General features: G+C 56.6%; 194 protein-coding genes, 5 tRNA genes, 1 other RNA gene and 2 pseudogenes (1 of these 202 cut by a window edge). 142 read left to right on the forward strand and 60 right to left on the reverse strand.

The window, feature by feature from the left end; translation table 11 throughout:
* Positions 1-245, reverse strand: a pseudogene (locus IBT54_RS25185) (hypothetical protein); the annotation flags it as partial.
* Positions 246-248: 3 nt separating this feature from the next.
* Here IBT54_RS25185 and mdtD point away from each other — a divergent pair.
* A complete protein-coding gene (gene mdtD, locus IBT54_RS11965; protein ID WP_033784332.1) occupies positions 249-1649 on the forward strand; it encodes a multidrug transporter subunit MdtD in 1401 nt (466 codons plus the stop codon).
* On the opposite strand, the gene rbsR is transcribed toward mdtD, so the two are convergent.
* The 7 genes from rbsR to IBT54_RS12000 form a co-directional block, all read right to left on the reverse strand.
* On the reverse strand, positions 1646-2638 hold the full coding sequence (gene rbsR, locus IBT54_RS11970) for a ribose operon transcriptional repressor RbsR (protein WP_370585068.1): 993 nt from the start codon (positions 2636-2638) through the stop codon (positions 1646-1648). The two genes, mdtD and rbsR, sit on opposite strands and share 4 nt — an antisense overlap.
* A gap of 4 nt (positions 2639-2642) precedes the next feature.
* On the reverse strand, positions 2643-3572 hold the full coding sequence (gene rbsK / locus IBT54_RS11975; protein ID WP_201252209.1) for a ribokinase: 930 nt from the start codon (positions 3570-3572) through the stop codon (positions 2643-2645).
* A gap of 62 nt (positions 3573-3634) precedes the next feature.
* On the reverse strand, positions 3635-4510 hold the full coding sequence (gene rbsB, locus IBT54_RS11980) for a ribose ABC transporter substrate-binding protein RbsB (RefSeq protein WP_201252210.1): 876 nt from the start codon (positions 4508-4510) through the stop codon (positions 3635-3637).
* 25 nt (positions 4511-4535) lie between these two features.
* The gene (gene rbsC, locus IBT54_RS11985) at positions 4536-5507 is read right to left on the reverse strand and encodes a ribose ABC transporter permease (RefSeq protein WP_013359547.1); all 972 of its coding nucleotides are present in this window, start codon (positions 5505-5507) and stop codon (positions 4536-4538) included.
* A complete protein-coding gene (gene rbsA / locus IBT54_RS11990; protein WP_201252211.1) occupies positions 5504-7012 on the reverse strand; it encodes a ribose ABC transporter ATP-binding protein RbsA in 1509 nt (502 codons plus the stop codon). Before rbsA ends, rbsC begins: the two co-directional genes overlap by 4 nt.
* A 7-nt stretch (positions 7013-7019) precedes the next feature.
* A complete protein-coding gene (rbsD, locus tag IBT54_RS11995; RefSeq protein WP_033784336.1) occupies positions 7020-7439 on the reverse strand; it encodes a D-ribose pyranase in 420 nt (139 codons plus the stop codon).
* A 182-nt stretch (positions 7440-7621) separates the two neighbouring features.
* Entirely contained in the window at positions 7622-8029 is a 408-nt protein-coding gene (locus IBT54_RS12000) for a YgiW/YdeI family stress tolerance OB fold protein (protein WP_033784337.1), read from the reverse strand.
* A gap of 162 nt (positions 8030-8191) precedes the next feature.
* On the opposite strand from IBT54_RS12000, the gene qseB reads away from it, so the two are divergent.
* Together qseB and qseC are read left to right on the forward strand one after the other, a co-directional pair.
* Positions 8192-8863, forward strand: a complete 672-nt coding sequence (qseB, locus tag IBT54_RS12005) for a quorum sensing response regulator transcription factor QseB (protein WP_061061170.1) — start codon at positions 8192-8194, stop codon at positions 8861-8863.
* Complete coding sequence (gene qseC / locus IBT54_RS12010) at positions 8851-10206, forward strand: quorum sensing histidine kinase QseC (protein ID WP_201252212.1); 1356 nt, start codon at positions 8851-8853, stop codon at positions 10204-10206. The genes qseB and qseC overlap by 13 nt, the downstream gene beginning before the upstream one ends.
* Before the next feature lie 15 nt (positions 10207-10221).
* Here qseC and kup read toward each other — a convergent pair whose 3' ends face one another.
* Complete coding sequence (gene kup, locus IBT54_RS12015) at positions 10222-12090, reverse strand: low affinity potassium transporter Kup (protein ID WP_013359553.1); 1869 nt, start codon at positions 12088-12090, stop codon at positions 10222-10224.
* A gap of 290 nt (positions 12091-12380) precedes the next feature.
* Between kup and ravA the strand changes: the two genes are divergently transcribed.
* The 24 genes from ravA (at position 12381) to IBT54_RS12135 (ending at position 39004) form a co-directional block, all read left to right on the forward strand.
* Entirely contained in the window at positions 12381-13877 is a 1497-nt protein-coding gene (gene ravA, locus IBT54_RS12020) for an ATPase RavA (protein WP_013359554.1), read from the forward strand.
* Positions 13874-15334, forward strand: coding sequence for an ATPase RavA stimulator ViaA (gene viaA, locus IBT54_RS12025; RefSeq protein ID WP_033784340.1), 1461 nt, complete (start codon positions 13874-13876; stop codon positions 15332-15334). Before ravA ends, viaA begins: the two co-directional genes overlap by 4 nt.
* Positions 15335-15405: 71 nt before the next feature.
* Entirely contained in the window at positions 15406-17544 is a 2139-nt protein-coding gene (ovoA, locus tag IBT54_RS12030; RefSeq protein WP_199226927.1) for a 5-histidylcysteine sulfoxide synthase, read from the forward strand.
* Between the two features lie 104 nt (positions 17545-17648).
* Entirely contained in the window at positions 17649-18110 is a 462-nt protein-coding gene (gene asnC, locus IBT54_RS12035; RefSeq protein WP_013359557.1) for a transcriptional regulator AsnC, read from the forward strand.
* A 154-nt stretch (positions 18111-18264) separates the two neighbouring features.
* Positions 18265-18705 (forward strand): FMN-binding protein MioC, encoded by a 441-nt coding sequence (gene mioC, locus IBT54_RS12040; RefSeq protein ID WP_033784342.1) that lies wholly within the window; start codon positions 18265-18267, stop codon positions 18703-18705.
* Positions 18706-19137: 432 nt separating this feature from the next.
* Positions 19138-21027 (forward strand): tRNA uridine-5-carboxymethylaminomethyl(34) synthesis enzyme MnmG, encoded by a 1890-nt coding sequence (gene mnmG / locus IBT54_RS12045; protein WP_013359559.1) that lies wholly within the window; start codon positions 19138-19140, stop codon positions 21025-21027.
* 47 nt (positions 21028-21074) lie between these two features.
* Positions 21075-21698, forward strand: a complete 624-nt coding sequence (gene rsmG / locus IBT54_RS12050) for a 16S rRNA (guanine(527)-N(7))-methyltransferase RsmG (protein ID WP_013359560.1) — start codon at positions 21075-21077, stop codon at positions 21696-21698.
* A 704-nt stretch (positions 21699-22402) separates the two neighbouring features.
* Complete coding sequence (gene atpI / locus IBT54_RS12055) at positions 22403-22783, forward strand: F0F1 ATP synthase subunit I (protein ID WP_013359561.1); 381 nt, start codon at positions 22403-22405, stop codon at positions 22781-22783.
* A gap of 8 nt (positions 22784-22791) precedes the next feature.
* Complete coding sequence (atpB, locus tag IBT54_RS12060; RefSeq protein ID WP_003849506.1) at positions 22792-23610, forward strand: F0F1 ATP synthase subunit A; 819 nt, start codon at positions 22792-22794, stop codon at positions 23608-23610.
* A gap of 105 nt (positions 23611-23715) precedes the next feature.
* Complete coding sequence (gene atpE / locus IBT54_RS12065; RefSeq protein WP_003849523.1) at positions 23716-23955, forward strand: F0F1 ATP synthase subunit C; 240 nt, start codon at positions 23716-23718, stop codon at positions 23953-23955.
* Positions 23956-24062: 107 nt separating this feature from the next.
* Positions 24063-24533, forward strand: coding sequence for a F0F1 ATP synthase subunit B (gene atpF, locus IBT54_RS12070; protein ID WP_003849528.1), 471 nt, complete (start codon positions 24063-24065; stop codon positions 24531-24533).
* Between the two features lie 14 nt (positions 24534-24547).
* Entirely contained in the window at positions 24548-25081 is a 534-nt protein-coding gene (gene atpH, locus IBT54_RS12075) for a F0F1 ATP synthase subunit delta (RefSeq protein WP_201252213.1), read from the forward strand.
* Positions 25082-25095: 14 nt separating this feature from the next.
* Complete coding sequence (gene atpA / locus IBT54_RS12080; protein WP_003849532.1) at positions 25096-26637, forward strand: F0F1 ATP synthase subunit alpha; 1542 nt, start codon at positions 25096-25098, stop codon at positions 26635-26637.
* A gap of 52 nt (positions 26638-26689) precedes the next feature.
* A complete protein-coding gene (atpG, locus tag IBT54_RS12085) occupies positions 26690-27556 on the forward strand; it encodes a F0F1 ATP synthase subunit gamma (protein WP_003849534.1) in 867 nt (288 codons plus the stop codon).
* Between the two features lie 30 nt (positions 27557-27586).
* Positions 27587-28984, forward strand: a complete 1398-nt coding sequence (gene atpD, locus IBT54_RS12090; RefSeq protein WP_008926373.1) for a F0F1 ATP synthase subunit beta — start codon at positions 27587-27589, stop codon at positions 28982-28984.
* Positions 28985-29008: 24 nt separating this feature from the next.
* Positions 29009-29428 carry a F0F1 ATP synthase subunit epsilon gene (locus IBT54_RS12095; RefSeq protein ID WP_008926374.1) on the forward strand — a complete coding sequence of 140 codons (420 nt, stop codon included), beginning with the start codon at positions 29009-29011 and terminating at the stop codon, positions 29426-29428.
* Positions 29429-29588: 160 nt separating this feature from the next.
* A complete protein-coding gene (gene glmU / locus IBT54_RS12100) occupies positions 29589-30959 on the forward strand; it encodes a bifunctional UDP-N-acetylglucosamine diphosphorylase/glucosamine-1-phosphate N-acetyltransferase GlmU (RefSeq protein WP_033784345.1) in 1371 nt (456 codons plus the stop codon).
* A gap of 154 nt (positions 30960-31113) precedes the next feature.
* A complete protein-coding gene (glmS, locus tag IBT54_RS12105; protein ID WP_033784346.1) occupies positions 31114-32943 on the forward strand; it encodes a glutamine--fructose-6-phosphate transaminase (isomerizing) in 1830 nt (609 codons plus the stop codon).
* Between the two features lie 165 nt (positions 32944-33108).
* Positions 33109-34152, forward strand: a complete 1044-nt coding sequence (gene pstS, locus IBT54_RS12110; protein WP_033784347.1) for a phosphate ABC transporter substrate-binding protein PstS — start codon at positions 33109-33111, stop codon at positions 34150-34152.
* 86 nt (positions 34153-34238) lie between these two features.
* Positions 34239-35201, forward strand: coding sequence for a phosphate ABC transporter permease PstC (gene pstC / locus IBT54_RS12115; protein WP_013359566.1), 963 nt, complete (start codon positions 34239-34241; stop codon positions 35199-35201).
* Positions 35198-36088, forward strand: a complete 891-nt coding sequence (pstA, locus tag IBT54_RS12120; RefSeq protein WP_013359567.1) for a phosphate ABC transporter permease PstA — start codon at positions 35198-35200, stop codon at positions 36086-36088. The genes pstC and pstA overlap by 4 nt, the downstream gene beginning before the upstream one ends.
* A 44-nt stretch (positions 36089-36132) precedes the next feature.
* Positions 36133-36906: a phosphate ABC transporter ATP-binding protein PstB gene (gene pstB / locus IBT54_RS12125; RefSeq protein ID WP_013359568.1), complete on the forward strand. Its 774-nt coding sequence runs from the start codon at positions 36133-36135 to the stop codon at positions 36904-36906.
* Between the two features lie 17 nt (positions 36907-36923).
* The gene (phoU, locus tag IBT54_RS12130) at positions 36924-37658 is read left to right on the forward strand and encodes a phosphate signaling complex protein PhoU (protein ID WP_009088225.1); all 735 of its coding nucleotides are present in this window, start codon (positions 36924-36926) and stop codon (positions 37656-37658) included.
* Between the two features lie 107 nt (positions 37659-37765).
* Positions 37766-39004, forward strand: a complete 1239-nt coding sequence (locus IBT54_RS12135; RefSeq protein WP_201252214.1) for an MFS transporter — start codon at positions 37766-37768, stop codon at positions 39002-39004.
* A 112-nt stretch (positions 39005-39116) separates the two neighbouring features.
* On the opposite strand, the gene xylB is transcribed toward IBT54_RS12135, so the two are convergent.
* On the reverse strand, positions 39117-40559 hold the full coding sequence (xylB, locus tag IBT54_RS12140; protein ID WP_201252215.1) for a xylulokinase: 1443 nt from the start codon (positions 40557-40559) through the stop codon (positions 39117-39119).
* A 17-nt stretch (positions 40560-40576) separates the two neighbouring features.
* Positions 40577-41899 (reverse strand): xylose isomerase, encoded by a 1323-nt coding sequence (xylA, locus tag IBT54_RS12145; RefSeq protein ID WP_098051952.1) that lies wholly within the window; start codon positions 41897-41899, stop codon positions 40577-40579.
* A 344-nt stretch (positions 41900-42243) separates the two neighbouring features.
* On the opposite strand from xylA, the gene xylF reads away from it, so the two are divergent.
* The 5 genes from xylF to IBT54_RS12170 all read left to right on the forward strand — a co-directional run bounded on the left by xylF (position 42244) and on the right by IBT54_RS12170 (position 49194).
* Positions 42244-43236, forward strand: a complete 993-nt coding sequence (xylF, locus tag IBT54_RS12150) for a D-xylose ABC transporter substrate-binding protein (protein WP_033734607.1) — start codon at positions 42244-42246, stop codon at positions 43234-43236.
* Positions 43237-43264: 28 nt separating this feature from the next.
* The gene (locus IBT54_RS12155; RefSeq protein WP_195857535.1) at positions 43265-44785 is read left to right on the forward strand and encodes a xylose ABC transporter ATP-binding protein; all 1521 of its coding nucleotides are present in this window, start codon (positions 43265-43267) and stop codon (positions 44783-44785) included.
* Complete coding sequence (gene xylH / locus IBT54_RS12160; protein ID WP_201252216.1) at positions 44778-45962, forward strand: xylose ABC transporter permease XylH; 1185 nt, start codon at positions 44778-44780, stop codon at positions 45960-45962. The genes IBT54_RS12155 and xylH overlap by 8 nt, the downstream gene beginning before the upstream one ends.
* 95 nt (positions 45963-46057) lie before the next feature.
* Positions 46058-47236, forward strand: coding sequence for a D-xylose utilization transcriptional activator XylR (gene xylR, locus IBT54_RS12165; protein ID WP_033734613.1), 1179 nt, complete (start codon positions 46058-46060; stop codon positions 47234-47236).
* Between the two features lie 506 nt (positions 47237-47742).
* Positions 47743-49194, forward strand: a complete 1452-nt coding sequence (locus IBT54_RS12170; RefSeq protein ID WP_201252217.1) for a sugar porter family MFS transporter — start codon at positions 47743-47745, stop codon at positions 49192-49194.
* Positions 49195-49221: 27 nt separating this feature from the next.
* Here the strand turns inward: IBT54_RS12170 and IBT54_RS12175 are convergent, their stop codons facing one another.
* The 5 genes from IBT54_RS12175 to IBT54_RS12195 form a co-directional block, all read right to left on the reverse strand.
* Complete coding sequence (locus IBT54_RS12175) at positions 49222-50355, reverse strand: ROK family transcriptional regulator (RefSeq protein ID WP_013359577.1); 1134 nt, start codon at positions 50353-50355, stop codon at positions 49222-49224.
* A 202-nt stretch (positions 50356-50557) separates the two neighbouring features.
* Positions 50558-51298 (reverse strand): DNA replication protein DnaC, encoded by a 741-nt coding sequence (dnaC, locus tag IBT54_RS12180; protein WP_033734618.1) that lies wholly within the window; start codon positions 51296-51298, stop codon positions 50558-50560.
* Positions 51298-51834 carry a primosomal protein DnaT gene (gene dnaT, locus IBT54_RS12185; RefSeq protein WP_013359579.1) on the reverse strand — a complete coding sequence of 179 codons (537 nt, stop codon included), beginning with the start codon at positions 51832-51834 and terminating at the stop codon, positions 51298-51300. The genes dnaC and dnaT overlap by 1 nt, the downstream gene beginning before the upstream one ends.
* A gap of 110 nt (positions 51835-51944) precedes the next feature.
* Positions 51945-52625 carry a hypothetical protein gene (locus IBT54_RS12190; protein ID WP_107319184.1) on the reverse strand — a complete coding sequence of 227 codons (681 nt, stop codon included), beginning with the start codon at positions 52623-52625 and terminating at the stop codon, positions 51945-51947.
* 74 nt (positions 52626-52699) lie between these two features.
* On the reverse strand, positions 52700-53323 hold the full coding sequence (locus IBT54_RS12195; RefSeq protein ID WP_230299978.1) for an autotransporter: 624 nt from the start codon (positions 53321-53323) through the stop codon (positions 52700-52702).
* A 212-nt stretch (positions 53324-53535) separates the two neighbouring features.
* On the opposite strand from IBT54_RS12195, the gene IBT54_RS12200 reads away from it, so the two are divergent.
* From IBT54_RS12200 to IBT54_RS12240, 9 genes are all read left to right on the forward strand, one after another.
* On the forward strand, positions 53536-54102 hold the full coding sequence (locus IBT54_RS12200) for a DNA-3-methyladenine glycosylase I (protein ID WP_195857531.1): 567 nt from the start codon (positions 53536-53538) through the stop codon (positions 54100-54102).
* A gap of 110 nt (positions 54103-54212) precedes the next feature.
* Positions 54213-54875: an OmpA family lipoprotein gene (locus IBT54_RS12205; RefSeq protein WP_013359583.1), complete on the forward strand. Its 663-nt coding sequence runs from the start codon at positions 54213-54215 to the stop codon at positions 54873-54875.
* Positions 54876-55009: 134 nt separating this feature from the next.
* A complete protein-coding gene (locus IBT54_RS12210; protein ID WP_201252218.1) occupies positions 55010-55993 on the forward strand; it encodes a LacI family DNA-binding transcriptional regulator in 984 nt (327 codons plus the stop codon).
* 65 nt (positions 55994-56058) lie between these two features.
* Complete coding sequence (locus IBT54_RS12215; RefSeq protein WP_013359585.1) at positions 56059-57084, forward strand: LacI family DNA-binding transcriptional regulator; 1026 nt, start codon at positions 56059-56061, stop codon at positions 57082-57084.
* 139 nt (positions 57085-57223) lie between these two features.
* Complete coding sequence (locus IBT54_RS12220) at positions 57224-57973, forward strand: sugar phosphate isomerase/epimerase (protein WP_201252219.1); 750 nt, start codon at positions 57224-57226, stop codon at positions 57971-57973.
* Between the two features lie 9 nt (positions 57974-57982).
* A complete protein-coding gene (locus tag IBT54_RS12225; RefSeq protein ID WP_013359587.1) occupies positions 57983-58948 on the forward strand; it encodes a sugar kinase in 966 nt (321 codons plus the stop codon).
* Between the two features lie 32 nt (positions 58949-58980).
* A complete protein-coding gene (locus IBT54_RS12230; protein ID WP_201252220.1) occupies positions 58981-60261 on the forward strand; it encodes an MFS transporter in 1281 nt (426 codons plus the stop codon).
* A gap of 133 nt (positions 60262-60394) precedes the next feature.
* Positions 60395-61369 carry a glyoxylate/hydroxypyruvate reductase GhrB gene (gene ghrB, locus IBT54_RS12235; RefSeq protein WP_135907366.1) on the forward strand — a complete coding sequence of 325 codons (975 nt, stop codon included), beginning with the start codon at positions 60395-60397 and terminating at the stop codon, positions 61367-61369.
* Positions 61370-61450: 81 nt separating this feature from the next.
* Entirely contained in the window at positions 61451-62701 is a 1251-nt protein-coding gene (locus tag IBT54_RS12240) for a valine--pyruvate transaminase (protein WP_201252221.1), read from the forward strand.
* On the opposite strand, the gene IBT54_RS12245 is transcribed toward IBT54_RS12240, so the two are convergent.
* Positions 62698-64158: a PLP-dependent aminotransferase family protein gene (locus tag IBT54_RS12245; RefSeq protein WP_013359591.1), complete on the reverse strand. Its 1461-nt coding sequence runs from the start codon at positions 64156-64158 to the stop codon at positions 62698-62700. The genes IBT54_RS12240 and IBT54_RS12245 overlap by 4 nt on opposite strands.
* 168 nt (positions 64159-64326) lie before the next feature.
* Here IBT54_RS12245 and IBT54_RS12250 point away from each other — a divergent pair, with 168 nt between their 5' ends.
* The 6 genes from IBT54_RS12250 to IBT54_RS12275 are packed head-to-tail and all read left to right on the forward strand — an operon-like array spanning position 64327 to position 70061.
* Positions 64327-65793: a hypothetical protein gene (locus IBT54_RS12250; RefSeq protein ID WP_201252222.1), complete on the forward strand. Its 1467-nt coding sequence runs from the start codon at positions 64327-64329 to the stop codon at positions 65791-65793.
* A gap of 17 nt (positions 65794-65810) precedes the next feature.
* Positions 65811-67085 (forward strand): acetyl-CoA carboxylase biotin carboxylase subunit family protein, encoded by a 1275-nt coding sequence (locus tag IBT54_RS12255; protein WP_110331117.1) that lies wholly within the window; start codon positions 65811-65813, stop codon positions 67083-67085.
* Positions 67073-67780: a class II glutamine amidotransferase gene (locus IBT54_RS12260; protein ID WP_201252223.1), complete on the forward strand. Its 708-nt coding sequence runs from the start codon at positions 67073-67075 to the stop codon at positions 67778-67780. Before IBT54_RS12255 ends, IBT54_RS12260 begins: the two co-directional genes overlap by 13 nt.
* A gap of 5 nt (positions 67781-67785) precedes the next feature.
* Entirely contained in the window at positions 67786-68586 is an 801-nt protein-coding gene (locus IBT54_RS12265) for a hypothetical protein (RefSeq protein WP_033784369.1), read from the forward strand.
* Positions 68587-68627: 41 nt separating this feature from the next.
* Positions 68628-69128 carry a YbaK/EbsC family protein gene (locus IBT54_RS12270; protein WP_013359596.1) on the forward strand — a complete coding sequence of 167 codons (501 nt, stop codon included), beginning with the start codon at positions 68628-68630 and terminating at the stop codon, positions 69126-69128.
* Positions 69129-69149: 21 nt separating this feature from the next.
* Positions 69150-70061, forward strand: a complete 912-nt coding sequence (locus IBT54_RS12275) for an EamA family transporter (protein WP_201252224.1) — start codon at positions 69150-69152, stop codon at positions 70059-70061.
* Positions 70062-70347: 286 nt separating this feature from the next.
* On the opposite strand, the gene ibpA is transcribed toward IBT54_RS12275, so the two are convergent.
* On the reverse strand, positions 70348-70764 hold the full coding sequence (gene ibpA / locus IBT54_RS12280; RefSeq protein WP_003849623.1) for a small heat shock chaperone IbpA: 417 nt from the start codon (positions 70762-70764) through the stop codon (positions 70348-70350).
* Between the two features lie 290 nt (positions 70765-71054).
* Between ibpA and IBT54_RS12285 the strand changes: the two genes are divergently transcribed.
* Positions 71055-71423, forward strand: coding sequence for a YceK/YidQ family lipoprotein (locus IBT54_RS12285; protein WP_236263131.1), 369 nt, complete (start codon positions 71055-71057; stop codon positions 71421-71423).
* Here IBT54_RS12285 and IBT54_RS12290 read toward each other — a convergent pair.
* The 7 genes from IBT54_RS12290 to dnaA form a co-directional block, all read right to left on the reverse strand.
* Positions 71398-72657, reverse strand: coding sequence for a DUF3748 domain-containing protein (locus tag IBT54_RS12290; protein ID WP_195857523.1), 1260 nt, complete (start codon positions 72655-72657; stop codon positions 71398-71400). The genes IBT54_RS12285 and IBT54_RS12290 overlap by 26 nt on opposite strands.
* Positions 72658-72773: 116 nt before the next feature.
* Entirely contained in the window at positions 72774-73583 is an 810-nt protein-coding gene (gene yidA / locus IBT54_RS12295) for a sugar-phosphatase (protein WP_033784374.1), read from the reverse strand.
* A gap of 99 nt (positions 73584-73682) precedes the next feature.
* Complete coding sequence (locus IBT54_RS12300; RefSeq protein WP_201252225.1) at positions 73683-74162, reverse strand: YhcH/YjgK/YiaL family protein; 480 nt, start codon at positions 74160-74162, stop codon at positions 73683-73685.
* Positions 74163-74353: 191 nt separating this feature from the next.
* Complete coding sequence (gene gyrB / locus IBT54_RS12305) at positions 74354-76762, reverse strand: DNA topoisomerase (ATP-hydrolyzing) subunit B (protein WP_013359602.1); 2409 nt, start codon at positions 76760-76762, stop codon at positions 74354-74356.
* Between the two features lie 18 nt (positions 76763-76780).
* Positions 76781-77866: a DNA replication/repair protein RecF gene (gene recF / locus IBT54_RS12310; protein WP_013359603.1), complete on the reverse strand. Its 1086-nt coding sequence runs from the start codon at positions 77864-77866 to the stop codon at positions 76781-76783.
* A 122-nt stretch (positions 77867-77988) separates the two neighbouring features.
* Positions 77989-79089 carry a DNA polymerase III subunit beta gene (dnaN, locus tag IBT54_RS12315; protein WP_033734661.1) on the reverse strand — a complete coding sequence of 367 codons (1101 nt, stop codon included), beginning with the start codon at positions 79087-79089 and terminating at the stop codon, positions 77989-77991.
* A gap of 4 nt (positions 79090-79093) precedes the next feature.
* The gene (gene dnaA / locus IBT54_RS12320) at positions 79094-80509 is read right to left on the reverse strand and encodes a chromosomal replication initiator protein DnaA (RefSeq protein ID WP_013359605.1); all 1416 of its coding nucleotides are present in this window, start codon (positions 80507-80509) and stop codon (positions 79094-79096) included.
* 597 nt (positions 80510-81106) lie between these two features.
* Here dnaA and rpmH point away from each other — a divergent pair.
* From rpmH to IBT54_RS12355, 7 genes are all read left to right on the forward strand, one after another.
* Positions 81107-81247 (forward strand): 50S ribosomal protein L34, encoded by a 141-nt coding sequence (rpmH, locus tag IBT54_RS12325; RefSeq protein ID WP_003849659.1) that lies wholly within the window; start codon positions 81107-81109, stop codon positions 81245-81247.
* 14 nt (positions 81248-81261) lie between these two features.
* Positions 81262-81621, forward strand: coding sequence for a ribonuclease P protein component (gene rnpA / locus IBT54_RS12330; RefSeq protein WP_008926396.1), 360 nt, complete (start codon positions 81262-81264; stop codon positions 81619-81621).
* Positions 81585-81842, forward strand: a complete 258-nt coding sequence (yidD, locus tag IBT54_RS12335; RefSeq protein WP_008926397.1) for a membrane protein insertion efficiency factor YidD — start codon at positions 81585-81587, stop codon at positions 81840-81842. The genes rnpA and yidD overlap by 37 nt, the downstream gene beginning before the upstream one ends.
* Before the next feature lie 2 nt (positions 81843-81844).
* Entirely contained in the window at positions 81845-83491 is a 1647-nt protein-coding gene (gene yidC, locus IBT54_RS12340) for a membrane protein insertase YidC (protein ID WP_013359606.1), read from the forward strand.
* A gap of 92 nt (positions 83492-83583) precedes the next feature.
* Entirely contained in the window at positions 83584-84948 is a 1365-nt protein-coding gene (mnmE, locus tag IBT54_RS12345) for a tRNA uridine-5-carboxymethylaminomethyl(34) synthesis GTPase MnmE (protein WP_095706433.1), read from the forward strand.
* A 264-nt stretch (positions 84949-85212) separates the two neighbouring features.
* Positions 85213-85803, forward strand: coding sequence for a malonic semialdehyde reductase (locus tag IBT54_RS12350; RefSeq protein ID WP_201252226.1), 591 nt, complete (start codon positions 85213-85215; stop codon positions 85801-85803).
* Between the two features lie 179 nt (positions 85804-85982).
* Positions 85983-86732, forward strand: coding sequence for a 4'-phosphopantetheinyl transferase superfamily protein (locus tag IBT54_RS12355; RefSeq protein WP_013359609.1), 750 nt, complete (start codon positions 85983-85985; stop codon positions 86730-86732).
* A 36-nt stretch (positions 86733-86768) separates the two neighbouring features.
* Here the strand turns inward: IBT54_RS12355 and IBT54_RS12360 are convergent, their stop codons facing one another.
* The gene (locus IBT54_RS12360; protein ID WP_033734757.1) at positions 86769-88082 is read right to left on the reverse strand and encodes an NCS2 family permease; all 1314 of its coding nucleotides are present in this window, start codon (positions 88080-88082) and stop codon (positions 86769-86771) included.
* Between the two features lie 152 nt (positions 88083-88234).
* On the opposite strand from IBT54_RS12360, the gene yieH reads away from it, so the two are divergent.
* Together yieH and IBT54_RS12370 are read left to right on the forward strand one after the other, a co-directional pair.
* Positions 88235-88894, forward strand: a complete 660-nt coding sequence (gene yieH, locus IBT54_RS12365; protein ID WP_013359611.1) for a 6-phosphogluconate phosphatase — start codon at positions 88235-88237, stop codon at positions 88892-88894.
* A 9-nt stretch (positions 88895-88903) separates the two neighbouring features.
* Positions 88904-89836 carry a GlxA family transcriptional regulator gene (locus IBT54_RS12370; RefSeq protein WP_201252227.1) on the forward strand — a complete coding sequence of 311 codons (933 nt, stop codon included), beginning with the start codon at positions 88904-88906 and terminating at the stop codon, positions 89834-89836.
* Here the strand turns inward: IBT54_RS12370 and IBT54_RS12375 are convergent.
* Positions 89821-90816 carry an acyltransferase gene (locus tag IBT54_RS12375; protein WP_013359613.1) on the reverse strand — a complete coding sequence of 332 codons (996 nt, stop codon included), beginning with the start codon at positions 90814-90816 and terminating at the stop codon, positions 89821-89823. The genes IBT54_RS12370 and IBT54_RS12375 overlap by 16 nt on opposite strands.
* A gap of 220 nt (positions 90817-91036) precedes the next feature.
* Here IBT54_RS12375 and glyQ point away from each other — a divergent pair, with 220 nt between their 5' ends.
* Together glyQ and glyS are read left to right on the forward strand one after the other, a co-directional pair.
* On the forward strand, positions 91037-91948 hold the full coding sequence (gene glyQ, locus IBT54_RS12380) for a glycine--tRNA ligase subunit alpha (RefSeq protein ID WP_003849680.1): 912 nt from the start codon (positions 91037-91039) through the stop codon (positions 91946-91948).
* Between the two features lie 9 nt (positions 91949-91957).
* On the forward strand, positions 91958-94027 hold the full coding sequence (glyS, locus tag IBT54_RS12385; RefSeq protein ID WP_201252228.1) for a glycine--tRNA ligase subunit beta: 2070 nt from the start codon (positions 91958-91960) through the stop codon (positions 94025-94027).
* Between the two features lie 360 nt (positions 94028-94387).
* Here the strand turns inward: glyS and IBT54_RS12390 are convergent, their stop codons facing one another.
* The 5 genes from IBT54_RS12390 to fdnG are packed head-to-tail and all read right to left on the reverse strand — an operon-like array spanning position 94388 to position 100547.
* On the reverse strand, positions 94388-94999 hold the full coding sequence (locus IBT54_RS12390) for a glutathione S-transferase (RefSeq protein WP_201252229.1): 612 nt from the start codon (positions 94997-94999) through the stop codon (positions 94388-94390).
* Between the two features lie 21 nt (positions 95000-95020).
* Positions 95021-95944, reverse strand: a complete 924-nt coding sequence (gene fdhE, locus IBT54_RS12395; RefSeq protein WP_033784387.1) for a formate dehydrogenase accessory protein FdhE — start codon at positions 95942-95944, stop codon at positions 95021-95023.
* The gene (fdoI, locus tag IBT54_RS12400) at positions 95944-96585 is read right to left on the reverse strand and encodes a formate dehydrogenase cytochrome b556 subunit (protein ID WP_201252230.1); all 642 of its coding nucleotides are present in this window, start codon (positions 96583-96585) and stop codon (positions 95944-95946) included. Before fdoI ends, fdhE begins: the two co-directional genes overlap by 1 nt.
* Positions 96585-97484, reverse strand: a complete 900-nt coding sequence (fdxH, locus tag IBT54_RS12405) for a formate dehydrogenase subunit beta (RefSeq protein WP_095706429.1) — start codon at positions 97482-97484, stop codon at positions 96585-96587. The genes fdoI and fdxH overlap by 1 nt, the downstream gene beginning before the upstream one ends.
* A 12-nt stretch (positions 97485-97496) precedes the next feature.
* Positions 97497-100547: a formate dehydrogenase-N subunit alpha gene (gene fdnG / locus IBT54_RS12410; RefSeq protein ID WP_201252231.1), complete on the reverse strand. Its 3051-nt coding sequence runs from the start codon at positions 100545-100547 to the stop codon at positions 97497-97499.
* A 395-nt stretch (positions 100548-100942) separates the two neighbouring features.
* Between fdnG and fdhD the strand changes: the two genes are divergently transcribed.
* Positions 100943-101767, forward strand: a complete 825-nt coding sequence (gene fdhD / locus IBT54_RS12415; protein WP_033734696.1) for a formate dehydrogenase accessory sulfurtransferase FdhD — start codon at positions 100943-100945, stop codon at positions 101765-101767.
* Here fdhD and IBT54_RS12420 read toward each other — a convergent pair.
* A complete protein-coding gene (locus IBT54_RS12420; protein ID WP_095707679.1) occupies positions 101764-102540 on the reverse strand; it encodes a DeoR/GlpR family DNA-binding transcription regulator in 777 nt (258 codons plus the stop codon). The two genes, fdhD and IBT54_RS12420, sit on opposite strands and share 4 nt — an antisense overlap.
* Positions 102541-102746: 206 nt before the next feature.
* On the opposite strand from IBT54_RS12420, the gene IBT54_RS12425 reads away from it, so the two are divergent.
* The 3 genes from IBT54_RS12425 to IBT54_RS12435 all read left to right on the forward strand — a co-directional run bounded on the left by IBT54_RS12425 (position 102747) and on the right by IBT54_RS12435 (position 106158).
* Complete coding sequence (locus IBT54_RS12425) at positions 102747-104087, forward strand: aspartate aminotransferase family protein (protein ID WP_013359622.1); 1341 nt, start codon at positions 102747-102749, stop codon at positions 104085-104087.
* Between the two features lie 282 nt (positions 104088-104369).
* Complete coding sequence (gene sodA / locus IBT54_RS12430) at positions 104370-104987, forward strand: superoxide dismutase [Mn] (protein ID WP_013359624.1); 618 nt, start codon at positions 104370-104372, stop codon at positions 104985-104987.
* A 202-nt stretch (positions 104988-105189) separates the two neighbouring features.
* Positions 105190-106158 carry a VirK/YbjX family protein gene (locus tag IBT54_RS12435; RefSeq protein ID WP_013359625.1) on the forward strand — a complete coding sequence of 323 codons (969 nt, stop codon included), beginning with the start codon at positions 105190-105192 and terminating at the stop codon, positions 106156-106158.
* Positions 106159-106166: 8 nt separating this feature from the next.
* On the opposite strand, the gene IBT54_RS12440 is transcribed toward IBT54_RS12435, so the two are convergent.
* The 6 genes from IBT54_RS12440 to IBT54_RS12465 all read right to left on the reverse strand — a co-directional run bounded on the left by IBT54_RS12440 (position 106167) and on the right by IBT54_RS12465 (position 113405).
* Positions 106167-106529 (reverse strand): YibL family ribosome-associated protein, encoded by a 363-nt coding sequence (locus tag IBT54_RS12440; RefSeq protein ID WP_013359626.1) that lies wholly within the window; start codon positions 106527-106529, stop codon positions 106167-106169.
* A gap of 103 nt (positions 106530-106632) precedes the next feature.
* Positions 106633-107226: a mannitol operon repressor MtlR gene (gene mtlR, locus IBT54_RS12445; protein WP_013359627.1), complete on the reverse strand. Its 594-nt coding sequence runs from the start codon at positions 107224-107226 to the stop codon at positions 106633-106635.
* A 16-nt stretch (positions 107227-107242) separates the two neighbouring features.
* Positions 107243-108391 carry a mannitol-1-phosphate 5-dehydrogenase gene (gene mtlD, locus IBT54_RS12450; RefSeq protein WP_095706425.1) on the reverse strand — a complete coding sequence of 383 codons (1149 nt, stop codon included), beginning with the start codon at positions 108389-108391 and terminating at the stop codon, positions 107243-107245.
* A gap of 96 nt (positions 108392-108487) precedes the next feature.
* A complete protein-coding gene (locus IBT54_RS12455) occupies positions 108488-110422 on the reverse strand; it encodes a PTS mannitol transporter subunit IICBA (RefSeq protein WP_033734707.1) in 1935 nt (644 codons plus the stop codon).
* Between the two features lie 433 nt (positions 110423-110855).
* The gene (locus IBT54_RS12460) at positions 110856-111572 is read right to left on the reverse strand and encodes a DUF3053 domain-containing protein (RefSeq protein ID WP_013359631.1); all 717 of its coding nucleotides are present in this window, start codon (positions 111570-111572) and stop codon (positions 110856-110858) included.
* A gap of 234 nt (positions 111573-111806) precedes the next feature.
* Positions 111807-113405 (reverse strand): gamma-glutamyltransferase family protein, encoded by a 1599-nt coding sequence (locus IBT54_RS12465; protein ID WP_201252232.1) that lies wholly within the window; start codon positions 113403-113405, stop codon positions 111807-111809.
* Positions 113406-114138: 733 nt separating this feature from the next.
* Here IBT54_RS12465 and IBT54_RS12470 point away from each other — a divergent pair.
* Complete coding sequence (locus IBT54_RS12470; RefSeq protein WP_010257438.1) at positions 114139-114435, forward strand: HTH-type transcriptional regulator; 297 nt, start codon at positions 114139-114141, stop codon at positions 114433-114435.
* 39 nt (positions 114436-114474) lie between these two features.
* Here IBT54_RS12470 and IBT54_RS12475 read toward each other — a convergent pair whose 3' ends face one another.
* Positions 114475-115071, reverse strand: coding sequence for an HD domain-containing protein (locus IBT54_RS12475; RefSeq protein ID WP_147789671.1), 597 nt, complete (start codon positions 115069-115071; stop codon positions 114475-114477).
* 63 nt (positions 115072-115134) lie between these two features.
* Here IBT54_RS12475 and IBT54_RS12480 point away from each other — a divergent pair, with 63 nt between their 5' ends.
* From IBT54_RS12480 to IBT54_RS12560, 17 genes are all read left to right on the forward strand, one after another.
* Positions 115135-115599, forward strand: coding sequence for a MarR family winged helix-turn-helix transcriptional regulator (locus IBT54_RS12480; protein ID WP_095706422.1), 465 nt, complete (start codon positions 115135-115137; stop codon positions 115597-115599).
* A 95-nt stretch (positions 115600-115694) separates the two neighbouring features.
* The gene (locus IBT54_RS12485) at positions 115695-116123 is read left to right on the forward strand and encodes an organic hydroperoxide resistance protein (protein WP_013359635.1); all 429 of its coding nucleotides are present in this window, start codon (positions 115695-115697) and stop codon (positions 116121-116123) included.
* Positions 116124-116439: 316 nt separating this feature from the next.
* Positions 116440-118131 (forward strand): kdo(2)-lipid A phosphoethanolamine 7''-transferase, encoded by a 1692-nt coding sequence (eptB, locus tag IBT54_RS12490; RefSeq protein ID WP_013359636.1) that lies wholly within the window; start codon positions 116440-116442, stop codon positions 118129-118131.
* A 125-nt stretch (positions 118132-118256) separates the two neighbouring features.
* Positions 118257-118333, forward strand: a tRNA-Pro gene (locus IBT54_RS12495).
* A 35-nt stretch (positions 118334-118368) separates the two neighbouring features.
* A non-coding RNA gene (locus IBT54_RS12500) (RtT sRNA) lies at positions 118369-118497 on the forward strand.
* A 1442-nt stretch (positions 118498-119939) separates the two neighbouring features.
* On the forward strand, positions 119940-121550 hold the full coding sequence (gene dppA, locus IBT54_RS12505; protein ID WP_201252233.1) for a dipeptide ABC transporter periplasmic-binding protein DppA: 1611 nt from the start codon (positions 119940-119942) through the stop codon (positions 121548-121550).
* A gap of 171 nt (positions 121551-121721) precedes the next feature.
* The gene (gene dppB / locus IBT54_RS12510) at positions 121722-122741 is read left to right on the forward strand and encodes a dipeptide ABC transporter permease DppB (RefSeq protein WP_013359638.1); all 1020 of its coding nucleotides are present in this window, start codon (positions 121722-121724) and stop codon (positions 122739-122741) included.
* A 9-nt stretch (positions 122742-122750) separates the two neighbouring features.
* Positions 122751-123653, forward strand: a complete 903-nt coding sequence (gene dppC, locus IBT54_RS12515) for a dipeptide ABC transporter permease DppC (protein WP_013359639.1) — start codon at positions 122751-122753, stop codon at positions 123651-123653.
* 12 nt (positions 123654-123665) lie between these two features.
* Positions 123666-124652: a dipeptide ABC transporter ATP-binding protein gene (gene dppD / locus IBT54_RS12520; RefSeq protein WP_033784396.1), complete on the forward strand. Its 987-nt coding sequence runs from the start codon at positions 123666-123668 to the stop codon at positions 124650-124652.
* Positions 124642-125664, forward strand: a complete 1023-nt coding sequence (gene dppF / locus IBT54_RS12525) for a dipeptide ABC transporter ATP-binding subunit DppF (protein WP_013359641.1) — start codon at positions 124642-124644, stop codon at positions 125662-125664. The genes dppD and dppF overlap by 11 nt, the downstream gene beginning before the upstream one ends.
* 690 nt (positions 125665-126354) lie before the next feature.
* Entirely contained in the window at positions 126355-126954 is a 600-nt protein-coding gene (bcsO, locus tag IBT54_RS12530) for a cellulose biosynthesis protein BcsO (protein ID WP_201252234.1), read from the forward strand.
* Positions 126945-127748 (forward strand): cellulose biosynthesis protein BcsQ, encoded by an 804-nt coding sequence (gene bcsQ / locus IBT54_RS12535; protein ID WP_033734778.1) that lies wholly within the window; start codon positions 126945-126947, stop codon positions 127746-127748. Before bcsO ends, bcsQ (IBT54_RS12535) begins: the two co-directional genes overlap by 10 nt.
* A 48-nt stretch (positions 127749-127796) precedes the next feature.
* A complete protein-coding gene (gene bcsA, locus IBT54_RS12540) occupies positions 127797-129908 on the forward strand; it encodes a UDP-forming cellulose synthase catalytic subunit (RefSeq protein ID WP_013359644.1) in 2112 nt (703 codons plus the stop codon).
* Positions 129905-132961: a cellulose biosynthesis cyclic di-GMP-binding regulatory protein BcsB gene (gene bcsB, locus IBT54_RS12545; protein ID WP_201252235.1), complete on the forward strand. Its 3057-nt coding sequence runs from the start codon at positions 129905-129907 to the stop codon at positions 132959-132961. The genes bcsA (IBT54_RS12540) and bcsB (IBT54_RS12545) overlap by 4 nt, the downstream gene beginning before the upstream one ends.
* An 11-nt stretch (positions 132962-132972) precedes the next feature.
* The gene (locus IBT54_RS12550) at positions 132973-136788 is read left to right on the forward strand and encodes a cellulose biosynthesis protein BcsC (protein ID WP_201252236.1); all 3816 of its coding nucleotides are present in this window, start codon (positions 132973-132975) and stop codon (positions 136786-136788) included.
* Positions 136788-137231: a cellulose biosynthesis protein BcsD gene (gene bcsD / locus IBT54_RS12555; protein WP_201252237.1), complete on the forward strand. Its 444-nt coding sequence runs from the start codon at positions 136788-136790 to the stop codon at positions 137229-137231. Before IBT54_RS12550 ends, bcsD begins: the two co-directional genes overlap by 1 nt.
* An 8-nt stretch (positions 137232-137239) precedes the next feature.
* Entirely contained in the window at positions 137240-138247 is a 1008-nt protein-coding gene (locus tag IBT54_RS12560; protein ID WP_201252238.1) for a glycosyl hydrolase family 8, read from the forward strand.
* Between the two features lie 106 nt (positions 138248-138353).
* On the opposite strand, the gene bcsG is transcribed toward IBT54_RS12560, so the two are convergent.
* From bcsG to bcsE, 3 genes are read right to left on the reverse strand one after another with little or no spacing between them, the layout of a single operon-like run.
* Positions 138354-140018 (reverse strand): cellulose biosynthesis protein BcsG, encoded by a 1665-nt coding sequence (gene bcsG / locus IBT54_RS12565; RefSeq protein WP_201252239.1) that lies wholly within the window; start codon positions 140016-140018, stop codon positions 138354-138356.
* A complete protein-coding gene (gene bcsF, locus IBT54_RS12570; protein WP_013359650.1) occupies positions 140008-140205 on the reverse strand; it encodes a cellulose biosynthesis protein BcsF in 198 nt (65 codons plus the stop codon). The genes bcsG and bcsF overlap by 11 nt, the downstream gene beginning before the upstream one ends.
* Positions 140202-141740: a cellulose biosynthesis protein BcsE gene (gene bcsE, locus IBT54_RS12575; RefSeq protein ID WP_201252240.1), complete on the reverse strand. Its 1539-nt coding sequence runs from the start codon at positions 141738-141740 to the stop codon at positions 140202-140204. The genes bcsF and bcsE overlap by 4 nt, the downstream gene beginning before the upstream one ends.
* Positions 141741-141942: 202 nt before the next feature.
* On the opposite strand from bcsE, the gene bcsR reads away from it, so the two are divergent.
* From bcsR to IBT54_RS12615, 8 genes are all read left to right on the forward strand, one after another.
* Positions 141943-142140: a cellulose biosynthesis protein BcsR gene (gene bcsR / locus IBT54_RS12580; protein WP_033784694.1), complete on the forward strand. Its 198-nt coding sequence runs from the start codon at positions 141943-141945 to the stop codon at positions 142138-142140.
* Positions 142140-142871, forward strand: a complete 732-nt coding sequence (bcsQ, locus tag IBT54_RS12585) for a cellulose biosynthesis protein BcsQ (RefSeq protein WP_013359653.1) — start codon at positions 142140-142142, stop codon at positions 142869-142871. Before bcsR ends, bcsQ (IBT54_RS12585) begins: the two co-directional genes overlap by 1 nt.
* On the forward strand, positions 142868-145468 hold the full coding sequence (gene bcsA, locus IBT54_RS12590) for a UDP-forming cellulose synthase catalytic subunit (protein ID WP_201252241.1): 2601 nt from the start codon (positions 142868-142870) through the stop codon (positions 145466-145468). The genes bcsQ (IBT54_RS12585) and bcsA (IBT54_RS12590) overlap by 4 nt, the downstream gene beginning before the upstream one ends.
* Before the next feature lie 9 nt (positions 145469-145477).
* A complete protein-coding gene (gene bcsB, locus IBT54_RS12595; RefSeq protein WP_201252242.1) occupies positions 145478-147766 on the forward strand; it encodes a cellulose biosynthesis cyclic di-GMP-binding regulatory protein BcsB in 2289 nt (762 codons plus the stop codon).
* Positions 147759-151226: a cellulose synthase complex outer membrane protein BcsC gene (gene bcsC / locus IBT54_RS12600; protein WP_201252243.1), complete on the forward strand. Its 3468-nt coding sequence runs from the start codon at positions 147759-147761 to the stop codon at positions 151224-151226. Before bcsB (IBT54_RS12595) ends, bcsC begins: the two co-directional genes overlap by 8 nt.
* A gap of 118 nt (positions 151227-151344) precedes the next feature.
* Positions 151345-153351, forward strand: a complete 2007-nt coding sequence (gene hmsP / locus IBT54_RS12605) for a biofilm formation regulator HmsP (RefSeq protein ID WP_201252244.1) — start codon at positions 151345-151347, stop codon at positions 153349-153351.
* A gap of 225 nt (positions 153352-153576) precedes the next feature.
* A complete protein-coding gene (locus IBT54_RS12610; RefSeq protein WP_013359658.1) occupies positions 153577-154866 on the forward strand; it encodes a dicarboxylate/amino acid:cation symporter in 1290 nt (429 codons plus the stop codon).
* Positions 154867-155112: 246 nt separating this feature from the next.
* Positions 155113-156603, forward strand: coding sequence for a pitrilysin family protein (locus IBT54_RS12615; protein WP_033734794.1), 1491 nt, complete (start codon positions 155113-155115; stop codon positions 156601-156603).
* A gap of 2 nt (positions 156604-156605) precedes the next feature.
* Here IBT54_RS12615 and IBT54_RS12620 read toward each other — a convergent pair whose 3' ends face one another.
* Positions 156606-157478: an alpha/beta hydrolase gene (locus IBT54_RS12620; protein ID WP_095706411.1), complete on the reverse strand. Its 873-nt coding sequence runs from the start codon at positions 157476-157478 to the stop codon at positions 156606-156608.
* Positions 157479-157970: 492 nt separating this feature from the next.
* Between IBT54_RS12620 and msbA the strand changes: the two are divergent.
* Positions 157971-159715 (forward strand): annotated as a pseudogene (msbA, locus tag IBT54_RS12625) (lipid A ABC transporter ATP-binding protein/permease MsbA).
* A 98-nt stretch (positions 159716-159813) separates the two neighbouring features.
* Here the strand turns inward: msbA and IBT54_RS12630 are convergent.
* Positions 159814-160746 carry a sugar kinase gene (locus tag IBT54_RS12630; RefSeq protein ID WP_201252245.1) on the reverse strand — a complete coding sequence of 311 codons (933 nt, stop codon included), beginning with the start codon at positions 160744-160746 and terminating at the stop codon, positions 159814-159816.
* A gap of 281 nt (positions 160747-161027) precedes the next feature.
* On the opposite strand from IBT54_RS12630, the gene pdeH reads away from it, so the two are divergent.
* Together pdeH and IBT54_RS12640 are read left to right on the forward strand one after the other, a co-directional pair.
* The gene (gene pdeH / locus IBT54_RS12635) at positions 161028-161801 is read left to right on the forward strand and encodes a cyclic-guanylate-specific phosphodiesterase (RefSeq protein WP_095706409.1); all 774 of its coding nucleotides are present in this window, start codon (positions 161028-161030) and stop codon (positions 161799-161801) included.
* A gap of 63 nt (positions 161802-161864) precedes the next feature.
* Positions 161865-163925 (forward strand): AsmA family protein, encoded by a 2061-nt coding sequence (locus IBT54_RS12640; RefSeq protein WP_201252246.1) that lies wholly within the window; start codon positions 161865-161867, stop codon positions 163923-163925.
* On the opposite strand, the gene ppiC is transcribed toward IBT54_RS12640, so the two are convergent.
* A complete protein-coding gene (ppiC, locus tag IBT54_RS12645) occupies positions 163926-164207 on the reverse strand; it encodes a peptidylprolyl isomerase PpiC (protein WP_008926423.1) in 282 nt (93 codons plus the stop codon).
* A gap of 75 nt (positions 164208-164282) precedes the next feature.
* Between ppiC and rep the strand changes: the two genes are divergently transcribed.
* Positions 164283-166304: a DNA helicase Rep gene (gene rep / locus IBT54_RS12650; protein WP_201252247.1), complete on the forward strand. Its 2022-nt coding sequence runs from the start codon at positions 164283-164285 to the stop codon at positions 166302-166304.
* Between the two features lie 42 nt (positions 166305-166346).
* On the opposite strand, the gene gppA is transcribed toward rep, so the two are convergent.
* A complete protein-coding gene (gene gppA, locus IBT54_RS12655) occupies positions 166347-167831 on the reverse strand; it encodes a guanosine-5'-triphosphate,3'-diphosphate diphosphatase (RefSeq protein WP_013359669.1) in 1485 nt (494 codons plus the stop codon).
* A 6-nt stretch (positions 167832-167837) separates the two neighbouring features.
* A complete protein-coding gene (rhlB, locus tag IBT54_RS12660) occupies positions 167838-169130 on the reverse strand; it encodes an ATP-dependent RNA helicase RhlB (RefSeq protein ID WP_013359670.1) in 1293 nt (430 codons plus the stop codon).
* A 116-nt stretch (positions 169131-169246) separates the two neighbouring features.
* Here rhlB and trxA point away from each other — a divergent pair, with 116 nt between their 5' ends.
* From trxA to IBT54_RS12750, 18 genes are all read left to right on the forward strand, one after another.
* Positions 169247-169579, forward strand: coding sequence for a thioredoxin TrxA (gene trxA / locus IBT54_RS12665; RefSeq protein ID WP_003851963.1), 333 nt, complete (start codon positions 169247-169249; stop codon positions 169577-169579).
* 352 nt (positions 169580-169931) lie between these two features.
* A complete protein-coding gene (gene rho / locus IBT54_RS12670; RefSeq protein ID WP_003851960.1) occupies positions 169932-171191 on the forward strand; it encodes a transcription termination factor Rho in 1260 nt (419 codons plus the stop codon).
* A gap of 280 nt (positions 171192-171471) precedes the next feature.
* The gene (gene wecA / locus IBT54_RS12675) at positions 171472-172551 is read left to right on the forward strand and encodes a UDP-N-acetylglucosamine--undecaprenyl-phosphate N-acetylglucosaminephosphotransferase (RefSeq protein WP_033784413.1); all 1080 of its coding nucleotides are present in this window, start codon (positions 171472-171474) and stop codon (positions 172549-172551) included.
* A 5-nt stretch (positions 172552-172556) separates the two neighbouring features.
* On the forward strand, positions 172557-173630 hold the full coding sequence (wzzE, locus tag IBT54_RS12680; protein ID WP_255359549.1) for an ECA polysaccharide chain length modulation protein: 1074 nt from the start codon (positions 172557-172559) through the stop codon (positions 173628-173630).
* Positions 173631-173640: 10 nt separating this feature from the next.
* Positions 173641-174771 carry a non-hydrolyzing UDP-N-acetylglucosamine 2-epimerase gene (gene wecB, locus IBT54_RS12685; RefSeq protein WP_041457283.1) on the forward strand — a complete coding sequence of 377 codons (1131 nt, stop codon included), beginning with the start codon at positions 173641-173643 and terminating at the stop codon, positions 174769-174771.
* Positions 174768-176027: a UDP-N-acetyl-D-mannosamine dehydrogenase gene (gene wecC / locus IBT54_RS12690; RefSeq protein ID WP_201252248.1), complete on the forward strand. Its 1260-nt coding sequence runs from the start codon at positions 174768-174770 to the stop codon at positions 176025-176027. Before wecB ends, wecC begins: the two co-directional genes overlap by 4 nt.
* On the forward strand, positions 176024-177094 hold the full coding sequence (gene rffG, locus IBT54_RS12695) for a dTDP-glucose 4,6-dehydratase (RefSeq protein WP_147789657.1): 1071 nt from the start codon (positions 176024-176026) through the stop codon (positions 177092-177094). Before wecC ends, rffG begins: the two co-directional genes overlap by 4 nt.
* 19 nt (positions 177095-177113) lie before the next feature.
* Positions 177114-177995: a glucose-1-phosphate thymidylyltransferase RfbA gene (gene rfbA, locus IBT54_RS12700; RefSeq protein ID WP_008926428.1), complete on the forward strand. Its 882-nt coding sequence runs from the start codon at positions 177114-177116 to the stop codon at positions 177993-177995.
* A complete protein-coding gene (gene rffC, locus IBT54_RS12705; protein ID WP_033784416.1) occupies positions 177973-178680 on the forward strand; it encodes a dTDP-4-amino-4,6-dideoxy-D-galactose acyltransferase in 708 nt (235 codons plus the stop codon). The genes rfbA and rffC overlap by 23 nt, the downstream gene beginning before the upstream one ends.
* Complete coding sequence (rffA, locus tag IBT54_RS12710; protein ID WP_033784417.1) at positions 178667-179797, forward strand: dTDP-4-amino-4,6-dideoxygalactose transaminase; 1131 nt, start codon at positions 178667-178669, stop codon at positions 179795-179797. Before rffC ends, rffA begins: the two co-directional genes overlap by 14 nt.
* Positions 179797-181047: a lipid III flippase WzxE gene (gene wzxE, locus IBT54_RS12715; RefSeq protein ID WP_201252249.1), complete on the forward strand. Its 1251-nt coding sequence runs from the start codon at positions 179797-179799 to the stop codon at positions 181045-181047. Before rffA ends, wzxE begins: the two co-directional genes overlap by 1 nt.
* Positions 181044-182111, forward strand: coding sequence for a TDP-N-acetylfucosamine:lipid II N-acetylfucosaminyltransferase (locus IBT54_RS12720; RefSeq protein WP_201252250.1), 1068 nt, complete (start codon positions 181044-181046; stop codon positions 182109-182111). The genes wzxE and IBT54_RS12720 overlap by 4 nt, the downstream gene beginning before the upstream one ends.
* Complete coding sequence (gene wzyE, locus IBT54_RS12725; RefSeq protein ID WP_201252251.1) at positions 182108-183451, forward strand: ECA oligosaccharide polymerase; 1344 nt, start codon at positions 182108-182110, stop codon at positions 183449-183451. Before IBT54_RS12720 ends, wzyE begins: the two co-directional genes overlap by 4 nt.
* 25 nt (positions 183452-183476) lie before the next feature.
* Positions 183477-184217: a lipopolysaccharide N-acetylmannosaminouronosyltransferase gene (wecG, locus tag IBT54_RS12730; RefSeq protein WP_201252252.1), complete on the forward strand. Its 741-nt coding sequence runs from the start codon at positions 183477-183479 to the stop codon at positions 184215-184217.
* 158 nt (positions 184218-184375) lie between these two features.
* Positions 184376-184452 (forward strand) — tRNA-Arg (locus tag IBT54_RS12735).
* Positions 184453-184550: 98 nt separating this feature from the next.
* Positions 184551-184626, forward strand: a tRNA-His gene (locus IBT54_RS12740).
* Positions 184627-184642: 16 nt separating this feature from the next.
* Positions 184643-184729: transfer RNA gene (locus IBT54_RS12745), tRNA-Leu, on the forward strand.
* Between the two features lie 20 nt (positions 184730-184749).
* A tRNA-Pro gene (locus tag IBT54_RS12750) sits at positions 184750-184826 on the forward strand.
* 1087 nt (positions 184827-185913) lie between these two features.
* Here IBT54_RS12750 and hemY read toward each other — a convergent pair.
* From hemY to hemC, 4 genes are read right to left on the reverse strand one after another with little or no spacing between them, the layout of a single operon-like run.
* Positions 185914-187110 carry a protoheme IX biogenesis protein HemY gene (gene hemY, locus IBT54_RS12755; protein ID WP_013359681.1) on the reverse strand — a complete coding sequence of 399 codons (1197 nt, stop codon included), beginning with the start codon at positions 187108-187110 and terminating at the stop codon, positions 185914-185916.
* Positions 187111-187112: 2 nt separating this feature from the next.
* Positions 187113-188246, reverse strand: coding sequence for a uroporphyrinogen-III C-methyltransferase (gene hemX, locus IBT54_RS12760; RefSeq protein WP_013359682.1), 1134 nt, complete (start codon positions 188244-188246; stop codon positions 187113-187115).
* Positions 188247-188271: 25 nt separating this feature from the next.
* Positions 188272-189000: a uroporphyrinogen-III synthase gene (gene hemD / locus IBT54_RS12765; protein ID WP_201252253.1), complete on the reverse strand. Its 729-nt coding sequence runs from the start codon at positions 188998-189000 to the stop codon at positions 188272-188274.
* On the reverse strand, positions 188997-189938 hold the full coding sequence (gene hemC, locus IBT54_RS12770) for a hydroxymethylbilane synthase (RefSeq protein WP_201252254.1): 942 nt from the start codon (positions 189936-189938) through the stop codon (positions 188997-188999). The genes hemD and hemC overlap by 4 nt, the downstream gene beginning before the upstream one ends.
* A gap of 318 nt (positions 189939-190256) precedes the next feature.
* On the opposite strand from hemC, the gene IBT54_RS12775 reads away from it, so the two are divergent.
* From IBT54_RS12775 to IBT54_RS12815, 10 genes are all read left to right on the forward strand, one after another.
* On the forward strand, positions 190257-192815 hold the full coding sequence (locus tag IBT54_RS12775; RefSeq protein ID WP_041457156.1) for a class I adenylate cyclase: 2559 nt from the start codon (positions 190257-190259) through the stop codon (positions 192813-192815).
* A gap of 147 nt (positions 192816-192962) precedes the next feature.
* Complete coding sequence (locus IBT54_RS12780) at positions 192963-193163, forward strand: lipoprotein (protein WP_013359686.1); 201 nt, start codon at positions 192963-192965, stop codon at positions 193161-193163.
* A gap of 28 nt (positions 193164-193191) precedes the next feature.
* Entirely contained in the window at positions 193192-194016 is an 825-nt protein-coding gene (dapF, locus tag IBT54_RS12785; RefSeq protein WP_033734938.1) for a diaminopimelate epimerase, read from the forward strand.
* Positions 194013-194717: a DUF484 domain-containing protein gene (locus tag IBT54_RS12790; RefSeq protein ID WP_013359688.1), complete on the forward strand. Its 705-nt coding sequence runs from the start codon at positions 194013-194015 to the stop codon at positions 194715-194717. The genes dapF and IBT54_RS12790 overlap by 4 nt, the downstream gene beginning before the upstream one ends.
* Positions 194714-195619, forward strand: coding sequence for a tyrosine recombinase XerC (gene xerC / locus IBT54_RS12795; RefSeq protein WP_013359689.1), 906 nt, complete (start codon positions 194714-194716; stop codon positions 195617-195619). Before IBT54_RS12790 ends, xerC begins: the two co-directional genes overlap by 4 nt.
* Entirely contained in the window at positions 195616-196332 is a 717-nt protein-coding gene (gene yigB / locus IBT54_RS12800) for a 5-amino-6-(5-phospho-D-ribitylamino)uracil phosphatase YigB (protein WP_013359690.1), read from the forward strand. Before xerC ends, yigB begins: the two co-directional genes overlap by 4 nt.
* A 154-nt stretch (positions 196333-196486) precedes the next feature.
* On the forward strand, positions 196487-198649 hold the full coding sequence (uvrD, locus tag IBT54_RS12805) for a DNA helicase II (RefSeq protein ID WP_013359691.1): 2163 nt from the start codon (positions 196487-196489) through the stop codon (positions 198647-198649).
* 67 nt (positions 198650-198716) lie between these two features.
* Positions 198717-198773: a YsgD/CorL family protein gene (gene ysgD / locus IBT54_RS25465; protein ID WP_350769477.1), complete on the forward strand. Its 57-nt coding sequence runs from the start codon at positions 198717-198719 to the stop codon at positions 198771-198773.
* 178 nt (positions 198774-198951) lie between these two features.
* Positions 198952-199905: a magnesium/cobalt transporter CorA gene (gene corA, locus IBT54_RS12810; protein WP_013359692.1), complete on the forward strand. Its 954-nt coding sequence runs from the start codon at positions 198952-198954 to the stop codon at positions 199903-199905.
* A 97-nt stretch (positions 199906-200002) separates the two neighbouring features.
* Positions 200003-201055, forward strand: coding sequence for an AbrB family transcriptional regulator (locus IBT54_RS12815; protein ID WP_201252255.1), 1053 nt, complete (start codon positions 200003-200005; stop codon positions 201053-201055).
* On the opposite strand, the gene rarD is transcribed toward IBT54_RS12815, so the two are convergent.
* Positions 201026-201925 carry an EamA family transporter RarD gene (gene rarD / locus IBT54_RS12820; RefSeq protein WP_201252256.1) on the reverse strand — a complete coding sequence of 300 codons (900 nt, stop codon included), beginning with the start codon at positions 201923-201925 and terminating at the stop codon, positions 201026-201028. The genes IBT54_RS12815 and rarD overlap by 30 nt on opposite strands.
* 23 nt (positions 201926-201948) lie before the next feature.
* The gene (locus IBT54_RS12825) at positions 201949-202419 is read right to left on the reverse strand and encodes a thioesterase family protein (RefSeq protein WP_033734820.1); all 471 of its coding nucleotides are present in this window, start codon (positions 202417-202419) and stop codon (positions 201949-201951) included.
* Between the two features lie 194 nt (positions 202420-202613).
* Here IBT54_RS12825 and pldA point away from each other — a divergent pair, with 194 nt between their 5' ends.
* The 4 genes from pldA (at position 202614) to IBT54_RS12845 (ending at position 207003) form a co-directional block, all read left to right on the forward strand.
* Complete coding sequence (gene pldA, locus IBT54_RS12830; RefSeq protein ID WP_110331160.1) at positions 202614-203492, forward strand: phospholipase A; 879 nt, start codon at positions 202614-202616, stop codon at positions 203490-203492.
* 24 nt (positions 203493-203516) lie between these two features.
* Positions 203517-205346, forward strand: a complete 1830-nt coding sequence (gene recQ, locus IBT54_RS12835; RefSeq protein WP_033784428.1) for an ATP-dependent DNA helicase RecQ — start codon at positions 203517-203519, stop codon at positions 205344-205346.
* Positions 205347-205358: 12 nt separating this feature from the next.
* Positions 205359-205982 (forward strand): threonine export protein RhtC, encoded by a 624-nt coding sequence (gene rhtC / locus IBT54_RS12840; protein WP_033734822.1) that lies wholly within the window; start codon positions 205359-205361, stop codon positions 205980-205982.
* A 211-nt stretch (positions 205983-206193) separates the two neighbouring features.
* On the forward strand, positions 206194-207003 hold the full coding sequence (locus tag IBT54_RS12845; protein ID WP_201252257.1) for a DUF1460 domain-containing protein: 810 nt from the start codon (positions 206194-206196) through the stop codon (positions 207001-207003).
* Positions 207004-207048: 45 nt separating this feature from the next.
* On the opposite strand, the gene rhtB is transcribed toward IBT54_RS12845, so the two are convergent.
* Positions 207049-207672, reverse strand: a complete 624-nt coding sequence (rhtB, locus tag IBT54_RS12850; RefSeq protein ID WP_195857486.1) for a homoserine/homoserine lactone efflux protein — start codon at positions 207670-207672, stop codon at positions 207049-207051.
* Positions 207673-207784: 112 nt separating this feature from the next.
* On the opposite strand from rhtB, the gene pldB reads away from it, so the two are divergent.
* Both pldB and yigL read left to right on the forward strand, forming a co-directional pair.
* Positions 207785-208777, forward strand: a complete 993-nt coding sequence (gene pldB, locus IBT54_RS12855; protein WP_033784430.1) for a lysophospholipase L2 — start codon at positions 207785-207787, stop codon at positions 208775-208777.
* A 52-nt stretch (positions 208778-208829) separates the two neighbouring features.
* Complete coding sequence (yigL, locus tag IBT54_RS12860) at positions 208830-209630, forward strand: sugar/pyridoxal phosphate phosphatase YigL (protein WP_013359702.1); 801 nt, start codon at positions 208830-208832, stop codon at positions 209628-209630.
* Positions 209631-209676: 46 nt separating this feature from the next.
* Here yigL and glpT read toward each other — a convergent pair whose 3' ends face one another.
* Positions 209677-211017, reverse strand: coding sequence for a glycerol-3-phosphate transporter (gene glpT, locus IBT54_RS12865; protein WP_033734825.1), 1341 nt, complete (start codon positions 211015-211017; stop codon positions 209677-209679).
* A gap of 374 nt (positions 211018-211391) precedes the next feature.
* Here glpT and IBT54_RS12870 point away from each other — a divergent pair, with 374 nt between their 5' ends.
* Positions 211392-212255 carry a carboxylate/amino acid/amine transporter gene (locus IBT54_RS12870; protein WP_041457286.1) on the forward strand — a complete coding sequence of 288 codons (864 nt, stop codon included), beginning with the start codon at positions 211392-211394 and terminating at the stop codon, positions 212253-212255.
* A 438-nt stretch (positions 212256-212693) separates the two neighbouring features.
* On the opposite strand, the gene IBT54_RS12875 is transcribed toward IBT54_RS12870, so the two are convergent.
* Both IBT54_RS12875 and metR read right to left on the reverse strand, forming a co-directional pair.
* Entirely contained in the window at positions 212694-213173 is a 480-nt protein-coding gene (locus IBT54_RS12875) for a DUF1456 family protein (protein WP_013359705.1), read from the reverse strand.
* 83 nt (positions 213174-213256) lie between these two features.
* The gene (metR, locus tag IBT54_RS12880; RefSeq protein WP_013359706.1) at positions 213257-214183 is read right to left on the reverse strand and encodes an HTH-type transcriptional regulator MetR; all 927 of its coding nucleotides are present in this window, start codon (positions 214181-214183) and stop codon (positions 213257-213259) included.
* Positions 214184-214327: 144 nt separating this feature from the next.
* On the opposite strand from metR, the gene metE reads away from it, so the two are divergent.
* Entirely contained in the window at positions 214328-216598 is a 2271-nt protein-coding gene (metE, locus tag IBT54_RS12885) for a 5-methyltetrahydropteroyltriglutamate--homocysteine S-methyltransferase (protein ID WP_201252258.1), read from the forward strand.
* Between the two features lie 50 nt (positions 216599-216648).
* On the opposite strand, the gene IBT54_RS12890 is transcribed toward metE, so the two are convergent.
* Positions 216649-217482: a dienelactone hydrolase family protein gene (locus IBT54_RS12890; protein ID WP_201252259.1), complete on the reverse strand. Its 834-nt coding sequence runs from the start codon at positions 217480-217482 to the stop codon at positions 216649-216651.
* A 304-nt stretch (positions 217483-217786) separates the two neighbouring features.
* Here IBT54_RS12890 and udp point away from each other — a divergent pair, with 304 nt between their 5' ends.
* From udp to tatD, 10 genes are all read left to right on the forward strand, one after another.
* Positions 217787-218548: a uridine phosphorylase gene (gene udp, locus IBT54_RS12895; protein WP_033734831.1), complete on the forward strand. Its 762-nt coding sequence runs from the start codon at positions 217787-217789 to the stop codon at positions 218546-218548.
* A gap of 92 nt (positions 218549-218640) precedes the next feature.
* Positions 218641-219909, forward strand: coding sequence for a tetratricopeptide repeat protein (locus tag IBT54_RS12900; RefSeq protein ID WP_201252260.1), 1269 nt, complete (start codon positions 218641-218643; stop codon positions 219907-219909).
* Between the two features lie 85 nt (positions 219910-219994).
* Positions 219995-221494, forward strand: coding sequence for a DNA recombination protein RmuC (rmuC, locus tag IBT54_RS12905; protein WP_201252261.1), 1500 nt, complete (start codon positions 219995-219997; stop codon positions 221492-221494).
* 75 nt (positions 221495-221569) lie between these two features.
* On the forward strand, positions 221570-222328 hold the full coding sequence (gene ubiE / locus IBT54_RS12910; RefSeq protein WP_008926452.1) for a bifunctional demethylmenaquinone methyltransferase/2-methoxy-6-polyprenyl-1,4-benzoquinol methylase UbiE: 759 nt from the start codon (positions 221570-221572) through the stop codon (positions 222326-222328).
* An 11-nt stretch (positions 222329-222339) separates the two neighbouring features.
* Entirely contained in the window at positions 222340-222945 is a 606-nt protein-coding gene (locus IBT54_RS12915; RefSeq protein WP_013359712.1) for an SCP2 domain-containing protein, read from the forward strand.
* On the forward strand, positions 222942-224579 hold the full coding sequence (gene ubiB, locus IBT54_RS12920; RefSeq protein WP_013359713.1) for a ubiquinone biosynthesis regulatory protein kinase UbiB: 1638 nt from the start codon (positions 222942-222944) through the stop codon (positions 224577-224579). The genes IBT54_RS12915 and ubiB overlap by 4 nt, the downstream gene beginning before the upstream one ends.
* 109 nt (positions 224580-224688) lie before the next feature.
* Positions 224689-224943, forward strand: coding sequence for a Sec-independent protein translocase subunit TatA (gene tatA / locus IBT54_RS12925; RefSeq protein ID WP_009088506.1), 255 nt, complete (start codon positions 224689-224691; stop codon positions 224941-224943).
* A gap of 3 nt (positions 224944-224946) precedes the next feature.
* On the forward strand, positions 224947-225636 hold the full coding sequence (gene tatB / locus IBT54_RS12930) for a Sec-independent protein translocase protein TatB (protein WP_201252262.1): 690 nt from the start codon (positions 224947-224949) through the stop codon (positions 225634-225636).
* Complete coding sequence (gene tatC / locus IBT54_RS12935; RefSeq protein WP_013359715.1) at positions 225636-226394, forward strand: Sec-independent protein translocase subunit TatC; 759 nt, start codon at positions 225636-225638, stop codon at positions 226392-226394. The genes tatB and tatC overlap by 1 nt, the downstream gene beginning before the upstream one ends.
* An 88-nt stretch (positions 226395-226482) precedes the next feature.
* The gene (gene tatD / locus IBT54_RS12940; protein WP_033734837.1) at positions 226483-227265 is read left to right on the forward strand and encodes a 3'-5' ssDNA/RNA exonuclease TatD; all 783 of its coding nucleotides are present in this window, start codon (positions 226483-226485) and stop codon (positions 227263-227265) included.
* Here the strand turns inward: tatD and rfaH are convergent.
* Positions 227262-227750, reverse strand: coding sequence for a transcription/translation regulatory transformer protein RfaH (gene rfaH, locus IBT54_RS12945; protein ID WP_033734838.1), 489 nt, complete (start codon positions 227748-227750; stop codon positions 227262-227264). The genes tatD and rfaH overlap by 4 nt on opposite strands.
* 206 nt (positions 227751-227956) lie before the next feature.
* Here rfaH and pepE point away from each other — a divergent pair, with 206 nt between their 5' ends.
* From pepE to fre, 3 genes are all read left to right on the forward strand, one after another.
* Positions 227957-228682, forward strand: coding sequence for a dipeptidase PepE (pepE, locus tag IBT54_RS12950; protein ID WP_013359718.1), 726 nt, complete (start codon positions 227957-227959; stop codon positions 228680-228682).
* 80 nt (positions 228683-228762) lie between these two features.
* The gene (ubiD, locus tag IBT54_RS12955) at positions 228763-230247 is read left to right on the forward strand and encodes a 4-hydroxy-3-polyprenylbenzoate decarboxylase (RefSeq protein ID WP_010257222.1); all 1485 of its coding nucleotides are present in this window, start codon (positions 228763-228765) and stop codon (positions 230245-230247) included.
* Positions 230248-230288: 41 nt separating this feature from the next.
* Positions 230289-230686, forward strand: partial view of an NAD(P)H-flavin reductase gene (gene fre / locus IBT54_RS12960; protein ID WP_201252263.1) — the 5' portion only. 304 nt of this gene lie beyond the right edge of the window; the window shows 398 of its 702 coding nt (coding positions 1-398); it begins with the start codon at positions 230289-230291; its stop codon lies beyond the right edge, outside the window.

Below are 230686 nucleotides of genomic sequence, written 5' to 3' on the forward strand. Positions count from 1 at the left end.
CGTTTCCCGTTGCCGGTGTTCCGTGTCGATGGAGGCGCATTATAGGGAGTTTCCTCAGGCTGACAAGTGTTTCTTCGAATTAATTTACTGAGCGCATCTTTTTTAAACGAACGGCTTAAAAAGAGACGTTTCATGGCCGAATAACGCACAAAAACAGCGATCAAACGTTGTAAAGAGACCTGCCGTTGGGGGTTACGGGTGCTATTATTTTGCTTCTTCTCGCAGGATAACCCCAGGAAGGACACTCAATGATAAAATCCTCGCGCAGCATGGCCGGTTTGCCATGGATAGCGGCTATGGCCTTTTTCATGCAGTCACTCGACGCCACTATACTGAATACTGCCCTGCCCGCTATCGCCACCAGCCTCGACCGCTCTCCCCTGGCCATGCAATCCGCCGTTATCAGTTACACCCTCACTGTCGCGATGCTGATTCCGGTCAGCGGCTGGCTCGCCGATCGCTTCGGCACGCGTAAGGTATTTATCATTGCGGTTTCGCTGTTCACCCTCGGCTCGCTGGCGTGTGCGCTCTCACCGACGCTTTCGGTGCTGGTTATATCGCGAATCGTGCAGGGCGTGGGTGGCGCAATGATGATGCCGGTCGCACGACTTGCACTGCTACGCGCCTATCCGCGCAGTGAACTGCTGCCGGTGCTCAATTTCGTCACCATGCCAGGATTGGTTGGCCCGATACTGGGCCCGATGCTGGGCGGTGTGCTGGTCACCTATGCGACGTGGCACTGGATCTTCCTAATTAATATCCCGATAGGTATTCTCGGCATTATCTACGCACGCAAATATATGCCGGACTTCACCACGCCTAAGCGCCGCTTCGACTTTCTGGGTTTTATACTGTTCGGGGCTGGGCTGGTAATGATCTCGATTGGGATTGAGCTGTTCGGTGAGCGGATTGTTTCCGCCTGGCTGGCTGGCGGGATATTACTCAGCGGCATCGTGCTTTTACTTCTCTATATAGTGCATGCCCGAAATCACCCGTCGCCCCTCATCAACCTGCCGATGTTTAAAACCCGGACCTTCTCGGTTGGCATTGGCGGCAACATTGCATCACGTCTCGGTACCGGCTGCGTCCCCTTTTTAATGCCGCTCATGTTGCAGGTTGGCTTTGGCTATTCAGCTATTATTGCAGGCTGCATGATGGCACCTACCGCCATTGGTTCAATACTGGCGAAGTCGACGGTGACACAACTGCTGCGCTGGCTGGGTTACCGCCGCCTGCTGGTCAGCATCACCGCTATTATTGGCATCCTGATCGCCAGCTTCTCTCTGCAGTCGCCTGCTGAAAGCATCTTTGTGCTGTTGCTTCCGCTGTTTATTCTCGGCATGGCGATGTCTACGCAGTTCACCGCCATGAACACTATTACTCTGGCCGACCTGGATGATGATAATGCCAGCGGGGGTAACAGCGTGCTGGCCGTGACGCAGCAGTTAGCGATCAGTTTTGGTGTGGCGGTCAGTGCTGCGGTACTGCGCTTCTATCAGGAGTTTGAAACCAGCACCATTTCACAGTTCCATGCCACGTTCCTGACCATGGGTGTCGTTACCGTGCTTTCAGCGCTGACTTTTCTGCTGCTGAAAAATGGCGATGGACGTAATCTGATCACGAATCGCGACAGGAAGAAAAAGCGCTAAACTGAGCCACGTACCACCAGCTCCGGCGTCAGCACCAGCGTTTGCTGGCTGGCGTCGGGATCGCTGAGACGATGAATTAAGGTATCTATCGCCAGTTCGCCCAGCGCATCTTTGGGCTGGTGAATCGTACTCAGTGGCGGAGTGAGATAGCGCGCCAGTTCAATATCGTCATATCCCATGACCGCCATCTGCTGCGGAACCTGCATGCCAGCCTGATAGAGGGCGTGATAAACGCCGACAGCCATCGCATCGTTACTGGTAAATACTGCTTCCGGCAGCGTTTCCAGCGCCAGCAACTCGACCATCCCGTTGTAGCCACCCTGAAATTCAAAGTCACCATTCACGATATAGCCAGGCAAAATCTCCAGCCCACTCTTAGTCATGGCGTTGCGATAACCTTCCAGGCGCATACGGGCCGGGGTTTTATCCTGGGGACCGGCGATACAGGCGATGCGGGTATAGCCGCTGTCGATAAGATGCTGAGTGGCCAGCTCGCCGCCCAGCAACGCGTTATCCTGAATGATGTCACCGCGACCTTCAAACGGTGCCCAGTCCATCATCACCGCAGGTATAGAGGGATAACGATTCAGGATGTCTGCCGACGGCAGGTGACTTTCAGTGCACATGATCAGCAAACCATCGACACGCTTCTGCATCAGCGTTTCCAGGCTGTGGTTCATCCGCTCCTCATCTCCCGCCGTATTACAGAGAATCAGGCTGTAGCCACGCTGATAGCAACTCTCCTCCACGCCCCGCACCACTTCAGCATAAAAAGGGTTACTGCTGGTAGTCAGCAACATACCGATAGTGTGCGTCTGATTGATTTTCAGACTGCGCGCCAGTGCAGAAGGGGCGTAGTTAAGATGACGTATCGCCTGCTCAACTTTTTCCCGCACGCCTTCACTGACAAAGCGGTTGTTATTAATAACGTGCGAGACAGTGGAGGTAGAGACGCCCGCCAGGCGAGCGACATCTTTCATGGTACTCAATCGCTTAACCCTGCTGCTGCAAAAATTCATCGATCTCCGCGCGCCACGGCACGGAGGGCTGTGCACCTGAACGCGTAACGGCAATCGCGGCGGCGGCATGGGCAAATCGCACCGCGTCGTACATTGGCTTCTGCTCCAGTCGTGCCGTAATAAAGGCACCGTTAAAGGTGTCGCCTGCGGCGATGGTATCAATAGCTTTAACGCTGAAGCCCGCAATACGCTGACCGTCTCCCTGCTCGCTCAGCCAGACACCGCGGCGTCCCAGCGTAATCAGTACCGTGCCGATGCCTTTCGCATGCAGTGCTGCCGCCGCGCGGGCCGCATCTTCATCATTGTTAACCGCAATACCGGTCAGACTTTCTGCTTCGGTCTCATTCGGGGTAATAATATCAATCAGCGCCAGCAGCTCATCGGAGAGAGAGGTAGCGGGTGCCGGATTGAGAATAACCTGCGTCTGATGCTGCCGGGCAAATGTCGCGGCAGCCAGCACGCTCTCCAGCGGTGATTCCAGCTGCATTAACAGTGCATCGGCATCGGCAATAACCTGCTGATGACGCGCCACGCAATCGGGCGTTAGCGCCGCGTTTGCACCAGAGTAGATGCCGATATTGTTCTCACCGTCACCGTTGACGAAGATCATCGCCACACCGGTCGACTCGCCCTCAACCACCTCTACAGGGGTTGTATCAATATTGTCCTGTGCGAGCTGCTCACGAATACGTTCGCCAATGTCGTCAGCGCCCACACAGCCAATAAAGGCGATATCGGCACCCGCACGACCCGCGGCGACCGCCTGATTCGCGCCTTTACCGCCAAACGCAACCTGATAATTCTGCCCGATCACCGTTTCACCGGGACGAGGGAAGTGCGCCAGATTAAGGATGTGGTCAGCATTAATGCTGCCAAGAACGGCCAGTTTTGCGTTTTTGCTCATTAGGGGAGTCCGAAATAAGTGCGCCACCGGGAGGGTGGCGCGGTGCCCTGCTTTTCTTTGAGTTATTGAGTGACCAGCTTCAGGTCGACCGGATTGATCGCCTTCACTTTTTCACCCTTCAGCACTTTATCAGCGGTGTCCACGCCGATCATGCCAATTTTTTCTGGCATCTGTGCCACGGTGGCAGACAGTTTGCCAGCTTCTACGGCTTTCACGCCATCAGCAGTGCCGTCAAAACCCACCACGATCACACCAGTTTTTCCGGCAGTCTGCAGCGCACGCAGTGCACCCAGCGCCATTTCGTCGTTCTGAGCGAATACTGCCTGAACGTCCGGGTGTGCCTGCAGCAGGTTCTGCATGACGTTCAGACCTTTGGTGCGGTCAAAGTCAGCAGGCTGGCTGGCGAGGATCTGGAATTTATGCGCATCAGCGGCCTGTTTGAAGCCTTCGCCACGTTCGCGGGCAGCAGAGGTTCCGGCAATGCCCTGCAGCTCAATAATTTTGGCCTTTTCGCCGACTTTTTTGGCGATGAAGTCACCGGCCATTTTACCGCCGAAACGGTTATCGGAAGCGACGTGGCTGACCACCGTGCCCTGTGCCGCAACGCGGTCCAGCGTGATGACAGGAATATTCGCCTGGTTAGCCATCTTCACGGCGTTGCCCACAGCATCAGAGTCAGTCGGGTTGATCAGCAGCAGCTTAGTACCGCGAACGGTCAGATCCTGCACGTTCGCCAGCTCTTTAGCCGGGTTGTTCTGTGAATCCAGCACCACCAGGTTGTAGCCCAGTTTGTCCGCTTCTTTCTGAGCACCCTCTTTCAGAGAAACAAAGAACGGGTTGTTCAGGGTTGAAACCACCAGCGCGATGGTATCTTTTGCCATGGCGCTGGTACTGAGCATTGCGCCGAGGATCATGGCCAGTGCGGTTAACTTTTTCATCTTATTATCCTGTGTAAGGTCAGAGTTATTTACTGCTTTTATTATCCACCAGCACCGCCAGCAGGATGACCACCGCTTTAACGATCATCTGGTAGTACGAAGAGACGCCCATCAGGTTCAGGCCGTTGTTCAGGAAGCCGAGGATCAGCGCGCCAATCAGGGTGCCGAAAATACGGCCTTTACCGCCAGCCAGGCTGGTTCCGCCCAGCACGACCGCAGCAATTGCATCCAGCTCATAGCCGGTACCCGCTGTCGGCTGTGCTGATGAGAGACGCGCCACTTCAATGGTGCCCGCCAGCGCTGCCAGCATGCCGCTCAGTGAATAGACGATGATTTTGACGCGATTCACATTGATGCCGGAGAGACGCGTTGCCGCTTCGTTACCGCCAAGCGCATAGATGTAGCGACCCAGACGCGTGTGCTGCAGCATGTACCAAGCGGCGATAAAGACCAGCGCCATGAGCCAGACCGGCGCAGGGATACCCAGCGGGCGACCAATACCAAACCAGCCCAGTAGATCGGCATTGGCACTGAAACCGGTGTTAATCGGGCTGCCGTCGGTATAGACCATGGTCACACCGCGCAGCAGCAGCATCATAACCAGCGTGGCGATAAAGGCCTGAACCTTGCCGCGCGCCACAATGGTGCCGGTCAGAGCACCGATTGCCGCACCCAGCGCCAGCGAAGCCGCCACCGCGACCAGAGCATTGACCTCCATGCCCACCAGCGATGCACCCACTGCGCCCGTCAGAGCCAGCAGCGAACCCACCGAGAGGTCGATACCGGAAGTCAGGATCACCAGCGTCATCCCGACCGCCATAATGGCGTTAACCGAGGTCTGCTGCAGAATGTTGAACAGGTTCGCCACGGTAAAGAAGTTCGGGCTCTGGCTGGCCACCACGGCGATCAGCACCATCAGCGCAATCAGCGACTTCTGTTCCAGCAGCCAGCTTTTGCTAAACCAGCGACGGCTGGCCGGTAAAGTTTGGGTCGTCATACCACTAAATCCTCGCTGTGTTGCTTGCCTACGGCGGCTGCCATCAGGCTTTCCTGAGTGGCGTCTTCACGGGTAAATTCGCCGCTGATACGGCCTTCATGCATCACCAGAATTCGATCGCTCATGCCCAGCACTTCCGGCATTTCCGAGGAGACCAGGATGATGCTCAGCCCTTCGGCTTTAAACTGGTTAATCAGTTGATAGATCTCTTTCTTCGCACCGACATCCACACCGCGGGTCGGTTCGTCCAGAATCAGCACGTTAGGGCGGGTCATCAGACCGCGGGCAATCGCCACTTTCTGCTGGTTGCCGCCTGAAAGCAGGCCAATCGGCTGCTCCATAGAAGGCGTTTTCACGTTGAACAGCCGGATAAAATCGCCTACCGCCAGCTGCTCTGCCGCATGTTTCAGCGTGCCGCTGCCGTGACTGAAATAGCCTAATGCCGTCAGCGACATGTTCTCTTTCACTGACATGCCCAGCACCAGACCATCACGCTTACGATCTTCCGAGATGTAGACGATACCGTTAGCCAGCCCGTCCTGCGGCGAACGCGTCACCACTTCCCGTCCATTAAGCCACATTGCACCTTCACGACGCGGCAGCGCGCCGTAGAGCACCTTCATCAGTTCGGTGCGGCCCGCGCCCATCAGACCCGAGATGCCAAGGATTTCGCCTTTGCGCAGAATGAAGCTGACGTTCTCCACGCCCGGCCCGCTGACGTTCTCCACTTTAAGCCGCACGTCGCCTGGCGCCTGATCAAGATGCGGATATTGATCTTCCAGCTTGCGCCCGACCATCATCTCGATCAGGCTCTCTTCGGTCAGCTCGCTGACCGGACGTTCAGCAATAAACTGACCGTCGCGGAATACCGTGACGTCATCGCAGATCTCAAAGATCTCTTTCATGCGATGCGAGATATAGACGATGCCGCAGCCCTGCGCTTTCAGTTCGTTGATCACCCGGAACAGCGACAGCGTTTCGGTATCGGTCAGCGCATCGGTCGGCTCATCCATGATGATGACCTGCGACTCAAAGCTCAGCACTTTGGCGATTTCGACCATCTGCTGATCGCCAATCGACAAATCGCCCACCAGCTTGTGGCTGTTGAAGCGCAGATTGAGCCTTTTGAGCAGCGCATCGGCTTCGGCATACATACGCGGCCACTGGATACGGCCAAAACGCCCCACATATTCGCGACCGAGAAAAATATTCTCCGCCACGGTTAACTGAGGGATCAGGTTCAGCTCCTGATGGATGATGCCAATGCCCGCTTCCTGTGACGCTTTCGGTCCACTGAAACGGGTCTCTTTGCCGAGCCAGCGCAGCGTACCGGCATCATATTGATAGATCCCGGTCAGCACTTTCATCATGGTGGACTTGCCTGCGCCGTTCTCGCCCACCAGCGCCATCACGCGTCCTGCACGGACATTCAGCGACGCCCCCTTCAGGGCTTTTACGCCCGGAAAGGATTTTTCAATGCCGTCGAGTTGCAGTAAAGGTTGCATAGCGGCCTCAGAAGGTCACACCGGCGCTGAGGATGACATTCGCAAACGGAGAGCACTCTCCGCTCCGAATGACCGCCTGACTACGCTGCGTTTGTTGTTTGAATTGTTCATGACTGGTGTAGCTGATGGTGATGCGATTCCCCTGGTGCTGTTGCAAGGCTTCGAGCACGGCGACAAGCGCGCTATGAAGGTGCGGATTATGCTGCTTAATCTCCTCCGCGATCAGGGCGCTCTCTACCTGCATCTCCAGTGCGACAGCATTAACCACCTGCATAAAATCGGGCGTACCCGGCGTGAGCGCTAAGTCGATGCGCTGCGGTCCAGCCGGAATCGGCAAGCCAGCATCGGCAATCGTCAGCGTATCCGTGTGTCCCAGGCGGGCAATCACATGTGAGAGTTCAGCGTTTAACAGGCGACCTTTTTTCATTTTTTTACTCCACAGCGAAACGTTTCGCTGTCTGGAGTGTATGAAAAGCCGCCATCAACTCAACCGGCAAAGAAGAAATCTGTGATCGCTATCGAAACGTTTCGCTCACGCGGGAGGAAATTTGCATTAAGGCGGGGAAGGGGACGCAAAAAGGGCCGTGAATGCGGCCCGGCAGGAGGGAATTAAGGCAGTTTCTTAACCTGCTTAACATCCATCTCAATGCTGTTGAAATCTTTATCCAGTTCACCCGTCAGCTCAACGTTATCTTTGGGCGTGATGGTCTGGCCGTTCCAGTGCTTGTGGTCGATTTCAACTTTCATGGTGCCCGTCTGGTCGCGGAACAGATAATCTTCCTTGCCGATCTGTTTTTCCAGCTTGCCGCGTACGGTGATCCAGCTGTCATCTTTCATCTCTTCAGCCTGCTTCACGGTCACCACACTGGTGTGATCGGCACTGAAGCCGCCCTGACCGGATGCTGACGGCGTCTGTGCGGCTGGCGCACTGGGATCAACAAATCCGCCCTGCTGTGCAGCGAAAACCGGGGCGGAAGCCAGCATAACGACGGCCAGAATTGCAGCGTGCTTTTTCATGGTGTACCCCTTTCTCAGTGGTGTTTTCGGTTTGAATACGCCCAGTTGACCACAGAGTTCTTAACAGCTTCTTAAGCGTGAAAAATAAGCCATTTTCGCCGAAATCAGCTGTACAGTGAGGAAGTTGCTTCGTATAAAACGCTATCGGAACAGGGAGACGTGATGCGTATTTTACTGATTGAAGACGATCGCTTAATTGGCGACGGTATCAAAGCGGGGCTGAGTAAACTGGGCTTCAGCGTTGACTGGTTTACGTCTGGTGAGGCGGGCTGTAACGCGCTGGAGGCCGCGCCCTGGGATGCGGTGATCCTGGACCTTTCTCTGCCTGAGCGGGATGGACTCGATATCCTGCGGCAGTGGCGGCAGCAGGGAAATGATGTGCCGGTCCTGATACTGACTGCCCGCGATGCGCTCGATCAGCGGGTTGAAGGCCTGCAGATGGGAGCCGATGACTATCTGTGCAAGCCCTTTGCCTTAACCGAAGTGGCCGCGCGCTTACAGGCGCTAATCCGCCGCCGTCACGGTCAGCTGCAGCCCGAACTCCGTCACGGTAACGTGGTACTGATCCCCGGCAGTCACAGTGTGATGCGCGAGGGCGAGACGATTGAGCTGAAAAGCCGTGAACTGGCGCTGCTGGAACTCTTTATGCGCAACCCGGGCCGGGTGCTGACGCGCAGCCAGCTGGAAGAGAAGCTCTACAGCTGGGATGCCGACGTCTCCAGCAACGCGGTAGAAGTGCATATCCATCATCTGCGTAAAAAGCTGGGCAGCGCGTTTATCCGCACGCTGCACGGCGTCGGTTATACCCTGGGAGCCGCTGAATGCGATCAATGAGCCTGTTTCTGCGGCTGGGCCTCGGTTTCGTGCTGCTGCTCGGCCTCTGCTGGGCCAGTGCCAGCCTGAGTGCCTGGCATCAGACCCGTGAAACCCTTGATGAGCTGTTTGATACCCAGCAGATGCTGCTGGCCAAGCGCCTGCTGACGCTGGATTTCTCTTCGCTGGACAACACCCTATTGCCCCGAACCAAAGCGATGCTGCGGCACCATCGTGGCGATCAGGATGACGATGCCCTGGCCTTTGCTGTCTTCACACGTGACGGCAGGCAGGTGATGAATGATGGCGATAATGGCCGCTATCTGCCGTTTGAGGCGGACTATCAGGGATTTCATGAAGGACAGCTCACCAATGATGACGATCGCTGGCGGTTTGTCTGGCTGACCACACCGGATCAGAAGTTCCGGGTAGTCGTCGGTCAGGAGTCGGAATACCGCGACGACATAACACAGGATCTGATGAAAGCCAGTATGCTGCCCTGGCTGATCGCGCTGCCGTTTATGCTGCTGTTACTCATCGGACTGGTCTGGTCTGAACTGCGACCGCTGAAGACGCTGGCGCAGCAGCTGGCGCAGCGCGCGCCTGATGACGATACGCCGCTGCAGGCAGACCGCGTGCCGAAAGAGGTACAGCCGCTGATGATGGCGCTCAATGGCCTGTTCAGCCGCATCAGCGCCATGATGCAGCGTGAACGTCGCTTTACCTCCGATGCCGCACATGAGCTGCGCAGTCCGCTGGCCGCTCTGCAGGTGCAAAGCGAAGTGATCCAGCTGACGGCGGATGACGAAGTGATGCGAACCCATGCGCTGCAACAGCTGGATGCCGGCATTGCACGCGCTACGCGGCTGGTGGATCAGCTGCTGACGCTTTCGCGGGTTGAAGCCGATGATGCACGCAGCGCCTTCGAACCGGTGGCGCTGAAACGCACGGTGCAGGAGACGATCGCCGCACAATTGCCGCTGGCCGATAAAACCGGCGTCACCCTGCGGCTGCACGCGGAGGCCGATCCGCAGATTCAGGGTCATCCACTGTTACTGTCACTGCTGGTGCGGAATCTGCTGGATAACGCCATTCGCTATACGCCTGCGGGCAGCGAAGTCGATGTGCGGTTGCAGGCAAACAGCCTGTCGGTAGAGGATAACGGTGAGGGTCTGAGTGCTGCCGACCTGCAACGGCTCGGTGAGCGTTTCTGGCGACCGCCAGGTCAGGAGAAGAGCGGGAGCGGGCTGGGATTATCGATAGTGCGTAATATCGCCCAGTTGCATGGGATGCAGGTTACGTTCAGCCAGCGACCCGGCGGCGGCTTGTGCGTCACGCTACGCTGGTCAGCGCCCGCCCCGTAAGGCGGGCGCTGCCAATCAAATCTCGACCTGGGTGCCCAGCTCAATCACGCGGTTTGGCGGGATCTCAAACTGGTCTGGCGCACGGAGCGCATTGCGCTGCAGCGCCAGGAAGAGTTTGCCGCGCAGGCGCAGATACCACGGCCGTTTGCCGATGATCAGCGACTCATGCGACATAAAGAACGAGGTCTCCATCATGCGGCAGTTAAGTCCTTCCAGCCCGCAACGGTGGAAAATCTCCTCAACGTTTGGCGTCTCACGCCAGCCATAGCTTGCCACCACCCGCCAGAAGGTCGGCGACAGCTGCTCAATGGTGACACGACGCACGTTGTGCACGTATGGCGCATCTTCAGTGCGCAACGTCAGCAGCACGACCCGCTCATGCAACACTTTGTTGTGCTTGAGGTTGTGCAGCATGGCAAACGGAATCACATTCAGGGCACGCGACATATAGACCGCTGTGCCCGGTACGCGAACCGGTGGCGATTTCTCCAGCGACGCGATCATCGCCTCCAGGGAGTTACCATGTTCGTGCATACGGCGCAGCAGACGGAAACGTTCGCTTTTCCACGTCGTCATAATGATAAACATCACCAGGCCGAGACAGAGCGGCAGCCAGCCACCAGAGAAAATTTTCACCAGGTTAGCGGTAAACAGCGGCACGTCAATGCAGAGCATCAGCACCAGGATGACGGCGACCGCCAGCTTGTTCCAGTGCCAGTTTTTAACCGCCACGGTGCAGGAGAGCATTGCCGTCAGCACCATGGTGCCGGTCACCGCAATACCGTAGGCCGCAGCCAGATTACTTGAATGCTCAAAGCTGATAATCACAATCAGCACGGCGAAGTAGAGCACCCAGTTGATCACCGGAATATAAATCTGGCCCGATTCGCGCTCAGAAGTGTGGATGATACGCATCCCCGGCAGATAACCCAGTCGCACCGCCTGACGCGTCAGCGAGAAGACACCGGAGATCACCGCCTGCGAAGCGATCACCGTAGCCAGCGTCGCCAGAATCAGCATCGGGATCAGCGCCCAGTCCGGGGCCAGCAGAAAGAAAGGGTTTTTAATTGCTTTAGGATCGCTGAGTAACAGCGCGCCCTGACCAAAGTAGTTCAGCACCAGCGACGGCAGCACCACCGAAAACCAGGCCAGCCGAATCGGCACTTTACCGAAGTGCCCCATATCGGCATAAAGCGCCTCGACCCCGGTAATCGCCAGTACAACTGCACCGAGGGCGAAGAACGAAACGGACTTATAGTGCAGGAAGAATTCCACCGCATAGGCAGGATTCAGCGCATGCAGCACGTCCGGATTTCGCATGATGCCCATGACACCCAGGATCGCCAGCACCAGAAACCAGACCAGCATTACCGGCGCAAAGAGTTTACCCACCATACCGGTGCCATGCTTCTGAATGGCAAACAGCAGCGTCAGCACCGCAATCGACATCGGCACAATAAAGGGATCCAGCGACGGCGCGGCAATCTCCAGGCCTTCGATGGCGGACATCACCGAAATGGCTGGCGTAATTACCACCTCTCCATAGAAGAAGCTGCCACCAATCAGGCCCATGATCACCAGCACCGCCGTGGCGCGTGCACCGGTATGGCGACCTGCCAGCGACATCAGGGTCAGAATCCCGCCTTCCCCGGCGTTGTCGGCGCGCATCACATAACTGATGTACTTCAGTGAGACCACCAGCACCAGCAGCCAGAAAATCAGCGACAGAAAGCCAAATACCGCTTCCCGCTCAACGCCGAAACCAAACTGTCCGGAGAGACATTCACGCAAGGTATACAGCGGACTGGTGCCGATATCCCCGTAAACAACACCAATGGCGGCCAGCGTTAATCCGCGAAGTGACTGCTTATTATCCGAGCTCATAGAGTTATCTTTTGTTGGAGTCTAAGAGGTACAAAAACCCCTCGCTCAGGCCATCAAAAAGCGCACAGTATGCACGGTTTAACGAAAATTCCTATACCCGCTTCGCCTCGCGGTCAGGGTAACGGGGTCATTTCAGACGATAAATTGTCATTCGGCACCACTTTAAAACAGGCAAACCTTCTGAAACAAAAAAGCTGACAGCTATCAACGCTTTCACGCATGATGATCTATAGAGTAAGGCGCTTGCTTAAGCGCGGCGGCCCGACGATCGTAAGGACATTGATGTGATTATGGCTCAACCCCATCTTTTGGCAGAAAGAATTTCTCGTCTTAGCAATGCGTTAGAAAAAGGATTATATGAACGGCACCATGCCATTCGCCTTTGCCTGCTGGCCGCGCTGAGCGGTGAAAGCGTGTTTCTGCTGGGACCGCCGGGCATCGCCAAGAGCCTGATTGCCCGCCGCCTTAAATATGCCTTTCAGCACGCCCGCGCCTTTGAATATCTGATGACCCGTTTCTCCACGCCGGAAGAGGTGTTTGGCCCGCTCTCCATTCAGGCACTGAAAGACGAAGGACGCTACCAGCGTCTCACTAAAGGCTATCTGCCCGACGCCGAGATTGTTTTTCTGGATGAGATCTGGAAAGCCGGCCCGGCGATTCTGAATACCCTGCTGACCGCTATCAATGAGCGCCGCTTCCGCAATGGTGACAGCGAAGAGACCATCCCGATGCGGCTGCTGGTTACCGCTTCCAACGAACTGCCGGAAGCGGATAGCGGCCTTGAGGCGCTTTATGATCGAATGCTGATCCGCCTGTGGCTGGATAACGTGCATGAGAAGCAGAACTTTCGCAGCATGCTGACCCACCAGCAGGATGAGCACACCAATCCGGTCGCGGAGTCCCTGCGCATCAGTGATGAAGAGTATGCGCAGTGGCAGCTCGGCATCAGCCAGGTCAGCCTGCCCGATGCCGTCTTTGAGCTGATTTATCAGCTGCGTCAGCAACTGGAGAGCCAGCCTGCCGCACCTTACATTTCCGATCGTCGCTGGAAAAAAGCCATCCATCTGCTGCAGGCCAGCGCCTTCTACAGCGGTCGCAATACCATTGCCCCGATAGACCTGATCCTGCTGAAAGATTGCCTCTGGCACGACGTCGCCTCCATGCAGTTGCTGGAACGAGAAATCGATCAGCTGATGACGCAGCACGCCTGGCAGCAGCAGCCAATGCTGCTGAAACTGCAGCAGATAAAAGCGCGTCGTCTGGCTCTGCAACAGCAGCAGAGCATCGCGCAGGCGATCACTCTGGAAAGACACAGCGGCATGTTCAGCCGCAAGCCCCATTACGATTTGCCGGAAAGCTTTACCGATGAGCAACTGACGCTGATGCTGCAAAAGCCGCTGATGCTGCATGACATGCAGGTAAGCCATATTGTGATTGCGCGTGATGCCCTGAATCAGTGGCTGCAGAAAGGCGGTGAGGTTCGCGGCAAGCTCAATGGGATTGGCTTTGCACAAAGCCTGGATTTACAGGTGGATGCGCAGCACTGCCTGGCTATCCGTGATGTGAGCCTGCAATCGTCACGTCTGATGCTGCCAGGCGTCAGCAACAGCGAGCCGTTGCCCGGTGAAATCACCGAAGCACTGGATGCGCTGGAAAGTGAGCTGCGGTCGCAGCGTCATCTGTTCAGCCAGCATCAGCGCTGCCTGTTTATCAGTGATGACTGGCTGGCGCGGGTCGAAACCAGCCTGCAGGATGTGGCAGAACAGCTGAAACAGGCGCGTAAATGATCTCAGTCGAGACGCTGAGCACGCTGCTCTCAGTGGGTGAGACCGAACTGATTGAAGAGCTGATTATTGCCCTGCTGGCGTCCCCACAGCTGGCGCTGTTTTTTGAAAAATTCCCCGGACTGAAAAAAGCGCTGCTGCGCGATGTGCCACGCTGGCGAGCGGAGATTAGTGCTGAACTCAAAGACACGCCGGTTCCGGCCACGCTGGCCGAAGAGTTTCAGCTGTTCCAGCGCATCCAGCTCCTCAGCGATCGTGAATTCAGCCAGCAGCTGACTGCCACACTTGAGGCGCTTCAAAGCCTGCCGTCTCCTTTTCTTGATGAAGCTAACCGGCTGCTGCAACACACCGATATCGGGCATCTCAGCAGCGCGCAGCACCAGCTTTTTTTACAGCGCTGGCGGCTGAGCCTGACCTTACAAACTCTGACGCTGAATCAGGATTTGCTGGAGCAGCAGCGCGAACGCCTGCTGGCGGAACTGCAGCAGCGCATGGCCCTGAGCGGTCAGCTGGCTCCGATTCTCAGTGACGATGATGAAGCCGCCGCTGGCCGGCTGTGGGACATGAGCAAAGCGTCACTGCAGCCCGGCGATTATCAGCTGATGCTGCAATATGGCGACTTTCTGGCGCAGCAACCGGAGCTGCTGAAGCTGGCCCAGCAGCTGGGTCGCAGCCGCGAGGCAAAATCGGTGCCGTCACAGGATGCCCCGATGGAAGCTTTTCATCATCTGGTGCAGGAGCCTGCATCCGTGCCGGAAGAGGTCAGCGGCATTCATCAGAGCGATGACGTGCTGCGACTGTTACCGCCGGAGTTAGCCGCGCTGAGCATCAGCGAACTGGAGCTGGAATTTTACCGGCGGCTGGTCGAGAAACGGCTGCTGACCTATAAGCTGCAGGGCGATGCCTGGCATGAAAAGGTGACGATGCGTCCGGCCAGCCACCAGCAGCATGAAGAGCAGCCGCGCGGGCCGTTTATCGTCTGCGTGGATACCTCCGGTTCGATGGGTGGCTTTAATGAGCGTTGCGCTAAAGCCTTTTGTCTGGCACTGCTGAAGGTCGCGCTGGCCGATCGCCGTCGCTGCTACATCATGCTGTTTGCGCATGAGGTGATTGGCTATGAGCTGACCGGTGAGGACGGACTGGAGCAGGCGATTCGCTTTCTGAGCCAGCGTTTCCGTGGCGGCACCGATCTGGCCGCCTGTCTCTCTTCGGTTGTCACCCGAATGGAAGGCGCACTGTGGGAGGAAGCCGATGCGGTGATCGTTTCCGATTTTATTGCCCAGCGTCTGCCGGAAGAGGTCATCGGGGCGATCAAAAAGCGCCAGCGACATAATCAGCAACGTTTTCACGCCGTGGCAATGTCGGCCCACGGGAAACCAGGTATTCTGCGCATCTTCGACCATATCTGGCGCTTCGACACCGGCATGAAAAGCCGCCTGCTGCGCCACTGGCGCCGTTAAGTCATCTTGCAGAAATGCTTATTTGCTATAGTGAATTACCGTTTCACTTACTCAGCAATCTGGAGCTTCCTGTGACGCTTGCTCAACCCCATCGCGATCTGCCTGCACCGACGCGGACGTTAATGCTCTCCGGCCAGAACATAGAACAAAAACGTGCCGAATTGCTGGCCTATTTTCATCAGACCTGGGAACAGTATGAAAGTCTGTTCACCTGTCTGGCCGATTCACAGGCCTGGTTTACCAAAGCCATTCCGCTGCGCCATCCATTAATCTTCTATTTTGGTCACACCGCCACCTTCTACATTAATAAGCTGATGGCCGGACGCCTCATTGATGCGCGTCTGGACGATCGTATCGAAGCGATGATGGCGATTGGTGTGGATGAGATGAGCTGGGATGATCTCAACGACAGTCACTATGACTGGCCCACCATTGATGAAGTCCGTGAATACCGCGGACGCGTTAAAGCGCTGGTCAGCGATCTGATCCAGACCCTACCGCTCACGCTGCCGATCAGCTGGGAGAGCCCGGCCTGGGTGATCCTGATGGGCATTGAACATGAGCGTATTCATCTGGAAACCTCCAGCGTGCTGATCCGCCAGTTACCGATTGAGTGGGTCAGACCGCAGGCCGCATGGCCGGTCTGTCCAATGGCGCGCCATCAGCGCGAAGCTGTTCCGGCCAATGCCCTGCTGCCGATGCCAGGCGGCACCGTCACGCTGGGTAAAACCGACGATACCTACGGCTGGGATAATGAATATGGCCGCCAGCAGGTTACGCTGCAGCCGTTCCAGGCGAGCAAAATGCTGGTCAGCAATGCGGAATTCATGGCGTTCGTTGATGCGGGCGGTTATCAGGATGCCCGCTGGTGGGATGATGAAGGCTGGGGCTGGTGTCAGTTTGCCAAAGCAGAGATGCCCACTTTCTGGGTCGGCACGCCTGCGATGCCCGATCAGCTTAAACTGCGTCTGATGTGTGAAGAAGTGGCGATGCCGTGGGACTGGCCTGCCGAGGTCAATCAGCTGGAAGCGGCGGCTTTCTGCCGCTGGAAAGCGGAACAGACCGGTATGAGCGTTCAGCTCCCCTGTGAAGCGGAGTGGGCTCAGCTGCGCGAACAGGTCGCGGGCGATCAGCCGGACTGGGAACCGGCGCCAGGCAACATTAACCTGGCGTACTGGGCGTCCTCATCGCCGGTGGATCTCTTCGCTCAGGGCGCGTTCTTCGATATCGTCGGTAACGTCTGGCAATGGACGACCACGCCGACCAATGGCTTTGAAGGCTTCAAAGTCCACCCGCTTTACGATGATTTCTCTACCCCGACCTTCGATGGCAAACATTCCCTGATCAAAGGCGGCAGCTGGATCTCGACCGGCAATGAGGCGCTGAAATCGGCACGCTATGCGTTCCGCCGCCACTTCTTCCAGCACGCCGGTTTCCGCTACGTGGTGTCCAGCCATCAGGAAACCATGGCGCTGAACCCGTATGAATCCGACGCGATGGTGTCGCAGTACCTCGACTTCCAGTATGGCCCGCGCTATTTCGGCGTGGATAACTATGCCGAGAGCCTGGTGAAGCTGGCGCTGAATTACACCTCAGCCCGTGGTGATGCCCTGGATATCGGCTGTGCCACCGGACGCGCCAGTTTCGAACTGGCTCGCCACTTTGAGCGCGTTACCGGAATGGACTACTCGGCACGCTTCATCGACGTGGCGCTGCAGCTGGCCAGCGGCGAAGACTTCCGCTATCTGCTGCCTCAGGAAGGCGATCTGGTGGAGTATCGTCAGGTTCGCCTGAAAGATTTTGCGCTGGAGAGTGAACTGGCACAGCGGATTCAGTTTGTTCAGGGCGACGCCTGTAACCTGAAGCCGCAGCCGGGTCGTTACGATCTGGTGCTCGCCTCCAACCTGATCGACCGCCTGCGCCAGCCTGCTCGTTTCCTGCGGGATGTCACGCCGATGCTGCGTCAGGGCGGCATCCTGCTGCTCTCATCGCCTTATACCTGGCTGGAGGATTTCACGCCGAAGGAGAACTGGCTGGGCGGCGTGCGTGAAAATGGTGAGGCGCTGACGACGCTGCAGGCACTGCAGCGTCTGCTGGCAGCCGACTTCGAACTGGTCGGTGAACCGCAGGATAAACCCTTTGTAATCCGCGAAACGGCCCGCAAATTCCAGCACACGCTGGCGCAGGTCACCGTCTGGCGCAAACGCTAAGTGAACCGGCAGCGGCGCCCGTCGCTGCCGGTAGTTGCCTGAACCGCTATTTTGCTGCACATTCACCCTTGTTTACTTAAAGCAGACCAATAACGAGGATGGCCATGGCCGAACATCTGCAGCTCGATAACCTGGATCGCGGCATTCTGAATGCCCTGCTGGATAATGCGCGCACCGCTTACGCCGAGCTGGCAAAACAGTTTAATGTCAGCCCCGGCACCATTCATGTGCGGGTGGAAAAGATGAAGCAGGCGGGCATTATCCTGGGCACCCGGGTTGATATCGATCCGCGTCAACTGGGGTTTGATGTCTGCTGTTTTATCGGCATCATCCTCAAGAGCGCACGAGACTATCCGGCGGCGCTGAGCAAACTGGAGGCGCTGGATGAAGTGGTTGAGGCCTGGTACACCACCGGCCACTACAGCATCTTTATTAAAGTGATGTGCCGGTCAATCGACGCTCTGCAACAGGTGCTGATCAACAAGATCCAGACCATCGATGAAATTCAGTCGACAGAAACCCTGATCTCGCTGCAAAACCCGATCATGCGTACCATCAAGCCCTGATCCATCCCGCCTTGTGCATAATCTTATCCCTGACGAATGTAGCGGCTGACAACGGCTGCGTTAGCTTCTTCTGATCTATTAACCCTGTTGTCCACAGGTGGATCACTGCTTGATCACAGCGTACAATGCTCGCCTTAATCTCCGGGAGAGCAAGATGGCCGATATTACCTTAATCAGTGGCAGTACCTTGGGTAGCGCAGAGTATGTGGCTGAACATCTGGAAGAAAAATTACAGGAAGCGGGCTTCTCAACGCAGATGCTGCATGGCCCGGAGCTGGATGAGGTGCCGCAGGAGGGTATCTGGCTGGTGGTCTGCTCAACTCATGGTGCCGGCGATATTCCTGACAACCTGCTGCCGCTGTTCGAAGCCATCACGGAAAGCCAGCCCGATCTCTCTCAGGTCCGGTTTGGTGCGATTGGACTCGGTAATCATGAATATGATCTCTTTTGTGGCGCGATTCGCCAGATAGAAGCGCTGTTAATTGCTCAGGGGGCCCGGCAGATCGGCGATCGTCTTGAGATTGACGTGCTGGAGCATGAGATCCCTGAAGATCCGGCGGAAGCCTGGCTGGAAAGCTGGAAAAAGGCGATCTGAATGGGGCTGGGGATCGCGAAATAGTCACGATCCCCAGTGGAAGATGCTGATTTTATCCTTTTCCGCTCGTTTATTTTGTGGATAACTACCCTATTTTACTGCGTATAACCGGTAGTTATCCAAAGAACAACGGTAGGATGATTTTTGATCTGTGGATAACATGGCGTTTTGATCCCAGCTTATACGGATCAGGATCACCGATCACTCACAGGTAGTGATCCTCTTCATCCTGTTGTTTCTGCAATGCTTCTGGCACATATCCACAGAAAGCAGGGATCCTAATAAGAGATCTAACAGAAAGATCATATACAGATCTAAGATCCTTTCTTTTAAAACCGGACGATCCCGCGGCTTTCACCCCAGACGGAATTTGAGTAGAATCCACGCCCCAGGACGACGATCCTGCAAGTTCATCAACCGAGGTACCACTTCATGTTTTATCAGGATCCTTTTGACGTCATCGTAATTGGTGGTGGTCATGCGGGCACCGAAGCCGCAATGGCGGCAGCCCGAATGGGTCAGCAAACCCTGTTACTCACCCATAACATTGATACGCTTGGACAAATGTCCTGTAACCCGGCGATTGGTGGTATTGGCAAAGGACATTTGGTGAAGGAAGTGGATGCCCTGGGTGGTCTGATGGCCAGTGCGATTGACCAGGCGGGTATTCAGTTCAGGATACTAAACGCCAGTAAAGGCCCGGCAGTACGGGCGACCCGTGCTCAGGCCGATCGCGTGCTCTATCGCCAGGCGGTGCGTACGGCACTAGAGAATCAGCCCAATCTGATGATCTTCCAGCAGGCGGTCGACGATCTTATCGTGGAAAACGATCGTGTCGTGGGTGCCGTCACTCAGATGGGACTGAAGTTCCGCGCGAAAACCGTCGTTCTTACAGTCGGAACATTCCTTGACGGCAAAATTCATATCGGTCTGGACAATTACAGCGGCGGTCGCGCTGGCGATCCCCCGTCTATTCCACTGGCAAAACGACTGCGGGCGCTGCCGCTGCGGGTAAACCGCCTCAAGACCGGTACGCCACCGCGTATCGATGCGCGCACCATCGACTTTTCAGTGCTCAGCCCGCAGCACGGTGATAACCCGATGCCGGTCTTCTCGTTTATGGGCAATGCCTCTCAGCATCCGCAGCAGGTGCCGTGCTGGATCACGCATACCAACGAGAAAACCCATGAGGTGATCCGCAATAACCTGGATCGCAGCCCGATGTACGCCGGGATCATTGAAGGGATCGGCCCACGCTACTGCCCGTCGATCGAAGACAAAGTGATGCGTTTTGCCGATCGCAACTCGCATCAGATCTTCCTGGAGCCGGAAGGGCTGACCAGCAATGAGATCTACCCGAACGGTATCTCGACCAGTCTGCCTTTTGATGTGCAGATTCAGATCGTCCGGTCGATGCAGGGCATGGAGAATGCGAAGATCGTGCGTCCGGGCTATGCCATCGAGTATGACTTCTTCGATCCGCGCGATCTCAAACCGACGCTGGAAAGTAAATTCATTCACGGCCTGTTCTTTGCCGGACAGATCAACGGCACAACCGGCTACGAAGAAGCGGCTGCGCAGGGAATGCTGGCCGGTCTGAATGCGGCCCGTCAGTCTGCCGACAAAGAGGGCTGGGCACCACGCCGCGATCAGGCTTATCTCGGCGTACTGGTGGATGACCTCTGCACACTTGGCACCAAAGAGCCGTACCGGATGTTTACCTCCCGTGCGGAATACCGCCTGATGCTGCGCGAAGACAATGCTGACCTGCGCCTGACCGAAACCGGCCGTGAACTGGGCCTGGTGGATGATGCGCGCTGGGCGCGTTTCAATCAGAAGCTGGAAGCGATTGAACAGGAGCGTCAGCGCCTGCGCGATATCTGGGTTCATCCGAAGTCAGAGCATGTGACCGAAGTGAACACGGTACTCAGCGCGCCGCTGACTAAAGAAGCGAGCGGTGAAGATTTGCTGCGCCGTCCTGAGCTGACCTATCTGAAGCTGATGACGCTGGATGCCTTTGGTCCGGCACTGGCTGATGAACAGGCCGCTGAGCAGGTTGAGATTCAGGTCAAATATGAAGGCTATATCGCGCGTCAGCAGGAAGAGATCGATCGGCAGCTGCGTAATGAGAATACGCTGCTGCCGGTGGAACTCGACTACCGTCAGGTGAATGGCCTCTCGAACGAGGTGATCGCCAAGCTGAACGATCACAAACCCGTGTCGATTGGTCAGGCAACGCGTATTTCCGGCATTACTCCGGCGGCCATCTCAATACTGCTGATCTATCTGAAAAAACAGGGTCTGCTGCGCAAAAGCGCCTGATCTGAAACGGGGCGAGGCGACTCGCCCCCGCTGAATGGACTTATGCTGTGATTAACACACTCACGTCGCTGCTAAAGGCAGCCGGTATTTCCCTCTCCGATCAACAAAAACAGCAGCTGGTTGCCTATGTCGGCCTGCTGGATAAGTGGAACAAAGCCTACAATCTGACATCCGTGCGCGATCCGCAGCAGATGCTGGTTCGCCATATCCTCGACAGCATTGTGGTGGCGCCGCATCTGAAAGGTTCGCGTTTCATTGATGTCGGCACCGGTCCCGGTCTGCCTGGCATTCCGCTGGCTATCGTGATGCCCGATGCGCATTTTACGCTGCTCGACAGTCTGGGCAAGCGGGTGCGCTTCCTGCGTCAGGTTCAGCATGAGTTAGGACTCACTAACATTACTCCGGTACAGAGCCGGGTTGAGGCGTTTCCAGCTGAGCCACCTTTTGATGGCGTCATCAGCCGTGCATTCGCCTCGCTGACCGACATGGTGAACTGGTGTCACCATCTGCCTGGCGGGGAAGGGCGCTTTTATGCGCTCAAAGGTGTCCGTCCGGACGATGAAATGGCTGAGTTACCCGCTGGCTATCTCTCAGATGCAGTGATAAAGCTGCAGGTGCCTCAGCTGGAAGGTGACCGTCATCTGGTCATTATTCGTCACCAGCAGGCCTGAGTTTCCAGAAATTTAACGCTTATCTGCCAGGGTTTTTATCAGGGTATGGATGAAAAAAGTGCAGATGATGCGCTATCAATAAAAGATTTTGATTAAGCCCTGGCTGAGCGAAGGTTAAAAACGGAGACGGAAATTATCCGAAAAGCTCTGTTACATTTAACGTTTAATTCACATTCAGTTATCAGAAATATCACTTGTATAGGCGGGTCGCGGAATAAAAGTAGTCACGCCGGAAAATATATCGTGGTAATAACTTTGCGTACGTAATATCAATTTCACGATTCTCATGCACAGTTCGATGTCAATAGCGTGTTTTCTGTGAAAATAGTCTTGCGGACACATTTTTGTAATTTCAATATTCTGATTTTAAAGGATTAATCTGTTTTGCAGATTGTTCTTAAATAGACCGCAGATAAAACTCAATGTCGTGTGAGTGCTTATTATGTGATCTAAAGCACGCTTTAAAAGCAAGATGCGAGTGAATTTTCAGTCAGATTCGGGTGAATCTCTGCAGGGTAATCTTTGGAAAAATAGCCCTCCGGAAAGAAATTTAAATAATTGTTCACCTTTTCGCTACTTACCGATTGAAATCGCAGGTGCGGCCCGTATAATTTGCACGGCTTTTGCTGCTTGACTCAACTGCGCAAAGGCAGTCTTATACGACACGCGACATACCCCTAACGGGGCAGGAGAGTATCAGCGTCATGTCAGTGTCTCTTTACAGTGTAAAATTCGCCCGAACGGTGCTGATGATTCAGCTGGTGACGATAGTCATCATCGGCGGACTCTTTGCTGTTAAAGATGTCACCTGGGGTGTCTCTGCTCTTGCTGGCGGAGCGGCAGCCTGGCTGCCAAACGTATTGTTTTTGTTTTTAGCCTGGCGCCTGCAGGGGCAACCCCCCGCTTCGGGGCGAGTCGCGTGGAGCTTCGCTTTAGGTGAAATTGCTAAAGTGTTTGCGACCATCATTTTGCTCATTGTGGCGTTGGGTCTGTTCGGGGCGGTCTTCTGGCCGGTCGGAATAACCTGGTTATCGGTGCTGGTGGTTCAAATGCTGGCACCGGCGGTAATTAACAACAAAGGGTAAGAGGCATCATGGCTGCAGGAGAAATCTCTACTCCGCAAGAGTACATTGGTCACCACCTGACTCATCTTCAGTTGGACCTGCGTACCTTCGAGTTAGTGAATCCGCACGACGCTCCCGCGACGTTCTGGGTATTAAATATCGATTCCATGTTTTTCTCTATGGTGCTGGGAATCATCTTCCTGGTGTTGTTCCGTAGCGTGGCGAAGTCTGCTACCAGCGGTGTACCAGGGAAAATGCAGGCGGCTATCGAACTGGTTGTCGGTTTCGTTGATAGTAACGTGCGCGACATGTATCACGGTAAGAGCAAACTTATCGCCCCGCTGGCTCTGACAATTTTTGTCTGGGTCTTCCTGATGAACTTCATGGATCTGCTGCCAATCGACCTGCTGCCATATATTGGTGAGCACGTATTGGGGTTACCGGCGCTGCGCGTCGTACCGTCTGCAGACGTGAACATCACGCTATCTATGGCGTTGGGCGTATTTATTTTGATTCTGTTCTACAGCATCAAAATGAAAGGCATTGGCGGCTTCACGAAAGAGCTGACGCTGCAGCCTTTTAACCACCCGATCTTCATCCCGATCAACCTGATTCTGGAAGGTGTAAGCCTTCTGTCTAAGCCTGTGTCACTGGGTTTACGACTGTTCGGTAACATGTATGCGGGTGAACTGATCTTTATCCTTATTGCCGGTCTGTTGCCGTGGTGGTCGCAGTGGGTGCTGAATGTGCCGTGGGCCATTTTCCACATCCTGATCATTTCGCTACAGGCTTTCATTTTCATGGTCCTCACGATTGTCTATCTGTCGATGGCATCTGAAGAGCATTGATTTTTTTCTCAACACTACTTTCCCTCTTGATTCCGGGTTGCAGCGTACTCCGCTGAAGCCCGGAAGATGAAGGGAGCATTTAACTGAAACAAACTGGAGACTGTCATGGAAAACCTGAATATGGATCTGCTGTACATGGCTGCCGCTGTGATGATGGGCCTGGCGGCAATCGGTGCTGCGATCGGTATCGGCATCCTCGGAGGAAAATTCCTGGAAGGCGCTGCTCGTCAGCCTGACCTGATTCCTCTGCTGCGTACGCAGTTCTTTGTTGTAATGGGTCTGGTGGATGCAATCCCGATGATCGCTGTTGGTCTGGGTCTGTACGTGATGTTTGCTGTCGCCTAAAGCCCTGTGTTCACTCAGCGCACAATGTGCAGGGGTGAACGGATTCTGCCGCTTATCACAACGATAACGGCAGAAAAGTTAAATACTCAATCTAGAGGCATTGTGCTGTGAACATTAATGCAACAATCCTCGGCCAGGCTATCGCGTTCATCCTGTTTGTCGCGTTCTGCATGAAGTACGTATGGCCGCCGCTCATGGCTGCTATCGAAAAGCGCCAGAAAGAAATTGCTGAAGGCCTTGCTTCTGCTGAACGTGCAAAGAAAGATTTGGATCTCGCGCAGGCTAATGCGACCGACCAGCTGAAAAAAGCTAAAGAAGACGCTCAGGTCATTATCGAGCAAGCGAACAAGCGTCGCGCGCAGATTCTGGACGAAGCGAAAACCGAAGCTGAAAACGAACGTAATCGCATCGTGACACAAGCGCAGGCTGAAATTGATGCCGAACGTAAACGTGCACGTGAAGAACTGCGTAAGCAGGTTGCGTTGCTGGCTATGGCTGGCGCCGAGAAGATCATCGAACGCTCCGTGGATGAAGCTGCTAACAGCGACATCGTTGATAAACTGGTCGCTGAACTGTAAGGAGGGAGGGGCTGATGTCTGATCTGATTACTGTAGCTCGCCCCTACGCCAAAGCAGCTTTTGACTTTGCTGTTGAGCATCAAAGTATAGAACGCTGGCAACAGATGCTGGCGTTTGCCGCAGAAGTGGCTCGCAATGAACAGATGGCTGATCTTCTCTCCGGTGCATTAGCACCTGAAGCGCTGGCAGCGTCGTTTAACGCAGTCTGTGGTGATCAACTGGATGAACCCGCGCAGAACCTGATTAAGGTGATGGCGGAAAACGGACGTTTGACAGCGCTTCCGGCTGTACTGGCCCAATACATCGAACTGCGTGACGCTCATGAAGCCACCGCTGAAGTTGATGTTATCTCCGCCTGTACGCTGAGTGACGACCAGCTGAATAAAATCAGCGCCGCGATGGAAAAACGTCTGTCACGCAAAGTTAAGCTGAATTGCAAAATTGATAAGTCTGTGATGGCAGGCGTGATCATCCGTTCGGGTGATCTGGTTATTGATGGCAGCGTACGCGGCCGTCTTGACCGTCTGGCTGACGTCTTGCAGTCTTAAGGGGACTGGAGCATATGCAACTGAATTCCACCGAAATCAGCGAACTGATCAAGCAGCGCATTGCTCAGTTCAATGTCGTGAGTGAAGCTCACAACGAAGGTACGATTGTTTCTGTAAGTGACGGTATCATCCGCGTACACGGCCTGGCCGATGTGATGCAGGGTGAGATGATTGCCCTGCCGGGTAACCGTTACGCTATCGCCCTGAACCTCGAGCGTGACTCGGTTGGTGCAGTGGTGATGGGTCCTTACGCTGACCTCGCCGAAGGCATGAAGGTTAAGTGTACTGGCCGTATTCTTGAAGTACCGGTAGGCCGTGGCCTGCTGGGCCGCGTGGTGAACACCCTGGGTGCGCCAATCGACGGTAAAGGCGCAATCGACAACGACGGTTTCTCACCGGTCGAAGTGATTGCACCTGGCGTTATCGATCGTCAGTCAGTCGACCAGCCGGTTCAGACCGGTTATAAGTCGGTCGATGCGATGATTCCAATCGGCCGTGGCCAGCGTGAGCTGATCATCGGTGACCGTCAGACCGGTAAAACCGCGATGGCGATCGATGCGATCATCAACCAGCGCGACTCAGGTATCAAGTGTGTCTATGTTGCGATTGGTCAGAAAGCCTCAACCATCTCTAACGTGGTTCGTAAGCTGGAAGAGCATGGCGCACTGCAGAACACCATCGTTGTTGTGGCGTCTGCTTCTGAATCAGCTGCACTGCAGTATCTCTCTCCGTACGCAGGTTGTGCGATGGGCGAATACTTCCGTGACCGTGGTGAAGACGCGCTGATCGTATACGATGACCTCTCCAAGCAGGCTATCGCTTACCGTCAAATCTCTCTGCTGCTGCGTCGTCCACCAGGCCGTGAAGCGTTCCCTGGCGACGTGTTCTATCTCCACTCCCGTCTGCTGGAACGTGCATCACGCGTAAGCGCTGATTATGTAGAGCGTTTCACCAATGGCGCAGTGACAGGTAAAACCGGTTCACTGACCGCGCTGCCGATCATCGAAACCCAGGCGGGCGACGTTTCTGCGTTCGTTCCGACCAACGTAATCTCGATTACTGATGGTCAGATCTTCCTGGAATCGAATCTGTTTAACTCCGGTATTCGTCCGGCCGTTAACCCAGGTATTTCGGTATCCCGCGTTGGTGGTGCTGCACAGACCAAGATCATCAAGAAACTGTCCGGTGGTATCCGTACCGCGCTGGCACAGTATCGTGAACTGGCGGCGTTCTCGCAGTTCGCATCTGATCTGGATGATGCCACCCGCAAACAGCTGAGCCATGGTCAGAAAGTGACCGAGCTGCTGAAGCAGAAACAGTATGCGCCGATGTCTGTCGCGCAGCAGGGTCTGGTTCTGTTCGCTGCAGAGCGTGGCTACCTGAACGACGTTGAACTGGCAAAAATTGGCAGCTTCGAAGCTGCACTGCTGGCCTTCGCCGATCGCGACCACGCTGAGCTGATGGCTGAAATCAACCAGTCGGGTAACTTTAACAACGATATCGAAGCGAAGCTGAAAGGCCTGATCGATACGTTTAAAGCAACCCAGTCCTGGTAATGTCTGGCGGCTTGTCTGAAAAGGCAGGCCGCAAGGCTTTGAGGAGAAGCTAATGGCCGGCGCAAAAGAGATACGAAGCAAGATTGGAAGCGTGAAAAACACGCAGAAGATCACCAAAGCGATGGAAATGGTCGCCGCCTCCAAGATGCGTAAAACGCAGGAACGCATGGCGGCCAGCCGTCCGTATGCAGACACCATGCGCAAAGTGATTGGTCACCTTGCGTTGGGTAATCTGGAATACAAGCACCCTTACCTGGAACAGCGCGACGTCAAGCGCGTCGGCTACCTGGTCGTTTCTACAGACCGCGGGCTTTGTGGTGGTTTGAACATTAACCTGTTCAAAAAATTACTGGCGGATATGAAGTCCTGGTCCGATAAAGGCGTGCAGAGCGATCTGTCGATTATCGGTTCAAAAGGGGCGTCATTCTTCAGTGCTGTGGGTGGCAACATTGTGGCGCAAGTCAGCGGCATGGGCGATAAACCTGCCCTGTCTGATCTGATTGGCCCGGTAAAAGTGATGTTGCAGGCTTATGATGAAGGCCGCATCGACAAACTGATGATCGTCAGTAACAAGTTCAATAACACCATGTCTCAGACTCCGACCATCACCCAACTGCTGCCGTTAGCGCCAGCGGAAGGTGAAGAAGAGATGAAGGCGAAGACCTGGGATTACCTGTACGAACCCGATCCGAAAGCGCTGCTGGATACCCTGCTGCGTCGTTATGTCGAATCGCAGGTTTATCAGGGTGTGGTGGAAAATCTGGCCAGTGAGCAGGCTGCACGTATGGTGGCGATGAAAGCCGCAACCGACAACGGCGGAAATCTGATCAAAGAGCTGCAGTTGGTATACAACAAAGCTCGTCAGGCCAGCATCACCCAGGAACTTACCGAGATCGTCTCGGGGGCCTCCGCGGTTTAACCAGGTTTGGAATTAGGTAGAGGATTCAAGATGGCAACTGGAAAGATTGTCCAGATTATCGGCGCCGTTGTTGACGTCGAATTCCCTCAGGACGCGGTACCGCAAGTGTACAGCGCCCTCGAGGTGATGAATGGTGATGCGCGTCTGGTGCTGGAAGTACAGCAGCAGCTCGGCGGCGGCGTAGTTCGTACCATCGCAATGGGGACGTCTGACGGCCTGAAGCGTGGTCTGAACGTCAACGACCTGCAGAAACCCATTCAGGTTCCGGTCGGTAAAGCGACCCTGGGCCGTATCATGAACGTTCTCGGCGAGCCAATCGACATGAAAGGCGAGCTGAAAGAAGAAGACGGCAGTGCAGTAGAGATCGCCTCTATTCACCGCGCCGCGCCTTCTTATGAAGATCAGTCTAACTCGCAGGAACTGCTGGAAACCGGCATCAAGGTTATCGACCTGATGTGTCCGTTTGCTAAAGGCGGTAAAGTGGGTCTGTTCGGTGGTGCGGGTGTCGGTAAAACCGTCAACATGATGGAACTGATCCGTAACATCGCGGCTGAACACTCAGGTTACTCTGTGTTTGCCGGTGTGGGTGAGCGTACTCGTGAGGGTAACGACTTCTACCACGAAATGACTGACTCAAACGTTATCGATAAAGTTGCGCTGGTCTATGGCCAGATGAACGAGCCGCCGGGTAACCGTCTGCGCGTTGCACTGACCGGTCTGACCATGGCGGAAAAATTCCGTGATGAAGGCCGCGACGTTCTGCTGTTCATCGATAACATCTACCGTTATACCCTGGCCGGTACAGAAGTTTCTGCACTGCTGGGTCGTATGCCATCTGCGGTAGGTTACCAGCCAACGCTGGCAGAAGAGATGGGCGTGTTGCAGGAGCGTATTACCTCCACCAAGACCGGTTCAATCACCTCCGTACAGGCCGTTTACGTCCCTGCGGATGACCTGACTGACCCGTCACCAGCAACCACCTTTGCGCACTTAGACTCAACGGTAACGCTGAGCCGTCAGATCGCTTCTCTGGGTATCTACCCGGCCGTTGACCCGCTGGATTCTACCAGCCGTCAGCTGGATCCGCTGGTTGTCGGTCAGGAACACTATGATGTTGCGCGTGGCGTTCAGTCACTGCTGCAGCGTTATCAGGAACTGAAAGACATCATCGCCATCCTCGGTATGGATGAGCTGTCTGAAGAAGACAAACTGCTGGTGGCACGTGCGCGTAAAATTCAGCGCTTCCTGTCTCAGCCGTTCTTCGTTGCGGAAGTATTCACCGGTTCACCGGGTAAATACGTTACGCTGAAAGACACTATCCGTGGCTTTAAAGGCATCATGGAAGGTGAGTTTGACCACCTGCCAGAGCAGGCCTTCTACATGGTTGGTGCCATCGAAGAAGCCGTGGAAAAAGCGAAGAAACTGTAATAACGGTTTCCCGGGAGGAAGATTATGGCTATGACTTATCACCTGGATGTGGTCAGCGCAGAGGAGCAGTTGTTCTCTGGTCTGGTACAGAAAATTCAGGTGTCAGGTAGCGAAGGTGAACTGGGGATTTTCCCTGGCCATGCGCCGCTGCTGACTGCCATTAAGCCTGGAATGATCCGTATCGTGAAACAGCACGGCGAAGAGGAGTATATCTACCTCTCTGGCGGCGTGCTGGAAGTGCAACCGGGCAGCAGCACCGTTCTGGCCGATACCGCGATTCGCGGTACCGATCTGGACGAAGCGCGAGCTCTGGAAGCAAAACGCAAAGCAGAAGAGCACATGAACAGCAGCCACGGCGACGTGGACTACGCTCAGGCCTCTGCCGAGCTGGCGAAAGCCATTGCTAAACTGCGCGTGATCGAACTGACCAAAAAAGCGATGTAATCCAGCTTTATGCGTCACGAAATGCCAGCCCTCGGGCTGGCATTTTTTTTGCCTGCGGCGCCCGATCTGCCCGTCCGCCTAATTTCGGCCTGAGAAAAATGTAGTAATCTCAACCCCAAACCGTTTTACTTTCACCCGTAAAAATTCACTCAGGATAGTTATGTCTAACAGTGCGATGAGTGTGGTGATCCTTGCTGCTGGCAAGGGCACCCGTATGTATTCCGATCTGCCTAAAGTTCTGCATACGCTGGCAGGCAAACCGATGGTTCAGCACGTCATTGATGCCGCCAAAGGGCTGGGCGCACAGCAGGTGCATTTGGTCTATGGTCACGGCGGCGATCGCCTGAAAGCGACACTTACCGACAGCACGCTGAACTGGGTGCTGCAGGCTGAGCAGCTCGGCACTGGCCATGCCATGCAGCAGGCCGCGCCTGCCTTCGCCGATGATGAAGATATCATGATGCTCTATGGCGACGTGCCGCTGATCTCTCAGTCGACATTACAGCGTCTGCGCGAAGCAAAACCGCAGGGCGGCATTGGCTTACTTACCGTGGTACTGGACGACCCGACCGGCTATGGCCGCATCGTGCGTGAGAACGATACCATCACCGGCATTATCGAACAGAAAGATGCCAGCCCGGCGCAGCTCATGATTAAAGAGATCAACACCGGTATTCTGATCGCCAACGGCGGCGATTTAAAACGCTGGCTGTCACAGCTCACCAATAACAATGCGCAGGGTGAGTATTACATTACCGATATTATCGCGCTGGCACATCAGGAAGGTCGGGTGATCAACGCGGTTCATCCGGCACGCATCAGTGAAACCGATGGCGTGAATAACCGTCTGCAGCTGGCGACATTAGAACGCACATACCAGGCTGAACAGGCCGAAAAACTGCTGCTGGCCGGCGTGATGCTGCGCGATCCGGCACGGTTTGATCTGCGCGGGACGCTGGCGCATGGACGGGATGTCGAAATCGACACCAACGTTATTATTGAAGGCCGGGTCACGCTGGGCTCGCGCGTCAAAATCGGCGCGGGCTGCATCATCAAAAACAGCGTGATCGGCGATGATTGTGAAATCAGCCCCTATACGGTGATCGAGGATGCTCATCTCGCTACCGCCTGTACCGTCGGACCCTTTGCCCGTCTGCGTCCTGGCAGCGATTTGGCCGACGCTGCGCACGTGGGCAACTTCGTCGAAATGAAGAAAGCGCGTCTGGGCAAGGGATCGAAAGCGGGCCACCTCTCCTATCTTGGCGATGCGGAGATTGGCGACAACGTGAACATCGGTGCAGGCACTATCACCTGCAACTATGATGGCGCGAACAAATTCAAAACCGTGATTGGCGATGACGTATTTGTAGGCTCAGATACGCAGCTGGTGGCTCCGGTCAGCGTCGCGGCAGGTGCTACCATTGCGGCAGGTACCACCATCATGAAAGATGTGACCGAAGCCGGTCTGGTCTATAACCGTAAAGAGCAGAATCACAAAGCGGACTGGCAGCGTCCGGTGAAGAAAAAATAAAATTTTTAACGGCCCGCTTTATGCGGGCCGATACAGTGCAGTGCCAAAACTATAATCCCCACTCTCTACAAGGCTCGGGGAACCGGCAAAGCCGGATATCAGGTCGCATGACAACAGAAGTGGCGAAAAGCCATGTAGTCAGGAAAACATCATTATGTGTGGAATTGTTGGTGCAGTAGCGCAACGCGATATCGCAGAGATTCTGCTGGAAGGTCTGCGTCGTCTTGAATATCGCGGATATGATTCGGCCGGTCTGGCCGTGGTCGATCGTCAGGGGCACGTCACGCGCCTGCGGCGGTTAGGGAAAGTGCAGAAACTGGCGGAAGCCGCTGAACAGCAGCCGCTGATCGGTGGTACCGGCATCGCGCACACGCGCTGGGCAACTCATGGCGAGCCGTCGGAAGCAAATGCGCATCCGCACGTCTCAGAGCACATCATCATCGTGCACAACGGCATCATCGAAAACCATGAGCCGCTGCGTGCTGAGCTGATCGAACGCGGCTACGTTTTTGCCTCTGAAACCGACACCGAAGTGGTGGCGCATCTGGTTCACTGGGAGCAGAAGCAGGGCGGTTCGCTGCGCGAAGTCGTATTGCGCGTGATCCCACAGCTGCGCGGTGCTTATGGCATGGTGATCATGGACAGCCGCGATCCGTCGCTGCTGGTGGCGGCCCGTTCCGGCAGCCCGCTGGTGATTGGCCGTGGCATGGGCGAAAACTTTATCGCCTCGGATCAGTTGGCTCTGCTGCCGGTGACCCGCCGCTTCATCTATCTGGAAGAAGGTGATATCGCCGAGATCAGCCGTCGTGATGTCACGATTATTGACCGTGAAGGCAACACCGTGACGCGTGCCGAGATCGAATCGAACCTGCAATATGATGCCGGTGACAAAGGCATTTACCGTCACTACATGCAGAAAGAGATCTACGAACAGCCGATGGCGCTGAAAAGCACCCTGAGTGGGCGCTTCAGTCAGGGGCAGGTTGACCTCAGCGAGCTGGGCGCGGGCGCTGAAGCGCTGCTGAGCCAGGTGGAGCATATCCAGATTATCGCCTGCGGCACCTCTTATAATTCCGGCATGGTGTCACGCTACTGGTTTGAGTCGCTGGCAAATATCCCCTGTGACGTGGAGATCGCCTCAGAGTTCCGCTATCGCAAGTCAGCGGTGCGCAAAAACAGCCTGCTGATCACCCTGTCGCAGTCGGGTGAAACGGCAGATACCCTGGCAGCGCTGCGTCTCTCGAAAGAGCTGGGGTACCTGGGGTCGCTGGCCGTCTGCAACGTGGCCGGCTCGTCACTGGTGCGGGAATCTGACCTGGCACTGATGACCAAAGCGGGCACCGAAATCGGCGTCGCCTCCACCAAAGCGTTCACCACCCAGTTAGCGGTGCTGCTGATGCTGGTGGCGAAACTGGGTCGTCTGAAAGGGATGTCTGTGGAGACTGAGCATGAGATCGTTCATGCCCTGCAGGCGTTGCCGAACCGGATTGAGCAGATGCTGGCGCAGGATAAGCTGATTGAGAATCTGGCAGAAGGCTTCTCTGACAAGCATCACGCGCTGTTCCTGGGTCGTGGCGATCAATACCCGATAGCCATGGAAGGGGCGCTGAAGCTCAAGGAGATCTCCTACATTCATGCGGAAGCCTACGCCGCAGGCGAGCTGAAACATGGCCCGCTGGCGCTGATTGATGCGGACATGCCGGTGATCGTAGTGGCACCTAACAACGAACTGCTGGAGAAGCTGAAATCCAACATCGAAGAGGTGCGCGCACGCGGCGGCCTGCTCTATGTGTTTGCCGATCAGGATGCGGGTTTCAGCGACAGTGACGGGATGAAGATTATCCCGCTGCCGCATGTTGAAGAGGTGATTGCGCCGATCTTCTACACCGTGCCGTTGCAGTTACTCTCCTATCACGTTGCCCTGATCAAAGGCACCGACGTCGATCAGCCTCGTAACCTGGCAAAATCGGTTACCGTGGAATAACCTGGTGGGCCCCGTCGCGGGCCCACTTCATTCTGGCCCTTTGTCATATAACTGTCATATTTCGTACATTTCACTGTCATCAAACTGTCCTATTTTCCCTCCTGCAGCAATCACAGACTCTTACTAAAACGGCCCCTAGCCTGACTTTTCTCCCCTGGAGGGAATATGACACTGATGCGTAGCACCGTAGCCCGAATCCTCGCCACCACCTTCGCCGTAAGCGCGGTATCTGCTTTTGCGGCCACCGATCTCACCGGTGCAGGCGGGACGTTCCCGGCGCCGGTTTATGCCAAGTGGGCAGCAGAATATCAGCAAGCCACCGGTAGCAAAATTAACTACCAGGGCATCGGTTCATCTGGCGGCGTGAAACAGATTATCGCCAAAACCGTTGATTTCGGTGCGTCCGATGCGCCAATGAAAGATGAAGATCTGCAGAAAAATGGTCTGTTCCAGTTCCCTACCGTGATCGGTGGTGTGGTACTGGCGGTTAACCTGCCGGGCATCAAGTCAGGCCAGCTGACGCTGGATGGCAAAACTGTGGGTGATATCTACCTCGGCACCATCAAAAAGTGGAACGACCCGGCGATTGCCAAACTTAACCCGGGCGTGAAACTGCCAGAGACCAACATCAACGTGGTGCGTCGCGCTGATGGTTCAGGCACCTCGTTCGTCTTCACCAGCTATCTGGCGAAGGTAAACCAGGACTGGAACAGCAAAATCGGTAAAGGCAACACTGTTAACTGGCCGGTGGGTCTGGGCGGTAAAGGCAACGACGGCGTCGCTGCATTTGTTCAGCGTCTGCCGGGTTCAATCGGCTATGTGGAATACGCCTACGCCAAACAGAACAACCTGACCTACACCAAACTGATCGATGCCGATGGTAAAGCGGTCGCGCCAAGCGAAACCAGCTTCAGTAATGCCGCGAAAGGCGCTGACTGGAGCAAATCGTTCGCACAGGATCTGACCTTCCAGAAGGGCGCGGATGCCTGGCCAATCTCCTCAACCACCTTCATTCTGATCTACAAAGATCAGGCGAATGCGGCCAAAGGCGCTGAAGTGCTGAAGTTCTTCGACTGGGCTTACAAAAGCGGCAGCAAAACCGCCACAGCGCTGGATTATGCTGCGCTTCCAGAGAGCGTGACCGAGCAGATTCGCGCCGCCTGGAAAGCCAACATCAAAGACAGTTCTGGTAAAGCGCTTTATCAGTAATTGACCGACCCTGGCCGGACGGCTGTCCGGTCAGACCCAACGGGCGGCTCATGCCGCCCTGATAACTTCTGAAGACTGAGACTTCTATGGCTGCAACGAAGCCGGCATTCAAAGCCCCAGGCAAACAAGGTGACAGAATTTTTGGCGCGCTGGTCAGGCTGGCTGCGCTGATTGTGCTGTTACTGATGGGCGGCATTATTGTCTCCCTGATCATCTCCTCGTGGCCCAGCATCCAGAAGTTTGGTTTCGCCTTTTTGTGGACCAAAACCTGGGATGCGCCCAACGAACAATTTGGCGCACTGGTTCCGATCTACGGCACCCTTGTGACCTCCATTATCGCCCTGATTATCGCCGTGCCGGTGAGTTTTGGTATCGCGCTGTTCCTGACCGAACTCGCGCCAGGCTGGCTGCGTCGCCCGCTGGGTACCGCCATTGAGCTGCTGGCAGCAATTCCGAGCATCGTTTACGGCATGTGGGGCCTGTTTGTCTTCGCACCACTGTTTGCCGAATATTTCCAGACACCGGTTAACGACGTGATGTCGGGTATTCCGATTGTCGGCGAGCTCTTTTCCGGCCCCGCTTTCGGTATCGGTATCCTCGCGGCGGGAGTGATTCTGGCGATCATGATCATCCCCTACATCGCCTCGGTGATGCGCGACGTCTTTGAGCAGACCCCGGTAATGATGAAAGAGTCAGCCTACGGCATCGGCTGCACCACCTGGGAAGTGATCTGGCGCATCGTCCTGCCATTTACCAAAAACGGTGTGATTGGCGGCGTAATGCTGGGACTGGGTCGTGCGCTGGGTGAAACCATGGCAGTGACCTTTATTATCGGCAACACCTACCAGCTCGACAGCCCGTCGCTGTTTATGCCGGGTAACAGCATCACCTCGGCGCTGGCCAACGAGTTTGCGGAAGCGGAATCGGGTGTCCATGTCGCCGCGCTGATGGAGCTGGGCCTGATCCTGTTTGTGATTACCTTTATCGTACTGGCGATTTCAAAGCTGATGATTATGCGACTGGCGAAAAGTGAAGGAGCGCGCTCATGACCACGATTGAAATTCAGGCGCGCGCCGAACTGGACGCATCACGTCGTAAAATGCAGTCCTGGCGCAGCACGAAAAATAAAATTGCACTGACGCTGTCGCTGCTGACCATGGCGTTTGGCCTGTTCTGGCTGGTGTGGATCCTTTTCACCACCGTATCGCGTGGCGTGGATGGGCTGTCATGGTCCCTGTTCACCGAATCAACGCCACCACCGAATACGGCGGGCGGCGGGCTGGCGAATGCCCTGGCAGGCAGTGGCTTGCTGATTTTCTGGTCGACCTTTTTCGGCACGCCGCTGGGCATCATGGCCGGGATTTATCTGGCGGAATATGGGCGCAAATCGGCCCTGTCAGAAGTGATCCGCTTTATTAACGACATTCTGCTTTCTGCCCCCTCCATTGTGGTCGGCTTGTTCGTCTACACCCTGGTGGTGTCCCAGATGCAGCACTTCTCCGGCTGGGCCGGGGTAATTGCGCTGGCGCTGCTGCAGGTGCCGATTGTGATTCGTACCACCGAAAATATGCTGCGGCTGGTGCCAGACAGCATGCGTGAAGCGGCTTATGCGCTTGGCACGCCCAAGTGGAAGATGATTTCGGCCATCACCCTGAAAGCCTCGGTCTCGGGCATCATCACCGGCGTGCTGCTGGCGATTGCCCGCATCGCAGGGGAAACGGCTCCGCTGCTGTTTACGGCGCTGTCGAACCAGTTCTGGAGCACCGACATGATGCAGCCGCTGGCAAACCTGCCGGTCACCATTTTTAAGTTCGCCATGAGCCCGTTCGCCGAATGGCAGAGCCTGGCCTGGGCGGGCGTGCTGATCATTACCCTCTGCGTGCTGCTGCTGAATATTGTGGCACGGGTGATTTTCGCCAAAGGTAAACACGGTTAACTTCCGGCGTGGCCCTGCGCGGCGCCGAATAAGAGAGATGAATTATGAGTATCGCGACAGCAACAGCCGATAAAATTCAGGTCCGTAATCTGAACTTCTATTACGGCAAGTTTCATGCGCTGAAGAACATTAACCTGGATATCGCTAAGAATCAGGTCACCGCGTTTATCGGCCCATCGGGCTGTGGTAAGTCGACCCTGCTACGTACCTTCAATAAGATGTACTCGCTCTATCCGGAGCAGCGGGCCGAAGGGGACATTCTGCTGGATGGCGAAAACATTCTGGCGACACAGCAGGATATTGCGCTGCTGCGCGCCCGCGTCGGCATGGTATTCCAGAAGCCGACGCCGTTCCCGATGTCGATCTATGACAATATCGCCTTTGGCGTGCGCCTGTTTGAAAAGCTGTCGCGTGCCGATATGGATGAGCGCGTCCAGTGGGCGCTGACCAAAGCAGCGCTGTGGAATGAAACCAAAGACAAGCTGCATCAGAGCGGTTACAGTCTCTCCGGCGGCCAGCAGCAGCGGTTGTGCATTGCGCGTGGCATCGCGATTCGGCCGGAAGTCTTACTGCTGGATGAGCCCTGCTCCGCGCTGGATCCCATCTCCACTGGCCGCATTGAGGAGCTGATCACCGAGCTGAAGCAGGACTATACCGTGGTGATTGTGACGCACAATATGCAGCAGGCGGCACGCTGCTCTGACCATACTGCTTTCATGTATCTGGGCGAACTGATTGAGTTCAGCGACACCGACACGCTGTTCACCAAGCCCGCGCAGAAACAAACCGAAGACTACATTACTGGCCGCTACGGCTGATCTGACAGGAGATCGACATGGATAATCTGAATCTGAATAAGCACATCTCCGGTCAGTTCAATGCCGAACTGGAGCATATCCGAACTCAGGTAATGATCATGGGCGGCATGGTCGAGCAGCAGCTGACCGATGCGATTACCGCCATGCATAATCTGGATGGCGAGTTGGCGCAGCGGGTGATCGACGGCGACCAGAAGGTCAATATGATGGAAGTGGAGATTGATGAAGCCTGCGTGCGCATCATCGCCAAACGTCAGCCAACCGCGATCGATTTGCGGCTGGTGATGGCGATCATCAAAACCATTTCCGAGCTGGAACGCATTGGCGACGTGGCCGAGAAGATCAGCCGCACGGCGCTCGAAAAATTTGGTCAGCAGCATCTTCCCCTGCTGGTGAGCCTTGAGTCGCTGGGTCGTCACACCGTGCAGATGCTGCATGATGTGCTGGACGCTTTCGCGCGAATGGATCTCAATGAAGCGATCACTATCTACCGTGAAGACAAAAAGGTGGATAAAGAGTACGAAGGCATTGTGCGTCAGCTGATGACCTACATGATGGAAGATCCGCGCACGATTCCCAGCGTGCTGACAGCGCTGTTCTGCGCCCGTGCGATTGAGCGCATCGGCGATCGCTGCCAGAACATCTGCGAAATTATCTTCTATTTCGTCAAAGGTCAGGATTTCCGTCACGTGGGTGGAGATCGGCTCGATGAATTACTGTCAGGTGACGATGGCAGCAATCGCCCTTCCTGATCCATCTTATCCCTGTGCCGGAGTGGCGCAGGGATAAGCCTTTTCAATTGGTCACATCCTGAACTCTCTTTATAATTGCGGCACTTTTCTTTCAGAGGTGCGCAACGATGTCCCCTTCTCCCCAATCTAAGCCGGGCGTAACGCCGGGCAAAGCGATGCTGGCTGCGGTCAGCGGTTATGCCATGGATGGATTTGACCTGCTGATACTCGGCTTTATGCTGCCGGCTATCAGTGTTTCGCTGGCGCTCAATCCATCACAGGCGGGATCGCTGGTGACATGGACGCTGATTGGCGCGGTTATCGGTGGCATCGTCTTCGGTCATCTCAGCGACCGTTATGGCCGTATCCGCATGCTGACCGTCACGATTCTGGTCTTCTCGATCTTTACCGGCCTGTGCGCGGTGGCGCAGGGCTACTGGGACCTGCTCGCCTGGCGAACGCTGGCAGGTGTGGGCCTGGGTGGTGAATTCGGTATCGGCATGGCGCTGATTGCCGAAGCCTGGCCTGCTGAAAAGCGTAACCGCGCCTCAGCGTGGGTCGGTATCGGCTGGCAGCTCGGCGTGCTGATGGCAGCCTTTATCACGCCGCCGCTGCTGAATATCATCGGCTGGCGCGGCATGTTCCTGGTCGGATTATTACCAGCGCTGGTCTCGTTTGCCATTCGTCGTGGCATGGGCGAACCGGAGGTGTTTCAGCGGCAGGTTAAACATGTGCCGTCGCTCTCGTTTCCGGCGCGCCTGAAGCTGCTGGTGCGCGACCGCGCGACCGCCAAAGCCAGTCTCGGTATTTTTATCCTCTGTTCAGTCCAGAACTTTGGTTACTACGGGCTGATGATCTGGATGCCGAGCTACCTCTCTTCCAGCTTTGGCTTCAGCCTGACGAAATCCGGCCTCTGGACTGCGGTAACCGTGGTCGGGATGACCTTTGGCATCTGGTTGTTTGGCGTGCTGGCCGACCGCTTTGCGCGCTGGAAAATCTTCCTGCTCTATCAGTTTGGTGCCGTCGTGATGGTGGTGGTTTATGCTCAGCTGCGCGACCCTGACATCATGCTGTTTACCGGTGCGATCATGGGAATGTTTGTTAACGGCATGATTGGCGGCTACGGCGCGCTGATTTCCGATACCTTCCCGCCGCAGGTGCGTGCCACCGCGCAAAACGTCCTGTTCAACCTGGGTCGTGGCGTAGGCGGCTTTGGCCCGGTGGTGATTGGTCTGCTGGCGAGCCAGTTCTCGTTCACCGCGGCGATTACCCTGCTGGCGCTGATCTACCTGCTGGATATTGCGGCAACGCTGTTCCTGCTGCCGAAGAAACAGGGTCAGGAAGATACGCTGGGCGCGATTGGCTGATGCGAAGTGCGCGTTCGCCGGATGATTTTCTCCCCGCAACAACAGATCAGGGATGATGGTCATCCGCTAAGCAGGACGCCAGGCAAAACGGTTCAGATGCCTGGCGTCCTCTTTATTTCATCAGCGGCAGGAGCTGCTGATACAGGGTCGCAAACGTCTCACGACGCGGCTGATAGTACGCCCTCTTGGCCGGATCGGGCTGATGGCGCTGCACCAGCGCCGGCCGTGGAACGGTGACGTCGGCGTCAAGCGCCTGCTGCGCCAGCCTTGCTGCCCCCAGCGCCGGACCAACGTCACCGCCGTGGCAGTAATCCAGCGTCTGACCACTGATGTCTGCCAGCATCTGACGCCACAGGGCACTGCGTGCGCCACCGCCGATCAGCATAATACTATTTGGCTGAACGCCACACTCATGCAGCACGTCCATGCCCTGCGCCAGGGCGAACCCTACGCCTTCCAGCACCGATCGTGCCAGCTCGGGACGACCATGCTGGTGGGTGAAGCCAAAGAAAGCGCCCCGGGCACTGGGGTTGTTATGCGGCGTGCGTTCTCCGGAAAGATAGGGCAGAAACCACAGTCCTGGCACGTCATCGCGCGCGCGCGCCGCTTGAGCCAGCAGTTCTGGAACATCTTTGCATCCGGTCAGCGTGGCTGCCCAGTCGAGACAGGAAGCCGCACTAAGCATCACCGACATCAGATGCCAGCGCTGCGGTAACGCATGACAGAAGCTGTGAACCGCACGTTCCGGATTGCTGAGATAGCCGTCGCTCACCACGAAGTAGACGCCCGACGTCCCCAGCGACAGCATCCCCTGGCCCGGTTCGGTCATACCGACGCCAACAGCGCCCGCGGCATTGTCACCACCGCCAGCGGCCACCGGCACCGCGTTCATCTTCCAGCGTGCGGCCAGTTCAGCCTGTAAAGTGCCGGTCAGGGCATTGCCTTCACAGAGTTGCGGCATCTGATCGCGGCTGAGATCGCAGGCGTGCAGCATCACATCGCTCCAGTCACGCTGCGCCACATCCAGCCACATCGTGCCTGCGGCATCGGACATATCGGTGGCGAAGTCGCCACTCAATCGCCAGCGCAGATAATCCTTGGGCAACAGCACGTGAGCAATCTGACTGAAGATGGCTGGTTCATGCTGCTGCACCCACAGCAGCTTGGGGGCCGTAAAACCGGGCATCATCAGGTTGCCAGTTATCAAACGCGAATCCGGCACCTTCTGCTCCAGCTCACGGCACTGCGCCTCGCTGCGCCCGTCATTCCAGAGCATGGCCGGACGTAATACCTGGTTAGCGCTGTCGAGCAGCGTGGCACCATGCATCTGTCCGCTCAGCCCGATGGCCTGCACCGCGCGCAGGTCCTGCTGCGCGCTCAGCGCCTGCATGGCTGAATCCAGCGCCTGCCACCAGCTTTCAGGATCCTGCTCGCTCCACAAGGGCTGCGGACGCGAAACCTGCAGCGGCGACGTCTCTGTCGCCACCACGTTGCCCTGTGCATCCATCAGCACCACTTTGACGCCAGAGGTGCCTAAATCGATCCCGATAAACATGCGCTGCTCCTGAAGGGTCAGAAATCAAACAGGTAGTGATTCACCAGATTTTCCAGCTGCTCCTGACGTCCGCTCTGATGCTGCGGATTGAGCTGCTGTTGCTGAGCATGCGCCGCCAGCGCCTCCAGTGAAAACTCACCTTTCAGAATTTGCTGGCCGAACTCACCATTCCAGCCACTGTAGCGCTGCGCCACACGCTTATCGAGTTCACCGTCGCTAATCATGCGGGCCGCCACCTTCAGCGCCAGCGCCATGGTGTCCATCGCGCCGATATGGCCGTAGAAGAGATCATATTTATCGGTGCTCTGACGACGCACTTTGGCATCAAAGTTTAAGCCGCCAGTGGTAAAGCCGCCCGCCTTAAGGATTTCGTACATCACCAGCGCGTTTTCTTCCACGCTGACCGGGAACTGATCGGTATCCCAGCCGCACTGCGGATCGCCACGGTTTGCGTCCACGGAACCAAAAATGCCCAGAGCAATGGCGGTCGCAATTTCATGATGGAACGAGTGGCCAGCCAGCGTGGCGTGGTTCGCCTCAACGTTAACCTTGATCTCTTTCTCCAGTCCGAACTGTTTCAGGAAGCCATAAACTGTCGCGACATCGTAGTCATATTGATGTTTGGTCGGCTCCTGCGGTTTGGGTTCGATCAGCAGCGTTCCCTGGAAGCCAATTTTGTGTTTGTGCTCGACCACCATCTGCATAAAGCGGCCAATCTGCTCGCGCTCCTGGCGAAGATCGGTATTCAGTAGAGTTTCATAGCCTTCGCGCCCGCCCCACAACACATAGTTTTCACCGCCCAGGGTTTTGGTCGCCTGCATGGCGCTGCAGACCTGCGTTGCCGCCCAGGCAAAAACCTCAGGATCGGGATTAGTGGCAGCACCGGCACCGTAGCGCGGATGGGTAAAGCAGTTAGCCGTGCCCCATAACAGTTTCACGCCGGTTTCCTGCTGTTTCTCCAGCAGTTTATCAGTCATGGCGGCAAAGTTTTCTTTATAGCTGTGCAGCGAATCACCTTCCGGTGAGACGTCCACGTCATGGAAGCAGTACCACGGCACATTCAGCTTATGGAAAAACTCAAAGGCGACATCCGCTTTCAGTTTTGCCTGCTGCAGCGCATCCCCGTTTTTCTGCCACGGACGATCAAAGGCACCGACGCCAAACATATCCGCGCCATTCCAGCAGAAGGTGTGCCAGTAACAGGCAGCAAAGCGCAGATGCTCCGCCATGGTCTTGCCGAGGATGACCTCATCGGGATTGTAGTGGCGGAAAGCGAGAGGATGCGTCGACTGGGTGCCTTCATAACGAACCCGATCGATCTGATCGAAATAAGCGTGCATGGTTTGCTCCTTAGCATCAGTACCCGGATGGTCTGCGTTGAAGTAATATTCAATATGGGCTGTAACCTCAGCTCAATTACGATATTTCATTACGGGTGTCAGATAATTATTATTTGTGCGCTGGCTCGCAAAATAATGTTATTTGCGGGGCGGTTTATCCCTGTCACTCTTTTGTCCTAAAAAGATGAAACCTCGATCGCGCTCATAAAAAAAGAAATAAACCAAAAAACGTAATAGCCGGATAAAAATCAGTAATTGCTGCGACAGGAAAAGAAGGGCAACAATTCATCCGCCTGGTTTATCGGCCTGCGATAACAATAGCCTCCACCTACAGGATGATCACAATGAAGATGAAACATGCACTGTTAGCCGCCTGCGCGGCGCTGGCGCTCTTCAGCCAGACCAGCGTGGCAAAAGAAGTGAAGATCGGCATGGCAATTGACGATTTGCGCCTCGAGCGCTGGCAGAAAGACCGCGATATTTTCGTTAAACAGGCGGAGACGCTGGGCGCTAAGGTGTTTGTTCAGTCGGCCAACGGCAACGAAGAAACACAGATGTCGCAGATTGAAAATATGATCAACCGCGGTGTCGATGTGCTGGTGATTATTCCCTACAATGGTCAGGTCTTGAGTAACGTTGTCGCTGAAGCGAAACGGGAAGGCATTAAAGTGCTGGCCTATGATCGAATGATAAATAATGCCGATATCGATTTTTATATTTCGTTCGATAATGAAAAAGTGGGCGAACTTCAGGCCGAAAGCATTGTGAAACAGGTGCCTAAGGGCAACTATTTTTTAATGGGCGGATCGCCGGTAGATAATAACGCCCGCCTGTTCCGTGCCGGGCAGATGAAAGTGTTAAAACCTTATATCGACAACGGCAGTATTAAAATTGTCGGCGATCAGTGGGTCGATGCCTGGCTGCCGGAAAACGCCCTGAAAATTATGGAAAACGCCCTGACCGCTAACAGTAACCACATCGATGCGGTCGTGGCCTCTAACGATGCCACCGCAGGCGGTGCGATTCAGGCGCTGAGTGCACAGGGACTGGCCGGAAAAGTGGCGATTTCGGGTCAGGATGCCGATCTGGCCGCGATTAAGCGCATCAAAGCGGGCACCCAGACCATGACGGTTTATAAACCGATCACCGAACTGGCCACCGAAGCGGCGAAAATTGCCGTCGAACTGGGTGATGGCAAAACACCAGCCAGCAACAGCAAGCTGAACAATGGCCTGAAAGATGTGCCGTCGCGACTGCTGAAGCCGATTCCGGTCAACAAAGACAATATCGAAAGCACCGTGGTGAAAGACGGTTTCCATAAACAGAGCGAACTCTGACCGCGCATAGCGTGAGGGAGAACAGTCGATGCTGCTGGAAATGAAAAACATCACCAAGCGTTTCGGTGCCGTGAAGGCGGTTAATGATGTCAGTCTGCAACTGGAGGCGGGCGAAGTGATGTCGCTGTGCGGTGAGAATGGATCGGGCAAATCGACGCTGATGAAAATCCTGTGCGGCCTCTATCCGCACGGCGATTTTGAAGGGCAGATTCACTTCTCTGGCGACGAGATTCAGGCGCAGACTATTCGCGACACCGAACGTAAAGGCATTGTGATTATTCATCAGGAGCTGGCGCTGGTGCGGCAACTCACCGTGATGGAGAACATCTTCCTGGGTGCCGAACTGAGCCGTTTCGGCATGGTGGATGATGAAACCATGACCCTGCGCTGCCAGCAGCTGCTGGCGCGGGTCGGGCTGAACGTCTCTCCCGCGACCCGGGTCGGTGAGTTAGGCCTGGGCCAGCAGCAGCTGGTGGAGATCGCCCGCGCGCTTAACAAACAGGTCCGGCTGCTGATTCTGGATGAGCCAACCTCATCGCTGACGGAGCAGGAAACAGATGTGCTGCTGGGCATCATCCGTAATCTGCGCGAACACGGCATCGCCTGCATCTACATCTCACACAAGCTGAATGAGGTGAAGGCGATCTCCGACACCATCTGCGTGATCCGTGACGGCCAGCATATCGCCACCCGTCCGGCGGCAGGCCTGAGCGAAGATGACATCATCACCATGATGGTCGGACGCGAGCTGACCGCGCTTTATCCTCACGCGCCGCATCAGATTGGCGAGGTGATACTGAAAGTCGACAACCTCACCGCCTGGCATCCGGTTAACCGCCACATCCGCCGCGTCAACAATGTCTCGTTCACGCTCAGACGTGGTGAAATCCTGGGTATCGCTGGGCTGGTGGGTGCGGGCAGAACCGAAACCGTGCAGTGTCTGTTTGGCGTCTGGCCGGGACGCTGGCAGGGTGATATCTGGATCAATGGCCAGCAGGTCAGCATCACCGACTGCCGCGCTGCGATTGCGCACGGCATCGCGATGGTGCCCGAAGATCGCAAAAAGGATGGCATCGTGCCGCTGATGGCGGTGGGCAAAAATATCACCCTGGCGGCGCTGGATCAGTTTAGTCACCGCCTCTCTACCCTGGATGAAGCGCAGGAGCAGCAGGCGATCAACGACGCGATCAGCCGGCTGCGGGTGAAAACCTCCTCGTCGGAACTGCCTATTGGCCGCCTGAGCGGCGGCAATCAGCAGAAAGCGATTCTGGCGAAGTGCCTGCTGCTTAATCCCAAAATCCTGATCCTGGATGAACCGACGCGTGGCATCGATGTGGGCGCCCGTCAGGAGATCTACCTGCTGATCAATGCGCTGGTGCAGCAGGGTATCGCGGTGATTGTGATTTCATCTGAGCTGCCGGAGGTGCTGGGCCTGAGCGATCGGGTGCTGGTGATGCATGAAGGGCAGATCAAAGCCGATCTGATTAACGATAACCTGACTCAGGAGCAGGTGATGGAAGCTGCCCTGCGGAGTGAACATTATGCTTAAAAGTGAAAGTACCCAAAGCCACCTCACCGGCACGTCGGGCAAACCGTCACCGGGCAGGTTCACGCTGCCTAATCTGCAGGTGCTGGTGATGCTGGGCGCGATTGTGCTGATTGCGTTGTTCTTTACCTGGACCACCGACGGCGCGTGGCTCAGTGCGCGTAATGTCTCCAACCTGCTGCGTCAGACCGCCATCACCGGTATCCTGGCGGTGGGCATGGTGTTCGTGATTATCTCGGCGGAGATCGACCTGTCAGTCGGCTCCATGATGGGGCTGCTGGGCGGGGCGGCGGCGATATTCGACGTCTGGCTCGGCTGGCCACTGCCGCTGACCATCTTGGTGACACTGGTGATGGGGCTGTTGCTCGGTACCTGGAATGGCTGGTGGGTGGCCTACCGTAAAGTGCCGTCGTTTATCGTCACGCTGGCAGGGATGCTGGCGTTCCGCGGCATTCTGGTCGGAATTACTGACGGCACTACGGTTGCGCCCATCACGCCGGGCATGTCGCAGATTGGACAGAGTTATCTGCCGGGTGGCGTTGGTTTCGGCTTTGGCGTGGCCGGTCTGGCGCTGTTTATGCTGTGGCAGTGGCGTCTGCGTCTGCGTCGTCAGCAGCTCGGACTGCCGCAGGGCGCAGCCAGCAGCACCGTGGGGCGTCAGGCGATTACCGCCATCTTAGTGCTCGGTGCCATCTGGTTACTCAACGACTATCGCGGCGTGCCGACGCCGGTTTTACTGCTGGCTGTGCTGCTACTGGCAGGCATGTTTATGGCCACCCGCACTGCATTTGGCCGTCGTATCTATGCCATCGGCGGCAACATTGATGCTGCCCGGCTGTCTGGCATTAACGTGGCGCGCACCAAACTGGCGGTGTTCGCCATCAACGGTGTGATGGTGGCGATTGCCGGGCTGATTCTGAGTTCAAGGCTGGGCGCAGGTTCGCCATCGGCGGGTAACATCGCAGAACTCGACGCGATTGCTGCCTGCGTCATCGGCGGCACCAGCCTGGCGGGCGGTGTGGGGTCTGTGGCGGGCGCGGTAATGGGGGCCTTTATCATGGCCTCGCTGGATAACGGCATGAGCATGATGGATGTGCCGACTTTCTGGCAGTACATCGTCAAAGGCGCGATTCTGCTGCTGGCGGTGTGGATGGATACCGCAACGCGGCGTCGGGTGTAATCGCGCGGGCGATCACATTGTGGCGCAAACAATTTTTTTTTGCCCCTTTCAGCCGTGTTATGCAATGCGCTGAGGATTTAAGGGAACGCGCCACCATGCATGATAAACGCTATCGCATTACGCTGCTGTTTAACGCCAATAAAGTGTATGACCGCCAGGTTGTTGAGGGCGTCGGAGAGTATCTGCAGGCGTCGCAGACTGACTGGGATATCTTCATCGAGGAAGATTTCCGCTGTCGCATCGACAACATCCGCGAGTGGCTGGGCGATGGGGTGATCGCCGATTACGACGATCGCTCCATCGAAACCCTGCTGTCAAATGTCTCTGTGCCGATTGTCGGCGTTGGCGGCTCTTACCATCGTCAGGAAGATTATCCCCCGGTGCATTACATCGCTACGGACAATGCCGCGCTGGTGGAGAAAGCCTTTCTGCATCTGAAAGAGAAGGGCATTAACCGTTTTGCCTTTTATGGTTTACCGGCCTCCAGCGGCAAGCGCTGGGCACAGGAGCGGGAACAGGCGTTCCGCCAGCTGGTGGGGCGTGAGCGCTATCAGGGCGTGGTTTATCAGGGCATGGAAACCGCACCGGAAAACTGGCAGCACGCCCAGAACCGGCTCGCCGACTGGCTGCAGACGCTGCCGCCGCAAACCGGCATTATCGCCGTCACCGACTCACGGGCACGGCACCTGCTGCAGGCGTGCGAACATCTGAAAATACCGGTGCCGGAGAAGCTTACGGTGATCGGGATTGATAATGAGGAGCTGACCCGCTATCTGTCACGCGTGGCACTCTCGTCCGTAGCACAGGGCTCGCGACAGATGGGCTATCAGGCGGCCAAACTGCTGCATCGGCTGCTGGATAAGCAGCCTCTGCCGCTTCAGCGCATTCTGGTGCCGCCGGTGAAAGTGATCGCCCGACGCTCTACCGATTTCCGCTCGCTGCGCGATCCGGCGGTGATTCAGGCGATGCACTACATCCGCTTCAACGCCTGTAAAGGGATTAAAGTGGAGCAGGTGCTGGATGCGGTAGGACTGTCGCGCTCTAACCTGGAAAAGCGCTTCCGGGATGAGACCGGCGACACTATCCATGCGATGATCCACCGCGAAAAGCTGGAAAAAGCCCGCGAACTGCTGGCTTCCTCGTCGCTCAACATCAACGAAATCTCACAGATGTGCGGCTACCCTTCGCTGCAATACTTTTACTCAGTTTTTCGCAAAAGCTACGACACCACGCCGAAAGAGTATCGCCAGCATTTTGGCGAAAACCTGCTTTAACGACAGACTGGCGTAAAGAACGCCAGTGTTTTCATATAATGACCAGGATGAAAATTATATTTCATCCTGATGGCTCGCTGTCAGTCCAGGGGCTATTTTCGCAGGCTTAATCTGCCAGCCGGAACGGCCCGGCTTCATTGAATTTAAAGCTTAAAAATCAGTACTTAAGGATGAATGCTGGCGTAGTGTTTTATCAGCCCCAGACAGGCCACTTCAGACGATATTTCGTCTGTCATCAGATGCTTACCCTTGATGGGAAAACATCACTGCCCGGATTTCTCTCTTATATCAATGATTTATATGAGCTTTATTAAGGATTACCACTCAACAAGTTTATAATTTTTTCCAACCTGCCTCACACTTCCGAAAGAATTAATCCAAATTTCTCCATTTAGAAAATATATTTCACGGGTATCTGATCGCTGCAATTCCTGAACCCCTGACAATCACGCCTCCTCTTTCTGAACCGATACGGTTCAGGCAGTAGAGAAAAGGAGCCTGTAAAAATGGAAACCCGGCAAAAACGTTACAACATGAAATATGTCATGCTCTGTTGCACCGTCGCCGCTTTTGGTGGCCTGCTGATGGGCTATGACTCGTCAATTATCTCTGGCGCTATCGAGCCGCTTAGTGACTATTTCCAGCTGACCCCGGCAGAAACCGGCTGGGCAGTGTCTAACATCCTGCTTGGCAGTCTGGTGGGCTGCTTTATTGCGCCAAAGCTGAGCGATAAATTTGGCCGCAAAAAGTCGCTCGCTATCACGGCGCTACTGTTTACTGCCTCGGTGGTGGGGACTGCCATCGCCCATAACTTCTTCACCTTTGTCGCCTTTCGTATTCTTGGCGGATTAGCCATCGGGCTGGCCTCGGTGATTTCGCCAATCTATCTGGCGGAGCTTTCACCGTCGAAGTATCGTGGCCGCACCAGCGCGCTCTATGCGGTCTGCTGTGTCGGTGGGCAATCGGTGGTACTGCTCACCAACTACTTCATTAATAAATCGATGCTGCCGGAGGTGATGGTCGATACAGGCTGGCGCTATATACTGGCAACCGCGCTGGTGCCCTGTGCGCTGTTTATCTTTTTCATTGCTTTTATACCGGAATCACCGCGCTGGAACGTTCTGAAAGGCAAAGACAAAGAGGCGCTGGATACGCTGAGCAAAATCTCTGACCTGGTCCATGCCCGCACCGTTTTCAATGAAATTAAACACTCATTCTCTGATGAGGCGGCGACCCGCCATAAATCCCGATTCCGCCTGAACAAAACCACGGTGCCGTTGCTCATCATTGGTATTGGCCTGGCTGTCGGCAACCAGATTAGCGGCATCAATGTGATTCAGTATTTCGGACCAACGTTGCTGAAAAATGTGTCCGGCAGCACGGATTCGGCGCTGCTCCAGACCTTCTGGCTGTCTGTATGTCAGTTTGTGGGAGTGCTGATGGGTATGGCGCTGATTGATAAAGTCGGACGTCGTAAGCTGTTACTGCTGGGGGCGATTACCTCTGCCGTTTTCCTTGCCTACACCTTTATCGCTTTCTATTACCGTTTGCCCGGCTTGCTGGCGGTGGTGGGACTGTTTGCCTATATGGTTTTCTTTGGCATGACCTGGGGACAGATTGTCTGGACCGTACTGGGCGAGCTGTTTCCGACAGAAATCCGCTCAATCTGTGTCGGCATCTCCATTTGCGCCATGTCGATGGCCAATTTTGTCATCAGCACCACATTCCCGATTCTGAACAGTAATGCTTTTCTGCTTGAGATTTTCCACGGTGGCTTCCCGCTGTTACTGTTTGCGCTTTTTTCACTGGCTATGTACTTCTTCACTTTCCGCTATCTGCCGGAAACGGCTGGGATGCCGCTGGAAAAAATTCACGCGCGCGTGCTGGAGAAGTTTAATATTGACCCGCGTGAGGCGGGCGAACGGACAGATGCTCCGGTCAGCGAGACACGATCATAAAAAAGAGGGCAGTCTGTGGGGGCACGCTCACCCCACACGCTGCTCACTCTGTTCCAGCACCGCCAGTGCCAGCCCGTTTGCCGGGTCAATCCGGTTTTCCGGGAAGTGCAACTGAGTGTGCGCGGCGGTAAAGGCCAGCGCGTTGCCGTGTGCGGTATCGCGCACCGCCTTGCAGAAGCGCTCACTGGCGTTCCACGGACAATCAATGATGATGGTAGCGGGATTGAGCAGCAGCATAATCTGACTCAGCGCCGCACCCAGATAGCCACCCGCCTGCGCCATCACCTCATCCACCACGCGCGGGGCGCTGTCACGGTTCTGCCAGCTCAGGCCAGGCTGACGCTGCGCCAGCTGCTGATTCACTGCAGGCTTGCTGACCAGCGCTTCCAGACACCCCCGGCGGCCGCAGCTGCAACGTGGCCCTTCAGGCTGGACAACCAGATGTCCTGCTTCGCCCGCCGTCCAGCTATGCCCGGTAAATACCTGACCCTGCTGTACCAGTGCGCCACCAATCCCCTCGGAAATACGCAGATAAAAATGACCGCTCTCCGGCGATAATCCACTTTGCTCGACAGCCAGTAGCGCAGCGGCTTTGACATTATTCATAATGCGGATAGGCAGACGCACGTGCTTGCGCAGCGTGGTCAGCAGGTCAACATCCTGCCATTCCAGCGGCAATGAGATATGCATCCAGCCGCGCCGGGGATCGACGATGCCGGGGAAGCCGAGGCCAATACCGAGCAAGTCGGGATAGCGTTCTGTCAGTTCCCGGCACAGCATAGCCAGTTCAGCCAGCAGGCGGGTCGGGTGACTGGTATCGGTGCGCAGCGTCGCTTCAGCCAGCACCTGTGAAAAGTAGTCGCAGACACGCCAGTGGATCACGTTGCGTTCTACCATGACGCCTGCGCTCTTAAGCTTTTCCGGTCTCAGGGTGATACCGATTTTAGGCCGTCCGGCAGCCGCGACGCTGACCGGCCCCAGTTCCTCTATCAGACCCTGCTCCAGCAGGTCATCAATGATTAATGAGACCGTGTTTTTGCTGAGGGTCAGCGCCTCCGCCAGATCCTGACGCGACGTCACGCGCAGCTTACGCAGCTGAGCCATCACCCGTTTCTGGTTATTCAGTCGCAGTAGTGCGGGGCCTTTGCCGTTCGTTTTCATCACGGATTCACCCAACAAAGGAGTAAGAATTGAGTGTATCAGCCCTGGCGCATTCTTCGCCCTACACTTTGTGGGCTGTTTCACACAACCCGAACGCCTGTGTCTGAGATCGTGACGGCGATCAGATCGCCAGCTTAAGCCTGGCTTTTCTGCTGTACCGGCGGCCTCATTAGCGCAATGACCCGGCGTAGCCGGGTCATTGTTAATACTCGTCGCCGCGCACCCGACTGCGATAACTCTCCCAGTCGAAACGTACCCACAGGCTGTTGCCCAGCCGCATACGGTCCATGACGCGCTCGCCCAGCAGCGCATTCATGCCCGCATGATCGAGGTTGGATAACATGCCGGTCGGGCGTTTCGATGAAGAGCGGCGATCGACAATCTGATTGATAATCACTTTTTCGTAGCGTGACTCACTCTGCATACCGATCTCATCAATCACCAGCAGATCGACACTGCTGAGATCCTGAATCAGTCGCTCTTCGGTAATGCCGCTGCTGCCGCTGAAGGTCCCCTTCATGCTCGACATCAGATCGGCGACCGTCACGATCAGCACGCTTTTACCGCGCAGGATCAGGTCATTGCCAATCGCCGCGGCCAGATGGTTTTTACCGGTGCCAGGACGCCCGGAAAAGACAAAGCTGGCGATGCTGCCATCAAACTCAGCGGCGTACTGACGCGCCAGCTCCAGCGCTTTGCGCTGTCCCTCGTTCTCTACCCGGTAATTATCAAATGAGCAGTTCATGTGCAGCTCGCGAATACCGGAACGGCCCATCACGCGCTGCATTTTCATTGCGCGATTCTCACGCACAATCGCCTCCGATCGCAGACGACCCTGTTCCTGATTCCACGCCAGCAGCTCTTCACCATTGGCAAATTTGGGACGGGTGCCCGCAGGCATCATTCTTTTCAGACGGTTAAAGAGATCATCTGGCGTTTTCATCATTCACCTCGGAAACCATCGGGAATGGTACGGTCAGGATCAGGCAACTGCGTGATATCACGCTTCGGCTGCCCGCCATTTGCTGCGCGGTTCATCTGAATGCTGCGCGCCAGCTTCTGTTGCCACTGCACATGATGGAACATCCGGCTTTCCGCCTGCCAGTAGGCCACAAAGGCCGCCAGCTCGCCGGGCGTCACCGGTTCACTCAGCGCCACGCCCCAGATGGCGGCCTGACGCGTAAAGTCGGCATCCGGCTGCCAGCCCGGATACATGGCGAACTTGCCTGCCGGCGTATGAATCGCGGCGGGCGCATCGTCATAGAGGCTGTCATCCAGCACCACATCATTTGGCTGCCGGGCGGCGGCTTCCAGCGCCAGCAGCTCAGCCAGACGCGCCGGTGTGATGGCATACATCACCGGCGCATAGTTGTCTAATACCGCCAGCGTGCCCTTTTCCGCCTGCTGCAGGGCAGTCAGCGGATCCTGTCGGAAGGCATCCAGGCCAATGAGCGTTGAAGTTAAGATTTTAGCTGACATGAAAAGACCTGAGGTTAACGAACACCTTGCGCCGGGAACCTGTCGTCGACGCAGAATTGTTTATTGTACCTGTTTTGAGGGTGCGGATCGCTTAAAAAGCAACACCGCAGTCAGTGCGACGTGGCCGGAGAAGAGGCGTGGCGGGCCGATGCAGATTCAGTGGCGCACACGCTGATGGCAGCGGCGGCCGGGCGGGTCTGCCATAAATAGCGAACCGAGGCGAGCCAGCAGAGGCTGTATCCCAGAAGCTCGGTGCCCTCTTCGGCCATGTTTTTCACCACGCGGTTGTAATCACCGAGCATCAGATGCTGCCAGAGCACATGAACACCAAACAGACGGGAAAAAACCAGCACCACTAAAAAGCCGGACGCCATCACCGGCCAGCTGCGGTGCTGAACAAGGTTTGCCAGCGCATGGACTGTGTTCTTCGGCGTGCGCAGTGCACCGGCCAGCGAACCCGCCGTGACCGCCAGGGCAAACCAGACCCAACTGCCGTGCTGAATGACATCAAACACGAAGTCGAGCTCGCGGATCAGCATGCAGCTGTAAAAGCCGGCGACCAGGGTCAGCGCTCCACGCTGGGCGGGACGGCGGCGGGCCGCAATGAAAAACAGCGCGGCGATCATCGCCAGCATGATTTCCTGGGTAGTTTCAGTAAAAGAGGTTTCGTGCAGTGCGTCGTTCATCCAGGCCACATCAATGTAGACGGGGACGATAGTCAGGGCGAGAACCAGGGCGGCCATCAGGAAGACCGCGATTTCACGGCCAATAATTGTCAAATCGTTGCGCATTTTGTTACCAGTATAATGATTAGCGGACTCATTATATTTTAAACGCCCGATTCCCTTTCTCTTTTCATGCCCCGCTAGAAGCTGGCGCTGAAGCCAAAGCTATAAAGTTGCTGCTCGTCGTTATTCAGCGCTTCGCTTTGTGAAAATGACGCGAAAGCCGCCAGATTATCGTTCAGTGGCATTTGTGCGCCGATGCTTAAATCGATACCGTCGGACTGGTCCGAGCCATTCGTTGCCTCGCGCCGTGGGCTTTGCGGCGCATCTGCCATCAGATAGTGGTAACTCAGCTGCGCCCAGGGCGATATCCATCCCTGCTGCGAATCAATGCGCCAGCCAACGCTGGCGCTTTGTTCACGGCTCTGCTGATCGCTGTAGTCGCATTGCAGACAGTTCATCTGCTGGGGATCGACCGCATACTGCGCCACGGGTCCGGTGGTCAATGACGGCGCAATGGGCATATCAACGCCCGCCCGATAGCGTTTACCCAGCGGCGTGGTGCCTACGCTACCGGTTTCACTGTGCAGGGCGATGGGGGAAGCAGTGGGAGAATTAATTGCAGCTTCAAACAGGGCGCGGCTCTCATCGCTGAACGCAAGTGGCGTCAGGGCGATCTTCTCCGCCAGAATTGTGTCGTAGTCGGGCAGAAAGTCAGGATGCTGAGGCGCAGAGATACCACCGCGGGCAAAAGTCGGTTGCATGAACATTAACAGCCCTACAGCACAGCAGGTCCGCAGACCTTTCCAACCGCTTCTCGGCAACATCGCTTCTCCGGGCAAGGCTGAAGTTATGGCGTCTTAATGAATTTTTCGGCCCGTCTCTGTTATTTAACCGGTGATCGTTTAACTATCAACCGATTAATTCTAAGATCAAGCGGACCGCTAAAATATTCTCGTTATAAAGGAACAAAACGATGCAACGATGTGGCTGGGTAACGCAGGATCCGCTCTATCTGGCGTATCACGACAGGGAATGGGGTGTGGCGCAGAGAGAGACGCGTGCACTGTTCGAGATGCTCTGTCTGGAAGGACAGCAGGCGGGATTATCCTGGATCACCGTGCTGAAAAAACGTGAAAACTATCGGGCGGCGTTTCACCAGTTTGATCCTCAGGCTATTGCGCAGATGGACGCTGCCGACATTGACGATCTTATGCTCAACAGCGGCATTATCCGCCACCCTGGCAAAATCGCTGCCATTATCGCTAACGCCCGCGCTTTTCTTGAGATGGAAGCGAAAGGCGAGGATTTCAGCGACTTCGTCTGGCAATTTGTCGATAACGTGCAAATTGTCCACCATTATCCTGATTACAGCCAGGCACCCACCACGTCAGAGCAGGCCATTGCGCTCTCGAAGGCGCTGAAGCTGCGTGGTTTCAAATTCATCGGCCCTACAATTTGCTACTCCTTTATGCAGGCCTGCGGGCTGATAAACGATCATCAGAGCAACTGTTTTTGCCATCCTGACAATCAAAAGGCGTGATTCCCGGTAAATCAGGATTTTTCCGCACTACATTCCCGGTCACCAGACGGCATAATCGTGCCACTTATGGGAAAGGTTTTCCCCTGTGTGTCGAATGTAAGGGAACAAAAATGCAGAAGAAATTAATCGCCATCACCTTGTTATTAAGCGGCAGTCTGGCCCTGCCAGGTTGTACGACCAATCCCTACACCGGCGAATCTCAGGCGGGTAAGTCAGGCGTGGGCGCGGGCCTTGGCGCATTAGTCGGTGCCGGTGTCGGCGTGCTCTCTTCATCGAAGAAAGATCGTCGTAAAGGTGCGCTGATTGGGGCCGCTGGTGGTGCTGCACTGGGTGGTGGCGTGGGTTACTATATGGACGTGCAGGAAGCGAAACTGCGTGACAAGATGCGCGGGACCGGCGTCAGCGTAACCCGCAACGGCGATAACATCGTCCTGAATATGCCAAACAATGTCACCTTCGACTCCAGCAGCAGCAATCTGAAACCTGCCGGCGCCAACACCCTGACCGGTGTTTCAATGGTGCTGAAAGAGTATCCGAAAACCGCGGTAAACGTCGTGGGTTACACCGACAGTACCGGCAGCCGTGCGCTGAACATGCGTCTGTCACAGCAGCGTGCTGAAAGTGTTGCCAGTGCGTTGATCGTGCAGGGTGTTGCCAGCGATCGCCTGCGTACGCAGGGTGCAGGCCCGGATAATCCGGTTGCCACCAACAGCACCGAAGCAGGCAAAGCACAAAACCGTCGTGTTGAGATCACGCTCAGCCCGCTGGGATAATCGCGGTCGCCCCCGAACGGGGGCGTACCTTTTCTGTAAAGCATCACGTTAAAAGCACCAGTAATGTTTCTGCGGATAGAGCCAGCAGAGGCCTTATGGTAGTCTGATCAAAAATTGATCAGTGGACTTGCCCCATGTCTCTTAAAGCCATCGCTGCAGTTTTAGGTCTTTCCGTTACGACTGTCAGCCGCGCCCTTAATGGTTATCAGGATGTCGCTCAGGAGACGCGTAAACGCATCGAAGAGGAAGCGCAGCGGCGCGGCTACCGGCCTAATGCGGCGGCCCGACGGCTGAAAACCGGCCGTGCAAACGCGGTGGGATTTGTCTGCCCAATCAGTGCATCCCCTCTATGTGGCAGCGACTTCAGCGACATGCTGCTGGCACTGGATCATCATCTTGCCCGTCATGAAATTAACCTGCTGTTGCTGGCGGATAAGCAGCAACAGAGTCACTCAACCCTGACGCGCCTGCTGCGCAGTGGGGCCATCGATGCTCTGATCGTCGGCCATACCACACCAGAAGACAGCCGACTGAATGCGCTGATGCAGACCAGTTTTCGCTTTCTGGCGCTGGGCCGCAGCGATCTGCCAGCCGCCTACGCCTGGTTTGATGTTGATCACCTTGCCGGTTCACAACTGGCGGTGGGCTGGTCGCTGGCGCAGGGGCGGCAGCGGATAGCCTGGCTCGGCAGCAATGAAAACAGCACGCGGGTACGTGACCGGCGTCAGGGTTATCTGACGGCGCTGGGTGACGTTGCGCCTTACGCGATGGCGGCGGTCGCACCGTCGCGCCGTGCCGGCTATCACCAGACGCGTGAGTGGCTGGCAGAGGAATCCGCGCCGGAAGTGATTATCACCGACTGCGCTGCGCTGGCTGAAGGGGCAGCTCTGGCGCTGCAGCAGGCCGGTCGGGCAGCGGGCGAGGACGCCATTCTGCTCGCAGGCTGGGAAGGATTACCGCGTGATGCGATTCTCGATCATCCCATTGCCGCGATTCGCCAGGCAACGCCGCATCAGGCCGGCGAACAGGTGGCTGACATGGTTATCAGGCTGATCAATGGCGCGCCGCCGGAAACGTTACAGACCCTGTGGCAACCCTGGCTGCAATTACCGGCCTAGCACTTTTTGCGCCGGGCTTCGCTTGTGCTAGTCTCTGCCGGGTTTCTTATTTCGCAGGATATCTCATGAAAATCAGGCCGCCTCGCGCCACCATCAGCGATGTTGCTCACGCGGCACGAACCGGTAAAACCAGCGTTTCACGCTATCTCAATGGCGAGCTGCATCTGCTCTCTGCCGACTTAAAAGCGCGGATTGAACAGGCTATTGCGGATCTCAGCTACCGCCCGAGTCAGATGGCGCGCGGCCTGAAGCGCGGACGTACCCGCCTGATTGGGCTGATTATCGCCGACATTACCAATCCCTATTCCGTCGATGTGATGAGCGGCATTGAAGCTGCCTGCCGGGAGCAGGGTTTCACGCTGCTGATGTGTAACACCAACAACGAAGTGGATCTGGAGCAGCACTATCTGCAACTGCTGAGCAGTTATCAGGTTGAGGGCATCGTGGTTAACGCGGTCGGCATGCGTGAAGAGGTACTCAGCCATCTGCAACAATCCCTGCTGCCGATGGTGCTGATCGACCGCAAAATCCCCGACTTTCCCTGCGATGTGGTGGGCCTGAACAATGCCGAAGCGGCCGAGACGGCCACACGCCATCTGGTCGACAATGGCTATGACGCGCTGCTGTTTCTCAGCGAGCCATTGGGCAGCGTGAATACGCGACGCGAGCGTCTGAAGGCTTTCCGCCAGCTGCTGGCGGCGCATCCGCAGGTTGAGCATGAAAATGCGGAAGTGCCGCTGCACCAGCCCGCCGCACTGGACCAGGCGCTGCTGGCCTTCCAGCAGCGTCACACCGGTAAACGCTGCGCGGTGATGGTGGCCAACGGCGCGCTGACGCTGCAGGTGGCGCGATCGCTGCAACGACTTAACCTGCACTGGGGCCGTGATATCGGCCTGCTCGGTTTCGACGAACTGGAGTGGGCGGCGCTGGCGGGTGTCGGCATTACCACGCTGAAACAGCCGACCTGGCAGATTGGCTACAGCGCGCTGGAGCGATTGATTGCGCGCATCGAGGGCAGTGAACTGCCTGTTGCTGAGCAGGTCTTCTCGGGTGAACTGATCGTTCGTGGCTCCAGCCAGCCTCTGGGCTGAATTTCAGATTTAACCTTCCGTTTACATGCTCGCTTCGTGAGCACGATCATAATTTCGCAGTTTGCTGCTTTGCTTTGGAACCGGTTCCATTTAGGGTTTTTCTATTCGTTATGGGCAGACCTCTGCCATGGAGTAGAACATGAAACCTGACATTATCGTGGTGACCGCCGCTTATGGCCACGCGCAGATCGCCGCACTCGGCGGTCAGGCTGCGTTGCTGCCAGTAATCCAGCAGGCGGGCGCTGACGGGGTCGAAATCCGCCGTGAACTGCTTGATGACGCGGCGCTGGCCGATCTGCCGGCGCTGGCCAGGGCGATAGCGGAGCATCAGCTGCACGCCAGCTATTCCGTGCCGGATACGCTGTTTTGTGACGGCGGCGAAATCAATCCACGCATAACCCACTACGTTGAAGAGGCACGACAGCTAAACGCGCAGCGGCTGAAAGTGGCGCTGGGAGACTTTACTGGTGCGCTGCCTCGCGAAACGTTGCAGGCGCTGCTGGCAGATCTGCCATTCCAGCTGACCGTGGAAAACGACCAGACCGAACATGGCCGACTGGCACCGTCCGTCGCGTTTTTCACGGCGGTGCGCGAAGCCAATCTGCCGATCAGCATGACCTTTGATATGGGTAACTGGTGCTGGACCGGCGAAAACGCCGATCAGGCAGCAGAGCAGCTGGCCGCGCAGGTGGGCTATGTGCATGTCAAAGCCGCCGTACCGCATCAGGATAGCTTCCGGGCGATTGCGCTGGATGAGGCTGATGACCACTGGCGCACGCTGCTGCAAAAGCTGCCCGCCCGCGCGCCGCGCGGTATTGAATTTCCGCTGGAAGGCAACGATCTGATTGCGGTGACACGTCACTACGTGTCGCTGTTGCGTAACGTGTAAGGAGTGAAGATGACGACGCATCACACTATGCATCACAACGGTCCGCTTGATGTTGTCACCATCGGTGAAGCGATGGCGATGTTCATCGCCCGTGAAACCGGCGACCTGGCCGCAGCAGAGACCTTTGTTAAACGTGCCGCGGGCGCGGAACTCAATGTAGCGACCGGCCTGGCACGTCTTGGCCTGAAAGTGGGCTGGGTCAGCCGTGTCGGCGATGACGCTTTTGGCCGGTTTATCTGCCAGCAGCTGGAAAAAGAGGGTATCGATCACGCCTGTGTGACGGTCGATAAGCGCTATCCCACCGGTTTTCAGCTCAAGTCCAAAGTGGATGACGGTTCCGATCCGCTGGTGGAATATTTTCGTAAAGGCTCGGCGGCCAGCCATCTCTCGGTCGATGATTTTGACGCGGACTATTTCGGCTCGGCGCGCCATCTGCACCTCAGCGGTGTGGCGGCGGCGCTGTCAGAAAGCTCATTAGAACTGCTGAAGCACACCGCCAAAGAGATGCGCGCACGCGGCAAAACTATCTCGTTTGACCCGAACCTGCGACCGGTGCTGTGGCGCAGCGAAGAGGAGATGCGTAAGCAGCTCAATCTGCTGGCGGAGTATGCCGACTGGGTACTGCCGGGCGAAAAAGAGGGTCTGATTCTGACCGGTTATCGTCAGCCGGAAGCGATCGCGGATTTCTATCTCGACAGGGGTGTGAAAGCCGTCGTGATTAAAACCGGTTGTGACGGTGCATGGTATAAAACCGCGCAGGGCGAACAGGGCCAGGTTGAGGCGATCAAGGTCGATAACGTGGTGGATACCGTGGGTGCTGGTGACGGCTTTGCCGTTGGCGTCATCAGCGCGCTGCTGGAAGGTCAGTCGCTGCCGCAGGCGATTCGGCGCGGTAACAAGATTGGTTCGATGGCAATTCAGGTCATTGGTGACAGCGAAGGTCTGCCGACGCGTCAGCAACTGGGCGACGTGTAGTTCGCGCCCCTCTACAGTCACAGGAGTTCCCGATGAAAAAGCAGACAATCGCGCCAAAACGCTGGTGGTTCATCATGCCCATCGTTTTTATCACCTACAGCCTGGCGTATCTCGATCGTGCAAATTTTAGCTTCGCTTCTGCTGCCGGGATTAACGACGATCTCGGCATCACTAAAGGCATGTCCTCGCTGCTGGGTGCGCTGTTCTTCCTGGGTTACTTCTTCTTTCAGATCCCGGGTGCGATTTACGCCGAACGCCGCAGCGTCAAGAAACTGATCTTCGTCTGTCTGATGCTGTGGGGTGGTTGCGCCTCGCTGACCGGCGTGGTCAGCAACATTCCGATGCTGGCCGCGATTCGCTTTGTCCTGGGCGTCGTGGAAGCCGCCGTGATGCCTGCAATGCTGATCTACATCAGCAACTGGTTCACTAAATCGGAACGTTCGCGCGCCAACACCTTCCTGATTCTGGGTAATCCGGTCACGGTGCTGTGGATGTCTGTGGTGTCGGGCTATCTGATTGAATCCTTTGGCTGGCGTGAGATGTTTATCTTCGAAGGGATTCCGGCGGTGGTCTGGGCGATTGCCTGGTGGTTCCTGGTGCAGGATAAACCGGCACAGGCGCGCTGGATGAGTGATGCCGAGAAAGCGGCATTGCAGGCTGAACTGCAGAAAGAGCAGGAAAACATCAAAGCGGTGCGTAACTACGGCGAAGCGTTCCGTAACCGCAACGTCATCCTTCTCTGCCTGCAGTACTTTGCCTGGAGCATCGGCGTGTATGGCTTTGTGCTGTGGCTGCCGTCGATTCTGCGCAACGGTACGCAGATGGGCATGGTAGAAGCGGGCTGGCTCTCTGCCGTTCCTTATCTGGCAGCGACCATTGCGATGGTGGTGGTCTCCTGGGCGTCGGACAAAACCCAGAATCGTAAGCTGTTCGTCTGGCCGCTGCTGCTGATTGGCGCGCTGGCGTTCCTCGGCTCGTATCTGGTGGGATCGAACAATTTCTGGATGTCCTACACCCTGTTAGTGATTGCCGGAGCCGCGATGTATGCCCCTTACGGACCGTTCTTCGCCATTATTCCTGAGATGCTGCCCCGTAATGTCGCCGGTGGCGCAATGGCGCTGATCAACAGCATGGGCGCGCTGGGGTCGTTCATCGGTTCATGGATTGTCGGCTATCTTAATGGTGCTACCGGCAGCCCGTCGGCGTCTTACATCTTTATGGGATCGGCCCTGCTGGTTTCGGTGTGGCTGACGCTGATTGTGAAACCGGCGCAGAATAAAGCCCCGCCGCTGCAGGGTGCGAAACCGGCCTGAAAGCGTAAACGCTAGAGAGTGCTGATTCATAAGCGCCTAAGGCTTAGTCAGCACATTAAAAGCGTAATCGTTAATCTCTGTTTCTCCGGGCGGCCTGCAAGCCGCCCGCTACTTATTGAACGGGAGCCACCGAATGAAACCCGCTGTAATTCTTTATAAAAAACTGCCTGACGATCTCTACGCACGCCTGGCTGAACAGTGTGACGTGACGGAAATCAGCGATCTGTCGCCGGAAAGCCAGCAGCAGCACGCTGCGGTGTTTCAGCAGGCAGAAGGGCTGCTGGGATCGGGCGGTAAAGTGAATGGCGAGCTGCTGGCGAAAATGCCCAATCTGCGCGTCTGCTCCAGCGTCTCTGTGGGCTATGACAATTTCGATGTTGATGCACTCAATCAGCGTCACGTGGTGCTGATGCACACGCCGACCGTGCTGACCGAAACCGTGGCGGACACCATGATGGCGCTGGTGCTGAGCACGGCGCGCCGGGTGCCGGAACTGGATGCCTGGGTGAAAGCGGGCAACTGGCAGAAGAGCATCGGGCCGGCGCAGTTCGGCATCGACGTGCACCATAAAACGCTGGGTATCCTTGGCATGGGACGCATCGGCATGGCGCTGGCGCAGCGCGCCCACTTTGGTTTCGGCATGAAAATCCTCTACAACGCCCGCCGCGAACATGAAGAGGCGCAGTCGCGCTTTGGCGCGCAGCGCTGTGAACTGGAGGCGCTGCTGAAGCAGAGTGATTTCGTCTGCATCAGCCTGCCGCTGACGGAAGAGACGCACCATCTGATCGGTGCTGCCGAACTGGAACTGATGAAGCCGGATGCAGTGCTGATCAACGCCGGTCGCGGGCCGGTGGTGGATGAGCAGGCGCTGATCGCCGCGTTGCAGGCGGGCAAACTGCACGCTGCCGGGCTGGATGTGTTTGAGCAGGAGCCGGTCTCAGCCGACTCTCCGCTGCTGTCGCTGCCTAATGTTGTGACGCTGCCGCACATCGGTTCCGCCACGCATGAAACCCGTTACGGCATGATGCAGGATGCGGTAGAGAATCTCATCGCCGCGCTCGGCGGAAACGTTGAGAAAAACTGCGTGAACCCGCAGGCGCTGAAGTAATCCCCACGCCTTCCCATTGCGCCCGCCGATGGCGGGCGTTATGGTGGACCCCCGATTCGCTATTACAAATATTTAACCGCTATGTCCTTTTCTCAGTTCGGCGACAAATTTACCCAACATTCCGGCATCTCACGTCTGATGGAAGATATGGGCGCAGGCCTGCGTACGCCCGGCACCATCATGCTGGGTGGCGGCAATCCGGCGCAAATTCCGGCCATGAACGACTATTTTCAGCAACTGCTGCAGCAGATGCATGAGGAGGGCAAACTCAGCGAGGCGCTGTGCAATTATGACGGTCCGCGTGGCAAAGCGACGTTGCTCGAATCGCTGGCCGGACTGCTGAGCGAACAGCTTGGCTGGCCGATTACCGCAGAGAACATCGCGCTGACCAACGGCAGCCAGAGTGCCTTCTTCTATCTGTTTAACCTGTACGCCGGTCGCCGGGCCGATGGCAACAAAAAGCGAGTGCTTTTCCCGCTGGCGCCTGAGTATCTTGGCTATGCGGATGCCGGTCTGGAAGACGATCTGTTTGTGTCGGCGAAGCCGAACATTGAGCTGCTGCCGGAAGGCCAGTTTAAATATCATGTCGATTTCGAGCATCTGCCGATGAACGATGATGTCGGGTTAATCTGCGTATCGCGCCCGACCAACCCCACCGGCAATGTGATCACCGATGATGAGCTGATGCAGCTCGATGCGCTGGCACAGCAGCATGACGTGCCGCTGCTGATCGACAATGCCTATGGCGTGCCGTTCCCCGGCATCATCTTCAGCGAGGTGCGCCCGCTGTGGAATCCCAACATTATTCTCTGCATGAGCCTGTCGAAGCTCGGCCTGCCGGGTGCGCGTTGCGGCATTATTATCGCGGATGAGAAGATCATTACTGCGCTGAGCAATATGAACGGGATTATCAGCCTGGCGCCAGGCAGTATCGGTCCGGCCATCGCCAATGAGATGATCCGTCGTGGCGATCTGTTGCGGCTCTCCGAAGAGGTGATTAAGCCGTTCTATCAGCAGAAGGTGCAGCAGACTATCGCGATCCTGCGGCGCTATCTGCCGGAAGATCGCTGCCTGATCCATAAGCCGGAAGGGGCGATTTTCCTCTGGCTCTGGTTCCGCGATCTGCCGATCACCACCGAACTGCTTTATCAGCGGCTTAAAGCGCGCGGCGTACTGATGGTGCCAGGTCACTTCTTCTTCCCGGGACTGGAACAGGCGTGGCCGCATATTCATCAATGTATGCGGATGAACTACGTGCCGGATGCAGAGAACATCGAGCGGGCGGTGCAGATTCTGGCGGAAGAGGTTGAGATCGCCTGGCGCGACAGTTAATCCTGCTGTTCCTGTGAATCGGTTAACGACAGCTGGCACCACTGTGCCAGCTGCTGAATCGCCTGTTCCACTTCCGCATTCCAGCCGAAACCGGCATTCAGCCGGAAACAGTGATCGTAGCGCTGATCGGTAGCAAAAATGTGGCCGGGCGCAATCCCGATGCCCGCATTGCGCGCTTTCAGAAACAGCTCGCGCACGTTCAGTGCCCCCCGTGGCATTTCCACCCACAGCACATAGCCTCCTTCCGGATCGGACACCCGGGTTCCCGCCGGAAATTCCCGCAATACCGACTGCCGCATTTCACGGATTTGCCGCGCCAGCTCGCGCCGCAGTTTGCGCAGGTGAGCATCATAGCCGCCGCTGCGCAGCAGCTCCGCCACCGCCGCCTGTGACAGCACGGAGGTGCCCATGGTGGAGGTATATTTCAGCGAGGCAATTTTGCGCATGTAGTTAACGCTGTGCACCCAGCCAATACGAATGCCCGGTGCCACGGTTTTAGAGAAGCCGCTGCAGAGAATGGCATTGGGGCTGAAGGCGCGCATCGGGAAGGGGCGACGCTCACCAAAGGCGGTATCGCCAAAAATATCATCCTCAATGATCACTACATCGTTCTCATCCGCCTGCCGCGCGATATAGGCTTTATGCTCGTTGGGAATACTCTTGCCCAGCGGATTATTGACGTTGCACAGGGTGAGAAAGACCCGCACCGCCTTGCGCTGAAACAGGCCGGTCAGCTTCGCCACATTCACATACCCTTCCGGCCCGGCTTCCACTTCAATCACCCGCAGATTCAGGTTATGCAGCATCTGCAGCAGCACGAAATAGCAGGGTGACTCTACGGCCACGACGTCACCCGGCTGGGTGGTGGCGCGCAGCGACAGTGAGATCGCCTCGATGCAGCCGTTGGTGATCAGAATATCGTCAGCGCTGATATTGCAGCCATAATCGACCGCGCGGCGGGCAATCTCGGTTTTCAGCGGCGCATAGCCGGTGCCCTTGACCGTATTGCCGAGCAGGGCCGGTTTGCTGTAGCCCATCTGGCGCATCAGCAGGCCGATGCGTTTGACCGGATAGAGCGCGCTGTCGCCGTTAGCCAGATCGAGGCGCACCCGGCAGTCTGAGCCAAGCATCGCCAGATGCAGTTCGGTCTGTTCATCCAGCGGTGCGATGGCGTGTGGCTGTTCGCTGATGGCGGGCAACTGACGTGAAGAAGGCCGCTGCGGGGCGACAAAAAAGCCCGATTTAGGCCGGGCGACGGCGTAGCGCTCATCTTCCAGCGTGCGCAATGTTTTCAGGGCGGTGGTGAGGCTGACATTGTACTGCGTCGCCAGCGTGCGTACCGACGGCAGACGGCTGTCGGGAGCCAGCGAACCGGCATGAATGGCCTGCTTGATCTGTTCTGCTATCTGGCGGTAACGACTGCTCTGACTCTCCTGTTCCCCGATAACATCGGCCATCTGTTCCACCCCATATCGCGCTGATCTGTGCATATTCAACAGAGTACATTCAAAGTACTTTAGGCTGCATCTCTTAATTATTCATGATGCTGAACGGCACGGCGACCCCGCCAGCCACCGGGCTTCAGGCCATAAAGCGATTCTGTTCACCTGAGGGAAATGCGAGAAATGAATAATCTGCCCGCCATGATGAAGGAGATTGAAACGTATCTGTCGCCCGCGATCATGGAGTCGGCTCAGCGCTGCTCCGTCCGCCTGCTGGCGGCGTTACCGGATAAGCTGCAGCTGGAGAACAACCGTGTGCTGCTCGCCTATGGCGGTGGAAAAGACAGCAGTTACATGGTGGCTTACGTGCGATACATTCAGGGCCTGATCTGGCAGCAGCAGGGCAGCACTTTCTCTCTTCGTGTCAGCACCAACCGCCATGCGGCAATGAATCGGAGCGTGATGGAGAATATCCATCGCGTGTATCAGGCGCTGGCGATGCATGACGATGAACGGGCGGAATGTCTGGTGGTGGATGGCCTGCTGATCCGGCCGTTTGCCCGCGACCTGCCGATGCCGGAGAGCGTGCGGCAGCAGAACCGCCATGATGTGCTGATGAATGGCCACCGCTTTCGCGCCGATGGGCGCTCGACCTTCTGCAATGCCTGTAATCTCAGCATGGTGAACTCCTTTGGCCTGGCGGCAGACTACAACGGCGGCGTGGATTTGATTGTTACCGGCGACTCGCCGCAGGAGCAGGCTGCCTATGTTGCCTGGGCGCGGCACCTTTCACGGCTGTTTGATGCGCCGGTAGCGGACAAAGACCGGGGCTTCAGCGGCTTTCTCCAGACGCTGGACGGCGTAGCTGAGCGCTACTTCTCTGACGTTTACGGTGCCGATCAACTGACACCCGCGCACCGCATTACCCACCAGCTGGCGCGCGATCCGCTGTTTTTCAACATCTATCAGGACACTGCCTATGAAGCGGGCGCGCACTGGGCGCTGCTCAGCGAATTTATGCGTTTCCGTTTTGATGAGCTGATGTTCAGCTTTTCTGAGTCCGACTGCGGTAATCCGACACTGATGGCCCATTTGCGCGGACTGCGGGCAGAAACGCTGCTGCAGCGTAACTATGCCGAAGGGATCCGCGAATATGTGCGCTTTGCGCTGGGGCTGATGGTGAAGAAAGATTTTCCGCCACAGCTGATTGATGAGATGGCGGCACGTTATCAGGATGACGACGCCATCTACCAGCAGCGGCAGCGCGCGGCGGACTTCGCCCTGCAGGCGTTTGACCTTAACGACGACCAGCTGATCTGCATGATCTACTCACCCTTCCTGGCACAGGGAGAACAGCTCGGACAGTGGCTGTCACAGCAGCAGATTGCGCTGGATGAAACAGCCATTCGCGACCTGCTTGAGCAGCGCAGCGAGGATCTCACGCTGGCACAGCAGCTAACACAGCTCTCTGGCCTGACGCTGACGCAGATGCGGCACTGCTGGCAGAGCAGACCGGTCAGTTCGCTGCTGGAGGGCAAAAGCCGCGATCCGCTGTCGCGCGTCCTGCGTTTTGATCCCCATAAAGCGGTGATTCAGGTCAATAACGGTGTGCTCAACGACATCGTGACAGAAATCATTTCCGGGCGTTAACCCGGTAAGGCAAGGCGATGAAAAAGATTTTTCTGCAAATTGGCGCCACCCGCGATGGCCAGAACCCCTACTGCGAGGTGGCAAAGCGCGATGGCTATTTCACCGTGCTGGCGGAAATGGGCGATTTTGTCGATTACCAGTCGTTAAGTCTGGCGCTGCCGTTTGATCTGATCATCCGCCTCGACCGTCCTGAGAATCCGTGGGAGGTCATGCAGGCCTATCTCCATGCCGGTTTGCTGGCGCATCCGCTGGTAGTGCTGGCGGGTTTTGAAGCCTACAACGCCAGCGCCGGACGGCTGCGCGAGATGCTGGCCGGGCCTGACGCGCCCGCCGCCTTTATTCCGCTGGATAAATATGCGCAGCGCATGGCGCTGAAAAAAGCCTGGCCGCGCTTTCCGCAGCCGGAGTTCCGCTTTTTCGCCTCGCCGCTCAGCATTCTGGATGCGGAACAGGCGCTGATCTATCCCTGTGTCGTGAAGCCGGTGGATGGCGGCGGCGGGCTGGGCATCTGGCTGATTGAGCGCGCCGATCAGCTGCACAGCGTAGTAACACAGCTGGTACAGACCATGAACTACGGCGGGCGCGGCTTCAGCGGCTTTATTGTGGAAAGTGCGCTGATCGGCGAGGAGTTTTCGTTGCAGGGCGTGGTGCATCAGGGGCATCCCCTGGCGCTGACCTGTTGCCAGAAGGTCATTGAGCAGCACCGGGATAGCGAAGGCTGCGTCAGCTTTTATGAGTCGGGGCATGTGGCGATGGCAGCAGCAGCCCTGCCAGCGTCGTTCAGCAGTCTGATGACCTTCTGCTGCGAAACCTTTGGCTATCGTCAGGGCGCGTTTCACATCGATTTCATCGTGGTGAATGGCGTGCCGCATTTCCTGGAGATGGGATTCCGGCTCTCCGGCATGGGCGTGGCGACGCTGGTGCAGGCGACGACGGGCATCAACTGGGCGGAAGTCACCTTCCGGCTGGAAGCGGGCGGTGCACTGCCTGTCTTTACCTTCACCCCACCCGGTGCGGTCGGCCAGCTGCGGTTACGGCAACCGGCGCAGCTTCAGGCGGCTGAACGCTGGATTGATCAGCATCAGCAGGGTGCGCTGTTGCCACCACTCAGATTGCCGGCATTACAGGTTTCACCCCGATCCTCACTCTATGCCGATCTGACCCGACACGCGGGCATTCTGGCAACGTTCAGCCTGACGGCCGCTACGCGCGAACCCATTATGACCACCTTTCAGCAGGTGATTGCCGCGCAATCCGTTACAGCCGGGAGAGACAAAGTATGTGCAGGATGATTCTGGCGCATGGTCAGTTCGACAGCGCACAGATTTTAGAGGCGGCGCGCGCCATGAGCTGCGGTGAAGGCGCTGAACACGATAGCCCGATTAAATCGCATCCCAACGGCTGGGGCTGTCTGTGGCTGGAAGAGGGCGAGATTCGAACCCTGCACGGCACCGGCCCGTTCGCCGACGCCCTGCCGGGCATTGATGTGGATCGCCTGCGCAGCCGCTTTCTGGCGGTGCATGTGCGTCACGCCACGCTGAGTAAAAATCAGGGGATCGAATTTTCGCATCCGCTGTGGCGCAACAGCGCCGGACATCAGTGGTACATGATGCATAACGGCTTTCTGCCGACGATTTACCGCCAGCTTGGCCTGGCGGAATCCCGCTTCGATTCCGAAGAGTATCTGCGCTACCTGGTGGATCAGACCACACCCGCCGATTTCACCCGCGACTATCTGCGCGCAAAGATGGCGCAGGTTGAGCCAGGCGGTAGCGCAGGCAATGCCATTTTTGTCACCCGCGACAAAGCCTGGGCGTGGCAGTGGCATCCGCACGATACGCCTTTCCCTGACTACTTTACGATGCATTTTCGGCAACAGGACGGTTGCACGCTGATCGCCTCTGAACCCGTAACAATACCAGGCAGCGCCGGCAGCTGGCGGCGAATGAACAATCATGAACTCTATGAAATACCGTTTAGGGAGTGATAAACATGGCTATTTTCAATCAGTTCCGCGTGATTAATCCCAACATGTTTGTGGAATCGACCTGGCTGGATGACATCGTCACTGCACGGGTGCCGCTGCTGGTGCTGCGTAATTTCCTGACGCCAGAGGTGCGGGAAACGGTGGTGGCTGACCTGCAGCGCTGCCGGGAAAAGATCCGTGTCTCTCACTATCCCAATGGCGCGCTGACCACGCTTGGTCCCTATCTGGCGCGCCATACGGCGGCACCCGATAACTATTTTACCGAGCTGCGTGATATCCAGCCGGCGTTGCCGCCCTCGCTGAATTCACTGCGCGAACTGATTTACGGCTGGGTGCAGCATGCGCTGCGGCTGGAAAGTTTAAACATCGCCCATGAACCGGGTCGTGGCGACTACGCCGGTTCTATCGTGCGCTTTCATGCCGATGGCGTCGCGAACCCGCTGCATAACGACAATATCGTGCGCGACGCCGCAAAGACCTCGCTGGTGGTGACGCAGATCCTGCATCAGCTCAGCTGCGTGGTCTGCCTGCAGGAGTGCAACGCAGGTGGCGCGCTACGTATCTACAACAAAAAGTGGATGCCGGAGGATGAGCAGTTCAAAACCGCCGGTGAGCTGGGCTATCGCAGTGGTGTGATTGAAAACAGCGAGATCTGCGAATTTTCACCACGCAGTGGTGATATCTATCTGTTTAATCCTGCTTTTTATCACGAGATCGACCGGGTTGAAGGTGATACCCGCATCACCATGGGGTTCTTTTTCGGGCTGACCGATAAAAAGATGAAACACGCTATCGCCTGGAGCTAAGCCGGGTTGTGCAGGAATTTTTGCCAGAAGAGGAGAAGGGAATGACGACGTTTGAAAAAATTACTGCGCTGCTGGATCAGCATCAGGCCAGCTACCGCGTGGTGGAGCATGAGGCAGTCGGGCAGACCGATCAGATCAGCCAGATCCGCGGCAACGCGCTGGGCCAGGCGGCCAAAGCGATGGTACTGGAGGTCACTATGCCGGACGGTGCGCCATCGCGTCAGCTGCTGGCGATTGTGCCGGGTGACTGCCGGATCAATTTCAAAAGCGCGGCGCGCGCCATCGGCGGCAAAAAGTCCTCGTTCGCCGCGCCAGAGCTGGCGCAGGCACTGACCGACTGTGTGATGGGGGCTGTGCCGCCGTTTAGTTTTGATGACCGGCTGGCGCTGCGGGTCGATACCCGGCTGCAGCAGGTCGGCACATTATGGTTTAACGCGGGCGAGCTGGAGAAGTCGATCGCGCTGGCTGCAGATGACTATTTTCGCATCGTGGGTGAAGGCTGTTGTGCTGATATCGCCTCCCCGATTGCGATCACCGCCTGACGGCGGCTCAAGGAGTTTCAGATGTCGGTAAAAGATATGCTGTTAGCGCTGTGCGTGGTGGTAGCGTGGGGCGTGAATTTTGTGGTGATTAAGCTCGGGTTGCAGGGCATGCCGCCTTTTTTGCTGGCCGGACTGCGTTTCGCCCTGGTCGCCTTTCCCGCTATTTTCTTTGTGCGTCGCCCGCCGATCCCGCTGCGCTGGCTGGTGGTTTACGGCATGACCATCAGTTTTGGTCAGTTTGCGTTTTTGTTTCTGGCGATCAAGCTCGGCATGCCAGCCGGTCTGGCGTCGCTGGTGCTGCAGGCACAGGCGTTCTTTACCCTGTTGCTGGGTGCGCTGCTGCTGGCAGAGAAGCTGCGCTGGAATCATATCGTCGGGATTATTATCGCCACGCTGGGGATGTTTATGCTGGCGACGGCGGGGATGGAAGGGCAGACCAGCGCCGGGATTACGCTGACGACTATGATGCTGACCCTGTCGGCGGCGCTGTCATGGGGGCTGGGGAATATCACCAATAAGATTATTATGCGGAACCGCAGTGTGCCGATTATGTCGCTGGTGGTCTGGAGTGCGCTGGTGCCAGTCATTCCGTTCTTTGCCTGTTCGCTGCTGTTTGAGGGGCAGCCCGCCATCGTTAATAGCCTGTTGCATATCGGCCTGCAGACCGTGCTGGCGCTGTTCTACCTGGCGTTTGTCGCCACCATTGTCGGTTACGCTATCTGGGGGAATTTACTGAGTCGCTATGAAACCTGGCGTATCGCGCCGCTGTCGCTGCTGGTACCGGTGGTAGGGATCATTACCGCCGCGCTGGTGCTGGATGAGCACCTCTCTGGTCAGCAGATGCTGGGGGCGGGGGTGATTATTCTGGGGCTGCTGGTGAATGTGTTTGGTGGCGTGCTGGGTCAGCGTCTGGCGATGCGAACGCAGCTTTAAAGATAGCCATAAGAGCAAAAAAAAACGCCGCATGCGCGGCGTTGAGATTGTTGAAAAAGTCTGCCCTGGCTCGCTGTAAGATCCAGCCAGCGAAGGGAACAAAGTCAGATCGGAAAGTTGAAAAAACTGCCATCCCTGGCACGCTCGGCCCACGCCATCCCTGGCGCGGGACGCTTTCCTCCTCTGACCTTATTCCCTGCGCTTTTAGCGAATGCGTTGCTGCCAGGTTCACCCAGCTTTGGCTTTGTCAGCAGTCTGACGCCGCTAACGCGGCGTTTGTCAGACATTACTTCAGAATCTCAATACGGCGTGGTTTCGCCTCTTCCGGCACCAGTCGTTCAAGATCGATGCTCAGCAGACCATTTTCAAGGCGGGCATCGCGTACCACTATGTGGTCGGCGAGCTGGAATTTACGCTCGAAGTTACGCTCGGCGATACCCTGATACAGGTACTTACGCTCGGCCTGCTCTTCAGGATGGGCACCCCGCACGATCAGCACGTTATCGTGCGCCGTGATATCCAGTTCGCTCTGAGAAAAACCGGCCACCGCAATGGTAATGCGATAGTGATTTTCATCGACCAGTTCAACGTTATAGGGAGGATAGCCGCCATTGCTCTGATTCTGATTAGATTCGAGCAGGTTAAACAGGCGATCAAAACCGATAGCAGAGCGATAAAGTGGGGTGAGATCAAAGTTACGCATATTAAGACTCCTGAAATTCAGCAAGTTTTGGCAACCTTCCACAACTGGACAGGCTGGATACGGCACCTCACTGTCCCTTGCGGCGACGGTGAGTGCGTCCGTAAACTAAAAATGGGTGTCACAAAACGATTTTCAAGAGGGCGAAATGCAATTTTTTTCGCCAAATTGCGGAAATGACATACACTCAGGACTACTTTTGCCAGACGCAGACGGACTTCGCCCCAGAGTGTTGACGTTGTCTGGCAAGCCAACTCAGCCAGGCTTATGCCATGGCTGAAGGGATGATGATGATGAAATTGATGAAAACCTTACCTCTGGCTGGAATGGTGTGCTGCGCTATGGCAACAACAGGCTGTTCCAGCGTGATGTCTCATACCGGTGCGAGTCAGGGCTATTATCCCGGCACCCGTGCCAGTGCCGACATGCTGACGGATGGTGATACCAGCTGGGCGCTGAAGCCGCTGGCGTTAATCGATCTTCCTTTCTCTGCCGTGCTGGATACGCTGCTGCTGCCGTGGGACTACTACCGTAGCGACAAAGACAAATCTCTCGACTCCCCACGTGAACGTATCCTGCAGAGCGAAAGGCTGGCGCATACCCAGGAAAGCCTTGCGCAGGCGCAGCCTATGCCACCTATGCGGTCACAGCCGCAACCGTAAAGAGCTGCCGCCAGCCATTCACCTCACGCATAAAAGCAATTTGTGACCCGTCCGGTGACCAGACTACCGCGTCACCTGACGGTGCTTCTTCCGTTCTGCGTGTCAGACGCTGACACGTGCCGCTCTCAACCTCACATCGCATCACGCTGTTATCGCAGATAAAGGCAATTGACTGGCCGTCAGGATGCCAGCTAAAAGCGGACTGAATGCTGTGGCTGAGTTCGGTGATCTGACGCGGTTCGCCGCCGTTGGGAGAGACCGTCCAGAGCTGGATCACCGCGCCGGCATCCGCCATCAGAAACGCGATCTGGCTGCCATCGGGCGCAGTACGCAGCCAATGGCGCGGTTGTAGCGCCACGCCACGGCTGTGCGTCAGGCGACGCTGCTGCACACCAGCCGGTGGCGCAGGTAACTGCTGGCTGCTGCCCTCCAGCGGCCTCTCTCCGGCGCGGGCGTAATCCTCCAGCGCGTCCGGCAGATCAACAATAAAAATTTCAGGCCGTTTCTCGCCCTGCGCCGTCAGCGTGTCGCCAATAAAAGCGATGGCCCAGCGCTGCCAGCTGCCGTCCGGTTTCTGATAGCCACGCTCACCGACCCAGCACTCCTCATAAGCACGATTAATCTGGTCACTGCCTGGCTGCGGTTCCGCATGCGTTCTGCTCACCAGCAGGCAGAAATAGCTGCCGTCATACTCGCGCGGATGCTGTTTAACCGGCGTCACCGCGTGAAGCGGCACCGCGATACCGACGTTGCGCAGATCGAGACGGCTATCCAGCTCATGCATGACATGGTCATTGTAGGTAAAGCTCAGGCGTGAACCATCGGGGCTGAAGACATGTACATGCGAGCCGCCGCGCAGCGCGCCAGGGGTAAAGGGCGGCGTGATATCGCAGGCATCCAGATTCACCGCCGCGCCGTTCTGAACGATCACACCGCGCCGGTGGTGGAAGTCATACTGCCAGCTGTCATCGGGATGTTCCGGGCCATGAATGCAGACGTAGCGTGGGGGCAGATCGGGGCTGACCGTCACGACGCCGACGTGGGCACCGTGCCGGGCCTGATAGAGCACCTCAACGTCACCGGTCATCACATTGACCCGCTCAATGGTCTGGCTGGTAAAGGAGGCACCTGATGGACGGACGTCAAACGCCAGCCACTGGCTGTCGGCCGTCCAGACATTGATATTGGTGAGCTGATGCTGACGGGCAGCAAAGGTGATCTGTTTTTCTGACATGATAAAACCCACGGAGAAAGCGTTGCCCGACAAATTACGCGATTCCGTTTTGCGGTGCAGCTTTTTTGGCGGGGTAAGGGAGCCGGGCCGCTGCGGCCCGGCAGAGAACAGGGCCGTTACAGCACTAACTCTTCAATGGCATGAGCGACGCCATCTTCCATATTGGTTTTAGTGATAAACTGCGCGATTTTCTTAACAGAATCAATGGCATTACCCATGGCGACACCCGTGCCAGCATATTCAATCATCGCCAGGTCATTCTCCTGATCGCCAATCGCCATCACTTCTTCCTGCTTCAGGCCGAGCTTCTCCGCCAGCATTCTGACGCCCTGGCCTTTGTTCACCCGGCGATCGAGGATTTCGAGGTAATACGGCGCACTTTTCAGGATGGTGTAAGTCTGCTGAGCATGCTCGGGCAGGCGGGCAATCGCCGCGTCGAGCAGGGCGGGCCGATCGATCATCATCAGTTTCGGGAAGCGCATAGCGCGATCCATCTCTTCCACCGCGCGATAGCGCACCGGAATGCCGGTCAGGCTCGCTTCATGGATGGTGTATTCACTGATGTCTTTGTTCGGCGTGTAGAGATGAGATTTGTCGAACGCCTGGAAATGGACGCCAAGCTCACGTGCCAGATTCTCAATGTAGAGGTAATCGTCAAAGGTCAGCGTCACTTCTGCCACACACTCACCATCTGCCGCCTGATGAACCAGCGCACCGTTGTTGCTGATCGCGTACTGGCCGGGCGCCTGCATATCCAGCTCCATCAGATAGCGCTGGATACCTACAAACGGCCGACCCGTGGTCAGCACAATCGACACGCCCTGCTTACGGGCACGATCCAGGGCGGATTTCACCCCCGGCGTGATCTCATGTTGCGGATTGAGCAGGGTGCCATCCATGTCGATAGCGATCAATTTAATAGCCATAGAGTCCTCGTAGCGTCTGGGTTTTGTTCAATGCTAGCGCGATTCAGCGCACATTGACTAGTTTCCTGGCAGGCGGGAATGGCCAGGAAACCGCCAGGGTCAGGCGGTAAAGAGATCGCGGTGGATTTTAATCACGGCTTTTCGGATAGTTGCGGGTTCGCCTGGCGCGCAGCAGGGGCGATGAATATCGTGCGGGAAAAACAGCGCGAACATGTCGGGCAGCAGCGTAATCACTGACTCATTTAATATCTTCTGATAAAAAACGACGTCACGCTCCTGGGCGAAATCTTCGGTGATGTGCTGATCGGGATGGGCGCGGGCCACACCAATATTCTCGGTGCCTGCCAGCAGATACTGAATATCGATGTAGTTAAAGTGGGACTCTGCACGACGCGCGCTGGCCGGTTCGGTCATCATCTCCTGCACCAGACAGAACATTTTGTTGTCAGGCTGGATCTCATATTTGCCGGTGTCCAGCTGGCTGAAATCGGTTCCCGCAATCCAGCTTATCGCCTGATCGATGACCGGATGAAAGGCGTGACGTTCTCTGTTCCAGTCGTGACGATCGCAAACAATCATGGTGTAACTCCCTGTAAAAATGAGTGCGCCGGAATAGCGCAAAGAGAGGCAAGAGTAAGGGAGCTCAGCGGGTTAAAACGTGATCGGGGTCGCAGCATGCGGGCAGCAGGACCCGCCTCGCAGGGTTTTCGCCCATACGGCACAAAAAAAAGGCCATCACCTGAGTGATGGCCTTTTATGTCCGCTATCTGTTAAATATCGATATTGGCCGCTTTCAGCGCATTCTCTTCGATGAAGGCGCGGCGCGGCTCGACCGCATCGCCCATCAGGGTCGTGAACAGCTGGTCAGCACCGATCGCATCTTTAATAGTGACGCGCAGCATACGACGGCTGTCTGGATCCATGGTGGTTTCCCACAGCTGATCCGGGTTCATCTCGCCCAGACCTTTATAGCGCTGGACCGACAGGCCACGACGCGACTCTTTCACCAGCCACTCAATCGCCTGTTCGAAGCTTGCCACCGGCTGACGACGCTCACCACGTTCAATGTAAGCATCTTCTTCCAGCAGACCACGCAGTTTGCCACCCAGAGCACAGATTTTGCGGTACTCAGGTCCCTGAACAAACTCAGCTTCCAGCGGATAGTCGGTATCCACACCGTGGGTACGGACGCGCAGCACCGGCTCGAACAGGTTCAGTTCGCGGTTTTCACGCACCTGTGCCAGATAAGTACTGCCGTGCGCTTCACGCTCCGTCAGATAGCTCACCAGGCCGTTCAGCCAGGTAGTGACCTCTGCTTCGTTGCTCAGGTCGCTCAGCGTGTCGTGATAAATCATCGCACGCAGCATGGCCATCGGATAACGGCGTTCCATACGCTTGATCATCTTCTGGGTGCTGTTGAAGTCAGAGACCAGCGTCTCCAGCGGCTCACCGCCCAGCGCAGGCGCGCTGGCATTGGTGTGCAGCGTTGCACCATCAAGGGCGATAGCGATCTGGTATTGGTCCATCGCCTCGTCATCTTTGATGTACTGCTCCTGCTTGCCTTTCTTCACTTTGTAGAGCGGCGGCTGGGCGATATAGACGTGGCCGCGCTCAATGATTTCAGGCATCTGACGATAGAAGAAGGTCAGCAGCAGGGTTCGGATGTGTGAACCATCGACGTCGGCATCGGTCATGATGATGATGCTGTGATAGCGCAGCTTGTCCGGGTTGTACTCATCGCGACCAATACCGCAACCCAGTGCGGTGATCAGCGTGGCCACTTCCTGCGAGGCGAGCATCTTGTCGAAACGCGCTTTCTCAACGTTCAGGATCTTACCTTTCAGCGGCAGAATCGCCTGGTTTTTACGGTTACGGCCCTGTTTGGCCGAGCCGCCTGCGGAGTCACCCTCCACCAGGTAGATTTCAGAGAGCGCCGGATCACGCTCCTGACAATCCGCCAGTTTGCCTGGCAGACCAGCCAGATCCAGCGCGCCTTTACGGCGGGTCATTTCACGGGCGCGGCGTGCTGCTTCACGGGCACGTGCGGCATCGATAATTTTGCCCACGACGATTTTGGCGTCTGACGGGTTTTCCAGCAGGTATTCTGCCAGCAGTTCATTCATCTGCTGCTCAACCGCCGATTTCACCTCTGACGAGACCAGTTTGTCTTTGGTCTGTGAGGAGAATTTTGGATCCGGCACTTTTACCGAAACCACGGCGATCAGGCCTTCACGCGCATCATCACCGGTGGCGCTGACTTTGGCTTTCTTGCTGTAACCCTCTTTATCCATGTAGGCATTCAGGGTACGCGTCATCGCTGCGCGGAAACCGGCAAGGTGCGTACCGCCATCGCGCTGCGGGATGTTGTTGGTAAAGCAGTAAATATTTTCCTGGAAGCCGTCGTTCCACTGCAGCGCCACTTCCACGCCAATGCCATCTTTCTCGGTAGAGAAATAGAACACGGTAGGGTGAATCGGAGTTTTGTTTTTGTTGAGGTACTCAACAAACGCCTTGATACCGCCTTCGTAATGGAAGTGGTCGGTTTTGCCATCACGCTTGTCTTCCAGGCGAATCGACACGCCCGAGTTCAGGAACGACAGTTCGCGCAGGCGTTTTGCCAGAATCTCATACTCGAAATCGCGCACGTTGGTAAAGGTTTCATAGCTTGGCCAGAAACGCACGCGGGTACCGGTGATGTCGGTATCACCAGTGACCGCCAGCGGTGCCTCAGGTACGCCGTGGACGTAAATCTGCTGATGGACTTTGCCTTCGCGACGAATGGTCAGCTCCAGCTTCTGCGACAGGGCGTTAACGACAGAGACGCCCACGCCGTGCAGGCCGCCGGAGACTTTATAGGAGTTATCGTCGAACTTACCGCCCGCGTGCAGCACGGTCATGATCACTTCAGCGGCGGAAACGCCCTCTTCTTCGTGAATACCGGTTGGAATACCGCGTCCATCATCCTGCACCGAGACGGAGTTATCCGCATGGATAGTGACTACGATGTCACTACAGTGACCAGCGAGCGCTTCGTCGATTGCGTTATCCACGACCTCGAATACCATGTGATGCAGACCGGTACCGTCATCGGTATCGCCGATATACATGCCCGGGCGTTTGCGTACCGCATCAAGTCCTTTCAGGACTTTAATACTTGAGGAGTCATAAGAATTCGACATCAACGTTTCTCGCTCATTTTAATCTTCAGGTTGAACCGCTATTTTACCCTGTTCCACGCGGAACATCTTGCCCTTTTCGTCGGTCATGTCGATTACATGTCCGGCAGAAATGGCGCTGACAAACACCTGAGCCTGAGTGGCTTTTAACCGGTCCGCCAGCAGGCGCCGACGGCTTTCATCCAGCTCAGAAGCAAAGTCATCAATGAGGTAAATACAGCGGCGTCCGCTCTGGCTTGTCAGGAACTCGCCCTGTGCCAGACGCAATGCACACATCAGCAGTTTCAACTGCCCGCGTGAGAGTAAATCTTCGACCGGCGTCCCTTCAGCGCGAATACGAAAATCGGCTTTATGGGGGCCGCTGGCGGTATAGGTCAGTGCGCGATCGCGCTCAAAATTACGTTCCAGCAGTTCGGCGTAGTCGCTCTCTTTGTCCCAGCCACGCTGGAAGGAAAAGCGCAGCTCAAACTCCGGCAGAAACTGGGCGCAGGTGGCAGTGATCTCCGCTGAAATCGCCGCACTGTATTCCGCCCGCCACTGGCTGATCTGTTCCGCCAGCGGAACCAGCTCCTGATCCCAGGGACGAATCTGGCTGTAACGTGAAACCTGGCGCAGCGCCGCGTTTCGCTGCTTAAGCAGGCGGCGCATGTTGTTCCAGGCGTTAAAGAAGCCCGGCGTGTTATGGAAACAGCCCCAGTCCACATAGGCTCTGCGGTATTTGGGGCCGCCATTCAACAAACTAAAGCCTTCCGGCGTAATTAACTGCATCGGCAGCAGCTGCGCCAGCTCCGCGACCTTGTGACCATCGCTGCCGTCAATGCGCACTTTGCTGTCACCGGCCCGGTTTTTGGTCAGCCCGACGGAGATTTCCCGCTCTTTGCTTTCCAGTCGTCCGTGCAGTACGAACGCTGCCTCGTCGTGACGGATCACGCGGCCCGCCTGCAGGCTGCGAAACGAGCGGCCATGCCCCAGCGTATGGATCGCCTCTAAAACGCTGGTTTTGCCGCTGCCGTTGACGCCCACCAGGAAATTAAAGCCGGGTGCCAGCTGCAGGTCAGCCTGCTCGATATTACGAAAATCTTTGATAAGAAGGCGGGTTAAAGCCATGAATCAATCCAGCGTGAAGGGCAATAGTCGGGATGAATGGGTTTGCCTTATAACACAATCCAGTGCGTTGACGGCGAAGCAGGTTTGCCCGATATCGCCGTCACCAGGACGATATGTAACACCTACAAGCGCATGGGCATCACGACGTAGGCCGCTGCGGGACTTGCTACATCTTCAATCTGCACGCTCGACACCGAATCCGTCAGCAGCAGGCGGACGTTTTCGCACTTCAGCGCGTTCAGCACATCCAGCACATAACTGACGTTGAAGCCAATCTCCAGTTCCGTGCCGTTATAGCTGACATCCAGCATCTCTTCCGCTTCTTCCTGTTCAGGGTTATTGGCAGTGATCTTCAGCTGATTCTCAGTGATATAGAGGCGAACGCCGCGGAACTTCTCATTCGAGAGGATCGCCGCACGGGCAAACGCCTGTTTGAGCAGATCGCAGCCTGCTTCCAGCGCTTTGTCGGGATTCTTCGGCAGTACGCGGCGATAATCGGGGAAACGACCATCAACCAGCTTAGAGGTGAAGATATAGTCACCGACGTGCGCCCGGATGTTGCTGCCGCCAATCTGAACCTGCAGCGGATTCTCGCCGCCATCCAGCAGACGCAGCAGCTCAATCACGCCTTTACGCGGCACAATCACCGAGTGACTCGGCAGCGCCTGACCAATCGGCATGGAGCAAACGGCCAGACGGTGACCATCAGTGGCCACAGTGCGCAGCTCTTCCCCTTCGGTTTCAAACATCATGCCGTTGAGGTAGTAACGCACATCCTGATGCGCCATCGAGAACTGCGTCGCTTCGATCAACCGTTTCAGGGTCGCCTGTGGCAGGGTGAATTCAACTTCACTCTGCCAGTCGTCCAGATTCGGGAAGTCACTGGCGGGCAGGGTCGACAGCGAAAAACGGCTGCGGCCAGAGCGAACCAGCATGCGATCGCCTTCCAGCGCCAGCGTAATTTCTGCGCCATCGGGCAATCCGCGACAGATATCGAGGAATTTGCGCGCTGGCACGGTGGTGGAGCCAGGCTCATGCGCCTGCGTCAGCGCTACGCGCGCGACCATCTCCATTTCCAGATCGGTACCGGTCAGTAACAGCGACCCTTCCGTTACCTGCAGCAGCAGGTTTCCAAGGATCGGCAGTGTCGGACGACCGCCCAGCGGGCCACTTACTTGCTGCAGCGGCTTCAGCAGCTGCTCACGTTCAACAATAAATTTCATAGCGTCAGGAAGATAATGTTCTGATGAGATTAGAGAAATCTTCTTTGATATCGTGGCTCTCTTCACGCAGCTGCTCAATCTTGCGGCAGGCATGAAGCACCGTTGTGTGGTCGCGACCCCCAAAAGCATCGCCAATTTCTGGCAAGCTGTGGTTCGTCAACTCTTTTGCCATCGCCATCGCCATCTGGCGCGGACGCGCTACCGAGCGCGAACGGCGCTTGGAGAGCAGATCCGCCACCTTAATCTTGTAGTACTCAGCCACGGTCTTCTGAATATTATCGATGGTGACCAGCTTTTCCTGCAGCGCCAGCAGATCGCGCAGCGCTTCGCGCACGAAGTCGATGGTTATCGCCCGGCCGGTAAAGTTGGCATTGGCGATCACGCGATTCAGCGCGCCTTCCAGTTCACGCACGTTAGAGCGTAAACGCTTGGCAATAAAGAAGGCGACTTCACCCGGCAGACGGATGTCGTTCTCATCTGCTTTTTTCATCAGGATTGCCACGCGCGTTTCCAGCTCAGGCGGCTCGATCGCCACCGTTAAACCCCAGCCGAAACGTGACTTAAGACGATCCTCCACCCCATTGATCTCTTTTGGATAGCGATCCGAGGTGAGGATGATCTGCTGATTGCCTTCTAATAAGGCATTAAAGGTGTGGAAGAACTCTTCCTGCGACCGCTCTTTATTCGCAAAGAACTGAATGTCATCGATCAGCAGCGCATCGACAGAACGGTAATAGCGTTTGAACTCTTCAATCGCGTTGTTCTGCAGCGCTTTAACCATATCCTGCACAAAGCGCTCGGAGTGCATGTAAACCACTTTTGCATTGGGTTTACGGGCAATGATGCCGTTGCCTACGGCGTGCAGCAGGTGCGTTTTACCGAGACCGGTGCCGCCATACAGAAACAGCGGGTTGTAAGCGCCGCCTGGATTATCCGCCACCTGACGTGCCGCCGCGCGCGCCAGCTGGTTGGATTTACCCTCGACAAAGTTATCGAAGTTATGACGGTTATTCACATTCGAGCGATAGGTGACGTCGGCCGGTGCCGGGACATTATCCCAGCTGGGACGCAGGATCTGCGTTGGGGCCGGACGGATGTGACTCTGCACGGGCATGACGGGCGCGCTGACGCTGGCCATCACCGGCTGGCTGACCGCTGCCGCTGGCTGCTGAACCGGGCGCGTACCCACTTCAAAACGCAGCGCAGGCACGTTCGGACCACAGAATTCATTCAGCAGTGCATTGATACTGTTAAGGTATTTGTCCCGGACCCAGTCGAGTACGAAGCGATTTGGAGCATACAAGGCAAGCGTATTGTCGTTTAACTCAGCCTGCAGTGGACGGATCCACATGCTGAATTCGGTGGCAGGAAGCTCATCCTGCAAACGGGCAAGACACTGTTGCCAAAGCGTAAGTGACACGGCGGACTCCACTCGTACAAATTCGAAAAGAATAGTAGGCGTTACTCTAAGAAACGTTCATTTTTGACACAGACGCTAAGAAAGCGCCTGCGACCGCTATCAGCGGTTTCCCGTCCTGCAATCACCGGAGGATCGTCAGCGGAAGGGCGGATCATAGCGCAAAGCGAGACAGAGATCTTCCCTTTCTACACAGTTTTGATCCTTTTTATCCACAGGCCGGAGACGCGCAAAGAAGTTTACGCCAGTTGCGGGAAAAACCAGCAGGGATCTGGCGCAATGCGCTAAATTTTCGGGCGACATCTCATTTTATCCCCAGGATCCGGCAAGCCGATCGCAATAAGATCCCGTACGATCCTTGCGCTTTGGAACGGAGCCCGTATAATCCTTCACCCGACATTATGCTGTAAGGCGCAACGTCGGGTCTCAGCGGGCTGTATGCGGGTTTTCAGGCACGACAACACGCGAAGTAAATTGACTCGGGACTGTACAATTATTACAATCCCGCCTCTTTATTAAAGACACATTGAGGCGTAGGTCGATTTACTGGCCCGAAACGCGTCATCCAGTGAAAATTTTCAAGTTTAGGTAGAAACCGCCATGAAACGCACTTTTCAACCGTCCGTACTGAAGCGCAACCGTTCACACGGTTTCCGTGCTCGTATGGCAACAAAAAATGGTCGTCAGGTTCTGGCACGTCGTCGTGCTAAAGGCCGTTCTCGTCTGACCGTTTCTAAGTAATAAAGCAAGCCCTGATGGGTAAGCTCGCATTTCCCAGGGAGTTACGTTTGTTAACTCCCACTCATTTCACTTTCGTCTTCCAGCAGCCACAACGGGCTGGCACGCCGCAAATTACTATTCTCGGCCGCCTTAACGCGCTGGGGCATCCCCGCATCGGTCTCACCGTCGCTAAAAAACATGTGAAACGCGCTCATGAACGCAACCGGATCAAGCGATTGACCCGCGAAAGCTTTCGTCTGCGTCAACATGAACTGCCGTCGATGGACTTCGTGGTGGTCGCGAAGAAGGGGGTTGCCGATCTGGATAACCGTATGCTGGCGGAAGCGTTGGAGAAATTATGGCGTCGTCACTGTCGCCTGGCGCGCGGCTCCTGATCGTCCTGATACGCGTCTATCAACGCGGTATCAGTCCATTACTGGGACCACACTGTCGGTTTCACCCGACCTGCTCTCATTACGGAATTGAGGCGTTACGCAGGTTCGGCCTGATAAAAGGCAGTTGGTTGACATTAAAACGCGTATTAAAATGCCACCCTTTGAACCCGGGTGGTGACGATCCTGTGCCGCCAAAAACCTTTGATACCAGAGAACATTAACGATGGATTCGCAACGCAATCTCTTTCTCATCGCTTTTCTGTTCGTGACCTTTATGATCTGGCAAGCCTGGCAGACGGACCACGCTCCGCAGCCACAGCAGACGCAGACCACACAGGGCACCAACAGCGTAGCGGGTGATACCGCCAGTCAGGGTGTACCGGCCAGCGGTCAGGGCCAGACGATCACCGTTAAGACTGATGTCCTGTCATTGAATATCAACACCCGCGGCGGTGATGTTGAACAGGCACAGCTGCTGACTTTCCCGGACAAACTGGGTTCAGACCAGCCGTTCCAGCTGCTTGAAACAACGCCAGCGTTCCTTTATCAGGCTCAGAGTGGTTTAACCGGTCGTAATGGTCCGGATAACCCGAACAACGGTGCGCGTCCGCTGTTCACCACTGCGCAGGATCACTTCGAGATGGCTGATGGCCAGTCCGAACTGCGTGTGCCGATGACCTATACCGCTGAAAATGGCGTGGTTTACACCAAAACCTTCATCTTCAAGCGTGGCGAATATGCCGTTAATGTCGATTATCATGTCAACAACACCACTCAGCAGCCGCTGGAAGTGTCACTGTTTGGCCAGCTGAAGCAGACGATTGATCTGCCTAAGCATCGCGATACCGGCAGCAACAACTTTGCTCTGCACACCTTCCGTGGCGCGGCCTACTCCACCAGCGAGTCGAAATATGAGAAGTATAAATTCGACACCATCGCGGACAACGAGAACCTGAACGCAACCACCAGCAATGGCTGGGTGGCGATGCTGCAGCAGTACTTTGCGACTGCATGGGTTCCGCGTACTGAAGGCACCAACACCCTTTACACCAGCAACCTGGGTAACGGCGTGGCAGCGATTGGCTATAAATCTGCACCGGTCACCATCGCTGCAGGCGCTCAGCAGAATCTGGGTGCAACGCTGTGGGTCGGCCCGGAAATTCAGGACAAGATGGCCGCGATTGCGCCGCACCTTGATCTGACCGTGGATTACGGCTGGTTGTGGTTTATCTCTCAGCCGCTGTTCAAGCTGTTGAAATTTATCCACAGCTTCATCGGTAACTGGGGCTTCTCCATTATCGTGATCACCTTCATCGTGCGCGGCATCATGTACCCGCTGACCAAAGCGCAGTACACCTCGATGGCTAAGATGCGCATGCTGCAGCCGAAGATTCAGGCGATGCGTGAGCGTCTGGGTGATGACAAGCAGAAGCAGAGCCAGGAAATGATGGCGCTGTATAAAGCAGAGAAAGTGAATCCGCTGGGTGGCTGTCTGCCGCTGGTGATTCAGATGCCAATCTTCCTGGCGCTCTACTATATGCTGTCAGGCTCAGTTGAACTGCGTCATGCGCCATTCATTCTGTGGATCCATGACCTGTCAGCGCAGGACCCTTACTACATCCTGCCGATTCTGATGGGCATCACCATGTTCTTCATTCAGAAGATGTCACCGACCACCGTGACCGATCCGATGCAGCAGAAGATCATGACTTACATGCCGGTGATCTTCACCGTGTTCTTCCTGTGGTTCCCGTCAGGTCTGGTGCTGTACTACATCGTCAGCAACCTGGTAACCATTCTCCAGCAGCAGCTGATTTATCGCGGCCTGGAAAAACGTGGTCTGCATAGCCGCGACAAGAAGAAAGCGTAAGCGATCCAGCGCGGGAGCCATCCCGCTCTAAAATAGTCTATTCTCAGGCGGTCAAAGCGACCGCCTGTGTTTTTTGTAGCGAGAGAAAATTTATGAGCCACAGCGATACCATTGTTGCCCAGGCAACACCGCCCGGACGCGGCGGCGTCGGCATTCTGCGCGTCTCCGGTGCCCAGGCGGCAGAGGTCGCCCGCCAGCTGCTGGGTAAACTGCCTAAGCCGCGATACGCCGATTATCTGCCGTTCACTGACAGCGACGGCAGCGTGCTGGATCAGGGCATTGCGCTGTGGTTTCCTGGCCCCAATTCATTTACCGGCGAAGATGTGCTGGAGCTGCAGGGCCACGGCGGCCCGGTAATTCTCGATCTGCTGCTGAAGCGCATCGTGGCGCTGCCGGGCGTGCGTATCGCTCAGCCGGGTGAGTTCTCTGAGCGTGCGTTTCTGAACGACAAGCTCGATCTGGCGCAGGCCGAAGCGATTGCCGACCTGATTGATGCCAGCTCTGAGCAGGCGGCGCGTTCGGCCGTGAACTCGCTGCAGGGCGCGTTCTCCACCCGCGTCAATCATCTGGTGGAAGCGCTCACTCACCTGCGCATCTATGTCGAAGCGGCTATCGACTTCCCGGATGAAGAGATCGATTTCCTCTCTGACGGCCGAATTGAAGCACAGCTGAATACGGTGATCGGGGACCTGGATGCGGTCCGTGCCGAAGCGCGTCAGGGCAGCCTGCTGCGTGAAGGAATGAAGGTGGTGATTGCGGGCCGGCCTAATGCGGGCAAATCGAGCCTGCTGAATGCGCTGGCAGGCCGTGAAGCCGCTATCGTTACGGATATTGCGGGCACCACCCGTGACGTACTGCGTGAGCATATTCATATAGATGGCATGCCGCTGCATATCATCGACACCGCCGGTCTGCGTGAGGCCAGCGACGAAGTCGAACGCATCGGCATTGAGCGCGCCTGGCAGGAGATTGAACAGGCTGACCGCGTGCTGTTTATGGTAGATGGCACCACCACCGATGCCACCGAAGCGGCGGCTATCTGGCCCGATTTTGTCTCCCGTCTGCCGCCGGAGCTGCCAATTACCGTGGTGCGCAATAAGGCGGATGTCACCGGGGAAGCGCTGGGCCTTACAGAAGTAAACGGTCACTCACTGATTCGCCTGTCGGCACGCACCAGCGAGGGCGTCGATGCGCTGCGGGATCACCTGAAGCAGAGCATGGGCTTCGCGGGCAACATGGAAGGTGGCTTCCTGGCGCGTCGTCGCCATCTGCAGGCGCTGGAGCTGGCGGCCACACACTTACAGCAGGGGAAAGCACAGCTGCTCGGTGCCCGGGCCGGTGAGTTACTGGCGGAGGAGCTGCGTGTTGCTCAGCAGGCGTTAAGCGAGATCACCGGTGAATTCACCTCTGACGATCTGCTGGGCCGTATCTTCTCCAGCTTCTGTATTGGTAAATAGCTTTCCGGGCCTGGCGGCATCGCGCTGTCAGGCCTGATTTCCCGTCTCGCTGCCTCCCCTGTTATTCCCGCCTCTGCGTTGATTCTTGCTGATATGTTATTTTGCGGCGGCACCGCGTTGTCGTATAACGGTAGATGCGCCGATCTGACGTGCGGCTATGATCGCGGTGAGTGAATCCCGCTTCATCCCGCCGTGTCGGGCCGCACGCAAACCCACTACGTGAACACCGTCAGGCGAAATTTTTGCCTGAAAAAGGAGAGTTGCATGAGTACACCGCTCGACACTGCCGCACTGGATACGCTGTTTAATGACGCCCGCACCCACAGTTACTGGCAGGATAAGCCGGTCGATAACGCCCTGCTGGAACAGCTCTATACCTTAACGGCGCTGGGGCCGACCTCGGCGAACTGCTTGCCTGCGCGTTTTGTTTTCGTCACCTCAGCGGAAGGCAAAGAGAAGCTGAAACCGGCCCTCTCGTCCGGCAATCTGGACAAAACCATGAGCGCGCCGGTTACGGTGATCGTGGCCTGGGACCGTGAGTTCTATGAGCAGCTGCCTGCGCTGTTCCCGCATGCAGATGCGCGCAGCTGGTTTACCGGCAGCCCGGAAGCAGCGAAAGAGACGGCTTTCCGTAACAGCAGCCTGCAGGCGGGTTACCTGATCCTGGCAGCCCGTTCGCTGGGTCTGGATGCCGGTCCGATGTCCGGTTTCGATCCGGCCAAAGTCAATGATGCCTTTTTCCCCAACGGCCAGTATCAGGTTAACCTGCTGATTAACCTCGGTTACGGTGAGGCATCAAAACTGCATCCGCGCCTGCCGCGTCTGAGTTTTGAGCAGGCAAGCCGCTTCGCCTGATGCGGCCCGCGTCGCGATTCGGTTCGCGGCGCGTAACTCTGATCCATTCCCGCCAGCCTGTGCTGCCTGATCATCCTATTCTGAATTTAACCCAATCTGTGCTGTTGCTGAGTGCAATAAGGTAGGAAAATTCCTACAATGTTTCTGATGATTATCTGACCATTTTCACGGAGCGACAGATGGCTGGTCATTTTGTACGCTGGACGGGCGATCCCGGCTTCCCGGCTAAAGAGATGTGCATTCCCCAGGCGATTACCGACACGGCACAGCAGTTCGCTGACAAACGCCGTGGACGTTTCCTTGCCGCGCGAACCCTGCTGGCACAGCTGATGCTGCGCGTTTATGGTATTCAAGAGCTGCCACGCCTGATTATCCAGAGCAACGGACGTCCCGTATTTGCTGACAGCGATCTGCCCGATTTCAGCATTGCCTATGCGGGCAATACGGTGGGTGTACTGCTGGCCGAAGAGGGTGGACGTGCCGGTCTGGATATGGAGATTGTGCATGCGCGGAGCCGTCAGACGCAGGCGCAGCTGATTCAGGGATTAACGTCGGGCGAAATCGCCTGGATTAATGCCCAGCAGGATGCCATGGAAGCGGTGACGCAGATCTGGACGTTACGCCAGAGCATTCTCAAGCTGACGGGAGAAGGCGATCGGGGACTGGATTCGCTGCGCCTGCTGCCGGGTGCCGGTCGGCTGCGATCGTCACTCTATCCCGACATTCAGGTGGTGTGTGATGCGGAACCCATGCTGGTCTGGTCGTGTGCGCTGTCGTCTGCGACGCAGCGGCTGTACCTGTGGGAGATGGATAACGACTTTGAATGGCGTGCATTACGTGAAATTGAGATGGGTAAGCCCAACATCGGGCCTCATGCCCTGCGGCTGACCAGTCTGCCCAGCGAGCGCAATCTGCATCCTGAAATGTAAAAAGCCGCAACCGGTGGGTTGCGGCTCTGACTGCGCTTAGTGCGCGTCGATAAAGACAATCTTCAGCACAAACAGCAGCGCAACAATCACCACGCAGGGGCTGATCTCACGCCAGCGGCCGGTACCCAGCTTCATGACACAGTAAGCAATGAACCCCAGCGCAATCCCTTCGGTGATGGAAAAGCTGAAGGGCATCATGGCGGCGGTCACAAACGCCGGAACCGCTTCGGTCAGATCGTCCCAGCGCACGCGCGACAGGCTGGCGGTCATTAACACGCCCACATAAATCAGCGCACCCGCGGCAGCGTAGGAGGGCACCATCGCGGCCAGCGGTGACAGGAAGGTCACCAGCAGGAACAGCAGGCCGGTCACCACAGCCATCAGGCCGGTACGGCCACCAATCGCCACGCCCGAAGTGCTCTCGATATAGGCGGTCACCGATGAGGTGCCCGCCAGCGCGCCACTCACCGAACTGATGCTGTCGACATAAAGCGCCTGCTGCATCCGCGGGAAGGTGCCGGTTTCATCGGTCAGTCCCGCTTTGTCGGTGACGCCGATCAGCGTGCCGGACGAATCGAACAGGTTGACCAGCATAAACGAGAAAATCACGCCTGCCATGCCAATGTTAAACGCGCCTTTGATATCAACCTGACCCACTACCGACGTAATCGACGGCGGCGCTGAAAACAGGCCAACAAACTTCACGTCGCCCAGCATCCAGCCAATACCGGTGGTGATCACCATTGAGATCAGCACCGCCGCGTGGATATTACGTGATGCCAGAATGGCGATAATAAAGAAGCCCAGCGCACCCAGCAGCACGCTGTGCGAGGTCAGGTTGCCTACCGCCACCAGGGTATCGGGATTCGGCACGATAATACCGGCGTTCTTCAGCCCCATCATGGCGATAAACAGACCGATACCGGCGGTAATGCCAACGCGCAGGCTCAGCGGGATATTGGCAATCATCCAGTAGCGAACCCGCAGCAGCGTCAGGATCAGCAGGCCGACCGCGCCCCAGAAGATCGCGCCCATACCGACCTGCCACGAATAGCCCATCGCCCCGACCACCACAAAAGCGAAGAAGGCGTTCAGGCCCATTGCGGGGGCCAGCGCCACCGGCAGATTGGCAAACAGCCCCATCAGAATGCTGCCGAAGGCGGCAATCAGACAGGTGGTCACAAACACCGCCTGGGTATCCATGCCGGCGACGCCGAGGATCTGCGGGTTGACGAAGACGATATAGACCATCGTCAGAAAGGTGGTGATACCCGCGATCACTTCGGTGCGCACCGTGGTGCCATGTTCCTGCAGCCTGAAGATGCGCTGCAAAACGCCTTGCTTGCTCATGCCATCCATCCAGAAGAAAAAATCATCGGCGCGTATCCTGGCGATTTTACCGGGGCAATACAATGATTTTTCGCAACCGATTGCCAGTCTCGCAATCTGCGCTGAGTGCGGTAGAGTGTGGAGCACCCCCCTGAATCGAAGGATAGAGTCTGATGTCAGTTGAATGCGTCTTTTTTGATTGCGATGGCACGCTGGTGGACAGTGAGTTGCTCTGCACCCAGGCCTACGTCAACACCTTTGCCCGTTATGGTCTCGAGCTGTCGCTGCAGCAGATGTTTGAAAAGTATAAGGGCGTCAAACTCTACGACATCATTCGTGATGTGGGTGATGCACATCAGGTGACGTTGCCGATGGAAGAGGTGGAAACTGCCTATCGCGCGGAAGTCGCGCGACTGTTTGATCAGCAACTGCAGCCGATCTCAGGCGCAAAAGCGCTGGTTGAGCAGATCAAAGTGCCGATGTGCGTGGTCTCAAACGGGACGGTAAAAAAGATGCAGCACTCTCTGGGCTTAACCGGCATGCTGCCGCTGTTTGAGGAGCACCTTTATAGCGGCTATGACATTCTGCACTGGAAGCCCGATCCGGAACTGATGTATCACGCGGCGGAACAGATGCAGGTGCCGATTGAGCGCTGCATTCTGGTGGATGACTCCGAAGCGGGTGCCCGCGCCGGTATCGCCGCCGGCATTCCGGTCTACTACTACTGCGCTGACCCGCACAACCCTGAACTGGACCATCCGCTGGTGACGCGCTTCGACGACATGGCGCAGCTGCCTGCGTTGTGGCGCGCCCGCGGCTGGGATCTGGTGTAGCGAGCCAGCATGACGCATACCGTCTGGTTTTTAACTCTGCCCGGTGTCATGGCGCTGGATCTGACCGGCCCTGCCGAGACGCTGAAGCTGGCGGGCGATCGCTTTACGCTGCGCTACATCGGCCCGCAGCCGGAGGTGGTCTGCTCCACCGGCATGACTATTGGCGGCATCGAACCTTTACCGGAACAGTTGCCCGCCGGGAGCCTGCTGGTGGTGCCGGGCGTCTTTGACTCACAGATCTGTTATTCCACACAGCAAGCCGCAGAAGCACGCGACTGGCTGATGCGCCAGCACGCCGCGTTGCGCGCGCAGACCTTTATGCTGGTCTGCGTCTGCTCGGGGGCACTGCTGGCGGCGCAGGCAGGCATGCTGGATGAGGTGCCCTGCACCACCCATCATGATGTGATCGCCCGCCTGAAAGCAGCCGCCCCGCGCGCACGGGTGCAGGAGAATCGGGTGTTTGTCGGGCATGAGAATATCTGGACCAGCGCGGGCATCACGGCGGGCATCGATCTGGCGCTGCATCTGGTGAAGCAGCTCTGCGATACGCCTACCGCGCTGGCGGTGGCGCGGGAAATGGTGGTCTGGTTCCGCCGCGCCGGGGACGATCCGCAGCTTTCACCCTGGCTGCGTTACCGCAATCATATGCATCCGGCCATTCATCGGGCACAGGATCTGATGATTGCCCATCCTGAACACGGCTGGACGCTGACCGAGCTGGCAGGGCGCACCCACGTCAGCAGCCGCCATCTGGCGCGGCTGTTTCGTCAGCATCTGGGGATCAGCGTGCGGGAATACCATGAGCAGCTGCGGGTTGGCGTGGCGCGCCAGCGTCAGCAGCAGGGGGAATCGGCCGAAAAAGCGGCGCTGGCGGCGGGATTTTCATCGGCGCGCCAGCTGCGACGCGCCCGCCAGCGGGAAACCGATCAACTGACGAAGTGACGGGTATCGACACGTTTCAGCGCCATCCCCAGCAGCAGACTGCCGCCCAGCGTCAGCCCGAACACCCAGGGCAGGTCGAGCCACGGACGCGACATATCATCGTAGTGATGCGTACGCAGATAGTGAATGAACAGCGCGTGAAAGCCGTAGATCGGCAGTGAATAGCGTGCAATCACCGTAAAACCGGGCAGCGTGCGCTGATTCAGGCTGTTTTTAAACACAATCAGCAGGCTAATGGCCGCGATAAACACCAGCGGTCCGCAGTAGAGATACCAGGTATCGTTAAACGCTCCGTTGACGATCAGCGCCTTTTTCGTCCCTAACGTAATGCCAATTACGCAGGCGATAAACAGCCCGGCCGCCAGCGGCGTCAGGCCGCGCCGGGTCGTGTCCATTGTGCCGATCGCCCGTCCCAGCAGCGCATAAAGCAGGTAGTAAATGCTGTCCCCGCTGACATAAAGATTCACCGGCAGAAAATGAAACGGGCCCAGCGACTGGCTGGCCGTATTCGGATTAGCGAGCACCGCCAGCACCAGCACCAGCAGCGCCACATAGCGTGCCTGCACGGTTTTCACCTGAATCAGCGGCGACATCAGATAGAGGCCAATCAACGCAAAGAAGAACCAGAGGTGATAAAACACCGGCTTCTGCAGCATCTTCAGGATCGACCGTCCTTCGCTGATCGGCGTCAGCCAGGTGATATAGGCCAGCGAGACCGCGCTGTAAAATAGCAGGCAGAGCACCAGCCGGAGCATATGGCGCGGCTGGGCGCTGCGTTCACCGAAGAACAGATAGCCGGAGATCATAAAGAACAGCGGAACACAGACGCGTGATGCGGAGTTCAGCAGATTCGCCACATCCCAGGTGGTACCCGTTACCGCCATCGGGCCAGTGATATACCAGGTAGTAGTGTGAATCACGATCACCATCAGGCAGGCAACCGCGCGTAAATTGTCGATCCAGTAAATCTTTTGCGGCATGGCGTCCTCTTGCGCATAGCTCCGTGCGCAAAAGGGTAGTCAAATGCGACCAGAGCAACAACCGCTGCCAGCAGGATTCGGAGCCATCTGTATGCCGGCCCCCGAAATTACCATGAAAACGCGCTGGAACCGTCCGGGATTTACGGCTGCACATCGCGCGGTCAAAGGGTATACTGTCGGCCTCTTTTTTTAATCTAACCGAAGCGCGTGCACACTTAACATGCAAAAGTTTGATACCAAAACCTTTCAGGGGCTGATCCTGACCTTGCAGGATTACTGGGCGCGTCAGGGCTGCACCATTGTCCAACCGCTGGACATGGAAGTGGGCGCTGGCACTTCACACCCGATGACTTGTCTGCGCGCACTCGGCCCGGAGCCGATCGCTGCCGCTTACGTGCAGCCATCACGCCGTCCTACCGATGGCCGCTACGGTGAAAACCCGAACCGTCTTCAACACTATTACCAGTTCCAGGTAATCATCAAACCGTCACCGGACAACATTCAGGAGCTCTACCTTGGCTCGCTGAAAGAGCTGGGTATGGATCCGACGGTGCATGACATTCGCTTCGTAGAAGATAACTGGGAAAACCCGACGCTGGGTGCCTGGGGACTCGGCTGGGAAGTGTGGCTCAACGGCATGGAAGTAACGCAGTTCACCTACTTCCAGCAGGTTGGCGGCCTGGAGTGTAAGCCGGTAACGGGTGAGATCACCTACGGTCTGGAGCGTCTGGCGATGTACATTCAGGGCGTCGACAGCGTTTACGATCTGGTCTGGAGCGATGGCCCGCTGGGCAAAACTACCTACGGCGACGTGTTCCATCAGAACGAAGTGGAGCAATCCACCTATAACTTCGAATACGCCGACGTCGATTTCCTCTTTACCTGCTTCGAGCAGTACGAGAAAGAGGCGCAGCATCTGCTGGCGCTGGAAAAACCGCTGCCACTGCCCGCCTACGAACGCATTCTGAAAGCGGCGCACAGCTTTAACCTGCTGGATGCGCGCAAAGCGATCTCGGTAACAGAGCGTCAGCGCTATATTCTGCGCATTCGTACCCTGACCAAAGCCGTGGCTGAAGCTTACTACGCCTCTCGTGAGGCAATGGGCTTCCCGATGTGCAATAACAAAAAGTAAGAGGCAGCCATGACTGAACAAACTTTCCTGGTGGAGATCGGCACCGAAGAGCTGCCACCAAAAGCCCTGCGCAGCCTGGCAGAAGCCTTTGCCGCGCAGGTTACCGCTGAACTGGATGCCGCCAACCTGAGCCACGGCGAGGTCAGCTGGTTTGCTGCGCCGCGTCGTCTGGCGCTGAAAGTCGCAAACCTGAGCGCCTCACAACCCGATCGGGAAGTGGAGAAGCGCGGTCCGGCGGTCGCTGCGGCGTTTGACGCTGACGGCAACGCCACCAAAGCCGCAGAAGGCTGGGCGCGTGGCAACGGCATTACGGTCGATCAGGCTGAACGCCTCGCCACCGATAAAGGCGAATGGCTGGTTTATCGCGCCCAGGTCAAAGGCGAAGCGGCTCAGGCACTACTGCCGGCGATGATTGCGACCGCACTCAGCAAGCTGCCCGTGCCAAAACTGATGCGCTGGGGCGACAGCGATGTGCAATTCGTTCGTCCGGTTCACACCGTGACGATGCTGCTGGGCGATGAGCTGATTCCTGGCACTATTCTGGGCATTAAGTCAGATCGCGTTATTCGTGGTCACCGCTTTATGGGTGAAAGCGAAATCACGCTCGACAACGCCGATCAGTACCCGGATGTGCTGGAAAAACGCGGCCAGGTCATTGCCGACTATCAGGTCCGCAAAGCGATGATTAAAGCTGATGCCGAAGCGGCCGCACGTCGCTTAGGCGGTAACGCCGATATCAGCGACAGCCTGCTGGAAGAGGTGACGTCGCTGGTGGAGTGGCCGGTCGTCCTGACCGCGACCTTTGAAGAGAAATTCCTCAAGGTGCCTGCGGAAGCGCTGGTCTACACCATGAAAGGCGATCAGAAATATTTCCCGGTTTACGACAATGACGGCAACCTGATGCCGAACTTCATTTTCGTCACCAACATCGAATCCAGCGATCCGCGCCAGATTATCTCCGGCAACGAGAAAGTGGTACGCCCACGCCTGGCCGATGCGGAGTTCTTCTTTAATACCGACCGCAAAAAACGTCTGGAAGATCATCTGCCGCGTCTGGAGACGGTGCTGTTCCAGAAAGAGCTGGGCACGCTGCGCGATAAAACCGATCGCATTCAGACCCTGGCGGGCTGGATTGCCGGTGAAATTGGCGCCGATGTGAATCACGCTACCCGCGCGGGCCTGCTGTCGAAGTGTGACCTGATGACCAACATGGTCTTCGAGTTCACCGACACCCAGGGCGTGATGGGCATGCACTATGCGCGTCACGACGGCGAAGCCGAAGATGTGGCGGTTGCGCTGAACGAGCAGTATCAGCCGCGCTTTGCCGGTGACGATCTGCCATCCAGCCCGGTCGCCTGTGCGCTGGCGATTGCCGATAAAATGGATACGCTGGCCGGTATTTTCGGCATTGGTCAGCATCCGAAAGGCGACAAAGATCCGTTCGCACTGCGTCGTGCGGCGCTGGGCGTGCTGCGTATCATCGTTGAGAAGAACCTGCCGCTCGACCTGCAAACGCTGACCGAAGAAGCGGTGCGTCTGTATGGCAGCAAGCTGAGCAACGCTCGCGTGGTGGATGATGTGATCGACTTTATGCTGGGTCGCTTCCGCACCTGGTATCAGGAAGAGGGTCACAGCATCGATACGCTGCAGGCAGTTCTGGCGCGTCGTCCGACCCGTCCGGCTGACTTTGATGCACGTATGAAAGCAGTGTCGCACTTCCGTACGCTGGAAGCCGCTGCAGCGCTGGCAGCGGCGAACAAGCGCGTCTCTAACATACTGGCAAAGTCGACCGAAACGCTGAATGAAAGCGTGCAGGCATCGCTGCTGAAAGAGAACGAAGAGATCCAGCTGGCGACCTTTGTCACCGCACTGAGCAGCAAGCTGCAACCTTACTTTGCTGAAGGCCGCTATCAGGATGCGCTGGTCGAACTGGCCCAGCTGCGTACCGCGGTAGACAACTTCTTCGACAAAGTGATGGTGAACGCCGACGATCAGGCAGTGCGGGTCAATCGCCTGACGCTGCTGTCAAAACTGCGTGAGCTGTTCCTGCAGGTCGCGGATATCTCGCTACTGCAGTAATCCTCTTAGCGTAGTGCGAAAAAGGGACGAGCAATCGTCCCTTTTTTTATGGGATTTTTCAGGCCGGGAGGGCCTCCCGATAGCGTGTTTACTCAAAGCACCTGTCTTAATGCTCAGCTCTGGCTGACGTCTGCAGATGGAGTGGATTGTCTCCGCTTCAGTTGTGCTGAAAATCTTTCTATTCCTCTCTCATCTATATGGTTTTTACCCTGTCCGGTAATGACCGTGGCTGAACCGCTGGTAAAATGCGCTGGCGCGTTGTTGAAAACCGGATACTCGCAACGCCATCTGTAAATATCCGATTTCTGAGAGAGTGACTCCGCAGGGTATGAAACTGACAGCTGCCAGCCACCGCACCCATCACGCCGCAGGCGGCGTCGTCCGCGCAAAGCTCTCGCGCTCAAACAGCGTTTCCGCCAGCTTAACCAATGCCGGACGTTCGACACACCAGTTGGGCACCACGCGACGAAAATTGAGGTAGCCGATCATGCAGCCGGTGGCGATATCCGCCAGATTAAGCTGACCGTTGTTAAGCCATTTGCCCTCGGCGGCCTTTGCTTCCAGCATATCGAGACTACGCTGAATCTTTTCACGATTACGCAGCAGCACCTCTTCCGACTGCAAATCACCCGGTCGCATCTGCTCACGCACGATCACCAGCGCGGCATCACAAACGCCATCCGCCAGCTTTTCCAGCTGACGGATGTTAAGTGACTCAAGCGGATCGGCAGGCAGCAGAGCCGGCTCCGCGCCGCGCAGTTCCAGAAATTCGGCGATGATGCTGGAGTCGAACCAGATTTGCTTATCGTCAGCGACCAGCGCCGGGACTTTGCCCAGCGGATTGTAGTGCGGCACGTGGCTGTCATCGCTGTAAGGCGATGCGTTAACGAATTCAAACGTAATGCCTTTTTCCAGCATGATAATCGAAATCTTACGCACAAACGGGCTGGTATAGCTGCCAATCAGTTTCATCGGGTTCTCCGGATTCAGTGACTATTCGCCAGGAAACATAAAGGGATTGAGACTGCTGCGTGCGAAGCCTTCCTGCTCCATTTTTGCATCGAGTATCAGCGACGCCAGGTCATCGGCCACCGGTTCAATAGCCGGATCTTTCTCCTGATAGAGCATCTTCAGGTAGGTGCCGCAGTCGCCGCAGCTCTCTGCCTTCACCGCCGCATGCTCGCTGTCGAGCGACCAGTAATGCAGATCGCGGGACTGTTCGCACTGGGTACATTTGCTGCGCACCACGTGCCATTCACTTTCGCACAGATTGCAGTGCAGATAGCGCGCACCTTCATGACTGCCCATATGCACTACGCTGGCGACCGGCATGCTGGCGCAGACCGGACAGAACTGGCGCTGATCGCCCATCTCTGCGCGTGCTTTGCCCGGGATCAGGGCTGCCATCTGCGCCCAGTAGAGCGAAAGCGCCGCCCAGACAAAGGGGGCTTTATCGCTGCTGACCTGGGCATATTCGCCGGTAAACAGCGCGCTGGCCAGGGTTTCCAGCTCGGTGGCGGACGCCTTCTCCAGATTCTCCAGCACCGCCAGCGCCTGACCGCTCATCTCCGGTTTCAGCTCGGCAATCAGCGAGTGCAGCAGCCGTTGCCAGTGTGCATCGCGCGGCAGGGTATGGATGTTCAGCGGCGGCTTGCCCTCGCTGGCGCTCTGCGTCAGTCGGGCATGCAGGTCGATGTGCAGCGGATGGTCATACAGCACAATCTCCTGCGCTTCAGCGATCACCGCCGCAAAGCGCAGATAGTCGCCGAGTGGATTTTTCGCCGCCAGGTCGCGCAGTCGCGCGGCACGACGGCTGTATAAATTTTTCAGCCGTGGAAAAAGTAACGGCGGAATCATCTCCGCCGTTGTCTTTTCGCCTTTCTCCAGCTGGTCCTGCGGGATTATGCGAATACTCATCAGGGGCGTTTTTCCTGTTTTATTGGCGGATTACGCTGCTCACGGTACCATCGAGGATGATGCTGTCTGGCCCATTCGGCGCTGACCCAGCCTTCCACCATCGCGGTCAGTGTGCCTTTGACCCACAATGCAGCATAAATATGCACTATAATGACGATGATCAGCGCCACCGCTGACACCGAATGCACAACCAGCGCCAGACGAATCAGCGGAATGGCAAAGGCATCAGCAAAGTATGGTCGCCAGATCACAATGCCGCTGGCAAGCAGCAATACTAAGCTGATGATAGCAGCCCAGAACACACACTTCTGACCAAAGTTATATTTACCGGTATCACCGACCTCTTCGTTCAGCGCAATCCGGTGAATATTTCTGGCCCAGTAAAGGTCATCGCGATTAATCAGGTTGTGTTTCCAGTAACGTAAAAACATCAGCATAAAAGCGACAAACATCACCACGCCGACAAAAGGATGCAGAATACGCGCCAGTTGTGGCGTGCCAAAGATCTGCATCAGCCAGTTAAACGACGGAAAGAAAAACCCTAATCCGCTTAACGCGGCCATGACAAAGCAAATCGCGACGATCCAGTGATTGATGCGTTCAGGTGCGCGATAGCGCACCAGATGATCGGGTTTCTTCATTATTGATGCTCCTCAGGCTGATCGTCGTTGTCGTCGTGCTCTTCAGTGACGCGATTCGGGCCAACGCCAACATAGTGGAAGATTGAGGCGGCAAACGTCGCGGCAAAACTGACCGCTGCCAGCGGTTTCCAGATCCCCTTCCAGAAGGTCACGGTCGGGCTGATGCCCGGATTCGCAGGCAGGCCGTGATAGAGCTGAGGCTTGTCCGCATGATGCAGCACATACATCACGTGGGTGCCGCCCACGCCTTCCGGGTTGTAGAGGCCAGCCTGCGCAAACCCGCGTGACTTCAGCTCCGCCACACGTTCCTCCGCCAGCGTCAGCATGTCGCTTTTGCTGCCGAAATGGATGGCACCGGTCGGGCAGGTCTTCACACAGGCGGGTTCCTGACCGACGCTGACGCGATCCACGCACAGGGTGCATTTGTAGGCGCGGTTATCCTTTTTATTCAGCCGTGGCACGTTGAACGGGCATCCCGCGATGCAGTAGCCGCAGCCGATGCACTGCTCCGACTGAAAATCGACGATGCCGTTGGCATACTGAATGATGGCGCCTGCCGACGGGCAGGCTTTCAGGCAGCCGGGATCGGCGCAGTGCATGCAGCCATCTTTGCGAATCAGCCAGGCCAGCTTGCCGTTCTCTTCGACTTCGGAAAAGCGCATCACCGTCCAGGATTTGGCGGTCAGGTCGGTGGGATTGTCATAAACCCCGATGTTGTGGCCGACCTCATCGCGGATGTCGTTCCACTCAGAGCAGGCGACCTGGCAGCCTTTGCAGCCGATACAGGTGGTGACATCGATAAGTTTCGCCACTTCGCGCTGGTGATCGCGCGCCTGCGGCGGTGGGGTAAAGCCATTGGTCGCAGAGCGACGGATAATATCTTGTGATTGATAAGCCATAGTCATCTGCCGTTACGCTTTTTCAACTTTCACTAAAAATCCCTTGTACTCCGGGGTCTGCGAGTTGGCGTCGCCAACCGAAGGCGTCAGCGTATTGGCGAGGAAACCTTTACGCGTGGTGCCTTCAAAGCCCCAGTGACAGGGAATGCCCACGGTATCAACCGGCCTGCCGTCAATCATCAGACGCTGCAGACGACGTGTGACCACTGCTTTGGCTTTGATATAGCCTCGACGTGACGTGACTTTGACGCTGTCTCCGGCCTGAATGCCTTTCTCCTCTGCCAGCTCAGTGCCGATCTCGACAAACTGCTCCGGCTGCGCGATTGCATTCAGCAGGGCATGCTTGGTCCAGTGGCGGAACAGCTCGGTAATGGAGTAGGTGGTGGCGACGCAGGGATAGTCGGCGGCCTCACCCAGCTGCGCGGCGTCGCTACTGAACAGACGGACCACCGGACTGTGACGCTGCTGCGGATGCAGGGGATTGTCGGCGAGCGGACTTTCCATCGGTTCGTAGTGTGCCGGGAACGGGCCGTCGGCCATTTTATCGAGTGCAAACAGGTGGCCTAGACCATCGGGCTGCATGATAAACGGACCGGCCTGCTTCTGCGGCGACAGCGTCACCGGGTAATCCGGTACGTCGATGCCGTGCCAGCGTGTGCCATCCCATTCAATCAGGCGGCGCTGCGGATCCCAGGCTTTACCCTGTGCATCCGCGGAGGCACGGTTATAAAGAATGCGGCGGTTAGCGGGCCAGGCCCAGGCCCAGCCTGAGACGGCCCCCAGTCCCGACGGATCGGCGTTGTCGCGTCGTGCCATCTGGTTGCCTTCCGGCGTCCAGATGCCGCTGTAGATCCAGCAGGAGCTGGCAGTGGTGCCATCGTTACGCAGCTCAGAGAAGCCGTTGAGCTGCTGACCTTTTTTCAGCAGCAGTTTGCCGCTGGCGTCATAAATGTCGGCCAGCGCCTGCCCGTTGTTCTCCTTCGCCACCTCTTCCGGCTCAGGATTGAACGGGTCGTGGTAGTCCCAGCGCATCGCCATCAGCGGCTCAGGGGCTGCACCGCCTTCCAGGCGGTAGAGCGCGCGCAGACGCATAAACAGATTGCCGAGGATTTTGCCGTCGTGCAGCGCTTCAGCAGGTGGCTCGGCGGCTGCCCAGTGCCACTGCAGCCAGCGCGACGAGTTCGCCACCGAACCCGACTCTTCGGCGAAGCAGGAGGAGGGCAGGCGGAATACTTCGGTCTGGATAGTCGATGGATCGACGTCGTTGAATTCGTCATGATGCTGCCAGAAGCTGGCGGTTTCCGTGCGCAGCGGATCGATCACCACCATATATTTGAGATGCGAAAGGGCCCGAACGGCTTTGTTTTTGTCCGGGAAGGCGGCCAGCAGGTTGAAGCCCTGAATCAGGCAGCCGTTCAGCGCGCCCTGCTCCATCATCTCCGCCTGCGCCATGCAGTCATAAGCCTTGTCCCACTTCGGCAGCCAGTCGTAGCCCCACTGATTCTCCGCCGTGGCGTTATCACCATAGAAACTCTTCATCAGGCTGACGAAAAACTTGTCGGTGTTCTGCCAGTAGTTGACCTGGTCCGGCAGCGCCGCCACCGGCGTGGCCTGTTGCAGGTAAGTCGCCAGCGTGGTCATCTTCTCGGACGGCAGCGGCAGATAGCCCGGCAGGCTCTGCGCCAGCAGGCCGAGGTCGGTGTAACCCTGCACGTTGGAGTGACCGCGCAGCGCATTGATACCGCCACCTGGCATACCGATGTTGCCCAGCAGCAGCTGGATCATCGCCGCCGTGCGGATAATCTGCGAACCGTTGGTGTGGTGGGTCCAGCCCAGCGCATAGAGGATGGTTGCGGTGCGATTAGGCACGCAGGTGGAGGCGAGCTGCTCGCACACCGTAATAAAGGCGTCCTGCGAAGTGCCGCACATCCGCGTCACCATTTCCGGGGTGTAACGGCTGGCGTGGGTTTTCAGCAGGTTCAGTACACAGCGTGGATGGCTGAAGCTCTCATCGCGTCGCGCATGGCCGTTTTCATCCAGCTCATAGTGCCAGCTCTGGCGATCGTACTGACGGGTTTCCTCATCGTAGCCGCTGAACAAACCGTCGCTGAAGCTGAAGCCTTCGCTGACAATCAGTGCTGCGTTGGTGAAGGCGCGAACATACTCCTGCTGAATCTGATTGTGTTGCAGCAGATAGTTGATCACCCCCATCAGGAACACCACGTCGCTGCCTGCTCGCAGGGGTGCGTAGAAGTCGGCGACCGCTGCAGATCGGTTAAAGCGCGGATCGACCACGATAACCTGCGCATTGTTATGGGTTTTGGCTTCAATCACCCATTTAAAGCCAACCGGATGCGCCTCGGCGGGGTTGCCGCCCATGATCATCACCACGTTGGCGTTTTTGATGTCATTCCAGTTATTGGTCATCGCACCGCGACCAAAGCTCGGGGCCAGCGCCGCTACGGTCGGTCCGTGACACAGGCGCGCCTGATTTTCCAGTGCCAGAATACCCAGCGCCCGGGCAAATTTCTGATCGAGCAGGCCGGTCTCATTACTGGCGGCAGAAGAGCATAGCATCGACGTGGTCGGCCAGCGGTTTACCGTCACGCCAGCGGCGTTTGTGGTCTGGAAATGAGCATCGCGATCCTGCTTCATCAGACGGGCAATGCGGTCAAACGCCTCATCCCAGCTGATGCGCTGCCATTTATCGGAACCCGGAGCGCGGTATTCCGGGTATTTCAGACGCTGTTCGCTGTGAATAAAGTCGAGCACGCCTGCGCCTTTCGGGCAGAGCGATCCGCGACTGACCGGATGGTCAGGATCGCCTTCGATATGGTAAATCGAGGCACGGACATTTTTTGCGCCATCGCCCAGGCTGTAAATCAGCATGCCGCAACCGACTGAACAGTAGGTGCAGTTATTGCGTGTTTCTCTGGCACGAATGAGTTTGAATTCTCTGACGCTGGCTAACGCTGTGGTGGGGGCAAAACCGAGTAATGCCGCGCTGGTGCCTGCCAGCCCGCCAGCACAGATTTTGAAAAAACTCCGTCTGTTAATCTGCATTTTATCGTTCTTCTTTATTGGCTCCATTGCGAAGCCTTGCAAAATAGCAGTCCTGGTTGACTGTAAGTTGACCAGGGTCAACACGTTAGTCATTAGTAATTCTTTTTCTCAATTTTGTTAAAAATCCTCGGTGGTGTATTTGTGCTGCAAGCAGATTTTCAGACGGCGCAGATAATTACTGTTGTTTTATGCTTACTGATGTTAACGCGTAAAAGAGAACTATTCGCATTGTGTCCGCCAGCAGGCGCGGCTACGCCTTTTGAGGGAGAAAACCGCATGAATTGCCCCGCTGTTTATTTGCGCTGAATGGGGCTAAAAGGCAGAATCAGAGCGCGTCAGTGCTCTGCCGACTCGGGCACTGAATTACATAATTTATTAACAACAGGTCATACTTTTTGAAAGCTATCCAGCCTGACTCAGGCGAAGATTTAACAATTCAGGCCGGCGTCAGCAGGACGCAGGTGTGGCAGCGTAAAGACCTGACTGATGCGCAGGATGACTGGCTGGCGGATGAAGTGCCGGTGGCGCTGGTCTATAACGGCATCTCGCACGTGGTGATGATGACTACGCCCAAAGATCTGGAGGCGTTTGCGCTGGGCTTCTCGCTGTCAGAGGGCATTATCGACGCGCCGGGCGACATTTTCGGCATGGACATCGTGCCGGGCTGTGACGGCATTGAGGTTCAGATTGAGCTTTCCAGCCGCCGTTTTATGGCGCTGAAAGCGCAGCGTCGCGCGCTGGCAGGCCGGACCGGCTGCGGTGTGTGTGGCGTTGAACAGCTGGATCAGATTGGCAAGCCGCTCTCTCCGCTGCCGTTTACCCAGACCTTCGCGCTGGAGCAACTGGATCGGGCGCTGGGCCAGCTGAAAGATTATCAGCCGGTCGGACAGAAAACCGGCTGCACCCATGCGGCCGCGTGGATTCAGCCCGATGGCCAGCTGGCCGGTGGGTGTGAAGATGTGGGTCGCCATGTGGCGCTGGATAAGCTGCTGGGGTATCGCAGTCAGGCTGAGTGGGGACCGGGTGCGGTGCTGGTCTCCAGCCGCGCCAGCTATGAAATGGTGCAGAAGTCCGCCATGTGCGGCGTCGAGATCCTGTTCGCGGTTTCAGCCGCGACCCGCCTGGCGGTTGAGGTGGCTGAGCGCTGCAATCTGACGCTGGTCGGCTTCAGTAAACCTGGCCGCGCCACGGTCTACAGCCATCCTCAGCGACTGCGTTAAACCACCATCACTTCTGGCAGCGTCTGCTGCAATGCTTCAAGGGCGGCACCGTTGTCGCCGCCGCTGTCGGTAATCAGCAGAGAGATTGTCTGCGGCGGCGCGTAAACCGTGCGGCTGACCACGCCCAGTTTGGTGTGATCGGCCAGCAGATAGCAGGCTGCAGATTGCTGCACCATCGCTCTGGCAATGGCCGCTTCGTGCGGATGAAAACTGCTGGCACCCCGATTCGCCTCAATGCCGACCGGCGACAGCAGCGCGACGTCGGCGCGATAGCGGACGATCTCGCCTACGGTGATTTCGCCGCGCGTCTGGTGCGCACCCGCTGACATCATCCCGCCCAGCAAAATAATCTGGTTATTCAGCGGCCGATCTTCTTCTCCGGCGCTCAGCGCCAGCGCGGCCTGCAGGCTATTGGTGACTATCGTCAGGCCGGAAAGGGCGTGCAGCTCCTCTGCCAGCAGGGTAGTAGTGCTGCCCGCATCCAGAAACAGCGTCTGTCCCGGCTGCAGCAACTGTGCAGCGGCGCGGGCGATGGCGCGCTTCTCGCGGGTCTGCGTACTGCGGCGTTGTGTCAGCGGCGGTTCAGCCGCCGTTTCAATCGCCACTAATCCGCCGTGAACGCGACGCGCCAGACCCAACGCTTCCAGCTCAATGATATCGCGGCGCGCGGTTTCGCGAGACACCCCCAGCTCCCTGATGATACGTTCGGTACTGACCTGATTAAGCCGGGTCAGTAAGGCACGGATGCGATGAAGGCGCGTTTCCTGCAGCATAGCGGTTTCCTTATAAAGCGCGAAGAGCACGGATGATACGCCACTGACGCGAAAGATGCCGTCTGAATCAGAGGGAAGCTTAGCGCGGGGATCGGCCAGCGTCATGTGTGTTTTATTGTATTTGTGTATTTGGTTGCATTTTAGATTCAGGCAGGCATGATACAGGGGTCAGCTCTTCCTCCTTCATCCTTGTCACGGGAGTCATTATGGCCACGCGTTCCACCATTATGGATACCAACAGTTTCCGCGCCGAACATGCTGATGCGCTCGACAGCGAAACGCGCAAACTGACCGATAAACGCAGCAAAGTGCTTGGCGAATCCTATCGCCTGTTCTATCGCAAACCGGTTCATCTGGTGCGGGGTGAAGGGCAATATCTGTGGGACGCGGCGGGCGATAAATATCTCGACGTCTACAACAACGTGGCGAGCATCGGCCATTGCCATCCGGCCGTGATTGAGGCGGTGACGCAGCAGATGAAAATGCTGAACACCCACACCCGTTACCTGCATGAAAATATACTCGACTACAGCGAAGCGCTGCTGGCGACCACGCCTGCGGCGATCGATCGCGCGATGTACATGTGCACCGGGTCGGAAGCCAATGACCTGGCGATCCGCGTGGCGCGCGCTTTCAGCGGCGGTACCGGAATTATCGTCAGTAAAGAGGCCTATCATGGCACCAGTGAGCTGACCTCTGGCGCTTCTCCGGCGCTGGGTAGTGGACAGCCGCTGGCACCTACCACGCGGCTGGTGATGCCACCGGATGCGTATCGTGTGGATGCGCCGGACCTGGGTGACTGGTTCGCTGATCAGATTCAGCAGCAGATTGATGATATGGCGGCGCATGGCATTAAATTTGCTGGTTTCCTGGCGGACTCGATCTTCTCTTCGGACGGGGTGCTGCCGAATCCGCGCGGCTTCCTGAAAAAGGCGGTCGATGTGGTGCATGCCAACGGCGGTATCTTTATTGCTGATGAAGTCCAGCCTGGCTTTGGCCGTACCGGCGATGCGTTCTGGGGCTTTGGCCGCCACGATGTGGTGCCTGATGTGATTACCACCGGTAAGCCGATGGGCAATGGTATTCCGGTGTCCGGGCTGCTGGCAAAAAGCGACGTGCTGGCCGCCTTCAGTGACTCGATTCCCTACTTCAATACTTTTGGTGGTAATCCGGTGGCGATGGCGGCGGCGCAGGCAGTGCTGAACGTGATCACCGAAGAGGGATTACAGGAACACAGCCGCGTGGTCGGCGCGAAGCTGCTGGCGGAGTTGCAGACCCTGATGGATCGCTATGAGTGCGTGGGCGACGTGCGCGGTGCCGGACTGTTTATCGGCTTTGAACTGGTCACCGATCGTCACAGCAAAACGCCGGATAAAACCCTGGCGCTGAACCTGATCGAGAAGCTGCGTGAACATCGTGTGCTGACCTCGGTCGCTGGCCCGTATGGGAATGTACTGAAACTGCGTCCGCCATTGGCTTTCCAGGAAAGCGACATCGACTGGCTGGTTGGCGCACTCGACAACTCACTGCGCGAGCTGGGTCAGTAAGGCACAGGGCAGGGCAGACGCGGCATCCGGGCAGGCAGCGTGCTTGCTGCTGCCCTGGCTTAAGCGCGCCGCGTGCGCTGTCGGATAAGTCAGAAAAGGCTGAGTCAGCAGCAGCACACTGAAAAAACAATGGGTTGCTTTTGCCGGGTTTCGCAAATCCTTATGGTTAATAGGGCATTGATTACCCTTTTACGCTACATGAATTTAACTATAATGATTCGACTGCTTACGCGGCACGTCCCGAATTCGTCGTGCTGCTCACACTAAATGGAGAGGAAGAACATGAGTTATTCACTGCCATCCCTGCCTTACGCATACGACGCACTGGAACCGCATTTCGACAAGCAGACGATGGAGATCCATCATACTAAACACCACCAGACCTACGTGAACAACGCGAACGCAGCGCTGGAAGGTACTGAATTTGCTAATCTGCCGGTAGACGAGCTGATCACCAAACTGGATCAGCTGCCAGCAGACAAAAAAGGCCCACTGCGTAACAATGCTGGCGGCCACGCTAACCACAGCCTGTTCTGGAAAGGCCTGAAAACCGGCACCACGCTGCAGGGCGACCTGAAAGCGGCTATCGAGAAAGATTTCGGTAGCGTGGAAAAATTCCAGGAAGAGTTTGAGAAAGCTGCCGCCACCCGTTTCGGTTCTGGCTGGGCATGGCTGGTTAAGAAAGGCGACAAACTGGCTGTGGTTTCAACCGCAAACCAGGACAACCCACTGATGGGTGAAGCGGTTGCCGGCGTTTCTGGCTTCCCGATCATCGGTCTGGATGTGTGGGAACACGCTTACTATCTGAAATATCAGAACAAGCGCCCTGACTACATCAAAGCGTTCTGGAACGTGGTTAACTGGGACGAAGCGGCAGCCCGCTTCGCATCTGCTAAATAAGTTAACCAAACGTAAACGTAATGAAGATAAAACCGGTGAAATCTATTTCGCCGGTTTTTTTTGTCCTTAATTTGTGCATTGCCAAAATGAAATGAAAATCGTCAATTATCGGTTTTAATGTTATTCCACATTAACTTTCTGTTGATATTGACTATGTTATGTTCAGTGACATTCCTGCTTAACTCACTGTGTGTCGCTGACTATGTCAATTATAACTACTCACGAAAATACGACCGAATCCTCTGCTTCACTTTTTTTCCAGTTAATCAGTGGCAAATACATTCCGGATAAACTCTGGAACAGTAAACGTTTTCGTCTGAAATTTGTGTTAAGAACCTTAATATCGCCGCTGACCACGCTGCATTATCTGGATGCACTGTCGCATCTGCCGCAACTCCCGTTGCTGATGAGCACTCAGGGATTGCTGCCAGCCAAGCTGCACCGGCCCTATCTGCGTTCAGGCATGAGCATTGCTGCGCGTGCGCAGGCGATTCTCGACCACTACACGCTGATGAACAATCTCGACAATCCTGTGCTGCGTCAGCTGCTGCAGAGCGCTTCAGAAAATCCGCTGGCCGCGCTGACCGGAAAAAATGGCGAAGCTTTTTTACTCTCCTGCAGTTCCGGTTATTTTGATCGTGAAGGGGAAGTGACACTGGTATTGCGTTATAACGACGAAATTATTGCTTCACTCTCATTTTCGATTCTTAACGAGAATAACCAGCGCACCTTATTAATTGGCGGATTACAGGGGCCGCGGAAACATATTAATAATGAGATGATCCGCGAGGCGACCAAAGCGGCTCACGGTCTCTTCCCGAAACGCCTGTTAATGGAAGCGGTATTTATTGTGGCGAAGCAGTGCGGCGTGGAAAGTATTCAGGCAGTAGGCGATGAGACCCATGTATTTCGCAGCCTGCGTTATCGCCACAGCAAAGGGGATAAATTCTTTGCCAGCTACAGTGAATTCTGGCTGTCGCTGAGTGGTGAAGCGCGCAGGGATGGGATGTTTACGCTGCCGCTGAGCCTGCCGCGTAAAACGCTGGAGGAGATTGCCAGTAAGAAGCGGGCAGAGTATCGCCGCCGTTATGAACTGCTGGATGCGCTGGCGGAGCAGGTTTATGCCGCCGCCGGCGAACGCAAAGCCGATGTCGATCAGGCTGCTGCCTGATCGACCCGTCAGAATGCGGTTTTAGCGAAGCCCGTCATCGCTTTAAGACCCATCTCACGTCCCAGCGCGGTCATTGGATGCACCACCACCAGGCCGCGCACGCTTTTCTTCAGCGCACCCAGATTTGCCTGCTCTTTTTTAGTAATTTCGCGGCTGAAGCCCATCTTCTGCAGCTTCTGCGCTTCGGCACTCAGTTTTTCAACCCGCTGACCGCGCAGACGCTCGATCTCAATGACCAGCGCTTCTTTCTCTTTCAGCAACGCGCCCAGTTTCTCGACATCACCTGATTCCAGTAACTGCGGCTCTTTGCGGTTCAGTGCGTCCAGCTTATCGCTGAGAAGTTTAATTTCGTTCTTTTCTTGCTCTTTCATGACAACAACTCGTTGAGGAAAACAGGCCAAGGATACACCAAATCTGACGTATATTCCCGGCCAGGTTAAGACGAAAAAGGCGTCGTGATGACGCCTGACAGGATTAGCTACCGGACTTTTTAAACGCCTGCTTCATACTGATGCGGGCGATCAGCTCGGTGAGCGACAGGACCATGGTGGATCGCACCATCTGCAGATAGCGCTGCTGCTGCATGCTGCGCAGCTCAGCATCGTCGGTGTGAAACACCGGCGCAGGTGGCCAGGCGGTGACGCAGTGCAGCTCACCAAACGGGCCCAGGATCTCATCGTCGGTAAAACGATAATCGCCGCTGTCGTGATTCAGCTCTTCGCGCAGCGCCAGCAGCAGTTCACCATCTTCATATTCGTGGCGACTGATGACGCCAAGTCCGTAAATCAGCTTCAGGCGAACCGAGAGTTCGCCCAGAGGACCATCGCCCAGCAGCAGCGGCTCTACCGCATATTTCACCGCATAGTCATCTTTACGAAACACCTGCAGCACCAGCAGATTGACGGCTTCAGCCAATAGCTCAACGGCGGCGATCAGAAAGCTTCTCACCGAACGACCGGCGTTCAGGCGCTCAAGCACCCGGTTCTCAAAAGCCTGCTTCTCTTCCATTATTGCCTGCATGGGTTCAATACCGCCGTCGGGCGCAGGTGAACTGCGCCCGGCTTGCATCACTAACACGCGCGCATTATGCCATAGCGTGCCAGGCGCTCACCACAGAAGCCACCACTTCGCTGTCAGCATCCAGCCCTGAAATCTCAGCCAGGGTCGCCTGTGGGCCTTTTTCAGCCAGCAGTGTAGCCAGCTCCTGCGCCTGGGGGTCCTGATCGCTGCGATAGTGCATTGCGGCGGCAATGCCCTGCACCAGGCTGGCGTGCGGCAAACCATACTCCAGCGTGCCCAGCGTCGGCTTGATCAGGCGATCGCCCGCGCTGAGTTTACGCAGCGGCTGACGGCCCACGCGCTCCACATCATCTTTCAGATACGGATTTTCAAAACGACCCAGAATCTTCCGGATGTAGGCCGCATGCTTCTCCGCGTCAAAACCGTAACGCTTGATCAGCACCGCGCCGCTCTCTTCCATTGCGCCTTTCACCACGGCCCGGATTTTTTCGTCGAGGATGGCGTCGCGAATGGTCTGGTGACCGGCCAGCTGGCCGAGGTAGGCGGTAATGGCGTGACCGGTGTTCAGGGTAAAGAGTTTACGCTCAACAAAGGCCATCAGATTATCAGTCAGCTCCATGCCCGGAATGGTCGGCAGGTCGCCTTTAAACTGAGTTTTATCGACGATCCATTCGCTGAAGGTCTCAACGGTCACTTCCAGCGGATCGGTGCTGCCTGCTTCAGACGGGGGCACGATGCGATCGACAGCGGAATCCACAAAGCCGACATGCTGCTCCAGCCAGGCGTGATACTGCTCCGGCAAGGCTTTCAGCACGTGCTGTTTCAGCTGGCTGGTGCCGCGCACCATATTTTCACAGGCGATGATATTTAACGGACGGGTGTTGCCGTTGTCGCTGCGTTTTGCCAGCCCTTTAGCCACACTGCCGGCAATACGCTCCAGAATCTGCGGACCCACGGCGGTGGTGACCAGATCGACTTCAGACACCAGGGTGATGATCTCATCGCTGGTGCTGTTGACCGCACTGACGCCTTTAACGGTTTCCACTTTGGCCTGCTCGCCAACCACATGAACGGGATACTCATGACGCGCGTTCAGTGCATCCAGCACCGTCTGATTCACATCAGCAAAAACCAGTTCGATACCTGCATCAGCCAGTAATTTGCCGATAAAGCCGCGACCAATGTTTCCTGCTCCGAAATGTAACGCTTTCATAATTTTTGACCCATATCAAATGACGATGGGGCGGGCAAACCCGCCCCAGGAAATCGGGACGGGCATGACCGCCCCAGGGAAAATAATTGCTATAAATTACGCGATTACAGGCTTACCTGACAGCAAATCCAGCACTTCCTGGACGCTGGTGGTATTCGCCAGCTTCTCAATCACGCTGTCATCATCCAGCGCGTTGGTCAGGCTGGTGATCACCTGGATGTGCTCGTTGTTGCGGGCCGCAATACCAATCACCAGGCGTGCCACATCGTCCGGCTCTTCGCCAAACAGAACGCCTGCCGGATACTGACAGAACACCACGCCGGTTTTCAGCACGCGATCTTTCGCTTCAACCGTGCCGTGTGGCACTGCGATCGACTCACCGAGGTAGGTCGGCGTCAGTTTTTCACGCGCCAGCATCGCATCAATATATTCAGGTTCAACGTAACCACCTTTGACCAGCTGTTCGCCGGCAAAGCGAATCGCCTGCTCTTTGTTGCTGGCGGTCAGACCGAGGAAGACATTATCCGCGCCCAGTTTAAACAGGTGCGCATTGCCTTCATCGTAGCTGTCTGAGAGCGCGGTATTCACCGTCTCACGATGTACGTCGCTGCGGTTCGCCGCCACCAGACGCTCGGTCAGGGTGCTGTAGAGCGCGCTGTCGAGGAAGTTATTCAGCGAGATATGCTGGGCATGCGGCGCCTGGCGAATCGCGCGTTCAGTCAGGTCACGATGCGTAATCACCAGATCGACATCACCCGGCAGGGCGTTGATGGCGGTGTTGGTTACCGACACATTGCTCAGACCGGCGTCCTGCACTTTCTTGCGCAGCACGCCTGCACCCATGGCGCTGGAACCCATACCGGCGTCACAGGCCACGATGATTTTACGCACGTGATGCAGCTCGACGCTCATGGCATCGCTGGCGACGGCGCCGCCTGCTGTGCTCTGGCCTTTAGACTGCGCTTTCATCTCATGCATGCGCTGGGTCGCGGCTTCAATATCGTCATCTTCTTTGACTTTGCTGGTTTTCAGCAGGATAGCGGAAACTACGAAGGAGACGGCGAAGGCTGCAGCGATAGCGGCGATGTTGGCGAAGTAGGCACCTTTTGGCGTCATTGCCAGCACGGCCAGGATAGAACCTGGTGAGGCAGGAGAGACCAGGCCACCGTTCAGCACGGTCAGCGTGAAGACGCCGGTCATACCGCCCAGGATAACCGCCAGCAGCAGGCGAGGGGCCATCAGCACATACGGGAAGTAGATCTCATGGATGCCGCCGAGGAAGTGGATAATCGCCGCACCGCCCGCAGACTGTTTAGCACTGCCACGGCCAAAGAACATGTAGGCCATCAGTACGCCCATACCCGGACCCGGGTTGGCTTCGATCAGGAAGAAGATCGACTTACCCGCTTCGCTCGCCTGCTGGATACCCAGCGGTGAGAAAATACCGTGGTTAATGGCGTTGTTCAGGAACAGGATTTTCGCCGGTTCCACGAAGATGGAAGTCAGTGGCAGCAGGTTGTTCTGCACCATCAGATTCACGCCCGCGGCGAGAATGTGTGACAGACCTTCAACCAGCGGACCGATTGCCAGGAACGCCAGCAGTGCCAGGATCATCCCGATAATACCGGCCGAGAAGTTGTTAACCAGCATCTCGAAGCCGCTTTTGATTTTGCCGTCAATCGCCCGGTCAAACGACTTAATTGCCCAGCCGCCCAGCGGACCGGCAATCATCGCACCGAGGAACATCGGCATATCTGCACCGACAATCACACCCATGGTCGTAATCGCGCCAACCACGCCGCCGCGATCGCCGCCCACCAGACGCCCACCGGTAAAACCGATCAGCAGAGGCAGCAGGTAGGTGATCATCGGGCCAACCAGTTTTGCCAGCGTTTCGTTAGGGATCCAGCCAGTTGGAATAAACAGTGCGGTGATGATACCCCAGGCGATAAACGCCCCGATGTTCGGCATCACCATATTACTCAGAAAGCGACCAAAGCTCTGTACTTTGACCTTCACTGATGAGGACATAAACCCACCCCTTATTGAGACGCGCTGCAATAGGAGAGCGCGCTTGTTTTTGTTTAGCCACCCCGACGCAAAGCCGGTGGTATTACTGTATGCACGCGGACTCTATCACGCGAATTAGACGCTGCGTAGCGCATGGAGCAAGTGTGATCTGTGTCACTGATTGAGGGTGGTGGAAGGGGTGGTTTGCGTGATTTTGATCACATTTTTTTCGGCATTAATGATCGTTTTGCCTGGATTCTGGCCGGACTGGCAGGTTATCTGTGAGATGAATCACACTTATCGGCAGGGTATTTGTTATATAAATGTGACTTAGATCACAAACTATTTTTGGTCGAAAATGCGCCAGATCACACTTCATTATCCAGGTGACAGGAAGAGAGATGAAAAGGGGAATGAGCCGGGCAGACGAATAACGCCTGCCCGTTAAACGGTTTTACTGCAGACCACCCTGGACGGCAGCCTGTGCCTGAGGAAGTGCCTGCGAATTGGCTGATAAAGTGCTCATCAGCGCGTTATATTGTGAAGCCTGATCCTGCGTCGGGAACTGCACGCCACCATCATTGAAGCTGACACGGTTTCCCTGCGTTTGCAGGAAATCGCCGGCCTGTACGGCACCCTGACTCAGCGCCTGGAGTTTTGGCAGCAGCGGAATCAGCTGATTGGCAGGCACCGTCACCACTTTGTTGTAGGCGGTGTCATAGACTTTTTTCAGGTCATCCGGCTGCTTCAGGGCCGCTTTGCTGCTGTCCGCCTGCATTTTTGCGCTTTCAATCTGCTGGGTAACGATCACCAGTGCGCTGTTCGCCTGACGCAGGGAATCACGACGGCTAAGATAATCCTGCGGAACGCGAATGGCCGAAAGCTCATCCACCACCGGACGCATACCCTGCTCAACGGCCTTGTTCGCCTGCTGTGAGAAGCCATACATGATGGCGTAATCGCTGGCGAAGTTGCCAAAGCTCTGCTTCTGATTCTCGCTGAGGCTGGGCAGATGCTCGCCGCTGCGCATGACGGTGTTCTGGAGGAAATCGATAAATGCTTTGCGCTGCTCGCCTTCTTTATCACCGCACGCGGTGAGTTGCAGCACAATCAGCGCGCCAGCGAGCATCATGCCGCCGCGTGCCATAAGGCGTGTAAGTCCTGAAGCCATGGGTTCAACTCCTGTCGGTGATACTGTCGGATGTCCAGGTAAGAATGGCCTAAAGAATAGAACAAACCCGCATCACGGCACAATGTGAAACCACCTGTGAAACAGACGCTTTCTTAAACGCCGGTTAAAGAACGGGATTGTCTGCGTGTCAGGGCAAGCTGCTTTGCCTGCCATTGCGGGCAAAGCGTGTAGCTGAAAGGCACGCTTAGCGACATGACGCGCGCTGGCGCGGCCTTAAAACACTACCGCCTGACCATCTTTGCGACTCTCGCTGGCTGCGATATAGAAGCCCTGCGGATCGCGTACGATTACCTGTGCGCCACCAAAGTTGTAGTTACTCAGAGGGTCTTCCAGCACCACATTGTGCCCCATACGGCGCAGCGTGCTCAGGGTATTGCGATCGAGAGTGGATTCAAACACCACCTCACGTCCCTGTACCACGCGCCAGCGCGGCGCATCGATCGCGGCCTGCGGATTCTGCCGGTGCAGCATAATCCGCAGCGCCAGCTGAACGTGTCCCTGCGCCTGCATCGGGCCGCCCATCACGCCAAACGCCATCAGCGGCTGGCCCTGCTGATCCAGCGCAAAGGCCGGAATGATGGTATGGAAAGGCCGCTTACCGCCCGCCACAACGTTGGGATGCTCCGGGTCGAGTGAAAAGCCTGCGCCACGGTTCTGCAGGCTGATGCCGGTATCGGGTACGACCACGCCAGAGCCAAAGCCCATGTAATTGGACTGGATGAAAGAGACCATCATGCCGCTGGCATCCGCTGCCGCGACATACACCGTGCCGCTTTGCTGCGGTGATCCAAAGCGGAAATCTCCTGCTTTATCAGGGTCGATTAATGCTGCCCGCTGGCGGATGTACTCTTTGCTCAGGAGTAATTCAGCCGGAAATTCGAGGTGATCCTCGTCAGTGACATAACGGTCCAGATCAACCAGCGCCAGTTTCATCGCCTCAATAGAAAGATGCAGCCACTGCGGTGAATCGGGTGCATAGCGATTGATCTCCCACGCTTCCAGAATGCCGAGCGCAATTAAGGTCGCGATCCCCTGACCATTCGGCGGCAGCTCCTGCACCGATCCGCCAGCAAACGGATGCGACAGCAGGGTAACCCAGTCAGCACGATGGTTTTTTAAATCCTCCAGCGTCAGCGCCGCGTCATGTTCGCGGGCGAAGGCCGCCATTTTCTGCGCCAGTGCGCCGCGATAAAAACTTTCGCCTCCAGTCTCAGCGATCTCCTGCAGGGTGCGGGCCTGCGCCGGGTTGCGGAACAGTTCGCCCGTACGCGGTGGACGGCCCTGCGGCGCAAAGCAGTCGCTGAAACCAGGCTGATCCCGCAGCTTGTCATAGCCGCGCTGCCACAGCTGACCAATCAGCGGAGAGACCGGAAAGCCGTCGCGCGCATAGTCAATTGCCGGTTGCGCCAGGGTGGTCAGCGGTAAGGTGCCGAAGCGCTGCGCCAGCGTCACCCACGCCGAGACGGCGCCCGGCACAGTGACAGACTCCCAGCCGGTTTCAGGCATCGCGCTCAGAGCGGCAAAGCGTTCGGGACGCCAGGCGGCGGGCGCCCGACCTGAAGCATTTAAGCCATGCAGCTCGCTGCCGTCCCAGACAATCGCAAACGCATCACTGCCGATGCCGTTTCCGGTCGGCTCCAGCACGGTTAAGGCGATGGCGGTGGCGATAGCCGCATCCACGGCGTTCCCACCCTGTTGCAGCATCCGTAAACCCGCCTGTGCCGCCAGCGGTTGCGAGGTTGCGACGGCATTGCGGCCCATCATCGGCACGCGATGAGAGGGGTAGCCGACGTTAAAATCTGTTTCACGCATCGCTTTTCCTTAGAGAGGTCAGGAGTGAATTTTCCCGTTATCAGCACGTGATTCCACAGCTGCACGTTTAGCGCGCAAAGGGCTCGTTTTTAGCCGCCAGCTGCACCGTTATGAGGCGTCAGCCGTTTCGTTAGGATGACTGTTGATTCATCTGACGATGCAGGGGCGTTAAGAGTAAAAGATTTCTCCGCACTGCACTGTGAGCCGCCGCGCGCCAGGGTTCAGGCGCTAACCAGGACTATTCTTAAATTAATCAGAACCGTGAATATAAGTGTTCAGGAAGTAAACCATTGGCGTATATTTTGCAATCACAAGGTAAAGGGGTGTAGTGCTTCACAGAAATGAGAATATGCCAGAGAAAAGCTTGATGGCATCCACATAAAGCGCAAACACCATTTGATTTTTTTGCGCACTATGCCAGCACAAAAATCAACTGCCTCAGCAGGTTAGAGGTGCTGGAACATTTCCGGCAAACCATAGTGAAAAAAATAATTATAAATTGCGCGGCAAATAGTCAGGTCTCTATCCATACTTAGTCTCCCGGCATTTGTTGCATTGACCTGACATCATTAAAGCAGTGCACCGCAGGCTGTGTCCCGTAATGGTTTTTCTCATAACAAAAACAAACCCTTGCGGGATCCAGCCTGAAACAGGCCCGGTTTCAGAGTCCTGACTTCAGGCTCGTACCTCTCTACTTTCACGTGCTTCATAGTGAGTTTTTAAGGAGTTCTCTATGGAATTAAAAGACCCGATGTTTGAATTGCTCAGCAGCCTTGAGCAGATTGTTTTGACACGTGATGATCGCGCCGCCGAGTTACTTATTCAGCGTCAGCAACCCGCCCAGCCAGAGCCGCAGCGTCTGCGTGAAATGACCGGCATGCAGGTTGATGAATTTGCAAAAGTGATGGGCGTGAGCGTCTCTTCCGTGAAAAGCTGGGAAGCGCGGCGTACCCGTCCTTCCGCGACGGCGCAGAAATTAATGAAGTTATTGCATGCCAATCCCTATCTGGGACGGCAGTTGCTTGAATAATCAGGCATCACGAGAAGAACCCGCCGCTGGCGGGTTTTTTTATGCGCGCATTTCGCTGTATTTAGCGGCCTGTTTCACAAACCAGCTCGCTGGCACGTTGTAGGGAGGCTCCCGCAGTTGGGCAAGGCCGCTTTCAATGATCGTTGACGCCTGTTGCCATAACTGCGCATCACCCTCCTTCAGCAGCGCAATCTGTATCTGTTTTTCCACCAGATAGACCCGAGCAAAGTCAGGATCAAAACGCACAATCGCGCGGGTATTGTCGATGATGTCAGCCAGTTTGATCGTCTGCGCCTCAGGACTGGCGCTGGCCGTATGGCGAAAGTGCGCCAGTTTACGGGCCGCCCGATTTTTTGCCGCTGTGGGTGTGCTGTCGGTCAGCATCTCCACCAGGCTGGCCACGTGCGCACCAAACCGGGCTTCGATATCCCCCAACGTGGCAGAGGTATCTTCTACGGTGTCGTGCAGCCAGGCGGCGGCTAACATGGCATCGTCATGAGTGACGCTGCGCACCAGCTCCACTACCGCAGCCGGATGAACAATGTAAGGCTCATCGGTATATTTGCGGCGCTGACCGGCACCGGCATGTGCCTCAGTGGCGAAACGACGCGCCTGTTCTTCCAGTGAATCCTGCATGCTATTTCTCCTGACAAAAAAGTTTGCTTGCAATTATCTAGTGCGCTATCTATATTAATCATCATGAACTGTGATCAAGATGACAAAAAAGTGAAAACGATGCCACTGTTGGTCGATCAGCAACTCTGTTTTGCGCTTTATTCTGCCAATCTGGCGATGAATAAAGTCTATCGACAGTTGCTGAGCCAGCTCGACATTACCTATCCGCAGTATCTGGTGATGCTGGTGTTGTGGCAGAAAGATGATGTCACGGTGTCAGAGATTGGCGAGCAGCTTTTTTTAGATTCGGCAACATTAACGCCACTGCTGAAGCGGCTGGAAAGCGCAGGTCTGATTAACCGACAGCGCACCCGGCAGGATGAACGCCAGGTTGCGGTAACGCTAACAGAGGCTGGCCGCGCGCTGCGCGTTAAGGCTGAAGCGATTCCTGAAGCGGTTAAATGTGCCACAGCCTGTGACGATGATGCCCTGCTGGCGCTGAAATTACAGCTCGATGGGTTGCGTGATAACCTGAATCAATCACGATAAATATTGCCGACGGATGCGCTGCATCCGTTGAACCTCACCGCCTGATTACGGTTAAATAAGTAGCAGGCGATTAAATAGCGTAACGGAGAAATGTCATGTCTTTAGAACAAGTGGTTTACCGCGCCAAAGCCAAAGCAACCGGTGGTCGCGATGGTCGTGCAACCTCTTCTGACGGTGTACTGGACGTTAAACTGGGCGTGCCAAAAGAGATGGGCGGTGCAGGCGGCGAAGTGACTAACCCTGAGCAGCTGTTTGCTGCAGGCTACTCTGCCTGCTTCCTGGGTGCGATGAAGTTTGTTGCTGGCCGCGACAAAATCGCGATGCCAAAAGATGCGTGGATTGAAGGTGAAGTCGGTATCGGTCCTATCCCTGATGGCTTTGGTATCGAAGCGACCCTGAATATTCATCTGCCAGAGATGGATGAAGCAGAAGCGCAGAAGCTGGTTGATGCGGCGCATATCGTTTGTCCTTACTCAAACGCTACCCGCAACAACATCGACGTTACGCTGAACATCATTCGCTAAGCGTGCCGCGGGCCTGAACCATCAGGCCCGCATTTTTCATTCATCACATCCTCTCTCCTGCTGTTTGCTGCGTCAGCCAGCCAACAGTCACTCTCCGCCATGTACAAAAAATGTGCTAATCCGGTCGACAACGATTATTTTCTGGTCTATCAACCGCGGCCATGTTTTACTGAGCCACCTCGCGTTATAGCCAGTAAATCCGTTCAGAATTTTCCTTCATCTTGTCCGGTCCGCTTATTCAGCGAACTCTGCCGCGTTTCGGCAGTCACATAAAAGATTTGGTCAAGCGCTTCACACCGGAGAAACTCCTTTTTTCATGAATTATATTAAAACCCTGACTCAGCAGAAGTTATCGCTACTGCTGGCGCTCTACCTCGGTATCTTACTGAACTTACCGATTTTCTATCGTCGTTTTGACGGTTTTCTCAGGCAATCCACCGTAACGAACTGGCTCACTGCCGTCACCGAGGTCGTGGCCATTGTGCTGCTGACGTTCTTTCTGATGCGTCTGCTGTCGCTGGGCGGAAAGTGGTTTTATCGCGTGCTGGCCACGATGATTGTTCTGATCTCTGTTGCCGCCGCCTATTACATGGCGTTTTTTAACGTTGTAATTGGCTACGGCATTGTGGCGTCGGTGATGACGACCGATACCGATCTTTCTAAAGAAGTGGTTGGCTACCATTTCATCCTGTGGATGGTTCTGGTCAGCGCGCTGCCGCTGCTGATGATCTGGCGCAACAGGCTGAGCATGACGCTGAATGAGCAGCTGCGTACGCCAGGGCAGCGCCTGAAACCGACCCTGATTATGCTGCTCTGCGTAGCCCTGGTCTGGCTGCCGATCCGTTATTTCGACAAGCTGCAGAAGCATAATGAAGAGATCACTAACATCGATCTGCCGAGCTACGGCGGTGTGGTCGCCCACTCGTATCTTCCTTCCAACTGGCTGGCGGCTGTGGGACTGTTTGCCTGGACCCGCGTGGATGAGTCGCTAAATAGCGAGGAGCTGCTGGATCCGGCGAAGAAGTTTACCTACGTTGCGCCTGCCGGTCTGGACGATACCTATGTGGTGTTTGTGATTGGCGAAACCACCCGCTGGGATCACATGGGAATGCTGGGTTATGAGCGCGACACGACGCCTAAGCTGTCGAAAGAGAAGAACCTGGTCGCGTTCCGCGGCGAGTCCTGTGATACCGCGACGAAGCTGTCGCTGCGCTGCATGTTCGTACGCGAAGGCGGTACCATGGATAACCCTGGCCGCACGCTGAAAGAGCAGAATGTGTTTGCGGTGATGAAAGAGCTGGGCTTCACCTCTGAGCTGTTTGCGATGCAGAGTGAAGTCTGGTTCTACGACAACGTCAATGCCAACAACTTTGCTTTCCGTGAGCAGATTGGTTCAGAGAAGCGCAATCAGGGCAAAGCGGTCGATGACATGCTGCTGGTGCCGGAGATGAAAGCGTCACTGGATCGTTTTCCGAAAGGTAAGCATCTGGTGGTGCTGCACACCAAAGGTTCGCACTATCTTTATTCACAGCGTTATCCGCGTAGCTTCGCGAAGTATCAGCCGGAGTGTATGGGCGTCGATGAGACCTGTAGTAAAGCGCAGTTGATTAACGCTTATGACAACTCGGTGCTGTATGTCGATAGCATGCTGGATAGCGTGCTGGATCAGCTGCGTGATAAGAAGGCGATCGTCTTCTATGCTGCTGATCACGGTGAGTCGATCAGCGAAAATATGCACCTGCACGGTACGCCGCGTGAGATGGCACCGCCGGAGCAGTTCCGTGTGCCGATGATGGTCTGGGCGTCAGATAAGTATCTGGAAGATAGTCAGAACCGCAGCAACTTCGAGCGCCTGCAGGCGCAACAACGTGTGGGCCGGACTCATCGTCACGTTGAGTTGTTCGATACCATTCTGGGCTGTCTGGGTTATACCTCGCCAGATGGCGGCATTAACCCGGCCAACAACTGGTGTCAGGCACCGGCTAAAGGTCAGGCTAAAGCGCTGTAATAGTGAGCGAAAAGGGCAGGGCAGGTGGTTAATTTCCGGTAACCGCGTGCTTTCCAGGCGATTGGCGGCAAAAGCATAAAAAGCGGTTGACGCTGATCGGGGGTAGCAGTAACATGCGCCCCCATCGGCGAGTAGCGCAGCTTGGTAGCGCAACTGGTTTGGGACCAGTGGGTCGGAGGTTCGAATCCTCTCTCGCCGACCATATTTAAGAAACCTGTCTGAAAAGACAGGTTTTTTTTCGTCTGTAGAAAATGAGGATGAGGACCTCCGAAGGAGGTTTGAGCCGAGCGTAGCGAGACAACGTTGCTTCAGCAACGGCCCGGAGGGCGCTGCTCGAAGAGCAGAGTAATCCTCTCTCGCCGACCATATTTAAGAAAACCTGTCTGAAAAGACAGGTTTTTTTTCGTCTGTAGAAAAGTCATGGGCAGGCAAAAAAATTAGCGGTGTGCGGGCTTCAGGGAGCATACGCCTTCCGCAAAGACGCAAAACCGCCATCCCTGGCGGGCTCTGCGCGGGCCATCCATGGCCCGCTATGCTTTGCTGCAGGCGTATGCTCCCTTCGCTTCACGTCTGGCAGACGCATTTGAAACTTACAGAAGTACTTCAGACGGCTGAAAGATTTAAACCCGAGTGAATCTGACCGCAACGCATAAACTCAAGGCGGAGGGAACACGGGCAGAGGAGGAAAGCGTCCCACGCCATGGACGGCGTGGGCCGAGCGTCCAGGGATGGTTTAAGCGCCTTTCCGCTCTGTCCGTATCCCTGAAGCAGATCTCAATCTGACCGCTGAGCATGCCAGGGATGGCGATTACGCACCTCATCCCTGAGGTGCGCCCGTTGCCGGGCCAACGCGTTGCGTTGTTCAAAAACGCTCCCGGCGTTTTTATCCGGGCGGCGCGATGCTTTGCTGCAGGCGTATGCTCCCTTCGCTTCACGTCTGGCAGACGCATTTGAAACTTACAGAAACACTTCAGACGGCTGAAAGATTTAAACCCTGGGAATCTGACCGCAGCGCATAAACACAAGGCGGAGGGAACACGGGCAGAGGAGGAAAGCGTCCCACGACAGGGACGGCGTGGGCCGAGCGTCCAGGGATGGTTTAAGCGCCTTTCCGATCTGCCCGTGTTCCCGAAGCAGATCTCGATCTTAACGCCACTCCCGCTTACCACATTTTGTTTTGTTGCCCGCCTCGCTGCCTTCCAGAAAGTTCCAGTAAACTCCATCCGCCGCGCATTTCGCTTAGCCGCCGTTATTGTTACCCCTTTCCCGCTGTCAGGCCTTGCCCTGTAAGAGTTACGATCATAATTCGCGACACATTCTTCTTATGACCGAAAGCGGCAACATGCTGATTTCTTATGCTTCTTTCCCAGCATATTCCGCTGGTTGAACGTCATAACGCACGGTGAATCGTTCAGTTATTCAACATTTGCCGGTAAAAGTTTTAAGTTTTTTAGCGGTGAGAATCACTAGCGATAGAGCTGCTATCCAGCACAATGCACGGAATTCAGGCCAGCTACGCTGTGTATTGTATGGCTTTCAGACAGAAACGGTTTTTATTACCGTTGCATGCTATTCCTCACACTCTGTGTAAATAAGTAACCGTTGTATTGACGTTCTTTGCAACTGTTGACAAATTGATGCGTCAATAAACGCGCAGTTACGGAATTTTCTGAATGCACAATCTGCGTCAGAAAAAACATAAAAAACGCAGCGCGCGTTAACCACCTGTTCGGTGGTACGCCTGAACCGCATAAAAAAATCAGAGGTCGGGCAATACACACAACATCACATCACAATGGAGCAAAAGCATGATCAACTCCCTGGCTAAATCCGGGATGCTGAAGGTCGGTCTGAGCCTGATTGCTATGACTGTCGCCGCCGGTGTTCAGGCAAAAACCCTCGTTTACTGTTCTGAAGGTTCTCCGGAAGGCTTTAACCCGCAGTTGTTCACCTCGGGCACCACCTACGATGCCAGCTCACGTCAGATCTACAATCGACTGGTTGAGTTCACTATCGGCACCACCGAACTGCACGCTGCGCTGGCAGAGAAGTGGGATGTCAGTGAAGACGGTAAAACCTACACCTTCCACCTGCGTAAAGGTGTGAAGTGGCAGACCACCAAAGATTTCAAACCGACGCGCGACTTCAACGCGGATGATGTGGTGTTCACCTTTGAGCGCCAGCTGGATAAAAACAACGCCTACCACGGCGTCTCCGGCGGCAGCTACGAATACTTCGAAGGCATGGACATGCCGAAGCTGATCAGCAAAATCGAAAAAGTGGACGAGAATACCGTTCGCTTCGTGCTGACCCGCCCTGAATCGCCGTTCCTTGCTGACCTCGGCATGGACTTCGCCTCGATTCTGTCGAAAGAGTATGCAGACAACATGCTGAAAGCGGGCACCCCGCAAAACGTCGACCTGAACCCGGTCGGTACCGGCCCGTTCCAGCTGCTGCAGTATCAGAAAGATTCGCGCATCCTTTACAAAGCTAATCCGGATTACTGGGGCACCAAGCCAAAAATCGATCGCTTAGTCTTCTCCATTACCCCGGATGCGTCGGTGCGCTACGCCAAGCTGCAGAAGGGCGAATGTCAGGTCATGCCATATCCGAACCCGGCTGACATTGCGCGTATGAAGCAGGACAAAAACATCAACCTGTATGAGCAGGCTGGCCTGAACGTCGGCTATCTGTCGTACAACGTTGAGAAAAAACCGCTGGATAACCTGAAAGTGCGTCAGGCACTGACCATGGCGGTCAACAAAAAAGCGATTATCGACGCCGTTTATCAGGGTGCAGGCCAGACGGCTAAAAACCTGATCCCACCAACGATGTGGGGCTATAACGACGACGTAAAAGACTACGCCTACGATCCTGAAAAAGCCAAAGCGCTGCTGAAAGAAGCGGGCATGGCAGACGGTTTCTCCATCGACCTGTGGGCAATGCCGGTTCAGCGTCCGTACAACCCGAACGCTCGCCGCATGGCTGAGATGATTCAGAGCGACTGGGCGAAGATTGGCGTCAAAGCCAAAATCGTGACCTACGAGTGGGGCGAATACCTGAAGCGCGCCAAAGCGGGTGAGCACCAGACCGTCATGATGGGCTGGACCGGCGACAATGGGGATCCGGATAACTTCCTGGCCACCCTGTTCAGCTGCTCAGCGGCCAAAGATGGCTCTAACTACTCGCGCTGGTGTGATAAATCCTTCGAGGATCAGATTCAGCCCGCTCGCGCCACCGCCGATCAGGCGAAGCGTATCGAGTACTACAAGCAGGCTCAGGTTGTAATGCATGACCAGGCACCGGCGCTGATGATCGCGCACTCAACGGTATACGAACCGGTCAGCAAAAAAGTCTCCGGTTACAAAGTCGATCCGCTGGGCGGACACTACTTTGCTCAGGTAGACATTAAAGAATAATTGTCGCCTTTTCCGGGGCGACTGCGTGTCGCCCCGGCTTTATCTCCCTGTTTTACTGGAAACGGTAGAGGCGCAGCCTGTCTGCGTCGCGGTCGGGCCTACCCGATCGTCAGATGTAAGCAATAACAACCCTCGCGGCGACGGTCGCGCGGACAAGAGAGAACCCGGATTATGCTGCAGTTCATACTCCGACGTCTGGGCCTTGTCATCCCAACGTTTATCGGTATTACATTACTCACCTTCGCGTTTGTTCACATGATCCCCGGCGATCCGGTGCTGATCATGGCCGGCGAGCGCGGTATTTCTCCTGAACGTCATGCACAGTTAATGGCGCTGTTAGGTCTGGATCAGCCGCTGTGGAAACAGTACCTGAACTACATTAACGGCGTATTACATGGCGACCTGGGCATTTCACTCAAGAGCCGCATCCCTGTCTGGGATGAGTTTGTTCCGCGCTTCAAAGCGACGCTGGAACTTGGCATCTGCGCCATGATATTTGCCGTGGCCATTGGTATCCCGGTTGGGGTGCTGGCGGCGGTAAAACGCGGTTCAATTTTCGATCACACTGCCGTGGGCATCTCACTGACCGGCTACTCCATGCCGATCTTCTGGTGGGGCATCATGCTGATCATGCTGGTCTCGGTGCAGCTCAACCTGACACCGGTTTCCGGGCGGGTCGGCGACACCGTCTTCCTGGATGACAGCATGCCGCTGACCGGCTTTATGCTGATCGACACCTTCTTCTGGGGTGAGCCGGGCGACTTCCACGATGCGGTAATGCACATGATCCTGCCCGCCATCGTGCTCGGCACCATTCCGCTGGCGGTAATTGTACGAATGACGCGTTCGGCAATGCTCGAAGTACTGGGTGAAGATTACATCCGTACGGCGCGCGCCAAAGGCTTGACACGGATGCGCGTAATCGTGGTGCATGCACTGCGTAACGCCATGCTGCCGGTGGTGACGGTCATCGGCCTGCAGGTCGGCACGTTGCTGGCCGGGGCGATTCTGACCGAAACCATCTTCTCGTGGCCGGGTCTGGGGCGCTGGCTGATTGAAGCGTTGCAGCGCCGTGACTATCCGGTGGTGCAGGGCGGTGTGCTGCTGACCGCGGTACTGATTATTGTGGTCAACCTGCTGGTTGATCTGCTGTATGGCGTGGTTAACCCGCGCATACGTCACAAGAAATAAGGGGGCATCATGTCTGTTGTTGATCCCGGCAGCGTTACCGTTGCACCCAAGCCGATGACCCCATTCCAGGAATTCTGGCACTACTTCAAACGTAACAAAGGCGCCGTCGTGGGCCTGGTCTACATCATCATTGTATTGCTGTGTGCCATTTTTGCCGATGTGCTGGCCCCGCATGCGCCTGCTGAGCAGTTCCGCGATGCGCTGCTGCATCCGCCGGTCTGGCAGGAGGGCGGTAACTGGAGCTACATTCTGGGCACCGACGACGTGGGCCGCGATGTGCTGTCGCGTCTGATGTACGGTGCGCGCCTGTCGCTGCTGGTCGGCTGTCTGGTGGTGGTGCTGTCGCTGATTTTCGGCGTGATCTTCGGCCTGCTGGCCGGTTATCTCGGCGGCGTGGTCGATGCCATCATCATGCGCGTGGTCGATATCATGCTGGCATTGCCAAGCCTGCTGCTGGCGCTGGTGCTGGTCGCCATCTTTGGCCCCTCGATCGTTAACGCCTCTATCGCGCTGACCTTTGTGGCGCTGCCGCACTATATCCGTCTGACCCGCGCGGCGGTGCTGGTGGAAGTGAACCGCGACTATGTGACCGCCTCCGGCGTGGCCGGTGCCGGTATGCTGCGCCAGATGTTTGTGAATATTCTGCCTAACTGCCTTGCACCGCTGATCGTGCAGGCGTCATTAGGTTTCTCCAACGCCATTCTCGATATGGCGGCGTTGGGCTTTCTCGGTATGGGTGCGCAACCGCCAACGCCGGAGTGGGGCACCATGCTCTCCGACGTTCTGCAGTATGCGCAAAGTGCCTGGTGGGTCGTGACCTTCCCTGGATTGGTCATTCTGCTTACCGTGCTGGCATTTAACCTGATGGGCGACGGTTTGCGTGATGCCCTCGACCCGAAACTCAAGCAGTAAAGAGGCACCGAGATGGCGTTATTAAATGTAGACAAACTATCGGTGCATTTCGGCGACGATAAAGCACCGTTCCGTGCGGTTGACCGCATCAGTTATCAGGTTGAGCAGGGCCAGGTCGTCGGTATCGTAGGCGAGTCCGGCTCCGGTAAATCGGTCAGTTCACTGGCGATCATGGGGCTGATCGACTTCCCCGGCAAAGTGATGGCGGAGAAGCTGGAGTTCAACCAGCGCGATCTGAAACGCATCTCTGAACGCGAGCGCCGCCAGCTGGTGGGCGCTGAAGTGGCGATGATTTTTCAGGACCCGATGACCAGCCTGAATCCCTGCTACACCGTGGGCTTCCAGATTATGGAAGCGATCAAGGTGCATCAGGGCGGCAACAAACGCACCCGGCGTCAGCGGGCAATCGACCTGCTGAATCAGGTCGGCATTCCCGATCCGGCGTCACGGCTTGATGTCTATCCGCACCAGCTGTCGGGCGGTATGAGCCAGCGTGTGATGATTGCCATGGCGATCGCCTGCCGGCCTAAGCTGCTGATCGCCGATGAGCCGACGACGGCGCTCGACGTGACCATTCAGGCGCAGATTATTGAACTGCTGCTGGATCTGCAGCGGCAGGAGAACATGGCGCTGATCCTGATTACGCACGATCTGGCGTTAGTGGCAGAAGCGGCGCACCACATTATCGTGATGTATGCCGGACAGGTTGTGGAGAGCGGGAAAGCGACCGATATCTTCAAAGCGCCGCGCCATCCTTATACCCAGGCGCTGCTGCGCGCGCTGCCGGAGTTTGCGGCTGATAAAGCGCGTCTGGCGTCACTGCCTGGCGTAGTGCCGGGCAAATATGACCGCCCGGCTGGCTGTCTGCTTAACCCACGCTGCCCCTATGCGACTGACCTTTGTCGCCAGGAAGAACCGGAACTGCGCACCATTCCAGGACGTCAGTCCAAGTGTCACTATCCTCTGGATGATGCCGGGAGACCCACTTATGAGTCATGAAACCACGAAAGATCAGTTCCTGCTGCAGGCGATTGATCTGAAAAAACACTACCCGGTGAAGAAGGGGCTGTTTGGTCAGGAGCGTCTGGTCAAAGCGCTGGATGGCGTCTCTTTTAATCTGGAGCGCGGCAAAACGCTGGCGGTCGTCGGCGAGTCAGGCTGTGGTAAATCCACGCTGGGCCGGTTGCTGACGATGATTGAAACCCCGACAGAAGGGCAGCTTTACTGGCACGGTCAGGATCTGCTGAAGCACGATCCCCAGGCGCAGAAGCTGCGTCGTCAGAAAATCCAGATCGTATTCCAGAACCCGTATGGCTCACTCAATCCGCGTAAAAAAGTAAGCCAGATTCTGGAGGAGCCACTGGTCATCAATACCCAGCTGACCAAAGCGGAACGCCGCGAGAAGACGCTGGAGATGATGGCGAAAGTGGGCCTGAAAACCGAGCATTACGATCGCTACCCGCACATGTTCTCAGGCGGTCAGCGTCAGCGTATCGCCATCGCGCGTGGGCTGATGCTCGATCCGGACGTGCTGATTGCCGATGAGCCGGTTTCGGCGCTCGATGTTTCGGTGCGTGCTCAGGTGCTGAACCTGATGATGGATCTGCAGCAGGATATGGGTCTCTCCTACGTCTTTATCTCGCACGATTTGTCGGTAGTAGAGCACATTGCCGATGAGGTGATGGTGATGTATCTCGGCCGTTGCGTCGAGAAGGGCAGTAAAGAGGCGATTTTTGCCAACCCGCGCCATCCTTATACCCAGGCTTTGCTGTCAGCGACGCCGCGTCTGAATCCGGACGACCGTCGTGAGCGTATTAAGCTGACCGGCGAGCTGCCCAGCCCGCTTAATCCGCCGCCAGGCTGTGCTTTCAATGCGCGCTGCCACCGACGTTTTGGCACCTGTGTGCAGTTACAGCCGAAGCTGAAAAACTACGGTGGCCAGGAGATTGCCTGCTTCGCGGTCGATCAGGATGAGAACCAGCCGGTGGGTGTGGCAGAAAAGGTCAGCTGAGGATTGGCGGCTCAGGCCGTTGATTCAGTGATAGCTCAGGGAGCATACGCCCTTCGCAAAGACGCAAAACGCCTCCGTAGCCTGCGTTGCTTTGCTCCAGGTGTATGCTCCCCTCTCCTGAAGAGGGTTAACCGTCTGTGCTTCTGAGTAGGTAGTGTCATACTCCCTGCGTTCTCACTTCTCTTCTCAGCCAAAGGCGCCTTTCTGGCGCTTTTTTTTATCTCAATTCCGCTGTAAACCGCACCGCTGGCGGACCAGCCATCACGTTTTGGTTATTTCCCGTCTTTTTCCGTTATCAGATTTAACCTGTTTTTCTGCTGGCAATATTCGCAGCGAAAAAAGATAAACACTCCCCATCCCTTATGACAGCGATCAGGCTTTTTTGCGCCTGCGGCAGCCCGATTGCGGCTTAACATTGCGCTTATCGTGTCCCGCCTGGTTGTGCCAGTGGTTGTCAGAGCGGCTAAGTCTTAAAAATTATTGAAACATCGCAGATTAATTTAACTTAAACATCACTTATTAATTATAGGGGTTAATCATCTTATATTGGCTTTATTCCGCTGTAAGTGAATCTTTATGATTAAACTATTTTATTGAATCTGCTTTATTTGTAATCAGGTTTTTCTGACTGACATTAAAGGGATGTGTTATATTCCAGGAAAATTCCTCCCTTGTTGCAGGCCACGGCCAATGAAGAATAATTACGATGATTTGCAGCGTTTTAAAGAGAAAACGCAAACGCTCGACATCGACTTTAAAGATATGTCTGGTCAGGCGCAGGAAGCGGCGGAACACAGTAAATGGGCTTTGATTCGCCAGCTGGCGAAAGAGGACCATCAGACTTCACTAGGTGGCGGTCAGCGAATCGACCTGCCGCAGCCTCAGCCGCTGCGCGGGGATGAATTCACCGCGCCACCGCCTGAGGCACCGGCAAGGCCCGCCACACTCAGTGCGCAACCGACGACATCAGCCCGCAGCTCAATTCTCGATAGTCTGTCAGGCAGCAGCCTGCCCGCAGCCCGCACGGCTGAACGTGACCCTTCATCACTGTTTCCGCCACCGCCGCCGCCGCAAAAACGGGTTGCGGCTGAGCCTGTTGCTGTATCACATTCTGAGCCCGTCCGGCCCGCCATGGCGGCGAATTTAAAGCCCGCCCTCACGCCTGTCACACCCCATTCTGAACCGGAACGGTTTAGTGCCTTGTTCCGCTCGCGTGACAGCGAACCGTCGAATCTGCCGAAAGAAACTTTACTCAAACCGTTACTGGAGAAGATTGCGCTATGCCGTTAGTTTGTGTGTGCTCGCCGAAGGGAGGCGTGGGGAAAACCACGCTGGCGGCGAATCTGGCCTGGAGTCTGGCGCGTTCCGGTAGCAAAGTTCTGGCTATTGATTTTGATGTGCAGAATGCACTGCGTCTTCACTTTGGCGTGCCGCTGCATGATGGTCGCGGATTTGTGGCGCGCTCAGAAGAGCAGGCGGACTGGAGCCAGTCGATCCTCACCACTGGCGGCAATATCTTTGTCCTGCCTTATGGCGATGTTACCGAGCCACAGCGCGAACGGTTCGAAGAGAACCTGATGAAAGATCCCCACTTTATTAAGCGTGGTCTTGATACGGTACTTAATTATCCCGGTCTGGTCATTGTCGCTGATTTTCCGCCTGGTCCGGGCCCGGCCCTTAAAGCAATGACGGCGCTGGCCGATATGCATTTAGTGGTGATGTTAGCGGATACCGCTTCTGTGTCGTTATTACCGCAGATTGAAGAGAACCGGATGACCGGGAAACCGCTCAATAATAAGCAGGGACACTATTTTATCCTGAACCAGTGCGATAATCGCCGGAATATTAATCGCGATGTCACTGCATTTATGCAGCAGCGTCTGGGCGATAATTTACTGGGCGTGGTTCACCGTGATGAAAGTGTGGGTGAAGCCAATGCTTCCCAGCAGTCCGTATATGATTTCAGTCCTGCCTCAGCAGCGGCATTTGATATTGAACTGATCGCCAAACGGGTCAGCAGCATTCTGAATATCACCGTGGGAAATGGCGAAGTTCAGGCTTCCATCCGCACAAATCATTTTTAGTCGGCTACTGCAGGCGACTGACTTACACAGCTCTTCTCAGGGTGAATCATGAGTAAAATCGGGTTTTACCTGCTGCTGCTGGTGCTTGCACCCGTTGCCGCGGTGATCATCATTACGCCAATGGACAGCCAGAAACAGTATATTTTTGGTCTGATCAGCATCGGCATGATGTTTTTATTGGGTTTCAGCAAGAGCCGCAAAATAACCGTGGTGATGGTGATTCTCTCTGCCCTGATGTCCAGCCGGTATATCTGGTGGCGCACCACTGAGACGCTGCACTTTAATTCCGAAGTCGAGGCGATATTAGGGATTGGCTTATATCTGGCGGAGCTTTACGTCTGGCTGATCTTAATTCTCGGCTTCCTGCAAACCACCTGGCCATTAAAGCGCACCATTGAGCCGTTGCCGGACGATACTCGTCTGTGGCCGACGGTCGATATTTATGTGCCGTCTTACAATGAAAGCCTGGATGTGGTGCGCGATACCGTGCTGGCGGCGCAGTGTATCGACTACCCGCGTGACAAACTCAAAATCTATCTGCTGGATGATGGCAAACGCAGCGAATTTGCCCGCTTTGCGGCGGATGTCGGGGTCGGGTATATCACCCGCGACGACAACAAACATGCCAAAGCGGGTAACCTCAACCATGCGATGAAAATCACCAAAGGTGAGCTGATTTGCATCTTCGACTGCGACCACGTGGCAACCCGCACTTTCCTGCAGGCGACGGTGGGACCGTTTCTGAAAGATCCGAAGCTGGCGCTGTTGCAGACGCCGCACTACTTCTATTCGCCCGATCCCTTTGAGCGCAACCTGCGCGCTGCGCGCAGCATTCCCAACGAAGGCGCGCTGTTTTATGGCCCGGTGCAGCAGGGTAACGATAACTGGAACGCCACCTTCTTCTGCGGCTCCTGTGCGGTAATCCGTCGTTCGGCGCTGGAAGAGATTGGCGGCTTTGCCGTTGAAACGGTCACTGAAGATGCACACACCGCCCTGAAAATGCAGCGCCTGGGCTGGGGCTCAGCCTTCCTGTCGATCCCGCTGGCGGCTGGTCTGGCGACCGAACGTCTGGGTCTGCATATCATCCAGCGAACCCGCTGGGCGCGCGGTATGACGCAGATTTTCCGCGTCGATAACCCACTGTTTGGCCGTGGCCTGAAGTGGCAGCAGCGTCTTTGCTACCTCAACGCTATGCTCCACTTCCAGTTCGGCCTGCCACGCGTCGCCTTCCTGACCGCGCCGCTGGCTTACCTGCTGTTTAATCTGAATATTATTCACTCGTCGGCGTCGCTGATTTTTGCCTATGTGCTGCCGCACCTGGTGATGTCGCTTTACGTTAACTCGCGCATGAATGGCCGCTTCCGTTACACCTTCTGGGGTGAGATTTATGAGACGGTAATGTGCTTCCATCTGGTGATCCCGACCATCCTGACGCTGCTGTCGCCGAAACATGGCAAGTTTAACGTGACCGATAAAGGCGGCGTGCTGGATCAGGGCTTCTTCGATTTCCACATCGTGCGTCCGCACGTCATTGTGGCGCTGCTGCTGGGCATCGGGATTGTCGCGGGCGTGGTACGTGCGGTGATGCATGACTATTTTGGCGTCGACCCTTACGTTATTGCGCTTAACGTCGGCTGGGCGATTTTCAGCCTGATCATTCTGATGGCGGCGATTGCCGTAGCGCGCGAAACCAAACAGGTGCGTAAAACCATCCGCGTTGACGTACAAATCCCGGCGATTATTCACTACGCCAGCGGCATTTCATCACGCACGCTGACCAGTAACCTGTCGATGGGCGGTGCGCAACTCGATGCGCCGGATGGCCGTCATGAAACGGATGAAATTGAAGAGATTGATCTGTTGCTGAAATCCGGCGCGATCACCATCCCGGTGAGTAAGATTTCCGGCGATGACGAGAGCATCCGCCTGCGCTTTGAGGCGATGCCGCTGGCGCGCCGTCGCGAACTGGTGCGGGTGGTACTGGCGCGTGCGGATGCCTGGATCCAGCCGGAATATAAGCAGGACAACCCGCTGATTTCGCTGGGCACCATTATCCGCACCGTATTTGAGCTGTTCTGGCTGACCTGGAAAGGTCGCCACGATAAACGTAAAAAAGTCGACCCGGTTGCCGCGGCGGCGAAAGAGGATGGCGCGGCATGAAGATCCTGACGCACACGTTGCTGGCCAGTTCACTGACCGCCGCGTTATGGCTGACGCCCGCTGGCGCGGAAACGCCGACAGCGATTGATAACAGCAGTGCCGCGCCGGTAAACAGCGCGGCACCGATGCCACCTGAGGCTGCTGCAACCCGCCAGCCAGCTGGTGCTGCCGTCAGTGCGCCGGTAAACAGCGCGGCTCCGGCGTCGTCTGAGGCCGCTGGATCCTCACAATCAGCTAATGCCGCCGTCAGTGCGCCGGTAAACAGCGCGGCTCCGGCATCGTCTGATGCCGCTGGAACCTCACAATCTGCTAATGCCGCCGTCAGTGCGCCGGTAAACAGTGCGGCTCCGGCATCGCCTGAGGCCGCTGCAACCACACAGTCAGCTGATGCCACTGTCAGTGTGCCAGCGGAAAATCAGGTTCCGGCGACGCCACCTGCAACGCCTGTTAATAACACTGCCACACCAGATGCCGGTTCAGCGCAGGTGACGGCCCCGGTGAGTGGTGGTGGGTCAGCAACGCCGTCAGTGCCATCCGCAGCCGCGGCGACTCAGTCCGCAGAATCTGTACCGGCCTCTGCGCCACCGAGTGCAGTACCGGATGCCACGCCGCCGTCAACCAACTCTTCTTACGCACCAGCGGGTGAGGCAACATCAGCGCCTCAGGCGTCAGCGAATGGCGAGGCTTCTTCCGCCGCGCCGGCCACCGCACCGGTGACGAGCAGTGGCGCTGTGACGCAGGACAGCAGCGCGCTCTCCGCGGTGCCGCTGCCGCAGGGGCTGACCAGTGCCGATCCCGCGCTGGAAGCGGCCGCCAGTGCGCTGCCCTACGCGCCAGGCCAGACGACTGCGCCTGTTGCAGAACCGCAGATGCCGATCACGGCGGCTATCAATCAGCCGATCAGCAGCGTCATCTCCGTAGCCCAGATGGGCCAGTCGCGCGGTATCACGCTGACCGGCGGCCAGTTACAGTCGGGCATCACCTTTACCCTGCCCGGCGATGAAGTGATTACCAATGCGCGACTGAATCTGACGCTGCGCGTCTCAGCCGCGCTGGCGGCACGCAATACTTCGCTGCAGCTGATGCTGAATGGTCAGCCGCTCGGTACGCTGCCGCTGGGTGCTACGGACAGCGACGTCAGTGATTATGAGCTGGATATTCCGGCGGCGATGGTGGTGTCGAACAACAACCTCAGTTTTAAAATCAACGATGCGGACAAGCTGCTGTGTGAGAAGGAGAGCGCGCAGCAGTATCAGGTCACCATTCTGCCGAATACCGCGCTGCACCTTGAAGGGCAGAAGCTCAATATCGGCACCCGTCTGCGCAACTTCCCGCGTCCGTTCCTGGATCCGCAGCGGATGACGGCATCCACCATCACGATGGGCTTTGCCAGTAACGTCTCACCTGATGCGGTCAGCGCGGCGGCACTGGTCGCTTCCTGGCTTGGCATTCAGAGTGATTATCGCGGCATCCGGTTCCCGGTGGTGCGTGGCGAACTGCCGGAAAACAACGGCATCCTGTTTGGTCATCCTGGCGATCGAATCGGCACCCTGACGTTCCCGGCCAGTCATGGCCCGATGCTGCAGGTGGTGGATAACCCCAGTAACCCGGTTTACAAATTGCTGCTGGTCAGTGGTAACAATGACGATCAGCTGCGTCAGGCGGCGAACCGTCTGACAACCCAGCCCTTTACCACCGATGAGAGCCAGCTGCAGGTTCCTGTACAGACCATTGGCAACCGCAAACCTTACGATGCGCCACGCTGGATTAACACTGACCGCCCGGTCCGCCTGAGCGAACTGCTGCGTAAAGACCAGAGCCTGACCAGCAGCGGCATCTGGCATGATGCGCTGCGGGTGAACTTCCGCGCCGCGCCTGATCTGTTCCTGTGGGATGGCGACACGGTGCCGGTTAATCTGCACTATCGTTTCCCGTCCGAAAGCTGGATTGATGAGGACAACTCGTTCCTTAACGTCATGCTCAACGGCACTTTCCTGCGTAACCTGACGGTCAACAAAGTTGGCCTGCTGGAGAACGCCTGGCATCGTTTAGGCGGTGATGCACGTCAGGAACAGTATCAGCTGAATCTCGAGCCCTATTTGATCTATGGCGATAACCAGCTGGCGCTCTACTTCAATATCAAACCGCGCGCCGATGCGCCCTGCGGCGTGCTCCTGAACAACAATATCAAGAGCCGGATTGAAGAGGACTCGTGGATCGATCTGAGCCATACCCGCCACTTCAGCATGTTGCCGAACCTCTCATACTTTGTCGGTGCCTCGTTCCCGTTCTCGCGGCTGGCTGACTTTGGCCAGACCACGCTGCTGCTGCCGGAAACACCCAGTAATGCCGAGCTGTCGACGCTGCTGGATCTGGCGGCGCGGGCCGGAACCGCGACCGGCGTAGCGCTGACGCAGAATCAGGTGCTGTTTGGTCTGCCCACTGGCGGCACCCATCTGGCGCGCATCCAGCAGAGCGATCTGCTGGCAGTCAGCACCACCGGCAACAGCGCTTTCAATCAGGCGATGCTGGCGGCGTCACCTTATGATGCCACCAGCAGCACCTTTGGGGTGAAAGAGCCGGACACGCTGGAAAAATTACGCGGCTGGCTGACCGGCGACTGGAGTCGTCAGCAGCTGGATGCAGATCGTTACTTCTCTTCCAACGAAGCGTGGCGGGGCTTTCTCAGCTACCGGTCGCCGTGGAATCGCGATCGGCTGGTGGTGATGACGGTGGCAACCAGCGACGATCAGCTGCTGCGACTGCACAATGATTTAAGTTCGGCGCAGATTAACGCCGCAGTGCGTGGCGACACCGCGATTATCACCGATGAAAACGGCATTCGTAGTTTCCGCGTCGGTGCACAGTTCCCCAGCGGCGAGATGCCCTGGTACATGATGGTGGTGTGGTATGCCAACCAGCACTCGGTGCTGCTGGCGGTGGCGGCGATGCTGCTCTCTGCGCTGGTGGGCAGTGCGGCCTGGGTGATGTTGAAGCGTCATGCCTGGCGGCGTCTGAACCCAAAGCAGAGCCATGATTCCGGCAGGAAGTAAGGACAATAATAATGAAAAAAAATCTGTTAAGTGCCGGTATCCGTAAAGCGTTACTGCTGGGCAGCGCCCTGGCCCTGTCACCACCGCTGCTGGCGGCGGAAAGCGCTAATCCGGCGTTGCAGGCCCTGTTCGATCAGGCTTCCTACTGGCATCAGAAAGCGCATGACGACCTGGCGAAAGCCTCGCTGCAAAAGGTGCTGATGGTTGAACCCGGCAACACTCAGGCGCTTTATCTGCTGGCCCTCTATTCACAGCAGGGTGGCGACACGGCTGCCGCAACGGAGTATCGCGCCCGTCTCAGCCAGGTCTCCCCCAGCGATCCGCACCTGAGCGAGCTGGATAATGCGCGCCAGATGCAGACCATTCCGCAGGCGCAGCTTTCGCTGGCGCGTCAGCAGGCGCGCAGCGGCAACATTCCGGTGGCGTTACAGACCTGGCGCAACACCTTCAGCGGTAATGAGCCGCCACCGAGCGTCGCGGCAGAATATTATCTTACGATGGCGGGTGACCGTACGCTGCTGCCGCAGGCGGTTGAGGCGCTGCGGCAGTTTGCGGCTCAGCATCCGCAGGACACCGGCGCACGGCTGGCGCTGGGTAAGGCGCTGACTTATCAGGAACCGACCCGTCGCGAAGGCATTGAGGTGCTGAGTTCGCTGGCGAGTGGTAATCAGGATGCCGATCGTTCACTGCGCCAGGCGCTGCTATGGCTCGGTCCGCAGCCGTCAGACGCGGCCCTCTATCAGACCTGGCAGCAGCGTCATCCGCAGGACTCCGCCGTCATCGACTACTACCGTAAAAATGTCGGTGGCGCAGAAAAAGGAGCCGGATTCAGTGCGCTGAACAGCGGTGACGTCGGCGGAGCACAGACCAGCTTTGAAAAAGTGCTGGGAGCCAATCCCCAGGATGCCGATGCGCTAGCGGGCATGGGCTATGTGGCCCAGCGAGCCGGACGTTATCAGGAAGCGGCTGATTATCTGCAACGCTCTGCTCAGCAGGGCGGCGATCAGGGTTCCTCACGCCAGCTGCAGGCCGACGATGCCCGCTTTTATGCGCAGCTGGCCAGCGCGCAGCAGGCGCTGAAAAACGGCGACAGCGCGCAGGCGCTGACCTTAAGCGAACCGCTGGTGCAGGCTGACGGTGAAAAAGGGCTGGCCGCCAGGCTGTTCCGCGCCGACGTGTTGCGCCGCACCAATCAGCCTGAGCAGGCGGAGCAGATCTATCGCACCATTCTGCAAAGTGATGCGGATAACCGCAGCGCCAAAGAAGGGCTGTTCTACGTTCTGCGTCAGCAGAATCGCAGTGCCGAAGCCAGTACGCTGCTGGGGGCACTGCCCGACAGTGTGCGTCAGAGCGTCACGCCACGGGCCAATGAAGCGGATGCGCTGCGTCAGCAGGCGAAGCGTCAGCTGGCGGCCGGTAACAACGCCGCTGCTATCGCGACGCTGCAGCAGGGTATTCAGCGCTATCCCTCTGATGGCTGGCTGCGGCTCGATTTAGCCCGGCTCTATCGTCAGCAGGGCGATACGCTGCTGGCGGCCAACGTGATGCAGCCGGTGATGCGCAACGGGGCCAGCACCAGCGAACTCTATGCCGGTGCGCTGAACGCCAGCGAAAGCGGTGGCTGGCAGCAGGCCAGCGCGTTGCTGGCGCGCATTCCTGCCAATGCGCAGACGGCGGCGATGCGTGAACTGGCGCAGCGGGTGAATTTCAATCTGCAGATGAGCACCGCCGATCAGTACCTGGCGCAGGGCGCGACGGCCGCCGCCGCCAATACCCTGAAAGCGCTCACGGTCACGCCGCCCGCTAATCCGGTGGATGCCGGAAACCTGGCGCAGAAGCTGGCAAAGGCGGGCGATCTCAGCAGCGCGGTGTCGGTGGTGCGGACGAACCTGCAGCGTGGCGTGCAGGGCAATGCGGGCGATTATGCCGCGCAGATGGCGGTGCTGAATCAGGCGGGCCTCGGCAGTGAGGCGCAGCGCTTCCTCAGCAACCCGGAGCTGCAGGCGCGCAGTACCCCGACCCAGCTCGCCGGTATCCGCAACGGTTATCTGATTAACGAAGTGGATCGCCTGCGGCAGCAGCGTCAGTACGCGGTGGCTTATGACAAGCTGATTGGCGCGCTGCAGCAGGATCCGCAGAACCGCGATCTGATGTTCGCGATGGCCCGTCTCTATCAGGACGGCAAGATGAACCGGGATGCGGGCGTAGTCTATGACTACCTGATGACCCAGGATACGCCGACCCAGGATGCGCGCGTCGGGGCCATCAACGTCGCGCTGGCGCAGAACAATGTGCCGCGTGCTAACGAGCTGAGCCGCGGCCTTAACACCACCACGCAGACGCCGGATCGTCTGCTGTTGCTGGCACGTGTCGCCGAAGCCAATGGCAACCATTCACAGGCGATGGCGTATCTGCGTTCGGCACGCGGGCAACTGACTGGCCTGCAGGGCGCGCAGTCTGGCAGTGTGCCGACCGTGGGCGGCCTGGCGCTGGCGGACAATCCGTTTATCAACCGCACCACCTCGCCAGTGGGACGCTCACCGTCCAGCTACGGCACCGTGCTGCCGTGGCAGGCCGCACCGGCGGGCCAGACTGCTGGCGTGACATCACAGGGCGAACCGGCTGCGGGCAGCACAACGGTTTCTCAGCAGTCACAGGTTCTGCATGACGTTAACACCATGATGGATTCGCTACAGGAGAAAACGGCTACCTGGAGTCAGGGCATGGTGCAGGTGCGCGGGCGCGACGGCGAGTCGGGCCTGAGCAAACTGACGGAAGCCAAAGCGCCGCTGACCTTCTCTACCGTGCCGTTTGAAACGGCACGCCTCGACTTTACCGCCACGCCGGTCTCACTCACGGCAGGCAGTGGCGCCGCCGATGCCTGGCGTCGTTTCGGCACCAATGCGCTGAGCCAGGGCCGCGTTGTGGCCGCAGGCGGCGCGACGGTGAATGACCTGCCCACCGCGACCACCGATTCGCAGACCGCTTCTGGCGTCGAGTTGAATCTGGCGCTGAAGGGCGACAGCTATAAAGTAGATATCGGCAGTACGCCGCTGGGCCAGGATCTCAGTACGCTGGTCGGGGGTGTGCAGTGGTCACCGAAACTCACCGACTTCCTGACGCTGATCCTGACCGGTGAGCGTCGCGCGATTACCGACAGCCTGCTCTCTTACGTCGGCGCAGAAGATAAAGCCAGCGGCAAACGCTGGGGACGTGTCACGAAGAACGGCGCGAACGCCCTGTTAAGCTACGATAATGGCGATGCGGGCTTCTACGCTGGCGGCGGCGCTTACAGCTATCTTGGTGAAAATGTCGCCAGCAACAACAATCTGCAGGCGACCGCCGGGGCGTATGTTCGTCCGTTCCACAGGGACGACCGCGAGCTGAAAGTGGGCATGAGTCTGGCGTGGATGGACTTCTCAAAAAACCTCAGCTACTTCAGCTACGGGCAGGGCGGTTACTTCAGCCCGCAGAACTACGCGTCGGTCTCGTTCCCGATAGAGTTCTCACGCAAGTTTGACGATCTCAAAGTGAATATTGGCGGGGCAGCCGGTTATCAGACCTACAGTCAGGATAAGAGCGCGTACTTCCCGGCGGATGCCAGCCTGCAGTCAGAGCTGGAATCCCTTGCTGCCAGCGACAGCGTGAAAGACGCGTACTACTCTGGCGGCAGTAAAAACGGCATCGGCTATAACCTGCATGCCGGGGCGGACTACAAACTCAATAAAGATGTGACGATTGGCGGCCAGCTGGGTTATGACACCTTTGGTGACTACAACGAAAGCAGCGCCAGGCTCTATGTGCGTTACCTGTTCGGAGAGAAGTAATGAGTGAGCATTCGGGGGTATCACATCCTTATCAGCCGGGCTGGTTTGACCTGGTCAGCGTGCTGATTGACGGGATGATCGCCAACGCCGGTCAGCAGGAGGCGGAAGCCTTTCTCTACAGGATGGGTGAATCGCTGGCGACCCGCTATCCTTTGCCAGAGTCGCGCACCGTGCAGGATCTGGAGCGCGAGGCCAACCTGCAACTGGCGCGGTTTAACTGGGGCTTTGTGCAGCTTCAGCCGGAAGAGAAGGCGCTGCTGATTGCGTATCACGCCTTACCGGCAGGCGACAATCGCCATTCTCCGGCTGACTGGCAGGCGGCGTTTGGTGCGGTCATCGCTGGGCTTTTTTCAGGCTGGTTGCAGGGCCAGGGCGGCAGCAGAATGGTGCCGGTGACGCTTGAACTCAACGATGGCAGCATGCTGCACTATCGATATCAATAGGATCAGAAATGAAACGTAAGCCATTCTGGATGGGCTGGATCTGCACTGTTTTACTGCTGGCCTGCAGCGCGCAGGCCAATGCCAGCGGCTGGGATACCTTTAAAAGTCGTTTTCTGACCGCCGAAGGGCGGATCACGGATACCGCCAATAACAATGTCAGTCACACCGAAGGTCAGGGGTATGGCATGTTGCTGGCGGTGGCCAACAACGATCGCGCCACCTTTGATCGGCTGTGGCAGTGGACACGCACTCAGCTGCGTAATCCGCAGACCGATCTCTTCTACTGGCGCTATGTGCCGGGCAGTGACAACCCGGTTGCCGACAAAAATAACGCCTCGGATGGCGATGTGCTGCTGGCATGGGCGCTGCAACGCGCCGCACAGAAATGGCAGGTGGAGAGTTACCAGCAGGAGTCAGACCGCATTCAGCGCGCGATCATCAAGCTGGATGTCACGAGCTTCGGCGGCCATACCGTCCTGCTGCCGGGCGCGCAGGGCTTCAATAAAACCAGCTATGTGGTGCTGAATCCTTCGTACTTCCTGTTTCAGGCGTGGCGGGAGTTTGGCGAGCGCAGTCATCTGCAGGTCTGGGATAAGCTGATTAACGATGGTTTTGATCTGCTGGGTAAGCTGAGCTTTGGTAAAACCGGCCTGCCGCTGGACTGGGTCGCGCTGAATGCGGATGGGTCGGTTGCGCCAGCGGTGGGTTACTCAAACAGCTTCAGTTATGACGCGATTCGCGTGCCGCTGAACATCTGGTGGTATGACCCGCATAGTCTGGCGCTGGTGCCGTTTCAGCGCGTCTGGCAGGGTTACAGCCGCATGCTGACCCCCGCCTGGTTCGATGTGCTGGCGAATGCACCAGCCCCTTACCATCTTGAGGGCGGTCTGCTGGCGGTGCGTGACCTGACGCTGAATGAGACCGGCTATCTGAGCGATAAGCTGGCTGCCGATCAGAACTACTTCTCTGCCAGCCTGCAGCTGCTGACCTGGCAGGCGTTTCAGGAGAAGCGCTGATCAATCGCAGAACGGCGGCGCTGGCCGCCGTTCTGGAGCTGATAACCCGGTGTGTCAGGCGCTGAGTCGCGCCTGACACACTCTTCTGCTATCCGGCAATAATGCGTTACTGCGGATAGGGCACCCAGTCGCCGCCGTTGAGCCTGATCCAGGGCTTGCCCTGATACATCATCACCACCGCCCCGTCGTTTTCCGACACCACCGGCGTCTGCGGCAGCTTGTCGGTCAATACTGACATATTTACATTCGGCGCATTAAATACCTGCCCATCCACCACCCGCGACACAATTTCTGAGATCGCCAGCAGGCTGGTCGGTGCATCAATATTGAGGGATTGTCCCTGATGCGGGGCTTTCATGCCGACAAACTTAATCCCTACCGGCACATGCGTAATGGCAGGGCTGGGAATATCCCGCAGGCCTGACATCTGCATCTTATCGCCTTCAAGTGCGGCACCATGCTCCGGCACCACCAGCACCATCACCCGGCGGCCCGACTTCTCCAGCTGGGTGAGGAAGGCGTCGATTTGATCAAACAGCAGCTGAGCGCGCGGCTTCCACGGGGCAGTCTGGGTGCTGCCCAGTTCACGGGTGCCGTCGTGCAGCGGGATCAGGTTGTAGAAGGTGGCGCTGCGTGCATCGCTGCTCTTGCTGCGATCGTCAAGCCAGCGCTGCATCAGCTGCGCATCGTTAAGCACCGGCGAGCCGTCGAATGAGGTCAGTTCCGGGGCAATGCCTGCCTGCGACATCAGCGGTGCCTGAATATCGCCGCCCTCGCGCAGTTCCTTGAGATAGTTACCGAACACGCCGGTGTGATCCATCATCAGTTGCTCTTTAAAGCCCAGCTTCGCCAGATTATCGAACAGATAACAGCGAGAATCGGTGGGTTTGTAGAGTTCGCTGTGCGAAGTCTGACCGCAGCTGGCACGCAGCAGACGGATCCCCGCCGGTCCGCTGTAACTGGTGGCGGAGTTATAGTTGGTCAGCATGATATCGAAATGCTGCCACAGCGGATGATTACGCAACTGGGAGGCATCCATGTCGGACCAGGAGAGTGAACAGATGTTGATCACCAGGATGTCGAACGGCTGCGAGTCAGCCGGCAGGCTGTCAGGGAAATGGGTGACGCGCTTGCGCTCACTCTCATAAAAACGGCTGAGCCAGGCGGTCAGGCTGGCGCTGGTGGGCGCGGCTGACTGATCGAGCCCATCCGGCACGGCCGCCGCCTGGCTGGCAGCAGCCGGTGTCTGATTCAGCACCACCTGCGGGGTTGTCGCGCGGGTCGGCAGCAGCGACATCGCCGGACCCGCAATGGTCAGCACGTTGAGCCAGATCAGCATCAGTGAAACCAGCACGGTGATGCGAATCCACTGCGAAATAAACAGATAGAGCACCAGCAGAACAAACAGGGCACCCACCATTTGCCAGTTGATAAAACGGTCAGCCAGATCGAGCAGGTAAGCACCCGAGAAGCCCGCCAGCTGATCGCCCTGGCTGAGAATGCTGCTGAGTCCCGGCAGCCAGGTATCATGCCAGAACAGCGCGAAGCCAACAGGGATCGAGACCCAGTGGCGCAGGCGATGCAGGCGAACCGACGGCAGCGGGAAAAGCAGCCAGGCGAGAAACACCAGATTGCTCAAAGCATGAAAGTTGAGGTAGCCGTACCACAGCAGGGCAAATTTGACTAAAAAGTAGAAGTTCCAGCCGCCCAGTCCGCGCCAGCAGGACCACAAACGGGAAGAGTGGGCCGCAGCGGGTTGATCATTTTTCATTAATTTTTGCATCCGTTTTTGGAGATTGACGCTGCCAGTGACCTTCAGACTTCAGCGCGCGAGCAGGCAACAGCCGATTCAGCAGGCCGTTCCAGCGACGCGGCAGCCACTGATGCCAGACCGGCTTTAAAATCAGCAAAATAACAACGATCAGCAGCGCAATCTGTACCCAATCCATCAGGTTCATCGGGATTCATTCTCCGGCAGTAAAGTGATGGGCAGGGGGGCTGAGCGTTCCTGCGTTTCGTGCCGGCTCTCAACGGCAGCACGTGTTGTCTCTGATACCGGCGTCAGATCCTGAATCGCCATGGGCGTCAGTTTCTTAATATTGCTGACTTCCGCAAGAATCTGATTATCCTCGAACCAGACCATTCGGTTTGCAAACAGCTCGTCGTGAGGCAGTGAAAATATATATTTTAATGCTTTATCAAGATCGTTATAGCGGCAGGAGGAGAGAAACAGAATGACGCGATCTTCCAGTACCGTGACCAGATCGCCAAAGCGGCGCGGCTTACAAAGTGTCAGGATCTGCTGCGGTTTAAGCTGTGGCACCGGCCGCAACGCCACCAGCAGGCCCTTATCATTTTCCGGCAGCAAAGTATTACTGATCAACTGGCTGACTGACTGGCAGAAGGCGTCAAGCCGCAGGTAGCCTTTTTCATGCAGAGGCTGCAATGACGCGGTTAACGCCTCAAGACTGGCGGGAACGCGACGGTTAAACACCTGTCCCTGAACGCCTTCCAGCGTGGTCAGAAACCGCGACATGGGCGCGTTGGTCGGCACAATAACGTTTACCCCGCAGGCCAGCAGCAGACGCTCGTCGCTGTAACGCAGGCTGGCACCCATCTCGCGCACTACAATTTTCAGGCCGTTGCCGCGTCCGCGTCGCAGGCTGTGTACAAACTTCGCCAGTTCGTTGATCAGGTCGCTTCGGGTCAGGCTGAAAATAACCGTTGCGGCATTGGCCTGTTGAGCCCGTAACCAGACCTGCTCATTATCATCGAAGAGTTGCCACTTGCGTGAAAGTGGCGGTGCACCCTCAAGCACGATTTTGTCCGCAAGATAATGCTGCTCGTCATTAAGGCTCAGCGGTTCCTGGTTTTCATTTAACGTAAAGAAACGATCTTCTTCACAGCCCAGGCGTATTGCACGATCGGCCAGCAGGCGTTCTGCGGCATACCACCAGTTAATTCGATACTGCCAGCTATCCTGCTGAAAGCCCAAATGCGCCACGCCATCCAGCTGACGAAAATAACGCTGAAGATTATTACTCAGGTTTATTATGGTGGAGCCGGACGTCACGATTAACAGCGTGAGTTTTCTTTTATGCAGCGTGTGGCGCATACCCTTTATCCACCGCGTTAATTCGGCGTCATCGAGCTTATCCCATTGCGCTGCGCTGCTGTTAAATATCACCAGGCCGTTTTTACTGCCGAGCGTGCGCAGAAAATCACTTTCCAGCTGCAGCAGACTCCGCTTGCTTTTGGAAAGAGAAAACAGCGGGATACGGTCAGGACCGCCGACCGGGTCGGGCGTCAGTAAATCACGCGGCGGCTGATCAGCGCTGATCAGCGTGACGGCCTGCTGATGTGAAATCACCTGTCGAATAAACGTGCGGGCGTCATCCTGACGTGCACAAGTGACCCAATAACAGCCAGGGGTTTGCAATGCCGTTAATTCAGGCTGAACATGCAACAGCCCTAGCGAAAAAGAATTTTTCATATTGAATTCGTTATTTTTCCAGTCCAGGCTAGCTTATTATAGACAGGCCTGGATGTAACCTGAGAAATTTGAACATTGCTAATGACAGGCTGGCTCACAATGTTCTGCAAATGCCGCGTTTCAGGAAATTTTTTTCAACGCCCTTTTTTACGCGCAGGCGGTCATTCTGAATCTGACATTGTTTTATTTTTGGCGAAAAGTAATGAAAAACCAAAATCTTTATACCCCTGTCGCCACTGCGGGCGATCGTCAGGATGATATTAGCGCTTTGCGTGACGCCTTTTCTTTGCACTCTTTTCGCTATGTCGACATTGCACGTGAAGAGCGCCTGAAAGAGATTGTGTCGCGCTGGCCGCTGTTAGCTGAAACGCTCCCCAGCCAGCCTGAGCAACCTGACTGATGCCGCTGATAGCGCTTCAGGGCGTGCGGGGCGGCGTTGGCACGACCTCTCTTTGTGCCGGACTCGGCTGGGCGCTCGCGAGCCTCGGCGAGCGGGTCTTGCTGATCGACGGCTCGCCGGTCAGCCAGCTCGGCGTGCATTTTAATCTGCCCGCTCAGCAGGAGAGTGGCTGGATGCAGGCGCTGTGCGATGACGGGGAGTGGCAGCATGCCGCGCTTCGCTATCCCAATGGACCTGATTTGCTTCCACATGGTGTGCTTTCTCATCAGCATGCGTTGACTATTGCCCACCAGAATGAGGCGGTAGCCGCGCCGCTGCTCCAGGCATTGCCGGACCTGCAGGCGCGCTATCAGTGGATTATTTTCGATCTGCCCGCCGATCCCCTGCCGTGGCACGAAACACTCTATCCGGCACTGGACGGTATACTGTGCGTCACTCAGCCAGATGCGAATTGTCATTTACGTCTGAGTCAGCGCCATTTTCCGGCACGTACCCGCTTTATCATCAATCAGTTCAATGCCAACAGCCGTCTGCAGCAGGACCTCCATCAGCTCTGGATGGCTTCGCTGACAGAGCTGATACCGCTGCTGATCCACCGCGATGAGGCGCTGGCTGAATCGCTGATGATGAAGCAGCCAGTTGGTGAATATCGGCCTCATGCGTTAGTCAGCGAAGAGATCATCACGCTGGCAAACTGGCTGCTGCTCAATCTGAATGGGGTGAGGTCGTGAACCCGTTGCGCTGGCTGCTGACTGCACCCGCCTGGCAATCACTGCACAGCGGCTATACTACCGCGCGAGGCAATGGCGCTTCCCGCTTCGCCAGTGCACTCCACCTGTTCTGGTCTGTTCTGGGGCTGATGCTGCTCCGTTTCGAAAGCCCGGCCTGGCAGCGTGTTATTCAGCAGCGCCGCCGCCTTTATCCGCACATTTCTCCGGAGCGTCCGCGTCCGCTGGATATTTTGCGTTATCTGATTCAGACACTCTGGCTGATTGTGATCCGGCTACCGGGTGCGGGCGGGCGCGACGGCGTTAATCGCCTGAGCGTGCTGACTGGCTGGCGGCACCACGGTTATCGCTGGCTGGATAATCTTGTCGCCCGCTCGCAAACCCACAGCATTGATACGCGTCTTGAACAGCGGCTGAAGCGCCTGTCACCGCTGATGCGACGCAGCCTTTTCGTCGTCGTTGCCCTCTTTGCCTCACTGCTGGCACTGCTCTGTATCAGTCAGCCCTTTGGTCTGATGACCCAGTTTATTTTTGTCGTACTGCTCTGGGGGCTGGCGATGCTGGTACGGCGCATACCGGGGCGTTTTCCCACGATGATGCTCATCGTGCTGTCGCTGACCGTGTCGTGCCGCTACCTCTGGTGGCGCTATACCTCGACGCTGAACTGGGACGATCCGCTGAGCCTGATCTTTGGTCTGCTACTGATTGCAGCAGAGACCTACGCCTGGGTGGTGCTGGTGCTGGGCTATTTCCAGACGCTCTGGCCGCTTAATCGCCAGCCGGTTTCTATGCCAGCGGATCGTTCGCAGTGGCCCTCGGTGGACCTGCTGGTGCCGACCTATAACGAACCGCTCAGCGTTGTCAGACCGACGCTCTATGCTGCGCTGGGCATCGACTGGCCGAAAGACCGCCTGACTATCTATCTGCTCGACGACGGCAACCGGCCAGAATTTCGCGACTTTGCTGCCAGCGTGGGTATCAACTATGTCGTGCGTCCCTCTAACGAACATGCCAAGGCGGGCAACATCAACCACGCGCTGAAAAAGTACTGCCGCAGCGACTTCGTCTCGATCTTTGACTGCGACCATGTGCCGACACGCTCATTTTTACAGATGGCCATGGGCTGGTTTATCAAGGATCCCCGGCTGGCGATGCTGCAGACGCCACATCACTTCTTTTCACCCGATCCGTTTGAGCGCAATCTCGGGCGGTTTCGCCGTACGCCTAATGAGGGGTCGCTGTTTTACGGGCTGGTGCAGGACGGTAATGATACCTGGGACGCCACCTTCTTCTGCGGCTCCTGCGCCATTCTGCGTCGCACCGCGCTGGAAGAGATTGGCGGTATTGCCGTCGAAACCGTCACTGAAGATGCCCATACCTCGCTGCGTCTGCACCGGCGTGGCTACACCTCGGCCTACATCCGCATTCCTCAGGCGGCCGGACTGGCAACCGAAAGCCTGTCAGCGCATATCGGACAGCGTATCCGCTGGGCACGCGGCATGGTGCAGATTTTCCGCCTGGACAACCCGCTGTTTGGTAAAGGGCTGAAGTGGGTGCAGCGGCTCTGTTATGCCAACGCAATGCTGCACTTCCTGTCCGGCATTCCAAGGCTGGTCTTCCTGCTGGCACCGCTGGCATTTTTACTCTGCCACGCCTACATCATCTACGCGCCTGCGCTGGCAATCGCGATTTATGTTTTACCTCACATGCTGCATACCAGCCTCACCAACTCGCGTATCCAGGGGCGCTGGCGTCACTCTTTCTGGAGCGAAGTCTACGAGACGGTGCTGGCCTGGTATATCGCCCGCCCGACCACCGTGGCGTTGTTCAATCCCCACAAAGGCAAGTTTAACGTTACCGCCAAAGGCGGACTGGTTGAGGAGCAGCATCTGGACTGGGTGATCACCAAGCCCTATATGCTGCTGGTGCTGCTCAATCTGGCGGGTGTGCTGATGGCGTTCTGGCGCATACAGCATGGCCCGGCAAACGAGATACTGACGGTATGCGTAAGCCTGATTTGGGTGATTTACAACATGATTATTCTCGGTGGCGCGGTGGCGGTGTCGGTTGAAGCTCGACAGATCCGCGAGGCGCATCGGGTAGAGATTGCCATGCCCGCTGCCATCGCACGTGAAGATGGTCATATGCTGCCCTGTACGCTGCGTGACTACTCTGACGGCGGTGTGGGGCTGGAGATGCGCGAACCGGATGCGCTGCGGGAGAATGAAAAAGTCTGGCTGCTGCTGCGTCGTGGACAGCAGGAGTTCAGCTTTCCGTGCCAGGTTCAGCGTGTCTTTGGCCGTCGGGCGGGTGTCCGTCTGCATCAGCTGACCACCCAGCAACATATTGATTTTATCCAGTGCACCTTCGCCCGTGCTGATACCTGGGCGCTGTGGCAGGACGGTTTTCCGGAGGATAAGCCAGTGCAGAGTCTGGCCGACATCATGATCCTCGGCTTTAAAGGTTATCTGCGCCTGGCGGAATATGGCCCGCCGCAGTTACGTCGGTTGTTTAACCTGCTTACCGCTGGGGTAAGCTGGCTGGCTTCGCTGTTGCCGCAAGGCATCGGACGCATGCCCGCTTCAAAAAATCTGCATTGAGTTGATGATATGACGACAACAGGAATAAACAGGTGGGTCGCTGCACTGCTGCTGGGCTCGGCAACGCTGAGCAGTGCCGTGGCGCAGGAGAGTGCACCGGTCATGGCTACCGGAGAAACGGCGGTGCAATCGTTGCCGCAGCAGCCTGCCGCGCCGCTGCGTAGCAGTCAGCTGAGCTTTGCTAAGCTGGCGCCGCCGCCGGGCAGCATAACGCTCAGCGGAACGCGCCCCAGCGGGCAGATCGAGTTCGGGGTGCGCAGTGATGAGGTGGTGACACGTGCGCTGCTTAATCTCAGCTACCGGCCGTCGCCTGCGCTGCTGCCCACGCTGTCGCAGCTGAAAGTCTATCTCAATGATGAGCTGGTGAGCCTGATCACCCTGACGCCGGAACAGCCTGGCAAACAGAATCAGATGCAGTTGGCGATCGATCCCCGTTTTATCACCGACTTTAACCGCGTGCGCTTTGAGCTGGTCGGTCACTACGCCAACATCTGTGAAAATCCGGCTAACAGCACCATCTGGCTCGATATCGGCAAAGAGAGCGGTCTGGATCTGACGCTACAAAAGCTGCCGCTGAAAAATGACCTGTCTCATTTCCCGGAGCCCTTTCTTGATACGCGCGACACGCGACCGCTGACTCTGCCGATGGTGTTTGCTGCCCGGCCAGACGTTAACCAGCAGCGTGCCGCCGCGATCCTGGCCTCATGGTTCGGCAGCAAAGCCGCCTGGCGCGGACAGCATTTTCCGGTGCTCTACAATCAGCTGCCGCAACAGCAGCATGCGGTGGTGTTTGCCACCAACGATGCACGCCCGGATTTCCTGAAAAATTTGCCGCCGGTGATGAAGCCGACCGTGGCGATGGTAAGCCAGCCTGACAGTCCTTATGAAAAAATGCTGCTAATCCTGGGACGCAACGACGACGATCTGCTGACGGCGGTGCAGGGGATTGCGCAGGGTGAGCTGCTGTTGCGCGGCGACAGCGCGACCGTCGACCGCGTCACACTGCTGGCACCGCGTCAGCCCTATGATGCGCCAAACTGGGTGCGGACCGATCGCCGCACCACATTTGCTGAGCTGACGCAGTATCAAAACCAGTTACAGTCCGACGGTCTGCAGCCCAACCCGATCAGCCTGACGCTGAACCTGCCGCCCGATCTCTTCCTGGTACGGGCGCGCGGTATCGATATGGATCTGAGCTATCGCTATACCTCGCCTGTCCACCCGGATGGCTCACGGCTGGCCGTTAACCTGAATAATCAGTTTATTCAGGACTACCCGCTGGTGCCGAAAAACACCGCCGGACAGCAACTGCTGCATATTCCGCTGATTCAGGGAATGATGGACAAGAATCATGAGCTGCTGATCCCGGCGCTGCGGCTGGGCGTGGTAAACCAGCTGCGCTTTGATTTTGACTATGCCAACACTTTTATGGGTGGCACCGCCGACGGGCGTTGTGAAACCGTGACGCCGGTAGGACACCATGTTGTGGTGGACGACAGTTCCAGCATCGACTTCTCTGGTTATCGCCACTACATCGAAATGCCCTCATTGCAGAGCTGGGCGAATGCGGGCTTCCCGTTCAGTCGCTACGCCGATCTGGCCCAGACGCTGGTGCTGGTCCAGCCCAATCCCGATGCACAGCAGGTCAGTACGCTGCTGAATGCGCTGGGCAATATGGGCGCGCAGACCGGCTATCCGGCGCTGCGCGTGCAGCTTACCGATGACTGGAGTACGGCGAAAAAGCAGGATGCGGATCTGCTGATGATCGGCGACATCCCTAAAGATCTTCAGGATGACCGCCGGATCACGGCGCTGGTTGATGCCACCGCCAGCTGGCTGAAAACCCCGGCGCGCAGGGTTTCTCAGCCTGTTCAGCCGCTGAGCGAGGCTGAAAGAGCAGCGGAAAGCACTACGGCTATTGGGTCACGCGGCCCGCTGGCGACCGTGATCGGTTTCCAGTCGCCGTTTTACGATCAGCGCAGTGTGGTGGCGCTGCTCGCCGATGGCAGTCCGCGCAGCTGGCAGTTGCTTGATGAGGCGCTGGCTGACAGCGGCAAACGCCAGGCGATTTCAGGCTCCACGGCGATTATCCGTGAGTCGGGCATCAACAGCCTGCGCGTTGGAGAGACCTACTTTGTCGGCCATCTGCCGTGGTGGGAGCGTCTCTGGTCGCTGCTCTCTTCACATCCCTTCTGGCTGGCACTCTGTGCGCTCTTTGTGGTGGTGCTGTTCGCGCTGATGACATGGCGTCTGATGCGAATTATTACCCGTCGTCGTTTACTGGACGAAGATGAATAACGCTCAGTTATTGCGGACAGGCATGCTGCTCGGCGCGCTGAGTGCGCTGCCGGGCATGGCCGTCGCCGCTGACGGATCGGAAGTCTCGCCGGTCGACTGGCTACTGACCCAGGTCCGTACCGGCGAGTCGACCAATAAATACGATCTGGTACAGCAGTCGCTCTATCGGCTGGAGAAAATCGATCCCGATAATCCCCAGGTGCTGGCGGCACGTCTGCGGCTGGCACTGCACCAGGGCGATATCGCCAGCGCGCAGTTGCTGCTGGATCAACTGAAAAAGGTTGCACCTGATTCGGCAGAGACGCGCGAATCAGCTGTCGGCCTGGCGCTGACCTCATCCGATGGACGACAGCAACTGCAGCAGGCGCGTCTGCTTGCCACCTCGGGGCGACTGACCGAGGCGAAAAGCGCTTATGATGCGCTGTTTAACGGCATCTTCCCCGATCCCAATACCGCCCTGGAGTACTGGCGGCTGCTGGCGCGCCTTCCCGGCCAGGAGGGTGTGGCTTATCAGCAGCTTCAGGCACTGGAACAGCGCTATCCGGGCAATATCGGGGTTGAGCTACAAATTGCACGCATGGCATTTAATCAGCAGCAGCCAGAAAAGGCGATAGCGCAGCTGAAAAAGCTGGCAAACAGCAACGGCGGGCGTGCCGCTGCCGCCGACCTCTGGCTGCAGCAGATCACCAGTCAGCCGATCAGCGACAGCAGCGTAGCGCAGCTTAAAGCCTACCTGACCGTGTTTACTGAGGGCGATGCGTACCAGCAGGGCGCAGAGGCGCTCGCGAAGCAGCAGACGACGCTGGCCGATCCCGCTTATCGGGAAAGGATGCGGGCGCTGGCGCTGGTCGACGCAGGCGATGTGAATAACGCGATGACGACCCTTAACCGGGCGCTGAAAGCGAATCCCGAAGATGCTGAATTAATGGGCGCGATGGGACAAACTCAGGCCCGCGCCGGCCATCGTGATGCCGCTATTCTCTGGCTGGAACGCGCCATCAAAGCGGGTCAGCAGAGCACGCTGATCGGCAAATGGCAGTCGCTGCTGCAGAGCAACCGTTACTGGCTGGCGATTGAGCAGGGCGATAAAGCGCTGGCACAGCACGATATTGATGCTGCCGAAAAGCACTATCGCGCGGCGCAAACGTATGACAGCAGCGACAGCTATGCCCTGATTGGCCTGGGCGATGTGGCGATGGCCCGCAAAGAGACGGCGGCGGCTGAACAGTTCTGGCAGCGCGCGCGACGGCTGGATGGCACTAATATCACCGCGGTGCGTCGGCTGGCGGGACTGTATCAGACGGTGTCGCCCGCCCGCGAGATGGAATTCATCAATACCTTACCTGCTGCACAGCAGCGCGCACTGGCCGACACGATCCGGACGCTGCGCAGCGACAGCCTGCGCGCGGAAGCGGATGCCCTGGCGCAGCAGGCGCGCTGGTCGCAGGCCGCAGAGAAATATCGTCAGGCGCGCGAGCTGTCACCGGATGACGTCTGGCTCAGTTACCGACTGGCAGGCGCACTGCGTAACAGCGGAGCCGGACAGCAGGCGGATGCGGTAATGCGCGCACTGCCGCAGCAGCATCCTCAGGACGCCACTGCGCTTTATGCGACCGCACTCTGGTTCTCAGGCAATGATAACAACAGCGAGGCGATGGCCACGCTGCATCGGCTGCCCGACGCGCAGTGGAGCAGCGATATGCGCGAGCTGGCTGACCGCCTGAAGCAGGATCAGATCTTTGCCCAGGCTGAGGCGCTGCGTGCCGCCGGGCAGGAGCAGGCAGCGGTGACGCTGCTTGAGCAGCAGCCGGTTTCTAGCCGGCGCGACCTGATGCTGGCCGACTGGGCGCTGGAACGCGGTGAAGCGCCGCAGGCGCTGGCGGAATATCAGCAGGTGCTGTCGCGCCAGCCGGATAACGGCGATGCGGCGCTGGGACGAATCGAAGCGCTGGTTGCCCTGCAGCGCAACAGCGAAGCCCGCCAGGCCCTGGCGCAACAGCCGCCCGTACAGGCGAGTGTCAATGCGGATCGCCGTGCTGCGCTGGCGTGGCAGGCGGTGGGTGAAACCACGCGGGCTGCTGCGCAGTTTACCGATCTGAAACAGCGCGCCGCCGCGCTGCCGCCTTCGCAGGACAAGGCGCTGGTGTTTCGTGATGCGGCACGGCTGGAGGGCGCACAGCAGCAGCCTGAACAGGCACTGGCAGACTATCGTCAGGCGATGACGGCCAGCGGTATCGATAGCAGTGGCAATATCAGCCGCGCAACCCGCAACGATCCCCAGGATGACTGGCTGAAGCGCAGCCTGCGCAGCGACACGGCCGATCTTTATCGTCAGCAGCAGACCACGCTGACGGTGCAGCAGGACTATTCACGCAACAGCGGCACCGGCGGCATCTCTGATTTTACGGCGCACACCACCATGCTGCAGGCGGAACATCCGTTTGCTGATGGCCGGGGCTTTGTCCGTCTTGATCGGGTGGATGTCTCCGCAGGCACCTTTACCACCCAAAACGGCAACATCGACGCTCTGTTTGGCAGCTGTGACGATGCGAATTCCGGCGGCTGCAGTCGTCAGACCCGCCAGCGCGATGAGGGTACGGCGCTGGCCGCTGGCTGGCATAACGCGACCTGGTCGGCTGACCTCGGTACTACGCCGCTGGGTTTTGAAGTCACGAACTGGACCGGCGGGCTGAGCTGGAAAACCGATGTGAAACAGCTCGGCGTCACACTCACTGCCTCACGCAGGCCGATAGCCAGTTCGCTGCTCTCCTATGCCGGGACGCGCGATCCCGCCGCCAATGGCGGCAAAAGCTGGGGTGGCGTGGTGGCCACGGGCGGCAGCATCGGGCTGAGTTACGATCAGGGCGGGGCGCATGGCGTCTGGGGCGACATCAGTGCGCATCAGATCACAGGTAAAAATGTTGCCGATAACAGCCGCGAGCGGCTGATGGGCGGCTACTACTACAAGCTCATCAACAGCGACAACCGCCGTGCGACCGTCGGGCTGAACAGCATGCTCTGGCACTATCAGAAGGATCTCAGCGATTACACCTTCGGCCAGGGCGGTTACTACAGTCCGCAGCAGTATCTCTCTTTTTCCGTGCCGGTGACCTGGCGGCAGCGGACAGAGAACTGGTCGTTTGATCTGGGCGGCTCCGTCTCCTGGTCCCATTCGAAAACCAGTGCGCAGCAGCGTTATCCGGTTAATCCGGGTTATACCCTGGCCAGTAATCCGTCTTCTGCCAGCAGTTCCGGCGGCGGTACGGGCTATACGCTGCAGGCAGTGATTGAGCGACGGCTGACGTCGAACTGGTTTATTGGTGCGGGTGTCGATATTCAGCAGGCGAAGGATTACACCCCGAGTCATGGTCTGCTCTATGTGCGCTATGCTGCCGACGGCTGGGAAGGCGATCTCGATATGCCGCCACAGCCGCTGATCCCTTACGCAGATTTTAAATAACACGGAACGGGAAAAAGCAGGACTTTTCAGACGGTAAAAAAGTCAGTTTATGGGATATACTGGCGGGCATTGTCCTGTCTGCTATCTGGGCTTTTTTCATCGTCGGGAGAGAATTTTTTTGCGCGTAAGCCGGTCACTTACGATAAAGCAGATGGCGACAGTTTCGCTGGTTGCGGTTATCACCATCAGTATCTTTATCGTCATCCAACTGTTTCATTTTGTGCAGCAGCGCAGGATTGACTATGCCCAGCAGATGGAGAATATCGCACACACCGTCCGCCAGCCGCTGTCGGAAGCGGTGCTGCGTGCCGATATTTCTCAGGCCGAACGCATTCTTCATTCACTGAAGCCAGCCGGTATTTTATCGCGCGCCGATGTGGTGCTGCCGAATGCGTTCCAGGCCCTGCACGCCGACTTCGAGACGGAAAAACCGGTGCCGCTTCTGGTGGCCCGCCTGTTTGAGCTGCCGGTGCAGATTACCCTGCCGCTCTATTCGGTGGAAAATACCGGGATGCCGAAGCCGCTGGCCTATCTGGTGTTGCAGGCTAACTCGACGCGCGTCTACCAGTTTATCCTCAGCACGCTCTCGACCATGATCATCACCTACCTGCTACTGGCGCTGATCCTCTCCGTGGCGATCAGCTGGTGCATCAACCGGCTGGTGGTGCATCCGCTGCGCAATCTCTCACGGGAATTGCAGGAGCTGCCACCGCAGTCGATTCTGACGCATAAACTGACCCTGCCGCAGAGCCACCGCGATGACGAAATCGGCATGCTGATCCGCAGCTACAACCGCAATCAGCAGGTGCTGGAGTCGATTCATGACGAGATGAGTCGGCTGACCACCCATTTTGCCGTCACCGATCTGCCTAACCGTACGCTGTTTCTGGCGCTGGTCGAGCAGTTCATGTGCAACCCTGAACAGCCACTGGGTCTGATGGTGATCCGCATTGAAACGCTGCAGGAAGCTAACGGCGTACTGAGCGATGAGCAGCGCGATACGCTGATGCTGACGCTGGTGGAGAAGATTCGGCATACGCTGGATGACCATACCCTGCTGGCACAGACCGGTGTCAGCGACTTCGTGCTGTTAATGAAGCGCGCCAGTAATCCGTTCCGTGCGCTGCGCCTGGCGCGTAACCTGATGATTCGCCTGAATCAGCCGGTCAACCTGCATCAGTTGCAGCTGCGTCCTAACGTCAGTATTGGTCTGGCGCTGCGCGACGATCGGCCGCTGAGCGCGAATGAGCTGCTTGACCGCGCGACCTCGGCGATGATGTCGGCCCGTCATCAGGGTAAAAATCAGATCCTGTTCTTTGACGCTGCCCTGACCGAGCGCGCGCAGAAACGCCTGACGCAGGAGCATGACATTCTGCAGGGGCTGCACGATGAGCAGTTCGCCCTCTACCTGCAACCTCAGGTGGATATGCGCACCGGCACGTTAACCGGCGCAGAAGCGCTGCTGCGTATGCGCCAGCCAGATGGCAGTTACGGTCTGACCGAAGAGTTTATTGCCAGTGCCGAAGAGATTGGCGTGATTAGCGCGATTGGCCGCTGGGTGTTTGAAGAGGCGTGCCGCATTCTGGCTGGCTGGCAGCGACAGGGCATTATGCTGCCGCTGAGTGTGAATATTTCCGCGGTGCAACTGCGGGATACCGGCGTAGTTTCTCATCTGAAATCTTTGCTGGCGCGCCACCGCATCGCACCAGGCACCCTGGTGCTGGAAGTGACAGAGACGGCTCAGCTTGACGATGCGGAACAGGCGATATCGATGCTGCGACTGTTGCAGCAGACCGGCGTGGCGGTGGCGCTGGATGATTTCGGCATGGGCTATTCCAACCTGAACTATCTCCATCAGCTCAAAGCGTTGCCGGTTAACAAACTGAAGATGGATCGCAGCTTTGTGGCGGCACTGCCGCATGACGACACCATGGTCCGCATCGTGGCGGCCATCGCCGAGATTATTCATCTTGAGGTGATTGCCGAAGGCGTGGAAACGGCAGAGCAGCGCGACTGGCTGCTGGCGCGCGGTATCGCTATCGGTCAGGGCTATCTCTATGCGGAAGCGCTGCCGGTGAGCCGATTCAACCAGACGTGGATCGAAAACTCCTCACTGCCGCAATAATTGCCTGATTCATTGATTTTGCGAGAATTTTAGTTACAAAACCCCTTGCTGAAGCGTTTCAGTTCAGAATTACGATCCCAGGGTTTCCTGGGCGTTTGTCACCCTGTATTAATCACGTAAACAGAGTGTTATTTTCAGGTTGCTGTCAGGCGCCACCTCTGTTGCCCGCCAGTCACAATAACGAATCCGACAACATCACCTCACGGCGTTAGTGGACACCTGTTTATGAAAACCTCACTTTTTAAAAGCCTTTACTTCCAGGTGCTGATGGCGATTGGCATCGGCGTTTTGTTAGGCCATTTTTACCCGGAGTTAGGGACTCAGATGAAGCCGCTGGGAGATGGCTTTGTTAAATTAATCAAGATGATTATCGCCCCGGTGATTTTCTGTACCGTGGTGACCGGCATCGCTGGCATGGAAAGTATGAAAGCGGTAGGGCGGACCGGCGCAGTAGCCCTGCTCTATTTTGAAATTGTCAGCACCATCGCGCTGATTATCGGCCTGATCGTGGTGAACGTCGTGCAGCCAGGTGCCGGGATGAACGTTGATCCTGCCACGCTGGACGCCAAAGCCGTGGCGATGTACGCCCAGCAGGCAGAACAGCAGGGCATCGTTCCTTTCTTGCTGGATATTATTCCTAACAGCGTGATTGGCGCCTTTGCCAGCGGCAACATTCTGCAGGTATTGCTGTTCGCCATTCTGTTTGGTTTTGCCCTGCATCGCCTGGGTAATACCGGCACGCTGATTTTCAACGTGATTGAAAATTTCTCAAAAGTGATTTTCGGCATCATTAACATGATCATGCGTCTGGCACCGATAGGGGCATTTGGCGCAATGGCGTTTACTATCGGTAAATATGGCGTGGGATCACTGGTGCAGCTCGGCCAGCTGATTATCTGCTTCTACATCACCTGCGTGCTGTTTGTGGTGATCGTGCTGGGGCTGATAGCGCGTCTGTTTGCCGGATTCAGCATCTTTAAGTTCATTGCCTACATCAAAGAAGAGCTGCTGATTGTGCTGGGAACCTCCTCTTCCGAGTCTGCGCTGCCGCGTATGCTGGATAAGATGGAGAAACTGGGCTGTAAGAAATCAGTGGTCGGGCTGGTGATCCCCACCGGTTACTCCTTTAACCTCGACGGCACATCGATTTACCTGACCATGGCGGCGGTGTTTATCGCTCAGGCGACCAATGCGCACATGGATATCTTCCATCAGATTACGCTGCTGGTGGTGCTGCTGCTCTCCTCGAAAGGCGCAGCGGGGGTAACCGGAAGCGGATTTATCGTACTGGCGGCGACGCTCTCTGCGGTAGGACATCTGCCGGTGGCGGGTCTGGCGCTGATACTCGGTATTGACCGCTTTATGTCCGAAGCCCGTGCGCTGACTAACCTGATCGGTAACGGTGTGGCTACCGTGGTGGTCGCGAAGTGGGTCGATCAGCTGGATCATAAACAGCTGACCGACACGCTGGCAGGCCGTAATAAGGAGAATAAAGCGTCTGAATCTTCAATTTAATCATTGAATTTCACTTAAATCCCCACAAATGCCCGCTGTCGCTTGCCCTGACAGCGGGCATTTGCATAATGAACCCCACTTGTTTTTTTTGACGTTTTTCACTTCGTTGCGCGACATCCTGAGCTTCCTGTGGTCAAACACTCTGTTGTTGGATAACAGCGCGATTCGGCGCCAGCCGATTCGTTAATAACAGCGGCAATATGCGCCAGTGATAACGATATTTGAATTATTTGAGTAGGGGTTCACATGCAGGGCACCAGAATTCGGCTTTTGGTTGGTGGATTAGTGCTGGCAGGCAGCTTTGGTCTCCAGGCAGAAACGCTGCAACCGGATCCGGCCTGGCAGGAAGGCAAGCTGGATAATGGATTTAACTGGCAGTTACTGGCCACACCGCAGCGCCCCAGTGACCGCATTGAACTGCGACTGGTGGTGAACACCGGTTCGCTGGTGGAAAGTGCGCAACAGACCGGCTTCAGCCATCTGCTGTCGCGTCTGGCGATGGTGCATAACACGGCGCTCGATACGCAGCAGCAGCGCGCGCTATGGCAACAGGCGATGGATCCTCAGCATCCGCTGCCGCCCGTCATCGCCTCCTATGATTCCACCCAATATAATCTGAGTCTGCCGAATAACCGCCCCGAGCTGCTGAAAGAAGCGCTGAACTGGCTGGCGGCCACGGCAGGCAATATGGCGATCACTGAAGAGGTGGTTAACACCGCGCTGGCCGCTTCCGATCCGGTGGCGACCTGGCCGAAAGATCCGCAGGATGTCTGGTGGCGCTACCGCCTGAAAGGCTCCGCGCTGCTGGCGCACGATCCCGCTGCACAGCCCCGTGCGCCGGTTGATTTAACCCAGCTCAGCGATTTTTATCATCAGTGGTACACCCCGGACGCGATGACGCTCTACGTGGTAGGCAACGTCGACAGCCGTAACCTCTCAGAACAGATTAACAAAACCTTCTCGGCGTTAACCGGCAAACGTGAAACCCCTGCGCCACTGCCCACCCTGTCACCGCTGCCACACGAGCCGGTGAATCTGGTCAGCAGCAACATGACCCAGGATCGTCTGTCGCTGGTGTGGGATACGCCGTGGCAGCCGATTCGTGACTCTCAGAATCTGCAGCGTTACTGGCAGGGCGATCTGGCCCGTGAAGCGCTGTTCTGGCATGTGCAGCGTGCACTCAGCGACAGCAAGGCACAGGGCATCCAGGTCGGATTTGACTGCCGTGTGCTTTATCAGCGTGCGCAGTGTTCTATCAACCTGGATGGGCGCAATGAAAATCTGGCGCAGAATATGAATCTGGTGGCCCGTGAGCTGGCAAACGTGCGTGATAAAGGTTTACCGCAGGAGGAGTTTGATGCGCTGATGGCGCAGAAGCTGCTGGAGCTGAACAAGCTGTTTACCACGTATGCCCGTACCGACACCGATGTGCTGATGAGTCAGCGCCTGCGCTCGCAGCAGAACGCCGTGGTTGATATCGCGCCTGAGCAGTATCAGAAGCTGCGTCAGACTTTCCTGGCCGGCCTGACCCGTGAACAGCTGAACCAGGAGCTGCGCCAGCAACTGACGCAGGAACTGATGATGGTTCTGATTCAGCCGGAAGGCGAAGCAGAAACCAACGTGAAGAGCCTGCAAAACAGCTGGGACAAAGTGATGTCACCATCAGCGGCACCGGCGACCAGCAATGAAGCCAGTCCGCCGGATAGCAACGTCAAAGACGTTCCGCCCGCCGCGTAACGTCAGGTTTTTGCCCTGAGCCATTCGGTCACTAACATCGGCCAGCTGGCGAGGGGCAAATCCGCCACGCCACGGATACCAAATCCGTGCCCGCCTTTCTGATAGAAATGCACCTCTGCCGGAACTTTGTGCTCACGCAGCGCGCCGAAAAACGCCATGCTGTGATTCACGGAGACATCATCATCGTCGGCGGCGTGGATTAACAGCGTCGGCGGCACCAGCGGATGAACCCGGGTTTCCATTGAGTAGGCTTCAATCGTTTTCTGATCCGGCCACGCACCCAGCAGGCGGGTTCTGGCACCTTCGTGGGCGAGGCCGTCACGCATGCTGATCAGGGGATAGACCAGTACCATCGCATCCGGACGCGGCGAGAAGTTTTCAGCGCCATCCTGCACCGGATAGAGTTTCTCTGCGAAACGCGTGCCCAGACTGGCTGCCACGTGGCCACCCGCCGAAAAGCCCATCATCACAATGTATTTACCGTTCAGGCCACGCTGTGCCCGATCACGCAGGACGCGAACCGCACGCTGTGCATCGGCCAGCGGCGCATCGGGGCCTTCGTGATGTCCGTCGTAGGGCAGGCGATAGGTCATGACCGCCAGGGTATAGCCCATGGAGGTAAAGAAGGTCGCCAGCGCGCTGCCTTCACGATCGATCATTACACGCTGATAGCCACCGCCCGGAGCGACCAGCAGGGTAATGCCGTTGGATTCGACCGGATGCCAGATCGCCATCTCCGGGCAACGCACGCCGGTAGCGGCGCGATCGTAAGGCTCATACTCTTTTGCCATATCGACAATCTGCGGTTCGGCGCGGGAGTCGCTGGCGCCTGGCGCATCACCGTGTGGCCAGATATTAATAATTTCTGTGTGCATAAATAGATCCTGATGCGGGGAATATTTTAATTGTTTTGTTCGCGGCCGGAGAGAACAGCGTCCTGCTTTCTTTTGATTAAAAGATGGTCTTTTTTCAGGCGGTCGTCCATCCGAAAAGGGCGAATCTGACCAGATTCGGACTATGCCTGGAGTGAGAACTGTCTGCGTAAATGATTAATTTTAATCAATAAATTATAAGAGGGATTAACGGGGATTGCCGCAGGGTGTCTGTTATTAACCACTAATTTTCAGCTTAAGGTAAATGGCTGGCACGGGCCGCTTTGTTAGCCGCAATTTACCGGATATCACGCTGTTTGCTGTTAAGACGACATAATGCTTTTAATGACAGAGTGATCTCCGCCTCGATGCTGAGATTAATGTGCCAGTCTCATTTGCGAATGGTCAGCATCATTGACCACGAGGCAGTTTCCTGTTGGTTGATGCGGTTTAACATAACATCATCCGTCTGTTCACAACGGTAAGATGTATCTCATGTTTGATACCGATCTCTCCACCAGACAAACCTTTGGTCGCCTGTGGCCGACAATTTCTCCTTTCAGGCTGGGACTGCTGGTTGCGGGTGTTGCCCTGATCGTCAATGCTGCTATAGACCCGTTTATGCTGACGTTACTGAAGACGCTGCTGGACGATGTGATTGGCAAAAATAACCACGGCATTCTGGTCTGGATGCCGCTGGTGATTATCGGGCTGATCCTGATCCGCGGTGTCAGCGGTTATATCTCGAGTTACTGCATCTCCTGGGTGTCAGGCAAAGTGGTCATGACCCTGCGTCTTCGGCTGTTCAGTCACATGATGGGCATGCCGGTGTCGTTCTTTGATCAGCAATCAACCGGCACGCTGCTCTCCCGTATCAGCTACGACTGCGAACAGGTCGCGTCTTCCTCTTCCGGATCGCTGGTCACGGTAGTACGTGAAGGGGCCTCGATTCCTGGCCTGTTTGTCATGGTGTTCTACTACAGCTGGCAGCTTTCCCTGATCCTGCTGTTGCTGGCTCCCATTGTGTCGCTGGCGATCCGCATCGTCTCCCGGCGCTTCCGCCGCATCAGCAAAAATATGCAGAACACCATGGGGCAGGTGACCTCTCATGCAGAGCAGATGCTGAAAGGGCATAAAGAGGTGCTGATGTTCGGCGGTCAGCAGGTTGAGACCGACCGCTTCGGCCAGGTCAGCAACAAAATGCGTCACCAGGGAATGAAAATGGTCTCGGCGACCTCGCTCTCCGATCCGATTATTCAGCTGCTCGCCTCCTCAGCACTCGCCTTTGTGCTTTATGCGGCCAGCTTTCCCTCGGTAATGGCCACGCTGACGGCGGGCTCCATCAGCGCGGTGTTTTCCGCCATGCTGATGCGTCCGCACTGACCAACGTCAACGCCCAGTTCCAGCGCGGCATGGCGGCCTGTCAGACGCTGTTTGCGATTCTGGATACGGAGCAGGAGAAAGACGAAGGTACACGCGTGGTTAAGCGCGCCACCGGCAACATTGAGTTTCGCGATGTTACCTTTACCTATCCGGTCGCGGAAACCCCGGCGCTGCAGCATATCAATCTGACGATTCCCGCCGGTAAAACCGTGGCGCTGGTTGGCCGTTCCGGTTCGGGTAAATCGACTCTCGCCAGCCTGCTGACGCGCTTTTACGACATCGACAGCGGCGAAATTTTGCTGGATGGGCATGATCTGCGTGATTATTCACTGGCCTCGCTACGCGAGCAGATTGCGCTGGTTTCTCAGCATGTTCACCTGTTCAACGACACGGTCGCCAACAACATTGCTTATGCCCGCACCGATGTTTTCCGCCGCAAGGAAATTGAAAAGGTGGCAGAGATGGCTCATGCCATGGAATTCATTAATAAAATGGATAACGGACTGGATACGGTGATTGGGGAAAATGGGGTGCTGCTGTCGGGTGGACAGCGCCAGCGCATCGCGATTGCCCGCGCCCTGTTGCGCGACAGCCCGATTCTGATCCTCGACGAAGCGACCTCGGCCCTGGACACCGAGTCTGAACGCGCGATTCAGTCTGCGCTGGAAACACTACAGCAGAACCGGACCACGCTGATCATCGCTCACCGGCTCTCAACCATTGAAAAAGCAGATGAAATTCTGCTGATTGAAGAGGGGAGAATTGTGAAGCGCGGCTCGCATCAGCAGCTGCTGCAACAGAACGGCGCGTATGCGCGGCTCTATCAGATGCAGTTCAGTCAGTCGCTGTGTGCATAAGAGGCATGAATGCCCAAAGCTAAAAAAATGCGCCCAGGGGCGCATTTTCCGTCATCTGCATTCGCAGAGCGATCTTTACGACGCTAACTGCTTCAGTATCACTCAGGCATCGCCGCCGCCGGAATAATCGCGCCGCGATGCTGAATCACGGTGCTGGCGGTCAGGTGTCCGCGCTGCGCGGCGGCCTCCGCTGAGGCACCCGTCAGACGACGCGCCAGATATCCGGCACTGAATGAATCGCCAGCGGCTGTCGTATCGATCACTTTCTCTTTCGCCAGATGTACCGCAGGCACCTCGATCAGCGGCGCATCGCCGATAGCGACCAGACAGGAGTCTGCACCTCGCTTAATGACGATTTCGCTGGCACCGGCCTGACGGGTACGCGCAATAACGTCATCGAGTGGCTGCTCGCCCCACAGCAGATGTTCATCATCCAGCGTCAGGAAAGCGATATCGGTACAATTCAGCATGGCGCGATACGTAGCCTGCGCGCTGGCGCGATCGGCCCATAAACGCGGGCGGTAGTTGTTATCAAAAATCACCCTGCAGCCATTCGCCCGGCAGCGGGCCAGCAATGCCATCAGCTTCTCACGGCTTGCCGGCGGCAGAATCGCCAGACTGATGCCGCTAAGGTAGAGATAATCGTAGTGCGACAGCTGTTCGGCTATCTCTGCGGATTGCGGGCTGTCGAGCCAGTAACGCGCGGCAGCATCACTGCGCCAGTACCAGAAGGTACGCTCGCCATCGGCATCGGTTTCAATCACATACAGGCCCGGCATCTTATTATCGAGGCGCTGAATCAGGTCCGTATTCACCTTTTCCTGCTGCCAGGCGGCGATCATCTGATCGCTGAACGAATCCGTGCCCAGCGCGGTAACATAATCGACCCGTAACTGCTGCTCATCAACCTGGCGGGCGAGATAAACGGCCGTGTTAAGGGTATCGCCGCCAAAGCCCCGCTTAATGTTCTCACCCTTTTCGGACAGCTCAATCATGCATTCGCCGATGATGGCGATTTTCTTCTGCGTCATGGTTTCAGACCTGTAGTGAAATATCGCCTTAGTCTCGCGTCTGGTATGGCAGACGTCAATGGTTTTAAAACGGTGTTTTAATTTAACTTAAGGCGCTAAAAGGCCCCGATCCGGGCGATAAGAGCGGCTAATTTCGGCCTGTTTTACCGATTATGCTAACGAATCGGCTGGTAAACTCTCCGTTTTCATACGGCCGCCCCATTCATCTCATTATCACAGGCATTTACGATAATCACTTCAGTCTCCCGTTTTGGGGACGTGTTACCAACCAGGAAAATAGCATGGTGATGGAGAGTATTAGCCAATGGCTGCCGTCTTCAACCGACCTTAATCTCCACACGGAAACGCCGCTCTTCTGGCAACAATGTCATCGACGCTATCGGTTTCAGCCGATCTATCGGGTAACCGGTCGGTTACTCGCCATTGAACTGCTGACCGCCGTCTATCATCCCATGGCGCCGGAACGGAATCTCTCGCCTGAAGCCTGGTTTGCCGGACTCGACATCGCTCAGCGCCTGAACGTCGTGTATGAGCAGCTTGAACTTCTCGCAGAATGGACTGCATTTTTTGAACGCAATGATGTGGTCGCCTCGGTCAACATAGACGGCCCCTCACTGCTCGCCATTCAGCATCGACCTGCTATTCGCCAGCTTATTGCCCGGCTGCCCTGGTTACGCTTTGAACTCACCGAGCATCAGGTGCTGCCGCAGGAGGAGAAAGTAGCGAAAATTCCAGAGCTGGGGGCGCTGTGGCTGGATGATTTCGGTTCGGGTATGGCCAATTTCTCGGCGCTGACCCAGCTCAACTATGATTACATCAAGCTCTCGCGCGACCTGTTTGTTTTGCTGGGCACCACCGATGAAGGGCGCAGCCTGTTTTCTATGCTGCTGGCGCTGATCAATCGCTACTGTAACGGCGTCATTGTTGAAGGCGTTGAGACGGAAGCGCAGTGGCAGCAGGTGAAAGCGTCCCCCGCTATCGCAGCCCAGGGCTACTACTTTTCGCGGCCTGTCCCATTTTCTGAACTGAATCATCTCACTATCCAGCTTCCCTGATGCCGTTGCTCGCCGTCTCGACTATCTTTAACGCAGACCGTGAATGTGCAAGGAGAAAGCGTAATGTCGCGTACCGGGAAAATAGTCAGCTGGGTAGCAGGAATTCTGGTGTTATTAATCGTGGTGATTATCGTCGTCATCGCCACCTTTGACTGGAATCGCCTGAAGCCCACCATCAATCAGAAAGTCTCTGCCGAATTAAACCGTCCCTTTGCGATACGGGGAGATTTGGGTATCGACTGGGCAAGAAATCGCGACGAGGCAGGCTGGCGGCGCTGGGTTCCGTGGCCGCAGGTGCACGCGGAAGATATCATGCTGGGCAATCCGCCAGACATTCCTGACGTCACGATGGTGCATCTGCAACGTGTGGATGCCACGCTGTCACCACTGTCGTTGCTACATAAAGAGCTGTTTATCCCGTGGATTAAGCTGCAGCGGCCTGATGCCCGGCTGATCCAGACTGCAGATAAAAAGAACAACTGGACCTTTACCCTGGCCGAAAGCGACAAAGACGAGAAGAATGCCGCGCCGTCTGCGTGGTCCTTCCGTCTGGATAATATTCTGTTTGATCAGGGACAAATCCGTTACCGCGATGCCGTTAACCGTGCAGATGTCACGGTGCAGGTCAATCCGCTGGGTAAACCAGTGCCTTACGCGCAGATTGCCGGCGGCGATGACCAGCAGAAGGGCGCGGGCGATTTTGTCTTTGGCTGGAAAGCCAGTGGCACCTATAACAACGAGAAACTCACTGGCGACGGCAAAATCGGCGGCATGCTGTCGCTGCGCAGCCAGAACACCCCGTTCCCGATTCAGGCCGATGTGCGCAACGGCTCCACGCGCGTGCAGGTGACGGGCGGGTTGCAGGATCCGATGAACCTCGGCGGGCTTAACGTGCGGCTGCGCTTCGCAGGCGATACGCTGGCGAATCTCTATGGCCTGACCGGCGTCCTGTTGCCTGACACACCCCCTTATGAAACTGATGGCCATCTGATTGCGAAATTCAATGGCGAAAAAGGTGCGGTCTACCGCTATGAGAAATTCAACGGACACATTGGCGACAGCGATATTCATGGCTCGCTGATTTACACGCAGGGCAAACCCCGTCCGACGCTGACCGGCGAACTGACCTCGGAGCAGCTGCGTATGGCCGATCTGGGGCCGCTGATTGGCGTGGACTCCGGCAAAGGCAGTGAAAAAACCGCGCAGGCCAAAGCCCGTCGCGGTGAGAAATCGAATCAGCCTGCCGACCGCGTGCTGCCGCATGATAAATTTGAGACTAAAAACTGGGACGTGATGGATGCCGATGTGAAGTTCAGCGGCAAACGAATCGAACACAGTAATTCCCTGCCGTTAAGCGATCTCTATACCCACTTACAGCTGAAAAGCGGCGATCTGCTGCTGGATCCGCTGCGCTTTGGTGTGGCAGGCGGCAGTCTCAACAGTACCATCCGGCTGGAGGGCGATCGATCGCCGATGCGTGGCCGGGTTGACCTTCATGTTCGTAAGCTGCAACTGCGTCAGCTCTTCCCGACGGTGGACGCAATGAAAAACAGCCGTGGTCAGCTCAATGGCGATGCCAGCTTTACCGGCACTGGTAACTCAGTGGCCGATCTGCTGGCGACCAGCAACGGTCAGCTTAAGCTGCTGATGAATGATGGACTGATCAGCCGCAGCCTGATGGAGATTGCCGGACTCAACGTCGGTAACTACGTGGTCGGCAAGCTGTTTGGCGATGACCAGGTGCGTATCAACTGCGCCGCGACCGATCTCAGACTGCAGAATGGTGTGGCGACGCCTAACCTGTTTGTGTTTGATACCGAGAACGCGATTATCAATGTGTCAGGTAATGCGAACTTCGGCAGTGAGCGGCTGGATCTGTCGGTGAATCCGGAGAGCAAGGGCATCCGCATCGTGACGCTGCGCTCCCCGCTCTACGTGCGCGGCACCTTTAAAAATCCGGATGCAGGCGTGAAAGCGGGGCCACTGCTGGCCCGCGGTGCCGCTGCCGTGGCACTGGGTGCGGTCGTCGGTCCGGCAGCGGCCCTGCTGGCCATGATCTCGCCAAGTGATAACGAAGACAATCAGTGCAGCACCGTCCTGCAGCAGATGAAACAGAAGAAGTAACTAGTTGCGGTAGAGCACTTTGATAATGTGATAACCAAAGCCGGTCTTTACCGGCCCGTAAGGCGTCAGCAGCGGGCAGGTAAAGACCGCTTTATCAAAGGCCGGCACCATCTGTCCCTGCCGGAACTCGCCCAGATCGCCCCCCTTACGGCCGGAAGGACAGGTTGAGTGCTTCTTTGCCAGCTCCTGAAAATTGCCGCCTTTCGCCAGTTTCGCCAGAATCTCTTTTGCCAGCGCTTCCTCTTTGACCAGGATGTGTAAAGCCGCCGCGGTTTTCGCCATGTTGGTATCTCGGTTGTGTATAATTGCCGCCCAGTATAAACCCCTTTCTTTTGATTCAATCAGGCGATTTCTTTTATGCGTTTAAACCCCAGCCAACAACGTGCCGTCGAATTTGTTACCGGTCCCTGTCTGGTGCTGGCGGGCGCGGGATCGGGTAAAACCCGCGTGATTACCAACAAAATCGCCCATCTGATTCGTGAATGTGGCTATCAGGCGCGCCACATCGCCGCGGTAACGTTTACCAATAAAGCTTCGCGCGAAATGAAAGAGCGTGTGGCGCAGACGCTGGGCCGCAAAGAGGCGCGCGGCCTGCTGATCTCAACCTTCCATACGCTGGGACTGGAGATCATCAAACGCGAAACGGCGGCGCTGGGCATGAAGTCGAACTTCTCGCTGTTCGACGATCAGGATCAGCTCGCCCTGCTGAAAGAACTGACCAAAGAGTGGCTGGAAGAGGATAAGACGCTGTTGCAGCAGCTTATCTCCACCATCTCGAACTGGAAAAACGATCTGATCGATCCGCAGGGCGCTGCTGCGCAGGCGAAATCACAGCAGGATAATATCTTTGCCCACTGCTATGCCCTCTATAGTCAGCATCTCAAGGCGTGCAACGTGCTGGACTTTGATGACCTGATCCTGCTGCCGACGCTGCTGCTGCTGCGTAATCAGGAAGTGCGTGAGCGCTGGCAGCAGCGTATCCGCTATCTGCTGGTGGATGAGTATCAGGACACCAACACCAGCCAGTATGAGCTGGTTAAGCTGCTGGTTGGCACACGTGCGCGCTTCACGGTCGTCGGCGACGATGACCAGTCGATTTACTCCTGGCGCGGCGCACGGCCGCAGAATCTGGTGCTGCTGAATCAGGATTTCCCGGCGCTGGAGGTGGTGAAGCTGGAGCAGAACTACCGCTCTTCGCAGCGCATCCTGAAGGCGGCCAATATCCTGATTGCCAATAATCCGCACGTCTTTGAGAAGCGGCTCTTTTCGGAGCTGGGGCAGGGCAGCGAGCTGAAAGTGCTGACCGCCAACAGCGAAGAGCATGAGGCGGAGCGGGTCACCGGTGAACTGATCGCGCATCACTTTATTAACCGCACGCAGTACAAAGATTACGCGATTCTGTATCGCGGCAACCATCAGTCACGGACCTTTGAAAAGTTTCTGATGCAGAACCGCATCCCTTATCGCATCTCTGGCGGCACCTCTTTCTTCTCCCGGCCGGAGATTAAAGATCTGCTCGCCTATCTGCGTGTGCTGACCAATCCTGAGGATGACAGCGCGTTTCTGCGCATCGTTAATACGCCGCGCCGCGAGATTGGCCCGGCCACGCTGCAGAAGCTCGGTGAATGGGCCAATCTGCGCAGCAAGAGTCTGTTTAACGCCAGTTTTGATGTCGGTCTGGGGCAGACGCTGAGCGGCCGTGGTCTGGAGCATCTGCAGCGCTTCACCCACTGGCTGAATGAGATTATCCAGCTGAGCGAACGAGAGCCGGTGAATGCCGTCCGCGATTTGATTCGCGGCATCGACTACGAAAGCTGGCTGTTCGAAACCTCGGGCAGCCCCAAAGCCGCCGAAATGCGGATGAAAAACGTCAACACGCTGTTTCAGTGGATGACTGAAATGCTCGAAGGCAGCGATATCGATGAGCCAATGACGCTGGCGCAGGTGGTGACGCGCTTTACCCTGCGCGACATGATGGAGCGCAGTGAAAGCGATGAAGAGCTGGATCAGGTGCAACTGATGACGCTGCACGCCTCTAAAGGTCTGGAATTCCCCTATGTGTTCCTGGTGGGCATGGAAGAGGGACTGCTGCCGCATCAGAGCAGCATCGATGAGAACAATATCGAAGAGGAGCGTCGCCTGGCTTACGTGGGGATCACGCGGGCGCAGAAAGAACTGACCTTTACCCTGTGTCGTGAACGCCGGCAGTATGGCGAGTTAATCCGGCCTGAACCGAGTCGTTTCCTGCTGGAGTTGCCGCAGGACGATCTGCAATGGGAGACCGAGCGCAAAGTGGTCAGTGCGGAAGAGCGGATGAAAACCGGGCAGAGTCGGGTTGCCGGATTGAGAGCGATGCTGGATAAGGCGAAGAAGAGTTAAACCTCGCGTGAGGCGAAGGAAATTCGCCTCACGCGCGTGCTATTATGACAGGGTTAACAACCAGTGGACGTAAGACTGATAGTGGCTTTCCTGCTCCAGCAGTTCGCTGCGCAGCGGATGCGCCTCCAGCCAGCCTGCGGGCAGGGTCAGATGCAGGGCATCATCGTCTGCCAGTAGCCGCACTGCAGGCAGGGTGTCATCGCGACGGCGGGTGGAGAAAATAATCGCCAGCCGCAGCAGACGGCACATCCGTTCCGCCAGACGCGGCGGCAGCGCGTTTTGCTGAGTCAGCAATGCCAGATCGATGCTGCCGCTCTGATTTTGCAGTAAACAGGCCAGCAGCTTCTTCTGCGCCGGTGTGAAGCCAGGCAGATCGAGGTGACGCACCAGATACGCCGCGTGCTGTGGCGCATGACGGAAGTCGACGCTCAGGCCAATTTCGTGGATCGCGCAGGCGCTGAGCAGCAGCTCACGACAGCGCTGATCCAGCTTCCACGGCGTGGAAACCTGACGGAAAAAACTCTCAGCCAGCTGACGCACGCGGTCTGCCTGTTCGACATCAATGCTGAAACGGCGCTGGACGTTGTGCAGCGTACGGGTACGGATATCGCGGTCAATCGGCAGATGAAGCATGCCGTAAACCAGTCCTTCCCGCAGTGCACCACCAGCCAGCGTCATGCTATCAATGCTGAGCGTCTGGAAGATAGCGATCAGGATCGACAGGCCGCTGGGGAACACCAGTGCCCGTTCCAGCGTCAGTCCTTCAATTTCCAGCTCTTCCAGTTTGCCGCACTGAATGGCGCGCTGCTTCAGCTGCTGCAGTTTATTCAGCGTGATGCGCTCATCCATACCCTGCGCCACCATGATCTCCTGCAGCGCCTGAACCGTGCCGGATGCACCGACACAGGCCTGCCAGCCCTGTGCACGCAGCTGCGCGGCAATCGGCTGGATCATCTCACGGGCCGCCTGCTCAGCCTGGTCGAAGTTCTCTTTTGCCAGATGACGATCGCTGAAGAAGCGCTCCAGCCACGTCACACAGCCCATCGACAGGCTGAACAACACGGATGCGTGTGAGCCGTCGCCGGTAGCCAGTTCGGTACTGCCGCCGCCGATATCGACCACTAAGCGCTTGTCGGAACCGCCGGTAGTGTGGGCCACGCCCTGATAAATCAGGCGCGCCTCTTCTTCACCGCTGATGACGTTAATGGTACAGCCGAGAATCTGCTGGGCGGTGTCGAGGAAGGTCTGCGCATTGGCAGCCAGACGCAGCGTGGCGGTCGCCACCACGCGAATCTGATCGGGGGGAATATCCTGCAGTTGTTCAGAGAAGAGTCTGAGGCATTGCCAGCCACGCGACATCGCGTCGGCTGACAACAGGTTATTTTTATCCAGACCGGCAGCAAGGCGAACCTTACGCTTAATTTTTGCGACGGTCTGAATACTGCCAGAGACTTCGCGCACCACCAACATATGAAAGCTGTTAGACCCTAAATCGATCGCTGCATAAAGTGACGACGCGCTGAGCATGGTGGCCTAACCTGAACGTTTGCGGTTGTTGTTGCGTGGAGCTCCGCGACGATTGGCGTTATTCCCTCCGCGACGCTGGCCATTGCCGGTACGGCTGCGTTGCAGACGCTTAGGCGGCGGTAAATCGGTTAACAACGCTTCGCTGCTGTACTTGCTGACCGGAATGCTGTGGCCAATGTACTCTTCAATTGAAGGCAAGTTCAGTGCGTACTCTTCACAGGCCAGGCTGATAGAGTGTCCGCTGGCGCCGGCACGACCGGTACGGCCAATACGGTGAACGTAATCTTCACAGTCATCTGGCAGATCGTAGTTAAAGACGTGCGTCACAGCCGGAATGTGCAGGCCGCGAGCGGCTACATCGGTGGCGACCAGAATATCCACATCACCTTTGGTGAAGTCATCCAGAATGCGCAGGCGCTTTTTCTGAGCCACGTCGCCGGTCAGCAGACCAACACGGTGTCCATCGGCAGCCAGATGGCCCCAGATATCTTCACAGCGGTGCTTGGTGTTGGCGAATACAATGGCGCGATCTGGCCACTCTTCTTCCAGCAGGGTCTGCAGCAGGCGCATTTTCTCTTCGTTAGACGGATAGAAAAGCTCTTCCTGAATGCGATGGCCGGTTTTTTGTTCCGGTTCCACTTCGACATATTCAGCGCTGTTCATGTGCTCAAACGCCAGTTCACGGACGCGGTAAGAGAGCGTCGCCGAGAACAGCATGCTCAGACGCTGCGTAGCAGGCGGCATGCGACGGAACAGCCAGCGGATATCTTTAATAAAGCCGAGATCGAACATGCGATCGGCTTCGTCCAGCACCATGACCTGAATGGCACCGAGATTGACATGATTCTGCTTCGCGTAATCGATCAGGCGGCCGGTGGTTGCCACCAGAATATCAACGCCCTGTTCCAGCACTTTCAGCTGTTTGTCATAACCGTCTCCGCCATAGGCGAGACCCAGTTTCAGGCCGGTTGAGGCGGTAAGGGGTTCGGCATCCGCATGAATCTGCACAGCAAGTTCACGCGTCGGCGCAAGAATTAAAGCCCGTGGCTGGTTAACCTGACGACCTTCCGCCGCAGGATGAGAGAGAAGATGATGAAACGTTGACGTCAGAAACGCCATCGTTTTGCCGGTACCGGTTTGCGCCTGGCCTGCAACATCACGCCCTGAAAGCGTAAAAGGCAGAGCTAACGCCTGAATCGGCGTGCAGTATTGAAAGCCTTTACTATCAAGGGCTTCCACCACTTTTGGGTGCAGGGCGAAGTCGGAAAACTTCTGTTCAGTTAAGTGTGTTTTGCTCATAGTGTGGTAGAATATCAGCTTACTATCGCTTTACGAAAGCGTATCCGATGAAATAAAGTCAACCAACATTGGTATATATTACGCCAATTCGCCAGGCATAATCTTTGGAGTAAAACATGAGCAGCGATAAAATCGTTCATCTGACTGATGACAGTTTCGACACCGACGTGCTGAAAGCCGACGGCGTTACACTGGTAGATTTCTGGGCTGAATGGTGTGGTCCTTGCAAAATGATCGCGCCCATCCTTGATGAAGTTGCAGAAGAGTATGATGGCAAGCTGACCATCGCTAAGCTGAATATTGATGACAACCCAGGCACGGCACCGAAATACGGCATTCGTGGTATCCCGACGCTGCTGTTGTTTAAAAATGGCGAAGTCGCCGCGACCAAAGTGGGCGCGCTGTCTAAAGGCCAGCTGAAAGAGTTCCTGAACGCCAACCTGGCGTAATTCAGGGCTGAACGTCTGGCAGTGGTGAATTTATCTCCTGCTGCTGGACGTTCGCTTTCGGGCGTGCTAAGTTACCAATACTGCATTACGAACTTACCTTGTAGTTTGCATCTGAAAGTTTTCCCTTGTTGAACCCTGTCGCCCTGTACCTTATAAAGATAGAACGGTTCAGCAATCTTACGGTTAGCTCCAACTCTGGCATCACATTCGGACATCTGCCTGCATACCGATCGCCATTTCATACGATGATCGTCGGGAAGAGCCGAAAAGAGCCATTAACGGCATGGATTAATTGCCATACCACTCACGACAAACATTCCGAGTATTACCCCGAGTTTAAGAACCCATCACTATGAATCTTACCGAATTAAAGAATACGCCGGTTGCTGAGCTGATTACTCTCGGCGAAAATATGGGGCTGGAAAATCAGGCTCGCATGCGCAAGCAGGACATTATCTTTTCCATCCTGAAGCAGCACGCGAAAAGCGGCGAAGACATCTTTGGTGATGGCGTGCTGGAGATTCTTCAGGATGGATTTGGATTCCTCCGTTCCGGAGACAGCTCCTACCTCGCCGGCCCTGATGATATCTACGTTTCCCCCAGCCAAATCCGCCGCTTTAACCTCCGCACTGGTGACACCATCTCTGGCAAAATCCGTCCACCAAAAGAAGGTGAACGTTATTTTGCGCTGCTGAAAGTTAACGAAGTTAACTACGACAAGCCGGAAAACGCGCGTAATAAGATTCTGTTCGAAAACCTCACGCCGCTGCACGCAAATAAACGTCTGCGTATGGAACGGGGTAATGGCTCAACGGAAGATTTAACCGCTCGCGTACTCGATCTGGCATCACCGATCGGTCGTGGCCAGCGTGGTCTGATCGTGGCACCGCCGAAAGCCGGTAAAACCATGCTGCTGCAGAACATCGCGCAGAGTCTGGCGTACAACTACCCGGATTGCGTGCTGATGGTGCTGCTGATTGACGAGCGTCCGGAAGAAGTGACCGAGATGCAGCGTCTGGTGAAAGGCGAAGTTATCGCCTCAACCTTCGATGAGCCTGCTTCGCGCCACGTTCAGGTTGCTGAAATGGTGATCGAGAAGGCCAAGCGTCTGGTTGAGCATAAAAAAGATGTCATCATCCTGCTCGACTCCATCACACGTCTGGCGCGTGCCTACAACACCGTGGTGCCTGCTTCAGGTAAAGTCCTGACCGGTGGTGTGGATGCCAACGCCTTGCATCGTCCAAAGCGTTTCTTTGGTGCTGCACGTAACGTGGAAGAGGGCGGAAGCCTGACCATCATCGCGACCGCGCTGGTCGATACCGGTTCGAAGATGGACGAAGTGATTTACGAAGAGTTTAAAGGTACCGGTAACATGGAACTGCATCTCGCCCGTAAAATTGCTGAAAAACGCGTCTTCCCGGCGATTGATTACAACCGTTCTGGTACGCGTAAAGAAGAGCTGCTCACCTCTCAGGAAGAGCTGCAGAAGATGTGGATCCTGCGTAAGATTATTCACCCGATGGGCGAAATCGACGCAATGGAATTCCTCATCAACAAACTGGCGATGACCAAAACCAATGATGAATTCTTCGATATGATGAAGCGTTCATAATCCGATACTGCCAGGCCGGACCACAGATTCGGCTTTTTTAGTTCAAATGCGCAGAAAATCGACCTTACGCCACGTCTCAACGTGGCGTTTTTCATTTGTGAGCTATAGGATTGAACACTGGCAGGAGCATTTATAATGACTGTGGTAGTGATGGCGAATTTATGACCGTTCGTCTGTCTCTTTATGCAGAATTCGGAATCCGACACAGCACCAGGCGCGCTTTTTCGCGTATTGTGGTGCGGGATGTTAGCTGAGAGCGTTTAACGTGAATTTACTCACTATGAGTACTGAGCTTGGTTTAATTTTTCTCTTTTCCCTGGCTTTCCTCTTTTTTGCTCGAAAAGCAGCTAAAAAAATTGGTTTAGTTGACAAGCCTAACTCACGTAAACGTCATCATGGCGCGATTCCGTTGGTGGGCGGCATTTCCGTGTTCGCAGGTATCTGCTTTACGTTTGCCATCACCAACTACTATCTGCCACACGCGCTGCTCTATCTGGGCTGCGCCGGGGTTCTGGTGCTGGTTGGCGCACTGGATGACCGATTCGATATCAGCGTCAAAATTCGCGCAGTCGTACAGGCCATCGTCGCGCTGGTGATGATGTTTGGCGCAAAACTCTATCTGCTCAGCCTGGGCTTTATCGTGGGTCCGTTCGAGCTTATCGTGGGGCCCTTCGGCTATGTGCTGACCCTGTTTGCCGTCTGGGCTGCGATCAACGCCTTTAATATGGTAGACGGGATCGATGGTCTGCTGGGCGGACTCTCGTCGGTCACCTTTGCCGCGATGGGCATCATCCTCTACTTCGACGGCCAGACCAGCCTCGCGATGTGGTGCTTTGCGATGATTGCTGCCACGCTGCCCTATATTCTGCTTAACCTCGGCTTCCTGGGGCGTCGCTTCAAAGTCTTTATGGGCGATGCCGGCAGCACCATGATCGGCTTCACCATTATCTGGATTCTGCTGGAAACGACGCAGGGCCTGAGCCATCCCATTACACCCGTTACCGCACTCTGGCTGATCGCCATTCCGCTGATGGATATGGTGGCGATTATGTATCGTCGTCTGCGCAAAGGCATGAGCCCGTTCTCGGCCGATCGTCAGCACATCCACCATCTGATTATGCGTGCCGGTTTTACCTCGCGTCAGGCCTTTGTCCTGATTACCGTTGCGGCGGCCATCCTCGCTGGTATCGGTGTACTGGGTGAATATCTGGCGTTCATTCCGGAGTGGGTGATGCTGCTGCTGTTCCTGGGCGCTTTTATGGTTTATGGCTACTGCCTGAAGCATGCGTGGCGCGTGGCGCGACGCGTCCGGCGTATCAAGCGTCGTCTGAGCCATCATCGCGAAGCAAAAAATAAATGAACCCGATGCTGAAAAAGGATACCTCTGCCATGCCTGCTGACGTTGTGGACAACGAACTGGATATTCGCGGCCTGAGCTGCCGTTTATGGCGTGGCAAACGCTGGATTGTCGGGCTGGCGCTGCTGTTTGCTCTGATCGCCTGGCTGGCGACGCTGCTATTGAAACAGGTCTGGAGCACCACGGCGATCACCGATCGCCCGACGGTGAACATGCTGGGCTCTTACTATGCGCAGCAGCAGTTCCTGACCAATCTGGATGTGCGCAACAATGCCCTGACGCTGGCTGCACCGTCACCGACGGTGATGGATCAGGTTTATCAGGAGTTCACCATGCAGCTTGCCTCCTGGGATACGCGTCGGGAGTTCTGGCAGCAAACGGATTACTACAAGAACCGTAAAACCGGCAATGCGCATAACGATGCTGCGCTGCTCGACGATTTGATCGGCAACATCCTGTTCACGCCCGCAGACGCAGCACATAACCTGCCCGATAACGTCAAACTTAAAGCGGAAACAGCAGGCGACGCTAACAATCTGCTGCGGCAGTACATCGCTTACGCCAGTGAGCGCGCCGCGCGTCATCTGAATGATGAGTTAAAAGGGGCCTGGCGGGCGCGTACCGATCAGTTGCAGGCGCAGGTAAAACGTCAGGAAGATGTGGCTAATGCGGTATTCCAGCGCCAGCAGCATCGGCTGGAGCAGGCGCTGAAGATTGCCAGCCAGCAGGGCATCAACGAGAAACAGACGCGCGAAGCGGGTGAGAACCTGGCAGACAGCGACCTGTTCCTGCTGGGCCAGCCCGTTCTGCAGGGACAGCTGGATACCCTGCGCGCCACCGGTCCGGAATTTGATATCAGCTATGATCAGAACAGAGCAATGCTGACCACGCTGCAGACCGGGCCAAAACTGAACAGCCAGTTCCAGACCTACCGTTATCTGCGTACGCCGGAAGAGCCGGTATCACGTGACAGTCCGCGACGTCTGTTCATGATGATTATGTGGGGTGCCGTTGGGGCATTAACAGGCGCGGGAGTGGCGCTGGCACGTCGTCCGCGTCTGATGTCAGACACGCATGATTGAGAGAAACAGTGTGAAAGTTCTGACCGTATTTGGTACTCGTCCGGAAGCGATTAAAATGGCGCCGCTGGTGCAGGCGCTGTCGCAGGATCCCGCTTTTGAATCGCGACTGTGCGTGACCGCTCAGCATCGCGAAATGCTCGATCAGGTGCTGCGTCTGTTCAAGCTGGAGCCGGACTATGATCTCAATATTATGCGTCCTGAACAGGGGCTGACCGAGATCACCTGCCGCATTTTAGAGGGCATGAAAACCGTCCTGCTCGACTTCAGACCGGATATCGTGCTGGTGCATGGTGATACCACCACGACGCTGGCGGCGAGTCTGGCGGCTTTTTATCAGCAAATCCCCGTCGGGCATGTGGAGGCAGGTCTGCGTACCGGCGATCTCGCCTCGCCGTGGCCGGAAGAGGGTAACCGTAAGCTCACTGGCCATCTTGCCCGCCTGCACTTCACGCCTACCACCCGCTCGCGTCAGAACCTGTTGCAGGAGAATCTGCCCGATGCGCGCATCGTCGTCACCGGTAATACGGTCATTGATGCACTGCTGTGGGTTCGCGATCGGGTGCTGGACGACAGTAATCTGAACGCACAACTGGCGGCGCGCTATCCGTTTCTCGACCCGGATAAGAAACTGGTACTGGTTACCGGCCACCGGCGTGAAAGCTTTGGCGGCGGTTTTGAACGTATTTGCAGCGCGCTGGCGCAGATTGCCCGCCAGCATCCCGAGGCGCAGATTGTCTATCCGGTACATCTCAATCCCAATGTCAGCGAGCCGGTTAACCGGATACTCAGCGGCATTGAGAATATCATTCTGATTGAACCGCAGGAGTACCTGCCTTTTGTCTGGCTGATGAACCGCGCCTGGCTGATCCTTACCGATTCCGGCGGCATCCAGGAGGAAGCGCCTTCACTGGGCAAGCCGGTGCTGGTGATGCGCGACACCACCGAGCGTCCTGAAGCCGTCGATGCCGGAACCGTCAGACTGGTGGGAACCGATATCGCCAGAATCGTAGCCAGCGTCAGCGAATTGCTGAGTGACGACGCTGCCTGGCAGGCGATGAGCCATGCCCATAATCCGTATGGCGATGGCAAAGCCTGTGGTCGTATTTTACAAGCCTTAAAAGATAACCGAGCCGAATTATGAGTTTTGAAACCATCTCCGTGATTGGACTGGGATACATTGGGCTGCCGACGGCAGCCGTTTTTGCCTCAAAGGGAAAAAAAGTGGTGGGCGTGGATATCAACGCGCGCGCCGTAGAAACCATCAATCGTGGCGCGATCCACATTGTGGAACCCGATTTAGATCAGGTGGTGCATGCGGCCGTGACGCGTGGCGACCTGCGCGCCACCACGCAGCCTGAAGCCGCCGACGCCTTTCTGATCGCCGTACCGACGCCATTCAAAGATGATCATCAGCCCGACCTGCGCTTTGTGAAAGCCGCGGCGGAGTCGATCGCGCCGGTTCTTAAAAAGGGCGATCTGGTGATTCTGGAATCGACCTCGCCGGTGGGCAGCACTGAACAGATGGCCGACTGGCTGGCTGCGGCGCGTCCCGACCTGCGTTTTCCGCAGCACGGAGAGACGCCCGATATTTTTGTCGCCTACTGCCCGGAGCGCGTGCTGCCCGGCCAGGTGATGGTTGAGCTGATTAACAATGACCGGGTGATTGGCGGCATGACGCCTGCCTGTTCCGCCCGCGCCAGCGAGCTTTATCGGCTGTTTTTAAAAGGCGAATGCGTTGAAACCAACGCCCGTACAGCCGAGATGTGCAAGCTGACCGAAAACAGCTTCCGTGACGTGAATATCGCCTTTGCCAATGAGCTGTCGCTGATTTGTGCCGACCAGGGAATTAACGTCTGGGAGCTGATTGCGCTGGCGAATCGCCATCCGCGCGTCAACATTCTGCAGCCGGGTGCGGGCGTTGGGGGGCACTGTATCGCCGTCGATCCCTGGTTTATCGTGGCGCAGAATCCCGAATTAGCTCGCCTGATCCGCACCGCGCGCGAGGTGAATGACGCCAAGCCGCAGTGGGTGCTGGACCAGGTGAAAACCGCGCTGGCGGACTGCCTGACCCAGACCGGCAAGCGCGCCAGCGATATCACCATCGCCTGCTTTGGCCTGGCCTTTAAACCCAATATCGACGACCTGCGCGAAAGCCCGGCGGTGGGCGTGGCCCAGAAGATTGCCGAATGGCACAGCGGCACCACCTGGGTGGTTGAACCGCACATTGAGCAGCTTGCTGACTCGCTGGCTGACAAAGCAGAGCTGGTCTCCTGCGAGCAGGCGCTGGCACAGGCCGATATTCTGGTGATGCTGGTCGATCACCGCGCCTTCCGCGCCATTGATGCCGCCGACGTTCAGCAGAACTGGATTGTCGACACTAAAGGTGTCTGGCGATGAAGCGCTTTCTGATTACGGGCGGTGCCGGTTTTATCGGCTCGGCTCTGGTGCGCTTTCTGATCGCAGAAACCAGACATCAGGTGGTGGTGGTCGATAAACTCAGCTATGCCGGAAATCTGGCGTCACTCGCCAGCGTGGCCGATTCGCCCCGCTTCTGTTTTGAGCAGGTCGACATCTGTGATCGTGCGGCGCTTGATCAGGTTTTTGCCCGTCATCAGCCAGACTGCGTGATGCATCTTGCGGCTGAAAGTCATGTTGATCGCTCGATTGATGGACCGGTGGCCTTTATTGAGACCAATATTGTCGGGACTTATCAGTTGCTGGAAGCCGCGCGTTTTTACTGGCAAAACCTGGATGACGCGCGCAAGACGGCTTTTCTGTTTCACCATATCTCGACCGATGAAGTGTTTGGCGATCTGCATGACAGCCAGGCTTACTTCACCGAAACCACCCCTTATGCGCCAAGCAGTCCTTACGCCGCCTCTAAGGCCAGCAGCGACCATTTAGTACGGGCCTGGCTGCGAACCTACGGTCTGCCCACGCTGGTTACCAACTGCTCGAACAACTACGGTCCCTGCCATTTCCCGGAGAAGCTGATCCCGCTGACCATCATCAATGCGCTGGCTGGTAAAGCCTTGCCGGTTTACGGCAACGGCCAGCAGATTCGTGACTGGCTTTACGTTGAAGATCACGCTCGCGCACTCTATCAGGTGGTCAGTCAGGGCAAGCCAGGCGAGACCTATAATATTGGCGGCCATAACGAGCGCCGCAATATTGAGGTAGTCGAAACCATCTGCAGCCTGCTTGAAGAGCTGGCCGCAGAACAGAAACCTGCCGGGCTGGCGCATTATCGCGACCTGATTACCTATGTCACTGACCGGCCCGGTCACGATCAGCGCTACGCCATCGATGCCAGTAAAATTGCGCATGAACTTGGCTGGGTGCCGCAGGAAACCTTTGAAAGCGGCATGCGTAAAACCGTGGCATGGTATCTGGCTAATCCCGCCTGGTGGCAGGCCATTCTGGATGGTCGCTATCAGGGCGAACGCCTCGGCTTATCGCAATAAACCCGCGTAAGGAGCAGTGATGAAAGGCATCATTTTAGCGGGAGGCTCGGGCACGCGGTTACACCCGATAACCCGGGCAGTATCAAAGCAACTTCTGCCGGTCTACGACAAACCGATGATCTACTATCCGCTTTCCGTGCTGATGCTGGCGGGGATTCGCGACATTCTGTTGATCACCACGCCGGAAGATCGGGCACAGTTTGAACGCCTGCTGGGTGATGGCAGTGAATTTGGGATACGCCTGAGCTATGCGGTGCAGCCCAGTCCTGATGGGCTGGCGCAGGCCTTTATCATTGGCGAATCTTTTATCGGCGATGACAATTGCTGCCTGGTGCTGGGTGACAATCTCTATTTCGGTCAGGGCTTCAGTCCCAAGCTGCGGAAAGTCGTCGAACAGAATCGTGGCGCAACGGTGTTCGGCTATCAGGTTATGGACCCGGAGCGTTTCGGTGTGGTGGAGTTTGACGATAACTTCAAAGCGATATCGATTGAAGAGAAGCCCCAGCAGCCGAAATCGCGCTGGGCGGTCACCGGACTCTATTTCTATGACAACCAGGTTATCGAATTTGCAAAACAGGTTAAGCCCTCTTCGCGGGGCGAGCTGGAAATTACCGCCATTAACCAGATGTATCTGGAGCGCGGTGAGCTGACGGTCGAACTGCTGGGACGCGGCTTTGCCTGGCTTGATACTGGCACCCACGACAGCCTGGTGGAAGCCAGCATGTTTGTGCAGACGGTGGAAAAACGTCAGGGCTTTAAAATTGCCTGCCTGGAAGAGATCGCCTGGCGTAACAGCTGGCTCAGTGATGACCAGCTGCGTGCTGCAGGTGAAGCGCTGACAAAAACCGGCTACGGCCAATACCTGCTGGATTTATTACATGCCCGTCCACGTCAGTATTAATCCCCTTAGCTGGGAAAGTGCATTCTTCGGTGTTGAGACCGTGCGGCTGGAGCTGGAAGGTGACATTCCGCTGGAGCAGGCGCTGCACCATCCTTGTGCGCTGATGCAGATGAAAGTCGCGGCCAGCGAGACGGCGCTGATTGATACGTTGCAGCAGCATCAGTTCCAGCTGGCAGAAGGCGAAGCGGACCTGGCGCTGGCGGTTAACGAGACGGAACGTCAGGCGGGGATTCGTATTGCGCGCGAAGCACAAATCCCGCAGCTGCGTGATGCAGCGTCTCAGCTCTTCAGCCAGAGTCGTTTTCGCGCGCCCTGGTATGCACCAGACGCCAGCGGCCGTTTTTATGCGCAGTGGATTGAGAATGCGGTGCGCGGAACGTTTGACGATCAATGCCTGGTGGCCAGTGACGCCACAGGTCAGCTGCAGGGTTTTGTTTCGCTGCGCGCGGTGGACGGCGATGCCCGTATTGGTCTGCTGGGCGTGCTGCCTGACGCGCAGGGCCAGGGACTGGGTCAGCGACTGCTGCTGGCGGCGGCGGACTGGGCGCGGGTAAGGCAGCTGGTTCAGCTTCGGGTGGCTACCCAGCTCAGTAATCTCACGGCGATGCGCCTCTATTTACGCAGCGGTGCCCGGCTCGACAGCACCGCCTACTGGTTTTACAGGAAAGGTCATGATTCCATTTAATGCGCCCCCGATTGTGGGCACAGAAATTGAGTATATGCAGTCGGCAATGAACAGCGGCAAGCTGTGCGGTGACGGCGGATTTACCCGTCGCTGTCAGCAGTGGATGGAGCAGCGTTTTGGCAGCAAAAAAGTGCTGCTGACCCCTTCCTGCACCGCTTCGCTGGAGATGGCGGCGCTGTTAATCGATCTGCAGCCCGGCGATGAGGTGATCATGCCGAGCTACACCTTTGTCTCAACCGCCAACGCCTTTGTGCTGCGCGGCGCGCGCATCGTGTTTGTCGATGTGCGCCCGGATACCATGAACATTGACGAAACGCTGATCGAAGCGGCCATCACTGAAAAAACCCGCGCCATTGTGCCGGTCCATTACGCAGGCGTGGCCTGTGAAATGGATACCATTATGGCGCTGGCGGCAAAGCATAAGCTGTTTGTGATTGAAGATGCGGCGCAGGGTGTGATGTCACGCTACAAAGGTCGCGCGCTGGGCACCATCGGTCATATTGGCTGCTTCAGTTTCCACGAAACCAAGAACTACACCGCCGGTGGCGAAGGTGGCGCGACATTGATCAACGACGCCAGCCTGGTCGAGCGCGCCGAGATCGTGCGGGAAAAAGGCACCAACCGCAGCCAGTTCTTCCGGGGTCAGGTCGATAAATATACCTGGCGCGACATGGGATCGAGCTACCTGATGGCCGATCTGCAGGCGGCCTATCTCTGGGCGCAACTGGAAGCCGCTGAACGCATCAACCAGCAGCGGTTACGCATCTGGCAGCGTTATTATGACGCACTCCAGCCGCTGGCCGCCCAGGGCCGCATCAGTCTGCCGGTGATCCCCGCCAGCTGCGAACATAATGCGCACATGTTCTACATCAAACTGCGCGATCAGGACGATCGCCAGGCGCTGATCAACTGGATGAAAGAAGCCGAGATACTGACGGTGTTCCACTATATTCCGCTGCACAGTTCACCTGCCGGCGAGCGTTTCTCGCAGTTTGTCGGCGACGACCGCTTTACCACGCTGGAAAGTGAACGTCTGCTGCGCCTGCCGCTGTTTTATAACCTGTCGGATAATAATCAGAGCACGGTTATCAGCTCGCTGCTGAGCTTCTTTTCCTGATGTCATTAGCCAGAGCCTCAGTGTGGACCGCGTCGTCCACGCTGGTAAAAATTGTGTCTGGTCTGCTGGTGGTCAAATTGCTGGCGGTCAGCTTCGGCCCTGAAGGTGTCGGCCAGGCGGGTAACTTCCGCCAGTTGATCACCGTGCTGGGTGTGCTGGCGGGCGCGGGCATCTTCAACGGCGTTACCACCTATGTCGCGCAGTATCAGCAGCAGCCCGGACAATTGCGGGCGATGGTGGGCACGGCATCGGCTATGGTGCTGGGCTTTTCCGGCGTGCTGGCGCTGCTGTTTCTGCTGGCGGCGGCACCCATCAGCACCGCGCTGTTTGGTCACGACCGCTATCAGGGCGTCATTCGCGTTGTCGCTTTTCTTCAGCTCGGCATCGCCTGGGCCAACTTTACCCTGGCGCTGCTGAAGGGCTATCGCGACGCGCGTGGTAATGCTCTGGCGCTGATTCTCGGTAGTCTGACTGGCGTGGCGGGCTATCTGCTCTGCTGGTGGCTGGGCGGCTATCAGGGCGCATTGATCGGCCTGGCGCTGGTGCCAGCCTTGCTGCTGCTGCCTGCGCTACTGATGCTGAAACGCCGCGCGCCGCTGCCGCTAAGCTGGCTGCGGCCACAGTGGCATCCTGAGCTGGCGCGTAATCTGGCAAAATATACCCTGATGGCGCTGATCACGGCCGTGACCCTGCCGGTTGCCTGGGTAATGATGCGTAACCTGCTGGCAGAGCAGGAGGGCTGGGCGCAGGTCGGATTGTGGCAGGGTGTGACCAGCATTTCCGATGCCTACCTGCAGTTTATCACCGCAACGTTTAGCGTCTGGCTGCTGCCGACGCTGGCGCGGCTCGACAACAAACGCGACATCGCGCGTGAGATTGGCCGTGCATTGCGCTTTGTCCTGCCCGCCGTGGCGGTTACCAGCTTTGGCGTCTGGGTGCTGCGTGACTTCGCCATCAGCCTGCTGTTCTCTGAGGCTTTTCGCGGAATGCGCGATCTGTTTATCTGGCAGCTATGCGGCGATGTTTTTAAAGTCGGTGCCTATGTTTTCGGATATCTGGTTATCGCCAAAGCCTCGCTGCGCTTTTACGTTCTGACTGAGATCAGCCAGTTTCTGTTACTGACCCTGTTCTCACGCTGGCTGATCCCGTTACATGGCGCGACGGGTGCGGCGCAGGCCTATATGTTTACTTATATGGCTTACTTTGCCCTGTGTTGTGGCGCTTTTATTGTTTACTGCCGGAAAAAATGACTTTAATTCACGTTTTGGGATCGGATATTCCCCACCACAATCTTACAGTGCTGCGCTTTTTCAACGACGTTCTCAGCGTTGAGCAGCCTGCGGCTTCGCCACGCCATTTTATGGTCGTGACGCAGCAGCCAGAGAGCCTGGCTCCGTTCAGTGCGTTACAGATCGAGTGTTTCGCCAGCAAGAAAGCGCTGGCGCAGGCAGTATTGCAGCGGGCCAGGAATCGTCAACAGCGGTTTTTCTGTCACGGTCAGTTTAACCCGTGGATCTGGCTGGCATTACTCAGCGGTAAACTGCGCCGTACACAGTTTTTCTGGCATGTCTGGGGCGCCGATCTTTATGAAGATTCGCCCAGCCTGAAGTTTCGCCTGTTCTATCTGGTGCGCCGGATAGCGCAGGGGCGTGTTGCACAGGTTTTTGCGACCCGTGGCGACCTGCATCACTACCAGCAGCGTCATCGCCGGGTTCCGGGTTCACTGCTCTATTTCCCGACCCGAATGCCAGATGCTGCCGTTGAGTCGGCTCCGTCAGAGCCGTTTACGCTGCTGCTGGGTAACTCGGGCGATCCGAGTAACCGGCACATTGAAGGCTTAAAAGCGATTCACGCACAGTTTGGCGAGCAGGTGCGCATCGAAGTCCCATTAGGTTATCCGCCGGGCAATGAGGCGTATATCAGCCAGATTCAGACCGCAGCAGAGGCGCTGTTCCCGAACGGGCAGGTGAATCTGCTGCGCGAAAATCTGGCGTTTGATGATTACTTAGCGCTGCTGGCGCGCTGCCATGTTGGCTATTTTATATTTGAACGTCAGCAGGGGGTGGGCACACTTTGCCTGCTGATCCAGGCCAGCGTGCCGTTTGTTCTGACCCGCAAAAATCCATTCTGGCGTGATGTGGCAGAGCAGCAGCTTCCGGTACTGTTCAGCGAAGATACGCTGTCGCCTGCGGTGATCGCCGAGGCACGTCGCCAACTGATGCGCTGTGATAAACAGGCTATCGCCTTCTTTGCGCCGGGTTATCTGGCAGGCTGGCGCACAGCGTTACAACTCAGCGAAGGGGAGTTGTCATGAGTCTTATGCAGTTTGGCGGCCTGCTGGTGGTCTATCTGCTGTCGCTGGTTTTTATTCTGACCCTGACCTGGCGGGAATTTAAGCGCGTTCGTTTTAACTTCCATCTGTTCTTTACACTGCTGTTCTTACTGACCTTCTACTTCGGCTTCCCGCTGACCTCCGTGCTGGTGTTTCGCTTCAACGTGGACGTAATGCCGGTTGAGAATCTGCTGGAGGCGCTACTGTCGGCCACGGCGTTTTACGCCATTTATTACGTCAGCTATAAAGTGCGGCTGAAACCGGCGGGTGCGCCGCCGGCGAAGCCCTGGCTGCAGATGAACCGGGTTGAAACCCACCTGACCTGTGTGATTCTGGCGCTGGTCGCGCTGGGTACCGTGACGGTGTTCTTCATTCACAACGGTTTTCTGCTGTTCCGCCTGACCGCCTATAACCAGATTTTCTCCAGCGAAGTATCGGGCGTAGCGCTTAAACGCTTCTTCTATTTCTTTATTCCGGCGATGCTGATCCCCTACTTTTTACGCCCGACGCGCCGTAACTGGCTGCTGTTCCTGGTCGTGACCGTGGCCTTTGGTCTACTGACCTACGCACTGGTGGGCGGAACCCGCGCCAATATCATCATTGGGTTTGCCCTGTTCCTGTTTATCGGGATTACCCGTGGCTGGATCACCCTGTGGATGCTGGCAACGGCGGGTGTGATGGCGATTGCAGGGATGTTCTGGCTGGCGCTGCGCCGTTATAACCTCGACGTGATGGGCGATGAAGCGTTCTATACCTTCCTGTATCTGACGCGTGATACCTTCTCGCCGTGGGAGAATCTCGCCCGGCTGCTGGATAACTACGACAAAATTGAGTTTCAGGGGCTGGCACCTCTGTGGCGTGATTTCTACGTGTTTATTCCGACCTGGCTCTGGCCGGATCGACCGCTGGCGGTGTTGAACAGTGCCAACTACTTCACATGGGAAGTGCTGAATAACCATTCGGGGCTGGCGATTTCACCCACGCTGATCGGGTCGCTGGTGGTGATGGGCGGCGTCTGGGCCATTCCAGTTGGTGCTGTTGCGGTAGGAATGATTATTAAAGCCTTTGATGCGATCTATCAGCGTGGCTGCCTTGAGACGAACCGCTATACCGGTGCCATCCTGCAAAGCTTCTGTTTTGGCGCAGTGTTTAACATGATCGTACTGGCCCGCGAAGGTCTTGATGCGTTCGGCTCACGAGTAGTGTTTTTCTGCCTCATTTTTGCTGCCTGTCTGGGCATGGCTAAATTACTTTTCTGGTTACTGGATCGCGCAGGTTTGATTCGCGACCGCAGCAGGCGGGTGTTGCACAGCCCGCTCTGATTAACCTCTGGGATTGACGGAAGATATGACAACGTTAACTGAGACGCCGCAGTACCGTATTCGCGGCGTTGATTTGTATGGCTTCGAAAATATGCCGTCGGCAGTGAATTTTCTAATGCCGCCGCAGAGCGTCCGCAGCGGTATTTTAGTGGCCATCAATGCGGAGAAGATCCTGACCGCTGAGCGGGATGAAGGATTGCACGCGCTGTTAGCGCAGGCGGAATATGCGTATGCCGATGGCATCAGCATCGTGCGCTCGATTCGTAAAAAGTATCCGCAGGCGTCAGTGCAGCGCATTGCGGGTGCTGATTTATGGGAAGCGCTGATGGAACGCGCCGGGCGTGAAGGGACGCCGGTGTTTCTTATCGGCGGTCGCCAGCAGGTGCTGGATGAAACCTGCGATAAGCTACGTCGTCAGTGGAATGTAAATATTGTCGGCGCGCAGGATGGCTATTTTGCGCCAGCCGAGCAGGATGCGCTGTTTGCCCGGATTGCGGCCAGCGGTGCGAAGCTGGTGACCGTCGCGCTGGGCTCGCCACGTCAGGAGCTGCTGATGCTGGCGTGCCGTGCGTACTGGCCTGATGCCCTCTATATGGGCGTGGGCGGAACCTATGATGTTTTCACCGGCCATGTGAAGCGCGCGCCCAAAATCTGGCAGCGGCTGGGTCTGGAGTGGCTCTATCGTCTGATTCGGCAGCCGAGCCGCCTGCGCAGGCAATTAAAACTGCTTAAATATTTGCGCTATCACTGGCTCGGCGATCTCTGATATTGCTGATAAATGCCGCATTTTCAGGCATTACGAGAGTGGAAATGTACTATTTGTCGACGAAATGCACAAAGCGTAATCAAACGCGTCTTTTTATTTAAAAAGCACTAGACACGATGGGCGCTTATCTCTAGTATGCACATCCGCAACGGCGCTACGCGCCCGTAGCTCAGCTGGATAGAGCGCTGCCCTCCGGAGGCAGAGGTCTCAGGTTCGAATCCTGTCGGGCGCGCCATATCGTTTGTGCGCATGAGCTTCGGTGGTTGATTTACCGCGGTTGGCAGTAAAGATTTAAATGCTGCAGGTTTTAAACTTGTAACATTAAGAATAGTGGTGGCTATAGCTCAGTTGGTAGAGCCCTGGATTGTGATTCCAGTTGTCGTGGGTTCGAGTCCCATTAGCCACCCCAGATTTTGCTGGGAAACGCGAAGGTGGCGGAATTGGTAGACGCGCTAGCTTCAGGTGTTAGTGTCCTAACGGACGTGAGGGTTCAAGTCCCTCTCTTCGCACCAGGCAAAACAGTTAAAAAAATCGGCGAGTAGCGCAGCTTGGTAGCGCAACTGGTTTGGGACCAGTGGGTCGGAGGTTCGAATCCTCTCTCGCCGACCATTTTTAGAAACCTGTCTGAAAAGACAGGTTTTTTTTCGTCTGTAGAAAAGTGGATTTGAATTTCTGCGGGAGATATGGGCCGGGCCGGGTTGGGTGCTGTAGAACAATGTTGCTGTGAGTTCGAGCCTGCGAAGAGAACACGGTCAGATCGGAAAGTCGCTTAAGCCATCCATTGGCCGCTCGGCCCGCGCGATTACGCACCTCATCCCTGAGGTGCGCCCGTATCCGGGCCAACGCTTCGCGTTGTTCAAAAACGCTCCCGGCGTTTTTTTCCGGGCGGTGGGACGCTTTCCTCCTCTGCCCGTGTTCCCTGCGCATTGAGCTTCTTCATTGCTGTAAACCCTCTGAAGCTTATGTAAGTACTTAATGCGTCTGCCAGACTTAAAGCGAAGGGAGCATACGCCTGTAGCAAAGCATCGCGGGCCAGGGACGGCCCGCGCTGAGCCCGCCAGGGATGGCGTCTTTTGCGTCTTTGTGAAAGGCGTATGCTCCCTGAAGCCCGCACTGCGGTGAGTGCGGGCGGTGCGTTTGAGCTTATCCGTGGCAACCAAAGCTACTCTGCTTTATATGACCAATAGTCTAAGCAACGTCGTGAATCGCAGACAAATAAACCATTGTTATTGTTGAAATCACCGTAAGAATTACCTTGCTGTCTCCATCCAGAGACAGAGAAAATGCCAGCTGTCGCCTGATACCGACACTTCATGCCATATCCCGCTATGACCAGACTTATCGATCTGTTTAAGGCATTGATTTATAGTTATTTTAAAAATAAACCTTAACCTGGCACGGCTTGTGCAATACTTCTGCTGTAGATGCTCATTCCACCTCTTATGTTTGCTGATGCTACATAAACCTGGGAATGATGCAGAGCCAATTTTAGGTACCTGTTGTCTGCCTGCCTGTATCGCGAAAGCCTTACAGGGTTAACAGACACCACGTTGAGTCAGGTACCTCCCGGTTGTCTTACCGACCTGATCTTACACCTGCCACTGGCAGGTGTTTTTTTTGCCTGTAAGAATAGAGCGGCAGATTGCGGGCACAAAAAAGCCGGGCAAGCCCGGCTTTATCCTGTCTGACAACCGCATCAGGCGTTGGGATTATTCTTCAACGTCAGCAACAATCCTTCACGGCGCATCTTCGCGGCCTCTTCCGGACGATGCAGACGATCATAAACATCCGCCAGCCACGCATAATCGAACGCATCCGGACGCTGTGCCAGCGCCTGCTGCAGCGCATCTGCTGCCTGCTGCCATTCACCATGACGCATCAGCAACTGTCCCAGCGTACTGTGCAGCAACGGCGTTGCGCCATGCTGTTTGATCTGCTGGCGTAATGCCTTCTCCAGCGCTTCCGGATTGCCGCTTTTGATGCGCGGCATCAGCAGTACCAGACGATCGTCATAATGACGCTTGAGGCCTTCCAGCACGATCGACTGTGCGGTGTCGTGATCGTTGCATTCAATCAGATGATCCGCCATTGCCACCTGCAGGGTCGTGTCCTGACGGGTTTTGCGGCTCAGCGTGCTCCACCAGCGCTTCAGGCCATCACTGCCCTGATCGGCCATTGCCTGATTCATCAGACCCAGCCAGGCCTGCTGCTGCAACGCATCACGATGCAGCTCATCGCCAACCTGCGCTTTCTGCATAGCAGGCAGAATATCCAGCAATGCACTCCAGGCACCCGTACGGACGTACGCCTGTTCGGCCAGGCGCAGCACTTCAGGGTGACGCGGCGCCACTTCCAGCAGACGGTCAATGCTGTGTCGCGCCGCATGATCTTCGTTACGAGCCAGCTGAATACGAGCGCGGGCAATTTCAACCGGAATGGTATTGCTTTCGGACAGCTCAGCAGCACGTTCAAGATGCTGATTGGCACGAATTTCATCGCCACGCTGCTGGGCAGCTTCGGCGGCCAGCAGATAGTTGGCTACCGGCACATCGGCGTGATCGGCATCTTTAGACAGCAGTTTCTCCACCTGACGGTGGTCGCCTTCTGCCAGCTTCATCAGCGCAGACTGAGTATGACGCTGGGCGCGACGGCGCTTACGGCCGGTAAACCAGCCGCGGGTACGCGCCCCGGTGTGCAGCACGCGGCGCAGCAGCCATTCCACCGCCAGAATCACCAGCAGGCTGATGATAAGGATAATCACCAGGCCAGTGACGCTGGTTTCGATATTCCAGTTATCGGTCTGAATCAGCACGTAGCCCTGATGACCGGCAATCATCGGTCCCAGCACCACGCCCGCAATCAGCAGGATAAAGAGGATAAATACCTTAAGCATGCTTAGCCTCCCTGCTGATTAGCAGCGGCAGACGGTTGCGCCAACAGGTTCCGCACGCGTGTCTGCATCAGCTGTTCCAGCAACGGCTGACTTTCCAGGTTATCCGGCAGATCCATGTTGATGTTCTGCTGGCTCAGCTCATCCAGCTGGGCAAGGAAGGCTTTGGTAGCGGCATCATTGGTGTCGTACCAGGCGCGAACCCAGGCGGACACGGTGTCGATAGATTGTTTATAAATCTCATCCTGATGACGCGGTACGGCCTGCGCAGCGATCAGCAGACGCGAGCGGATATTCTCACGCAGGTAAACATCCTGATTCGGAGCCAGCAGCGGCTGTGCGGTGTTATCGCGGCGGCGGATGGTAATAAAGTCATCCATAAAGTTATGCCAGCTTTTCACCAGATTCTGACGCCATTCGCGCACGGAACCTGAGAGTTCGCCGCCATCGCTGTCCATCGGCGCATCATCGCTGTCGTTGTCGGCCAGACGCAGATTATCAACGTTATTCGACAGCTGATTCAGCTTGAGGATCACGCCGTCGTAGTCGACCTGCGTAACGGAAGAGAGGTTACTGATATCCTGGGTCAGCGCACGACGCACATTCATGACGCTGGGATCGTTCATGTCAGCCAGGCTGGCATCGGCGCTTTTCAGCAGTGCCGCGGCGGTAGTAACATCCTGATCGCTCCAGAGTTTGCGGCCAGCCAGTTTCACCAGATAGTCCGCCTGTGCCAGCAGCCAGCTGCGCACGTCGTTGCCAGAAATTACAGCCACTTTTTCACGCAGCGTTTCCAGCTCTTTTGCTGACGCGGTCTGCTGCTGCTGTGCCGTCTGCAGGGCAGTTTCAGCGCCACTCAGTTGCTGTGTCAGCTGCTGTTTATCGCTGCTGGCCTGCTGCTGCAACGCGCTTAACTGATCGCTCAGCTTCTGATTGGTTTGTGCCTGTAAATCAGCCTGATGTTTCCCGTTAAGGTATAAACCCGCACCTATCGCCAGCGCGATGACAATCGCAACTGCACCCAACACCATGCCACCATTTTTCGCATTACGCGGTGGTGTGCTGTTGCTGGAAGGAGAGCGGTCGACCGCTGGGGTGGTTTCTTCAACCATGGCGGAGGAGTCTTTTTGTTCCGTCATATGTGGCACATCCCATTGTTAAAGTTCAGCGTAACGCGCGCAGCAGCGCATCGTTATCGGCACCATCGGCTACCTGAATATCCTGCCAACCCAATCCTGCGGCCAGGGTAGCCAAACGTTCACTGACGACTATCAGTCGGCAGTTGAGCAGCCATTCCTCGCGATCAACCGCGGGGAATAGCGAAAAAAGCTGTTGTAACATTTCACCGCTGGTCACCACCAGCACAGAGACGCCGCGATCGCGCCAGCGGCGGCCTTCAACCGGCCCGTCATAATGCTTCTGGCAGCGCTGGTAGCAGGCAGCAAACGTTACCTCAGCACCTCGTCGGGTTAATGTCTCCGCCAGCAATTCGCGTCCAGGATCGCCACGCAGAATCAGCGCACGTTTACCGGCAACCTGCTTAAGCGTGTTTATCCTGATCAATTCCTCACTGGTTTCATGCGCATGAGGCCAGGTCACCTGCTGTCCGCTGACGGTGTGAAACGCCAGCGCGGTGCTGCGACCAATTGCATAATAGTCCAGCTCAGTGGGCCATGCTTTGATCGCGTGCTGAGCGTAGTGAATAACCTGCTGAGAAAGAATAAAGACGAGGTCGCCAGCACGAAGTCCGGCGAGCTTGTGAGGCAGGGAATCGAGGTCAGCGCCCGGTGCAAATTCGATTAGCGGCAGGCTCCACGCCTGTTTGCCAAGGGCATGCAGGCGTGACACCAGCTCTGCCGCTGCGGGTTCCGGGCGCGTCACCAGGATGGTCATGCCGGCGGCTGCCCCTGGTAGACCTCTTTCAGGATTTTACGCGCGCCGCCGTTCAGCAGCTCATCGGCCAGTGAAATGCCCATCTGTTCAGCCTGCGCGCGGGGCCCACGACGTTCTCCGCTGACCATCACCCGGCCATCGGGCGCGCCGACCATGCCGCGCAGCCAGAGCTCATCGCCTTCCAGCACCGCGAAGCTGCCGATGGGCACCTGACAGCCCCCCTCTAAGCGCGTATTCATGGCACGTTCTGCTCTGACACAGACTTCGGTGTCATCGTGATTCAGCGCCCGTAACAGGTCAATTAAGACGCTATCGTTCAGACGGCATTCAATGCCGACCGCACCCTGGCCCACGGCGGGCAGGGAGACTTCGGCAGGCATCGCCTGGCGAATGCGATCTTGCATTCCCAGACGTTTCAGCCCGGCGACGGCAAGAATGATCGCGTCATATTCGCCGGCATCAAGTTTGCCGAGGCGGGTGCCGACGTTGCCACGCAACGAGCGGATCACCAGATCCGGACGGCGCGCGCTAATCTGGCACTGACGACGCAGACTGGAGGTGCCGACAACGGCGCCCTGTGGTAGCGCATCAATGGAGTCATAATGATGAGAAACGAACGCATCGCGCGGATCGTCGCGCTCGCAGATGGTCACCAGGCCCAGACCTTCAGGGAAACTGACCGGCACATCTTTCATAGAGTGCACTGCCATATCGGCACGGCCATCCTGCATTGCCAGCTCAAGCTCTTTGACAAACAGCCCTTTGCCACCGACTTTTGCCAGCGGCGTATCAAGAATGATGTCACCTTTGGTGACCATAGGCACCAGCTCAACGCGCAGTCCCGGATGGGCACTCATGAGTCGTTGCTGTACATAATGTGCCTGCCATAATGCGAGCGGGCTTTGTCTTGTAGCAATTCTGAAAATTTTGTCTAACATGCTGTTAACCATTTTTATCGTTCACTGAATATCCTATCATCTCTGGGTGAATACTGTCAGTTTCAACGGATTGAAAACGGCCTGTGTGCGGTTTCAGGCCCGGTTTATCAAGCCATAGCGTGGCAACCCGTGCCGAAAAGGCGGGAAGCTGGTAAGAACGTGCTAAACTGTTAAGTAGCGCAACTTTCTTTACGGTCAATCTGCCGAGTGATAGATTGATCACGTTTCCAGCAATTATCTGCCCACTTTTTTACTTTTAATAAGCGGCAGAGCGTGGAAACAGGGTGCTTAAACACTGGGACAATCAGGCGAAACGTCTTGTACCTCTACATTGAGACACTGAAACAGAGACTGGATGCAATCAACCAGCTGCGCGTTGATCGTGCGCTGGCTGCCATGGGACCCGCTTTTCAGCGCGTCTACAGTCTGCTGCCAACCTTATTACATTATCAACATCCGCAGATGCCGGGTTACCTTGAAGGTAGCGTTCCACATGGCATCAGCTTCTTCACGCCTGATGAAAATCAACGCCAGCTGCTGGCCGACCTCACCGGCGACAGCGATCTGCGCCATGCCGATGCGCCGAAAGGTGAAATGCCGATCACCGCTATCTACTCTATGGGCAGCACCTCGTCTGTCGGCCAGAACAGCATCTCCGATCTTGATATCTGGGTCTGCCATCAATCCTGGCTCGATAATGAAGAGCGCCTGAATCTGCAGCGCAAATGCACGCTGTTGCAGAAGTGGTGCGTCTCAATGGGCGTGGAAGTCAGTTTCTTCCTGATTGACGAGAACCGCTTCCGTCACAACGAAAGCGGCAGCCTGGGCGGTGAAGATTGCGGTTCAACCCAGCACATTTTACTGCTGGATGAGTTTTACCGTACCGCGGTTCGTATGGCGGGCAAACGCATCCTGTGGAATATGGTGCCGGGCGAAGAAGAGCATCATTACGACGACTACGTGATGTCGCTGTATGCCAAAGGCGTGCTGACACCCAATGAGTGGCTTGACCTGGGCGGCCTGGGCACGCTGTCGGCGGAAGAGTATTTCGGTGCCAGCCTGTGGCAGCTCTATAAAAGTATCGACTCGCCTTATAAAGCCGTACTGAAAACGCTGCTGCTGGAAGCTTACAGCTGGGAATACCCGAACACGCAGCTGCTGGCGATGGATATCAAACAGCGCCTGCACGACGGCGAAATCATCTGCTTCGGACTTGATCCTTACTGCATGATGCTGGAGCGCGTTACGCACTACCTGACCAGCGTTGACGATCAGCCGCGCCTTGACCTGGTGCGTCGCTGCTTCTATCTCAAAGTGTGTGAAAAGCTCAGCACCGACGATCATCAGCAACGCACCGGCTGGCGTCGCGAGATCTTATCGCAGCTGGTGAAAGAGTGGGGCTGGAACGAAGAGAAGATCGCCATTCTGGACAACCGTGCCGGGTGGAAAATCGAGCGGGTGCGCGAAGCCCATAACGAATTGCTGGATGCGATGATGCAGAGTTATCGCAACCTGATCCGCTTTGCCCGTCGCAATAACTTAAGCGTCAGCGCCAGCCCGCAGGATATCGGTGTATTGACCCGTAAACTGTATGCCGCGTTTGAAGCGCTGCCGGGCAAAGTGACGCTGGTGAATCCACAGATTTCGCCCGATCTTTCTGAACCGAATCTGACCTTTATTCATGTGCCGCCTGGCCGCGCTAACCGTTCCGGCTGGTATCTCTATAACCAGGCACCAGACATGGATTCGATCATCAGCCATCAGCCGCTGGAATATAACCGCTACCTGAACAAGCTGGTGGCGTGGGCCTGGTTTAATGGTCTGCTGACCCGCAAAACCCGGCTGCATATTAAAGGCAATGAGACCTGCGATCTGGCGCGTCTGCAGGAGCTGGTCAACGATGTTTCCAGCCATTTCCCGCTGCGTCTCCCTTCGCCGACGCCAAAAGCGCTCTACAGCCCGTGCGAAATCCGGCACCTCGCGATTATCGTTAACCTTGAGCACGATCCGACGGCGGCCTTCCGCAATCAGGTGGTGCACTTCGACTTCCGCAAACTGGATGTCTTTAGTTTTGGTCAGCAGCAGCAGTGCCTGATTGGCAGCATCGATCTGCTCTATCGCAACTCCTGGAATGAAGTGCGTACGCTGCACTTCAGCGGCGAACAGGCGATGATCGAAGGGCTGAAAACTATTCTCGGCAAGATGCATCAGGATGCCGCACCGCCGGATACGGTAGAAGTGTTCTGCTACAGCCAGCATCTGCGCGGGCTGATTCGCACGCGCGTCCAGCAGCTGGTCTCAGAGTGCATTGAGCTGCGCCTCTCCAGCACGCGTCAGGAGCCGGGCCGCTTTAAAGCGCTGCGCATGGCGGGTGAGACCTGGGGTCTGTTCTTTGAACGCATGAGCGTCTCGGTGCAGAAGCTGGAAAACGCGGTAGAATTTTATGGCGCGATCTCCAATAACAAGCTGCATGGGTTGTCGATCAAAGTCGAAACGAATCAGACGCCGCTGCCACCGGTAGTGAACGGCTATGCCAGCGAAGGCATCATTCAGTTCTTCTTTGAAAACACCACGGATGAGCGCGGCTTCAACATCTATATCCTCGATGAGAGCAATCGGGTTGAGGTTTATCATCACTGTGAAGGCAGCAAAGAGGAGCTGGTGCGCGACGTCAGCCGCTTCTACTCCTCGTCACACGATCGCTTTACCTATGGCTCAAGCTTTATCAACTTCAACCTGCCGCAGTTCTACCAGATTGTGAACACCGGTGAGCGATTCCAGGTGATCCCATTCCGGAGTCAGACGCTGACGCAGCTCTGTACAACGCAGCCTGACAACGACAACAGCGACTATCAACCGCGCTATCAGGTGCATTGATGCTGACGGGCTGCCTGCGCTCTGCAGGTGGCCACTATCTTCCTGGCCTGTCACCCGGTTCACGCTATTTGCGGGGATTTCCTGTTGCTTTTCCACCTTCAACTGCGATGATAAGCATCCAGGTAAAGGACATTAAGAGCATAAAGAATGAAGAAAGTAATAAGCCTGTTGGCCATGACACTGGCAGTAATCAGCCTTGCAGGTTGTGGTCTGAAAGGACCGCTCTACTTCCCGCCGAAGGACCAGCCGAAGAAACAACAAGCCCCAACCGAACGCCAGAAAGCGGATGCCACTAAAGCCGATGTCGGCGGGCTGGTGACCGGCAATTCAGGCGTAAAAGCGAACTAATCTGATGGCTTATCCGGCGGAGCAAAAAATGCAGTTCTCCAAAATGCACGGTCTCGGCAACGATTTTATGGTTGTGGATGCGGTGACACAAAACGTCTTCTTTTCGCCGGAACTGATCCGCCGGCTGGCCGATCGTCATCTGGGGATCGGTTTCGATCAGCTGCTGATTGTTGAACCGCCTTACGATCCCGATCTCGATTTTCACTATCGCATTTTCAACGCTGACGGCAGTGAAGTGGCCCAGTGCGGTAACGGTGCGCGCTGTTTTGCCCGCTTTGTTCAGCTGAAAGGGCTGACCAACAAAAGCGATATTCGGGTCAGTACCCAGAATGGCCGCATGGTCCTCACCGTGACGCCTGATGACCACGTGCGCGTGAACATGGGTGAGCCCAACTTTGAGCCTCAGCAGGTGCCGTTCCGCGCTAACAAAGCTGAAAATCTCTATCTGCTGCGCGTGGCCGAACAGACGGTGATGCTGGGTGCGGTGTCGATGGGGAATCCTCACTGCGTCATCCAGGTTGAAAGTGTTAAAACCGCGCAGGTTGAACTGCTTGGCCCGATTCTGGAGAGCCACGAGCGCTTCCCGGATCGCGTCAATGTCGGTTTTATGGAGATCATTAATCCCGAACATATCCGGCTGCGCGTCTACGAACGCGGAGCGGGTGAAACGCAGGCGTGCGGCAGCGGTGCCTGTGCTGCCGTTGCATGTGGCATTCAGCAGGGAATTCTGGCACCGAAAGTGCGTGTCGATCTGCCTGGCGGGACGCTGCATATCTCCTGGAAAGGCGCCGGTCAGCCGCTCTATATGACCGGGCCTGCGACACACGTCTACGATGGGTTTATTCATCTATGAAAAATATCGAAGAGCAGGCTGACAGTTCGGTTCTGCTGGACGATCAGGCCGTCAGTGATTATCTGCGGCAGAATCCCGATTTCTTCATCCGTAATGCCCGTGAAGTTGAACAGATGGCGGTGCCGCATCCGGTGCGCGGCAGCGTGTCACTGGTCGAGTGGCATATGGCCCGGCAACGCAACCACATTCAGCGGCTGGAAGAAGAGATCACACTGCTGATGGAGCAGGCCAGCGCGAACCATGAGCTGTTTGACCGTCTGCTGTCGCTGGAAAGTCATCTGGCCGCGGCTGATTCGCTGCAGGATATGCTCAACCGTCTGCATCGCTGGGCGCGTGAGCTGGGCCTGGCGGGTGCCAATGTGCGGCTGTTCAGCGACAAATGGCTGCTGGGTGCCCCCTCCGATTTCTTCCAGCTGAGCCTGTCGCGTCAGGCGTTTGAGCCGCTGCGTATTCAGCGTTTCGGCAACCAGCACCACTATCTCGGTAATATCAATGGGCCGGAACTGCTGCTGCTGCTGCCACAGGCCAAAGCAATTGGCTCGGTTGCGATGTCGCTGATGGGCGAAGAGGGCGATCTCGGCGTGCTGGTGTTCAGCAGCCGTGACAGCCAGCACTATCAGTCGGGCATGGGGACGTTGCTGTTGCAGCACCTGTCACAGATGATGCCTGGCCTGCTTTCCCGCTGGGTGGAGCGCGCATGAGCAGCGGACTGCAGGAGGCCGTCGACGGATTTCTGCGCTACCTGAAAGTGGAGCGCCAGCTGAGTCCGTTAACCCAGAGCAGCTATGCGCGCCAGCTTGCCGCGCTGGTGGCAATTGCGGATGAGATGAAGCTCGGCAGCTGGGCACAGCTGGAACCGGCGCAGGTGCGTAGCATGGCGGCACGCAGCCGTCGCGCCGGACTCTCAGCCAGCAGCCTTGCGCTGCGCCTCTCCGCCCTGCGCAGTTTTCTCGACTGGCAGGTAAGCCAGGGTTTGCTCTCCGCTAATCCGGCCAAAGGGGTGATGACGCCGCGTAAAGCGCGCCATCTGCCTAAGAATATCGATGTGGATGAAGTGAATCAGCTGCTGGAGATCGACCTTAACGATCCGCTGGCGGTGCGCGATCGCGCGATGCTGGAAGTGATGTATGGCGGCGGGCTGCGTCTCTCCGAGCTGGTGAATATGGATTGCCGCCACGTCGACCTCGATTCCGGCGAAGTGTGGGTCGTGGGCAAGGGCAGCAAAGAGCGCCGGGTGCCGATTGGCCGCACGGCGGTCACCTGGATCCAGCACTGGCTGCCGCTGCGTGAAACCTTCGGCGGCCAGGATGATGCGCTGTTCCTGTCGACGCGCGGCAACCGCATCTCCCCTCGTAACGTGCAGAAACGCTTTGCCGAATGGGGCGTCAGACAGGGTGTGGCGAGCCATATCCATCCGCATAAGCTGCGGCACTCTTTTGCCACGCATCTGCTGGAATCCAGCGGCGACCTGCGCGCCGTACAGGAGTTGCTGGGGCATGCGAACCTCTCGACGACCCAGATCTATACCCATCTCGACTTCCAGCATCTGGCTTCGGTGTATGACGCTGCGCATCCCCGCGCCAAACGAGGAAAGAACGAATGAAGTTTTATCGTCCGCTGTCGGCCATTAAAGCCATGACTTTCGATCTTGATGACACGCTCTACGATAACTATCCGGTGATCCGTCGCACCACGCTGGAGTCTCACGCCGCTTTGCAGGCTTTTCATCCGGCGCTGCGTGACTTCACGCCGCAGGATTATCAGCAACTGCGCGATGAATTGCTGCAGCGCGAGCCTGAAATCTATCATGACGTTTCAGAGTGGCGACGCCGTTCGGTAGAGCTGGCGATGCTCAATATCGGCCTCTCTGCTGCGGAAGCGACCGCGGGTGCGGCAGACGTGATGGCGGTGTTCCATCAGTGGCGGAGTCAGGTCGAGATGCCGGATGAGACGCATCAGACGCTGAAAGCGCTGGCGGAAAAAATCCCGCTGGTGGCGGTCACCAACGGCAACGCCAGCCCGGAAAAAATGGGCATTGCTGAATACTTTCAGTTCACGCTGCGGGCCGGACCTGACGGGCGCGCCAAGCCGTGGCAGGATATGTATCAGCTTGCCGCGCAACGCCTTGATATCGCGCCACAACACATTCTGCATGTGGGCGACGACCTGACTACCGATGTCGCCGGCTCACTGCGCTGCGGCATGCAGGCCTGCTGGATTAACCTGCGACAGGGTAACCTGATGCATATCCCGGATGCGCGCCTGTTGCCGCATGTCGAAATTTCGCGGTTGGCATCACTCACCTCACTGCTATAATGGCTGTAAATTTATCCAGTCGTCTCCTCTTCTCTGCTTTGCCGCCGTCCCTTATCCGGCATCTGTGTCGCCGCCTGATTGGCCGCGACACTGCCTTGCGGCAGGCGGAATAAACAACGCGACGACGACGCTTTTTCTCTGGTAAACGGTGCTTATGGACGTTTCTGAACTGCTCGATGGTTTGAATGACAATCAGCGCGCGGCCGTTGCGGCTCCGCGCAGTAACCTGCTGGTGCTGGCAGGCGCGGGCAGTGGTAAAACGCGGGTGCTGGTGCATCGCATTGCGTGGCTGATGTCAGTAGAGAACTGCTCACCCTATTCGATTATGGCGGTGACCTTTACCAATAAAGCAGCCGCCGAGATGCGTCACCGTATCGAGCATCTGATCGGCACCAGCCAGGGCGGAATGTGGATCGGGACTTTCCACGGTCTGGCGCACCGTTTACTGCGCGCCCACCATCTTGACGCCGGTCTGCCGCAGGATTTTCAGATCCTCGACAGCGAAGACCAGCTGCGTCTGCTCAAGCGCCTGATCAAATCCATGAACCTTGATGACAAGCAGTGGCCTGCACGTCAGGGCATGTGGTACATCAACGGCAAAAAAGATGAAGGCCTGCGGCCAAAGCACATTGAAAGCTATGGCAATCCGATTGAGCAGACCTGGCTGCGCATCTATCAGGCCTATCAGGAAGCCTGTGACCGTGCGGGTTTAGTCGACTTTGCCGAGCTGCTGCTGCGCGCCCATGAACTCTGGCTCAACAAGCCGCACATCCTCAATCACTACCGCGAACGCTTTACCAACGTGCTGGTGGATGAGTTTCAGGATACCAACAATATTCAGTATGCCTGGATTCGGATGCTGGCGGGCGACAGCGGCCGGGTGATCATCGTAGGCGATGATGACCAGTCGATCTACGGCTGGCGCGGCGCACAGGTCGAGAATATTCAGCGCTTCCTGCAGGATTTCCCTGGTGCAGAAACGATCCGTCTGGAGCAGAACTACCGCTCAACCAATAACATCCTGAAAGCGGCCAACGCCCTGATCGCCAATAACAATGGCCGTCTGGGTAAAGAGCTCTGGACCGAAGGCAGCGATGGCGAACCGATCTCTATCTACTGCGCCTTTAATGAGCTGGATGAAGCGCGCTTTGTGGTGAACCGCATCAAGGTCTGGATGGAGAACGGCGGTGCGCTCAACGACTGCGCCATTCTCTATCGCAGCAACGCCCAGTCGCGCGTGCTGGAAGAGGCGCTGCTGCAGAGCAGTATGCCGTACCGTATTTATGGCGGCATGCGCTTCTTCGAACGTCAGGAGATCAAAGATGCGCTCTCCTATCTGCGTCTGATGGCGAACCGCAATGACGACGCCGCCTTTGAGCGCGTAGTGAATACTCCGACGCGCGGCGTGGGCGATCGTACGCTCGACGTGGTGCGTCAGACGGCGCGTGAACGTCAGATGACGCTGTGGCAGGCCACGCGCGAACTGCTGCAAAGTCGCGCACTGGCTGGCCGCGCCGCGTCTGCGCTGCAACGCTTCTGTGAGCTGGTCGATTCACTGGCCACCGAAACTGCCGATTTACCGCTGCATGTTCAGACCGACCGGGTTATCAAAGACTCCGGCCTGTGGCTGATGTATGAGCAGGAAAAAGGCGAAAAGGGTCAGGCGCGTATCGAAAACCTTGAGGAGCTGGTGACGGCAACGCGTCAGTTCAGCTATCAGGATGAAGATGAAGATCTGATGCCGCTGCAGGCCTTCTTATCCCATGCGGCGCTGGAAGCGGGCGAAGGTCAGGCAGACAAATGGCAGGATGCGGTTCAGCTGATGACGCTGCACTCGGCCAAAGGGCTGGAGTTCAGTCAGGTCTTTATCGTCGGTATGGAAGAGGGGATGTTCCCGAGCCAGATGTCGCTGGATGAAGGTGGACGGCTGGAAGAGGAGCGTCGTCTGGCGTACGTCGGTGTGACCCGCGCGATGCTCAAGCTGACGCTGACCTACGCTGAAACCCGCCGACTCTATGGTAAGGAAGTGTATCACCGGCCTTCCCGTTTTATCGGCGAACTGCCCGAGACCTGCATTGAAGAAGTGCGTCTGCGCGCCAGCGTCAGCCGTCCGGTCAACCATCAGCGGATGGGTGCGCCGGTGACCAAAAATGACAGTGGATTCGCGCTGGGCCAGCGTGTTCATCACGCAAAATTTGGCGAAGGCACCATCATAAATCTGGAAGGCAGCGGCGAACACAGCCGCCTGCAGGTGGCGTTTCAGGGGCAGGGAATCAAGTGGCTGGTGGCGGCTTACGCGAAGCTGGAAACGCTTTAGCGTGCGGTTGACGGCTTTTTCGTCTCAGCGTAACATGCGCCCACTATTATCATGAGAGGACAATGCCTTGGACACGCCCAGTCGATGCTGGCTCAATGACCTGGATACCAGGCATAACATCTAAGGCTACCTCTTTACGCGGGTAGCCTTAGCGGTTATCAGCGACCTCCCTTTTTGATTCCGTCGCGCGAGTCAGCACTGATTTATCTCTGAAACTCTGTTTCCGTGTTCAGGCCGCACGTTCCATGTTGAGGAACTGCGGACCGCCTTGTCCCATTTAGTCTGCAATGGGGAGTATTGCTATGCTGAGCGCATTTAAACTGGATCACAGCCGCCTGACGCGACTGGAGCTGGAAGACGAAAACGACAAACTGACCACCTCCGTCTGGGTCGATCTGATCGAGCCGGAAGAGGGCGAACGTGACCGGGTGCAGACCGAGCTGGGCCAGAGCCTGGCAACACGGCCAGAGCTGGAAGATATCGAGGCCTCGGCACGCTTCTTCGAAGATGAAGATGGTCTGCATATCCACTCCTTCTTCTTCTATGAAGATGCTGACGATCACGCCGGTAACTCCACCGTGGCATTCACCATTCGTGAAGGCCGCCTCTACACGCTGCGTGAACGTGAGCTGCCCGCTTTCCGCCTCTATCGCATGCGTGCCCGTAACCAGACCCTGATCGACGGCAACGCCTTTGAGCTGCTGCTGGACCTGTTTGAAACCAAAATCGAACAGCTGGCGGATGAAATCGAGAACATCTACAGCGCGCTGGAGAAACTCAGCCGGGTGATCATGGAAGGTCAGCAGGGCGAAGAGTACGATCAGGCGCTGTCACGCTTAGCGGAACTGGAAGATATCGGCTGGAAGGTGCGTCTCTGCCTGATGGATACTCAGCGCGCCCTGAACTTCCTGGTGCGTAAAGCGCGCTTACCGGGTAATCAGCTGGAGCAGGCGCGGGAAATTCTGCGCGATATCGAATCGCTGCTGCCACATAACGAATCGCTGTTCCAGAAGGTCAACTTCCTGATGCAGGCGGCGATGGGCTTTATCAATATCGAACAGAACCGCATCATCAAGATCTTCTCGGTGGTCTCGGTAGTGTTTCTGCCGCCGACGCTGGTCGCTTCCAGCTACGGGATGAACTTCGAGTTTATGCCGGAACTGAAGTGGAGCTTCGGTTATCCCGCGGCTATCGGCCTGATGATTCTGGCCGGACTGGCGCCGTATCTCTACTTCAAACGTAAAAACTGGCTTTAGAAAAGCAACGGGCCATCTGAGATGGCCCGTTCTGCTGGCTCCCGTCCCGATTTCTGCGTACTCTGACCCTCCTGTTTTTACAAAAAATTAACTTCTTATGGACGCTTTTTCGTTACGCACGCAGTGGACGCTGCTGCTGCTGATTTCCGTATTGCTAGGTGCGGTGCTGCACTATTTTCACGTGCCTGCCGCGCTGCTACTGGGACCGATGATAGTGGGTGTGGTGATGGGCCTGTCGGGTGCCACACTGCGGATTGATAAACGATTCTTCCTGCTTGCCCAGGCGGTGCTGGGTTGCATGATTGCCCAGAGCCTCTCGCCTTCGATTCTGACACCGCTGATTCAGGACTGGCCGATCGTGCTGGCGGTGCTGCTGCTGACGCTGGCGGCCAGCGGCCTGTCCGGTTTTCTGCTGGTGCGCTTCAGTCATCTGCCTGGCCCGACCGGCGCATGGGGCTCGTCACCGGGCGGTGCTTCGGCAATGGTAGCGATGGCGGGGGACTTCGGCGCTGATGTACGGCTGGTGGCGTTTATGCAGTATCTGCGGGTGCTGTTTGTCGCCTCGGCCGCCGCGCTGGTCGCGCGTATCGGGCTGGGCGATGAAGCGCACAGCATCTCGCTGCTCTGGTTTCCCGCGCTGAATTATGGCTTTGCCATTACGCTGGTGGTGATGCTGACGGGCGCGTGGCTGGGCACACGACTGCGCATTCCCTCTGGCGCATTACTGCTGCCCGCGCTGGCGGGTGCGGTACTGAACAGCAGCGAAATCGCAGTGCTACAGGTGCCGGAATGGCTGCTGGCCGTAGCCTATGCGCTGATTGGCTGGAGCGTGGGTTTACGTTTTACCCGCCCGATTTTTCTGCTGGCACTGCGCACGCTGCCGCAGATGCTGGCGTCAATCTTCGGGCTGATGCTGTTATGTGGCGGGCTGGCGTGGATACTGACGCGCATGCTGGATATCGATCTGATGACGGCCTATCTCGCCACCAGTCCAGGCGGGCTGGACACGGTGGCGATTATTGCTGCGGGAACTCAGGTCAACATGGCATTTGTGATGGCGATGCAGACGTTGCGCCTGTTCACTATTCTGCTGACCGGCCCGGCTTTAGCGCGCTTTATTTCACGCTATGCGCGCGCGGGAACGGAATGAAAACACCACCGCATCGCAGACAAACACCAGCAGCGCCAGCCAGATGAAGCCAAAGGTCACCATCTTGTCTGGTGTGATGGTTTCGCCATAAAACACCACCGCCAGCACAAACATCAGCGTCGGGCCGAGGTACTGAAAGAAACCGACCGTTGAGAGGCGCAGCCGGCTGCAGGCCGCCGCAAACAGCATCAGTGGAATGGTGGTCACAATGCCGGCCGCGATCAGCTTCAGGTTAAGACTTAGCGGGTTAGCGGACAGATGACTGGTGGCGCTGTCGGCAAAGCCAAACAGATAAATGGCTGCCAGCGGAAACAGCCACAGGGTCTCAATCAGCATGCCGCTCTGCGCATCGACCTGAATCTTTTTGCGCATCAGACCATAAACGGCAAAGCTCAGGGCCAGCCCCAGCGCGATAACCGGCAACGATCCAAACTGCCACAGTTGCACCAGCACGCCAATGGTTGCCAGCAGCACGGCCAGCCATTGCAGACGACGAAAACGTTCGCGCAAAAACAGCATGCCGAACACCACGTTGATCAGCGGGTTAATAAAGTAGCCCAGGCTGGCTTCCAGCATATGCTGATTGTTGACCGCCCAGATAAACAGCAGCCAGTTGCTGCCGACAGTCACGGCCGTCAGCGCCAGCAACAGCACTTTTTTGGGCTGGCGCAATACGCTGCGAACGCCGGGCCAGCTGCGGCTCAGGGTAATCAGCAACAGCATAAAGAGTGCCGACCAGATCACCCGGTGCGTCATGATTTCTGTGGCGGGAACCTGTTTGACCAGCTTGAAATAGGCGGGCGCAATGCCCCAGATAAAGTAGGCGCCCAGTGCAAAGCCAACGCCCTGGCGGGTTTGTTGCGTATCCATATGCGATCCATTCAGTGGCGTGGTTAGCCGATAAGATAGGTGGCGGTAGCCGTGGCGATATAATCGCCCTGTTGATTGTGCAGTTCCACGCGCGCCACGGCGACTTTGTTGCCAGCGCGCAGCAGGCTGCTGGTGGCGGTGAAGCGCTCGCCGCGTCCGGGACGCAGATAGTCAACGCGCATGTCGATGGTGCCCATGCGTGACAGACGCTGACGCAGATCCGCTTCGCTGATGCTCTCCTGACGGGTTAACGCATTGCTGACGCAGACCATGCCCGCGGCCACATCGAGGACGGACGCGATAACACCACCGTGCAGAATCTGCTGCGCCTGATTGCCCACCAGCATGGATTTATTATTGAAGCTGATTTCAGCGTAGTCTGCGTCAAGACGCATCAGCTCCAGGCCTAACGCCTGATTAAACGGCATGTGATAAACAAAAATTTCGCCGACCAGCTGGCGAGCGTCCTGCGGTGTCAGCACGGGTGATGACATGATGATGTGTCCTGAAAAAATCGGGCCAGAGGGGCGCGGAACATGAATGAGTTGTGTATTCTATGCCGCCTGCGAGGGTGTTTCCAGTTTAAGAAATCAGCACTCATGCTCACTGCCATTTGCGTGTAGAATGGCCTGCTTTTTACAACACCCTTTCAGTTATTCTGATACGCAGCTGCTCACCGGAGAATTTTATGCGTAAGCATCGCGCCTTGCTGGCGGCAATGTTGATATTTCCTGCGCTGGCGCAGGCGGATGAAGCCCGGATTAAAGAGGTTCATGACGCGCCACAGGTTCAGGGTAGCATTATTGCTAACCTGCTGGAGAAGCACGACAACCCGTTTGTTCTCTATCCTTACGAGAACAACTATCTGCTCTACACCTATACCAGCGACCTCAATAAAGAGGCGATCTCATCCTATAACTGGGGAGAAAATGCCCGTAAAGATGAAGTGAAATTCCAGCTCAGTCTGGCATTTCCGTTATGGCGCGGTATTCTGGGCGACAACTCGGTGCTGGCAGCCTCTTATACCCAGCGTTCCTGGTGGCAGCTGTCGAATAGTGCTGAGTCATCACCTTTCCGTGAGACCAACTATGAGCCGCAGATTTTTCTCGGCTGGGCGACCGACTACTCGCTGGGTGGCTGGACGCTGCGTGATGTCGAACTGGGTCTGAATCACCAATCTAACGGACGAAGTGACCCGACCTCACGCAGCTGGAACCGTGTCTATGCGCGTCTGATGGCGGAGAACGGTAACTTCCTGGCGGAAATCAAACCCTGGTATCGCATCCCTGAAGGGGCGAGCAGCGATGATAATCCCGACATCACCAAATATATGGGTTACTACCGCACCCGGCTGGGCTATAAGCTCGGCGACAGTATCTTCAGCGTAGAGGGCAACTATAACTGGAACAGCGGTTATGGCGGCGCGACAATGGGCTGGAGCTACCCTATCAGCGAGCACGTCCGCTTCTATACTCAGGTGTTTAGCGGCTACGGTGAATCACTGATCGATTACAACCATCGCCAGACGCGTCTGGGTGTGGGTGTAACGCTTAACGACTTGTTCTAATCCCTAACGTAAGACAGGAATCGCGTGGCAACCTCGGCAGTTCTTAATCAGGAAGCGCTGGCTCAGCAGGTATTGCAGGATACCTTCGGCTACCAGCAGTTTCGTCCCGGTCAGCAGACGATCATTAATCAGGCGCTGAGCGGACGCGACTGTCTGGTGGTGATGCCCACCGGCGGCGGTAAATCGCTCTGTTATCAGATCCCGGCGCTGGTGCGCGAAGGGCTGACACTGGTGGTGTCGCCGCTGATCTCACTGATGAAAGATCAGGTCGATCAGCTGCTGGCGAACGGCGTGGCGGCAGCCTATCTCAATTCCACCATGACGCGCGATCAGCAGCAGACGGTGATGGCTGACTGCCGTACCGGCCGGGTTAAGCTGCTCTACATCGCCCCAGAACGCCTGATGATGGATAATTTCCTGGAAAGTCTGGCGCACTGGCAACCGGCGATGCTGGCGGTAGATGAGGCGCACTGTATTTCACAGTGGGGCCACGATTTCCGTCCGGAATATGGTGCACTCGGGAAGATGCGTCAGCGCTTCCCGGAATTACCGGTCATGGCATTGACGGCGACTGCGGACGAAACCACCCGCAACGACATCGTTAACCTGCTGCACATGCAGGATCCGCTGATTCAGATCAGCAGCTTTGACCGCCCCAATATTCGCTACACGCTGGTGGAAAAATTCAAACCCACCGATCAGCTGCTGCGCTACGTTCAGGATCAGCGCGGCAAATGCGGCATTATCTACTGCAATAGCCGGGCGAAGGTGGAAGACACCGCCGCGCGGCTGCAAAGCCGGGGTTTCAGCGTCGGGGCGTATCATGCCGGCATCGACAGCGAACAGCGTGCCCGCGTGCAGGAAGCGTTCCAGCGTGACGATCTGCAAATCGTAGTGGCGACCGTGGCTTTTGGCATGGGTATCAACAAGCCCAACGTCCGTTTTGTGGTCCACTTCGATATTCCGCGCAACATCGAGTCCTACTATCAGGAAACCGGACGAGCCGGACGTGATGGTCTGCCCGCCGAAGCGATGATGCTCTACGATCCGGCCGATATGGCCTGGCTGCGTAAATGCCTGGAAGAGAAAGTGCCGGGGCCCTTGCAGGATATTGAACGCCACAAGCTCAACGCCATGGGCGCGTTTGCTGAAGCACAGACCTGCCGCCGCCTGGTGCTGCTGAATTATTTTGGCGAGGGTCGCCAGCAGCCGTGCGACAACTGTGATATCTGCCTTGATCCGCCGAAACGGTATGACGGCCTGGTTGAAGCGCAAAAAGCGCTCTCCGGCATCTATCGCGTCGGCCAGCGGTTCGGCATGGGCTATATCGTTGAGGTCCTGCGCGGGTCCAACAACCAGCGCATCCGTGAACAGGGTCATGACAAACTGCCGGTTTATGGACTGGGCAAAGATCAGAGCCACGAACACTGGGTCAGCGTGTTACGTCAGTTAATCCATCTGGGGCTGGTGACGCAGAACATTGCTATGCACTCGGCATTACAACTCACCGAAGCAGCGCGGCCGGTGCTGCGCGGTGAAGTGCCACTGATGCTGGCGGTGCCGCGTTTAATCACCGCGAAAACAAAGAGCAGCGGTCCGGCGAAGTTTCACGGTGGTAACTACGATCGCAAACTGTTCGCTAAGCTGCGTAAGCTGCGAAAAGCGATCGCCGACGAAGAGAATATTCCGCCTTACGTGGTGTTCAATGACGCCACGCTGATAGAGATGGCAGAACAGATGCCGGTCAGCGCGTCCGAGATGCTTAGCGTCAACGGCGTGGGGCACCGCAAACTGGAGCGCTTTGGCAAACCCTTCCTGGTGATGATCAAAGAGCATCTTGATGATGAAGAGTAAAGGACACTAATCATGCTGATGTTATTCGCAACCGTGGCGCTGGTACATCTGGTGGCGCTGATGAGCCCCGGCCCTGATTTCTTTTTCGTATCGCAAACCGCCGCCAGCCGCTCGCGTAAAGAGGCGATGATGGGGGTACTGGGTATTACGCTGGGTATCGTTGTCTGGGCGGGCGTGGCGCTGATGGGCCTGCATCTGATCCTGGAAAAAATGGCGTGGCTGCATCAGATTATTATGGTCGGCGGTGGCCTCTATCTGCTCTGGATGGGCTGGCAGCTGATGCGCTCGGCGCGTCAGCGTCATAAGCAGCCGCAGCAGGATGAGCCGGTGGTAGAGCTGCCGAAACGCGGCATGAGCTTTCTCAAGGGCCTGCTGACCAACCTGTCGAATCCTAAAGCGATTATTTACTTCGGCAGCGTATTCTCGCTATTCGTCGGTGACGATGTCGGTTCAGCAGAGCGCTGGGGTCTGTTCCTGCTGATTGTTGGTGAAACCTTTGCGTGGTTTACGCTGGTGGCGGCTATCTTTGCGCTGCCGTGGATCCGCGCGAAGTATCAGCGGCTGGCGAAGTGGGTAGATGGTATGGCTGGCGTTCTGTTCGCCGGTTTTGGTATCCACCTGATTATTTCGCGTTAAGCCCTAATGCCGGAGAGCGTGCTGCGCATCCGGCAGTCATTTCACCTCCTGTTGCCTCTTTCTGAACTTCACCTGGGTGATGGCTATCACAATCCAGGCCTGCTGACGTCTTTCTGCTGTCATCGCTGACAAAAAGTCACCCTTCGTTAATTAATGAAACCATCACCTCCGGTATGGTCGTATCGACGGACTCTTTTTCATGGAGAGGATGATGCGAGTAAAACCCCTTTTACTATTGTTTATCGCGGCCTTTATCAGCGCCTGCGCTTCCCCTGATGCTGCCCATAATCGCGTCTCTGAAACGGCAGAAGTAGATAGCGTGTCGGCTATCCTGTCGCAGGCACGCCCGGCGTCAGAGCAGCCGCAGGGCGAAAGGATTAGCCAAATCTCTGCCGCGTTTCTCGGTACGCCTTATCAGGCGCATACGTTAACTGGTTCGATCAATACGCCGGAAGCGCTGGTGATCAATTTCAACGGAGTGGATTGTTTCACGCTGCTTGATTATGTCCAGGCGCTGAGCCGCAGCCATGACCGCGCCAGCTTTGAGGCTAGCCTGATTCGGACCCGCTACGCTGGCGGTGAGGTCAGCTTTCTGAAGCGCCGCCACTTCTTTTCCGACTGGTTCGCTGAGAACCCGCGCAATGCCGATGATGTCACCGGCACCCTCAGCCCGGATGCGGTGACGGTAGTGAAGCAGCTCAATCATCAGGCTCGTGGAAAAGAACAGGTGCCCGGTCTGGGTATCATTCCTCGCCGCATCACCTACATTCCGGCCCGGGCGATCACACCAAAGGTGCTGGCGCAGATCCAGACTGGCGATTACATCGGGGTTTACACCCCCGCGCAGGGGCTGGATGTCACGCATGCCGGAATTGCCGTCCGACATGATGGCCGGTTGTGGTTCAGGAACGCCTCATCACTGGCCGTTAATCGCAGGGTTGTCGATACGCCGTTCAGGGAATATATGCGGTCGAAGCCTGGCATGATTGTGTTGCGTGCGGTGCCACTGACTGCACCGTAGCAGCGGTAAGGAAGAAATTGCGCGCCGGATTCGGCGCGTCAGGTCTTAAGCGATTTTTCTGGCGCTGGCCAGCAGTGCGCCCACCGCCATAAACAGCCCACCGAAAATACGGTTCATCAACTTCATCTGTTTTGGCCCTTTAATCCAGCCAGCAATGCGCGTTGCCAGCGTGGCGTAGCCAATCATCACGATGATATCGACCACCACGGTGGTCACGCCCAGCACCAGATACTGCATAAACAGCGGCTGATGCGGCTGGATAAACTGCGGGAACAGCGCCGCCAGAAAAACGATACTTTTCGGGTTGGTGAGATTAACCAGCACGGCACGTTTGAACAGGCGACGACGCGGCATCGCTCTGGAGACCGCATCCAGATCGATGCCGCCTGCTGAGCGCCACTGCTGAATACCCAGCCAGACCAGATAGGCTGCACCGGCCCATTTCAGAATTTCAAACGCCAGCAGCGACTGCGAAAACAGCGCGCCCAGACCGATACCGACCAGCACGATGTGCAACGCCAGGCCGACCTGCAGACCAGAGATAGAGGCCACCGTGCCGCGATAGCCGTGGCTGATACCGGTACTCATGGTATTGATTGCGCCGGAACCGGGTGACAGGCTGAGAATTGTGGTAGTAAGCAGGTAGGTCAGCCACCATTCGATGGTCATGGGTCAGGCTCTCTTTAGTCGCGGATTTGTGACACAATACGCCAGAAATAAGCGCGGCGCTACGGCCTGCGCAGGGCGTTCAGGACTCTGTATCCGGTCATCAGGAGGGCGAATGAATCAACACAAAGCCAGCTGGCTGCGACGGGAAAAAGCCTTTGCTGCCTTCGCCACCGGGCCGCTGCTCGATTTCTGGCACCGTCGGGAGGAGCTTGAGTTTACCGGCGTCGGCAATCTGACGCTGCGTTATGTTCGCTTCACATCGCCGCAACACAAGCGTGTGATCCTGATTGTGCCGGGACGCATCGAGAGTTACATAAAATATCCTGAGCTGGCGTACGATCTGTTTCACTGCGGATTTGATGTGGTGATCCTGGACCATCGCGGTCAGGGGCGTTCCGATCGCCTGCTGGAAGATTCACACCGCGGTCACGTGGCAGAATTCACGCATTACGTTGACGATCTTGAAACGCTCTATCTGAAAGAGATCGTCAGCGGCCATTACCAGCAGCGCTATGCGCTGGCTCACTCAATGGGTGGCGCAATTTTAACGCTGTTTCTGGCGCGTCAGCCGCAGGCGTTTCATGCGGTCGCGCTGGTGGCACCGATGTTTGGCATCGCCTTACCGTTGCCCTCTTTTCTGGCTCATCGTATCCTGGACTGGGCGGAGAAACGTCCAGCCTTACGCGATGGCTATGCGCTCGGCACCGGACGCTGGCGCGCGCATCCGTTTGGCATTAACCGGCTGACCCATAGCGCCGAGCGTTACCGGCGTAACCTGCGTTTTTATGCGGACGATCCGGCGATTCGTGTGGGCGGACCGACCTACCATTGGGTACGCGAAGGCATCCATGCGGGGCGCAACATCATCAGTCAGGTGGATAAGATCACTACGCCGCTGCTGCTGTTACAGGCCAGCGACGATCGGGTGGTCGACAATCGTTCGCAGGACCTGTTTTGTGCCGCGATGGCGGCGGCGGGTCATCCGTGTGAAGGTAATCAGCCACGGGTGATCGATGGCGCGCGTCACGAGATCCTGTTTGAAAAAGATGAGATGCGTGCCGAAGCACTCAATGCAGTGGTCGACTTTTTTTCATCGCACCACTGACGTTATTTATCCGACCGGTAAAAACCGGCAGAACCAGATACCCGAGGTTTTCATGTATCACATCGTTGCATCCGATCTGGATGGCACGCTGCTTTCTCCCGAACATCGCCTGACCCCTTTTGCACGTGAAACGCTGCAGCAGCTGGTCGCTAAGAATATTCACTTTGTCTTCGCCACCGGCCGTCATCATATCGATGTCGGACAGATGCGCGACAGCCTGGCGATTCCGGCTTATATGATCACCTCGAACGGCGCGCGCGTGCACAACGCAGAGGGCGAGCTGGTGTTCAGTCATAATCTGGATGAGGATATCGCCAGCGACCTGTTTGGCCTGCAGTATCATCACAGCGATATTCTGACGCACGTTTACCGCGACGATGAGTGGTTTGTCAGCCGTTCAAGCCCGGCTGAGCAGGACTATTTCCGCGAGTCAGTGTTCAACTATCAGGTCTATGAGCCGGGCCTGCTGCCAACCAGCAACATCAGCAAGGTCTTTTTTACCTGCGAAAACCCTGAGCATCTGATCCCAATGGAGCAGGCGATTGAAGCGCGCTGGGGCGATCGGGTTAACGTCAGTTTCTCGCTGCCAACCTGCCTGGAAGTCATGGCGGGCGGCGTGTCGAAAGGACATGCGCTGGAAGCGGTCGCGAAAACGCTGGGTCACTCGCTGGAGAGCTGCATTGCCTTTGGCGACGGTATGAATGATGTGGAGATGCTGAGCATGGCGGGCAAGGGCTATATCATGCAGAACGCCCATCAGCGCTTAAAAGATACGCTGCCGGAGCTGGATGTGATTGGTTCGAATGCCGATGATGCGGTGCCGCAGACGCTGCGCACGCTCTATCTTGCTTAAACAGCCTGCGTTAAAAGGGCCGGATAAACGGCCCTTTTTATTGCCGTCAGGCCAGGGTCTTTTTGTGTTTGTGTTCGCTGACCATGGTCAGTAACAGCAGAATAACCGCCAGCACACAGCCCGCAATCATCACCATAAAGCCGCCGTCCCAGCCGAAGTAATCGACGGTGTAACCGACAATGGCGCTGGCCGCGACCGAGCCACCCAGGTAACCGAACAGGCCGGTAAAGCCCGCCGCCGTCCCAGCTGCTTTTTTCGGTGCCAGCTCCAGCGCATGCAGACCAATCAGCATCACCGGACCGTAGATCAGGAAGCCAATCACGATCATGCAGGCCATGTCGACGCCAGGATTGCCCGCCGGGTTGAGCCAGTAAATCACGGTCGCAATGGTCACCAGCGTCATAAAGAATACGCCGGTCGCACCGCGATTACCCCGGAACACTTTGTCCGACATCCAGCCACACAGCAGCGTTCCCGGAATCCCCGCGTATTCATAGAGGAAGTAGGCCCACGACGATTTATCCAGCGTGAAGTGTTTGACTTCGCGCAGATAGGTTGGTGACCAGTCGAGGATGCCGTAGCGCAGCAGATAGACAAAGACGTTGGCCAGCGCGATATACCACAGCAGCTTGTTCGGCAGCACATACTTCATGAAGATCTGTTTTGCCGTCAGCTCCTCTTCGTGGCTGGCATCATAGTCGGGCGGGTAGTCGTTTTTGTACTCTTCAATCGGCGGCAGGCCACAGGATTGCGGCGTGTCACGCATCAGTGCAAAGGCAATAATCGCAATGGCAATGGCACCAAACGCGGGCATATAGAGTGCCGCTTTCCAGTCGTTGAACCACGCCATGCCGAGCAGGAAGAGCAGTGGCGGAATACCACCGCCCACGTTATGCGCACAGTTCCAGACCGAAACGATCCTGCCGCGCTCCTTCTGCGACCACCAGTGAACCATGGTGCGCCCACAGGGTGGCCAGCCCATGCCCTGGAACCAGCCGCAGATAAACAGCAGTACGAACATCACCATGATGCTGGAGGTCGCCCAGGGGACGAATCCCATGATCAGCATCACTGCTGCGGCCAGAATCAGGCCAGCCGGTAAGAAGACGCGCGGGTTTGATCGATCAGAGACCGAGCCCATGATGAATTTTGAAAAGCCGTAGGCAATGGAGATGCCGGACAGGGCAAACCCGAGATCGCCACGTGAAAAACCCTGCTCGACCAGATAGGGCATGGCGAGTGCGAAGTTTTTTCTGACCAGGTAGTAGGCAGCATAACCAAAGAAGATCCCGATGAAAATTTGCCAGCGCAGACGACGGTAGAGCGGATCAACGTGATCCGCCGCCACCTGCGGCTGACGTGGTGCAGGTTTAAAAATGCTCAGCATCAGTGAGGCCCTCCAGGGCACATTATGGTTTTTCATTCCCGGCAGGTTGGAGCAGGAAAGTGCAGAACAAAATGGATGCAGAATGTTCCATTTCGCGCAAAGAATAGTGTTAGTTGCGCAACGTTACTGTGATGAATGACACATTTGTTACAGTTTTATTACAGTCAGGAGCGGAAGTGATCATCTGATGGATCATTTCGCGCATTTTATCTGGCTGAAAACCTATTATGTCGATTGATGTGTCAGGAAGTGTAAGCAGGCTATCCGGTCGGCTGTTTAATCGCCTGGATTATAATCAGATGTCAACCAGATTTCACAGCCTGACGGTGGCACATTGTTTACACTGTCGGCCTGTTAATTTCGGGGTCGTTGCCGTGTTTTTATTGATTATTACCACCATTCTGTGGGCCTTTTCGTTCAGCCTGATTGGCGAATACCTCGCCGGGCAGGTGGATAGCTGGTTCTCTGTGCTGATGCGGCTGGCGCTGGCTGCGCTGGTATTTTTGCCTTTCCTGCGCTGGCGGGGTTATCGCCCTTCGACGCTACTGCTGTATATGCTGGTGGGAATGCTGCAACTGGGCGTGATGTATCTGCTGAGCTTCGAAGCCTATCTCTACCTTAGCGTGTCAGAATTCCTGCTGTTTACGGTGATGACGCCGCTCTATGTGACGCTGATTTACGATCTGATCAGCCGTCGTCCGCTGCGCATCGGCTATATCTTCAGTGCGTTACTGGCGGTAGCGGGTGCGGCCATTATTCGCTATGACAAAGTCAGCGATCATTTCTGGTTTGGTCTGCTGTTAGTACAGCTGGCTAACATCTGCTTTGCGGCAGGCATGGTGGGCTATAAGCGTCTGCAGGAGACCCGACCCATGCCGCAGCACACGGCCTTCTCCTGGTTCTATCTGGGGGCGGTGTTGATTGCCGTCATCGCCTGGTGCGCCTGGGGCAACCCACAGAAGTTACCGACCACCTCATTGCAGTGGGGCATTCTGGTCTGGCTGGGCGTTGCGGCTTCCGGTCTCGGCTATTTTATGTGGAACTACGGTGCGACGCAGGTCGATGCCGGTACGCTGGGCATAATGAATAACATGCACGTGCCCGCCGGGCTGCTGGTGAATCTGGCTATCTGGCAGCAGAAACCGCACTGGCCGAGCTTTATTGCGGGCGCGCTGGTGATCTTCGCCTCGCTGTGGGTGCATAAGCGCTGGGTGGTGGGGCGCGGTGACCGGTCATAAGGTGAAAGGGGTGCGCTGCCACAGACCATAAACAGGCTTTGAAAAGTGGCTGTTGAATGGGTGCCGCCTCCCGGGCTGGGGCGTCCGATCGCGAAGCAATCTCACCTCCCTGTCGATCGGCCGGGCCATCCCTGGCCCGGACGCTTCGCTCTTCTGACGCGCCAGCCCATGAGGTGCGACAGCCTCATCGCTGTTAAATGCGTGGCTCAGCGCGAGCATGAAGGAGGGAATGGCGGGCTGAGAAGTAAAGCGTCCGCCGCATGGCTGGCCCGGTGCTGCTCTTGTCAAAGCCCTGATGAAGCGGGAGGGAAGGGGTAGCGCAGCTGAGGAGCAAAGCGTCCGAGCCAGGGATGGCGAGGCCGTACTGCATGGATGCAGGCTTTCTTTGCGATCAGATGCGCCACCTCTGACCACGCTGGGGTCAGAAGCGATCAGAAATTAAGCTGGCTTCTCACTCTTAGGGCGCTGAATCATCGCCAGCCCTTTCAGGAAGTTACGCAGAATCTGATCGCCGCACTCGCGGTAATTTTTATGATCGGGCTTGCGGAAAATCGCGCCGACTTCCGCCTGCGAAACGGTAAAGTTCACGCGTTTGAGCACGTCAGGGATATCGGTGGTTTTTAAATCGAAAGCGATACGCAGTTTTTTCATGAAGATGTTGTTCGTCATCTTGCGTTCAATCGACGGTGCAGGCGCATCTTCACTCTTGCCGCGACGGTAAAAGATCAGGCCATTCAGGAAATAACCCATCAGCACATCGGGGCAGGGACGGAACGCCGCATCGTCATCTTTTTTCAGCCACGCCTGAATATCTGTCTGCGGCACGTCACATTCTGCCAGCGCAAAAATCTCCACCATTTTGGCATCGCTCAGGTTGAGCATGTAGCGCACGCTGCGCAGAATATCGTTGTTAGTCATGGTGAGATCTTCTCATGGTCAGTCGACAGGCTGCGCATTATAGGGGATTTTGCCCGCGTTCGCGCAGGTTTGTGCTGGCCGGATTACCGTTGCAACACCGTACCGGGCAGCGCGGCATCGCGCACAAAAGGCAGATGCTCACAGGCGTGCTGACGGGCAAAACGGATAAACGCCTCCAGCACCGGCTGACGCTGCTCACCTTCACGCACGGCGGCATAAAGACGGCTCCACAGACCCTCACCCAGCGTGCGCGTGACGACCAGACCCTGCTTCTCAAAACTCTCCACCACCCAGTGCGGCAGTGCGGCAATCCCCATCCGTGCCGACACCATCTGAATCATCAGCAGGGTGTTATCCACACTTTTCAGGGCCGGACTGACGCCAGCGGGCTGCAGGAAGTGACGCCAGATATCCAGACGCTGACGCTGCACCGGATAGATCATCAGCACTTCATCGGCTAAATCTTCTGGCGAAATCTGCTCAACCTGCGCCAGCGGATGATCCGTCGCCAGCACCAGCCGCACTTCATAATCAAACATCGGCGAGTAGAACAGGCCCGAGCGCGCCAGGATATCGGAGGTCAGCACCACATCCAGCTCACCCTGTTGCAGGGCGGGCTGGGGATCAAAGGTCACACCCGATTTAAAATCCATCACCACCTGCGGCCAGCTCTGCCGGAATTTATCCAGCGCGGGCGTCAGCCACTGAATGCAGCTGTGACACTCAATCGCTACCCGCAGCGTGGTCTGATGCGGCTCATGGCAGGCCTGCAACGCCTGCTGAATCTGCGGTAGCACCTGTTCCGCCAGCTGCAGCAGAATATCGCCCTGCGGCGTAAAGCGCAGTGGCTGACTTTTACGCACGAACAGGCGGAATCCCAGCCGCTGCTCCAGATCGCTGAACTGGTGAGACAACGCCGATTGCGTCTGATGAAGCTGGGCCGCCGCCGCCGCCAGCGATCCGGTATTGCGCAGAGCCTGAAGCGTCCGCAGGTGCTTGAGTTCGATCATGAGAGTCCTTCACATCGAAAATGAACATATTGCGCTTGAGCAACATACAGTACCCGCAGAGTATAGCAGTGTAAACATCTGGACGGCTAAACATCTTTGGCTGCCCATTTAAGCCAAAGTGAAAGATTATCTGGAGAACAGCATATGACTATCCTGAACCATACCCTCGGCTTTCCCCGAATTGGCCTGCGCCGTGAACTGAAAAAAGCTCTGGAGAGTTACTGGGCGGGCGACAGCACGCAGCAGGCTTTACTGGCAACGGGCCGAGAGCTGCGCGCCCGACACTGGCAACAACAGAAAGAGGCGGGGGTCGATCTGCTGCCAGTCGGCGATTTCGCCTGGTATGATCATGTGCTGACCACCAGCCTGATGCTGGGCAACGTGCCCGCGCGTCATCAGAACAAAGAAGGGACCGTTGATCTCGACACGCTGTTTCGTCTGGGGCGCGGTCGTGCGCCGACTGGCGAGCCTGCGGCGGCGGCAGAAATGACGAAATGGTTTAACACCAACTATCACTACATGGTGCCGGAATTTACTCAGGACCAGACCTTTAAACTGACCTGGACTCAGCTACTGGATGAAGTGGATGAGGCGCTGGCGCTGGGCCACAACATCAAACCGGTGCTGCTGGGACCGGTGACGTATCTGTGGCTGGGTAAAGTTAAAGGTGAGCCGTTTGAACGTCTGTCGCTGCTGGAAAGGATTCTGCCAGTCTACCGGCAGGTGCTGGCAGAACTGGCGAAGCGCGGCATCGAATGGGTTCAGATCGATGAACCCGCCCTGGCGCTGGAGCTGCCGCAGACGTGGCGCGATGCGTTTAAACCGGCGTATGACGCCCTGCAGGGGCACAGTAAGCTGCTGCTGACCACCTATTTTGACAGCATCGGCCAGAACCTTGATGTCATTCGTAAGCTGCCGGTGCAAGGCCTGCATGTCGATCTGGTCCATGGCCACGATGATATTGAGCAACTGAATCAGCAACTGCCCGCCAGCTGGCTGCTGTCGCTGGGCGTGATTAACGGTCGTAACGTCTGGCGAGCCTATCTGAGCCGCTGGTTCAGCCGTCTGCAACCGCTGATCACTCAGCGTGAACAGGTATGGATTGGCTCTTCCTGCTCTCTGCTGCACAGTCCGATCGATCTGAGTGTGGAGACCCGGCTGGATGATGAGGTCAAAAGCTGGTTCGCCTTTGCGCTGCAGAAATGTGCTGAGCTTTCACTGCTGAGTCAGGCACTGAATAACAATGATGCGACGCTGCTGGACGCCTGGAGCGCACCGGTACGTGCCCGTGCTCACTCCCACCGCGTGCATAATGCGGCGGTGGGACAGCGGCTGCAGGCCATTACGCCGCAGCACAGTGAACGCCAGAACGCCTACCCGGTGCGGGCAGCGCTGCAGCGTCAGCGTTTCAATCTGCCCGCGTGGCCCACTACCACCATCGGCTCATTTCCGCAGACCACTGAAATTCGCGGCCTGCGCCTCGACTTTAAACAGGGCCGTCTCGACAGCAATCATTACCGCACCGGCATCGCGGAGCACATCAGACAGGCGATTACCGAACAGGAGCGGCTGGGACTGGATGTGCTGGTACACGGTGAAGCGGAACGTAACGACATGGTTGAGTACTTCGGCGAGCATCTGGAGGGATTTGTCTTTACCCAGAATGGCTGGGTGCAGAGCTACGGTTCCCGCTGTGTGAAACCGCCTGTGATCATCGGCGATGTCAGTCGCCCAGAGGCGATTACCGTTGAGTGGGCGAAGTATGCGCTGTCGCTGACCGACAAGCCGGTAAAAGGAATGCTGACCGGCCCGGTGACGATTCTGTGCTGGTCATTCCCGCGTGAAGATGTATCACGGGAAACCATCGCGAAGCAGATCGCGCTGGCGCTGCGTGATGAGGTGGAAGATCTGGAGAAAGCAGGCATTGGTATTATTCAGATCGATGAACCTGCCCTGCGTGAAGGTCTGCCACTGCATCAGTCTGAGTGGGCGGACTATCTGAAATGGGCGGTGGAGGCGTTCCGGCTGAATGCGGCGGTGGCGCGGGATGAAACCCAGATTCATACGCATATGTGTTACTGCGAGTTTAACGACATCATGGACGCCATCGCGGCGCTGGATGCGGATGTGATCACGATTGAAACCTCACGGTCTGACATGGACTTACTGGAGTCGTTCGAACACTTCGACTACCCGAATGAAATCGGCCCCGGCGTCTATGACATTCACTCGCCTAATGTTCCCAGCGTGGCGTGGATAGAGGCACTGTTGCTGAAGGCGGCGAAACGGATTCCGGAAGCGCGGTTGTGGGTGAACCCGGACTGCGGTCTGAAAACGCGTGGCTGGACGGAGACGCGTCAGGCGCTGGCGAATATGGTGACGGCGGCAAAGAAACTGCGTGGTGAGACGGCGTAGGAAAGGGACCGGGTGGCAAAAACAGGGGCGCAGAAGCGCCCCTTGTTCATTTATTTTGCTGCAACGCCATACTGCCTGAACCAGGCCAGCATCCGCTGCCAGCCATCATTGGCTGATTCAGCATTGTAGCTCGGGCGGTAGTCAGCATTAAACGCATGTCCCGCCTCGGGATAGACGATGATCTCGGCGGTCGCATTAGCGGCATGCAGCGCCTGACGCATCTGCTCGACGCTCTCCAATGGAATACCGTCATCCTGACCACCATACAAACCTAAAACCGGCGCACTCAAATCGACCGCAACATCAATTGGATGCTTCTGTTGCTTCAGCGTGCGCTCACCGATTAATCGTCCATACCAGGCAACCGCGGCGCGTAGCTGTGGGTTATGCGCGGCGTAGAGCCAGGTAATGCGGCCACCCCAGCAAAAACCGGTGATGCCCATGCGACGGATATCACCGCCGTTACGTGCTGCCCAGTTAGCGGCATGATCGAGATCGGCCAGCACCTGCGTATCCGGCACTTTGCTGACCAGTTCGCTGAACAGGGTCGGGATATCGTTATACTCAGTCGGGTCGCCTTCGCGGAAATAGAGCTCAGGTGCAATCGCCAGATAGCCTTCCAGTGCCAGACGACGGCAGATGTCCCGGATGTGTTCATGGACGCCAAAGATCTCCTGCACTACCAGCACCACAGGCAATGGGCCTTCCGCTGAGTGCGGTTTTGCAAAAAACGCTGGCATGTTTTCGCCCTGGCTGGGCACTGAGGTTTCACCTGAGTGAATTGCCGGGCTTTCGGTAATAATGGTGGTAGAGGCGGTGGGCTGCACGGCAGGGGCAAAGCCGCCCGTCGCCGGTTTTTGTGCCATAGTGTCACTGGGTTTCATTATTCTCTCCGTGCAAGCATTTGCGCAATCACGTAACTATAGCCTGGCCGTAAAGCGTCTGCGTCCAGGTGTCGGGTAACAGAATCAGCAACGAATAAAATCATCCACCTCTTTAACACTGCGCCGACCCTGACACAGCCTCGCTAAGGGCTATCCGGAAGAATAAGACGTAATTGTGTGATTAAAATCACATTTAATCTTCCGTGAAATGTAACTTTCATTTTCTTAAGTGAATGTTGTCACATATTTATCGGGCGTGCTGGCGTAGAGTGACGCGCTACCTTCCCTTAACAGGAGTCTGAAAATGACACAGTCTGACGTTTTCCATCTTGGCCTGACAAAAGCCGATCTGCAGGGCGCGACCCTGGCGATTGTGCCGGGCGACCCGGAGCGTGTGAAGAAAATTGCCGGATTGATGGAAGATGCCACGCATCTCGCCTCACACCGTGAATTTACCTCCTGGCTGGCAAAACTTGATGGTAAGCCGGTCGTGGTCTGCTCAACGGGCATCGGCGGTCCTTCTACATCGATTGCGGTCGAAGAGCTGGCGCAGCTTGGCGTGCGTACCTTCCTGCGTGTCGGTACCACAGGTGCTATCCAGCCACACATCAACGTCGGCGATGTGCTGGTGACCACCGCGTCCGTTCGCCTGGACGGAGCAAGCCTGCATTTTGCCCCGATGGAATTCCCGGCTGTCGCTGACTTCGCCTGCACCACCGCACTGGTTGCCGCCGCTGAAGCCTGTGGCGCGAAAACCCACATTGGCATCACCGCCTCTTCTGACACCTTCTATCCGGGCCAGGAGCGCTACGACACCGTTTCAGGCCGCGTCGTCAGTCGCTTCAAAGGATCGATGAAAGAGTGGCAGGAGATGGGCGTTCTCAACTATGAGATGGAATCTGCAACGCTGTTAACCATGTGTGCCAGCCAGGGTCTGCGGGCCGGCATGGTCGCGGGCGTGATTGTGAACCGTACTCAGAAAGAGATTCCGGATGCGGTCACCATGAAGCAGACAGAAAGTGACGCAGTGAAGATTGTGGTCGAAGCGGCGCGTCGTTTATTATAACGCCTGCGTCTGGCAGCAGGTTTTTTGTCCAGACTCAAAACCTGTTGCCGGTAGTTAACGGCGCGTAACATCAGTGAAATCTGAGAGTTTTTATGCGCAATACGATTCCTGTCCGACGTCCTGTCCCTGGTGCTAATCCTGCGGCAATCAATGCCCGGCTGGAACGCAGTGCCGAACGTTTTCGCGCTGCCATGCAGCAGGGTGACCACGCGCTGGCTGCCCGGTGCTGCGAAGAAGTCTTGCGCTCAATGCCCAATCAGATGCAGGTGCTGAGCGACTACGCGCTCTGCCTGCTGCGTCTGGGTCAGTACAATAAATCGTACAAAATCTACCAGAAGATTTATCAGTCACCGCCCGCGGTGCAGGCCACGGCCTCTGAAACCTGGCTGGATGGCTTAACCGAAGTGTGCGGCTGGCTGGGCAAAAAGGAAGAGGTGGCACGTTTCGGTCTGGCGTCGCTGATGCGCTCTGATGCGCGTTTCAGTCAGGGACAACGTGCCGCGTTTCCTGCTTCGCAACCTGAGCCTGTCGATCTCAGCCAGCCACATCAGAATGTCATCGCTTTCTGCCTGTATGGCGATCAGCCACGCTATTGCGAAACGCTGATTAAAAACGTTGAGGTGGCGCCTGAGTTCTATCCCGGCTGGGTTTGCCGCATCTACCTTGATGACAGCGTGCCGCAGCATGTCTGGCAGCGCCTGAACCAGCCACACGTCCAGCTGGTCGATATGTCTCACGAGAAAACGCTGTTTCCGACCCTGTGGCGTTTTCTGGTGCTCGATGATCCGACGGTGAAGCGCTTTATCGTGCGCGATGCCGACTCGCTGCTTTCGGAGCGCGAAGCGGCGGCGGTTAACGCCTGGCTGGCGTCGCCTTACTGGTTCCACCATATGCGCGACTACTTCTCTCATACCGAACTGCTGCTGGCGGGAATGTGGGGCGGCTGTCACGGCGTCTTTCACAACGTGGAGCAGGCGATGCGTGATTTCATTGCCCGGTATCAGGGCAGTCAGCGCTTCACCGATCAATATTTCCTCAAAGTGGCGTTATGGCCGACAGTGCGTGAAAACCTCCTGAGCCATGATGAGCTGTTCAGTTTTCACCAGGCCCAGCCGTGGCCTGATCATGCGCCCGTGCGCTGGCAGACGCCGCATTTCCACGTTGGCAGCAATGCCGGCTTTGCCAGTATGACCGGTAAATCCAGCGCCACTGAGGGCAGCAGACAGCGCGTTGCGATCACCTCCGGCGAGACAACCTGGCATTATCTGGCGCAGGTCAAAAACGGCGAGTGGCTATTACCGATGCCATTCTTCCTGATTGATGAGTGGCAGGCTGGAAAGCTGACGGTAGCGGCCCTGTAAGGCGCTGAATGCCGGTAAATTTATCTGGACATTCATACAGTGCGACTCTACCTTTTTCCTCAGCAGCCTGAGTCGCGGGGAAATCATGGATCAGCACATCATTATCAGCGCCTGTCTGGCGCTGGCCGGGTTGGGGATTGGCTGGATGCTGGCACAGTTACGTGCCGGCCATCAGGTCGCCAGTTTTCAGACCGAGCGCCGTCTGCAGGAAGAGGCGCAACAGCGCCAGCAGCAGCAAATCGAACAGCTTCAGCAGCAGACGCAGCAGCGTGAGCAGGAGCTGCGTCAGCTTCATGGCGCGCTGAGCGGGGCGAATGAGCGCCTGCAACAGCTCGATTACTGGCGCAATGAAAGTGAACAGCTTAATCGTGAACTGCGTAATCAGCTGGAGGTGAACAGCGCGCAGGAAGCAGAGCTGCGCGAAGTGACTATCCGCCTTGAAGAGACCCGTTTTGCCGCTGAAGAGAAACAGCGCCTGCTGACCAACAGCGAACAACGCCTGAGCGCCCAGTTTGAAAACCTCGCCAACCGTATTTTCGAAAACAGTGGCCGTCGCGTCGATGAACAGAACCGCCAGAGTCTGGACGGGCTGATTGGCCCGCTGCGTGAACAGCTGGATGGTTTCCGCCGTCAGGTGCATGAAAGCTTTGGCGCAGAGGCACGTGAACGGCACACACTGACTCATGAAATCCGGCAGTTACAGCAGCTGAATGCGCAGATGGCGCAGGAGGCGCTTAACCTGACCAAAGCGCTCAAGGGCGACAATAAAATCCAGGGTAACTGGGGTGAAGTGGTGCTGAGCCGGGTACTGGAAGCCTCCGGGCTGCGTGAAGGCTACGAATATGAAACTCAGGTCAGCATCCAGTCAGAACAGCAGGGCAGGATGCAGCCGGATGTCATTGTGCGTCTGCCGCAGGGCAAAGATGTGGTGGTGGATGCCAAAATGACGCTGGTGGCCTATGAGCGCTACTTCAATGCGGATGATGAGATCGAACGTGAGCAGGCGATCCAGGAGCATGTCAGCGCGATGCGAGCGCACATTCGCCTGCTGGGACGAAAAGATTATCAACAATTGCCCGGTTTACGGTCACTGGATTATGTGTTGATGTTCATTCCGGTCGAGCCGGCTTTTTTGCTGGCGATTGACCGTCAGCCTGAGCTGATTGGCGAGGCGCTGCAGCAGAACATCATGCTGGTCAGTCCCACCACGCTGCTGGTGGCGCTGCGTACCATTAACAATCTCTGGCGCTACGAGCATCAGAGCCGCAATGCGCAGCGTATTGCTGACCGGGCCACGCGCCTCTATGACAAGATGCGACTGTTTGTCGATGACATGAGTGGCATTGGTCACAGCCTGGATAAGGCGCAGAACAGCTATCGCGAGGCGATGAAAAAGCTGGCAGAAGGGCGCGGCAACCTGATTGCGCAGACGGAAGGATTTCGTGCGCTGGGCGTGGAGATCAAACGACCCATCAATCCCCAGCTGGCCGAGCGGGCCATGCAGGAAAACCGGGCGGCTGACGACGCAGATGACGACAGGGATGCGGATGAAAGTGAGAGTCGTGTGAGACGCCTCCACGAATAGTATGGGCGCAGCGTGCCTGACTTCCGTGACTCTGATACACTTCGGGAAGTATTGTTTGTGGAGCAGGTAAAACCGATGGCAGATGAATCACAGCAGGAAACTACCCATTTTGGCTTTCAGACGGTCGCCAAAAGCGAAAAAGCTGACAAAGTCGCGGATGTGTTTCACTCCGTAGCAGCAAAATATGACCTGATGAACGATTTGATGTCGTTTGGCGTCCATCGTATCTGGAAGCGTTTTACCATTGACAGCAGCGGCGTACGTCGCGGTCAGCGCGTGTTAGATCTGGCGGGTGGTACCGGCGATCTCACCGCCAAATTCTCTCGCCTGGTGGGCGAAACCGGTCAGGTTGTCCTGGCGGATATCAACAGCTCCATGCTGAAGATGGGCCGCGAAAAACTGCGCAATCAGGGCGTGGTGGGCAACGTAAGTTACGTCCAGGCCAACGCAGAAGCGCTGCCTTTCCCCGATAACTATTTCGACTGCATCACCATCTCTTTTGGTCTGCGCAACGTCACGGAAAAAGAGAAGGCGCTGGCCTCCATGTTCCGTGTCCTTAAGCCGGGCGGACGCCTGCTGGTGCTGGAGTTCTCTAAGCCTGTTCTGGATCCGCTGAGCAAAGCGTATGACGCTTACTCGTTCCACATTCTGCCGCGCATCGGACAGCTGGTAGCGCAGGATGCAGAGAGCTATCGCTATCTGGCCGAATCAATCCGCATGCATCCCGATCAGGAGACCCTGAAAGCGATGATGAACGATGTCGGTTTTGAAAATACCACTTACTCCAATATGACCGGCGGCATTGTCGCGCTGCATCGTGGATTTAAGTTCTGAGTGAGATGGTAATGAACCTGACGCCCTTGATTACCGCGGGTCTGGAAACGGCGCTGAACCGTATTCTCTATCGCGATCGTGGCCTGAAAGCGGCGCGGCAACGCCTGAATGGCAAAGTGCTGACGCTGCGCCTGAGTGAGTTTTCGCATCCGCTGGTGCTGGTTTTCAGTGAGCAGCAGCTCGACGTATTAGCGGACTGGCAGGATCGCAGTGACTGCACGGTGATCACCTCGCTGAAAACGCTGCCTAAGCTGCGCGATCGCCAGCAGCTGACGCCGCTGATCCGCAGCGGTGAGCTGCAGGTTGAAGGTGACCTGCAGGTGGTGCAGCAGTTCTCCGCGCTGATGGATCTGGCTGAGCTGGATCCGGCCGAATATCTGGCTCCCTGGGTCGGCGATATCGCCGCTCAGGGTATCAGTCAGCGCTCACAACAGGCATTCCGCTTTTTCAAAGGTGAAGTGCAGCGTCGCCAGGATTATCTCGGACAGGCCATTACCGAAGAGTGGCGTGTTGCGCCTGGCTCGCTGGAGTTAGCCTGGTTTTCTGAGGAGGTCGACGCGATGGAACGTTCGCTTGAGGCGCTTGATGCGCGTCTGGCGCAGCTGGAGGCAAAATGAGTTTTGGAGAGATCCGCCGTTTATATCTGATCATTAAGGTCTTTCTGACCTATGGCCTTGATGAACTGATCCCTCAGACACGCCTCACTTTCCTGTTTCGCCTGTGGCGTCGCTCTGTTTTCTGGATCCCGAATCTGTATAAGCATGAACCGATTGGCGCACGCATGCGCATGGCGATGGAGCAACTTGGGCCGGTCTGGATCAAGTTTGGCCAGATGCTGTCGACGCGTCGCGATCTTTTCCCGCCGCTGATCGCCGATCAACTGGCAATCCTGCAGGACCGCGTTGCGCCGTTCGATGGCGTCAAAGCCAAAGCGCAGATTGAAGCCTCAATGGGCGCGCCGATTGAAACCTGGTTTGATGATTTTGATATCAAGCCACTGGCGTCGGCTTCCATTGCGCAGGTACACACCGCCACACTGAAATCGACCGGTAAGAAAGTGGTCATCAAGGTGATTCGCCCCGATATTTTGCCGGTCATCAGAGCGGACATGAAGCTTATCTATCGGCTGGCTCGCTGGGTTCCGCGTCTGCTGCCGGATGGCCGTCGTCTGCGTCCGGTCGAGGTGGTGCGCGATTATGAGAAAACCCTGCTTGATGAACTGAATCTGTTACGCGAAGCCGCCAACGCCATTCAGCTGCGCCGGAACTTTGAAGATAGCCGCATGCTCTATGTGCCGGAAGTCTATTCAGATTACTGCAGCGAAACCATGATGGTGATGGAGCGCATCTACGGCATTCCGATTTCTGACGTAGCGACGCTGGAGCGTCATGGTGTGAACATGAAGCTGCTGGCAGAGCGTGGCGTGCAGGTCTTCTTCACCCAGGTTTTCCGCGACAGCTTCTTCCATGCGGATATGCATCCGGGCAACATTTTTGTCAGCTATGAGCATCCGGAAGATCCGCAATATATCGGCATCGACTGCGGTATCGTGGGTTCGCTGAACAAAGAAGATAAGCGTTATCTGGCAGAAAACTTCATCGCCTTCTTCAACCGTGACTACCGTAAGGTCGCGGAGCTGCACGTTGACTCAGGCTGGGTGCCGCCCGATACCAACGTTGAAGATTTCGAGTTTGCGATCCGTACGGTCTGTGAGCCGATTTTCGAAAAACCGCTGGCTGAGATCTCCTTCGGCCATGTGCTGCTGAATCTGTTTAACACCGCACGCCGCTTCAATATGGAAGTGCAGCCGCAACTGGTATTACTGCAAAAAACGCTGCTCTATGTGGAAGGGATTGGCCGTCAGCTCTATCCGCAGCTCGACCTGTGGAAGACGGCTAAGCCGTTCCTGGAAGACTGGATTAAGGATCAGGTCGGTTTGCCCGCTATTATTCGTGCGGTCAAAGAGAAAGCGCCATTCTGGGCTGAAAAGTTACCTGAGTTGCCAGAACTCTTTTACGACAGCATGCGCCAGCACAAACTCTTACGGCACAGCGTCGATAAGTTAGTGGGCGACATGAACGCGCAACGCGTCCGTCATCATCAGGCGCGATACCTGTTTGGCGTCGGTGCAACGTTGCTGTTAAGTGGAACGGCGGTGCTGCTCACCCGACCGGACTGGGACTTCTTCCCGGCGGTGCTGATGGCAGCGGGAATCGTCTCCTGGTTAATCGGCTGGCGTAAGACAAACTGATTGTCACGTCTGTTTAAAAAAAGGTAATGTCGCTGGCTAAAGTCCGGTTAAAAAGGGCACTCTGTCCTGCATTACCTTATCGTTTTCACAGAATATTAGAGGCTATCTCATGGGCGGTATCAGTATCTGGCAATTGTTAATCATTGCCGTGATTGTTGTTCTTCTGTTCGGTACCAACAAATTACGTAATCTGGGTTCAGATTTAGGTTCTTCGATTCGTGGCTTCAAAAAAGCCATGAGTGACGAGGATGACAAAAAGGATCAGCCGAAAGAGCAGGACGCTGACTTCGCGGCCAAAACACTGGCGGACAAACAGCAAACGTCGGCTAACAAAGAAGAAGCCAAGAACGACAAGCAGGTGTAAACCGTGTTCGATATTGGTTTTAGTGAGCTGGTATTGGTGTTCGTTATCGGGCTGATTGTTCTCGGCCCGCAACGTTTACCGGTTGCGGTGAAAACCGTGGTCGGCTGGATCAGGGCGATTCGCTCGCTGGCAGCCAATGTACAACATGAACTGGCGCAGGAGCTCAAGCTGCAGGAGTTGCAGGAGAGCCTGAAAAAGGTGGAAGAAGCGGGCCGCGGTACGCTCTCCCCTGAGCTGAAAGAGTCGATGGAAGAGCTGCGTAAAACCGCGGATTCAATGAAACGCTCGGTCAGTCAGAGTATCGACATTGAAAAAGAGGAAGATGAGGCGAACACCATTCATTCGGCTCAGCACAGGCATGTACCTCAGGCGGCTTCTGAGACGGTGCCGGCATCTGAACCTGGCCCGGTTGAGCCTTCGGCAACGCCGGCTAGCGCAGAACATCAGGCCAGTGCCCCGGCCCAGGCTCCCGCTGCGGTTTCAGATTCAGGTCCGGCCGTGCAACCTTCTGCGGCACCTGCCGCAGTCGCCACGGCTCCGGCACAGGCTCCATCCGCTACAGCTGTGCAATCCTCTGCCGCACCTGCCGCTGTGGCCAGCGCTCCGGCACAGGCGCCTGCGAGTGATGTTGCCAGACCGGCAGATTCTGCGCGTAATCCCGCAGCCTCCCCTTCTGCAAGTGATGAACGATAATGGCCGTTGAAGATACCCAACCGCTCATCAGTCATCTGATTGAGCTGCGTAAGCGACTACTGAATTGCATTCTCGCTGTGTTAGCGATTTTCCTGGTGCTGGTTTACTTCGCCAATGACATCTATCAGCTGGTTGCGGCACCGCTGATCAGCCAGATGCCGGTTGGATCGAGCATGATCGCGACCGATGTGGCCTCACCGTTTTTCACCCCGATTAAGCTGACCATTATTGTGTCGGTGTTTCTTGCGGTGCCGGTGATCCTCTATCAGGTCTGGGCCTTTGTCGCCCCGGCGCTCTACCGGCATGAGCGTAAGCTGGTTATGCCGCTGCTCTTTTCCAGCACTTTCCTGTTCTATTTCGGCGTGGCCTTTGCCTATTTCGTGGTCTTCCCACTGGCATTTGGTTTTTTCACCAAGACCGCACCGATTGGCGTCACCGTCGCAACGGATATCTCTAAGTACCTCGATTTTGTCATGACGCTGTTTATGGCATTTGGCGTGGCGTTTGAAGTGCCGGTAGCGATTGTGTTGCTGTGCTGGACGGGGATCACCAGTCCGGAAGAGTTGAAGAAGAAGCGTCCTTATATTCTGGTGGGTGCCTTCGTGGTCGGGATGTTGCTCACACCGCCGGATGTTTTTTCCCAAACTTTGCTCGCTATTCCGATGTACTGCCTGTTTGAAGTCGGCGTATTCTTTTCCCGGTACTATGTGGGTAAAGGCCGACGCTTACAGGATGAGGAAGAGAACACCGACGCCTGATGCTGACAGCCTTACCCGCACTGGCGGGAAGCGTTCACTCCAAACCGCCCTGATGGGCGGTTTTTGTTTATAAACAGTGGGAAATATTATGTTTGATATCGGTGTAAACCTGACCAGCACGCAATTCGCCTCCGACCGGCAAAAGGTGGTTAAACGCGCGCGTGATGCGGGCGTCACCGGCATGCTTATTACCGGCACTAACGCGCTGGAGAGCCAGCAGGCTCAGCGACTGGCTGAAGCTCAACCCGGCTTCTGCTGGTCTACTGCGGGCGTTCATCCTCACCATGCCAGCGAATGGTCCACGGAAATCGCCAGTACCCTGCGTCGTCTGGCTGAAAAACCGGAAGTGGTAGCTATCGGTGAGTGCGGGCTCGATTTCAACCGCAACCTGTCGGCGCATGAGCAGCAGGAGTATGCGTTTGACGCGCAGCTGGCGCTGGCGGCCGAACTCAACATGCCGGTGTTTCTGCACTGCCGTGAAGCTCATGCCCGTTTCGCCGCGGTACTTGAACCCTGGCTGCCGAAACTGGCTGGTGCGGTGATCCACTGCTTTACCGGCACGCGTGATGAGCTGGAAGCCTGTCTGGCGATGGGATTATCGGTGGGGATTACGGGCTGGGTTTGCGATGAGCGTCGTGGGCTGGAGTTGCGCGAGCTGCTGCCGCTGATTCCGGCTGACCGGCTGCTGCTGGAAACGGATGCGCCTTATCTGCTGCCGCGCGACATGCGTCCGCGCCCGACCTCACGCCGGAACGAACCCTGCTTTTTACCGCATATTGTTAATCAGGTGGCGACATGGCGGGGCGAGAGTGCTGAGGAACTGGCGACCCGCATCGATCAGAATGCGCGGACGTTGTTCAGACTGGCTTAAATCTTACGGAACTGCTTGTTGTCGACGCTGCGCATCACCTGCTTGTTCAGCAGATTCAGCAACAGAATCGAGCGCGTTTCACCATCCGGCTCGGCAAAAATGGCGCGCAGCCCTTCAAAGGTCCCTTCGGTGATGACGACTTCATCGCCGCTTTGTGGTGTCTCAGGGTCAAGCAGGATTTGCGGAACGTCGGTTTCCAGCGCTTCGATCACCGCCGATGGCACGGTTGCGGGCGTGGTGCCAAAGCGCACGAAGTGACTGACACCGCGTGTGCTGCTAATCGTCGTGGTGTGAATCGCTTCCGGATCGAATTCGATAAACAGGTAATTTGGAAACAGTGGCTCACTCACCGTGGTGCGTTTGCCGCGCACGATTTTTTCCAGAGCGATCATTGGACTGAGGCAATGCACTTCCTGCCGCTCCAGATGCTCCTTCGCGCGCAATAGCTGTCCACGTTTGCAATAGAGTAAGTACCAGGATTCCATAACTGCTCCCATTGAATGGACGCTAAGAATAGCAAACCTGCTGCCAGAGTTATAGCGCAGGGGCAGGGTAAAGCGTCCTGCAGCGAAAATAAACTGAGACTTTTCCTAACATGCCGGATGGCAGTAAAAGCATTGATGGGTAATTGACGTCGGCTATTGCTCTGTATCAGACTCGATGACCATCACATCTGCACAAGGATCCTCTGATGGAACTCTTTCTGTTGAGCAATGGCAAGCTGGCGGATGATGCGCCGTTGCTGGGCTATGCGCAGCCACAGCTGCACGCCATGATCGCGCGACGCGCTATCCGGTCGGCGGTACTGATCCCCTACGCAATTATTCGTGGCGATCAGCAGCAGCGCGCTGATGAGCTCAGCGCTTCTCTTGGAATTCAGGTGGAGCGGGTTCAGGCATTCGCTTCGCCAGCTGATGCAATTGCCCAGGCAGAGCTGATTTTAGTCAGCGGTGGCAACACCTGGTTTCTGAATCAGATGCTGCATGAACAGGGTCTGATCGGAGCGATTCAGCGCGCGGTGCGGGAGCGGCAGGTACCCTATGTCGGCTGGAGCGCAGGTTGCAACGTGGCAACGCCCTCAATCCGTACCACTAACGATATGCCGGTACGCAGCAGCGTGGTGTTACCTGCGCTGGGCCTCTTTCCGGTGCAGATCAATCCCCACTATCTGGATGCCAGCGTCAGCGGCCACATGGGCGAAACCCGTGACGAACGTCTGGCGGAGTTCTGTGCCGTTAACCCTGCTGAGTCGGTCATTGCGCTGCGTGAAGGCAGTTTTCTGCATCTGCATGACAACCAGCTGCGTTATCACAGCGTGCGTAACGAAGATTTTAAACTGTTTCGCCACGGCGAGCCGATTCAGGGGTATCACGATGCCCGTGCGTTACAACCGCTGGTTCCCTTTCAGTGCGTATGAGGCGGCCGTATAAACCTCAGCAACTCCGTGTAATCAGGCCTATAATGGCCGACTCACTCTGGCCGGAAAGCTAAAGCCGCATGAAATATCACGATTTAAGAGACTTTCTCGCGCTGCTCGAACAGCGCGGTGAGCTAAAGCGCATTACCCAGTCGATCGATCCTGAACTGGAAATGACCGAAATTGCCGACCGCACCCTGCGTGCCGGTGGCCCCGCTCTGCTGTTTGAAAACCCGAAAGGGTATGACATGCCGGTGCTGTGCAATCTGTTCGGCACGCCAAAGCGCGTGGCCATGGGCATGGGCCAGGAAGAAGTCAGCGCACTGCGTGAAGTGGGTAAACTGCTGGCCTTCCTGAAAGAGCCGGAGCCGCCAAAAGGCTTCCGCGATCTGTTCGATAAGATGCCGCAGTTTAAGCAGGTCCTGAACATGCCAACCAAACGCCTGCGCAATGCACCCTGTCAGGAAGAGGTGTTCAGCGGCGATGAAGTCGATCTGACGCGTATTCCGGTGATGAAATGCTGGCCTGGCGATGCGGCACCGCTGATTACCTGGGGATTGACCGTCACGCGCGGCCCGCATAAAGAGCGGCAGAATCTTGGCATTTATCGACAGCAGGTGATCGGCAAAAACCGTCTGATTATGCGCTGGCTGTCGCACCGTGGCGGCGCGCTCGATTACTTAGAGTGGACGAAAGCGCATCCGGGTGAGCGTTTTCCGGTCTCGGTGGCGCTGGGTGCCGATCCCGCCACCATTCTCGGTGCCGTCACGCCGGTGCCGGATACGCTATCAGAATATGCGTTTGCCGGGTTGCTGCGCGGCAATAAAACCGAAGTGGTGAAGTGCCTGTCGAACGATCTTGAAGTGCCGGCCAGTGCGGAAATCGTACTGGAAGGGTATATCGAAGCGGGCGATATGGCGCCAGAAGGACCTTACGGCGATCACACCGGCTACTACAATGAAGTAGATAGCTTCCCGGTGTTTACCGTGACACATATTACGCAGCGCCATAAGCCTATCTATCACTCCACCTACACCGGCCGGCCGCCGGATGAGCCTGCGGTGTTGGGTGTGGCGCTGAATGAAGTGCTGGTGCCAATCCTGGTGAAGCAGTTCCCGGAGATCGTGGACTTCTATCTGCCACCGGAAGGTTGCTCATACCGGCTGGCGGTCGTAACGATTAAAAAGCAGTACGCCGGGCATGCCAAACGTGTCATGTTTGGCGTCTGGTCGTTTTTACGGCAGTTCATGTACACCAAATTTGTTATTGTGTGTGACGATGATGTTAATGCGCGTGACTGGAACGACGTGATCTGGGCCATTACCACCCGTATGGATCCGGCCCGCGATACGGTATTAGTAGAAAATACCCCGATCGATTATCTCGATTTCGCCTCGCCTGTTTCCGGGCTGGGGTCGAAAATGGGGATGGATGCGACCAATAAGTGGCCAGGTGAAACGCAGCGTGAATGGGGCACCCCCATCGTTAAAGATCCGGCGGTCACCGCGCGCATTGATGCTATCTGGGATGAGCTAGGTATTTTTGATCAGCCGCCACAGCGTTGATGGCGAGCACAACCATAAAGACGACCCGACAGAGGGAACGCATGACAACGTTAAGCTGTAAAGTAACTTCGGTTGAGGCGATTACCGACACGGTCTATCGCGTTCGCCTGATTCCTGAAGCGGAATTCAGTTTTCGCGCGGGACAGTATCTGATGGTAGTGATGGATGAGCGCGACAAGCGTCCGTTCTCACTGGCCTCAACGCCGATGGAAAAAGATATCATCGAGCTGCATATCGGCGCGTCCGATCTGAATCTCTATGCCATGGCCGTAATGGACCGCATCCGTAACGATCGCCAGATCACGGTTGATATGCCGCACGGCGATGCCTGGCTGCGTGAAGAGAGCACCAAACCGCTGATCCTGATTGCAGGCGGCACCGGTTTCTCCTATGTCCGTTCGATTCTGCTTACCGCACTGGCGGAACAGCCAGAGCGCGA

This window comes from Pantoea sp. S62 (genome assembly GCF_016658625.1).
GTDB classification, from domain to species: domain Bacteria; phylum Pseudomonadota; class Gammaproteobacteria; order Enterobacterales; family Enterobacteriaceae; genus Pantoea; species Pantoea vagans.

What these genes read in the sequence shown, in the direction of transcription:
- mdtD (WP_033784332.1), top strand. Translation starts at nt 249, where the DNA reads ATGATAAAATCCTCGCGCAGCATGGCCGGTTTGCCATGGATAGCGGCT.
- rbsK (WP_201252209.1), bottom strand. Translation starts at nt 3,572, where the DNA reads ATGAGCAAAAACGCAAAACTGGCCGTTCTTGGCAGCATTAATGCTGAC.
- rbsB (WP_201252210.1), bottom strand. Translation starts at nt 4,510, where the DNA reads ATGAAAAAGTTAACCGCACTGGCCATGATCCTCGGCGCAATGCTCAGT.
- rbsC (WP_013359547.1), bottom strand. Translation starts at nt 5,507, where the DNA reads ATGACGACCCAAACTTTACCGGCCAGCCGTCGCTGGTTTAGCAAAAGC.
- rbsA (WP_201252211.1), bottom strand. Translation starts at nt 7,012, where the DNA reads ATGCAACCTTTACTGCAACTCGACGGCATTGAAAAATCCTTTCCGGGC.
- rbsD (WP_033784336.1), bottom strand. Translation starts at nt 7,439, where the DNA reads ATGAAAAAAGGTCGCCTGTTAAACGCTGAACTCTCACATGTGATTGCC.
- IBT54_RS12000 (WP_033784337.1), bottom strand. Translation starts at nt 8,029, where the DNA reads ATGAAAAAGCACGCTGCAATTCTGGCCGTCGTTATGCTGGCTTCCGCC.
- qseB (WP_061061170.1), top strand. Translation starts at nt 8,192, where the DNA reads ATGCGTATTTTACTGATTGAAGACGATCGCTTAATTGGCGACGGTATC.
- qseC (WP_201252212.1), top strand. Translation starts at nt 8,851, where the DNA reads ATGCGATCAATGAGCCTGTTTCTGCGGCTGGGCCTCGGTTTCGTGCTG.
- kup (WP_013359553.1), bottom strand. Translation starts at nt 12,090, where the DNA reads ATGAGCTCGGATAATAAGCAGTCACTTCGCGGATTAACGCTGGCCGCC.
- ravA (WP_013359554.1), top strand. Translation starts at nt 12,381, where the DNA reads ATGGCTCAACCCCATCTTTTGGCAGAAAGAATTTCTCGTCTTAGCAAT.
- viaA (WP_033784340.1), top strand. Translation starts at nt 13,874, where the DNA reads ATGATCTCAGTCGAGACGCTGAGCACGCTGCTCTCAGTGGGTGAGACC.
- asnC (WP_013359557.1), top strand. Translation starts at nt 17,649, where the DNA reads ATGGCCGAACATCTGCAGCTCGATAACCTGGATCGCGGCATTCTGAAT.
- mioC (WP_033784342.1), top strand. Translation starts at nt 18,265, where the DNA reads ATGGCCGATATTACCTTAATCAGTGGCAGTACCTTGGGTAGCGCAGAG.
- mnmG (WP_013359559.1), top strand. Translation starts at nt 19,138, where the DNA reads ATGTTTTATCAGGATCCTTTTGACGTCATCGTAATTGGTGGTGGTCAT.
- atpI (WP_013359561.1), top strand. Translation starts at nt 22,403, where the DNA reads ATGTCAGTGTCTCTTTACAGTGTAAAATTCGCCCGAACGGTGCTGATG.
- atpB (WP_003849506.1), top strand. Translation starts at nt 22,792, where the DNA reads ATGGCTGCAGGAGAAATCTCTACTCCGCAAGAGTACATTGGTCACCAC.
- atpE (WP_003849523.1), top strand. Translation starts at nt 23,716, where the DNA reads ATGGAAAACCTGAATATGGATCTGCTGTACATGGCTGCCGCTGTGATG.
- atpH (WP_201252213.1), top strand. Translation starts at nt 24,548, where the DNA reads ATGTCTGATCTGATTACTGTAGCTCGCCCCTACGCCAAAGCAGCTTTT.
- atpA (WP_003849532.1), top strand. Translation starts at nt 25,096, where the DNA reads ATGCAACTGAATTCCACCGAAATCAGCGAACTGATCAAGCAGCGCATT.
- atpG (WP_003849534.1), top strand. Translation starts at nt 26,690, where the DNA reads ATGGCCGGCGCAAAAGAGATACGAAGCAAGATTGGAAGCGTGAAAAAC.
- atpD (WP_008926373.1), top strand. Translation starts at nt 27,587, where the DNA reads ATGGCAACTGGAAAGATTGTCCAGATTATCGGCGCCGTTGTTGACGTC.
- IBT54_RS12095 (WP_008926374.1), top strand. Translation starts at nt 29,009, where the DNA reads ATGGCTATGACTTATCACCTGGATGTGGTCAGCGCAGAGGAGCAGTTG.
- glmU (WP_033784345.1), top strand. Translation starts at nt 29,589, where the DNA reads ATGTCTAACAGTGCGATGAGTGTGGTGATCCTTGCTGCTGGCAAGGGC.
- glmS (WP_033784346.1), top strand. Translation starts at nt 31,114, where the DNA reads ATGTGTGGAATTGTTGGTGCAGTAGCGCAACGCGATATCGCAGAGATT.
- pstS (WP_033784347.1), top strand. Translation starts at nt 33,109, where the DNA reads ATGACACTGATGCGTAGCACCGTAGCCCGAATCCTCGCCACCACCTTC.
- pstC (WP_013359566.1), top strand. Translation starts at nt 34,239, where the DNA reads ATGGCTGCAACGAAGCCGGCATTCAAAGCCCCAGGCAAACAAGGTGAC.
- pstA (WP_013359567.1), top strand. Translation starts at nt 35,198, where the DNA reads ATGACCACGATTGAAATTCAGGCGCGCGCCGAACTGGACGCATCACGT.
- pstB (WP_013359568.1), top strand. Translation starts at nt 36,133, where the DNA reads ATGAGTATCGCGACAGCAACAGCCGATAAAATTCAGGTCCGTAATCTG.
- phoU (WP_009088225.1), top strand. Translation starts at nt 36,924, where the DNA reads ATGGATAATCTGAATCTGAATAAGCACATCTCCGGTCAGTTCAATGCC.
- IBT54_RS12135 (WP_201252214.1), top strand. Translation starts at nt 37,766, where the DNA reads ATGTCCCCTTCTCCCCAATCTAAGCCGGGCGTAACGCCGGGCAAAGCG.
- xylB (WP_201252215.1), bottom strand. Translation starts at nt 40,559, where the DNA reads ATGTTTATCGGGATCGATTTAGGCACCTCTGGCGTCAAAGTGGTGCTG.
- xylA (WP_098051952.1), bottom strand. Translation starts at nt 41,899, where the DNA reads ATGCACGCTTATTTCGATCAGATCGATCGGGTTCGTTATGAAGGCACC.
- xylF (WP_033734607.1), top strand. Translation starts at nt 42,244, where the DNA reads ATGAAGATGAAACATGCACTGTTAGCCGCCTGCGCGGCGCTGGCGCTC.
- IBT54_RS12155 (WP_195857535.1), top strand. Translation starts at nt 43,265, where the DNA reads ATGCTGCTGGAAATGAAAAACATCACCAAGCGTTTCGGTGCCGTGAAG.
- xylH (WP_201252216.1), top strand. Translation starts at nt 44,778, where the DNA reads ATGCTTAAAAGTGAAAGTACCCAAAGCCACCTCACCGGCACGTCGGGC.
- xylR (WP_033734613.1), top strand. Translation starts at nt 46,058, where the DNA reads ATGCATGATAAACGCTATCGCATTACGCTGCTGTTTAACGCCAATAAA.
- IBT54_RS12170 (WP_201252217.1), top strand. Translation starts at nt 47,743, where the DNA reads ATGGAAACCCGGCAAAAACGTTACAACATGAAATATGTCATGCTCTGT.
- IBT54_RS12175 (WP_013359577.1), bottom strand. Translation starts at nt 50,355, where the DNA reads ATGAAAACGAACGGCAAAGGCCCCGCACTACTGCGACTGAATAACCAG.
- dnaC (WP_033734618.1), bottom strand. Translation starts at nt 51,298, where the DNA reads ATGAAAACGCCAGATGATCTCTTTAACCGTCTGAAAAGAATGATGCCT.
- dnaT (WP_013359579.1), bottom strand. Translation starts at nt 51,834, where the DNA reads ATGTCAGCTAAAATCTTAACTTCAACGCTCATTGGCCTGGATGCCTTC.
- IBT54_RS12190 (WP_107319184.1), bottom strand. Translation starts at nt 52,625, where the DNA reads ATGCGCAACGATTTGACAATTATTGGCCGTGAAATCGCGGTCTTCCTG.
- IBT54_RS12195 (WP_230299978.1), bottom strand. Translation starts at nt 53,323, where the DNA reads ATGCAACCGACTTTTGCCCGCGGTGGTATCTCTGCGCCTCAGCATCCT.
- IBT54_RS12200 (WP_195857531.1), top strand. Translation starts at nt 53,536, where the DNA reads ATGCAACGATGTGGCTGGGTAACGCAGGATCCGCTCTATCTGGCGTAT.
- IBT54_RS12205 (WP_013359583.1), top strand. Translation starts at nt 54,213, where the DNA reads ATGCAGAAGAAATTAATCGCCATCACCTTGTTATTAAGCGGCAGTCTG.
- IBT54_RS12210 (WP_201252218.1), top strand. Translation starts at nt 55,010, where the DNA reads ATGTCTCTTAAAGCCATCGCTGCAGTTTTAGGTCTTTCCGTTACGACT.
- IBT54_RS12215 (WP_013359585.1), top strand. Translation starts at nt 56,059, where the DNA reads ATGAAAATCAGGCCGCCTCGCGCCACCATCAGCGATGTTGCTCACGCG.
- IBT54_RS12220 (WP_201252219.1), top strand. Translation starts at nt 57,224, where the DNA reads ATGAAACCTGACATTATCGTGGTGACCGCCGCTTATGGCCACGCGCAG.
- IBT54_RS12225 (WP_013359587.1), top strand. Translation starts at nt 57,983, where the DNA reads ATGACGACGCATCACACTATGCATCACAACGGTCCGCTTGATGTTGTC.
- IBT54_RS12230 (WP_201252220.1), top strand. Translation starts at nt 58,981, where the DNA reads ATGAAAAAGCAGACAATCGCGCCAAAACGCTGGTGGTTCATCATGCCC.
- ghrB (WP_135907366.1), top strand. Translation starts at nt 60,395, where the DNA reads ATGAAACCCGCTGTAATTCTTTATAAAAAACTGCCTGACGATCTCTAC.
- IBT54_RS12240 (WP_201252221.1), top strand. Translation starts at nt 61,451, where the DNA reads ATGTCCTTTTCTCAGTTCGGCGACAAATTTACCCAACATTCCGGCATC.
- IBT54_RS12245 (WP_013359591.1), bottom strand. Translation starts at nt 64,158, where the DNA reads ATGGCCGATGTTATCGGGGAACAGGAGAGTCAGAGCAGTCGTTACCGC.
- IBT54_RS12250 (WP_201252222.1), top strand. Translation starts at nt 64,327, where the DNA reads ATGAATAATCTGCCCGCCATGATGAAGGAGATTGAAACGTATCTGTCG.
- IBT54_RS12255 (WP_110331117.1), top strand. Translation starts at nt 65,811, where the DNA reads ATGAAAAAGATTTTTCTGCAAATTGGCGCCACCCGCGATGGCCAGAAC.
- IBT54_RS12260 (WP_201252223.1), top strand. Translation starts at nt 67,073, where the DNA reads ATGTGCAGGATGATTCTGGCGCATGGTCAGTTCGACAGCGCACAGATT.
- IBT54_RS12265 (WP_033784369.1), top strand. Translation starts at nt 67,786, where the DNA reads ATGGCTATTTTCAATCAGTTCCGCGTGATTAATCCCAACATGTTTGTG.
- IBT54_RS12270 (WP_013359596.1), top strand. Translation starts at nt 68,628, where the DNA reads ATGACGACGTTTGAAAAAATTACTGCGCTGCTGGATCAGCATCAGGCC.
- IBT54_RS12275 (WP_201252224.1), top strand. Translation starts at nt 69,150, where the DNA reads ATGTCGGTAAAAGATATGCTGTTAGCGCTGTGCGTGGTGGTAGCGTGG.
- ibpA (WP_003849623.1), bottom strand. Translation starts at nt 70,764, where the DNA reads ATGCGTAACTTTGATCTCACCCCACTTTATCGCTCTGCTATCGGTTTT.
- IBT54_RS12285 (WP_236263131.1), top strand. Translation starts at nt 71,055, where the DNA reads ATGAAATTGATGAAAACCTTACCTCTGGCTGGAATGGTGTGCTGCGCT.
- IBT54_RS12290 (WP_195857523.1), bottom strand. Translation starts at nt 72,657, where the DNA reads ATGTCAGAAAAACAGATCACCTTTGCTGCCCGTCAGCATCAGCTCACC.
- yidA (WP_033784374.1), bottom strand. Translation starts at nt 73,583, where the DNA reads ATGGCTATTAAATTGATCGCTATCGACATGGATGGCACCCTGCTCAAT.
- IBT54_RS12300 (WP_201252225.1), bottom strand. Translation starts at nt 74,162, where the DNA reads ATGATTGTTTGCGATCGTCACGACTGGAACAGAGAACGTCACGCCTTT.
- gyrB (WP_013359602.1), bottom strand. Translation starts at nt 76,762, where the DNA reads ATGTCGAATTCTTATGACTCCTCAAGTATTAAAGTCCTGAAAGGACTT.
- recF (WP_013359603.1), bottom strand. Translation starts at nt 77,866, where the DNA reads ATGGCTTTAACCCGCCTTCTTATCAAAGATTTTCGTAATATCGAGCAG.
- dnaN (WP_033734661.1), bottom strand. Translation starts at nt 79,089, where the DNA reads ATGAAATTTATTGTTGAACGTGAGCAGCTGCTGAAGCCGCTGCAGCAA.
- rpmH (WP_003849659.1), top strand. Translation starts at nt 81,107, where the DNA reads ATGAAACGCACTTTTCAACCGTCCGTACTGAAGCGCAACCGTTCACAC.
- rnpA (WP_008926396.1), top strand. Translation starts at nt 81,262, where the DNA reads ATGGGTAAGCTCGCATTTCCCAGGGAGTTACGTTTGTTAACTCCCACT.
- yidD (WP_008926397.1), top strand. Translation starts at nt 81,585, where the DNA reads ATGGCGTCGTCACTGTCGCCTGGCGCGCGGCTCCTGATCGTCCTGATA.
- yidC (WP_013359606.1), top strand. Translation starts at nt 81,845, where the DNA reads ATGGATTCGCAACGCAATCTCTTTCTCATCGCTTTTCTGTTCGTGACC.
- mnmE (WP_095706433.1), top strand. Translation starts at nt 83,584, where the DNA reads ATGAGCCACAGCGATACCATTGTTGCCCAGGCAACACCGCCCGGACGC.
- IBT54_RS12350 (WP_201252226.1), top strand. Translation starts at nt 85,213, where the DNA reads ATGAGTACACCGCTCGACACTGCCGCACTGGATACGCTGTTTAATGAC.
- IBT54_RS12355 (WP_013359609.1), top strand. Translation starts at nt 85,983, where the DNA reads ATGGCTGGTCATTTTGTACGCTGGACGGGCGATCCCGGCTTCCCGGCT.
- IBT54_RS12360 (WP_033734757.1), bottom strand. Translation starts at nt 88,082, where the DNA reads ATGAGCAAGCAAGGCGTTTTGCAGCGCATCTTCAGGCTGCAGGAACAT.
- yieH (WP_013359611.1), top strand. Translation starts at nt 88,235, where the DNA reads ATGTCAGTTGAATGCGTCTTTTTTGATTGCGATGGCACGCTGGTGGAC.
- IBT54_RS12370 (WP_201252227.1), top strand. Translation starts at nt 88,904, where the DNA reads ATGACGCATACCGTCTGGTTTTTAACTCTGCCCGGTGTCATGGCGCTG.
- IBT54_RS12375 (WP_013359613.1), bottom strand. Translation starts at nt 90,816, where the DNA reads ATGCCGCAAAAGATTTACTGGATCGACAATTTACGCGCGGTTGCCTGC.
- glyQ (WP_003849680.1), top strand. Translation starts at nt 91,037, where the DNA reads ATGCAAAAGTTTGATACCAAAACCTTTCAGGGGCTGATCCTGACCTTG.
- glyS (WP_201252228.1), top strand. Translation starts at nt 91,958, where the DNA reads ATGACTGAACAAACTTTCCTGGTGGAGATCGGCACCGAAGAGCTGCCA.
- IBT54_RS12390 (WP_201252229.1), bottom strand. Translation starts at nt 94,999, where the DNA reads ATGAAACTGATTGGCAGCTATACCAGCCCGTTTGTGCGTAAGATTTCG.
- fdhE (WP_033784387.1), bottom strand. Translation starts at nt 95,944, where the DNA reads ATGAGTATTCGCATAATCCCGCAGGACCAGCTGGAGAAAGGCGAAAAG.
- fdoI (WP_201252230.1), bottom strand. Translation starts at nt 96,585, where the DNA reads ATGAAGAAACCCGATCATCTGGTGCGCTATCGCGCACCTGAACGCATC.
- fdxH (WP_095706429.1), bottom strand. Translation starts at nt 97,484, where the DNA reads ATGGCTTATCAATCACAAGATATTATCCGTCGCTCTGCGACCAATGGC.
- fdnG (WP_201252231.1), bottom strand. Translation starts at nt 100,547, where the DNA reads ATGCAGATTAACAGACGGAGTTTTTTCAAAATCTGTGCTGGCGGGCTG.
- IBT54_RS12420 (WP_095707679.1), bottom strand. Translation starts at nt 102,540, where the DNA reads ATGCTGCAGGAAACGCGCCTTCATCGCATCCGTGCCTTACTGACCCGG.
- IBT54_RS12425 (WP_013359622.1), top strand. Translation starts at nt 102,747, where the DNA reads ATGGCCACGCGTTCCACCATTATGGATACCAACAGTTTCCGCGCCGAA.
- sodA (WP_013359624.1), top strand. Translation starts at nt 104,370, where the DNA reads ATGAGTTATTCACTGCCATCCCTGCCTTACGCATACGACGCACTGGAA.
- IBT54_RS12435 (WP_013359625.1), top strand. Translation starts at nt 105,190, where the DNA reads ATGTCAATTATAACTACTCACGAAAATACGACCGAATCCTCTGCTTCA.
- IBT54_RS12440 (WP_013359626.1), bottom strand. Translation starts at nt 106,529, where the DNA reads ATGAAAGAGCAAGAAAAGAACGAAATTAAACTTCTCAGCGATAAGCTG.
- mtlR (WP_013359627.1), bottom strand. Translation starts at nt 107,226, where the DNA reads ATGCAAGCCGGGCGCAGTTCACCTGCGCCCGACGGCGGTATTGAACCC.
- mtlD (WP_095706425.1), bottom strand. Translation starts at nt 108,391, where the DNA reads ATGAAAGCGTTACATTTCGGAGCAGGAAACATTGGTCGCGGCTTTATC.
- IBT54_RS12455 (WP_033734707.1), bottom strand. Translation starts at nt 110,422, where the DNA reads ATGTCCTCATCAGTGAAGGTCAAAGTACAGAGCTTTGGTCGCTTTCTG.
- IBT54_RS12460 (WP_013359631.1), bottom strand. Translation starts at nt 111,572, where the DNA reads ATGGCTTCAGGACTTACACGCCTTATGGCACGCGGCGGCATGATGCTC.
- IBT54_RS12465 (WP_201252232.1), bottom strand. Translation starts at nt 113,405, where the DNA reads ATGCGTGAAACAGATTTTAACGTCGGCTACCCCTCTCATCGCGTGCCG.
- IBT54_RS12470 (WP_010257438.1), top strand. Translation starts at nt 114,139, where the DNA reads ATGGAATTAAAAGACCCGATGTTTGAATTGCTCAGCAGCCTTGAGCAG.
- IBT54_RS12475 (WP_147789671.1), bottom strand. Translation starts at nt 115,071, where the DNA reads ATGCAGGATTCACTGGAAGAACAGGCGCGTCGTTTCGCCACTGAGGCA.
- IBT54_RS12480 (WP_095706422.1), top strand. Translation starts at nt 115,135, where the DNA reads ATGAACTGTGATCAAGATGACAAAAAAGTGAAAACGATGCCACTGTTG.
- IBT54_RS12485 (WP_013359635.1), top strand. Translation starts at nt 115,695, where the DNA reads ATGTCTTTAGAACAAGTGGTTTACCGCGCCAAAGCCAAAGCAACCGGT.
- eptB (WP_013359636.1), top strand. Translation starts at nt 116,440, where the DNA reads ATGAATTATATTAAAACCCTGACTCAGCAGAAGTTATCGCTACTGCTG.
- dppA (WP_201252233.1), top strand. Translation starts at nt 119,940, where the DNA reads ATGATCAACTCCCTGGCTAAATCCGGGATGCTGAAGGTCGGTCTGAGC.
- dppB (WP_013359638.1), top strand. Translation starts at nt 121,722, where the DNA reads ATGCTGCAGTTCATACTCCGACGTCTGGGCCTTGTCATCCCAACGTTT.
- dppC (WP_013359639.1), top strand. Translation starts at nt 122,751, where the DNA reads ATGTCTGTTGTTGATCCCGGCAGCGTTACCGTTGCACCCAAGCCGATG.
- dppD (WP_033784396.1), top strand. Translation starts at nt 123,666, where the DNA reads ATGGCGTTATTAAATGTAGACAAACTATCGGTGCATTTCGGCGACGAT.
- dppF (WP_013359641.1), top strand. Translation starts at nt 124,642, where the DNA reads ATGAGTCATGAAACCACGAAAGATCAGTTCCTGCTGCAGGCGATTGAT.
- bcsO (WP_201252234.1), top strand. Translation starts at nt 126,355, where the DNA reads ATGAAGAATAATTACGATGATTTGCAGCGTTTTAAAGAGAAAACGCAA.
- bcsQ (WP_033734778.1), top strand. Translation starts at nt 126,945, where the DNA reads ATGCCGTTAGTTTGTGTGTGCTCGCCGAAGGGAGGCGTGGGGAAAACC.
- bcsA (WP_013359644.1), top strand. Translation starts at nt 127,797, where the DNA reads ATGAGTAAAATCGGGTTTTACCTGCTGCTGCTGGTGCTTGCACCCGTT.
- bcsB (WP_201252235.1), top strand. Translation starts at nt 129,905, where the DNA reads ATGAAGATCCTGACGCACACGTTGCTGGCCAGTTCACTGACCGCCGCG.
- IBT54_RS12550 (WP_201252236.1), top strand. Translation starts at nt 132,973, where the DNA reads ATGAAAAAAAATCTGTTAAGTGCCGGTATCCGTAAAGCGTTACTGCTG.
- bcsD (WP_201252237.1), top strand. Translation starts at nt 136,788, where the DNA reads ATGAGTGAGCATTCGGGGGTATCACATCCTTATCAGCCGGGCTGGTTT.
- IBT54_RS12560 (WP_201252238.1), top strand. Translation starts at nt 137,240, where the DNA reads ATGAAACGTAAGCCATTCTGGATGGGCTGGATCTGCACTGTTTTACTG.
- bcsG (WP_201252239.1), bottom strand. Translation starts at nt 140,018, where the DNA reads ATGAAAAATGATCAACCCGCTGCGGCCCACTCTTCCCGTTTGTGGTCC.
- bcsF (WP_013359650.1), bottom strand. Translation starts at nt 140,205, where the DNA reads ATGAACCTGATGGATTGGGTACAGATTGCGCTGCTGATCGTTGTTATT.
- bcsE (WP_201252240.1), bottom strand. Translation starts at nt 141,740, where the DNA reads ATGAAAAATTCTTTTTCGCTAGGGCTGTTGCATGTTCAGCCTGAATTA.
- bcsR (WP_033784694.1), top strand. Translation starts at nt 141,943, where the DNA reads ATGAAAAACCAAAATCTTTATACCCCTGTCGCCACTGCGGGCGATCGT.
- bcsQ (WP_013359653.1), top strand. Translation starts at nt 142,140, where the DNA reads ATGCCGCTGATAGCGCTTCAGGGCGTGCGGGGCGGCGTTGGCACGACC.
- bcsB (WP_201252242.1), top strand. Translation starts at nt 145,478, where the DNA reads ATGACGACAACAGGAATAAACAGGTGGGTCGCTGCACTGCTGCTGGGC.
- bcsC (WP_201252243.1), top strand. Translation starts at nt 147,759, where the DNA reads ATGAATAACGCTCAGTTATTGCGGACAGGCATGCTGCTCGGCGCGCTG.
- IBT54_RS12610 (WP_013359658.1), top strand. Translation starts at nt 153,577, where the DNA reads ATGAAAACCTCACTTTTTAAAAGCCTTTACTTCCAGGTGCTGATGGCG.
- IBT54_RS12615 (WP_033734794.1), top strand. Translation starts at nt 155,113, where the DNA reads ATGCAGGGCACCAGAATTCGGCTTTTGGTTGGTGGATTAGTGCTGGCA.
- IBT54_RS12620 (WP_095706411.1), bottom strand. Translation starts at nt 157,478, where the DNA reads ATGCACACAGAAATTATTAATATCTGGCCACACGGTGATGCGCCAGGC.
- IBT54_RS12630 (WP_201252245.1), bottom strand. Translation starts at nt 160,746, where the DNA reads ATGACGCAGAAGAAAATCGCCATCATCGGCGAATGCATGATTGAGCTG.
- pdeH (WP_095706409.1), top strand. Translation starts at nt 161,028, where the DNA reads ATGGTGATGGAGAGTATTAGCCAATGGCTGCCGTCTTCAACCGACCTT.
- IBT54_RS12640 (WP_201252246.1), top strand. Translation starts at nt 161,865, where the DNA reads ATGTCGCGTACCGGGAAAATAGTCAGCTGGGTAGCAGGAATTCTGGTG.
- ppiC (WP_008926423.1), bottom strand. Translation starts at nt 164,207, where the DNA reads ATGGCGAAAACCGCGGCGGCTTTACACATCCTGGTCAAAGAGGAAGCG.
- rep (WP_201252247.1), top strand. Translation starts at nt 164,283, where the DNA reads ATGCGTTTAAACCCCAGCCAACAACGTGCCGTCGAATTTGTTACCGGT.
- gppA (WP_013359669.1), bottom strand. Translation starts at nt 167,831, where the DNA reads ATGCTCAGCGCGTCGTCACTTTATGCAGCGATCGATTTAGGGTCTAAC.
- rhlB (WP_013359670.1), bottom strand. Translation starts at nt 169,130, where the DNA reads ATGAGCAAAACACACTTAACTGAACAGAAGTTTTCCGACTTCGCCCTG.
- trxA (WP_003851963.1), top strand. Translation starts at nt 169,247, where the DNA reads ATGAGCAGCGATAAAATCGTTCATCTGACTGATGACAGTTTCGACACC.
- rho (WP_003851960.1), top strand. Translation starts at nt 169,932, where the DNA reads ATGAATCTTACCGAATTAAAGAATACGCCGGTTGCTGAGCTGATTACT.
- wecA (WP_033784413.1), top strand. Translation starts at nt 171,472, where the DNA reads ATGAGTACTGAGCTTGGTTTAATTTTTCTCTTTTCCCTGGCTTTCCTC.
- wzzE (WP_255359549.1), top strand. Translation starts at nt 172,557, where the DNA reads ATGCTGAAAAAGGATACCTCTGCCATGCCTGCTGACGTTGTGGACAAC.
- wecC (WP_201252248.1), top strand. Translation starts at nt 174,768, where the DNA reads ATGAGTTTTGAAACCATCTCCGTGATTGGACTGGGATACATTGGGCTG.
- rffG (WP_147789657.1), top strand. Translation starts at nt 176,024, where the DNA reads ATGAAGCGCTTTCTGATTACGGGCGGTGCCGGTTTTATCGGCTCGGCT.
- rfbA (WP_008926428.1), top strand. Translation starts at nt 177,114, where the DNA reads ATGAAAGGCATCATTTTAGCGGGAGGCTCGGGCACGCGGTTACACCCG.
- rffC (WP_033784416.1), top strand. Translation starts at nt 177,973, where the DNA reads ATGCCCGTCCACGTCAGTATTAATCCCCTTAGCTGGGAAAGTGCATTC.
- rffA (WP_033784417.1), top strand. Translation starts at nt 178,667, where the DNA reads ATGATTCCATTTAATGCGCCCCCGATTGTGGGCACAGAAATTGAGTAT.
- wzxE (WP_201252249.1), top strand. Translation starts at nt 179,797, where the DNA reads ATGTCATTAGCCAGAGCCTCAGTGTGGACCGCGTCGTCCACGCTGGTA.
- IBT54_RS12720 (WP_201252250.1), top strand. Translation starts at nt 181,044, where the DNA reads ATGACTTTAATTCACGTTTTGGGATCGGATATTCCCCACCACAATCTT.
- wzyE (WP_201252251.1), top strand. Translation starts at nt 182,108, where the DNA reads ATGAGTCTTATGCAGTTTGGCGGCCTGCTGGTGGTCTATCTGCTGTCG.
- wecG (WP_201252252.1), top strand. Translation starts at nt 183,477, where the DNA reads ATGACAACGTTAACTGAGACGCCGCAGTACCGTATTCGCGGCGTTGAT.
- hemY (WP_013359681.1), bottom strand. Translation starts at nt 187,110, where the DNA reads ATGCTTAAGGTATTTATCCTCTTTATCCTGCTGATTGCGGGCGTGGTG.
- hemX (WP_013359682.1), bottom strand. Translation starts at nt 188,246, where the DNA reads ATGACGGAACAAAAAGACTCCTCCGCCATGGTTGAAGAAACCACCCCA.
- hemD (WP_201252253.1), bottom strand. Translation starts at nt 189,000, where the DNA reads ATGACCATCCTGGTGACGCGCCCGGAACCCGCAGCGGCAGAGCTGGTG.
- hemC (WP_201252254.1), bottom strand. Translation starts at nt 189,938, where the DNA reads ATGTTAGACAAAATTTTCAGAATTGCTACAAGACAAAGCCCGCTCGCA.
- IBT54_RS12780 (WP_013359686.1), top strand. Translation starts at nt 192,963, where the DNA reads ATGAAGAAAGTAATAAGCCTGTTGGCCATGACACTGGCAGTAATCAGC.
- dapF (WP_033734938.1), top strand. Translation starts at nt 193,192, where the DNA reads ATGCAGTTCTCCAAAATGCACGGTCTCGGCAACGATTTTATGGTTGTG.
- IBT54_RS12790 (WP_013359688.1), top strand. Translation starts at nt 194,013, where the DNA reads ATGAAAAATATCGAAGAGCAGGCTGACAGTTCGGTTCTGCTGGACGAT.
- xerC (WP_013359689.1), top strand. Translation starts at nt 194,714, where the DNA reads ATGAGCAGCGGACTGCAGGAGGCCGTCGACGGATTTCTGCGCTACCTG.
- yigB (WP_013359690.1), top strand. Translation starts at nt 195,616, where the DNA reads ATGAAGTTTTATCGTCCGCTGTCGGCCATTAAAGCCATGACTTTCGAT.
- uvrD (WP_013359691.1), top strand. Translation starts at nt 196,487, where the DNA reads ATGGACGTTTCTGAACTGCTCGATGGTTTGAATGACAATCAGCGCGCG.
- corA (WP_013359692.1), top strand. Translation starts at nt 198,952, where the DNA reads ATGCTGAGCGCATTTAAACTGGATCACAGCCGCCTGACGCGACTGGAG.
- IBT54_RS12815 (WP_201252255.1), top strand. Translation starts at nt 200,003, where the DNA reads ATGGACGCTTTTTCGTTACGCACGCAGTGGACGCTGCTGCTGCTGATT.
- rarD (WP_201252256.1), bottom strand. Translation starts at nt 201,925, where the DNA reads ATGGATACGCAACAAACCCGCCAGGGCGTTGGCTTTGCACTGGGCGCC.
- IBT54_RS12825 (WP_033734820.1), bottom strand. Translation starts at nt 202,419, where the DNA reads ATGTCATCACCCGTGCTGACACCGCAGGACGCTCGCCAGCTGGTCGGC.
- pldA (WP_110331160.1), top strand. Translation starts at nt 202,614, where the DNA reads ATGCGTAAGCATCGCGCCTTGCTGGCGGCAATGTTGATATTTCCTGCG.
- rhtC (WP_033734822.1), top strand. Translation starts at nt 205,359, where the DNA reads ATGCTGATGTTATTCGCAACCGTGGCGCTGGTACATCTGGTGGCGCTG.
- IBT54_RS12845 (WP_201252257.1), top strand. Translation starts at nt 206,194, where the DNA reads ATGCGAGTAAAACCCCTTTTACTATTGTTTATCGCGGCCTTTATCAGC.
- rhtB (WP_195857486.1), bottom strand. Translation starts at nt 207,672, where the DNA reads ATGACCATCGAATGGTGGCTGACCTACCTGCTTACTACCACAATTCTC.
- pldB (WP_033784430.1), top strand. Translation starts at nt 207,785, where the DNA reads ATGAATCAACACAAAGCCAGCTGGCTGCGACGGGAAAAAGCCTTTGCT.
- yigL (WP_013359702.1), top strand. Translation starts at nt 208,830, where the DNA reads ATGTATCACATCGTTGCATCCGATCTGGATGGCACGCTGCTTTCTCCC.
- glpT (WP_033734825.1), bottom strand. Translation starts at nt 211,017, where the DNA reads ATGCTGAGCATTTTTAAACCTGCACCACGTCAGCCGCAGGTGGCGGCG.
- IBT54_RS12875 (WP_013359705.1), bottom strand. Translation starts at nt 213,173, where the DNA reads ATGACTAACAACGATATTCTGCGCAGCGTGCGCTACATGCTCAACCTG.
- metR (WP_013359706.1), bottom strand. Translation starts at nt 214,183, where the DNA reads ATGATCGAACTCAAGCACCTGCGGACGCTTCAGGCTCTGCGCAATACC.
- metE (WP_201252258.1), top strand. Translation starts at nt 214,328, where the DNA reads ATGACTATCCTGAACCATACCCTCGGCTTTCCCCGAATTGGCCTGCGC.
- IBT54_RS12890 (WP_201252259.1), bottom strand. Translation starts at nt 217,482, where the DNA reads ATGAAACCCAGTGACACTATGGCACAAAAACCGGCGACGGGCGGCTTT.
- udp (WP_033734831.1), top strand. Translation starts at nt 217,787, where the DNA reads ATGACACAGTCTGACGTTTTCCATCTTGGCCTGACAAAAGCCGATCTG.
- IBT54_RS12900 (WP_201252260.1), top strand. Translation starts at nt 218,641, where the DNA reads ATGCGCAATACGATTCCTGTCCGACGTCCTGTCCCTGGTGCTAATCCT.
- rmuC (WP_201252261.1), top strand. Translation starts at nt 219,995, where the DNA reads ATGGATCAGCACATCATTATCAGCGCCTGTCTGGCGCTGGCCGGGTTG.
- ubiE (WP_008926452.1), top strand. Translation starts at nt 221,570, where the DNA reads ATGGCAGATGAATCACAGCAGGAAACTACCCATTTTGGCTTTCAGACG.
- IBT54_RS12915 (WP_013359712.1), top strand. Translation starts at nt 222,340, where the DNA reads ATGAACCTGACGCCCTTGATTACCGCGGGTCTGGAAACGGCGCTGAAC.
- ubiB (WP_013359713.1), top strand. Translation starts at nt 222,942, where the DNA reads ATGAGTTTTGGAGAGATCCGCCGTTTATATCTGATCATTAAGGTCTTT.
- tatA (WP_009088506.1), top strand. Translation starts at nt 224,689, where the DNA reads ATGGGCGGTATCAGTATCTGGCAATTGTTAATCATTGCCGTGATTGTT.
- tatC (WP_013359715.1), top strand. Translation starts at nt 225,636, where the DNA reads ATGGCCGTTGAAGATACCCAACCGCTCATCAGTCATCTGATTGAGCTG.
- tatD (WP_033734837.1), top strand. Translation starts at nt 226,483, where the DNA reads ATGTTTGATATCGGTGTAAACCTGACCAGCACGCAATTCGCCTCCGAC.
- rfaH (WP_033734838.1), bottom strand. Translation starts at nt 227,750, where the DNA reads ATGGAATCCTGGTACTTACTCTATTGCAAACGTGGACAGCTATTGCGC.
- pepE (WP_013359718.1), top strand. Translation starts at nt 227,957, where the DNA reads ATGGAACTCTTTCTGTTGAGCAATGGCAAGCTGGCGGATGATGCGCCG.
- ubiD (WP_010257222.1), top strand. Translation starts at nt 228,763, where the DNA reads ATGAAATATCACGATTTAAGAGACTTTCTCGCGCTGCTCGAACAGCGC.